159 protein-coding genes, 4 tRNA genes, 3 pseudogenes and 5 riboswitches are annotated in these 168,190 nt (G+C 61.0%); of the genes and pseudogenes, 90 read left to right on the forward strand and 76 right to left on the reverse strand.

Annotated features, from left to right (window positions below):
• The first annotated feature begins 341 nt into the window (after window positions 1-341).
• Window positions 342-1,142 carry a carbon-nitrogen hydrolase family protein gene (locus tag ACT3UQ_RS00290; RefSeq protein ID WP_444636309.1) on the forward strand — a complete coding sequence of 267 codons (801 nt, stop codon included), beginning with the start codon at window positions 342-344 and terminating at the stop codon, window positions 1,140-1,142.
• Here the strand turns inward: ACT3UQ_RS00290 and ACT3UQ_RS00295 are convergent.
• A complete protein-coding gene (locus tag ACT3UQ_RS00295) occupies window positions 1,139-2,749 on the reverse strand; it encodes a PucR family transcriptional regulator (RefSeq protein ID WP_181150532.1) in 1,611 nt (536 codons plus the stop codon). The genes ACT3UQ_RS00290 and ACT3UQ_RS00295 overlap by 4 nt on opposite strands.
• Window positions 2,750-2,846: 97 nt before the next feature.
• On the opposite strand from ACT3UQ_RS00295, the gene ACT3UQ_RS00300 reads away from it, so the two are divergent.
• The 4 genes from ACT3UQ_RS00300 to ACT3UQ_RS00315 all read left to right on the forward strand — a co-directional run bounded on the left by ACT3UQ_RS00300 (window position 2,847) and on the right by ACT3UQ_RS00315 (window position 9,135).
• Window positions 2,847-4,328: an amino acid permease gene (locus ACT3UQ_RS00300; RefSeq protein ID WP_444636310.1), complete on the forward strand. Its 1,482-nt coding sequence runs from the start codon at window positions 2,847-2,849 to the stop codon at window positions 4,326-4,328.
• A 126-nt stretch (window positions 4,329-4,454) separates the two neighbouring features.
• Window positions 4,455-6,125, forward strand: coding sequence for a flavin monoamine oxidase family protein (locus ACT3UQ_RS00305; protein WP_444636362.1), 1,671 nt, complete (start codon window positions 4,455-4,457; stop codon window positions 6,123-6,125).
• A 230-nt stretch (window positions 6,126-6,355) separates the two neighbouring features.
• Window positions 6,356-8,008: a thiamine pyrophosphate-binding protein gene (locus ACT3UQ_RS00310; RefSeq protein WP_444636311.1), complete on the forward strand. Its 1,653-nt coding sequence runs from the start codon at window positions 6,356-6,358 to the stop codon at window positions 8,006-8,008.
• Window positions 8,009-8,100: 92 nt separating this feature from the next.
• Window positions 8,101-9,135: an endonuclease/exonuclease/phosphatase family protein gene (locus ACT3UQ_RS00315; protein ID WP_105553611.1), complete on the forward strand. Its 1,035-nt coding sequence runs from the start codon at window positions 8,101-8,103 to the stop codon at window positions 9,133-9,135.
• Here ACT3UQ_RS00315 and ACT3UQ_RS00320 read toward each other — a convergent pair.
• Both ACT3UQ_RS00320 and ACT3UQ_RS00325 read right to left on the reverse strand, forming a co-directional pair.
• The gene (locus ACT3UQ_RS00320; RefSeq protein WP_444636312.1) at window positions 9,132-10,442 is read right to left on the reverse strand and encodes a D-arabinono-1,4-lactone oxidase; all 1,311 of its coding nucleotides are present in this window, start codon (window positions 10,440-10,442) and stop codon (window positions 9,132-9,134) included. The two genes, ACT3UQ_RS00315 and ACT3UQ_RS00320, sit on opposite strands and share 4 nt — an antisense overlap.
• Window positions 10,439-11,629, reverse strand: coding sequence for an alanine racemase (locus tag ACT3UQ_RS00325; RefSeq protein WP_105569805.1), 1,191 nt, complete (start codon window positions 11,627-11,629; stop codon window positions 10,439-10,441). The genes ACT3UQ_RS00320 and ACT3UQ_RS00325 overlap by 4 nt, the downstream gene beginning before the upstream one ends.
• A gap of 132 nt (window positions 11,630-11,761) precedes the next feature.
• Here ACT3UQ_RS00325 and ACT3UQ_RS00330 point away from each other — a divergent pair, with 132 nt between their 5' ends.
• Window positions 11,762-12,541 carry a hypothetical protein gene (locus ACT3UQ_RS00330; protein WP_105553608.1) on the forward strand — a complete coding sequence of 260 codons (780 nt, stop codon included), beginning with the start codon at window positions 11,762-11,764 and terminating at the stop codon, window positions 12,539-12,541.
• An 88-nt stretch (window positions 12,542-12,629) separates the two neighbouring features.
• Here the strand turns inward: ACT3UQ_RS00330 and ACT3UQ_RS00335 are convergent, their stop codons facing one another.
• The 4 genes from ACT3UQ_RS00335 to ACT3UQ_RS00350 all read right to left on the reverse strand — a co-directional run bounded on the left by ACT3UQ_RS00335 (window position 12,630) and on the right by ACT3UQ_RS00350 (window position 17,492).
• A complete protein-coding gene (locus ACT3UQ_RS00335; protein ID WP_444636313.1) occupies window positions 12,630-13,844 on the reverse strand; it encodes an MFS transporter in 1,215 nt (404 codons plus the stop codon).
• Window positions 13,845-13,890: 46 nt separating this feature from the next.
• A complete protein-coding gene (locus tag ACT3UQ_RS00340; RefSeq protein ID WP_105553606.1) occupies window positions 13,891-14,487 on the reverse strand; it encodes a TetR/AcrR family transcriptional regulator in 597 nt (198 codons plus the stop codon).
• A 132-nt stretch (window positions 14,488-14,619) separates the two neighbouring features.
• Window positions 14,620-16,104, reverse strand: coding sequence for a mannitol dehydrogenase family protein (locus ACT3UQ_RS00345; protein ID WP_444636315.1), 1,485 nt, complete (start codon window positions 16,102-16,104; stop codon window positions 14,620-14,622).
• A gap of 50 nt (window positions 16,105-16,154) precedes the next feature.
• Window positions 16,155-17,492 (reverse strand): MFS transporter, encoded by a 1,338-nt coding sequence (locus ACT3UQ_RS00350; RefSeq protein WP_105649807.1) that lies wholly within the window; start codon window positions 17,490-17,492, stop codon window positions 16,155-16,157.
• A 182-nt stretch (window positions 17,493-17,674) separates the two neighbouring features.
• Between ACT3UQ_RS00350 and ACT3UQ_RS00355 the strand changes: the two genes are divergently transcribed.
• Window positions 17,675-18,466, forward strand: coding sequence for a DeoR/GlpR family DNA-binding transcription regulator (locus ACT3UQ_RS00355; protein ID WP_105649808.1), 792 nt, complete (start codon window positions 17,675-17,677; stop codon window positions 18,464-18,466).
• Between the two features lie 2 nt (window positions 18,467-18,468).
• Entirely contained in the window at window positions 18,469-19,857 is a 1,389-nt protein-coding gene (xylB, locus tag ACT3UQ_RS00360) for a xylulokinase (protein WP_444636316.1), read from the forward strand.
• Here xylB and ACT3UQ_RS00365 read toward each other — a convergent pair.
• Window positions 19,854-21,104, reverse strand: coding sequence for a benzoate/H(+) symporter BenE family transporter (locus ACT3UQ_RS00365; protein ID WP_444636317.1), 1,251 nt, complete (start codon window positions 21,102-21,104; stop codon window positions 19,854-19,856). The two genes, xylB and ACT3UQ_RS00365, sit on opposite strands and share 4 nt — an antisense overlap.
• A gap of 242 nt (window positions 21,105-21,346) precedes the next feature.
• Between ACT3UQ_RS00365 and benA the strand changes: the two genes are divergently transcribed.
• The 7 genes from benA to ACT3UQ_RS00400 all read left to right on the forward strand — a co-directional run bounded on the left by benA (window position 21,347) and on the right by ACT3UQ_RS00400 (window position 30,698).
• The gene (gene benA, locus ACT3UQ_RS00370) at window positions 21,347-22,705 is read left to right on the forward strand and encodes a benzoate 1,2-dioxygenase large subunit (RefSeq protein WP_444636318.1); all 1,359 of its coding nucleotides are present in this window, start codon (window positions 21,347-21,349) and stop codon (window positions 22,703-22,705) included.
• A gap of 18 nt (window positions 22,706-22,723) precedes the next feature.
• Window positions 22,724-23,254 (forward strand): benzoate 1,2-dioxygenase small subunit, encoded by a 531-nt coding sequence (gene benB, locus ACT3UQ_RS00375; protein WP_105553599.1) that lies wholly within the window; start codon window positions 22,724-22,726, stop codon window positions 23,252-23,254.
• 98 nt (window positions 23,255-23,352) lie between these two features.
• On the forward strand, window positions 23,353-24,900 hold the full coding sequence (gene benC, locus ACT3UQ_RS00380; protein WP_258133580.1) for a benzoate 1,2-dioxygenase electron transfer component BenC: 1,548 nt from the start codon (window positions 23,353-23,355) through the stop codon (window positions 24,898-24,900).
• Window positions 24,900-25,739, forward strand: coding sequence for a 1,6-dihydroxycyclohexa-2,4-diene-1-carboxylate dehydrogenase (locus ACT3UQ_RS00385; RefSeq protein ID WP_105553597.1), 840 nt, complete (start codon window positions 24,900-24,902; stop codon window positions 25,737-25,739). The genes benC and ACT3UQ_RS00385 overlap by 1 nt, the downstream gene beginning before the upstream one ends.
• Before the next feature lie 190 nt (window positions 25,740-25,929).
• Window positions 25,930-27,297, forward strand: coding sequence for an MFS transporter (locus ACT3UQ_RS00390; protein ID WP_258133579.1), 1,368 nt, complete (start codon window positions 25,930-25,932; stop codon window positions 27,295-27,297).
• A 51-nt stretch (window positions 27,298-27,348) separates the two neighbouring features.
• Window positions 27,349-30,030 carry a LuxR C-terminal-related transcriptional regulator gene (locus ACT3UQ_RS00395; RefSeq protein WP_444636320.1) on the forward strand — a complete coding sequence of 894 codons (2,682 nt, stop codon included), beginning with the start codon at window positions 27,349-27,351 and terminating at the stop codon, window positions 30,028-30,030.
• Between the two features lie 44 nt (window positions 30,031-30,074).
• Window positions 30,075-30,698: a GrpB family protein gene (locus ACT3UQ_RS00400; protein WP_444636321.1), complete on the forward strand. Its 624-nt coding sequence runs from the start codon at window positions 30,075-30,077 to the stop codon at window positions 30,696-30,698.
• A 59-nt stretch (window positions 30,699-30,757) separates the two neighbouring features.
• On the opposite strand, the gene ACT3UQ_RS00405 is transcribed toward ACT3UQ_RS00400, so the two are convergent.
• The 6 genes from ACT3UQ_RS00405 to ACT3UQ_RS00430 form a co-directional block, all read right to left on the reverse strand.
• Window positions 30,758-30,886 (reverse strand): hypothetical protein, encoded by a 129-nt coding sequence (locus ACT3UQ_RS00405; RefSeq protein WP_258133578.1) that lies wholly within the window; start codon window positions 30,884-30,886, stop codon window positions 30,758-30,760.
• Window positions 30,887-31,046: 160 nt separating this feature from the next.
• Complete coding sequence (catA, locus tag ACT3UQ_RS00410) at window positions 31,047-31,904, reverse strand: catechol 1,2-dioxygenase (protein WP_105553593.1); 858 nt, start codon at window positions 31,902-31,904, stop codon at window positions 31,047-31,049.
• 194 nt (window positions 31,905-32,098) lie between these two features.
• On the reverse strand, window positions 32,099-32,377 hold the full coding sequence (locus tag ACT3UQ_RS00415) for a muconolactone Delta-isomerase family protein (RefSeq protein ID WP_096285854.1): 279 nt from the start codon (window positions 32,375-32,377) through the stop codon (window positions 32,099-32,101).
• A 30-nt stretch (window positions 32,378-32,407) separates the two neighbouring features.
• Window positions 32,408-33,508 (reverse strand): mandelate racemase/muconate lactonizing enzyme family protein, encoded by a 1,101-nt coding sequence (locus ACT3UQ_RS00420; protein ID WP_105553592.1) that lies wholly within the window; start codon window positions 33,506-33,508, stop codon window positions 32,408-32,410.
• Window positions 33,505-34,398 carry a LysR substrate-binding domain-containing protein gene (locus ACT3UQ_RS00425; RefSeq protein WP_105569800.1) on the reverse strand — a complete coding sequence of 298 codons (894 nt, stop codon included), beginning with the start codon at window positions 34,396-34,398 and terminating at the stop codon, window positions 33,505-33,507. Before ACT3UQ_RS00425 ends, ACT3UQ_RS00420 begins: the two co-directional genes overlap by 4 nt.
• A gap of 180 nt (window positions 34,399-34,578) precedes the next feature.
• The gene (locus ACT3UQ_RS00430; protein WP_444636322.1) at window positions 34,579-35,835 is read right to left on the reverse strand and encodes a DUF445 domain-containing protein; all 1,257 of its coding nucleotides are present in this window, start codon (window positions 35,833-35,835) and stop codon (window positions 34,579-34,581) included.
• Between the two features lie 75 nt (window positions 35,836-35,910).
• Here ACT3UQ_RS00430 and ACT3UQ_RS00435 point away from each other — a divergent pair, with 75 nt between their 5' ends.
• Genes ACT3UQ_RS00435 through ACT3UQ_RS00450 form a run of 4 tightly spaced genes read left to right on the forward strand, consistent with a single transcriptional unit; the run spans window position 35,911 to window position 38,492 of the window.
• A complete protein-coding gene (locus ACT3UQ_RS00435; protein WP_444636323.1) occupies window positions 35,911-36,780 on the forward strand; it encodes a glycerophosphodiester phosphodiesterase in 870 nt (289 codons plus the stop codon).
• Window positions 36,777-37,466 (forward strand): hypothetical protein, encoded by a 690-nt coding sequence (locus ACT3UQ_RS00440; protein ID WP_444636324.1) that lies wholly within the window; start codon window positions 36,777-36,779, stop codon window positions 37,464-37,466. The genes ACT3UQ_RS00435 and ACT3UQ_RS00440 overlap by 4 nt, the downstream gene beginning before the upstream one ends.
• A complete protein-coding gene (locus tag ACT3UQ_RS00445) occupies window positions 37,447-38,178 on the forward strand; it encodes an AzlC family ABC transporter permease (RefSeq protein ID WP_444636326.1) in 732 nt (243 codons plus the stop codon). Before ACT3UQ_RS00440 ends, ACT3UQ_RS00445 begins: the two co-directional genes overlap by 20 nt.
• On the forward strand, window positions 38,175-38,492 hold the full coding sequence (locus tag ACT3UQ_RS00450; protein WP_096285839.1) for an AzlD domain-containing protein: 318 nt from the start codon (window positions 38,175-38,177) through the stop codon (window positions 38,490-38,492). Before ACT3UQ_RS00445 ends, ACT3UQ_RS00450 begins: the two co-directional genes overlap by 4 nt.
• A gap of 51 nt (window positions 38,493-38,543) precedes the next feature.
• Here the strand turns inward: ACT3UQ_RS00450 and ACT3UQ_RS00455 are convergent, their stop codons facing one another.
• Entirely contained in the window at window positions 38,544-38,993 is a 450-nt protein-coding gene (locus tag ACT3UQ_RS00455; RefSeq protein WP_105553587.1) for a MepB family protein, read from the reverse strand.
• Between the two features lie 90 nt (window positions 38,994-39,083).
• On the opposite strand from ACT3UQ_RS00455, the gene ACT3UQ_RS00460 reads away from it, so the two are divergent.
• Together ACT3UQ_RS00460 and ACT3UQ_RS00465 are read left to right on the forward strand one after the other, a co-directional pair.
• Window positions 39,084-39,392 carry a thiamine-binding protein gene (locus ACT3UQ_RS00460; RefSeq protein ID WP_105553586.1) on the forward strand — a complete coding sequence of 103 codons (309 nt, stop codon included), beginning with the start codon at window positions 39,084-39,086 and terminating at the stop codon, window positions 39,390-39,392.
• A gap of 4 nt (window positions 39,393-39,396) precedes the next feature.
• Window positions 39,397-40,086 carry an O-methyltransferase gene (locus ACT3UQ_RS00465; protein WP_105649820.1) on the forward strand — a complete coding sequence of 230 codons (690 nt, stop codon included), beginning with the start codon at window positions 39,397-39,399 and terminating at the stop codon, window positions 40,084-40,086.
• On the opposite strand, the gene ACT3UQ_RS00470 is transcribed toward ACT3UQ_RS00465, so the two are convergent.
• Window positions 40,083-40,460: a hypothetical protein gene (locus tag ACT3UQ_RS00470; protein ID WP_105553584.1), complete on the reverse strand. Its 378-nt coding sequence runs from the start codon at window positions 40,458-40,460 to the stop codon at window positions 40,083-40,085. The genes ACT3UQ_RS00465 and ACT3UQ_RS00470 overlap by 4 nt on opposite strands.
• 141 nt (window positions 40,461-40,601) lie before the next feature.
• Between ACT3UQ_RS00470 and ACT3UQ_RS00475 the strand changes: the two genes are divergently transcribed.
• Both ACT3UQ_RS00475 and ACT3UQ_RS00480 read left to right on the forward strand, forming a co-directional pair.
• Window positions 40,602-41,117, forward strand: a complete 516-nt coding sequence (locus ACT3UQ_RS00475; protein WP_105553682.1) for a GNAT family N-acetyltransferase — start codon at window positions 40,602-40,604, stop codon at window positions 41,115-41,117.
• Complete coding sequence (locus tag ACT3UQ_RS00480) at window positions 41,110-41,934, forward strand: spermidine synthase (RefSeq protein WP_444636328.1); 825 nt, start codon at window positions 41,110-41,112, stop codon at window positions 41,932-41,934. The genes ACT3UQ_RS00475 and ACT3UQ_RS00480 overlap by 8 nt, the downstream gene beginning before the upstream one ends.
• On the opposite strand, the gene ACT3UQ_RS00485 is transcribed toward ACT3UQ_RS00480, so the two are convergent.
• Window positions 41,927-42,367, reverse strand: coding sequence for a DUF2087 domain-containing protein (locus tag ACT3UQ_RS00485; protein WP_444636329.1), 441 nt, complete (start codon window positions 42,365-42,367; stop codon window positions 41,927-41,929). The genes ACT3UQ_RS00480 and ACT3UQ_RS00485 overlap by 8 nt on opposite strands.
• Window positions 42,368-42,578: 211 nt before the next feature.
• Here ACT3UQ_RS00485 and ACT3UQ_RS00490 point away from each other — a divergent pair, with 211 nt between their 5' ends.
• Window positions 42,579-43,151, forward strand: a complete 573-nt coding sequence (locus tag ACT3UQ_RS00490) for a dihydrofolate reductase family protein (protein ID WP_105649822.1) — start codon at window positions 42,579-42,581, stop codon at window positions 43,149-43,151.
• A gap of 69 nt (window positions 43,152-43,220) precedes the next feature.
• Here ACT3UQ_RS00490 and ACT3UQ_RS00495 read toward each other — a convergent pair whose 3' ends face one another.
• Window positions 43,221-44,669 (reverse strand): NCS2 family permease, encoded by a 1,449-nt coding sequence (locus ACT3UQ_RS00495; protein WP_105553581.1) that lies wholly within the window; start codon window positions 44,667-44,669, stop codon window positions 43,221-43,223.
• Window positions 44,670-44,839: 170 nt separating this feature from the next.
• Here ACT3UQ_RS00495 and ACT3UQ_RS00500 point away from each other — a divergent pair, with 170 nt between their 5' ends.
• The gene (locus tag ACT3UQ_RS00500; RefSeq protein WP_105553580.1) at window positions 44,840-45,808 is read left to right on the forward strand and encodes a universal stress protein; all 969 of its coding nucleotides are present in this window, start codon (window positions 44,840-44,842) and stop codon (window positions 45,806-45,808) included.
• A 155-nt stretch (window positions 45,809-45,963) separates the two neighbouring features.
• Here ACT3UQ_RS00500 and ACT3UQ_RS00505 read toward each other — a convergent pair whose 3' ends face one another.
• Window positions 45,964-47,652, reverse strand: coding sequence for an NlpC/P60 family protein (locus tag ACT3UQ_RS00505; protein ID WP_105553579.1), 1,689 nt, complete (start codon window positions 47,650-47,652; stop codon window positions 45,964-45,966).
• Window positions 47,653-48,641: 989 nt separating this feature from the next.
• Between ACT3UQ_RS00505 and ACT3UQ_RS00510 the strand changes: the two genes are divergently transcribed.
• Window positions 48,642-49,076 (forward strand): hypothetical protein, encoded by a 435-nt coding sequence (locus ACT3UQ_RS00510; RefSeq protein WP_105553577.1) that lies wholly within the window; start codon window positions 48,642-48,644, stop codon window positions 49,074-49,076.
• Window positions 49,077-49,732: 656 nt separating this feature from the next.
• Here the strand turns inward: ACT3UQ_RS00510 and ACT3UQ_RS00515 are convergent.
• The gene (locus ACT3UQ_RS00515; protein WP_444636331.1) at window positions 49,733-50,104 is read right to left on the reverse strand and encodes a metallopeptidase family protein; all 372 of its coding nucleotides are present in this window, start codon (window positions 50,102-50,104) and stop codon (window positions 49,733-49,735) included.
• Between the two features lie 134 nt (window positions 50,105-50,238).
• On the opposite strand from ACT3UQ_RS00515, the gene ACT3UQ_RS00520 reads away from it, so the two are divergent.
• From ACT3UQ_RS00520 to ACT3UQ_RS00535, 4 genes are all read left to right on the forward strand, one after another.
• Window positions 50,239-50,311: transfer RNA gene (locus ACT3UQ_RS00520), tRNA-Glu, on the forward strand.
• Window positions 50,312-50,367: 56 nt separating this feature from the next.
• A tRNA-Asp gene (locus ACT3UQ_RS00525) sits at window positions 50,368-50,441 on the forward strand.
• Window positions 50,442-50,490: 49 nt separating this feature from the next.
• Window positions 50,491-50,563, forward strand: a tRNA-Phe gene (locus ACT3UQ_RS00530).
• A gap of 60 nt (window positions 50,564-50,623) precedes the next feature.
• Window positions 50,624-50,700, forward strand: a tRNA-Asp gene (locus tag ACT3UQ_RS00535).
• 78 nt (window positions 50,701-50,778) lie between these two features.
• Here ACT3UQ_RS00535 and ACT3UQ_RS00540 read toward each other — a convergent pair.
• The gene (locus tag ACT3UQ_RS00540; protein WP_146114036.1) at window positions 50,779-51,609 is read right to left on the reverse strand and encodes a hypothetical protein; all 831 of its coding nucleotides are present in this window, start codon (window positions 51,607-51,609) and stop codon (window positions 50,779-50,781) included.
• 26 nt (window positions 51,610-51,635) lie between these two features.
• Window positions 51,636-52,436: an exodeoxyribonuclease III gene (locus ACT3UQ_RS00545; protein ID WP_105553574.1), complete on the reverse strand. Its 801-nt coding sequence runs from the start codon at window positions 52,434-52,436 to the stop codon at window positions 51,636-51,638.
• Window positions 52,437-52,541: 105 nt separating this feature from the next.
• On the opposite strand from ACT3UQ_RS00545, the gene ACT3UQ_RS00550 reads away from it, so the two are divergent.
• The gene (locus tag ACT3UQ_RS00550; RefSeq protein ID WP_444636332.1) at window positions 52,542-53,594 is read left to right on the forward strand and encodes a 3-hydroxyisobutyryl-CoA hydrolase; all 1,053 of its coding nucleotides are present in this window, start codon (window positions 52,542-52,544) and stop codon (window positions 53,592-53,594) included.
• Window positions 53,591-54,487, forward strand: a complete 897-nt coding sequence (gene mmsB / locus ACT3UQ_RS00555; RefSeq protein WP_444636333.1) for a 3-hydroxyisobutyrate dehydrogenase — start codon at window positions 53,591-53,593, stop codon at window positions 54,485-54,487. Before ACT3UQ_RS00550 ends, mmsB begins: the two co-directional genes overlap by 4 nt.
• On the opposite strand, the gene ACT3UQ_RS00560 is transcribed toward mmsB, so the two are convergent.
• Window positions 54,482-54,985, reverse strand: coding sequence for a MarR family winged helix-turn-helix transcriptional regulator (locus ACT3UQ_RS00560; RefSeq protein WP_444636363.1), 504 nt, complete (start codon window positions 54,983-54,985; stop codon window positions 54,482-54,484). The two genes, mmsB and ACT3UQ_RS00560, sit on opposite strands and share 6 nt — an antisense overlap.
• A 71-nt stretch (window positions 54,986-55,056) precedes the next feature.
• Between ACT3UQ_RS00560 and ACT3UQ_RS00565 the strand changes: the two genes are divergently transcribed.
• Window positions 55,057-56,199, forward strand: a complete 1,143-nt coding sequence (locus tag ACT3UQ_RS00565; protein WP_444636334.1) for an acyl-CoA dehydrogenase family protein — start codon at window positions 55,057-55,059, stop codon at window positions 56,197-56,199.
• Between the two features lie 332 nt (window positions 56,200-56,531).
• Here the strand turns inward: ACT3UQ_RS00565 and nadE are convergent, their stop codons facing one another.
• On the reverse strand, window positions 56,532-57,356 hold the full coding sequence (gene nadE, locus ACT3UQ_RS00570) for an ammonia-dependent NAD(+) synthetase (RefSeq protein WP_444636335.1): 825 nt from the start codon (window positions 57,354-57,356) through the stop codon (window positions 56,532-56,534).
• Between the two features lie 93 nt (window positions 57,357-57,449).
• On the reverse strand, window positions 57,450-57,884 hold the full coding sequence (locus ACT3UQ_RS00575) for a MarR family winged helix-turn-helix transcriptional regulator (protein WP_105553569.1): 435 nt from the start codon (window positions 57,882-57,884) through the stop codon (window positions 57,450-57,452).
• Between the two features lie 280 nt (window positions 57,885-58,164).
• Between ACT3UQ_RS00575 and pyrE the strand changes: the two genes are divergently transcribed.
• A complete protein-coding gene (pyrE, locus tag ACT3UQ_RS00580) occupies window positions 58,165-58,722 on the forward strand; it encodes an orotate phosphoribosyltransferase (RefSeq protein ID WP_105553568.1) in 558 nt (185 codons plus the stop codon).
• 127 nt (window positions 58,723-58,849) lie between these two features.
• On the opposite strand, the gene ACT3UQ_RS00585 is transcribed toward pyrE, so the two are convergent.
• A complete protein-coding gene (locus ACT3UQ_RS00585; RefSeq protein ID WP_258134014.1) occupies window positions 58,850-58,981 on the reverse strand; it encodes a hypothetical protein in 132 nt (43 codons plus the stop codon).
• On the opposite strand from ACT3UQ_RS00585, the pseudogene ACT3UQ_RS00590 reads away from it, so the two are divergent.
• Window positions 58,965-59,168 (forward strand): annotated as a pseudogene (locus tag ACT3UQ_RS00590) (bifunctional D-altronate/D-mannonate dehydratase); the annotation flags it as partial. The gene ACT3UQ_RS00585 and the pseudogene ACT3UQ_RS00590 sit on opposite strands and share 17 nt — an antisense overlap.
• A gap of 56 nt (window positions 59,169-59,224) precedes the next feature.
• On the forward strand, window positions 59,225-59,722 hold the full coding sequence (locus ACT3UQ_RS00595; protein ID WP_258133575.1) for a gluconokinase: 498 nt from the start codon (window positions 59,225-59,227) through the stop codon (window positions 59,720-59,722).
• A 155-nt stretch (window positions 59,723-59,877) separates the two neighbouring features.
• On the opposite strand, the gene ACT3UQ_RS00600 is transcribed toward ACT3UQ_RS00595, so the two are convergent.
• The 3 genes from ACT3UQ_RS00600 to ACT3UQ_RS00610 are packed head-to-tail and all read right to left on the reverse strand — an operon-like array spanning window position 59,878 to window position 62,056.
• The gene (locus ACT3UQ_RS00600; RefSeq protein ID WP_105553566.1) at window positions 59,878-60,603 is read right to left on the reverse strand and encodes an ABC transporter permease; all 726 of its coding nucleotides are present in this window, start codon (window positions 60,601-60,603) and stop codon (window positions 59,878-59,880) included.
• Window positions 60,600-61,385 carry an ABC transporter ATP-binding protein gene (locus ACT3UQ_RS00605; protein WP_444636336.1) on the reverse strand — a complete coding sequence of 262 codons (786 nt, stop codon included), beginning with the start codon at window positions 61,383-61,385 and terminating at the stop codon, window positions 60,600-60,602. Before ACT3UQ_RS00605 ends, ACT3UQ_RS00600 begins: the two co-directional genes overlap by 4 nt.
• A 41-nt stretch (window positions 61,386-61,426) precedes the next feature.
• Window positions 61,427-62,056: a TetR/AcrR family transcriptional regulator gene (locus ACT3UQ_RS00610; protein ID WP_105553564.1), complete on the reverse strand. Its 630-nt coding sequence runs from the start codon at window positions 62,054-62,056 to the stop codon at window positions 61,427-61,429.
• A 16-nt stretch (window positions 62,057-62,072) separates the two neighbouring features.
• On the opposite strand from ACT3UQ_RS00610, the gene ACT3UQ_RS00615 reads away from it, so the two are divergent.
• Entirely contained in the window at window positions 62,073-62,294 is a 222-nt protein-coding gene (locus tag ACT3UQ_RS00615; RefSeq protein ID WP_444636338.1) for a hypothetical protein, read from the forward strand.
• Window positions 62,295-62,378: 84 nt separating this feature from the next.
• Here ACT3UQ_RS00615 and ACT3UQ_RS00620 read toward each other — a convergent pair whose 3' ends face one another.
• Complete coding sequence (locus ACT3UQ_RS00620; protein WP_258133574.1) at window positions 62,379-63,227, reverse strand: HAD-IIA family hydrolase; 849 nt, start codon at window positions 63,225-63,227, stop codon at window positions 62,379-62,381.
• A 136-nt stretch (window positions 63,228-63,363) separates the two neighbouring features.
• On the opposite strand from ACT3UQ_RS00620, the gene ACT3UQ_RS00625 reads away from it, so the two are divergent.
• From ACT3UQ_RS00625 to ACT3UQ_RS00650, 6 genes are all read left to right on the forward strand, one after another.
• Window positions 63,364-64,020, forward strand: a complete 657-nt coding sequence (locus tag ACT3UQ_RS00625; RefSeq protein WP_444636339.1) for a TrmH family RNA methyltransferase — start codon at window positions 63,364-63,366, stop codon at window positions 64,018-64,020.
• A 115-nt stretch (window positions 64,021-64,135) separates the two neighbouring features.
• Window positions 64,136-65,530, forward strand: coding sequence for a peptidoglycan DD-metalloendopeptidase family protein (locus tag ACT3UQ_RS00630; RefSeq protein ID WP_444636340.1), 1,395 nt, complete (start codon window positions 64,136-64,138; stop codon window positions 65,528-65,530).
• A 191-nt stretch (window positions 65,531-65,721) separates the two neighbouring features.
• Window positions 65,722-66,744, forward strand: coding sequence for a class II fructose-bisphosphate aldolase (gene fbaA / locus ACT3UQ_RS00635; protein WP_105649832.1), 1,023 nt, complete (start codon window positions 65,722-65,724; stop codon window positions 66,742-66,744).
• 2 nt (window positions 66,745-66,746) lie between these two features.
• The gene (locus tag ACT3UQ_RS00640; protein ID WP_105649833.1) at window positions 66,747-67,160 is read left to right on the forward strand and encodes a DUF3151 domain-containing protein; all 414 of its coding nucleotides are present in this window, start codon (window positions 66,747-66,749) and stop codon (window positions 67,158-67,160) included.
• A 366-nt stretch (window positions 67,161-67,526) separates the two neighbouring features.
• Window positions 67,527-68,180 carry a DUF4956 domain-containing protein gene (locus ACT3UQ_RS00645; protein WP_105553558.1) on the forward strand — a complete coding sequence of 218 codons (654 nt, stop codon included), beginning with the start codon at window positions 67,527-67,529 and terminating at the stop codon, window positions 68,178-68,180.
• Window positions 68,177-69,016, forward strand: a complete 840-nt coding sequence (locus ACT3UQ_RS00650; protein ID WP_105569799.1) for a polyphosphate polymerase domain-containing protein — start codon at window positions 68,177-68,179, stop codon at window positions 69,014-69,016. Before ACT3UQ_RS00645 ends, ACT3UQ_RS00650 begins: the two co-directional genes overlap by 4 nt.
• A 63-nt stretch (window positions 69,017-69,079) precedes the next feature.
• Here ACT3UQ_RS00650 and ACT3UQ_RS00655 read toward each other — a convergent pair whose 3' ends face one another.
• The 4 genes from ACT3UQ_RS00655 to ACT3UQ_RS00670 all read right to left on the reverse strand — a co-directional run bounded on the left by ACT3UQ_RS00655 (window position 69,080) and on the right by ACT3UQ_RS00670 (window position 72,297).
• Window positions 69,080-69,748 (reverse strand): response regulator transcription factor, encoded by a 669-nt coding sequence (locus ACT3UQ_RS00655; protein ID WP_105569798.1) that lies wholly within the window; start codon window positions 69,746-69,748, stop codon window positions 69,080-69,082.
• Window positions 69,745-71,187 (reverse strand): sensor histidine kinase, encoded by a 1,443-nt coding sequence (locus tag ACT3UQ_RS00660; RefSeq protein ID WP_258133999.1) that lies wholly within the window; start codon window positions 71,185-71,187, stop codon window positions 69,745-69,747. The genes ACT3UQ_RS00655 and ACT3UQ_RS00660 overlap by 4 nt, the downstream gene beginning before the upstream one ends.
• Window positions 71,177-71,617 (reverse strand): hypothetical protein, encoded by a 441-nt coding sequence (locus ACT3UQ_RS00665; protein ID WP_146113367.1) that lies wholly within the window; start codon window positions 71,615-71,617, stop codon window positions 71,177-71,179. Before ACT3UQ_RS00665 ends, ACT3UQ_RS00660 begins: the two co-directional genes overlap by 11 nt.
• 194 nt (window positions 71,618-71,811) lie before the next feature.
• Window positions 71,812-72,297: an Lrp/AsnC family transcriptional regulator gene (locus ACT3UQ_RS00670; protein WP_105569796.1), complete on the reverse strand. Its 486-nt coding sequence runs from the start codon at window positions 72,295-72,297 to the stop codon at window positions 71,812-71,814.
• 106 nt (window positions 72,298-72,403) lie between these two features.
• Between ACT3UQ_RS00670 and kynU the strand changes: the two genes are divergently transcribed.
• From kynU to ACT3UQ_RS00685, 3 genes are all read left to right on the forward strand, one after another.
• Complete coding sequence (gene kynU / locus ACT3UQ_RS00675) at window positions 72,404-73,684, forward strand: kynureninase (protein ID WP_105569795.1); 1,281 nt, start codon at window positions 72,404-72,406, stop codon at window positions 73,682-73,684.
• Window positions 73,685-73,806: 122 nt separating this feature from the next.
• Window positions 73,807-75,186: an amino acid permease gene (locus ACT3UQ_RS00680; RefSeq protein WP_258133998.1), complete on the forward strand. Its 1,380-nt coding sequence runs from the start codon at window positions 73,807-73,809 to the stop codon at window positions 75,184-75,186.
• Between the two features lie 65 nt (window positions 75,187-75,251).
• Window positions 75,252-75,875, forward strand: a complete 624-nt coding sequence (locus tag ACT3UQ_RS00685) for a thymidine kinase (protein WP_096285761.1) — start codon at window positions 75,252-75,254, stop codon at window positions 75,873-75,875.
• A 15-nt stretch (window positions 75,876-75,890) separates the two neighbouring features.
• Here ACT3UQ_RS00685 and ACT3UQ_RS00690 read toward each other — a convergent pair whose 3' ends face one another.
• Together ACT3UQ_RS00690 and ACT3UQ_RS00695 are read right to left on the reverse strand one after the other, a co-directional pair.
• Window positions 75,891-76,430 (reverse strand): TetR family transcriptional regulator, encoded by a 540-nt coding sequence (locus ACT3UQ_RS00690; protein ID WP_096285759.1) that lies wholly within the window; start codon window positions 76,428-76,430, stop codon window positions 75,891-75,893.
• Between the two features lie 61 nt (window positions 76,431-76,491).
• On the reverse strand, window positions 76,492-77,055 hold the full coding sequence (locus ACT3UQ_RS00695) for a small multidrug efflux protein (protein WP_105553552.1): 564 nt from the start codon (window positions 77,053-77,055) through the stop codon (window positions 76,492-76,494).
• Between the two features lie 146 nt (window positions 77,056-77,201).
• Between ACT3UQ_RS00695 and ACT3UQ_RS00700 the strand changes: the two genes are divergently transcribed.
• The 3 genes from ACT3UQ_RS00700 to ACT3UQ_RS00710 are packed head-to-tail and all read left to right on the forward strand — an operon-like array spanning window position 77,202 to window position 79,374.
• Window positions 77,202-78,419 (forward strand): sensor histidine kinase, encoded by a 1,218-nt coding sequence (locus ACT3UQ_RS00700; RefSeq protein ID WP_105569793.1) that lies wholly within the window; start codon window positions 77,202-77,204, stop codon window positions 78,417-78,419.
• A complete protein-coding gene (locus tag ACT3UQ_RS00705) occupies window positions 78,419-79,024 on the forward strand; it encodes a response regulator transcription factor (protein WP_096286021.1) in 606 nt (201 codons plus the stop codon). The genes ACT3UQ_RS00700 and ACT3UQ_RS00705 overlap by 1 nt, the downstream gene beginning before the upstream one ends.
• Window positions 79,025-79,038: 14 nt before the next feature.
• Window positions 79,039-79,374, forward strand: coding sequence for a hypothetical protein (locus ACT3UQ_RS00710; RefSeq protein ID WP_105569792.1), 336 nt, complete (start codon window positions 79,039-79,041; stop codon window positions 79,372-79,374).
• 28 nt (window positions 79,375-79,402) lie between these two features.
• Here the strand turns inward: ACT3UQ_RS00710 and ACT3UQ_RS00715 are convergent, their stop codons facing one another.
• The gene (locus tag ACT3UQ_RS00715; protein WP_105553550.1) at window positions 79,403-80,206 is read right to left on the reverse strand and encodes a MerR family transcriptional regulator; all 804 of its coding nucleotides are present in this window, start codon (window positions 80,204-80,206) and stop codon (window positions 79,403-79,405) included.
• Window positions 80,207-80,383: 177 nt separating this feature from the next.
• On the opposite strand from ACT3UQ_RS00715, the gene ACT3UQ_RS00720 reads away from it, so the two are divergent.
• The 3 genes from ACT3UQ_RS00720 (at window position 80,384) to ACT3UQ_RS00730 (ending at window position 82,880) form a co-directional block, all read left to right on the forward strand.
• Window positions 80,384-81,037 (forward strand): Pr6Pr family membrane protein, encoded by a 654-nt coding sequence (locus ACT3UQ_RS00720; protein WP_146113366.1) that lies wholly within the window; start codon window positions 80,384-80,386, stop codon window positions 81,035-81,037.
• A gap of 155 nt (window positions 81,038-81,192) precedes the next feature.
• Window positions 81,193-82,482 (forward strand): adenylosuccinate synthase, encoded by a 1,290-nt coding sequence (locus tag ACT3UQ_RS00725; protein ID WP_105569790.1) that lies wholly within the window; start codon window positions 81,193-81,195, stop codon window positions 82,480-82,482.
• Window positions 82,483-82,520: 38 nt separating this feature from the next.
• The gene (locus ACT3UQ_RS00730; RefSeq protein ID WP_146113365.1) at window positions 82,521-82,880 is read left to right on the forward strand and encodes an NUDIX domain-containing protein; all 360 of its coding nucleotides are present in this window, start codon (window positions 82,521-82,523) and stop codon (window positions 82,878-82,880) included.
• Here the strand turns inward: ACT3UQ_RS00730 and ACT3UQ_RS00735 are convergent.
• From ACT3UQ_RS00735 to ACT3UQ_RS00745, 3 genes are all read right to left on the reverse strand, one after another.
• Window positions 82,861-84,147: a HipA domain-containing protein gene (locus ACT3UQ_RS00735; protein ID WP_105569789.1), complete on the reverse strand. Its 1,287-nt coding sequence runs from the start codon at window positions 84,145-84,147 to the stop codon at window positions 82,861-82,863. The two genes, ACT3UQ_RS00730 and ACT3UQ_RS00735, sit on opposite strands and share 20 nt — an antisense overlap.
• 1 nt (window position 84,148) lies before the next feature.
• The gene (locus tag ACT3UQ_RS00740; protein WP_096285740.1) at window positions 84,149-84,430 is read right to left on the reverse strand and encodes a helix-turn-helix domain-containing protein; all 282 of its coding nucleotides are present in this window, start codon (window positions 84,428-84,430) and stop codon (window positions 84,149-84,151) included.
• A gap of 594 nt (window positions 84,431-85,024) precedes the next feature.
• Window positions 85,025-86,554, reverse strand: a complete 1,530-nt coding sequence (locus ACT3UQ_RS00745) for a sodium:solute symporter (protein WP_105569788.1) — start codon at window positions 86,552-86,554, stop codon at window positions 85,025-85,027.
• A 438-nt stretch (window positions 86,555-86,992) separates the two neighbouring features.
• On the opposite strand from ACT3UQ_RS00745, the gene ACT3UQ_RS00750 reads away from it, so the two are divergent.
• From ACT3UQ_RS00750 to ACT3UQ_RS00760, 3 genes are all read left to right on the forward strand, one after another.
• A complete protein-coding gene (locus tag ACT3UQ_RS00750) occupies window positions 86,993-88,648 on the forward strand; it encodes a thiamine pyrophosphate-dependent enzyme (RefSeq protein WP_096285736.1) in 1,656 nt (551 codons plus the stop codon).
• Between the two features lie 266 nt (window positions 88,649-88,914).
• Entirely contained in the window at window positions 88,915-89,283 is a 369-nt protein-coding gene (locus ACT3UQ_RS00755; protein ID WP_444617127.1) for a hypothetical protein, read from the forward strand.
• A 142-nt stretch (window positions 89,284-89,425) separates the two neighbouring features.
• Window positions 89,426-89,857 (forward strand): SRPBCC family protein, encoded by a 432-nt coding sequence (locus ACT3UQ_RS00760; RefSeq protein ID WP_444636342.1) that lies wholly within the window; start codon window positions 89,426-89,428, stop codon window positions 89,855-89,857.
• Between the two features lie 6 nt (window positions 89,858-89,863).
• Here ACT3UQ_RS00760 and ACT3UQ_RS00765 read toward each other — a convergent pair whose 3' ends face one another.
• The 8 genes from ACT3UQ_RS00765 to ACT3UQ_RS00800 all read right to left on the reverse strand — a co-directional run bounded on the left by ACT3UQ_RS00765 (window position 89,864) and on the right by ACT3UQ_RS00800 (window position 98,780).
• Window positions 89,864-90,607 carry a polysaccharide deacetylase family protein gene (locus tag ACT3UQ_RS00765; RefSeq protein ID WP_444636343.1) on the reverse strand — a complete coding sequence of 248 codons (744 nt, stop codon included), beginning with the start codon at window positions 90,605-90,607 and terminating at the stop codon, window positions 89,864-89,866.
• 316 nt (window positions 90,608-90,923) lie between these two features.
• Window positions 90,924-91,202 carry an HPr family phosphocarrier protein gene (locus ACT3UQ_RS00770; protein WP_096285728.1) on the reverse strand — a complete coding sequence of 93 codons (279 nt, stop codon included), beginning with the start codon at window positions 91,200-91,202 and terminating at the stop codon, window positions 90,924-90,926.
• A 54-nt stretch (window positions 91,203-91,256) separates the two neighbouring features.
• Entirely contained in the window at window positions 91,257-92,951 is a 1,695-nt protein-coding gene (ptsP, locus tag ACT3UQ_RS00775; protein ID WP_444636344.1) for a phosphoenolpyruvate--protein phosphotransferase, read from the reverse strand.
• Window positions 92,948-94,963, reverse strand: a complete 2,016-nt coding sequence (locus ACT3UQ_RS00780; protein ID WP_096285723.1) for a PTS fructose transporter subunit IIABC — start codon at window positions 94,961-94,963, stop codon at window positions 92,948-92,950. Before ACT3UQ_RS00780 ends, ptsP begins: the two co-directional genes overlap by 4 nt.
• A gap of 2 nt (window positions 94,964-94,965) precedes the next feature.
• A complete protein-coding gene (locus ACT3UQ_RS00785) occupies window positions 94,966-95,943 on the reverse strand; it encodes a 1-phosphofructokinase family hexose kinase (protein ID WP_105553537.1) in 978 nt (325 codons plus the stop codon).
• The gene (locus ACT3UQ_RS00790; RefSeq protein ID WP_096286019.1) at window positions 95,940-96,716 is read right to left on the reverse strand and encodes a DeoR/GlpR family DNA-binding transcription regulator; all 777 of its coding nucleotides are present in this window, start codon (window positions 96,714-96,716) and stop codon (window positions 95,940-95,942) included. The genes ACT3UQ_RS00785 and ACT3UQ_RS00790 overlap by 4 nt, the downstream gene beginning before the upstream one ends.
• Window positions 96,717-96,918: 202 nt before the next feature.
• The gene (locus ACT3UQ_RS00795; RefSeq protein ID WP_096285719.1) at window positions 96,919-97,413 is read right to left on the reverse strand and encodes a CoA-binding protein; all 495 of its coding nucleotides are present in this window, start codon (window positions 97,411-97,413) and stop codon (window positions 96,919-96,921) included.
• Entirely contained in the window at window positions 97,413-98,780 is a 1,368-nt protein-coding gene (locus ACT3UQ_RS00800; protein WP_444636345.1) for an O-acetylhomoserine aminocarboxypropyltransferase/cysteine synthase family protein, read from the reverse strand. The genes ACT3UQ_RS00795 and ACT3UQ_RS00800 overlap by 1 nt, the downstream gene beginning before the upstream one ends.
• An 85-nt stretch (window positions 98,781-98,865) precedes the next feature.
• Window positions 98,866-98,960: riboswitch (SAM riboswitch) on the reverse strand.
• A 38-nt stretch (window positions 98,961-98,998) separates the two neighbouring features.
• On the opposite strand from ACT3UQ_RS00800, the gene ACT3UQ_RS00805 reads away from it, so the two are divergent.
• The 5 genes from ACT3UQ_RS00805 to glpX all read left to right on the forward strand — a co-directional run bounded on the left by ACT3UQ_RS00805 (window position 98,999) and on the right by glpX (window position 103,721).
• Window positions 98,999-99,637 carry a histidine phosphatase family protein gene (locus tag ACT3UQ_RS00805; RefSeq protein ID WP_181150529.1) on the forward strand — a complete coding sequence of 213 codons (639 nt, stop codon included), beginning with the start codon at window positions 98,999-99,001 and terminating at the stop codon, window positions 99,635-99,637.
• Between the two features lie 159 nt (window positions 99,638-99,796).
• The gene (locus ACT3UQ_RS00810) at window positions 99,797-100,297 is read left to right on the forward strand and encodes an RNA polymerase sigma factor (protein WP_105553535.1); all 501 of its coding nucleotides are present in this window, start codon (window positions 99,797-99,799) and stop codon (window positions 100,295-100,297) included.
• Window positions 100,294-100,923 carry a methylated-DNA--[protein]-cysteine S-methyltransferase gene (locus ACT3UQ_RS00815; RefSeq protein WP_096285711.1) on the forward strand — a complete coding sequence of 210 codons (630 nt, stop codon included), beginning with the start codon at window positions 100,294-100,296 and terminating at the stop codon, window positions 100,921-100,923. The genes ACT3UQ_RS00810 and ACT3UQ_RS00815 overlap by 4 nt, the downstream gene beginning before the upstream one ends.
• A gap of 460 nt (window positions 100,924-101,383) precedes the next feature.
• On the forward strand, window positions 101,384-102,661 hold the full coding sequence (gene nhaA / locus ACT3UQ_RS00820; RefSeq protein WP_181150528.1) for a Na+/H+ antiporter NhaA: 1,278 nt from the start codon (window positions 101,384-101,386) through the stop codon (window positions 102,659-102,661).
• An 85-nt stretch (window positions 102,662-102,746) separates the two neighbouring features.
• Window positions 102,747-103,721: a class II fructose-bisphosphatase gene (glpX, locus tag ACT3UQ_RS00825; protein ID WP_096285709.1), complete on the forward strand. Its 975-nt coding sequence runs from the start codon at window positions 102,747-102,749 to the stop codon at window positions 103,719-103,721.
• A gap of 155 nt (window positions 103,722-103,876) precedes the next feature.
• On the opposite strand, the gene katG is transcribed toward glpX, so the two are convergent.
• The 6 genes from katG to ACT3UQ_RS00855 all read right to left on the reverse strand — a co-directional run bounded on the left by katG (window position 103,877) and on the right by ACT3UQ_RS00855 (window position 111,468).
• Window positions 103,877-106,057: a catalase/peroxidase HPI gene (gene katG, locus ACT3UQ_RS00830; RefSeq protein WP_096285707.1), complete on the reverse strand. Its 2,181-nt coding sequence runs from the start codon at window positions 106,055-106,057 to the stop codon at window positions 103,877-103,879.
• Window positions 106,058-106,152: 95 nt separating this feature from the next.
• Window positions 106,153-106,605, reverse strand: a complete 453-nt coding sequence (locus ACT3UQ_RS00835; RefSeq protein WP_096285705.1) for a Fur family transcriptional regulator — start codon at window positions 106,603-106,605, stop codon at window positions 106,153-106,155.
• 147 nt (window positions 106,606-106,752) lie between these two features.
• Window positions 106,753-108,717 carry an acetate--CoA ligase gene (gene acs / locus ACT3UQ_RS00840; protein ID WP_096285703.1) on the reverse strand — a complete coding sequence of 655 codons (1,965 nt, stop codon included), beginning with the start codon at window positions 108,715-108,717 and terminating at the stop codon, window positions 106,753-106,755.
• Window positions 108,718-108,749: 32 nt separating this feature from the next.
• On the reverse strand, window positions 108,750-109,571 hold the full coding sequence (locus ACT3UQ_RS00845) for an ABC transporter permease (protein WP_096285701.1): 822 nt from the start codon (window positions 109,569-109,571) through the stop codon (window positions 108,750-108,752).
• Between the two features lie 5 nt (window positions 109,572-109,576).
• Window positions 109,577-110,593: an aliphatic sulfonate ABC transporter substrate-binding protein gene (locus ACT3UQ_RS00850; RefSeq protein WP_096285699.1), complete on the reverse strand. Its 1,017-nt coding sequence runs from the start codon at window positions 110,591-110,593 to the stop codon at window positions 109,577-109,579.
• A gap of 62 nt (window positions 110,594-110,655) precedes the next feature.
• Window positions 110,656-111,468 (reverse strand): ABC transporter ATP-binding protein, encoded by an 813-nt coding sequence (locus ACT3UQ_RS00855; RefSeq protein ID WP_105553676.1) that lies wholly within the window; start codon window positions 111,466-111,468, stop codon window positions 110,656-110,658.
• A gap of 5 nt (window positions 111,469-111,473) precedes the next feature.
• Window positions 111,474-111,581, reverse strand: a riboswitch (SAM riboswitch).
• Window positions 111,582-111,846: 265 nt separating this feature from the next.
• Window positions 111,847-111,946, forward strand: a riboswitch (SAM riboswitch).
• Window positions 111,947-111,962: 16 nt separating this feature from the next.
• Here ACT3UQ_RS00855 and ACT3UQ_RS00860 point away from each other — a divergent pair.
• Window positions 111,963-113,297, forward strand: a complete 1,335-nt coding sequence (locus ACT3UQ_RS00860) for an acyl-CoA dehydrogenase family protein (protein ID WP_444636346.1) — start codon at window positions 111,963-111,965, stop codon at window positions 113,295-113,297.
• A 64-nt stretch (window positions 113,298-113,361) separates the two neighbouring features.
• Complete coding sequence (locus tag ACT3UQ_RS00865) at window positions 113,362-114,765, forward strand: LLM class flavin-dependent oxidoreductase (protein ID WP_096285694.1); 1,404 nt, start codon at window positions 113,362-113,364, stop codon at window positions 114,763-114,765.
• Between the two features lie 81 nt (window positions 114,766-114,846).
• Here ACT3UQ_RS00865 and ggt read toward each other — a convergent pair whose 3' ends face one another.
• Window positions 114,847-116,670: a gamma-glutamyltransferase gene (gene ggt, locus ACT3UQ_RS00870; RefSeq protein WP_105569770.1), complete on the reverse strand. Its 1,824-nt coding sequence runs from the start codon at window positions 116,668-116,670 to the stop codon at window positions 114,847-114,849.
• Between the two features lie 249 nt (window positions 116,671-116,919).
• Between ggt and ACT3UQ_RS00875 the strand changes: the two genes are divergently transcribed.
• The 14 genes from ACT3UQ_RS00875 (at window position 116,920) to ACT3UQ_RS00940 (ending at window position 131,854) form a co-directional block, all read left to right on the forward strand.
• Window positions 116,920-117,435, forward strand: coding sequence for an ASCH domain-containing protein (locus ACT3UQ_RS00875; protein WP_096285690.1), 516 nt, complete (start codon window positions 116,920-116,922; stop codon window positions 117,433-117,435).
• Window positions 117,436-117,711: 276 nt separating this feature from the next.
• Window positions 117,712-117,801, forward strand: a riboswitch (SAM riboswitch).
• Window positions 117,802-117,947: 146 nt separating this feature from the next.
• Window positions 117,948-118,982 carry a methionine ABC transporter ATP-binding protein gene (locus ACT3UQ_RS00880; protein WP_096285688.1) on the forward strand — a complete coding sequence of 345 codons (1,035 nt, stop codon included), beginning with the start codon at window positions 117,948-117,950 and terminating at the stop codon, window positions 118,980-118,982.
• Window positions 118,979-119,674, forward strand: a complete 696-nt coding sequence (locus tag ACT3UQ_RS00885) for a methionine ABC transporter permease (protein ID WP_096285686.1) — start codon at window positions 118,979-118,981, stop codon at window positions 119,672-119,674. Before ACT3UQ_RS00880 ends, ACT3UQ_RS00885 begins: the two co-directional genes overlap by 4 nt.
• Before the next feature lie 25 nt (window positions 119,675-119,699).
• Window positions 119,700-120,611, forward strand: coding sequence for a MetQ/NlpA family ABC transporter substrate-binding protein (locus ACT3UQ_RS00890; protein ID WP_096285684.1), 912 nt, complete (start codon window positions 119,700-119,702; stop codon window positions 120,609-120,611).
• Between the two features lie 316 nt (window positions 120,612-120,927).
• Window positions 120,928-121,018, forward strand: a riboswitch (SAM riboswitch).
• A gap of 122 nt (window positions 121,019-121,140) precedes the next feature.
• On the forward strand, window positions 121,141-122,781 hold the full coding sequence (locus ACT3UQ_RS00895; protein WP_444636347.1) for an ABC transporter substrate-binding protein: 1,641 nt from the start codon (window positions 121,141-121,143) through the stop codon (window positions 122,779-122,781).
• An 11-nt stretch (window positions 122,782-122,792) separates the two neighbouring features.
• A complete protein-coding gene (locus ACT3UQ_RS00900) occupies window positions 122,793-123,749 on the forward strand; it encodes an ABC transporter permease (protein ID WP_105649869.1) in 957 nt (318 codons plus the stop codon).
• Window positions 123,750-123,764: 15 nt separating this feature from the next.
• Window positions 123,765-124,655, forward strand: coding sequence for an ABC transporter permease (locus tag ACT3UQ_RS00905; RefSeq protein ID WP_444636348.1), 891 nt, complete (start codon window positions 123,765-123,767; stop codon window positions 124,653-124,655).
• A gap of 38 nt (window positions 124,656-124,693) precedes the next feature.
• Window positions 124,694-126,316 carry an ABC transporter ATP-binding protein gene (locus tag ACT3UQ_RS00910; protein ID WP_105569766.1) on the forward strand — a complete coding sequence of 541 codons (1,623 nt, stop codon included), beginning with the start codon at window positions 124,694-124,696 and terminating at the stop codon, window positions 126,314-126,316.
• A 50-nt stretch (window positions 126,317-126,366) separates the two neighbouring features.
• Window positions 126,367-127,590 carry an acyl-CoA dehydrogenase family protein gene (locus ACT3UQ_RS00915; RefSeq protein ID WP_105553527.1) on the forward strand — a complete coding sequence of 408 codons (1,224 nt, stop codon included), beginning with the start codon at window positions 126,367-126,369 and terminating at the stop codon, window positions 127,588-127,590.
• Between the two features lies 1 nt (window position 127,591).
• Window positions 127,592-129,004: an NtaA/DmoA family FMN-dependent monooxygenase gene (locus ACT3UQ_RS00920; protein WP_105553526.1), complete on the forward strand. Its 1,413-nt coding sequence runs from the start codon at window positions 127,592-127,594 to the stop codon at window positions 129,002-129,004.
• Window positions 129,005-129,082: 78 nt separating this feature from the next.
• Entirely contained in the window at window positions 129,083-129,499 is a 417-nt protein-coding gene (locus ACT3UQ_RS00925) for a CoA-binding protein (RefSeq protein ID WP_105569765.1), read from the forward strand.
• An 85-nt stretch (window positions 129,500-129,584) separates the two neighbouring features.
• Complete coding sequence (locus ACT3UQ_RS00930) at window positions 129,585-130,001, forward strand: MmcQ/YjbR family DNA-binding protein (RefSeq protein WP_105569764.1); 417 nt, start codon at window positions 129,585-129,587, stop codon at window positions 129,999-130,001.
• A 5-nt stretch (window positions 130,002-130,006) separates the two neighbouring features.
• Window positions 130,007-130,330, forward strand: coding sequence for a putative quinol monooxygenase (locus ACT3UQ_RS00935; protein ID WP_181148446.1), 324 nt, complete (start codon window positions 130,007-130,009; stop codon window positions 130,328-130,330).
• A gap of 162 nt (window positions 130,331-130,492) precedes the next feature.
• Complete coding sequence (locus tag ACT3UQ_RS00940; protein WP_444636350.1) at window positions 130,493-131,854, forward strand: FAD-dependent oxidoreductase; 1,362 nt, start codon at window positions 130,493-130,495, stop codon at window positions 131,852-131,854.
• Window positions 131,855-131,924: 70 nt separating this feature from the next.
• On the opposite strand, the gene ACT3UQ_RS00945 is transcribed toward ACT3UQ_RS00940, so the two are convergent.
• Window positions 131,925-134,153, reverse strand: a complete 2,229-nt coding sequence (locus ACT3UQ_RS00945; protein WP_105553521.1) for a bifunctional metallophosphatase/5'-nucleotidase — start codon at window positions 134,151-134,153, stop codon at window positions 131,925-131,927.
• Window positions 134,154-134,346: 193 nt separating this feature from the next.
• On the opposite strand from ACT3UQ_RS00945, the gene ACT3UQ_RS00950 reads away from it, so the two are divergent.
• Window positions 134,347-134,703 carry a zinc ribbon domain-containing protein YjdM gene (locus tag ACT3UQ_RS00950; RefSeq protein WP_105553520.1) on the forward strand — a complete coding sequence of 119 codons (357 nt, stop codon included), beginning with the start codon at window positions 134,347-134,349 and terminating at the stop codon, window positions 134,701-134,703.
• 4 nt (window positions 134,704-134,707) lie between these two features.
• Here ACT3UQ_RS00950 and ACT3UQ_RS00955 read toward each other — a convergent pair whose 3' ends face one another.
• The 4 genes from ACT3UQ_RS00955 to ACT3UQ_RS00970 all read right to left on the reverse strand — a co-directional run bounded on the left by ACT3UQ_RS00955 (window position 134,708) and on the right by ACT3UQ_RS00970 (window position 139,100).
• Complete coding sequence (locus tag ACT3UQ_RS00955; protein ID WP_096285657.1) at window positions 134,708-134,914, reverse strand: hypothetical protein; 207 nt, start codon at window positions 134,912-134,914, stop codon at window positions 134,708-134,710.
• Between the two features lie 169 nt (window positions 134,915-135,083).
• Window positions 135,084-135,791 (reverse strand): HNH endonuclease family protein, encoded by a 708-nt coding sequence (locus ACT3UQ_RS00960; protein WP_105553675.1) that lies wholly within the window; start codon window positions 135,789-135,791, stop codon window positions 135,084-135,086.
• Window positions 135,792-136,154: 363 nt separating this feature from the next.
• Window positions 136,155-137,927 carry a lipase family protein gene (locus ACT3UQ_RS00965; protein WP_105553519.1) on the reverse strand — a complete coding sequence of 591 codons (1,773 nt, stop codon included), beginning with the start codon at window positions 137,925-137,927 and terminating at the stop codon, window positions 136,155-136,157.
• Between the two features lie 72 nt (window positions 137,928-137,999).
• On the reverse strand, window positions 138,000-139,100 hold the full coding sequence (locus ACT3UQ_RS00970) for a siderophore-interacting protein (RefSeq protein WP_105553518.1): 1,101 nt from the start codon (window positions 139,098-139,100) through the stop codon (window positions 138,000-138,002).
• Window positions 139,101-139,389: 289 nt separating this feature from the next.
• Between ACT3UQ_RS00970 and ACT3UQ_RS00975 the strand changes: the two genes are divergently transcribed.
• The gene (locus ACT3UQ_RS00975; protein ID WP_105553517.1) at window positions 139,390-140,172 is read left to right on the forward strand and encodes a type 1 glutamine amidotransferase domain-containing protein; all 783 of its coding nucleotides are present in this window, start codon (window positions 139,390-139,392) and stop codon (window positions 140,170-140,172) included.
• A gap of 114 nt (window positions 140,173-140,286) precedes the next feature.
• Here ACT3UQ_RS00975 and purL read toward each other — a convergent pair whose 3' ends face one another.
• From purL to purS, 3 genes are read right to left on the reverse strand one after another with little or no spacing between them, the layout of a single operon-like run.
• A complete protein-coding gene (gene purL, locus ACT3UQ_RS00980; protein WP_105553516.1) occupies window positions 140,287-142,602 on the reverse strand; it encodes a phosphoribosylformylglycinamidine synthase subunit PurL in 2,316 nt (771 codons plus the stop codon).
• Complete coding sequence (purQ, locus tag ACT3UQ_RS00985) at window positions 142,599-143,351, reverse strand: phosphoribosylformylglycinamidine synthase subunit PurQ (RefSeq protein WP_105553515.1); 753 nt, start codon at window positions 143,349-143,351, stop codon at window positions 142,599-142,601. The genes purL and purQ overlap by 4 nt, the downstream gene beginning before the upstream one ends.
• Window positions 143,351-143,602, reverse strand: coding sequence for a phosphoribosylformylglycinamidine synthase subunit PurS (gene purS, locus ACT3UQ_RS00990; RefSeq protein ID WP_096285640.1), 252 nt, complete (start codon window positions 143,600-143,602; stop codon window positions 143,351-143,353). Before purS ends, purQ begins: the two co-directional genes overlap by 1 nt.
• A 219-nt stretch (window positions 143,603-143,821) precedes the next feature.
• Between purS and ACT3UQ_RS00995 the strand changes: the two genes are divergently transcribed.
• Entirely contained in the window at window positions 143,822-144,232 is a 411-nt protein-coding gene (locus ACT3UQ_RS00995; RefSeq protein ID WP_105553514.1) for a YchJ family protein, read from the forward strand.
• A 14-nt stretch (window positions 144,233-144,246) separates the two neighbouring features.
• Here ACT3UQ_RS00995 and ACT3UQ_RS01000 read toward each other — a convergent pair whose 3' ends face one another.
• Window positions 144,247-144,906, reverse strand: coding sequence for an ankyrin repeat domain-containing protein (locus ACT3UQ_RS01000; RefSeq protein WP_258138125.1), 660 nt, complete (start codon window positions 144,904-144,906; stop codon window positions 144,247-144,249).
• Here ACT3UQ_RS01000 and ACT3UQ_RS01005 point away from each other — a divergent pair.
• Both ACT3UQ_RS01005 and rlmC read left to right on the forward strand, forming a co-directional pair.
• On the forward strand, window positions 144,827-145,180 hold the full coding sequence (locus ACT3UQ_RS01005) for a hypothetical protein (RefSeq protein WP_181150536.1): 354 nt from the start codon (window positions 144,827-144,829) through the stop codon (window positions 145,178-145,180). The two genes, ACT3UQ_RS01000 and ACT3UQ_RS01005, sit on opposite strands and share 80 nt — an antisense overlap.
• A gap of 200 nt (window positions 145,181-145,380) precedes the next feature.
• Window positions 145,381-146,511 (forward strand): 23S rRNA (uracil(747)-C(5))-methyltransferase RlmC, encoded by a 1,131-nt coding sequence (rlmC, locus tag ACT3UQ_RS01010; RefSeq protein ID WP_105553512.1) that lies wholly within the window; start codon window positions 145,381-145,383, stop codon window positions 146,509-146,511.
• A 63-nt stretch (window positions 146,512-146,574) separates the two neighbouring features.
• Here the strand turns inward: rlmC and ACT3UQ_RS01015 are convergent, their stop codons facing one another.
• From ACT3UQ_RS01015 to ACT3UQ_RS01025, 3 genes are all read right to left on the reverse strand, one after another.
• Window positions 146,575-148,158 carry a cation:proton antiporter gene (locus ACT3UQ_RS01015; protein ID WP_105553511.1) on the reverse strand — a complete coding sequence of 528 codons (1,584 nt, stop codon included), beginning with the start codon at window positions 148,156-148,158 and terminating at the stop codon, window positions 146,575-146,577.
• Between the two features lie 61 nt (window positions 148,159-148,219).
• On the reverse strand, window positions 148,220-148,675 hold the full coding sequence (locus ACT3UQ_RS01020; protein ID WP_096285630.1) for a hypothetical protein: 456 nt from the start codon (window positions 148,673-148,675) through the stop codon (window positions 148,220-148,222).
• A 33-nt stretch (window positions 148,676-148,708) separates the two neighbouring features.
• The gene (locus ACT3UQ_RS01025; protein ID WP_096285628.1) at window positions 148,709-149,608 is read right to left on the reverse strand and encodes a 3-methyladenine DNA glycosylase; all 900 of its coding nucleotides are present in this window, start codon (window positions 149,606-149,608) and stop codon (window positions 148,709-148,711) included.
• Between the two features lie 77 nt (window positions 149,609-149,685).
• Between ACT3UQ_RS01025 and ACT3UQ_RS01030 the strand changes: the two genes are divergently transcribed.
• The 3 genes and pseudogenes from ACT3UQ_RS01030 to ACT3UQ_RS01040 form a co-directional block, all read left to right on the forward strand.
• Window positions 149,686-150,234 carry a mycothiol transferase gene (locus ACT3UQ_RS01030; protein ID WP_105553510.1) on the forward strand — a complete coding sequence of 183 codons (549 nt, stop codon included), beginning with the start codon at window positions 149,686-149,688 and terminating at the stop codon, window positions 150,232-150,234.
• 462 nt (window positions 150,235-150,696) lie between these two features.
• Window positions 150,697-150,903, forward strand: a complete 207-nt coding sequence (locus ACT3UQ_RS01035; protein ID WP_054820622.1) for a hypothetical protein — start codon at window positions 150,697-150,699, stop codon at window positions 150,901-150,903.
• Window positions 150,891-151,070, forward strand: a pseudogene (locus tag ACT3UQ_RS01040) (transposase); the annotation flags it as partial. The gene ACT3UQ_RS01035 and the pseudogene ACT3UQ_RS01040, both read left to right, overlap by 13 nt.
• A gap of 278 nt (window positions 151,071-151,348) precedes the next feature.
• Here the strand turns inward: ACT3UQ_RS01040 and ACT3UQ_RS01045 are convergent.
• Window positions 151,349-152,005, reverse strand: coding sequence for a GntR family transcriptional regulator (locus tag ACT3UQ_RS01045; protein ID WP_444636352.1), 657 nt, complete (start codon window positions 152,003-152,005; stop codon window positions 151,349-151,351).
• Window positions 152,006-152,225: 220 nt separating this feature from the next.
• On the opposite strand from ACT3UQ_RS01045, the gene ACT3UQ_RS01050 reads away from it, so the two are divergent.
• Entirely contained in the window at window positions 152,226-153,812 is a 1,587-nt protein-coding gene (locus ACT3UQ_RS01050; RefSeq protein ID WP_444636353.1) for an AbgT family transporter, read from the forward strand.
• Between the two features lie 63 nt (window positions 153,813-153,875).
• Window positions 153,876-154,970, forward strand: a complete 1,095-nt coding sequence (locus ACT3UQ_RS01055) for an NAD/NADP octopine/nopaline dehydrogenase family protein (protein ID WP_134781075.1) — start codon at window positions 153,876-153,878, stop codon at window positions 154,968-154,970.
• Between the two features lie 241 nt (window positions 154,971-155,211).
• On the opposite strand, the gene ACT3UQ_RS01060 is transcribed toward ACT3UQ_RS01055, so the two are convergent.
• Window positions 155,212-155,709, reverse strand: coding sequence for a GbsR/MarR family transcriptional regulator (locus tag ACT3UQ_RS01060; RefSeq protein ID WP_134781074.1), 498 nt, complete (start codon window positions 155,707-155,709; stop codon window positions 155,212-155,214).
• Between the two features lie 175 nt (window positions 155,710-155,884).
• Here ACT3UQ_RS01060 and ACT3UQ_RS01065 point away from each other — a divergent pair, with 175 nt between their 5' ends.
• The 3 genes from ACT3UQ_RS01065 to ACT3UQ_RS01075 are packed head-to-tail and all read left to right on the forward strand — an operon-like array spanning window position 155,885 to window position 160,087.
• Complete coding sequence (locus ACT3UQ_RS01065) at window positions 155,885-157,495, forward strand: GMC family oxidoreductase (RefSeq protein WP_134781073.1); 1,611 nt, start codon at window positions 155,885-155,887, stop codon at window positions 157,493-157,495.
• Window positions 157,482-158,894, forward strand: coding sequence for an aldehyde dehydrogenase family protein (locus ACT3UQ_RS01070; RefSeq protein ID WP_444636355.1), 1,413 nt, complete (start codon window positions 157,482-157,484; stop codon window positions 158,892-158,894). The genes ACT3UQ_RS01065 and ACT3UQ_RS01070 overlap by 14 nt, the downstream gene beginning before the upstream one ends.
• Complete coding sequence (locus ACT3UQ_RS01075; RefSeq protein ID WP_444636357.1) at window positions 158,891-160,087, forward strand: amidohydrolase family protein; 1,197 nt, start codon at window positions 158,891-158,893, stop codon at window positions 160,085-160,087. The genes ACT3UQ_RS01070 and ACT3UQ_RS01075 overlap by 4 nt, the downstream gene beginning before the upstream one ends.
• Before the next feature lie 619 nt (window positions 160,088-160,706).
• On the opposite strand, the pseudogene ACT3UQ_RS01080 reads toward ACT3UQ_RS01075, so the two are convergent.
• From ACT3UQ_RS01080 to argH, 4 genes and pseudogenes are all read right to left on the reverse strand, one after another.
• Window positions 160,707-161,483: pseudogene (locus tag ACT3UQ_RS01080) on the reverse strand (IS110-like element ISAar41 family transposase); the annotation flags it as partial.
• A gap of 434 nt (window positions 161,484-161,917) precedes the next feature.
• Entirely contained in the window at window positions 161,918-163,351 is a 1,434-nt protein-coding gene (locus tag ACT3UQ_RS01085) for a sodium:solute symporter family protein (RefSeq protein ID WP_444636358.1), read from the reverse strand.
• A gap of 166 nt (window positions 163,352-163,517) precedes the next feature.
• Entirely contained in the window at window positions 163,518-164,231 is a 714-nt protein-coding gene (locus ACT3UQ_RS01090) for a GntR family transcriptional regulator (protein ID WP_444636359.1), read from the reverse strand.
• Between the two features lie 8 nt (window positions 164,232-164,239).
• Window positions 164,240-165,730, reverse strand: coding sequence for an argininosuccinate lyase (gene argH / locus ACT3UQ_RS01095; RefSeq protein WP_444636360.1), 1,491 nt, complete (start codon window positions 165,728-165,730; stop codon window positions 164,240-164,242).
• A gap of 203 nt (window positions 165,731-165,933) precedes the next feature.
• Here argH and ACT3UQ_RS01100 point away from each other — a divergent pair, with 203 nt between their 5' ends.
• Window positions 165,934-166,416: an IclR family transcriptional regulator domain-containing protein gene (locus ACT3UQ_RS01100; RefSeq protein WP_444636361.1), complete on the forward strand. Its 483-nt coding sequence runs from the start codon at window positions 165,934-165,936 to the stop codon at window positions 166,414-166,416.
• Between the two features lie 426 nt (window positions 166,417-166,842).
• Here ACT3UQ_RS01100 and ACT3UQ_RS01105 read toward each other — a convergent pair whose 3' ends face one another.
• The 3 genes from ACT3UQ_RS01105 to ACT3UQ_RS01115 form a co-directional block, all read right to left on the reverse strand.
• The gene (locus tag ACT3UQ_RS01105; protein WP_096285622.1) at window positions 166,843-167,109 is read right to left on the reverse strand and encodes a Txe/YoeB family addiction module toxin; all 267 of its coding nucleotides are present in this window, start codon (window positions 167,107-167,109) and stop codon (window positions 166,843-166,845) included.
• Window positions 167,106-167,354: a type II toxin-antitoxin system Phd/YefM family antitoxin gene (locus tag ACT3UQ_RS01110; protein ID WP_096285619.1), complete on the reverse strand. Its 249-nt coding sequence runs from the start codon at window positions 167,352-167,354 to the stop codon at window positions 167,106-167,108. Before ACT3UQ_RS01110 ends, ACT3UQ_RS01105 begins: the two co-directional genes overlap by 4 nt.
• 483 nt (window positions 167,355-167,837) lie before the next feature.
• Complete coding sequence (locus ACT3UQ_RS01115) at window positions 167,838-168,050, reverse strand: hypothetical protein (RefSeq protein WP_096285617.1); 213 nt, start codon at window positions 168,048-168,050, stop codon at window positions 167,838-167,840.
• Window positions 168,051-168,190 lie beyond the last annotated feature (140 nt).

Consider the following 168,190-nt stretch of genomic DNA (forward strand, 5'->3'; position numbering starts at 1 on the left):
GGCAATTGCGTCCTGACCGCAATGCGGGCCGGTCGGAGCAATCCGGCGCTGGTTCGATACGCGGCACGAGTCCCGGTCATTTGCTTGCCGGGTGCCACGAAATACTGCTCTGGCTGCATGTAAATTCGGGTTGCCATTTGCGGCAAACCGCCTGAAGCGGTGGGCAATCTTGGAAAATTCCCTGGTTCGAAAGGCTCCCCAAGTGGCATCAGCCCGCTCCATGGGCATGAATGGCGGTTCAAATTATCCTGAATACCACCTTCTCGGTGCTATTCACCCCTGCGATTCCTCGGTGGCCAGCACGTAGTCTGTAATCACATACGGAGACTAGGGAGAATCGAATGCGGATCGCGGTACTGCAAGCCGAGGCAACGGTGCTGAATATTGAGTCCAACCTCGCCTTGCTTGAGGATGCCGCGGCCCGCGCCTCCTCCGGAGGAGCAAGTATCCTGCTAACCCCGGAGCTTTTCACCGTGGGCTATGCACCCAAGTTGCTCCGTGCCGGCCTTGAAGAATCGGTGCTTCCTTCGGTGGTTGAACGGCTTGCGCAGATCGCGGCGAAGCACAAGATTGCGCTGCTTTATTCGTTGCCGCAGCGCGGCGACACCGGATGGCACATCACCTCGACCTTCATTGATGATTCCGGGAAGATGCTGGCGAACTACGTGAAGGTGCACTTATTCGGCACTGAAGAACTGCAAGCTTTTGTTCCGGGATCTTTGGCAGCCACGGTGCTCGACTACCGCGGGATACGGCTTGGGCTGGCCATCTGCTTCGACATCGAGTTCCCGGAAGTGGTCCGCGAAGCAGCCGTCCGCGGCGTTCAGCTCTTGCTGGTGCCCACTGCCTTGGGGGTGGGCTATGAGCGGGTGTGCACCACCTTGGTGCCCGCAAGGGCCATGGAAAACCAGTTGTATGTGGCTTACGCAAACCACACCGGAACGCAGAATGGATTTGCCCTGGCCGGGTCCAGCGTCATTGCAGGACCGGACGGTGAGCTGCTGGCCGGTGGCGGGACCGAACCGGAGCTGCTCTTTGCTGATATCAAGCCGCGGCATATTGCCGAGGCGCAAGCCCGGGTCCCGTATTTGAACGCCTCGAGACCTGACCTGTACCGACAGTGGGCTCAGGAGCGCCCCTAACTGGTCTTGATAAACGACAACGCCAGCAGCAGCTCCATCCGAATCGTGGCCTCGGTGAGGTCCACGTGCAGCAGTTCGCCAATCGTGCCGATATGCCGACGCACCGAGTTCCGGTGCAAGCTGACGGTGCTGGCCGTCAGATCCCACGAGCCATTGGCGCCCAACCACGCCCGCAGTACCGCCAAATACAGATCTCGACGCGCAGCCGGGAGGGCCAAGACCCCGGCAAGCCGCTGCTCTGCCAACTGCATGCTCGCTTCCTGCGGAAGCAGCGACGCGAAGGTGCGCGGCAATTGTGCCGCGTCCAGGCTCCGGCGTTCTTCGAGAATTCGAGGGAGCAGGGCCTTGGCCTGGATCGCCAGATCCCCAAGTGAAGAACCAGCTCGCTCGTCCACCGCTGCTGGGTGGCTGAATGCGGCCAGATAACCTGCGTCTTCGAGCCGTTTGAACAGGTGCGGGTTCGGGGCCGCTTGCGTAAGTGCCAGGAGCTGTTCGCCGGAGGAGGACACCAGCCTTGTTTCCAGCAAGGAACGCAATGTGGTGATGTGGTGGGCGAAATTGGATTCGGGATCCGGACTCTGCTGGGCGATGGCGGCCACACGGATCTGGCGTTGCGCGCCACCGGTGCTCTGGATCAGCAGTCGCAGCTGCTGCTCATCGAGTGCGCTACGCGATCCCAGCAGCAGGCTGCTTGCAAGCTGCGTCGGGGCGAACGAACCTGAGACCTTCTGCCTAGCCACGACTTCCAGCAATCCGAGCGCGGTAGCCACCAGATTATGCTCCACGGCCGTGGGGGTCTGCGCAAAGCTTGCCTGCAGGACGCCCAGCAACGCCGCCTGGCGGCGCCCGGGGGCCACCGCGCGAATCGGGAATCCAAGATGCGTGCCCGTCGAGTCCTGAAGCAGCGCAAATTGTTGGCTGCCGTCGGACTGTGTGGCCTGCTCGTACAGCAGTTCAGTTACTTCGGAGGAGAGCGTGGGGCCGTCCGGAGCGCAGGCAGAATAGCGCAGCCGCAGGGTGCTGCCGAAGAGGCGGACCGTGCACTGGGCACGCTGCGAAAGCGTCGCCACGAGCTGCTGTTCGGGGTTTCGATCCGAGACGCAGCGGATGAGCGCACGGTTCGCTTCCGCATTATTGCGCAGCAGGGCCGCACCGTCGGCTTCCAGGAGCTTGGAAAAGGCGATGCCCACCGCGGCGAAGGGAAGGCTGGCCGGTATCTCCCACAGCGTCAGATTAAAGCGCTTGCAGGCTCGAATTACCGTTTTCGGGATCTCGGTGAAATAGGGTTCCAATCCGAAACCCAGGGCGCTGACCTTCGCTTCGGAAAGCCGGTGAATGAACTCATCCACCTTCTGCTGGTCTTCTTCGACGCCGACTAGGGGAAATCCGCTGGTGAGAATCAATTCGTTATCCAGCAGATAATCGGTTGGGTCATCCATATCGCTGGGTTCGACCCAGCGCAGGGGGAGATCCCCGGAGTCGTGGACCACTCTCACCTCGCCCGGCAGCTGGCGGAGGAAACGGCCCATGCTCATCGTATTTCCGGGGAGCGCCGTGAAGTTTCGAGTCGATCCAGGCGCTTGCCCATTAGGTGCATTTTGTCCCATGTTCAATAATATTAGTTCAAAAACGCCTCCCCTGAGATGTGACTCACAGCCATAGGGTTGAGTTCGACAGAAAATTTCTCCCCAGTGAGGTTTCAGCATGAACAGCACCCTCGAAACGACTGATCGGCCAAGCACTGCCCTCGGGCCGCAGCTGCGCCGACGCAAGTCGATCAGCAGCATGCTTCGGGAAGCGGAGACGAATTCGGGACATGGCCAGCTGCGCCGTTCGCTCGGCGTGGTCCAACTGACCATGATCAGCATCGGTGCGACCATGGGTACCGGCATACTGGTGATCCTCGGTGCCACCGTGCCGATCGCCGGCCCGGCCATCTGGATCTCCTTCGTGATTGCCGGCGTGACGGCTCTGCTCTCGGCGGTCTCCTACGCCGAGATGGCGGGCATGGTCCCGGTGGCCGGATCGAGCTATTCGTATTCCTATGCGACCATGGGCGAAGGCATCGCCTGGATCTGCGGATGGTGCCTCGTGCTCGAATACGCGGTCTCGGTAGCCGCGGTGGCAGTCGGCGCCGGTGAATACGTGAACGAGACGCTGCGGGCCTTCGGCCTGGAACTGCCCACCGCGCTGGCTGGCGGACCGGGCGAGGGCGGCGTGGCAAACCTGCCTGCACTGATCGTCGTGGTGCTGGCGACGCTGCTGCTGGTGCGCGGCGCCAAGGAATCCGCCTGGGTCAACACGGTGGTTGTCATCATCAAGGCCAGCATCCTGCTGCTCTTCTGCGCGGTGGCATTCAGTGCGTTCAACGCAGGAAATTTCGAACCGCTCCTGCCGATGGGCGCCGCCGGAGTGACCGCGGCCGCTTCGACGGTGTTCTTCTCCTACATCGGATTCGATGCGGCGTCCACGGCCGGAGAGGAAGCGGTAAATCCCAAACGCGACATGCCGCGCGCCATTCTGTGGTCCATGCTGATCGTCACCATCACCTATGTGCTGGTAGCCGTCTCCGCTATTGGCGCACGCGAATGGAACTGGTTCGAGGGAACCGAAGCGGCGCTCGTGCAGATCATCGGTGAAGTAACCGGCCAGCCTTGGCTGGTGCTGCTCTTCGCGGTCGCCGCGGTGCTGGCCATAGCCTCCGTGGTGCTCACGGTGCTCTACGGGCAAACCAGGATTCTGCTGTCGATGTCCCGTGACGGACTGATTCCCAAGACCTTCGGCGAGATCTCTTCGCGTACCGGAACGCCGGTCCGCGGAACCCTCATTACCGGCTTCCTGGTCGCGGCCACCGCCGGCTTCATTCCCCTCGGTGCGCTGGCGGATGCCACCAGTATCGGTACGCTCTTCGCCTTTGCGCTGGTGGGCGTCTCGGTGATGTATCTGCGTCGCAGGCAGCCGCTGGCGCCGCGGACCTTCCGGGTGCCCTTCTACCCGCTAACCCCGATCCTCGGCGTTGCCGCCTGCGTGTTCCTGATGAGCCAGCTCGGGCCTGACACCTGGTTCGTCTTCGGCATCTGGATGCTTGCAGGCATCGGCATCTACTTGGGCTACGGGCGCAGCCGCTCCCGGCTGGGCCAATTATCCAAGAAAGAATACATCGCCAGCCACATCGGCGAACAGTAGCAATTTTCCCTATACTCCAACTAATGGCACGAACCAAAGGAAACGCAGGACACTCCCATGAGCACTTTTGAGACCGCAGCTACCTCATCTTCCGGCACCGCGCCACAGAACGATGGCAGCATCAATATGCTCAATCCGGACTTTCCGTTCGGCTACGACCTCTTTCTGGCGCACCCCGACGGCCTGGGAAGCGTGCCGGCGGAGCTCTACGGCACCGAGGTGGCCGTCATTGGCGCCGGATTGTCGGGTTTGGTCACCGCGTATGAGCTGATGAAGATGGGGCTCAAGCCAGTGATCTTCGAAGCGGACGAAATTGGAGGCCGGCTGCGTACCGCCAGTTTCCAGGCAGCACCGCAGATCACCTGCGACCTTGGAGGGATGCGCTTCCCGGTGTCCAGCAAGGCGCTGTTCCACTACATCGACGAGCTGGGGCTGGAAACCTTCGATTTCCCGAACCCGCTGGCGGAGCCAACCGGTTCAACCGTCATAGAGCTCAAGGGCCAGAAGATCTATGTGGAAGACCCGGACGACCTGCCGGTCTTCTACCGCGAAGTGGCCGAGGCGTGGAAGCGTGCCCTGCAGGATGATGCCCAGTTCGAGCAGATGCAGCAGGCCATCAAAGCCCGCGATACCGCAAAGATCAAAAGCATCTGGAATGATCTACTCGACGAATATGACGAGGAAAGCTTCTATGGATTCATCGCGAATTCCCGGGCCTTCAAGGAAGCCGGCTTTGAGCACCGCGAGGCCTTCGGCCAAGTCGGCTTCGGCTCCGGTGGCTGGGATACCGACTTTCCGAACTCCATCCTGGAAATTCTTCGTGTGGTGTACACGGATGCCGATGACAACCACCGGGGTCTGAGCGGCGGCGCCGCGAAACTCCCGCATGCCCTGTGGAACCACGGGCCACAGGAGCTGGCCCACTGGCCTGCGGGCACCTCGCTGGCCTCGCTGCATGGTGGCGCGCCGCGCGGGGCCGTGGCCGAGATTCGGCGCTCGCAACGGAAGGGTTTCGGCGGCGCCCAAGCGATCGAGGTGACCGAGCGCTTCGGCAGCAGCCGCACCTTCGGCGCGGTGGTCTCCACGGTGCAGTCCTGGCTGCTGTCCACCGGTATCAAAACCGAGGAGGGGCTATTCCCGGCAGAACTGTGGACCGCTATCGAGCGGAGCCATTATATGCAGTCATCCAAGACCTTCGTCATGGTAGATCGTCCGTTCTGGAAGGACCGCGATCCAGTCACCGGCGAGTACCTGATGTCCATGACGCTCACCGACCGGTTGAATCGTGCCACATACCTCTTGGATAACGGCGAGGGCCAGCCGGCGGTCATTTTGCTCTCCTACACCTGGAATGACGACGCGCTGAAGTGGCTGTCGCTGCCTGCCGAACGCCGCATGGAACTCATGCTTCATTCGCTGGAGAAGATCTACCCGAAGCTGGACATCCGAAGCCACATCGTGGGTCAACCGATTACGGTTTCATGGGAGGCAGACCCGAACTTCATGGGTGCATTCAAGGCAAACCTGCCCGGGCACTACCGGTACCAGGAACGCCTGTATACGCACTTCGACCAGCGGGAGCTGCCCGCCGAACACCGCGGGATCTTCCTGGCTGGTGATGACGTGTCGTGGACTGCGGGGTGGGCCGAGGGCGCGGTGACCACAGGGCTGAACGCCGTTTGGGGTGTGCTCCAGCACCTCGGCGGCCAGGATGCCGCGCAAAATCCTGGCCCGGGCCAGTTCCTTGACGAGCTGGGGCCGATGAAGCTGAAAGACGCGGACGAACTGGTTTCCTGATTCGAGCGCCCGGGGATGAATCGTCCCCGGGCGCTCGGTGTCCCACCTCGTGGCAACGCCCGGCTCCAGCTAGCGCAATCGGTGTGGCATGGCCTATGCTGATTCCTGTCAGGAGCCGCCTCATAAGGCTCCGGCGCTCTCAAAAGGGGCGATACCCGTTGCCGAAAGCAACTGGTAACGGCAGACATATATGGAATTTTCTTTAGTTTTCTTCAGGAAAAGAGTCCATTATGTCCAGCGTTTCAGCTACCATCGCCCATGCCCTTAAGCCGATTGCTCCACAGATCTTTGGTCTGATGGGCAACGGCAACGCACACTTCCTCGATGCCGCCGTTCGCGCAGGCTTTAGCTACACCGCCGTGCGCCACGAGTCCGCAACGGTGTCCGCCGCCGATGCCTACTTCAGGATTTCAAACCGCCTCGCTATCGCCTCGACCACGTACGGCGCAGGTTATACCAACGCCGTCACCGCCTTGGCCGAGGCTGCGGCCGCGCGCACTCCATTGCTGCTAGTTACCGGCGATGCGCCGACGACCGGTTTGCGCGGTTGGGACGTTGACCAGGCCGCCATCGACTCCGGTGTGCGGGCCGTGCGCTACGAGGTGGACCGGCACACCCCGGGCGCAACGGCTCTCGCCGCGGCCGCCCACGCGCTGCGCGAACAGATCCCGGTGGTTCTGTCCATCCCCTACGACCTCGCTGCGGCCCCAAGCCTCGAAGTTGAACTGCCCGAGTTCAACAGCTTCCGCAGTGTTCCTCCGGCGCCTGAACTCAATGCAACTCAACTACGGGCCATCACCGACCTGCTTTTGGCCGCCAAACGCCCGCACATCCTCTATGGTCGTGGAGCCATCGACGCGGCAGCGGGTATTGCCGAACTTGCCGAACGGCTAGGAGCCACCACCTCGGGAACCCTGCTGGCCCGCGACCTGTTGGACTACCCGTACGATCTGGGAATCACCGGTGGCTTCGCCACCGAACGAAACGCCGAAATCATCGAACAGGCCGATACCGTGCTGGTGCTCGGGGCCGGACTTAATCAGTTCACCATGCGCTTCGGGGAGCTGGTCAACGTCGGAGCACAGGTAGTGCAGATCGATCTTGCGGCCAGCGCCACGAGTCCGCGAGTGGATTACTTCGCCACCGGAGACGTCGCCGCCGCGGTTAAAGGTCTCCTGGGCACCGTGGGCGCCCAAGATTCGGGATGGGCCGGCTCGATAAACCTGGGCTCGGTCCGCGACCGCCCGCGGGGGGAGGAGCGCGCCGCGGACGGTCTGCTCGATCCGCGTCGAGTGGCCAGCGAACTGGAAGAGATCTTGCCCCAGAACCGGGTGCTGGTTCAGGACGGCGGGCACTTCATCGGTTGGGGGCCCATGTACTGGTCAACCTCCGGGGCGCGATCGCTGACCTGCGTAGGCACCGCTTATCAGTCCATTGGCTTAGGCATTGCATCCATGGTCGGCGCGGGGGCAGCGGCCGAAGGCCGCACCGTAGTGCTAGCCGCCGGAGACGGCGGATTCCTGATGGGCCTAGCCGATCTCGAATCGATCGTGCGCACCATCAGCAGCGGAGTCATCGTGATCTACAACGACTCAGCCTACGGAGCGGAGGTCCACCAATACGGATCCATTGGCCTGCACGAAGATCCAATGCTCATCCCAACGGTCGACTTCGCGGCACTCGCCACCGCGGTGGGCGCAACGGGCATTCGCATCGACTCGCTGGCCGATTTTTCCAAGGTTCGGCAGTGGGTAGATCAAGGGGCGAAGGGAATATGTCTGGTGGATGCGCGGATCTCACCGAACGTTCGGGCACCATATATGGAAGAAATACTGGTCGCGAACGCGCGGGCCGCCGCGGCGCAGGCATCACAATCCGATTAAGATGCTGGATTATGAGTGCTGATTCGGCGTAGGGTTGCAGAGTGCGCAAAGTCTTAGTAGGAACGGCAAGCCTAGGTTTGGGAGCACTATTAATGTTCCCCGCCACGGGCGCCATTGCCGCCCCTTGGGACGCGCAAGACCCCAACCCCGCGCCGAGCCAGGGGCTGTCTGAAACATCGTTGCGTGTCGCCACGCTAGCCACCGAGATGACCCGGGATGTTCCGGGGCAGCTCTCCGCAGACCTCATGCAGGGAGACGACCGCGAAGCCGCGCAGGCAGCGGACAGCATCACCGCAGCCAATGCCGACTTCGTGGTGCTTACCGGGATGGATGCAGATGAACAAGCCGTGCAGGCGTTCCAGGACCATTACCTGAATAATCCAGAGGACTCCCGGCGGGACGTTGAATACGACTACGTTTACCTAGGCACGGGCAACAAAGGTAAACCAAGCGGCGCGGATCTCAACGGGGACCGGATTGTCGGCGGCCCCGAAGACGCTTGGGGGCAGGGCAACTTCGAAGGCCAAGGCGCCGTCGTTGTCCTTTCCAAATATCAGATAGACCAAGAATCAGTCACCGGAATTTCGGAGCTGAAATGGTCAGCCGTGCCGGGGAGCAGGCTCGATGATTCTGGATTGAGCGGCGCACTGGCGGCTTCAATTCCCGTGATGAGCAGCGGACTTTGGGATATTCCGATCGAGTACCGCGGCAAGCACGTACATGTGCTCGCCGTGCAAACGGACGACGCTTCCGGTGGCTATTCCTTTGCCGAAGCTCGCCAACTCGACCAGTTGCGGGTTATCTCCGATTACCTCGACGGCGAAAAATACCTGCAGGGTGACCAGGGGGTAAAAACCCGTGGAGTCGGAAAAAGCCCATATGTCTTAGCCGGTTCCCTAGGCCAGCAGCCATCCTCGTTGGCCGCGCGGGATGCGCTGCTGCATCAAGCCGACCATCCCGAGGCGCTCAGCGATTCGGGAAATTATCTCCTCCCAAGTAGTGCCTGGCAGGTCCTTGGCCAAGGGCATATCGGCGACCGAGCACCGCTCCAGGCGCAAACCATCGACGGCCCGCCCCAAATCAACGATCCGGCTCCCGCCCTGATCTGGACCGATATTCAGTTCTAAACTTCTTCCACCAACAGCCGCCGCAGGTGCTCGTTGAGGAACAACCCCTGCGGGTCCACCGTGGACCGCATCGCCTGGAAATCGGCGAAACGCGGGTATAGCGCGGACAGCTGCGAAGCACCCAAGGAATGCTCTTTGCCCCAGTGCGGCCGCCCTCCATGCCTGCGCAGAATTCGTTCGGCCGCAGGGAAGTATTCAGGCACGTTATCGCGGACGTAGCGATGCACCGCGAGATAGACAGTCGGCCGCCCGCTGGCGGTTCCCAGCCAGGTGTCATCGGCCGCCGCGGTGCGAACTTCTATCGGGAACACCACTGGTGCCGGAGCCTTGGCCAAATAGGCTCGGAACTCGGCGAACGCGGTGCCGAAGCTTTCCAGGGGCAGGGCATATTCCATTTCGGTGAAGCGCACACGTCGCGGCGAGGTGAAAACTCGATACCATTGACCGGTGTGCTTGCGCTCGGAGAGCGCCGCGGCAGCCAGCCGATTTAATCGCGGAATCCACTGCGGACGCAGCGCGCCGAGGGTACAGATCGCCTGGAGCGCACCGTTCGATAGCAATTCGTCATTGAGCCACGTCGATACCTTGCCCGGCGCGTTCGGTGCGCTGATGCCTGCCGGCAGGCGAGTATTGGCTTTGACAAGAGCCCTGCTAGTGCCGGAGAACCAGAAGAACTCCAGATGATCTGTTGACCTTGACCGTTCGATAAAACTCTTCGAGATCTGGTCAATGTCTTCCACGCGCTCCACCGCGCTGAGCATGAATTCCGGGACGCAGCGGAGTCTGACATGGGTGATCACCCCGAGCGCACCGAGACTTACCCGGGCAGCCTGAAAAAGATCCGCATTCTCGGTGGGAGAGGCGCGCATCTCGGTTCCGTCGGCCAGCGTGATGCGTAGCCCGCTGACCATTCCGCTAAATCCGGTGAACGCCAGCCCGGTCCCGTGAGTCGAGGTGCTGATCGCACCGGCAAGCGATTGCCGATCGATGTCTCCCATATTGGCCAGTGCCAAATTGTAGGGTCTAAGCAGCCTGGGAATCTGCCACAACCGAGTGCCCGACCGGAAGGTCACCTCGTGGGTGAGCGCATCGACCTCTTCGATTCCTTGGAAGCCATCGAGATTTAGCAGTACGCCCGAAGTCTGGACCAGCGGAGTGAATGAATGCCCAGCGCCCATGGCGCGCACCGTGTACCCCTCTTTCGCGGCCTTCGCGAAGACCCCGGGAAGCTGGGCGGGGTCGGTGATGCTCTGCCACCGTGCCGGTGTTGCGCTGACGGTCCGCGAAAAATTGGCGAAACGCTTCACAAAAATGCCTTGCCCTCACCACGATAGGTCGGCCAATCTTCGACGATCTGCCCGTTTGAGTACACGGCCAGACGATTGAGCCGTTCGGCCGGCTCACCTGCCTTGGCGTGGCGCAGCCATACGGTGTCGCCGATTTTGAGCTTGCTTGCTGTGGCGCCGCGCAGCGGGGTTTGCACCTCGCCGGCTGCTTCCAAGGGAAGGTACTTGAGTCGTTTTGGCCAGGCGATCTGTGGCAGGCGGCTCTTTCCCGACGGACCCGAAGCGATCCAGCCGCCGCCGAGGATGGTGACGATGTCGGGTTCGGGACGGCGGACCACGCTGAATCCGAGGAATAGAGCTGGGGTAGGGCGGAAAGATTTGTAGGCATCGAACAATGCCGGGGCGAAGAGTCCTGATCCGGCCGAAACTTCGCTCACCCCAGACTCCTGCACGCTGGTCTCGATAGAACCGGTGCCGCCGGCGTTGACAAATCTCAACGGGGCCACCGCGTTGACTAGCTGAACAGTTTCGTTGCGACGCTCGGCTAGCTCGGCGGCACTGCGTTTGCGCATGGTCCGCGCGAGCAGCGCCTTCAGCCCGAATCCTCCGTCCGGCACCGAGGCGATCTGAGACTCGTAGCCCATCAGCCCCTCAACCTTGAAGCCGCTGCGTCTGAGCACTAGGCGTGCCAGCTCGGCCACGTCTTCCGGATCATGCAGTGGCGAACGGGCGGCGCCCAACCGCAATGATGGAGAGGGGTAGTAGGCCGCATCAAGTTCCAGTGCAACTTTCAATTCCAGATGCCCCGGCGCAACCTTGTCGATGAGGTCCAATTGCGCCACGTCATCGATCATCACCGTGATCTGGTCGCGCGCCTGCTCGCTGCTGGCCCACCGGCTGATTGCGCCCGGGTCTGTTTGCGGGTAGGCGACTACTAGGTCTTTTAGCCCGTGGCTCGCCAGCCACAGCGCCTCGGCGAGGGTGAAGCACAGGACGCCGCTAAACCCAGGTTGCGCTAAGACTCGTTCAAGCGCCCAACGTACTCGTAGGGACTTGGATGCCACCCGAATGGGAATGTTCCCGGCTCTTTCGCGCAGAGCGATCGCATTCCGGTCGAAGGCTTCTAAATCGAGTAAACCGACCGGGCGTTCACGCATTCCGGCCTTTTCCAGTGCCTGGTTATAGCGCTTGGCCTGTGCATTCTTCATAGGCCAACTCTTGCACCGCGGGACGGGCGTTTCAAGGAAAAGTTCGATTCTGGTGGGGTATTGATAATTCGCGGCAAGAATCCGGCATTTTCCCGGGAACTATCAGGCTGGAGCTACTAGTCTGGGAATATCATGAGCAAAGATCCCATTTCGATGACATTCATAGACTCGAGCGGCAAACCTCGTTCGGCCGTCCAAGACGCCATCATGCGGGGCGTCGGTGTGCAGCGGCCGCTAGTCCTTGCATATCTCAAGCGATTGCGCGCGAAACATCCCCAGGCATCTGCGGCCGAACTGGCCAAGATCGTTGAACGCGATTATTTGGTCGTGGTCACCGGCTCTGGAGCGGCCGTCGGAGGTACCGCAGCGGTACCGGCGGTAGGTACCGCCGTAGCGCTGGGGCTCTCATTGGCCGCCACGATCGGGTTCCTGGAAGCCTCTGCGCTTTATGCGCAGTCCTTGGCCGAGCTTCATGGCATTGCCATTGACGACCCGGACCGATCGCGCCTGCTGGTTATGGGTGTGTTGATGGGCGAAGAAGGCAGCTCGATGATTTCGGCACTGACCAGTCAGGCGGCCGGCCGCGGCTCCGGACCGGTAAAGGGCTGGGCAAGATCCTTTGGCTCGAACAAGTCAACGAGCCTGATGGCCACGGCGCAGAAGAGCTTGCAGAAGAAGTTCATTCGCAAGATCGTTGGCACCCAAGGAGCCAGCATGCTTGGCCGGCTGGTGCCTTTCGGCATCGGAGCAGTCATTGGCGGGGCCGGCAACCGCTACCTGGCCAAGCGGGTTATCGAAAACGCGGCCGTGGCCTTCGAGGGAATCGACACCGTGGCGCCAAGCCAGCTTGAGCTGGATGACCCGGATATTATCGACACCGATATTGTGGAGAAACCGCGTAAGCGTAAATAGTCCGAAACTGAAAAACAACCGCAGGATGTTTCACATGAAACATCCTGCGGTTGTTTTTCTTTCTGCGGCGGAAGCTGCTGGGCGGCGGCTATTGCGAGGTAGCTGCCGGTTTGCCCTTCCGGGAAGTTCCGGCGATCAATGCCAGGGCAATGACAGAGAGCAGGACAACAGGTCCGGCGTAGCCGTAGGTGACGTTCATCAATCCGTGGATTGGGATCAGCAGTCCACCGATCAATGTTGGCAGGCCGAAGGCTAGGTAGCTCACCAGATATACCGAGGAGAGCGTGCCGCCGCGTTGCAGCGCGGGAACGTGCTCCACGATGGTCCGAAGCCCACCTTGAAAGGCGCCGCCCAAGCCGATGCCGCCGATGATGCTGGAAATGAAATAGATCGCCGTGTTTTCCGTGTAAACAGCTAGTACGAGCCCGCCCGATCCAACGATCAGCGAGATGCATCCAAGGGTCATGACCTTCAAGGCGTCGAACCGGAAGGTGACGGCGCCGAGCACCGCACTCGCGCCGGTCAGCGCAAAGATGGCTAAACCGCTCAGGGTTGGTGCTTGAATATTCATCAACGTTTTGGTGATGCTCGCGCCCAACCCCAGATACATTCCAACCAACGCCCAGCTGGCGAGCAATGCGCCGACTGCGACGAGGAATTCGCGGCGCACCTCCTTGGGGATCATCACCGAGGGGATGAGCGAACGCAATACACCGTGACGGCGTGGGTGGCGCTCCTTGAGCAAGCTCGCCGGAATCAGCGCCAGGATCAACAATGCGGCGACCGCCAGATAAGGGATCTGGAAGGGGTATGGTGCGAACTGCACGAGAATGCCACTGAGCAGGGCGCCGAGGCCGATTGCCGCAGGTGGCACGGCGCCGTTGAGCATGGCGACGGTCCGGTGGCGCGAGGCGGGGGAGTAATCGAGCAAGGCTGCGCCCAGGGTGCCGAACCCGAGGCCCGAGGCAATGCCCTGCAAGATCCGGGCGATCAGCAGTGCATTCAGCGAATCAGCGAATGCCATGACGAGCATCGAAGCCGCGGCGATCAGCAACGCGCTAAAGGCGACGGGACGGCGTCCAATATGATCGGACAGTGCCCCGCAGGTCAGCAGGGTGACCAGCAAACCGAAGATATATACGGCGAAGACGCTGCTGACTTCAAGGGAAGACAGTCCCCATTGCTCGGAGTACAGCGGGAAGATCGGTGACGGCGTGCCGGAGTGCGCTGCGATGAGGCAAAGGCCAATGAGTGCGGTGCTGAAGCCGAGCTTGTCGGCGACGTAATTGTTGGCGTGTGCCACGAGATCTCTTCTGTGTTGTAGCGAATGGGGCGTGTTCGTGATGCATCTAGGGCTGGTCAGCCAATAATCCGCGCACGGACCAGCGGACGGTTTCTTCAATGGAGGCCAGATCAACGCTTTCACTCTCGCGCATCAGCCGGAACACCGCTGCGCCGAAGGCCACGTCCATGGCAACGTCGATATCCAGGCCTTCGGCCAACTGGCCCGAAGCGAGTGCGCGCGCAAAGAGGGGTTTGAGAGTTTTGCGCCGCGGAGCTAGATAAAACTGCTCGAAATACGCGGCACCGTGCGGTTCCAGGGAGCAGGCGGCCAGCAGCTGAAAGAATACGCGCCCGCTTTGCACGCTGTGGAAGGTCAGCGATTCGACCGTGCAGTCGATGAGATTCGCCAAGGGGTCTCCATCGGTGGGGATCTTCAGCGCTTGGGCGGCAACACGTCCGAAAGCTTCGGCAACGATTGCATTCTTGGTGGGCCAGTGCTTGTACAGCGTCGCGGTGCTGACACCTGAATGCTCGGCGATGCGCTCAATCGAAATCCCGCGGAAGCCCGCGTCGCGGAGTAGTTCATTGGTGGAGTCCAAGACCTTATGATGGGTTGCCACGCTGCGTGGGCGGGTACTAACCGGCAAAATTCCATCATTCATGGCGATTCCTAAACTAAAGTGTCACTTTACTTTAGCAACGTTCATTTGGTTTCAAGGATCGCAGGTACAAAAAGTCCGAGCGGCTCCTTGCAAAAGGAGCCGCTCGGCAAGGCGGGATTCTGTCCAGGCGATCTAACGGGCGGCGCTTTGCGCCATAACCCGTTCCAGGGTGGCAATCGATCCCTGGGAATGCAGGGATTCGAGGGTCTCCAGATATGGCTTGGTGAACCGTTCATCGTTGATGATGTCGCCAAACAGGTCCCGCTGGCGCAGGAATGCCAAGGGGTCTTCGCTGTGCTTCGCCGCGGCGGCGGAGACTTCCTGAGCCAGACGGTCAACGATCTGGATCGGCTCGCCCATTTCATCGGTGCCCTCGGCATAGCGTGCCCAGCTGGCCACGATGGCGGCCGAAAGGTGCACGTCGCGATCGGCGGCGAGGTTTTCGCGGACCACCGGCATGAGCCACTTGGGGATGCGATCCGAGGAGTCCGCGCAAAGCCGCGCAATCGTGTCGGCCACGTGCTCGTTGCGGTACCGCTCGATCAGCTTGTCCTGATAGGCGGTCAGATCCACGCCGGGCAAGGCCGCCAGCGTAGGCTGCGCCTCGGTGCGCATGTAGCGCAGCAAGAATTGGGCGAAGAGCTCATTGCGTGCCGCATCATGCACCGCACGGTATCCGGCCAGATGGCCGAAATAGCACAGGCCCTGATGGGTGGCATTGAGCAGACGCAACTTCATCAGTTCAAAAGGCACCACATCTGCAACTACCTGGACTCCGACCTGCTCGAATTCCGGGCGGCCAGATACGAACTTGTCCTCCAGCGCCCACTGCACGAAGTCTTCGCACACTACCGGCCAGGCATCTTCGATGCCATAGCGCTCGGTCACGTCGCGCCGATCAGCGTCCGTGGTGACCGGGGTGATGCGGTCGACCATCGAGTTGGGAAACGGAACATTTGCCTGCACCCAGGTGCCGAATTCTGCATCCAGCGCGGTGGCGAAGGCGCCAAACATCTTATGCGCCACCTCGCCGTTGCCTTGGATGTTGTCACAACTCATGACGGTAAAAGGCGCGAGACCACGTTCGCGGCGAAGCTTCAGCCCCGCACTGATCAGGCCGAAGGTGGTTTTCGGGTTTTCCGGATCGGCCAGATCCGCGGCGATGGCGCGGTTCTGCAGGTCGAATTCCCCGGTGACCGGGTTGACGTTGTATCCGCCCTCGGTGACGGTCAGTGACACGATGCGGATCGCCGGATCTGCCAGCTTCTCGATAGCCGCACGGGTGTCATCCGGAGCGTACAGGTAATCGACAATTGAACCGATGACCCGCACCTCACGGCTGCCGTCCGGATTCTTGACTACCAGGGTATATAGTCCGTCGCTGTCGCTGAGCGTATCGCGCATGTGCGTGTCCGAGGGCATGATTCCCATGCCGCAGATACCCCAGTCGAGGGCTCGGCCCTGGTTCATGAGCCGATCGAGATACATGGCCTGATGGGCGCGGTGGAATCCGCCGACGCCGAAGTGGACGATTCCAGCGGAAACCTTGCTGCGGTCATAGGCCGGTACCTGTACCTCTGGCGGGATTTCTGCCAGCGTCTGATTAGAGAGTTTCATGAATTCGCAGTCTCCTTATGGGGGAAATGTCAGTTGCTCAAGCGGTCGCCTTAGGCGACGCGCTGCGGGGCGGGGGTGGGAACGCCGTTGAATCCGGGTTGGGTTCCGCGCAGCAAGTGCGACATCAGCGCCGCGACCAAGTACAGCGCGGCGAACAGATACACCATTCCTGCGGCGCCCAGGGTGGTGTAGAGCAAGGCGACCAGCAACGGTCCGGCGAAGACCGCGGCACCGATGCCAAGGTTGTAGGAAGCCATCGCGGCTCCTGGATGCTCCGGCGCCAGCGAGACGGCGATGGCCGAAAGCGGCACGAACCCGGCCAAGCCGATGCCGAAGACCGCGCCGATCAGCAAGGTCAGCAGATAAGCGTGTTCGATCCCGTTGTCGACCGCCCAAGCGGGCACCAGGTAGAGCCCCGCCATGGACAGCGCACAGAGCACCGCGCCGAACCAGACCACGGTCTTTGACCAGCCCAGCTTGTCGCCCAGGGCCCCGAAGAAGAGGTTGAAGGGAATATTCACCGCGTAGATCACCGTGGTCAGGATCAAGAACTGGCCTACGCTCCAGCCGAAGCGATCCACGAACAAGGCAGGGAAGAAGACCGCCATGCCATAGGTGGGCACCGAATTGATGGTGCGGGTGAGCATCACCATCAACGCCTTGCGGTCGCTCACCAACAGGCGAAGCCCGAAGCTCATGGTCTTCCACACCTGCTCCGGGTTATCCACCAGCGGAGCGCGCCCGGTTTTCTCCTTGACGCCGAGCAACGCCACCGCGGCACCGAGGACCACCAGTGCCAGCGAGATCCAAAGGGTCTGGTAATAGTTCAGCCCGAAGATTTCCAACGAGGCGGTCGCGGTCAGCGCGCCGAGCGTGGGCAGGCCGGCGCTGAAGGCCACGTAGAACCAGCCGATGGCAACCGCGAGGCGCTTGGCGTTGGCAGTTGCGGAGATCCAGACGAGGAAGCCGTAGGCGAAGAAGGGGTAGCCGAAGCCGCGCAGTCCGTAGGCGATGAAGACCAGCACCACGTTGGAGGAGTTCAGCGCGACGAGCAGGAAGAACAGCTCGAAGGCCACCCAGATTCCGGCGCCAATGAACATCACCTTGCGCGGGCCCCACAGGTCCGAGAGCGAGGCGGAAAGGAATGCGGCAATGGCCACTGCGACACCGTAGATGGTGATCAGGGTTCCGGCCAGCGGGATGGAGAAGCCGTGTTCGCCGGTCAGGTAGGGCGTGAGGATATTGGTTTCCACGCCGTCGCCGATCATGAACAGGGTCAAGCCGATGAAACCCCATAAAAGCGGGCGCGGAAGTCCCATGCGGTCTAGCAGCCCGGTGCCGCCCCTGGCTGTTGGGGGTGCACTTGGGTTCGAGGGTTCCGAGATCATGGCGCTCCTTTGCGTGGGGCATTGCTGCCGCTCGTGATTTCACTAACCTAACACCAAATAAACAAATTCAACAGCTTTTCTGTTAAATATTGTTTGGATCATGATGTTTTGAGAGTGCGAGCACAGCATCTATCATCGAAGGTGTGAGAAATGATGAACTTGCCGAAGGGAGATCCGCAGTGATGCGATCCAGTGGGCTGCCTCCGGAGAGCCGCCGCGACGAGCTGACCAGCTACGTCAATCAGGTCCACACCGCGCGCGTGGAAGCTATGGCCGACGCCTTCGGGGTCAGCGCCATGACCATCCATCGTGACCTGGACGTCCTCGCGGGCGAGGGGCGCCTCGAACGCATCCGCGGCGGCGCACGAGCGATCACCGCGCGGCTGGCCGAACGCGACGTGCGGCTGCGCCGCCATCTCAACGCGCGCACCAAGCAACGGCTCGCCCGCACCGCAGCCGAGCTCATCGAGCCCGGCGCGGTCATTGCCCTGGACGACTCCACCACCGTCGGCGAGCTGGGGCCGCATCTGGAAAGCCGCCGGCCCTCCACGGTCATTACCCACTCGCTGGCACTGATGAACACCGTGTCGGCCCAGTCGTCCATCGCCTTGGTGGGGTTGGGCGGCCAATACTATGCAGAAACCGATTCATTCCTCGGCTCGGTGGTAGTCGAGCAGGCTCAACGGCTCACCGCAGATGCGGTGTTCGTCTCGACCACCGCGGTCAAAAATCAGGCATTGCTGCACCCGGATGCCGAAGCGGCGCTGACCAAACGCGCCTTGCTGAAAACCGGTGGCCGGAAAATTTTGATCGTTGACTCAAGCAAATTTGAGGGTTCCGGGCTCTATCACGTGATGGGATTGGACGAATTCGATGACATCGTCATCGATGACCAGCTAGCTCCCGAGCTCTTGGCCCTGCTGAAGTCGCTAAACCTCAATATCCACCTCGCCGCTAGCTCACCGAAGGATTAGCCATGCCATCGACCTATGTCTTGGGAATCGACTCGTCGACTCAATCGTGCAAAGCGCTGCTCGTTGATGCGCAGACCGGTGAGGTCAAAGCCTCCGGGCGCGCGCCCCACCCTGGCGGGACCCAGGTCGATCCGGCCAAGTGGATTGAGGCCCTTGAAGCCAGCACCGAAGGGCTGCTCGAGCGGGCGTCCGCGCTCTCGATCGCCGGCCAGCAGCACGGCATGGTTGCCCTGGATGAGCATGGTGCTCCGGTGCGCGCCGCCATGCTGTGGAATGACATCTCCTCCGCCGGGCAGGCGCGGGACCTGATCGGCGAGCTTGGCGGAGAGCAGCGGTGCGCGCAACTTGTAGGCAGCGTGATGGTCGCATCGCTGACCGCCTCGAAACTGCGTTGGCTGCGCGAAAACGAGCCGGAAAATGCGAACCGCACCACCCGGGTTCTGCTGCCGCACGACTACCTGACCTGGCATCTAGGCGGCCGCAAGGAAGCGACCACCGACCACGGAGACGCCTCGGGCACCGGATACTACTCGACCGCGCAGCGTCGTTTCCTGCCCGAGGTGGCGCGCCGGGCACTGGGCAAGCCGGTGGCATTGCCGCGGCTCGCGGCGGCAAATGAAATAGTCGGCGAAACTTCTGCGGGCCTCAAAATTGCGGCCGGCACCGGAGACAATATGGCCGCCTCGCTGGGACTGGATCTGCAGCCCGGGGACGTGTGCGTCTCCATGGGAACCTCGGGGGTAGCCTCCGCGGTGGTGGATCACAGCGTTCACGATGGCACCGGGATGGTGAGCGGGTTTGTGGATGCCACAAATAGGTACCTGCCGCTGGCCTGCACCCTCAACGGCGCTCCGGTACTCGATTTTGGTGCCCGGCTGCTCGGTGTGGGCCAAAAAGAATTCTCTGACCTTGCGCTGGCCGCGGAGCCCGGCTCCGGGGGAGCGGTGCTGCTTCCGTACTTCGGCGGAGAACGCACCCCGAACCGGCCCGACTCGACGGGATTGATGCATGGCCTGCGTACCACGACCACCCGTGAACAGATCGCCCGTGCCTACGTTGAAGGATTGCTGTGCTCCATGAAGGACGCGGTCGCTGCCCTCGAAGAAGCCACCGGCATAGCAACCCGGCGAATCCTGCTGATCGGCGGTGGCGCGCAGTCCGAAGCGGTGCGCCGCATCGCGCCGCAGATCTTTGGCGTCGCGGTAGATGTTCCGCAGACTGCCGAATATGTGGCGTTGGGTGCCGCGCGGCAGGCCGCCTGGGCGCTGAGCGGAGAAAAAGAACCACCGGTCTGGAACGTCGCGGCGTCCACCCGCTATCAGGGTGAACCGCGCCCCGAGATCTATGCGCGCTATGTGGATACCCGGGATGCAACCGCGGGGTGGAACTAACCGGAGGCCACGGCCGCATTTGGGCCCTTTGCGGCGTAGGCCGGGCGTCGTTTGTGCAGCGCCAGGTAGCACAGGGTGCCTCCTGCGATACCCCAGAAGGGCGAGACGATGCCCAGCGGCGCCACCCCGGACGCGGTGATGATCAGGGTGCAGACCGCGGCCTCCGCCGCTCCGCTGGCCGGGCCGTCAAACATATCCTGCATGGATCCCTGCATGGCCGGAAGCAGGGCCACGCCCGCGACAGCGATGACCAGCTCGGCCGGGACCGCCGCAAAAAGCTGCAAAAAAGTCTGGCTGAACAGCCCGAAGAAGATGAAAAACGCACCGCAAGAAATGCCCGCGACGTAGCGTCGCGCCGGATCCCGGTGGGCTTGGGCGGAGGTGCAGATCCCTGCGGTAATTGCTGCAAGGTTGATCGCATGCGAGCCGAAGGGTGCGAAAAGGATGCTCGCAAGCGAGCCCCCGCTGAGCAGGAGCCGATCATTTGGCCGGTAATTGCTGCTGCGAAGCATGGTCAGGCCCGGACCGTTTTGTCCTGCCATGGTCACGATCAGCAGCGGAAGGGAAATGCCCATGATGGCGGAGAGCGAAAATGCCGGAACCGTGAATACCGGAGAGGTGAGCATGAACGATAGCGGTGCGTTCGAAATCTGGCCAGAACCTGCCGCAAGCGCGATGCCGGCGCAGAGCGCTACCGGGACCGCATAGCCCGGCGACCAGCGGCGGGCCAAGAAGTAGGCGGCCACTAGGCCGCCGGCGATCAGCGGTGAATCAAGGACCGCCTGAACCACCTCCATCACAAAGGGCAGCAGCACCCCGGCGAGAACCGCGGCCAAGACCGGTTTTGGCACGCGGGCCAGCAGCCATCCCAGCAACCCGCTGAGGCTCAAGAGCAGCCCAAGTAGCCCGGCAACGATATACGCGCCGATGGCTTCGGAATAGCTGTAGTCGCCGAGGACCGTCAGCAAGAGGGCGGCTCCCGGCACGGACCATGCGACGATAATTGGTTGGCGAGTGAACAGGCTGAGCAGCAAGCCGGTGATTCCGCTGCCGACCGAGACCGCCCATACCCAGGAACTGCTCTGCGCCTCGCTGAGCCCGGCGCGCTGTGCTGCTTGCAGTATCACCAGCATCGGGCCGGCGTACGACACGGCCATGGCGATGAATCCGGCGCAGATTGCGGAGAAGGAAATGTCATTTCCGAGCCTGCGCAACCCACGCGGTTGGACCGCTTTTTCTTCTGGCATGACCTGGCTCCCGTTTCGCTGACCGCAACGTCTGCCCACGTTACGCAGGTCACAGGTGAACGGCAAATACTTAAAATACCGCCATTGATATGCAAAAACTCATGGTTCCGATGCCTAGGCTAAGCCTAGGCAGATGCCTAGTGTGACGGCGCGCACAGCCTGACAGGATTGAGTTCTTGAATGGCCGCCTCGAGCGGTTGCGCCCTCCCGGGCCCCATATGAAGGATGGAGCAAAGCACATCATGACCGAGACTTTGAACGCCGTATCAGAGGTGCTCGACAACGCGCTTGTCGACAGCCCAGAGACCGGCGTATACCGTACCAACCGAAACATTTTCACCGACGAAGAAGTTTTCGAGCTGGAAATGAAGCACATCTGGGAGGGCAACTGGGTTTACCTGGCCCACGAATCCCAGATCCCCAACATTGGTGACTACTTCACCACCAACATCGGCCGTCAGCCGATCATCATTTCGCGCAATAAGCAGGATGAGCTGAACGCCATCATCAACGCGTGCAGCCACCGCGGCGCGATGCTCTGCCGCCGCAAGACCGATAACCGCACCACCTTCACTTGCCCGTTCCACGGTTGGACCTTCAACAACTCGGGCAAGCTGCTCAAGGTCAAGGATTCCCGTGGCGCCGGCTACCCGGAGCAGTTCAACAAGGACGGCTCGCACGATCTGACCAAGGTCGCCCGTTTCGAGAACTACCGCGGCTTCCTCTTCGGCTCGCTGAACGCCGACGTCCTACCCCTTCAAGAGCACCTGGGCGAAGCGGCGAAGATCATCGACATGATCGTGGACCAGTCCGAGGAAGGCCTCGAGGTGCTGCGCGGCTCCTCCACCTACACCTACGACGGCAACTGGAAGCTGCAGGCGGAAAACGGCGCCGACGGCTACCATGTCTCGGCGACCCACTGGAACTACGCCGCCACCCAGGCCCGGCGCAGCGCCGGCGAATCGACCAACGACACCAAGACCATGGATGCCGGCGGCTGGGACAAGCAGGAAGGCGGCTTCTACTCATTCGACAACGGCCACCTGCTGCTGTGGACCGAATGGCTGGACGCCGCAAACCGTCCGCTGGCCGAGAAGCGCGATGAGCTGGTCGCCAATTACGGCGAGGCCAAGGCCGACTGGATGATCGGTGTCTCGCGCAACCTCTGCCTGTACCCGAACGTGTACCTGATGGACCAGTTCTCCTCGCAGATCCGCGTGTTCCGCCCGGTGGCCGTGGACAAGACCGAGGTCACCATCTACTGCATCGCACCCAAGGGCGAGTCCGACACCGCACGCGCCAACCGCATCCGCCAGTACGAGGATTTCTTCAACGCCTCGGGCATGGCCACCCCGGATGACCTGGAAGAATTCCGCTCCTGCCAGAAGACCTACATGGCCACCGCGGCCAAGTGGAACGACATGAGCCGCGGCTCGGCGCACCAGATCACCGGCGCCGACGAGAACGCGAAGAAGATCGGTCTGGAGCCCATCGCCTCCGGTGCGCGCACCGAGGACGAGGGCCTGTACCCGATCCAGCATGGCTACTGGGTGGACACCATGCGCAAGGCGCTGGCCGCCGAACTCGAAACCAAGAACTAAGGCCGAAGGGAAAGCCACATGAGCACCATTGCATTGACCGAGGCCAAAACCAGCAACGGCACCGTCACCACCGGGGACGTCGAGCAGTTCCTCTACCAGGAAGCCCGCTTCCTGGATGACCGCGACTTCGACCGCTGGATCGACTGCTACCACCCGGAGGCGACCTTCTGGATGCCGGCATGGGCCGATGACGACAAGCTCACCGAGGACCCGCAGCGCGAGATCTCGCTGATCTACTACGCAAACCGCGGTGGCCTGGAAGACCGCGTCTTCCGCATCAAGACCGACCGCTCCTCGGCCACCAGCCTGCCGGAGCCGCGCACCGGGCACAACATCACCAACGTGGAGATCGTTGCCGTGGATGGCGACAAGGTTGAGGTCCGCTTCAACTGGTTCACGCTGTACTACCGCTACCAGAACGTCGACACCTACTTCGGCAACTCCTTCTACACCATCGACTACTCCGGCACCCAGCCGGTGATCACCGCGAAGAAGGTAGTGCTGAAGAACGACTTCATCCACCACGTGGTGGATATCTACCACATCTAATTCGGCCGCATTAGCCAAGCCGACCTGCGCTGCGCCGGGCGCCAGCCCGGCGCAGCGCAGCAAAGAACTTACTGCTGCCCCACCAGCACAATTTTGAAATGAGCACCCTTATGACTTACCAGGTCGCCTTAGCTTTTGAAGACGGGATCACCCGCTTCATTAAAGTAGGCCCCCGCGAAACCGTCGCCGATGCCTCCTACAAGGCCCGGATCAACATCCCCCTTGACTGCCGCGACGGCGCCTGCGGCACCTGCAAGTCCTTCTGCGAATCGGGCAAATTCGACGGCGGCGACTACATCGAGGAAGCGCTGACCGACGACGAAGCCGAAAAGGGATTCTGCCTGCCCTGCCAGATGGTCCCCGAATCCGACCTCGTGCTGCAGATCCCGACCACCTCGGATGTGGCCAAGACCGCCGCGACCGTCTTCGAGTCGACGCTGACCGAGATCCGCCGCATCTCCGAGACCACCTACGCCTTCAGCCTAGAGGTCGACAAGCGCGAAGAGTTGTCCTTCCTGCCCGGCCAGTACGTGAACATCGAGGTTCCCGGATCCGGCGGCCAGACCCGCTCGTACTCCTTCAGCTCGGGACCAGAGGTCCAGACCGTCTCCTTCCTGATCCGCATCACCGACGGCGGGCTAATGTCCACCTACATGCGCGATACCGCGCAGGTCGGGGACCGGCTCACCTTCACCGGCCCGATGGGCAGCTTCTTCCTGCGCGAACCCAAGCGCCAGTCCCTGCTGCTGGCCGGCGGCACCGGGCTGGCCCCGCTGCTGTCCATCCTGGAAAAGCTGGTCGGCATGGAAAACCCGCACCCGGTCCACCTGATCTACGGCGTGAACACCGATACCGATCTGGTCGAGCTGGACGTGCTCGAAGCCTATACCTCGCGTATCGCGGGCTTCAGCTTCGATACCGTGGTCGGCGACCCGAACAGCGCCGCGGAAAAGAAGGGTTATGTCACCAACCACTTCGAGCCGCAGCACCTGGCCGAGGGCGACGTGGACATCTACCTCTGCGGTCCGCCACCGATGGTTGAGGGCGTGCGCCGCCACCTGGACGGCGAAGGAATCAAGCCGCAGAACTTCTACTTCGAGAAGTTCGCCCTGGCCGTCGTGCCGGAGGCCGCACCGGCAGCGGAAGCCGCGGCGCCGGTGGCCGAGGCCGCCGAGGCGCCAGCAGCCGGCTACGAAATCGGCGAGGAGCACGCAACCTTCGGCGCCCAGTTCGATGCCCGCATGGCCCTTGAACTGGCAATTGTGGAACTGACCATGGGCAAGCTGACCGACGGCCAGCTAGGTGAATTCAAGGTCCTCGCGGAGCTTGCGGGCAAGACCCTGGACGGCGAAAAGTTCGTCAACGCCGCCGAATTCACCGTCACCAACGACGCCTTCCACGAGTTCCTGTTCACCTGCGTCGGCAACGAGCACCTGCTCCAGGCCTACACCCGCCTGGAGGTTCCGGCGCTCATGGCAAAGGTGCTGCGCCAGGAGCACTGGATCGACGGTGCGGTGGACGCCGACCACTTCGCCATCGTCGCGGCCTTCGAGCAGCAGGACATCGCGGCGGCCCGGGCGGCGATCATCTCGCACAACGAGCACGCCAAGGCCACCATGGCCGCGGCCTCGCAGGAACAAAGCTAATGAGCGCGGACAACGCCCCGGCCAACGAGACCGCAGCCGCCGGATACCCCGAGTCCTTCCACCCCGGGCGCTTCGCCGGCCAGGTCGTCATGGTCACCGGCGCTGCCCAGGGCATCGGCTGGTCCGTGGCCCGGCGCATCGCCGCCGAGGGAGGGGAACTGGTTCTGGTTGACCGCGCCGGGCTGATCCACGACGTCGCCGAGGGCTTGCGCGCCCACGGCGCGCATGCGCTGAGCGTGACCGCAGACCTCGAAACCTACGCGGGTGCGCTGGCCGCGGTGACCGCGGCAATGGATGAATTCGGCCGGATCGATGTGCTCATCAACAACGTCGGCGGGACCATCTGGGCCAAGCCGTACGAGCACTACGCGCCGGAAGAAATCAGCAAGGAAATCCAGCGTTCGCTCTTCCCGACCCTGTGGATGTGCCGTGCGGCCTTCGAGGAAATGGTCAAGGCCGGGTCCGGCACCATCGTGAACGTTTCCTCGGTGGCCACCCGCGGGGTGAACCGGGTGCCCTATGCGGCGGCCAAGGGCGGGGTCAAGGCGATCACCTCGGCCCTGGCCATGGAAGGGGCCGCCCACGGAATCCGTGTGGTGGCTACCGCCCCGGGCGGCACCGAAGCCCCTGAGCGGGTAGTCAAGCGCGGCCCGGCGCCCACCGGCGAACAGGAAAAAGCCTGGTACCAGAGCATTGTGGACCAGACGGTCGATTCCACGTTGCTCAAGCGCTACGGAACCCTGGACGAACAGTCCGCGCCGATTGTGTTCTTGGCCTCTGACGAAGCCTCCTACATCACCGGAGCCACCCTGGCGGTGGCCGGCGGAGACCTCGGCTAGCCAACGCGCCAGAAATCAATGATCGCTTGCAGGCGGCGGGATCCCCGCCGCCTGTGTGCCCTCCAAAACCCGCCGCCCGACGATCTTTCGGGCCACGGTTCCCACGCCGCGCCCTCGCGCCGCGGTATTTCCCAGTGCCTCGATACCCGCACGATGACGTGCGCCCGGGCCAATGAAAATGGAGCAACTCGTGAAAACTTCGGAAGCAAGCAGCAACAGGAAACAGCAAAGCACGGTCCGCTGGGTCGTGGCCATCGCCACCATGGCGCTGATCTTCGACGGATATGACCTGGTCGTCTACGGAACCATCGTTCCGCTGCTGCTGGGCGATCCGACGCAGCTCGGAGAGGTCACCCCGACCACCGCCGGCGCGCTGGGCAGCTGGGCTTTGGCCGGCATGATGGTCGGCGCGCTGGTTGCCGGCGCCATCGGCGACTACCTGGGCCGGCGCAAGATCATGATCACCGGAATCATCTGGTTCTCCGTGGCCATGGGCCTGACCGCCCTGACCAACGACGTCACCGCCTTCGGCGCCCTGCGCTTCGCCACCGGAATCGGGGTGGGCGCACTGGTGGCCACCGCCGGCGCGGTGGTCGCCGAGTTCGCCCCCAAGGGCAAGCGCAATTTCTACAACGCGATCGTCTACTCCGGTGTTCCCGTAGGCGGCGTACTGGCCTCCCTGCTGGCCATCATCCTGCTCGACGCCATCGGCTGGCGCGGACTGTTCCTGATCGGCGCGACGCCGTTGCTCTTCCTGCTCCCGATGGCCCTGGTCAAGCTCCCCGAATCCCCCGAATGGCTGATGGCCCGCGGCCGCACCGCGGAAGCCGAACGCGTCTCGATCCGCACCGGTGTCCCGATTCACATGCTGGTACCCGTTGCCGGAAAAGCCGAAGCCGCGCCCGCAGAGAACAAGATCGGGTTCCGTGCGCTGGCCTCCAAGAAGTACGCGTTCCCGACCCTGCTGCTCGGATTCATGAGCTTCACCGGCCTGATGCTGACCTATGGGCTGAACACCTGGTTGCCGCAGATCATGTCGCAGTTCGGCTATGGCAAGGACTTCGCGCTCACCTTCCTGCTGGTCTTCAACGCCGGCGCGATCTTCGGCGGGCTGATCGCCTCCGTTGGCGCCGACCGGTTCGGCGTGAAGCGCACCGTGTTCACCACCTTCTTCCTCGCCGCTCTCGCCATGGTGCTGCTGACCATGCACCTGCCGCTGGGCATCCTGCTGGCGCTGGTTGCCGTGGCCGGCGTCGGAACCATCGGCACCCAGGTGCTGATCTACGGATTTGTGTCTAATTTCTACAACAGCGCCGCCCGCGGCGCCGGGGTGGCCTGGTGCGCCGGGTTCGGCCGTTTGGGCGGCATCTTCGGACCGTTGTTCGGCGGGCTGCTGATGGCGGCAGGTGTGGAAAACCATGTTGCTTTCTATGTCTTCTCCGGGGTTGCTATCGTTGGTGCATTGATCACCCTCGGCGTTCCGCTGCGCAATTCCGAGATCACCGCCAAGCAGCGGCCCGCGCGGGTCGAGCTCGCAACCGCGGACGCAGAGAAGTAGAGACGCATCGAGAAACAACTCGGCAACGCTGAAAGGTCGGTGAACGCATAAATGAGCCAACAAGTTGCCCAGGATGCGCTCGCCGACCTGCTGCGTGAAGTGCAGCAGCAGCGCAGCGCCCTGGCCGTCCTGCAAGGACCGCAAGGAAGCGGCAAAAGCACCGTGATAAAGCAACTGCTGCGTCGTTCCAACATGGCCTCGGTTACCGTAGTCACCGCCTCGCGCTGGGAATCCAGGCACCCCGGCGCGGCTCTGGGACCACTGCTGGAACGCGGCAAGCCCGGGCCAAGCGAAGATCTTGGCCCCGCGTTGCTGGAATACCTGCGCGCGGACCAGGAGCAAACCCGGGTGCTGGTCATCGAAAATGCGCAATGGGCAGATACCGCAAGCTTCGAGGCGGTGCGCTACGCCTGGCGCCGGTTGCAGACCGAACGCGTACTTATCGTCCTGGTCCTGCGCGACCAAGACATCGCGATGCTTCCCGCCGAAACACGTGAGTTCTTGGGCGACACCGATCTAAAGGTCTTGCACGTTGACGTGCCGACGGCGGCCCAGGCCCGCGAAATCGTCTCTACCCGGCTGGGAATCGAGCTGCCGTCCATGGCGGCCGAGCATCTGATGCGCTACACACAAGGCAATCTGCATGCGGTTCTCGAATTGGCACAGGAAAACCCGGAACAAAGCTGGGAACAGTGGGATCGTTGGCCGCCGGCGCCGCGAGCATTGTCGCTGCATATCAAGCAGCTGCTCGACGAATTGGAGCCGCGCGCCCGCGGGCTTGTTGAGGCGGCCGCTGTGCTTGGACGCCAAGCTCGGATTGACCTCATTGTCAGGCTTGCCAAGGAAGACTCCCCGCTGGCCTACATCCAGCAGATTGTTGATGCCTCGCTGGCGCGAACCCAGGGGCATAGCGGCAAGGTGCGGCTGGGTTTTGACAGCGAGCTGACCCAGATGGCCGTCTATCATCAGATTCCGTTGAGCGCCCGCATTCGGCTGCACGCGGCAGCTGCCGAGATTGCCGAAGACCGCGGGGTCGTATTGGGCCATCGAGCCGACGCGAGCCTCTTGCCGGATATCGGGCTTTCGCGCGAATTGGAGGCCTACGCGGTGGCCCAGGGGCAGCGCGGTGAGTGGTCCTCGGCCGCAACCGCGTTCTTCCGCGCCATGCATTTGACACCTGAGCCCGCGCAACGCGAGGCATTGCTGCTCAAGGCGGTAGACGCGGTGGTTGCCGCCGGAGAGATTCCGCGGGCGCTGACCTTTTCCCACCAGCTGGCAAGTTTGGGAAGCAGCGCCGAACGCGACGTGCTTTCGGGGTACATTGCCATCCTCCAGGGCCGGGCGCAGACCGCCAACCGCTGGTTGACCAGCGCCTGGCAGAGTGCGGTGCGCCTGCAGCTCGGCGACACGATGGCGGTTATTTCGCAACGCCGCGTGCTGCATTCCCTGTGCCAGCTCGAGGGCGCAAAAATTCTTGAATGGGCCGAACAATCACTGCGCCTGGCGCAGGCAGGCAGCCCGCAGGCCATCGAAAGCGCAGCCATCCAGGGCCTTGGCCTGGCGATGATGGGCCGCAGGGAGGAAGGCGAACGGGCATTGCTCGAGTTGCTGGGCAAGCTTCCCACCGGCGCCCAGCGGCAACGCGCCGAGATGTCCCTCGGCTGGGTGTATTTGGCAAGCGGGCGGATCGAGCTGGCCCGCCACGAACTGGCGGCAGCCAGTTCCACCGACTTCAGCGAGGGCTCGCTGCGAATCTCGTTGTGGGCCAAGGCCTGGCTGGCCCGCGCCGAATTCCTCGTGGGCGACTGGGACCAGGCGCTGGAGACGGTCCGTGGGGCGCAAGCGATCCAGGAACGCTTCGGGATTCAGGTGCAGCGACCGCTGATCCAGTACACGGCGGTGCAGATTCATGCGCTGCGGGGAAACACGGAACTTGTCGAGGTCCACCTGGCCAAATCGTGGGTGCGAGTGGGCAGCTACCAGGTGATGGAGGTGCCGTATCGCATGGCGCGGGCCGAAGCCGCGCGCGCCCAGGCCAATCACGAGGAAGTGCTGCTGGCCCTGGAACCCATACTTCGCCTTGACCGCAGCCAGGGTATCGACGAGCCAGGCTTCTGGACTTGGCAAGACATGTATGCCGAAGCGCTGATTCGCAGCGAGCGGCTGGAGGAAGCCGAAGAATTCATCGCCCCCTTGCTGGATGCCGCGATGAAGGCCGGGCACAATAACGGCATCGGCGCCTTCCTCGGGGTGCGCGGCATGCTGTTGGCGGCCTTGGGGGACATCGATGCGGCGCGAGAAGTCTTCGAGCAGGCGCTGCTTCGCCTTCAGGGCGTTGGCACCGCCTATCACCGGGCACGGATCGATTTTGCCTACGGGCAGTGCTTGCGGCGCGCGGGAAAGCGGGCGGACTGCGTTGCCCCGCTAACCCGGGCGCTGTCGATCTTCACGCACCTGGACGCCACCGTCTACGTTGAACGCTGCACCCGCGAACTGCAGGCGAGCGGCATTGGCATGGCACGCCGCGAACCGATGGACTGGTCGACGCTGACCGCTCAGGAGCAGGCGGTCGCCAAGCTCGTCTGCGAGGGCGCAAGCAACCGCCGAGTGGCCGAGGAGCTGTTTGTCAGCACCAAGACGGTGCAATATCACCTGACAAAAATCTACGCGAAGCTTGCGGTATCCACGCGGACCGAACTTGCCGCGCTGACTCGCGAGGGTTTTGAGCACTAGGTTGCCCGTCGCAAGGCACGGCAGCAATCGGCGAGAATAGTTTCATGCCAAAGCTCATCGACATCGTCACCTTTCACGAACCGCCTGTTCCTGCCGGGCAATCGGCGTACCTTCCGGGGGCCGGCCCATCACCGGAGATTGAGATAGCCGATTGGAACGATGCCTGGCCGGAGCAGTTCCAGCTGCTTGCCGAACGGGTCCGGGAGGCCCTTGGCTGGCGGGCATTGGCTATCGAACATGTTGGTTCGACCTCGGTACGCGGACTCCCGGCCAAGCCAATTATCGACATTGATCTGATCGTGGCCGATCCAAATGACGAGCGTTCGTATGTTCCCGCGCTTCAGCGCGCGGGTTTCGAGCTGCGGGTGCGGGAACCTTGGTGGTTTGGGCATCGGTTCCTGCGCCACGTCGACCCGGCCTGCAATCTCCACGTTTTCGGCTTTGACAGTCCCGAGACGATCAAGCATCGGATCTTCCGCGATTGGCTCCGAGCGAACTCAAGCGATCGGGAACTCTACGCCAATGCCAAGCGAAAAGCGTCAGACTTGTCACGGGATGCCGGCGAGCACTCCATGCAGTACAACGCACGCAAGGAAGCGGTCATCAGAGAGATCTACCAACGGGCGTTTATCGCCATGGGGCTCATCGAGGCTCCGCCTGGGCAATAATCGCGGCTACCGGGCACCGGGTGCGTGCGCGCTACTGGAGCGGCAACCGCAGAGAATCCTTAGTCGTTCTCGGGCATCCAGCCGGTCCAGGCCCAGTGGTTCTGGGGTTCCCGAGTGCCGGTAGCGGGCCATGCAACGGTTCCGGACTGGAATTCTACGGCAGGGTTGAGCAGTGTTGAGGCAGTCATGATGCGCTCCCATGGGTCGTTTGCTGCAGGGGTGGATCCGAAGGCGTGCGGTCTACTGCCGAGGCGTTGACCAAGGCGGCAAGCGCAATGTTCGTTGTACGACAACGGCGGGGTGCCCAGCAGTGTTGCCGGGAGCCCCGCCGTGAGGTGGCGCTAAGACCTACTTGACTGGGTCAAGCACGAAATCGTAGGTGACCTGTTTGCCGTCGCCGGACTGCGCTGGCTGCAGGTCGAGCATCAATTCTGGCTTCACCGCGGTGGCGATGTCGTCATCGTTGTGCGCGTCGCCCGGGAAGTACAGCTGCGCGGTGAGCAGCTCGTGGCCCTCGGCCGAGACCTTCAGGTGCAGGTGGGCCGGACGCCAGGCGTGCCAACCGGCGGCGGCGATCAGCTGGCCGCAGGCGCCATCGGTAGGGATCTGGTACGGGGCTGGCTGCATGGTGTTGATCTGGAAGTTGCCTTCCGCATCGGCGATGAAGCTGCCGCGCAGGTTCCACTCCGGGATGCCTGGAGCGAACTGCGAGTAGAAGCCTTCTTCATCTGCGTGCCACAGCTCGATCTTCGCGTTCTTCAGCGCGCTGCCGTCGGTGGAGCGGACCTGGCCCTGGAAGAGCAGGCTGGTGCCCTTCTCGTCTTCGCGCATCGCGATGGTGGCAGGGGAAGCCTGCTCCGGTGCATTTGGCACGTAGTAAGGTCCCTCGATGGAACCCTTGTTGCCTTCGCGGTGGTCGGTAGCGACCTCTTCCACCGAGTGCTCCAGCCACACGTCCAGGAACAGCGGCCATTCGCCATCGTCGCCGACCTTGATCAGCCAAGCCTTGAGGGCGTTGAACTCGTCGTAGCTCACGCGCTCTTCGAGGATGATGTCGTTTGCGGCCTTGACTAGCTTGCTCGCCAAGAGGTTCACGCGCTCAACGGACGTCTCGATCGCGGCGAGCTTGCCGGAGCTGCGGAAGCTGTCGGTAGCGGCATTGCCTGACTTGGCTGCTGTTGCGTCTGCTGGAGTTTCGGCGGTCATGATGACTCCCTTGTCTTTGTGTGGTGTGGCTGCTGGGGATTCATATTGTGACCCCCATCATCCTGTGCGATTGATATTCAATGTAGTGCAGGGTCTATAGCGAGTAAAATACTTATTTCCCGCACACTGAGACTGTTTGCCTATCAATACTTGTGAGCTGGCGTACGGGCCGGCGGTAGGCTCTCAAAAAGCCTCTAGCTCAGTGAATTCGGGTGTTTAGCCAGCGGAGTGACCTTGATTTTCATGTGCGCGTACATCGGGAAGCCGCTGAGGATCTGGTGAAGCTCGTCATTTGACTCGACGTTGAACAGCGAGTGGTTCGCGTACTCTCCGACGATGCGCCACAGGCCTTGCATCTTGCCGCTTTGCTGCAGCTGTGCCGAATAGGCCTTCTCGCGGACCTGGAAGTCGGTGACTTCTTCGGCCGTGAGGTATGCCGGGAAAGTTACGTCCATACGTGCAAGGAACAACATGGGTTCTCCTAAAAATCGGGTGGGGTACTGCTAGTCCTGGCGGTAGTGCGCCAGCTTGGTTTCGTCGATGGCGGCACCGACGCCTGGAACGTTGCGCACCGAAATGCGGCCATCCTTGATAACCAGCGGATCGGCAAGCAGGTCATCGGTCATGTCCAGGAAGTTTGACAGCTCGCCGGCCTTGCGGGTGGTCGCTTGGTGGGCGGCGCCGAAGGTGACGGTGGCCAGCGAACCGACCTGCGTATCTATCTGGTTGCCCATGGTGACGTCCACGCCCAACCCGGTGCACAGGCCCAGGATCTCGGTGGCTTCGGTGAAGCCCGAGCGTGCGGTTTTGATGCAGATCGCATTGGCGCCGCCAGAGAGCAGCTCGCGCGAGACATCACCGGCGGTTGGCACCGATTCATCGGCGACAATCGGGATCGGGGAGTGCTCGACGAGGCGGCGCCGGCTCATGGCTTCCTTGGCGTCGCAAGGTTCTTCGAGCATCGTCAGCCCGAGCCCCTCGGTCTGACGCAGAACTTCCATGGCCTCGTTGGCGGTCCAGCCGCGGTTGGCGTCGAGGTAAATCTCAACGTTTTCGCCCAAGCCCTCGCGCAAAACCCGGCAAGCCTCGATATCCAGCGCCAAGGGGCGTCGCCCCACCTTGAGCTTGAAGGTGGTGATTCCGTACTCTTCGCCGAAGCGCAGCGCTTCGTCGAGCAAATCCTGGGCCGGGCGGAAACCAAGCATGTGCGAGACCCGCATCGAATCAGTGAAGCCGCCCAGGAGCTTGTGCACCGGGGTATTGGCGGCCTGGCCGATGGCGTCCCAGATGGCGATGTCCAGCGCGCCCTTGGCCACCTGATTGTGGATGGTGCGCTCCATGACCTGGCGGATCTTTTCCCGGTCGAAGATGTCCAACCCGATCACCTGGGGGCCGAAGATGTCCTGCACGATAGTTCGGATCGAGGTCTGGGTTTCACCGTAGGTATACGGGCGAGGCGGCGCGTCGGCGGTGCCGATGATCCCCTCGTCGGTGTGCACGCGAACCAGCACGTGGTCCGCCGTATGTACCTCGCCGCTGGCGAAACGCAAGGGATGGGTATAGGGGATTGCGTAGGGAATCGCTTCGATGCGCGCAATTTTCATTCGGAATTTCCTTCCACGGAGGTCAAGGCGGTGCAAAGTTTCAAGAAGTTCTGGACCAGGGGCGCCTGATTGCCGGCCTTCCACGCCACCGCAAGATCCACGGCCGGTGCGTTGCACAGCGGACGGAAGACGATCCGTTCACTGTGCGGCAGGTAATTGGAGGTCGGAACCATGCCGATTCCCAGGCCCGCCGCGATGAAAGTGAGCAAGGTCGAGGTTTCGCGGGCCACCTGCGCGGTGCGCGGGATGAACCCGGCATTGCGGCAGGTCTCAACGAAGATGGTGTTGACCGCCGAAGCGGTGGGATAGCAGATGAAGTCCTCGGTGCGCAGTTCGGCGATATCGATCTCTTCGTGCGAAGCCAGCCGGTGCCCGGCCGGCAGGGCGACGGCGAGCAGGTCCTTCTCCAAAAGGGAGTATTCGACCTCCTCGTTGTGCACAGGAGGGCGCAGGATCGCGATATCGAGCCGGCCTTCGGCGAGGGCTTCTTCCATTTCCGGGGTGAGCATTTCCCCCTGGACGTTCAACTGCAGCCCCGGCATGTGCTCGCTGGTCGCGGCAATGACCTGCGGCATGATGCGGTAGGTGGCGCTGCCGGTGGAGCCCAAGCGCAACACGCCGCTGGCCCCGGCGCCCACGGTGCGCACGTCACGAGCCAGCTGCTGGTGCTCTTCGAGCAGCGCCCGGGCGCGGGTGAGCAGGAGCTCTCCGGCAGGGGTGAGATCCACCTTGCGGGTGGTGCGGATGAAAAGCTGGGTCCCCAGTTGCTCTTCGAGCTGCTTGATCTGCTGCGAGAGCGGGGGCTGGGCCATATGCAGCCGTTCGGCAGCGCGGCCGAAATGGCGTTCTTCGGCAACTGCGACGAAGTAGCGTAAAAGTCTGGTTTCCATGGATGCTCCGATCGTCGATCCGCGCTGAAGGCTGTAGCGACGTTCATGGCAACTCTAGCCAGCCGGTTCGATAGTGAGAAATACTTATTCAACAGTTATTGAGACTGCTTGAATACTAATCTCTCGTCGACCCGATGGAAAGATGCATCGATGCGTGTGACGAACGGAAGAATTGGCAGGTCAGCTTGAAAAAGCCAAAATCAGCTCTCCGGCAGAGAAAATGACCACCCCGGCCAGCGCACCAATCACGGTTCCGTTGATTCGAATGAACTGCAGATCCCGGCCCACCTGCAGCTCGAGTTTCTCGCTGGCCTCGGCAGGATCCCAAGCCTGGACCGTGTCGCTGACCAATCCGGCCAGCGCCGCCCCATGCCGTGCAACTAGCGCGGCAACGCCATCGATGGCCCGGCCCTCCAAATTTGCGCGCAGCAGCGTATCGCTTTGCAGCCGCTCGCCAAAGGTGGCGATCGCCGAACGGAGCGCGGTGCGCAAGGGCGAGGCCGGGTCCTGCAGGGAATCGATCAGCCCGGCCTTCAGCGAAGCCCAGCCACGTATTGCCAGCTCACGCAGCTGTTGATCGCCGAGCAGCGAGTGCTTGAATCCCTCAACCTTGGCGATGGTTTCCGGATCGTGCTGCATTGCCACGGTGAATTCCGCCAACCAGCCGGTGAGCGCCAGCCGCAGCGGATGGCGCTTATTTCCGGCCACCGCGAAAAGCAATCCACGCAATTCCTGATGAACCTTTTGCGCCAGCATCTCGTCGACCAAACGCGGAACCCATGAGGGGGAGCGCCCGGAAACTACCTCGAGGAAAACCTCCGGATGGTCCGCCACCCAGGAACCTGCCCGCTCCGCGAGCAATTCGACCGCGGCCTCATGGTGCCCGTCGTCTATGAGTTTCTGGCCGAGCGTGCCTAAGGTCGTGGACCATTCGGGAGCGACCATGTAATCGGTGGCCAGCACCTGCAGCACCGTGAGCACCTGCTCATCGTCCAAGGACTTCAAGGCACCGATCGCCGCGGCGGAAACCTGTGCCGTCGTGGCTTCGGCCCCCTTGCCGCTGGAGAGGTATCCGCCCGCGCGCAGGCCCAGATCCGCCTGGCGCAATTTGGCTGAGATGACCTCCGGAGTGAGGAAATTTTGCTGGACGAAGTCGCCTAGCGAGGCACCCAGCTCGGCCTTCTTCCGTTGAATCAAGTTGGTATGCGGGATCTTCAGGCCGAGGGGATGCCGGAAAAGCGCGGTCACCGCAAACCAATCGGCGACGGCGCCCACCATGCCGCCCTCTGCGGCCGCCTTCAGGTAACTAAGCCCGGGGACAAGCTCCTGGAACAGCACGCTGATGATGAACAGGGCGCACATCAACAAGAAGAGCAGGGTAGCTACTCGTTTCATCCCTCGTAGGTCTTCGGCGCGCTGATCGAGAAGTTCTGGCATGCGCCCCACTTTACCCAGTGCGCGGCACGGCATTAATCACGTATGCGACAGCGGCAAACCAGTAGCGTAGGAGTTATGGACACGCTCTTTTACGCTCATCGCGGCAGTTCGCACAGATATGCCGAAAATACCCGTGCCGCCTATCTGCAGGCGATGGATGAGGGAGCTGACGGCATCGAATGCGACGTGCATCTGAGCCGGGATGGTGTTGTGGTCTGCCACCACGATCCGACCGTGGACCGCACCTCGGATACCACCGGAGAGGTGGCCGGATACTCGCTTGGCGAACTGCGATCCATGGACTTTTCCTCCTACCTGCCGGTAGCGGTTCCCGCGGAGTATGGGGCAGAAAATGAACAGCTGCTGAGCCTTGGCGAACTCCTTGAGCTCATCGACGAACGCGGCATCGGCATCGGGCTGGCCGTAGAGCTCAAGCATCCGAGCCCCTTTGGACACTTGCTGGAGGAGGAAACGCTGAAGGTGCTTGCCGCCTTTGGCTTCGACCCGCAAACCGGCAAAGCCGGTCGGAAGGGGCAGATCCAGGTGACGCTGATGAGCTTCGAGCCGGACTGCCTCCGGTTCCTCTCGCGCACGGTCAACCGTGCACAGCTCTGCCAGCTGATGACCGAGATCGATCCGCAATACGTCACCGAGCTGATGGCCGGCGGGCAGACCGGACGCGCGGCAGTCTATGAGGTCATGCGCCGTTCGGTGGCCGAGGGCATCGAACTCATCGACGCCGGCGGCGCCGGTATTATTGGCCCTGGGATCGCCTGGGTCCGAGCCAACGAGCCGTTGGTGCACGAGTGGCTGGAGCGTGGATTGACCGCCCGGATCTGGACGGTTGACCGCCCCGCCGACGCGCAGTACCTGATCAACATGGGCGTCACCCAAATTACCAGCAACCGCCCGGCAGAACTCCGGCAGGAACTAGAGCAATCATGAGCACCGAAACAACCGCTACGCAGCATAACCTGTATCTCCACGACTCCTACGTCTTCACCGCCCAAGCCACGGTCATCGCCACGGGCAGCGACGAGACGGGGGACTGGATTGCGCTGAGCCCCAATATCTTCCACCCGCGCGGCGGAGGGCAGCCGGAGGACCGCGGCTCGGTCAACGGCGTTGCGGTCGATGTGGGCCGCTCGGCAAGCGGAACGGTGGTTCTCTACGGCGCAGGGGACCATGCCGCAGGGGAAACGGTCACGTCGAGCATCGACGCCGAGAACCGGCGCAGCAATGCGGCCTTGCACACCGCGGGGCATATTCTTGGTTTTGCGGGGGAAGAGCGCGGTTGGGAACACCGCGGCCACTCGCACTTCCAGGGACAGTCACGCCTGGATTTTGACCCCTCCAGCGTGGACTTGCCGCTGGGCGACGAAGCCGAGCGGGCAGCGGCGGAAGCCTGGCTGCAACAGCGGGTGGATGAGCTGATTTCGCAAGGTGGCGAAATCAGCACCCTGATCGACGAGCAGGGCCACCGTACGGTTAGCATCGCCGGAGTGAACAGCGAACCGTGCGGTGGAACCCATGTGCAACACGTGGACCAGCTGGACGAGGTAAAAATTGGCCAAGCCCGGGTCAAACGCGGTGTCTACAAGATTCGCTACGATGCCCGCCACGCCGACTAGCTGGCTGACCCCGGCCACCAAGATGGGCCTGTCCATCGCGCTTGCGACAGGCCTCTACGGGATTTCCTTTGGCGCACTGGCTATTGCCGCGGGGCTGAACCTTTGGCAGACGGTGGCGTTGAGCGCCCTGATGTTCACCGGCGGGTCGCAGTTCGCCTTCATCGGGGTGATCTCCGGCGGCGGGGCCGCCTCGGCGGCTTTCTCTGCTGCGACACTGCTCGGCGTGCGCAATGCGGTGTACGGGATGCAGCTCAAGCAGGCCCTGCGCCCCGGGGCGCGCATGGTTCCGCTGATGGCTCAGGTCACCATCGACGAGTCCACCGCAACAAGCCTTGGACAGGCGAGCCAAAGCGAGCGGCACCGTGGTTTCTGGACCGCCGGGCTCGGCGTGTATGCGCTCTGGAACCTGTTTACGCTCGTTGGCGCCTTGCTCGGCGAACGGATGGGGGATCCGGCAGCGTGGGGACTCGACGGAGCCGCGGTGGCGGCGTTCCTCGGACTATTGTGGCCGCGGCTGAAATCCGCCCAGCCGATTATCGTCGCCTTCGCCGCGGCCGTGGTCACCGCGTTTGCCGTGCCGCTGACGGTTCCCGGTGTGCCAATTTTGATCACCGCCGGCTGCGCGGTGGCGTTTGCGGTGCTCACCGGGCGCCGCGCCGAACCGGCGACCGAACACGGAGACCTGCAGCAAGTAGATCAGGAGAAGCCATGAGCGAATTGAGCTGGTGGCTGCTCGGCGCCTGCGCGGCGGCCTTCGCGCTGAAGATCTGCGGCTATTTTGTGCCGCGAAAAGTACTTGATTCTCCGTTGATGAGTCATGTGGCAGCAACCCTCACCGTCGCCCTGCTGGCCTCGCTGGTCACCATGAACGCGGTGACCAGCGGGCAGGAACTTGTCATTGACGCGCGTATCGGTGCGCTGGCCGCGGCAACGATCGCGCTAGTCTTCAAAGCCCCATACCTCGTGGTGGTGCTCGTTGGCGCCTTGGCTGCGGTCGCACTGCGCGCCACCGGACTGGCTGCCTAAGCGGTCCGGTAGGCGCTCGCCGAGGGCCGCGCTGGCCCGAAGCCAGGACGCTTAGCCAAGTACGCTAAAAGCCGCAGCTTGGGCTCGCTGAGTGCGTTGCGCCTGCGGATTCAACTCGGTGCACCAGCTGGGGTAAACCCGAAATCCGCGTTTGCCGGGCTTCGCTTCCGAGCTGGTGATACCAAGACTGCGCAACAGTTCGGCGGTGAACCGGAAGACCCCGAAACGCTCGGCGTCTTGCACAAAAACCAGAAGTCCTGAAATCTGTTCGTCCGAGCTAAAAGGTTCGGTGCGTCCGTCGGCGTTTCGAGTCCAGCAAGCGAGGAACGCTCCAGGTTTGGTATCGGTGATGCGGGCCGTGCGGATCCTCCACCGCCGGCCGCCGAACGAGACCAGCCCTGATTCGTAGTCGCTGTTTTGCTCTTCTGCCCGAACCAGCAGAGGGTCCGCGTCCGGTGCTAAGCCAAGTGCTGCGTATCGAGAGAAGGCGCTGAAATCCATGAATCTCATTTTAGGCGTGTGCCGGCATCCCCGCGCGGGTAACCGCAACAACGTCGTGACAAGCTCGAGCGTCGGTGGGAGAGTAGAGACATGATCGTAGCTTTTTCAGTTGCCCCAAGTACCGACAACGCCGATGCCTCGGTTCATGACGCCGTAGCCGAAGCGGTGCGCATAGTTCGCGCCTCCGGGCTTCCGAACCGCACCAGTTCGATGTTCACCGAAATCGAAGGCGAATGGGACGAAGTCATGGCTGTCGTCAAAGACGCCACCATGGCCGTAAGCAAATACGGATCTCGAGTTTCGCTGGTGCTCAAGGCAGATATTCGCCCGGGGTATACGGGTGAATTGGACGGAAAAGTCCGGCGCCTAGAGCAGGCGATCGAATCCAGCGAGGAGTAATGAGATGATCCGCCATTCTGCAGAACGTGAGAGCGCGGAGGTCGACACCTACCTCAACGAGGCACTGGGGCTCGAAATCCCAGAACTTGAGGCCGGTAGAGAACATGCGCATGACTCAGGTTTGCCTCGAATCGAGGTCAGCACCGCTCAGGGCAAGTTCCTGCAGCTGATGGCCGAGATAGTCGGTGCTCGGCGTGTGCTTGAGGTCGGCACGCTGGGCGGGTATTCAACGAGCTGGCTAGCTCGTGGGGTGGGTGAGCGCGGGCAGGTGATCTCTTGCGAATTTGAGCCCCTGCATGCTTCCATTGCCCGTGAGAATTTGCAACGTGCCGGACTTTCGGAGCGCGTTGAGATCAAACTTGGCGCAGCCAAGGGATCGCTTGAGAATCTGATCGCCGCGGGCACTGCGCCATTTGAACTGGTTTTCATCGACGCAGATAAACGCAATAACGTGCGCTACTTGGAACTTGCCCTAGAACTCTCGCGTCCCGGGACGGTGCTGATCCTCGATAACGTCATTCGCGGTGGTGCGGTGCTTGACGACGCGGCCGAGCACGGGGCCAACGAGGCTGATGTGCGGGGCGTGCAAGAGGGGCTCAGGTGGCTGCGCGATTCACCACGGGTCTCGGCAACCGCACTGCAGACCGTTGGGACCAAGGGCTGGGACGGATTTGCTATTGCTCGGGTGATCTAGCCAGAGAGCGAGCTGGTGGAATACTGGCTCGCCACCGAAGACGCCGGAATCTTGAACGGCGGGAAACGCCGAACGAGCAAGTTTGTCGCAAAACCGCCGAGCACCGCGACGATGGCCCCGAGCCATAATGCGTAACCCGTTTCGCGTAGCAGCCCCCCGATCGTTGGAGCAAGGATCATCGGAAGAATGTAGTACCAGTGCTTGGCAGTGGTTGGTCCCCAGATGCCTTCAAACCTGGCCAGCAGGCTGAAACTGATAATCAAAAGCAGTGATCCGAAGCAGATGATCCAGAACGTCGGCGACAGGCAGACGACCAGCGTTAGGCCTGTCACGACACCGCCGGTAAAGTTCGCGAACTTTTCGTTCCGATCCACCAGTGACCACCCTTTCGCTACAGCATTTTAAGTAACTATCTAGGCAGTTTTTCAAACTCCTCGGCCACAAGCAATAGTCCTTAAGTAGGAGGGTAGTGGTGCTTAGCGACGCAGGGGGCCTCGCTGACGTAATGTATGTATGTGTCACTTTTGAACGAGTATCGAATCCGACTAGCCCAAGAACAAGATTTGCGGGCGGCCCTTGAAATGAAGTTGCTGGCCTGGCGCCAAGCCTATTCGGGCTTCCGCGACGAAGAGTTCTTCGCCTACCACGAAGCGCAGCTCGAGCAGCAGCTGGCCTGGTGGGAACGTGGGTTGGCCGGGGGAGCCCAATTCTGGATCGCCGAGTCCGGCGACGGAAAGATTATTGGCTTAGCCGGTGGCACTCCAACCATTGAAGAAGATCAGGACACCGGGGTCGATATCGAACTAGGCGTGCTCTACGTGCTGGAAGAGTACTACGGCGGTGGACTCGGCGCCCATCTAATGGACACCGTACTTGGCCAGCGTGACGCTCTGGTCTGGGTACTGGCGGGAAATGAGCGAGCAGTCGCTTTCTACAGCAAGCATGGATTCGTCCCGGACGGAACTTCCGAAGAGCTCGTTGGCTCTTGGGCCGGACTGCGTGAGGTTCGGATGGTGCGCCGACATGGCTAAGACCGATAGCAACGTCATGCTTGGAAGCTACGAGATCGATACCGGTTTGGCCGAGATCGAACCGGACCCCTATGGGGCGAATCGCTTCATCCTCAAAGTCAATGGTGTTCCCTCTTCGCATATAGACCTCGATGATCCAGGTTATTTGGACTTCGAATACATGCGCTGGATGGAACCCGTCTTCACCTTCGGATTCCCCGCCGAACAATTCGACGGACGTGCTCGCAAGCTGCGCGTGCTGCACCTTGGTGGTGGCGGTTGCTCGATGGCCCGCTGGGTGGCCGCCGCCTACGAGAATGCTCGCCAAGTCGTGGTGGAACTCGATGCGAAGCTCGCCGAGCTGGTGCGCACCCGTTTCGAGGTGCCTCGCGCCCCGCTGGTGCGATTGCGTGTGGGTGATGCCGGGCAGGTGCTTCCGACGCTCAGCGACGACAGCCGCGACATCATCATTCGCGATGTGTTCGCCGGTAGTACAACCCCGCGCGAGCTGACCACCATCGGCTACGCCAAGCAGGCCCAACGCGTGCTGGACCGAGGAGGCGTGTACCTGCTGAACTGTGGCGACTCGGCTGATCTGGCAGGCGCCCGAGCCGAGGCAGCCACCTTGCTTTCGGTCTTTGCGCACGTGGCAATGATTGCCGACCCGCCGATGTTCAAGGGCCGGCGGTACGGCAATATCGTTTTCCTCGCCAGCGATGAACCGTTGGCTCTCGGGGCAAGTTTCGAAAAGAATCTGCGCACCGCTCCATTGCCGGCGCAACTTGTTTCGGGTCCAGCGGTGGCGCGCTTCGCCGCCGGAGCCGCACCGATTATTTAGCCGGCAGGCGGTAGCGGCTTCCGTCGAGATCGCGGTGGACCAGCTCATGGTCCACCAGATAGCGGCGTAGCAGCGCCACGTCTTCGTGGATCACCCGCAACCGCTCGTTGAGCTGATCCTCGCGTAGGGATTCTCCGGTGAAGAGCACGTGGTCGCGGATATGGAGCATGACTTCAAGGCGGTCCGCCGGACGTGCGGGCAAGGCATTCAGCCGTGGGCCGGTGAAGTAGCGCATGACCCCAGCGCGCTGGGTGCTGGACGCTGCTGCCGCGGCGAGGGTTTCCTCCAGCAGCTCATCGTTCAGCTGCCAGTGGCCTTCATGCGAGGTGAGCAATCCGATCTTGGCCCAGCGCTGCAAGTCCTTGCGGCTCTGGGCCGAGTCGCTGAGCTGCTCTTGCGCACCGGCGAGGACCAGACCCAATGCGGTTCGCATAGCCTGATTCTTCAACCCTGCGGCGATCTCAATCCATTTATTACCTTGAGACATCCTCATCCTCCGTCTGCGCCTAACTGCCTTAGCCCACATGCTACCCAACGGGTGCGGAGGCGTTGTTCTTTGGACTGCAGAGGACCAAGGTGAGTGCTCTCGGCCCATCGGTGCCGGAACAGGTGCCACGCATGGTCGACTCAGCTAAGGGGCGGTCATGATGACCTATACGTTTGACGTTTTCAGTTCGCTCGACGGGTTTGCCGCCGCGACCGAACCCTGGGAAGGATACTGGGGCAAGCAAGGTCCCGAACTCCTTGCACACCGCAGCCGCCTGTACGACCGGCCGACGCTCATGGTTTTCGGTGCCACCACCTACACGATGATGTCGTCTATGCTGGCGGATTGGGCAGACCCGGACGAGTGGGTTGCCAAAATGTCGGCCCAACCCAAAATTGTCATCTCCTCTACGCTGAACGCCGAAACCGACCTGAGCTGGAAAAACAGCACGCTTGAATCCGCGGATGCCGTCGATGTGGTGCGCAGGTTGAAGAATGAATCAACCATGCCGCTCCGCTCGCATGGCAGCCTGTCGATGAACCGGGCGCTGATGGGTGCGGGACTGGTGGATTTTCTGCAGCTCACGCTCTACCCGGTGATTACCGGAATTACCGGACGCGAGCGCATCTTTGAGGGGTTTGGCGATTTTGATCTTGAACTGATATCCGCGACGCTGCTCGATGGGCGTACGCAGGAACTCATCTACGCCCCACGCCCGATCCCGCGCTGAGTGGCTTTAAATAGCGCCGGCTCGGCACCGTAGGGATACGATGCCGAGCCGGCGCTGCTTCTGCCTCGGTTACATTCCGATGAGATTCTCAATCAGTCCGATGCCGAAGAACAGCACAAAGGCGGCAGCGACAACCCACATCAACGGGTGGATCTCCTTCGCGCGGCCCTGCGCGGCTCGGATGAACACGTAGGAGATGAAGCCAGCTCCGATGCCGTTGGCGATGGAGAAGGTGAACGGCATCAGGGTGAAGGTCAGGAACGCGGGCAGGGCAATGCCCCAATCATTCCAGTCAATTTTCGAGACCTGCGAAACCATCATGAAGCCCACAACGACTAAAGCGGGCGCGACCGCTTCGAAAGGGACAAGGTGGATCAGCGGAGTCAGGAACATCGCCACGATGAGCATTAGACCGGTGACTACCGAAGCCAGCCCGGTACGTGCACCTTCGCCGATGCCGGCACCGGACTCCACGAAGATCTGGGCCGATGAGCTGGAGGTGCCGCCGCCGACGATGGCGCCGGCCGCATCAACGAGCAGGACCTTGTCGACATTCGGGATATTTCCGTCTTTATCCAAGACGCCCGCCTCGGACGCCAAGCCAACCATGGTGCCCATGGCGTCGAAGAAAATCGACAGCAGAATCACGAAGGCGAGCAATGAAGCCGCCGTGACGCCAAGCTTTTCAAACGATCCAAAGAGATTGACCTGGCCGATGAGGCTCAAATCCGGCAGCGTCCAGCTTGGCAGCGAAGGGACGACCAAAGACCAGGTGCTCGTCTCCTTCTCTCCGATGTTGAACACGGCTTCGAAGATATTTGCCAAAGCTGCTGCGGCGACGATTCCGATGAGGATAGCGCCCTTGACCTTGCGCACTACCAACGCCATGGTCAGCAGCAAACCGACCACAAAGACCACGATTGGCCAGCCCATCAGCTTGCCGTCAAAACCCAGGCCCACCGGCACGGTGGTATTCGCAGCATCGGGGATACGCTGCACGAAGCCAGCGTTGACCAAGCCGATCAGCGCGATGAACATGCCGATGCCGACCACGATTGCCGTTTTCAGGCCCGCCGGAACAGCACGGAACACGGCGGTTCTAAAGCCGGTGAGGACCAACAGGAACATGACGATACCTGCGACGACCACCAACCCCATGACATCTGGCCAGGTAAGCTCCGGATTCGTCGCCACGGTAATCGCAACAAAGGCATTTACGCCCAGCCCGGTGGCCATCGCGAATGGGTGGCGAGCCCAGATGCCCATCAAAATGGTCAGGATACCTGCAACGAATGCGGTGACAGCAGCTACGCGCTGGATTCCGAGTTCGCCGCCGGACGCGTCGGCTCCGGAAAGCACTAGCGGGTTGAGCACAACGATATAGCTCATCGCGAAGAAGGTGGCGATGCCGCCACGGACTTCGGTTGCAAAAGTTGAGCGGCGTTCCGAGATTTTGAAGTATCGGTCAACACGCGCCGGGAAGGATGTCTCAGACACTGTTCTGGTGGTGGAGGGCATGGTAAAAATTCTATGACGTTTTGGGTATAGATACATACCGATCTCATAGCTGAGTAGGCTTAGCGTGAAATCATTAGACCCAACTCACACTGTGGGCGAAGATTGGAAGTACATTGGTTGTAAGGGGGGTCACACCCCATGCCATCACAGGTCAATGAGGAGCGAGTCTGATGAGTGACGAAGCACCAGTCGAAACTGAAAAAATCGAGGGTATTGTCGTCGGCGCCGACGGTTCCCAGCAGAGCAAGTGCGCCTTGCGCTGGGCAGAACGAGAAGCGGTGCGCCGTGGCAGCGTTCTGAATATCGTGTCCGCCTACACGATTCCCGTTTTCGCCGCGTCGTCCATGGACGCCGGGTACTCCACACTGGATGACGATTTGATCCGTGGCGGAGCCGAGGACATCGTGCGCCAAGCGCGCGCGGAGCTAGAGGGCAGCCAGGCAACAATTCGCACTTACATCGAGTCAGGAGATCCCTCTGGGGTCCTGCTGGATCTGAGCGCGGATGCCGAGCTCGTCGTTGTCGGCACTCGTGGCCGAGGAGGCTTCGTAGGCAGGCTGCTGGGGTCGGTTTCCTCGGCTTTGCCGGCGCACGCCAAGTGCCCCACCGTGGTGGTGCCATTGTCCATGGCCAAGGAGCAGGAGCAGACCCTAGAGGATGCGCCGGAGCGCCAGACGATTGTTGTCGGCGTGGATGGTTCGGAGCGCGCGCGCTCGGCGGTGCTCGCGGCGGCGGAAGCGGCGTTGGCCCGGGACCTGAGGCTCCGCGTGGTGTGCGCGGTCTCGCCGGTTTCGGCGGCCCTTGCGTGGATGCCCGCCACCGTTGATCAGGAAGCGGTGCTTGAGGACGTTCGCTATCAAATGGATGTCGGGCGGCGCTGGATCAAATCACACTTCCCAAATCTCGAGGTCGAAACCGATGTGATCTCCGGGCCGCCGGTGGAGGTGCTGATTCGCGAGTCCGAACATGCGGTCCTCACGGTAACCGGTTCACGCGGACGCGGTGGTTTTGCCGGCATGCTGCTTGGCTCCACCAGCCAAGGGGTCTTGCACCACTCCAAGGGCCCGGTGATGGTAGTTCCGGACGGGGATGATCCACGGCTGGCCAACCGAAAGGATTTCGATACCGGAGCCGAGTAGGTAGGCCAATATGGCCCGGGAGGAGGTATTCCTTCCGGGCCATATTTTTCAGTAGCGCTGAAAACGCTAGCCCTAAGCGCATTGCAGGGCAGAGCCAAAAGATGCTCCGCAGCCAACTGGCTGCGGAGCATCTTTTCTCTCGAGGTCTCGCCTGCCTAGTAGCGGGCTGCCTTCGGATACATGTTGTTGACCCAGCTCAGCGGAGTCACCGTGATGCCGGCGTTCGGGTTGCGAGCGTGGACTACCTGGCCGTTACCAATGTAGATGGCCACGTGGTAGAACGACGCTCCGCCATTCGAGCTGGAGAACACGAGGTCACCTGGGCGAAGCTGGCTCAGCGAGACATACTGCGGAGCGCTGGCGAACTGCTGGCTGGAAGTACGTGGCAAGCTGATGCCGGACTTGGCGAATGCAGTCTGCGAGAAGCTAGAGCAGTCGAAAACGTTTGGCCCATTGCCGCCGAATACGTAGCGCTTGCTCGGATCGTTGGCCGTCTGCAGAGCCCACGAGATCGCCGCAGAATAATTGCTGTTGTTATTCTGCTCCTGCTTAGGCTCTTCCTTCTTCACCTCTGGCTTTGGCGAAGGCTTAGGGGTTGCCTTTGGCTTTTCTGGTGCCTTCGGCTGGACCTTTTTGGGTTCGGGCTTAGGCTTAGGCTTCGGCTTTGGTTCCTCAATAACCTTCGGCTTTTCCGGTGCCTGAGGGAGAACCTTCGGCTTCTCGGTTTCCTTGGGGGTGGTCTTCGGCTTCTCGGGAGCCTGCGGAGTTGCCTTGGGCTTTTCCGGGGCCTTTGGTGTCTGGGTTTCCTTTGGCTTTTCTGGTGCCTTCGGAGCTTCGGTCTGCTTTGGCTTTTCCGGCGCCTTCGGCTCGTCCTTTTCGACGTCGATGACCTTCGGGGTCAGCGTCTTTGGCTTGGCTTCTTCGGAATCGATAAATTCCAGTTCCTGAGGAGCTTCGATAGCCAGTGGCTGCATGGTTGCCAAGTCATCTTTCGTGACTGGCTTATCAGCCTCCGGAGCCTCGACGGCTTCCTGGAGAGCCTTCTCCTGAGCTTGTTCTTCTGCTTCAGCGATCTGCTGGCGAACTACTTCCTCTTCCTGTTCCTTCAGGAATGCGAGGTGTCCAACGAGCTCGTCACGCAATTCTTTCTGCGGAGCAATCGCTGACTCGTAGGTAGTGAGCGTGGCGCTGGCGGTGGTCGCGGCTGCATCGTAGTTCTCAGCTGCGGCCTTAGCGGCTTTCTGCGCGGTGTCTGCGTACTCTTCCCACGCGGATACCAGAGCTTCGGCCTCGGTAGCGGTGCTGACCGTTTGTGACCGGTTCTCACTCAAGGCGCTCATGGTGGCTGCCTTGTAGAAGAGATCGTTTGACTCATCGTCCTGCAGCAAGATGCCCAGGCTGGAGTTGCTTGCGCCATTGCGGTACATGTCCGAAGCGATCGCGCCCAGATCATTGCGGCTTTGTGCGAGATACTGCTGCGCGTATTCGACCTGTTCAACTGCCTTGGTGGCCTCCGCGGACCGCAGGTCGCGTTCTTCTGCGGCGGTCAGCAGGGACTCCTGAGCTTCCAGGGCCGCCGTTTCCACGCGCTGGAGTTCTACGCGACTGGAATCGAGCGATGCTTCAAGGCGCGCGATCATCTCGTTGGTTGCTGCCTTGTTCGACTTTGCCGACTCAACCTCTGCTGCCGATGGCAACGGGGAGTTCGACGGTGCTGCTGCAACGGAGACGGAGGTGGGAAACGCTGCCGACGGGGCGGCGGCTGCCGGGACGGCGCCAGCAAGGCAAGAGACTGCTAGGGCCAGGGTGCACGCGGCAACTCCGAGCGAGTGGCGGTTAGCCATATCGTTCCTCACTAGATTCAGGTGATGACAGTTGGGAAATGGTCGAATTGTGATTATCCGAGAACGGAAGGTCGCGATTTGATTAAGTTCCCAAATAGCACACTAGGCTAAAAATTAGGTAGTTGGCAACACTGGTCACACCAGTCACAGGAATTACATTGATGGTATTTGTTCGCCCAATTCAGGGATGATTTGGGGGAAGTGCATCCTATTTGGTGCGTTCTGAAATTATTTCAGAGAAATAAATGGCTCCGGGCCAAGTGTTCGAGTGACGTTTGAGTCGTGACCTTGTGGGCACCGGATGGCGGCACGAGCATTTAATGGCGACAATGCGTTACACAATGCGCCGGTAAGAGACGTTGAGCTGTTGCGTATCCTCCAGAGGGTTGGCAACTGCCGAGAGCGATCCACGAGCGCAGGAATTCGGCACACCGTAGTCCATCATCGTCGGTCCGGCCCTTCTAAGCGGCTGGGCATCGTCCGCGGAGCTGCGGCTGAAGCAGTCAGCGCTGCACCAAATGCCCTGCGCAATCAGTGCAACAAACGCGCTAATGCGGCTGCCGGACCCGCCGGCCTCCCCGGCTAAGAGCCCGAAGTCCTCTGGCCACCGCCTATTGCAGGCTCTGCCCGGCAGGCGGTCCTGTCGAGCGCCAGCCAGGGGCATCCGGGAACATGCGTTCGTTCGGTTCTAGGAAGCGAATCCCAGCGGGACCGTCTGAACCCCGCCACCAAGTCCGCAGCGATCGGCGAGCAGCACCGGCTCGCATACGATCACGGATTTCCCGCCAACCCCGGAACAGTACTCGATCCGCTTGGGGACCCCATCATGCGGGGAACTGTGAATGACATTTCAGGGACTGAAAGCTTAACAAGCTCCGTGAATAGCAGAACTGTTGGAATTCGACCGATAGGTACTCGCCGGTAGCCAATAGCGTGGTCAACAGTGCGTCGGTCAACTGGGCCGGCGACCGACCCGAAGGAGCATCACCATGAAGAACTTCACCCGAACCGGCGCCGCGCTGATCGCCGCGGCGTCTTTGAGCTTCGCTGGCGTAGCCGGCGCCTCGGCGCTGTCCCTCGGCGCGGTACTCGACGTCGACCTCACCGCGCAGGTGGCTGCGCAGGTAGCCGCCGAGGCGAAGGCTGACACCGCGGCCCAGCTCGAGGTGCTTGTCGACGCCGATGTCCTCACCGCCACCGCCGCCGCTGAGATTGCCGCCGAGGTTGAAGCCGCCGTGGAATCCACCGTCGAAGCAGAGCTGCTGGCTGACGCCTCCGTGGACGCAACCGTGGAAGCCGATCTGGAAGCTGGCGTAGCCGCGAGCGTCGCCGCCGCAGCGGATGTCGACGCAGACGTGGATGCGACCGTCGACCTGGATATCGTCGCCGATGTCATTTCAGCTTTGGGCACCATCGTTCTCTAGAGCCTGCGAACAGAAGCGGGCGGGTAGTCCTGACCCTCGGGCTTTGCCGCTGGCGGTCGTTGGGACCCGTTTGATGCACTCGAATTGAATCTCACAGCTGGCGTTGTGGCGGTGGGGGCGTTTTGGGGTTGTAGGCCCCGAACGCCCCCACTTTGCTACGCGATGGGCAGGGATCCTGTTTCGAAATGGCTTGCACCTGGGCCCGAGTGGGCATCTCGACGTCCGTCTCTACCGCTGCAGCTGGAGTCCATTGCTTGCTGGCCCGCCTCCCCTAAGCCAGAGGTCCCCGCTCTCCGTGTTTGGCGTAGCGAGCAGCTGCTAATTGCTGTGCCATCGAGGGGTCTTGCGGTCGGGAACTGTTCTTGGCGCCGAATCCAGAGTCGAAGCCCGGTGCTGGGCGGCCGGGGAATGCTGAGTCACGGGGTGTTGCCATGGCCCGGGCCTGGAAGCGGAATTTTGCCTGCTTGCTCCAAAAAGGTCCCGCTGTTCTGCAGGTGCTCCGATGATGAAATGATTGTGGGCTTCCGCATTCCTGTGGCTTAAGCAGGAAACGGGTGCGCAGCATTCGCTCCCGAGGAACGGCTAAGCCAAGGCAATCCAGAAATATGAGTATTTTTCGTGACGCACATCTCAATATTAGTTTTTGCCGATTTGGGCTATCCCCAGCCCAAATCGTGCAGTTTTTCGTCGTCGATTCCGAAGTGATGGGCCACCTCGTGCATGACCGTAATGCGAACCTCCCGCACGACGTCATCACGCGTTTCGCAGGCCCTGAGGGTCGGGTTTTTGAAGATCGTGATTCGATCAGGCAGTGCCCCTGAAGCCCAGTCGAGATCTCGCTCGGTCAGCGCAACACCCTCGTATAGCCCCAGAATCTCGGTATTTTTCGTTTCTCCGGGCAGCGGCTCGTACTCGTCCTCGATAAAGAAAACAACATTGTCCATCATGGTTACCGCGGACTCGGGGATGCCGTCGAGGGCAGCCTGAACCAGCTCATCAAACTCGTCGTCGCTCATCTCCAGATCCATGATTCAAGCCTACTGTCCGCCATCGATTTGCGCCCTTCGAAAGTCCTTCGGATGCCGGTTTTGCAAATGGCAAAAAGGCCACGTATAGTTATTGAAGTCCGCAGCGGAGACGAAAGAAACCGCAGCAGATATAGGCCCCCATCGTCTAGCGGCCTAGGACACTGCCCTTTCACGGCAGCGGCACGGGTTCGAATCCCGTTGGGGGTACAAACAGCCAATTCGTTGGTTGTCAGATGGAGAAATCCATTGGCTTGCGAAAGCAAGGCCCTGTAGCGCAGTTGGTTAGCGCGCCGCCCTGTCACGGCGGAGGTCGCGGGTTCAAGTCCCGTCAGGGTCGCTCGGTTTATTGTTTAGGCAATAAATCTGGTGTCCACTCAGTGGTGCCAGGCTCTGTAGCTCAGTTGGTAGAGCGTTCGACTGAAAATCGAAAGGTCACCGGATCGACGCCGGTCGGAGCCACGCAGCCCTCGGTATACCGAGGGCTTTGCCATGTGATTTGAAGTTAGATTCAAAACTCATGGCCCTGTAGCGCAGTTGGTTAGCGCGCCGCCCTGTCACGGCGGAGGTCGCGGGTTCAAGTCCCGTCAGGGTCGCCAAATAGAAAAGCTCCGGTTTCAACCGGAGCTTTTTGCGTTAACGAAATACTTTTTTGATTCGGCTGCTCTGGGCAGTGTTTAGTTTGCGCGGCCCAAATGCCGAGGACCCAACCAGCGGTTCGTCAGTCGGCGATATGCCGCCGCCGCCGTGGGCAGATCTCCGTCTTCGATTGCTTGGATTCCGTGCATGAGGTCGTTGGCGGATTCATCTGGCCACACGATCTCGGCAAGCATCCCATAGTCCAGCTCGATCACCGACCGGCTATCGAAGGATTCAAGCCAGCTACCGAGCGCGCCTAGCTCCTCAAACAATGGTGCCTGAGGTGCATAGGTCACAAGCGTTTGCACTGCCCAAGAGAGGCGTTCTACCGCCTGGTCGAAGGGCACGATGAGCCGCACCGTGAGCAACCGGTCATCAACATGAACCTGTTCGTACTCGTCATCTTCCCGGAAGAGCGCAAACCAGCTCAGCGGTATGCCCCAGGTGGAGGTGCGGGTATGCAGGTGTGTGAGATCTGCCGCAAGCCGATCGGGATTAACGCGCTCGGCATTCGCGCTACGGGCTGCGGGAGGCACCAGGAGGTCGAGGACCTCGGTCCGGATGGCCTCCTCGGCTTGTTCTGCGGCCAGCACGCTGCGCGCCTGCAGCTGGCCGGGACAGTAGCGGGTGTGCTCGTTGCCCTCGTAGTCAAGGATCTTTAGCGAGCGAAAATGCTCTGCTTCATGGTGCGGGAAGGGGTCCGAAATGGGGCGTAGCGTGCGTTCCCAGAGTCGTTCGTTCTCGAAGCTGTCCCAATGGCTTGCGCTACGCTGCCCGGTGCGCAAGATAATTGACTGGGCCCAATCCTCGAAAGCGTCCAACGGTTCATAGACGCGCAAATGCGCGGTAGCCGCCGTAAGCTCTGCCAATGGCCCAGTCAATTTTCTGGTCATGGTTAGTCGTCCAGCTCCACGATGACCGGAGCATGGTCGCTAGCGCCCTTGCCCTTGCGTTCCTCGCGGTCGATGCTCGCGGTAGTAACCCGTTCGGTTAGTGCGGGGGAAGTCAACGCGAAATCGATCCGCATGCCCTCGCCTTTCGGGAAGCGCAGCTGTGTGTAATCCCAGTAGGTGTAGGCGCCCTCGGTGTGTGGGCGAACTGCGTCTGTGAAACCGGCGTCTTCGAATGCGCCAAATGCGGCACGCTCGGGGGCCGAGACGTGGGTGAGCTGGTTGTCCAAGAAGAACTGGATATCCCAGACATCTTCGTCTTTCGGCGCGATGTTCCAGTCGCCGAGCAGCGCAATTTGAGCTTGTGGATCTGCGGCGAGCCATTCGACCGAATTTTTCTTCAATTCGTCGAGCCAGTTGAGCTTGTAGCCCATGTGCTCGTCATCCAGGGCCCGGCCGTTGGGCACATAGAGGCTCCAGATGCGAACCCCACCGCAGGTGGCCGCGATGGCTCGGGGTTCTTGGATCGGGTCTTTCCCGCCCTTGCCGAACTCTGGCTGATTCGGGAACGTGCGCTGGACGTCGTCCAGTCCCACACGGGAGGCGATTGCCACGCCGTTCCACTGGTTGACGCCAAAATGCGCCACCTCGTAGTCGTTGTTCTCGAAAAGTTCCCAGGGGAAATTGTCGTCTTTGCATTTTGTTTCCTGAATTGCCAGGACATCAACGTCGGTACGGCGCAGCCAGTCTTCGACGCGGTCAGCCCGGGCGCGCAGGGAGTTCACATTCCAGGTCGCTATCTTCACTAGTTCAACCTATCAAGTTTGCTGTCATGCGCCACTTCAATTTACTTGGAAGTCCGAGTATATTCGAGAATGAACTGTGACAGCGATCACCGAGGGGTGGGTATTTTGACCGACATTCTGACCGAGCGCCGGGGACATTTGGGACTCATCACTCTCAATAGGCCAAAAGCGCTCAATGCGCTCACTACGCAGATGTGCCGGGGCATGCTCTACGCGTTGCTTGAATGGCGTGATGATCCAGCGGTGCGACAGGTCGCGATCACCGGAGCGGGGGAGCGAGGCCTGTGCGCAGGGGGCGATATTGTGGCGATCTACCGGGATATCTTGGACCGAGATGGGTCCACCGAAGAGTTCTGGCGTATCGAGTATCAACTTAATGTACTCATTGACGAGTATCCGAAACCGTTCGTGGCGTTGATGGACGGCATAGTGCTTGGCGGCGGGATTGGGGTTTCCGCCCACGGCAGCCATCGCATCGTGACCGAGACCAGCCGCTGCGGTATGCCAGAAGTGGGAATCGGTTTCTTCCCGGATGTGGGAGGCACCCACCTGCTGGCCAAGGGCGCAAAATCCGCAGGGCGCCTAGCGGCACTAACCGGGATGAGATTCCACGCGGCGGACACCATTGCCTTGGGGCTGGCAGACAACTACGTGGCGCAGGCGAACTTGCCGCAACTGCTGACCGAGTTGGAGAGTCTCGAAGCCGACCAGGTGATTACGCGATTTGCGCGCACCGTCGAGCAGGGAATGCTGGGCGCCGATTGGGTTCAGGCCTTCGCCGAACCAAGTGTCCCGGCAATTCTCGCCGCGCTCGACTCTAGCGGCGATGCTCAGGCCAGCCTGGTTTCTAAGGCGCTTCGAGCCGCCTGCCCTAGTTCGGTGCGGCTCGTCGATGAATTGTTGGACAGTGCCGGGATGGACCTGCGCGAGGATCTGCGTCGCGAGTTCAGGGTCGCGGTTAACCGACTGGATGACCCGGACTTCGCCGAAGGAATCCGAGCCGCGGTGATCGACAAGGATCGCAATCCGCGGTGGCACGAACGAGTGGGTAATTTGACGCGCGAACAGCGAACGGCACGACATTTCGCCCCATTGCCTGGAGCGGAATTGAATTTTGCACTGTTGGAGCAGGGGCTACGAGAAAAGAGTGGAAGATGAGCGAAAAACCAATCATAGGATTCTTGGGACTGGGCCATATGGGGCTTCCCATGGCCATCAACTTGCACCGTGCCGGGTATCGCCTCAAGGCTTTTGATGTGGTGCCTGCGGCCCTCGAAGCCGCCGCCGCGGCCGGAATTGAAACTGTGGTTACCGGGACCGAAGCCGCGAGCGACGTGGATGTCGTGCTGACCATGTTCCCTACCGGGCAGCATGTATTGGATGCCTACCGGGACTACCTGCTTGGGGCTGCCGAGGCGGACACGTTGTTCCTGGAGTGCTCGACTATCGATGTGGCACAGGCGCGCGAAGCCGCCCAGCTCGCGGTGGCGGCCGGCCATCGAAGCGCCGACGCTCCAGTTTCCGGTGGGGTAGTTGGCGCGGAAGCGGGAACCCTGACATTTATGCTCGGCGCCGATGAGGCCGACCTGGCGCAGATCAACCCGGTGCTCGAAATCATGGGCAAGCGGGTCGTGCATTGCGGTGGGCATGGGGCCGGGCAAGCGGCCAAGGTTTGCAACAATATGCTTTTGGGCATCTCCATGCTCGGAGCGGCGGAAGCCTTTGTCCTAGGCGAGCGCTTGGGACTGGAGCACCAAGCCTTATTCGATGTGATTTCCTCGGCTTCGGGGCAGTGCTGGGCGGTGACAACAAATTGTCCGGTCCCGGGCCCCGTCCCTAGCTCGCCGGCCAACCGGGAGTATCAGCCTGGATTTGCTGCCGCGTTGATGGCCAAGGATCTCGGCTTGGCCTCCAGCGCATTGGAGCAGACGCAGACCGATGCGCAGCTAGGCAGTCTCGCGGCCGCGCTGTATCGGAAGTTCAGCGATGAGGGAAATGCAGGCACCGACTTTTCCGGGGTCATCAATGCGATTCGAGACGGTTCGTTATAGGAAGTCGCCCGAGGCGCGGCGGAAACGAGAGAGGATCTCGAATAGATCTGTCGCGTCTGCGGCTTCCAAATCGCTTTGGGCGAAGAGCTGTGCGTTCAAATCAGTTCGGGCGGCGTCGAGCACCTCCAGGCCTTGGGCCGTGAGCTCCAGGAGCCTGGTTCGCCCATCGGTAGGGTGTGCAACTCGTTGCACCAGCCCGGTGGCCTCTAGCCGGTCCACCGAATTCGTCAAGCTCGTAGCATGAACCTGGAGCAGCTCGCTTGCGTGGCTCATCGGGAGCGAACCGCGTTTGGAGAACCCAAGCAAGGCGAGCACTTCGAAACGCGCAAAGGTGAGCCCGTGCGGCTTGAGAAACGCATCGGCTCGCTGCAAGAAAATCGACGCCGTGCGCATCACCGCGGTGATTGCGGCCATGGCATTGGCTTCGGATGCCCAACCATGGGCAACCCACTGTTCGCGGGCCTGAGCAATCGGATCGCGTGGCAATGGAGAATTCAACATTTACCCCCTAAGGAAGTCTTAGTCCAACAATATACTTGGACTTCCAAGGGTTTGGAAGGAGAAATCGGATGGACCTATTGGGTGTGGCACACCAACTGCACGAGGCCGATCGGACGCGACTAGAGCAGGTGCGTGAGTTTTTGCAGGCGCGCATTCGCCGGCAATCGATCGAGTTCTGGAATCGCGAGGAATTTCCCGCAGGACTTGTGCGAGAGTTGGCCGATGCCGGTTTAGCGGGAGTGCAGCTAGATGGCTCCTCGCATCTATTGCGCGGGTTGCTCCACGCGGAAATCTCAAGAGCCGACGTATCACTTTCATCCATTGTCGGCATCCACAATGAGCTCATCGTGGGCATGATCGATGCGCTCGGGTCGGCTGAGCAGCGTGAATCCTGGCTCCCAAAACTCACCATGTTCCAAGCCTTTGGCGCCTTTGCCTTGACCGAACCCGACCATGGTTCGGACATTGCCGGAGGCATCCACACCACCGCGACCCGCGAAGGCGACGAATATGTGATCAACGGGGCCAAGCGTTGGATCGGCATGGGAACTATCGCCGATTTTGCGTTGGTCTGGGCAAAATGTCCCGAGAGCGGAGCGGTGGGGGCCTTTCTGGTGGAAAGCGACCGTCCGGGCTACAGCGCAACCAAGATCGAAAATAAGATCGGCCTGCGCATCATGCAGAACGCGGATATTTCAATGGAGAATGTCCGCATTCCGGTGGAGAATAAACTCCCTGGCGCGGTCAACTTCGCCTCGGCGAATGCGTTGTTGATGCAGTCTCGCGCCTGGGTCGGGTGGCAGGCGGTCGGCGCCATGCTGGCAACCTTGGATATCTGTACCGCTTACGCCAAGGACCGGCAGCAATTCGGCCAACCCATTGCCTCGTTCCAGTTGGTGCAGCAATCCTTGGCGGAGATTGCCGGCAATGCGACGGCGTGCCTGTCGATGATGATGGACATCGCGCGCAAGCAAGAACGCGGCGAGCTGGAAATGGTCGACGCGGCGCTGGCCAAGTCCACTGCGACGCGGCTCGCGCGCCAAACGGTCTCGTTGGGCCGTGCGCTGCTTGGCGGAAATGGTGTGGTGACCGACCATGAGATGGCCAAGTTCTTTTGCGATGTTGAAATCCTGCACACCTATGAGGGCACCTATGAAATTAATTCATTGATCGTCGGACGAGCGCTGACCGGAGTGAGCGCATTCGTCTAGCGAGAGTTCCCTTGTGTAGGTGGCCGAGTCCTAGTGAACTCTTGCTCCGACAGTACGTTCCAATCCGGAAAGTACTGGCTAGGGCAGATTCATCAGCATGCGCCACCTATACGAGGAGCATCGCGGTCTAAGGCGTCCGTAGCTCCGCGTGGGGCACGGCAACTGCGTTTGAGCTGCGTTGTGCTCGGGGCTGCAGTTGCCCTGCCACTGCTGTTTGGCGGTTTCTGGAAGCTGGCACGAGTAAGCGAACATCCACGAAAACAAATTAGTGACGACTTCAAAACCCTGCGCGAAGCTCTCGAAGTAACCGACTCGATGCCCGAGGAGCAGAGCTAGCTGCGCCACCAGGTATCGAGGTAGGTCGCGGGAACCGTACGCTTGTGGCGCGAACCGAGGAAGCGGGACTCGATGGTCTTGGCTGCGGCAGCATCGACTTCCTGGCCTTCGAGGTAGTCATCAATCTGCGAGTAGCTCAGCCCCAGCTCGTCTTCATCTGTCCGCTGTGGCTGGCCGTCTAATAGGTCCGCGGTTGGTTCCTTGGCCCAAAGGAGCTCTGGAGCACCCAATTCTCGCAGCAAGGCTTGGTTCTGACGTTTATTCAACCCGGCGAGAGGCAAAAGGTCGGCGCCACCATCCCCGAACTTGGTGAAGAATCCGGTGACCGATTCGGCTGCATGGTCGGTTCCGAGGACCAGCATGCGGCGATCACCTGCCATGGCGTATTGCACGATCATGCGCATCCGGGCCTTCGCGTTACCCCGGTTGAAGTCGCTGATGCGTGGGTGGCCCGCGTTGTCCAGCGCTTCATCCAGAGCCTTGACGGGCTTTTCGATATTTACTTCAAATTCCTCGTCGGCGCCGATGAACGCCATGGCCTTCGCCGCGTCGTCGGCGTCGCTCTGCACCCCATGGGGCAGTCGGACCGCGACAAAGTTCGCCTCGCCACCGGCGTCGCGGACCTCTTGGACCGCCAGTTGCGCAAGCCTTCCGGCCAAGGTGGAATCGATGCCACCGGAAATTCCCAGTACGAAACCCTTGGCTCCGGTCGCTCCGAGGTAGTCCTTCAGGAACCCCACGCGTCGTTGGATCTCCTGTGCCGGAATGATTTGTGGCTTGACGCCAAGTTCTTCGATGATCTCTGCTTGCAGTTCGCGCATGCATCCAATACTAGGCATGAGAATGGGCGCAGTGGCTAAATACCGGTGTTCGGGGCGGAAAGTTAATCTGTTTTCAACATTCCACCCGGCAGGCTACTCGGTTTCAGCCTCGGCCCAGCCAAAGTTCTTGGCCATCTGTTCCAGGGAACTCACCGTGGTGGAGTATGCCTCCGGGGTGAGCCCCTCGCCGCACTGGGTACGGATTCGTTCAACCAGTTCGCTGAGCTTCACCAATGACACATGTCCGCGTTCGGTGATCATGTACTCACCGCCCTGGCGCGAGATCCACCCGGATTCCACGAGCTCTGCCAGATGTTCGGTGACGGACTGAGGTTCATCGGGCGAGGCAAAAAATGGTGAGAGGCCCGTGGTGAGCTCGGCTTCCGACGCAGGATTCTGCTCGAGCAGGTTCAGTACCTGCCATTGCCGGCGCGTAACACCGTGTTCTTCCAAGGTCGCTGCAAACTGCTCGTCGATCAGCGAATCTACCAATTTCAACCAGAAACCCAAGGGGCGAGTCGCATTCATGATCCCACCCTAGCCGGGAGTTACGGCTGGGGCTAGGGGCTAATTTAAACAAGTACGGCCAGCTCAATCGCGGTTCCACCGATCCGTCGCCGGGCGGATGTGCGGCGCGCTTGGCAATCTGGCAGGGCCAGGACGCATGGCATCATCAGGTAATGATGTGCGGCTGCTAGAGACCGCTCTCGGAGCGCCGCGCCCTGGTGGTGAACTGCACCGAGGAATAGCCGTCATACAGGGCATTCCTTGCAACGGCCACTCCGTTGTGGCGACTAGAATTGTGTCTATGAGCGAAACCAGCGCCCGTGAGCGGCTTAAAGAACTGATCCAAGAACTTGCCATCGTGCGCGGCAAGGTCACTCTTTCCTCCGGCAAGGAAGCCGATTACTATATCGATCTGCGCCGGGTCTCCTTGCAGCAAGAAGCATCCGGACTTATCGGCGAGGTCATGCTCGACCTGCTGGACGAGGCCAAGCTTGAATTCACCAATGTTGGCGGTTTGACCATGGGCGCGGACCCGGTGGGTACCGCAATCATGCACACCGCGCGAACCCGGGGCCGTAGCCTTGACGCATTCGTGGTGCGCAAGGCACAGAAGTCCTATGGGATGGGACGCCAGGTTGAAGGCCCGAGCGTCGAAGGCAGGAACGTGATCGTTCTGGAAGATACCTCAACTACCGGTGGTTCCGCTTTGACCGCAGTCGAAGGCGTGCGCAAGGCCGGCGGCAACGTCATTGCCGTCGCCGTGATCGTTGACCGCGACACCGGCGCCAAGGAGCGTATCGAGGCCGAGGCCGGCGTTCCGTACCTTTTCGCCTACGGCAAGACCGAGCTGGGCCTGTAACAACATACTCAAGGAACTTGCTGGTTGACGGGAGACGTTAACCGACGCTGGCCTGGATGGGAGGGACTTTTGGTCCGCCCCATCCAGGCCAGTTTTTATAGAGCTGCGGTTCCTGAGCCTTGGCTTGCTAGTAAGTCAGGCCGTAGCCGAAGGGGTAGAGCTCCCCGTCGGTAGTTTCCGCATAACCCGGCAGATCGCTGTACTGCTCGCGGATGGCCTCTGCGGTGCCGGCCAGCGCGAACGGCATGCAGGAATACATGCAGCACTCGGACGCCACCAACACGGTCTTCGAGCAGTCCATGACCTTCAAGGACGGCTACCTGCACCCAGGCAACAAGCCGGGCCTGGGTGTCGAATTCAATGATGAAGCAGCGTTGTCCTACCCGTACCAGCAGGCCTACCTGCCCTACAACCGTCTTATCGACGGCACCGTCCACGACTGGTGAGCCAGCAAATTATTGCGCACGCCGGGCAAACGGAAACTTCCCAAGGAGCTGTCGCATTGAACCGAGTCATTGTCATGGGTGTTTCCGGTTGCGGCAAGTCCACGGTCGGCGAACTGCTCGGCACGAAGCTGAACGCCGGGTTCCTCGATGGGGATTCACTGCACCCGCAGGCGAATATCGACAAGATGGCTGCCGGGCAGCCACTGGACGATATGGACCGTGAGCCATGGCTTCGCGAGGTCGGCAATCGTTTGGGAGCGCTCAGCAACGAATCGATGGTCATCGCTTGCTCTGCGCTGAAGCGGAAATACCGTGACCTGATTCGGGCGCAGGCACCGGGAACTGTGTTCATCCACCTGCACGGCTCGGAAGAGTTGTTGACCGAGCGCATGGGCTCACGGCCCGGCCACTTCATGCCGGTGGGACTGTTGCAGTCGCAGTTGGAAACGCTCGAACCGCTGGAAGCTGACGAATCCGGTCTCGTACTGGATATCGCGCAACCGCCTGTCGCCTTGGTCCAAGATGCGGCCGCATGGCTGGAATCCCGAGACTAGAACTCAGATAAGTGGCAGTGGGGACTGATTCTGCTCAGTCCCCACTGCCTTTTTGCCTCCCGATGTTTTGGCGCTTCGAGTTTTGCCCTGCAGAGAGCGTTGAGAAACCCCGGGCAGGCTAGTGCCTCTACCTCACTGGGTCTCGAGGCTGGCGGTTATGGTGTCCTGCGGCGCAGTGTCAGCGAACCTACAATGAGTGCCGCGATAATCCACGCGGCGATCACCAAAAGGCTCGCGGTCGTGGCCGAGTCCTCGGTGCCATTCGCGATTGCATTCAACGCATCGATCGCATGAGACAGCGGCAGCCAATCGCCGAAGACCTCCAGAGGGCGTGGAAGCTGCGCTCGTGGAAGGATGATCCCGGCTAGCAGAAATTGCGGGAAGATGAACAGCGGCATGAACTGCACCACCTGGAATTCGGTACGGGCAAAGGCGCTGGCCATCAATCCCAGGCTGGTGCCCAGCAAAGCGTCGAGCGCAGCAACCGAAAATAGCAGCCAAAGGCTTCCCTGGATTTCCAAGCCGCACACCCAGACGGCAAATGACACTGCGATCACCGTTTGGAGGATTGCGATCAGGGTGAATGCCAGCGCATAGCCAAGAATGAATTCCCCCTTGGCCAGCGGCAAACTCAGCAACCGTTCCAGGGTTCCGCTGCGGCGCTCACGAAGCGTGGCAATGCTGGTCACCAGAAACATGACGATGAACGGAAACAGCGCGATCATGGCTGGGCCGATCAGGGCAAAAACTCGTGTATCGGTGAAGATCCAGGACATCAGCCCAATGAGCAAGCTAGGAACCACCAGCATGAGGGCAATGGTTCGTGGATCGTGCCGTATCTGCTGCAAGACGCGTCCGGATGTGGCGAGCGTGCGGATCATGGTTGATTCTCCTTGCCCGCGGCGCGGTGTTTTGGACTCGGCCGTGCAACGTTCGGCGTTGCGCCGCCTACGCCGCCAACTAGGGCCAGGAAGGCTTCTTCTGGATTCTCGGTTCGAGTGCGTGCAAGCAGATCAGCCGGGGTGAGCTGGGCTAGCAGTTGACCCTCGCGGAGCAGGAGCAACTCGTCGCAGCGCATCGCTTCATCCATGACATGGCTGGAGACCAGCAGGCTCATTCCGGTGGCGGCAAGTTCTGTAAACAGCCGCCAGAGATCGGAGCGAAGCACCGGGTCAAGTCCGACCGTTGGTTCATCGAGGATGACGATATCGGGTGTTCCGAGCAGCGCAATGGCCAATGACACTCGGTTGCGTTGCCCTCCGGAAAGATCTATGGCTAATTTTCTCGACTGGAGATCGAGGTCGGTCAAGGCGATGACACGGTCAACTTCCGTGGCGGACAGGCCAAGAATTCTTGCGAAGTAGGCGATATTCTGGCGCACGGTGAGATCGTCGTAGACGCTGGCTGCCTGCGTCATGTAGCCAACTCGGTGGCGCAGGGCCTTGTCGCCGGCGGAGGAGCCGAGTACCGTCACGGTGCCATGGGTGATAATTTGGCTCCCGACGATGCTCCGCAGCAGCGTGCTCTTCCCGCTGCCGCTAGGCCCCAATAGGCCAATGACGCGTCCGGGGGACAGCGCAAAACTCAGCTCTTCAAGTACGAGCATCTTGCTTCGCTTCACGCTCAAACCGTTCACGATTACGGATGCCGATTTATTCATCATGCAATGAATTAAAGACCCCTTTAAAGCCGGAGTCAACGGATTTAGGACGGCATTTTTCCTGTCAGATGCCACTGGACGGCTGGCCCGATGCAGGCGACTACTTCCTCGTCCTCCATCGATGCCAGCGGCTCGAGCTGAATAATGTACCGCCCGATAATCATTCCGATAATCTGTGTCGCTGCCAGCGCGGCCCGACGGTCAGCGTCGGCGGGCGGCAAGGATCTGCCAAGTCGCGCGAGCAGTTCTTTTTGGAGGAAGGGCTGCATGAGCTTGGTTGCCGACTGGCTGGAAAGCATGCCTCGGATCAAGGTGGTGGCCGCAGGACGAATGACGGGGTTTGCCCACGCCGTCACGACGGTGCGCACCAGGGCTTCGCCCAGTTCGCCAAGCGGGCTGGTCATTGCCTGGGCAACCAGCTCCCCAGGATTAACCGGCATATTGAGGGCTTCGAGGAAGAGCCCGGTCTTGTCTTTGAAGTAGTGGTGAACCAGAGCCGAATCGACACCCGCGCGGCGCGCCACGGAACGAATGCTTGCCGCCTCGAAACCTACGGTGCTGAATTCTTCGGTAGCGGCTTTCAAGATTTTCCGGCGGGTCGAACCCGTGGTGCTGCCCCTAGGCCGCCCGCGGCCGCGTGGTGCGGCGTTCGGGTATTCGGATTCCTGATTCACGGATCAAGCATACGTCTTGGGTACCTCAGCGGCGTTTGGCCCACAGGCCGAGAACTACGAGCAAGTAGGCGAGCATGGCAAATCCGAGCAGGCGGTGCTCTCCTCACACGACGGTATTGGATACCGAGCAGTGCAACTCGGCGCCTTGGCCCAGACAGGAACGCATCGCATAATTCAAGGCGATGAAAAGGGTCAGGCCCAAATATATGCCTACGGCAAGCAATACGAACTTCAGTAGCCTCCGCTGGGAGGAGCGGCTCATCATGCAAACAAGTATCCGCCCCTTTCCATGGTTGGCAAGGGGCGGATCTCAAGGCTCAGGCTACGGCTTTTTAGTCTTGCCGGCAGCTGGTTCGCTGGCGCCTTCGGCGACGAGCTCACCGTGCAGGGTCGCCACCGAGGGGTATTGCAGATCCGGGCGGAACGGGAAGGTATCAACATCGCCGGCGGCGGTGATGCCGGTGTGGACCAGCGCGGTCAACAGTCCGGCTTCCATGCCGGCAATGATGTCGGTGTCCATCCGGTCGCCGATCATTGCGGTGGTTTCCGAGTGCGCGTCGATCCGGTTCAGAGCCGAACGGAACATCATTGGATTGGGCTTGCCCACCACATATGGTTCGCGGTTGGTGGCCCGAGTGATCAGCGCCGCCACCGCGCCGGTGGCCGGTAGCAGGCCCTCGGACGAGGGGCCGGTGGCGTCCGGGTTGGTCGCGATGAAGCGTGCGCCACCCTCGATCAAACGAATCGCCTTGGTAATGGCCTCAAATGAGTAAGTGCGGGTCTCACCGAGCACCACATAATCCGGGTTCTGATCGGTCATGATGAACCCGGCATCGTGCAAGGCGGTGGTCAAACCAGCTTCACCGATTACGAATGCACGTCCGCCGGGACGCTGACGTGCCAGGAACTCGGCGGTGGCCAGGGCAGAGGTCCAGATGTTTTGCTCCGGAACGTCCAAGCCCGAGGCGAGCAATCGGGCACGCAGGTCGCGTGGGGTGTAGATCGAGTTATTGGTCAACACGAGGAATCGCAAATCATTCTCGCGCCAGTACTGAATCAGCTCGGCGGCACCCTTGATTGCCTGATTCTCATGGACAAGCACGCCGTCCATGTCGGTCAGCCAGGTTTTGATGTCGTGGATGGTGCGCGAAGCTCGAGTTATGGTCGTCACGAGGTGTTATTCCTCCTTGGGCAGTGATGGTGGGACGTTTCGTCATTGATCAACTTCCCTGGTACTAAAAGCCTACACAGCAATTGCCGTAAGTGCCGTGAACGTGGACACCTCGCCGAACAACTACCCTTAAAGGGTGAACGAAGAATCGCAGGAACCCACGGCAGACCCAGCAGCACAACACATCATCGGCGTTGGCCCTTGGCAGGGTGAACTGCCGACCGATGCGCACTATGACCCTGAACTGCTGGCCCAAGGCGACCGGCGCAACGTCGCCGACAAGTACCGCTACTGGTTGATGGACGCGATCATTGCAGATCTCGACGGACGCCGCCACGATTTCCATATCGCCATCGAGAACTGGCAGCACGACATGAATATCGGCACCGTGGTGCGCTCGGCAAACGCCTTCCTCGCCAAGGAGGTCCATATCATCGGCCGCCGACGCTGGAATCGCCGAGGTGCGATGGTGACCGATCGTTACCAACATGTCCGCCACCATGCCACCGTGGATGAATTCGTGATCTGGGCTGAAGGTGAAGGGCTGACCATTTTGGGGATTGATATTTTCCCCGATTCGGTCCCTCTGGAGACATACGAACTTCCACGAAACTGTGTGCTGGTGTTCGGCCAAGAAGGCCCGGGCCTCAGCCCAGAGGTGCATGCGGCAGCGAAAGACACCCTTTCAATTGAGCAGTTTGGTTCAACTCGATCGATAAACGCGGCTTCGGCGGCCGGTATCGCCATGCATGCCTGGGTCCGCAGGCACGTCTTTGGGCAACGCGTGAGTTAACAAAGGAATAAACATCTGTCTTTTAGGCAGAAGTTTATTCGAGCATCTGGATTAGTTGTGAAATACACCATAGGCTAGGCCTTGGTTATACATTCGTGATCTGGGAGCGGCAGTAGTGAAACGGCGACATCAGGTAAACCACGACTTATTACTTATCGGCTTGCCCCGGAAAAGGAAACGTCTGATCGTATGGGCCACCTCAGTGGTGGCCGCCATTGGTCTCACCGGCGCGCTCGCAATTCCTATTGTTGCGCAAACAGCCGATGATCGTCAGGGCAATATGCCCATCGCCATCGATGCGCAGGCCGCGCCCGCAAACTTCAGCAACCCGGTCTACGTCAATCAGGACGCTCCCTTGAACGCCTTCGGCGGATCGGGGCGGGCCCTTGCCATTGATGGCCGGCCCTTGGGGATGGTTGAAGGCGCCGCCGAGACTTCCGAGGACTCCGAGAACGAAACCGAAACCGCACTTCTCGCAGGAGCCGTAGGCACCATCGGGCAGCTTCCCGGTGACTTGCAATTGATGCACCCGGTCCCTACCCGACGCATCTCCAGCCCCTATGGGTGGCGCAGCAATCCCACCGGTGCGGGAAACCAGATCCACATCGGACAGGACTACCCAATCTCTTGTGGATCTCCGGTGTACGCCAGCGAGGCTGGTCGCGTCATCGTCTCCGGATGGCACGGCCACTCGGGAATGCGCGTCACCATTGACCACGGTAGCAACGTGCAGACCGGCTATAGCCACAACTCAAAGCTAGTGGCCAAGATTGGCCAGGAGGTCAAGCAGGGCGAGCTGATCGCGCTCGCGGGAACCACCGGCAATTCAACGGGTTGCCACGTGCACTTCGAAGTGATCGTCAACGGTCGCTGGCACGATCCACGCAACTACCTGCCAGGGATCCCCGGCCAGCCCAAGGCAATGATCGATTCGAGCCGACTGACGGTGAACTCGAACAGTGCGCCAAAGGGCAACGGCTCCAACGGTCCGCAATCACAGGGGCCGGACCGCAACGAGAGCTCGGATCCTGATGTAGTGGTTCCACGCGACGACACTCCAGTGGTGCCTAAGCCGAAGCCAAAGCCAAAGCCAAGCCCGAGCGATTCGAACTCGCCATCACCGACGGACTCCAAGTCACCATCGCCTACGGATTCGAAATCTCCGTCGCCTACTGACTCGAAGTCGCCCTCACCGACGGACTCGAAGTCTCCATCACCGACGGATCCCGAGTCGCCTTCACCAACGGAAGAGACGACACCGCCTGAGGGGTCGGGGGAAACCACTCCATCCGGGGATCCAACGCAGGATACATCTACCACAACGAAGCCTAAGGCTACGGAAACAGCACCGAAGACCAGTGACTCTTCTACTCCGGATAAGCAGGAATCGACTTCTGCAGTCCCGGAAACCAAGGGTTCCTCGGCACCGCCGGCAACGTCAAGCACGGTAACCCCTGAGACTACCGGGTCATCCGGCGCTTCGCAGTCCTCGGGGTCGGCCAGCAAGTAGCAGTTCACCGAAAACCGCGAGTGGAAGTCAGCCAAAGGCTGGGTTTCACTCGCGGTTTTCAGCTTTAACACGCTTCATCACGTGTCACGTTCGGAGATCTACGCCACGTCACACCCCGCTGCCGATAGGATGGGGTGAGAAACGCCGTCAAAGGCGACGCGTCCACCCTCGCTAAACACAAGGAGTGAAGCATGCCTATCGCAACCCCCGATAAGTACAATGCAATGATCGATGCCGCCAAGGCTGGCGGGTACGCCTTCCCGGCGGTCAACGTCACCAGCTCGCAGACGCTGAACGCCGCAATCCGCGGCTTCGCCGAAGCGGAATCGGATGGCATCATCCAGGTATCCACCGGTGGCGCAGCCTACTGGTCCGGTGCCTCAATCAAAGACATGGTGACCGGCTCGCTCGGTTTTGCCGCCTTCGCCCGCCAGGTAGCCAAGAGCTACGGCGTGAACATCGCGTTGCACACCGACCACTGCCCGGCCGACAAGCTGGACTCCTTCGTGCTGCCGCTACTTGCAGCCTCCGAGGCAGAGGTCGCCGCAGGCCGCGACCCATTCTTCAACTCGCACATGTGGGACGGCTCGGCCGAAACCCTGGAAGAGAACCTGCGCATCGCAGCCGAGCTGCTGCCACGCACCGCTGCCGCCAAGCAGATCCTCGAAGTTGAAATCGGTACCGTAGGCGGCGAAGAAGACGGTGTGGAGAACGCCATCAACGACAAGCTGTACACCACCGTTGAAGACGCGCTGGCTACCATCGAAGCCTTGGGCTCCGGCGAAAAGGGCCGCTACATCACCGCGCTGACCTTCGGCAACGTGCACGGCGTCTACAAGCCAGGTGGCGTGAAGCTGCGTCCGGAGATCCTGAAGGATATCCAGGCTCAGGTTGGTGCAAAACTGGGCAAGGCCAACCCGTTCGATCTGGTCTTCCACGGCGGTTCGGGCTCCTCCGACAAGGAAATCGCTGACGCGGTGTCCTACGGTGTCATCAAGATGAACATCGATACCGACACCCAGTACGCCTTTACGCGCCCGGTGGCCGGCCACATGTTCGCCAACTATGATGGCGTGCTGAAGATTGACGGCGAAGTAGGCAACAAGAAGACCTATGACCCACGCGTCTGGGGTGCCAAGGCCGAAGAGTCCATGGCGGCTCGCATCGTTGAGGGCGCACGTCAGCTCGGCTCGGCCGGAAAGTCGCTGAAGTAACAATGGCCGGCGAGAATCTACTGGGTATCCCAGAGACACTGCTGCCCGAGGAAACCGACGTGCTTGCGCGTCTGGATGCCGGGGATGAGCCGTTAGACCTTGCAGCGAAGTTCCCTTCGTCTTCACTGGTGTGGGCGCTGTTGGCCAATGAGGCGCACGCAGAGGGCCGCACCGTGGAATCTTACGCGTTTGCCCGGGTGGGCTACCACCGTGGCTTGGACTCGTTGCGCAAATCAGGCTGGCGTGGACAGGGACCCGTTCCTTGGCGCCATGAACCAAACCGCGGTTTCCTGCGTTCGCTTTACGCGCTGGGTCGAGCGGCCGCAGCCATCGGCGAAGCCGAGGAAGTTGAGCGAATTGAAAAATTCCTCAATGATTCGGATTCCAGCGCCAAGGGCTCCATCGAAGCCGAGTAGTAACGAACTAATAAGACGGACGAAAACCATTCGGGTTTTCGTCCGTCTTTTTTGATTCCAAATTGCAATTCGCAACATGTCCTTTGAACGGAAGAGATGAGTATTGAGCTTGAAAGCCATCTGCGGTCCGAGCCAAGCTGCATATTCCGGATGTTCCTGAGCGGAGATTTGGTGGCGAACCCGACCCAAGATTCTCTGTTTGACTTGTGCTTTACAGAAGTATTTGGAGAGGAAAAACAGAAAAGTATCCCCACTGGATGAAAATGAGACCGTTCTCATCAAGTTCTACTTTAAGACTCATCTTGTTAACCTAGAGTTCAAGTTAGTGAACGAATCATCACCTTATTTCAGTGAAGGGAATCCACCATGCTGTCATTTTGGCTGGCGCTAGCTTCGAACATTGTCGGTATTACGGTCCTCGTCTACTTCGTGTATTTCCGCCGTCATTTCCGGCGAGATTTGGTTTTGGCCTATATTGCCTTGAGCATGGGTATTTTCGCCGTGACTATGCTGCTTTCCGGTAGCGGCGCAGGCATGGGCCTGGGTCTTGGCCTCTTCGGCATTCTGTCGATCATTCGACTGCGTTCGGATACCTTGACCCAAGAAGAGGTCGCTTACTACTTCATTTCTCTAGCGATTGGCCTGGTCAACGGCCTTCATCCGGATCCGGCCTGGTTGGCACCGGCAGCCACCGGCGCCCTGGTGCTGGTCATGTTCCTCGCCGACCACCCGCGCTTTGCGCCACGTACCGATCGCCAGACGGTGACCTTAGAGAAGGCCTACCCGCAGAAGCCTGAATTGGTGGCAGCGCTTGAAGAACTGCTCGATGCGAAGGTGCTGCGCACCGTTGTAGTTGAGCTCGACATGGTTCGCGATCTGACCATCGTAGATGTACGTTTCCGCACGAATCAGGCCAGCAAGCCGAGCACCAAAACCGACGACTTCTCGGGAACCTATGAACTGGCCAATACGCTGCCGGCCTCGGGGAACAGCGTCAAGCAGGAGTCGTGGTCCAAATGACCACCGAGGCGCGGACCTTCTCGTGCGCACGTGAAGCCATCGAAGCGGCGGTCGATGGCCGCTCGCCGATAGGGTTAGCGGAAGTCATTTCGGAAGCTGCGCTGCAGACACGCGTGGATCGCAAATTTCTGCTCACTCCAGATGAATTTACCGCTCTCTCCGAGCGTCTGGGGGAGCAATTCAAAATCATGGAGATCGACGGGCTTCGCACCTTCCGCTATGAATCCGTGTACTTCGACACCGAGGACTTTGAGCAGTACCGAGCTCACCGCCAGGGCCGACGCCGGCGCTATAAGGTCCGCTCGCGGACCTACGCGGACACCGGACTGTCGATGTTCGAGATCAAAACCAAGGGACTTCGCGGATCCACCGTGAAACACCGCGTGGAACAAGATCCGCGGTTGGCTGGCGAGCTGACCGCTGAGAACGCCGAGTTCCTCGAACAAGTGCTGGCCACCGAGTATGGAGAGGAGGTGCCGGACTTGGCGCCAGTGCTCGATAGCTCCTATGTTCGTGCGACCTTCGTGAACCCCATCGACGGTGAACGAGTAACCTGCGATGTGGAATTGGCCTACGCCAATGGCGAGCAGCAGATCGCCGGACCAGATCTGATCGTCGTGGAAACCAAATCTGCCGACGGACGTGGAGCTTCAGACCGAGCGCTTGCCGAATTGGGCATCCGCGAGGTCAGCATGTCGAAGTACTGCATAGGCATCGCTTTATTGCATCCGGAACTGCCTGCTAACCGCTGGAGCCGTTTGTTGGAACAGCGCTTTGGCGCACGGCGTCGTACGGTGTCCTATCCCGCAAGACGCCGGCCAGCGGTACGCAGCTAAACATCAAAGTGTGCCGACCTGGGGGATGATCGCTTATACGAGAACCCCCAAGGGTTTTGCGCGCTAGCGCGTGGCGGCCAGCCGGTATCCAACTCCGCGCACGGTTTCAAAGCGTTCCCCGCCGAGTTTGTTGCGCAGGTAGCGCACGTAGACGTCCACCACATTCGAGCCCGGATCAAAGTCGTAGCCCCAAACACGAGATAGCAGCTGCTCGCGGCTGAGCACCTGGCCTGGATTACGCAAGAACGCCTCAGCTAAGGCGAATTCTCGGGCGGACAACTCGATTTCCTTATCCGCGATGCTGACCCGGCGGCGCAATAAATCCATTTCCAGGTCGGTGTGGTTCAGTACCGAGGATTCGCTGGCGCTGTCTTCGGTACGCAGGCGCAAGCGCACCCGAGCTAACAGCTCGTCAAAATGGAATGGTTTTGCCATGTAGTCATCGGCGCCGTTCTGCAAGCCGGTGACGGTGTCTTCCACGCTGCCTCGCGCGGTCAGAATGATCACTGGTGTTTCGATCTGCGCTGCACGCATCCGCCGCAGCACCGAGAAGCCATCTTCATCAGGCAGCCCGAGGTCCAAGATGATCAGTTCATAGTCGCCGTCGAGGGCCAGATCGAAGCCATCGCGCCCGGTCCCTGCAACAGCTGAAGTCAGCCCCGCGGCGCGTAGGCCTTTGGCGATAAATGAACTGATGCGAGGTTCGTCTTCAACGATCAGGATTCGACTCATGCTTCGGTACCTCGTGTAGTTAGTGGGATATCGATATAGAACGTGGAGCCCTTATTCGGTTCGGAATCCACCCAGACACGGCCGCCGTGGGCGGTGGCTATTGCAGAGACAATATTGAGGCCCAGCCCAGATCCATCTGCGCGTACCGAATTCTTGCCTCGACCGAAGCGCTCGAAAATGCGGTCGATGTCATCGGGCTGGATGCCGACGCCGGTATCCGAGACCCACCAGCGCAATAAGGTATCCCCGTGGCCGTCTCGAAGCACTTCGTTGCCCAACCCGATTCGAGTTCCGTCCGTGGAAAACTTCACGGCATTGGCGCAGAGCTGCAGCATAGCTTGGGTTATGCGCGTTTGGTCCAGGTTAACCGTGGATTCGGAACGATAATCCACTCTCCAGTGGCGATCGCCCAGACCCCTGGCTTTGTCCAGAATGTCATCCAATAGCGTGCCAACCTCGGTTGGCTGAGGCTGGATGAAGTCTGCTCGATTTGATTTAGCCAACATGACAAGATCATTGATGAGCAGGCTCATGCGCCCCATTTCATCCAGCGCTATTTCTTTGCTCTGCTGCACATCTTCCGGGTCGTGCGTGTCCATGAGCTCGAGGTGACCGCTGACGATTGTAACCGGGGTGCGCAGTTCATGCCCGACATCGTCGAGCAGCTGCCGCTGTGACTTCAGCGCACCTTCCAAGCGGTCAAGCATTTCGTTAATCGTCACAGTCAGCTCGGCGAATTCGTCATTCCCGGTGACTTCGATTCGCCGCGAGAGGTCGCTTTCCGAGATTTGATGCGCGGTAGTCTGCAGCCTGCGTATCGGCTCCAGGGTCCGATTCACCACCAGCCACGAGGCACCGGCCGCAAGCGCCATCACCAAGACCCCAACCGCAGAGAAAATAGCAAAATTTCGGTCATCGGCGCGTGCTTCTCCGAGGTAGTCATAGGCGAGCACAAATGCGCTGAAACTTGGATCTTCTGGAAGCTGCACCGGGACGATAACCGCCCGATATGTGGTCATCTCCGTCTTGACGGTCCCCAAATGGATGTGGCTGTCGGTTTTGCTCCGTTCGGCCCAAGCCAGAAATTCTGGGTCGTCCTCCAGCCGTAGCTGGACGACATCCGGTGCGGTCCATTGAACCTCGCCTCCGGCCAGGCCGAGCATTCCCTGATGCCGTGAGGGCAACGTGCGCTGCATGGCCGTGTACAGCAGGTCCTCGGCCTTTTCGAAGTGCTGCAAGGTGCGCGGATCCACGCCAGTTTCGGCGAGTACGCCGAACTCCTGCACGGTACGCGACAACGAGTCATCGAGCCGCTCATTGAGCTCGTGGCGTTGTACCGCGTAACTCGCGGCGCCGGCTACGAGCAATGCCAAGCCAACGACCAATAGCATGCCGGTGAGCACTCGTGCGCGAATAGACCATGAGCGCCTAGTCGTCATCGTCGTCTAGCTCGTCATCGTCATCGTCGTCATAATCGTCATCATAGTCGTCGTCATCGTCGTAGGTGTTCGCCGAGGGTGGCAGCGGGACCACCGGCTTCTTGGTCGGTTTTGGCTTCACCGTGGGCTGCTTTGTCGGCTTTGCCTTGGGCGTTTCCGTGACGGTGCTTTTACTTGGAGCAGCGCTCTTCGTAGGTTCCTCGCTTATAGATGGCGATGGAGAAGGCGAGGGAGTCTCGGAGGAGGTAAAAGTCGGGGAGTTGGGCACCTCGCTGGTGGGTGAGGTGCGATCTTCGTTAATGATGAAGCCGTTGCCCAGATCCTTGTCCATTGGGTCTGCGATGACCTGCCGAATACCTAGAAATCCCAAGAGCACTACGACGATCACGATGATCGAGAGCGCGAGGCGGCGCAACGTTTCCAATCCCATGCCACCCATTGTCTCTGAGCCAGATTAGACCAAGATGAGAAGTGGCCTAAGTCGCCACGAAAAATTGATCGCGAGGAAGGGCTCTGGTGTCACCGATGTTGCAGACAGCATGCTCTGACGCGTGGGCGCCGCGCGTTGAACAATTATCGGGTTCGACTTAAATTCTAGATTCTGATGTTCCATGCAGCTCGGGGTCAGTGCAGGTGTTCGAAAATGATGTTCGTTTGAGTGGATGAAAACGCGTTATTGGAGCCCAAGTGGCTGGCGACGAACGTGCGCAACTCATCGATTGAACGGGTGGCCACGCGGACCAGCAGATCCGGAGTGCCACCAAGGACAAATACGTCACGGACCTGTGGCAGGTCAGCTAGGTTCTTTGCTGCATGGAGCATCCGGTCGCGGGCTTGTGCGGCTACGACCACGGAGATCATGGCATGGACCGTGACCCCGAGGAGTTTTTCATTGATTCTTGCGTGGTATCCCTCAATGATGCCGCGGGTCCGCAACGCCTTGACTCTGCCAAGGCACGTGGAGGGGGCAAGGCCCACGCGTTGGGCCAATATATTGTTGGCCAACCGCGCATCCTTGTGCAGCTCGACGAGAATCGCAAGATCGGTTTCATCCACCTGAACGGAATTCGACTGGGCAGATCCAGAGCTGGCCCATGCTGAACCTGACACGGAATATTCTCCTAGTTCTTTGCGAAAGTTCGAAAGTTAAACAAATCTTCCACTGTTGATTCTACGATGAATGCAAAGGTGAGTTCTCAGAGAAAGCGAACAAAGTATGAGCACAGTGGTCAGTCGAGAAAAGTTGGAGCTATTGGACCGCCAGGATGCGCTAGCCTCCTTCAAGGATCGGTTCCTGCTGCCCGACGGGGTGCTGTACCTGGACGGAAATTCGCTGGGCCCGCTTCCGGCCGGGGCAGCCGAGCGTGCTGCAGAGGTGGTGAATGTCGAGTGGGGACAAGGGTTGATCCGTTCGTGGAACAGCGCCGGATGGTTTGAGATGCCCACTCGGTTGGGTGACAAACTCGGATCCTTGCTTGGTGCCAACCCAGGCGAGACTGTGGTTACCGATACCACCAGCCTGAACCTCTTCAAGGCCTTGGCTTCGGCGCTTCGCATCCAGCAGGTCGATGGCCCGGGCCGCCGTGTGATCATCACCGAACGCGACAATTTCCCCACCGACATCTACATTGCCGAAGGTCTCGCCGAGTTGCTGAACTCGGTCGGTGCAGAAACCGGCATTCGCTACGAAGTGAAATTGATCGACAACGAAACCGAGCTGCGTGCCGCATTGGGCGAGGACACCGCGGTCCTCTCGCTGTCGCACGTTAACTATCGCACCGGCTCCATGTGGGACATGGCGGCGATAACCGAAGCGGTCCACGAAGCGGGGGGACTGGCAATTTGGGATCTGGCGCATGCTGCCGGTGCCGTTCCCGTAGATCTAAACGCCGCAAAGGCCGACTACGCGGTTGGGTGCACCTACAAATACCTCAACGGCGGCCCGGGATCTCCGGCTTTCATCTGGGTCAACGCCCGGCATCAGGACCGCTTCTGGCAACCGCTCACGGGATGGTGGTCCCACCAGGCGCCCTTCGAAATGGCGGAGCAGTACACCCCGGCAAATGATGTACGCCGATTCATGTGCGGCACCCAGCCGGTAACGTCCATGGCGATGATCGAGGTGGGCCTGGATATCGCAGTGGAAGCCGAGATGGAATTGGTCCGGGCGAAGTCCTTGGAACTCACCGACCTATTCATCGAACTTGTCGAGACCCGGTGTGCCGGACACGGGCTCGAGCTGATTACCCCTCGTGAGCATGGGCAGCGCGGAAGCCATGTGAGTTTCCATCATCCGAACGGCTACGAGATCATTGCGGCGTTGATCGAACGCGGCGTGATTGGTGACTACCGGGAGCCTGCGGTGCTGCGCTTTGGAATCACGCCGCTGTATCTGAGCCGTACGGATATCTGGGATGCGGTGGAGATCTTGCGTGAAGTTCTGCACACAGGCCACTGGCAACGCGAAGAGTTTGCCGTGCGAAACGCCGTGACATAGCAGGAATACTAGGCGCGGGCGCCGAATGGCTCCCAAAACCGCTCAGCCGAGGCGATAGTACGCTTGAACGCAGCGAGGCAGCTGGTGCCTCGCTGCGTTTTCTTTGAGGGGTGCTGCGCAACGTGGGAATTGAACCTGCGAACAATGTACCGGGTGGCATGGGGCTGAAAAAGTCGCTTACCACGGCCCAGATGACCATGATCGCCCTCGGCGGGGCGATTGGCACCGGCCTATTCATGGGCAGCAAGCTTGGCATCCTGCTGGCCGGTCCTTCGGTGATCATCAGCTACATTGTTGGTGGCATTATCGCCCTGCTGGTGATGGGCGCGCTGTCGGAAATGACTGTGCATCAACCTGTGGCCGGTTCGTTCGGTGTGTACGCGGAGAAGTACCTTGGGCACTTCGCCGGGTACCTGACCAAGTACCTTTATTGGTCCGCGTTGGTCTTCGCGGTGGGAACCGAAGTCAGCGTGGTGGGGGAGTACATGCAGTACTGGTTCCCCGATATTCCCGGATTGTTCTGGGTGGTCGTCTTCTCTCTGGCACTTCTCGCGGTGAATATGAACAGCGTGAAGTTTTTTGGAACCACCGAATATTGGTTCTCCGCGATCAAGGTTTTCGCGATCGTCGCCTTCATTATTATCGCCGCATGGCTGGTATTCCATGACCCAAATGACCAGTTTGGTATCGCCAACTACAGCGCCGAATCAGGGTTCTTCGCCAACGGCATCTGGGGCACTTGGAATGCGGTGATCGTCGCAATTTTCTCTTATATGGGCATCGAAGCGATCTCCATTGCAGCCGCGGAATCGCGCAATCCGCAGATCGCGGTGCGCAAGGCCTTCAAGACGACGTTCCTGCGCCTGTTGCTGTTCTATGTGTTCACCATGGGCCTGATCCTCGCGATCGCACCAATCAGCGAACTGGTCAACGGCGGTTCGCCCTTCGTGACCGTGATGAGCCTGATGGGTGTTCCCTTCGCCGACTCGGTGCTGAACTTCGTGTTGATCGTCGCCGCACTTTCAGCCATGAACGCGCAACTTTATGCGGCGACTCGCATGCTCAACTCCTTGGCGGATTCCGGCCATGCTCCACCTCTCGCGCGAAAGCTCAACGTGAAGGGTTCGCCCATCCACGCGGTCTGGATGTCTGCTGGCGGGATTGCGGTGGCTGCGCTGGTCTACGGGCTTGTCCCGGATGGAGGCCTGGGCATCATGATCTCGCTAGCGACTTTTGGTGCCATCGCCACCTGGTTCATGATCCTCTTAACTCACCTAGCCTTCCGTCGACACATCGGCAAAGAACAAATCCGTCTGGACTTCAGGCTGCCGGGGTATCCGACCGCCTCGTTGCTCGGCGCGATTCTCCTCGCGGGCTTGCTGGCCACCTCGTATTTCACCGAACAGTTCAGCTACACGCTGGTCTTCGGCATTCCGTTTGTGGTCGTGATGTCGCTGCTCTATAAGTTGGTTTTTGCCCGCCGTGCCAAAGTCCGGGCCTAGAACAAAAGCCAACTAAACTCGTAGGAGGTCTGCGCGGTGCAGGCCAGAACTTTGAAGGGGCAACTGTGGCCAAGCTGTATTTCCGATACGGGGCAATGAACTCGGGCAAATCAACGAGCTTATTGCAGGCCGCCTTCAACTATGAGGAACGCGGTCAGCGTATCTTGCTGGCGAAGCCGGGCGTCGACACCAAGGGGGAGGCCTCGATCGTTTCCCGTTTGGGTATTGAACGCGAGGTCGACTTCGTCATCAGCCCCCGAGGCGATGTGCGTCAGCAGTTCGCTGCGATCGCTTCCGGCGAGGACCCTGAAGCCTTGCTCACCCATGTTGATTCGCCTCCGGTCGCTTGCCTGCTTGTCGACGAGGCGCAGTTCTTGACGCGTGAGCAGATCGATGACCTGCTGCGCATTGCCGTGTTGGACAATGTCCCGGTCCTTGCCTATGGGATCCGCACGGACTTTAGAACTCACGCTTTCCCAGGCTCTGCGCGATTAATGGAGCTGGCGCACTCGTTGGAAGAGCTGAAGACCATCTGCCGTTGCGGACGCAAGGCAATGTTTAACACTCGTAGAGTGGGGAACCAGGTTGTTTTTGACGGCGACCAAGTGGCTATCGACGGGGAAGATGTCTGGTACGAGTCACTGTGTGCCTCGTGCTACCTAGAGGTTTCCGGCGGGCGACTGAGCTAGGTCTTTCTAGTGGGGTTAGCCGCGTGGGAAAAGACCAGAAACTGCGCGCTGAAGTCCCCAATCAAAACCGTCACTTTGTGGCGCATCAACGTCCAATTGCACAAGGTTTTGACGGTAAGCCACCGAACCCAAAATGTGGTTGAGCAGTAGCTGCTGACCAAAGCGGGCATCCTCTGTGGACAAACCAGCAGAGTGAAGCAAGTCGCGTAGCTGCAGAACCGGATTGAGCTGCTCAACTTGCAATGCGCTGGCTACTTCGATCACCTCTGGGCTGTCCTGGATGGGAAGCAGAGCCAAGTACAGCTTGCGGCATAGCTGCAAAACAGCGTCGGCGGGTGTTGCAAAATTTTCTGGGATGACACGTAGCTGCTCGGTGTTCAATAATTTTGCGGCAACGGCAGCTAGTAGCTCTTGTTTGTTCTTCACATGCCAGTACAGCGCGCCAACCTGAACTTCGAGTTCTTTGGCTAAACGCCGCATGGAAAGGTCAGCTAACCCGAACTGTTGCAGGATATCGACCGCGGTATCCACGACGGTCAGCTGAGTTAGTGCCATGCCTTCTAGTCTAGACGTAGTGACATCGGCTACCCGTGTGCACTGACCTGGCCGGGTTTTCCTAGGCTGCGACGTTGACTACGCTGGCAATGAAAATGGACAGCACGGTGGTCCAGCCGACGATTGCGACTGCCTGCCAGATGAGGATGCGTGCCTTGTTGATGCCGACGGCAGCGAGCATGGTGGCGGTGAAGTGCGTTGGCAGCAGCAGTGGGCCGAGCAAGCTCACCCCTGGCACGCCGTAGCGTTCGAATGCGCGCTGGAATTTCATGCGGCGGTTGGCTTTGCGTTCGCTGTCCTCGGCTACCGGCGCAATGCTTTCGTGGAGCTGTGCGTCTTCGGTGCGGTTGGCACCATTTACTGCGACAGGTTCTTTGGCTCGTTTGCGGTTGACCAGTGCGGTGCGGGCACCGGAACCCAGTAGCACTAGCAACGCCACACAGATGAAGTTGCCGATGATGGCGGCGATGGCGGCGGCCACCGGGTTAATTCCGCCAAGTATGCCGATGGTTGCCGCACCTTCGCCTTCGATGAAGGGCACTGCGCCGGCGAGGGCGACGATCAGTGGCTGTACGATTTCTGGAACTTGGGAGATGAGGTTCTGGAAGGATTCGATGAGGTTCATTATTGTTCCTGTCGTGGGTCACTGGATGTGTGTGTAATACAATTTCATCGCGTTTTCGGTGCCACGGTAAGTGTCTAAATGTCACTTGTGACAGGGAGCTTTGCATGTATGGGCGATGACAAATGTCATCCCCGTATACTGAAGAAATGAGTGCTCTTTTACCTGCCGATCCGACTGAGAACTTTGGCCCCGGATCGATTGGTTCGCGCAGGCTGAGTACGGGAATCACCGCCACTTGGTGGTACACGGTGGCCGCCTTGTTGATGTTTCAGCTCACGATCCTGCTCTTATGGGTCGGCGCGCTGGCCAACCTGGACAAGGGCACTGCTTCCATGGCCATCATGTCGATTGGGGGACTGGTGTGGTGCGCCGCGACGATTCCCTTGCTGATGCAATACCGGCGCCGAGATGAAACTGCCGGAGCCGCAGCGCAATGGCGCAGCATCCTGCTTCCACTACTCATCAGCGCGGTATTTGCGCTGGTGGCGGGTCTGAGCAGCGGGCTTTGGGTGGTGGGCGCGTTGCCCATCGTGCAATCGCTGATGTTGCTCAACTGGCCTCGCGGCGTGCGCATGCGCTTGGTCATCACCACGCTGGTATTACTTGGAGGGCTGTGGTTTATCGACCTGCCAGCGGTGTCCTCCGCCAAGGGGGACAGCTGGTGGACACTGGGAATCGCGACCATTGTGTTGCCAGCGATGACCGTCAGCTCACTGTGGTGGTGGGACGTGCTTGCCACACTTGACCGCGCCCGGGCGGCGGAATCACGGTTGGGGGCCACCCAAGAGCGGCTGCGGGTTGCGACCGACGTACATGACCTGCAGGGCCATCACCTGCAGGTGATCGCGTTGCAGCTCGAACTCTCCGAACGGCTGCTGGCGCGTGACCCGCAGGCGGCGCTGCAACAGCTGCGGCTGGCCAGGTCAAGCGTCGCCGAAGCCCAGCAGGGCACCCGAGACCTGGCCATGCGCTTCCGTGGTGTTCCGCTGCGCGACGAGATCGATAATGCGGTTGACCTGCTCAGGGCTGCCGGAACTTCGGTTAATGCCGTGGTGTCTGCCGAGGCAAACTCGGCACCGGCCGCCACTCTCGGGCCGATCATTCGTGAAACGACAACCAACGTGCTCCGTCACGGCGGCGGGAAGCGCACACAGCTGTCGTTGAGGCGCGAGGAAGACCAATGGCGCTACGAGATCACTAATGATGTTGCAGCAGCTGCCAAGGATGGTGCGGATGGATCGGGGCTGCAGGGGATCAGCCGCCGGGTGGCCGAAGCCGCTGGCTCGGTTCAGGTGCAACGTGGAAAACATGAGTTCACGGTCGTAGTGCTGGTGCCGGCGATGAGTCCTAAGGACGAGCAATGATGATCCGAGTATTAATCGCAGATGATGAGGCAATGATTCGTTCGGCGGTGGCGGCCCTGTTGTCTTTAGAGGACGACATCGAAGTGGTTGCCGAATGCGCCGACGGTGCGCAGGCTGTTGTTATGGCAGAGAAACTAAAGCCAGATATCTGCCTGCTCGATTTGGAAATGCCAGAACTTGACGGCGTCCAGGTAGCCGACCGGCTGAGCGGTACGTTGGCCGCGACCCGCTGTGTTGTGGTGACCAGGCATGCCGGCCCCGGGGTGTTGCGCAGGGCCCTGGCATCCGGCGTCGCCGGATTCCTCCCGAAGTCGCGAAGCGCCAACGAGGTGGCCGAGGTCATCCGCCGCGTCGCGGCAGGCGCACGCTACGTCGACCCCGAGGTTGCCGCCGATGCGCTGAGCGAGGAGCGCAGCCCGTTGACCGAGCGGGAACTGGACGTGTTGCGCGCGGGCCGGCGTGGAGAATCCACGAGCCAGATCGCCAGGGCACTCGGCCTTGCCCCCGGAACCGTGCGCAATTACATCTCTGCGATTCTGGCTAAGTTGAATGTTGCTACCCGCCAGCAAGCGGTGTTGCTGGCCGAAGAGCGTGGCTGGATCTGAGACATATACTCGAAGTGACGCTGTTCGCGCTGTCCGGGGCGGTTGCCTTATTTGGACAGTCGCTGTTCGCAGATGTTTCGGCACTGTTCTTGCAGCTAGTCATAACGTTGGCCTATCGGCTGAGTGTGGGAGTCTTTATCCAGACGCAGGCCCGGGACGTAGCGCGAATATACCGCAGAAATACCATGATTCTTGTGGTTGCCAGCGTGCTGAGCGTTTTTGAACCACTGAAATTTGCGGTGGCTTTGCTTCTGATGCTCGGTGCGCTGTTGATCGCGCAGCGTGCCTGGCGTTACGGCCATCCGGAAAAGGAAGATAATGATGTCCCGCTGCCCCTGCAATGGATCTGAGCTCGCAGCAGAAGCCCCCGGTGAAACATTAGCGGTTTGCATCGGTGACCGGCTGTTGAAGCTCGGTCACCCAATCGGTCTGGTCTTCGGACTCTGCGCGCACATAAAGTTCGCGGCACGGGCCGGCTGGAACGAGCCCACGGGCAAGCACTTCGCCATGCACCGCTTGCCAGCTCTCATGGATTCGATCCATGGGGCCGAGGTGAATCCCGCAAATCGCCTCGGGTACTTCCTCAAGCTCAATGATCTCAAATTCATCGCTTGGCGGGGCATCGCTGAGGTACCCGGCTATCACGTCCACGCCGTTTTCGGTCCCGGTGTACTGCGCAATCGGGGTGGTCAGCGAAGCCCCTCGAAGTGCGCCTGCGACCTGGTCAAATAACGGGCCGAGGGATCCGGCAATTTCGGGTTGTTCGCTAACGGAAAACCGGCCGGCCGCTAGACGCACCGCAGGCAGGGGTTTGTGGATTATCTCGATGTGAGACATGAGTTTCTCCTTGGTGATGAGGTCAAGACGCCGGGCGACATCTCGCAGCCGCGAGGTCGCCAACCGGTGTTCCGCTTCGACTTCGGCTTGCCGCACGCGCAGCAGGGCCGCAATGCGGTCGACATCTACTCCCTGATCCAAAATCAGCGAGATATCTTCCAAGCCAAAACCAAGCTGCCGCAGCGCAACGATCCGGTGCAGGCGTTCTAGCTGCGCCGGATCATACGAGCGATAGCCACTGAACTCGTCCACGTCGGCGGGCACAAGCAGCCCGGCGGTGTCCCAATGCCGAAGCATCCGGTGAGTCACCTGACCGATCTGCGCAAACGCTCCAATGGATAACATGCTTTAAGTTCTCCGCCCTGACACCGTGTGAGAGTCAAGCCCTCGGTTGGTTCTGGGGCTATTGTTGCACCGTAACGGGTGCCATTGGCGATTCCTGGGTCCGGTAATTTTCCGGAATGTACAGGTCGCTTAGCTAGAGCCATTGGATACTGCAGCGCTAGGCGATAATCTTCGAAGGTGAAGACGCCTCAAAAAACCGTGCGCTATCTCAACCTCGCTCGAATCCTCTGGGCGCTGGTCACCCTGGGCGCTATTTTGGCCACTTATGCGGACACCGCGTCGCGAGGCCCGGTGCAAGCGATGAATTTCTTTGGCTACTTCACGATCCAGTCGAACCTGATTGTGGTAGGCGTCGGGCTCGTCGCCGGGGCGATGGGCCTAGCCAAGGGCGCCGCGGTACCACGCTGGGTTGTGGGCCTTCGGGCCTTGGCCAGTATGTGCATGGTGGCCGTCGGGCTGATCTATATCACCTTGCTGGCGCCCTTGGGAGCTGCCGGCGGGGTGCCGCTGCCGTGGGCGAATTGGGTGATGCATATTCTCGGCCCAATCCTGGTTCTGGCCGATTGGCTCTTGGCTAAGGAGCGGAAGGCCTTGCCCTACACGGCGGTACCGGTGCTCCTGCTTTACCCGCTGCTCTGGACCGGGGTGGTGCTGGTTCGCGGGGCCGTCGATGGGTGGGTCCCCTATCCCTTCCTCGACCCGGATCAGGGATACGGAGTCATCGGCTTGTACGTTGTTTCCATTGCCGTGGCCTTCGCGGGAATAGCCTTTCTCGTCGTCGCATATGGCCGGCGGGGACGACACCGTGACGCTGAGCTCGAGATTCCCTAATCGTTTCGGTAAACTTTGGTCGTAAGAGCCCCTAACTCTTACATTGAGCCCATTGGGCCAAGTGAGAAGTACAGGGGCATATTTTTTGCCCGGCACCGTGCCGGGACGGCGTGAAGAGCGCCGTAACCGCTGCTTTATGCAAGGGGGAGGATCCCATGCCAGCAATCGTGATCGTCGGAGCCCAGTGGGGCGATGAAGGCAAAGGCAAGGCTACCGATTTGCTCGGTGGACACGTCGACTATGTAGTCAAGCCAAACGGCGGCAACAACGCCGGGCACACCGTGGTCGTCGGCGGTGAGAAGTACGAGCTCAAGCTCCTTCCAGCCGGCATCCTGTCGCCAAATGCCACTCCGATCATCGGCAACGGTTGCGTGGTGAACCTCGAAGCGCTCTTCGAAGAAATCGATGGACTCGAAGCCCGCGGCGCCGATACCTCGAAGCTGCGCGTTTCGGCCAACGCCCATCTGGTGGCTCCATACCACCAGACCATGGACAAGGTCACCGAGCGCTTCCTGGGCAAGCGTGCCATTGGCACCACCGGCCGCGGCATCGGCCCCGCCTACATGGACAAGGTCGGACGCCTCGGCATCCGCGTGCAGGACGTCTTCGACGAGTCGATCCTGCGCCAGAAGGTCGAAGGCGCGCTGCGCCAGAAGAACGAACTGCTGGTGAAGATCTACAACCGGCGCACCGTGATCGTCGAGGACATCGTGTCGTACTTCCTGTCCTATGCCGATCGCCTGCGCCCGTTGATGATCGATTCCACCTTCGAGCTGAACAACGCGCTGGACGAGGGCAAGGTGGTGCTCATGGAGGGCGGCCAGGCCACCTTCCTGGACGTTGACCACGGCACCTACCCGTTTGTCACCTCCTCGAACCCCACCGCAGGCGGCGCCTCGGTCGGTTCGGGCATCGGCCCGACCCGCATCAGCCGTTCGATCGGCATCATCAAGGCCTACACCACCCGCGTGGGCGCAGGCCCTTTCCCCACCGAGCTGTTCGACGAGATGGGGATCTACCTGCAGACCACCGGCGGCGAATTCGGCGTGAACACCGGTCGCCCGCGCCGTTGCGGCTGGTACGACGCCGTGCTTGCCCGTCACGCCTCGCGCGTAAACGGTTTCACCGATTACTTCGTGACCAAGTTGGATGTGCTCACTAACATTGAGCAGATTCCGGTCTGCGTGGCCTATGACGTTGACGGAGTGCGCCACGACGAGATGCCGATGACGCAGACCGAGTTCCACCACGCGAAGCCGATCTTCGAATACTTCCCGGGCTGGACCGAGGACATCTCCGAGGCGCGGAGCATGGAAGATTTGCCAGAGAATGCGCGCAACTACATCCTGGCCCTGGAGAAGATCAGCGGCACGCGGATCTCCGCCATCGGCGTGGGTCCGGACCGCGATCAGACCATCGTGCGCCACGATCTGCTTAAGGATTAATTCCTAGACATTTGGGAGCCGTCGCAGTTCATTGATTGATGAACTGCGACGGCTCTTTTTTCGTGCGCTCGAACCTAAGACGTGTTGGTAGTGGGATTCAGGCGCCCCAAGATGAAGTTCTAGGATTGGATGGCGGGCATGGTGGTTTCTCCGAACATGCACACCCGGTCCGTGGGTGGATCAAGAAGAAACTCGAATTCCAGAACAGATTACTGTCAGCGGGCATTACCGGGCACGAGGCCGGGCAGGTTCTGGCAGTCCGCAAACGAGGTACGGCAACTTTCATGGTCCCGGGTGGCAAGCCTGAACCAGGCGAGTCTCCTCTCGATGCGGGCGTGCGCGAAGTGAGTGGGGAACTGGGGGCCAGCTCCCTTCTCGCTAGGCACTTGGCGGAGTGAGCCGGCCGATGCGTTTTCTTGTGTCATCGGCAACGTCGAGGATCATGGGGGTGAACCAGCCTTCTGCGCGCGATTGCTCGATGAGCGCCGGGAGCGCATCAAGCATCTCTCCCAGGGCGGTACGGATCTGCCTGGCGGCAATTTTCGAAGGGACACCCCAGGAGGCCGCTTCATCCATCAGATGCCTTCCATTGACCTCGTCGATGTGCGCACCGGCGCCTACGTGCAGGGACAGCTCGCGGTCGGCGTGCGCCCATGCGGCGGTGGGGACCACATCGTAGGCCGGCGCCAGTCGCACGGTTCCGCGGTCGATGGTCAACCCGATGTTCCGGGCGTGCATGTCGCAGTTCCCCAAGGCCAGATTCACGGTCAGGTATTTGAGCAGCAGTTCTCGCTCTTGCGGAGGATTTGAAGCGTTGTCGGTGAGCACCTGGGCGATTAGCTTCAGCGTCGGGGAGTTCTCTGCGGGTTTCTGGTACTTCTGCTTCATGCCGAGCGCTTGGCAGAAGTCCTCCTGGTGGATGCGCCGCACCGGTTTGGATTGGGCGTCGCGGTCGTAGCGTTCAACCAGGATTGCTTTGCGGCCTTGGACGGTGATGACTTCGGCGGCGGCGGCGATTTGGCGTTTGGAGCGGCTCAGGCGCACGGAGGCTTCGACCAGTCTCAGGCCGAACAGTTCCAGCTCGGCGATGGACGGCCATTGTTCGGTGCCGTCTTCATTCAGCCGCGCGGGTTTGAGGATGTGGGTGGTGGGACTGCCGTCCAGGGGCATGCCGATGCGGGGTCCGTCGCGGACTACGAGCAGCTTGCCTTGGATCCCACCCAGGCTCACCCGGATGGAGCTGTCGATGCCGATGCCCAGGGGTGCTGTGGGCAGGCTGGCGATGGCTTTGGCCACTTCCTCGTCGGTGGTCCAGCGGATTTCGTGCGGTTCGTTGTTGGGTTCTTCGCCCAGGGGGAGCACCTGGACGGCGCCGGCGCAGTCCTTGCCGTAGGCGCCGAGCATCATGAAGGTATCATCATGCGGGATTCTCGCCTTGTCGGCGAGCATTTTGCGGACGTCGTCTTCTGGCAGCAGGCCGTCCAGGAAGTGGACGCATTCGACCCAGGGGTAGGGTTCTTCCCGGATGGGCAGCTTGGTGGACAGCAGTGCGCTGCTGTTTTGGGCTTCGGGGGTGTACTGCAGGGATATGGTGCCGAAGCCGTGATCGGTGATGGTGGCCGTGTGCACTCCGTCGAGCCATAGTGCCAGTTGCGGGTCTGCCACGTCAGCTCCTCTTGACTCGGTGGTGGATGCTGCGGGCGTTGCGGGCCATGCTGTTGCGGATGGCGTTGGTTTCGCCGGAGTGGCGCGGGGCGATGAGCAGATCCAGGCCGAGGAGGGACATGATTTCGAGCAGGATGTTGGCGTTGCCGAGCTTGCCGTTTTCGATCGCGCTGATGGTGTTGCGGGAGATGCCGAGCTGGTCGGCGACGTCCTCTTGGCTCAGTCCGAGGTCGATGCGCTGTTTGCGCAAGGTGCTTCCTATGGCTTTGGGGTCGTTTCGCATGCGCCCGCCTTTCTCTTAAAGCCCATTTTATCGTGAATTAACCCCAATGACATCATAATGTACTGATTTTTGCGTTTTAGTAGGTCGGTGACTTTAATGAGCAGAATCTTGTGCATTAGTGCATGGTGAGCATTAACGCACAGAAGTTTGGTCTTTAATCGCTGTGCGCCGCTAAAGACCAAAAAACTGCGCATTACCGCTAAGGTGCCACGACGCCAGCACCACCAGCAAGCTGATCATCATGCTCACCGTGGCAATCATCATGCTCGGCCTAGGGCAGCTGCCGCACCTACTATTTCAGGTGATGAAAATATGAGCATTAACGACAGATCGGAAATAAAGGGTTTCAATTTGGCGGGATCGATAAAGATGCCGAGATTCCAACGCTGCAAAACTGCCGTTTCCAAGTTCCCGTACGGCAAAGACGCGTCCTGCTGAATTGTGAACTCATAATTTCATGGCCCTCCTGGATTCCTGCGCAGCCTATTCCGTGGCGCTGGATGTCGAATAACAAAACAAGCCCCGTGCTCAGCGACGTTCACGGCTGAGCGCGGGACTCGAATACGAGGGTTCGCCCCGATGCTGCCTACTGGTCTAGAGTGCTGACTCCTGTGCCGTAGTGCTGGCCGGAGCGTCCTGGATCTTGCCTGCTACTCGTTGATTCCAATGCTCGATGACCTGCGCCGAGGTGGGTCGGGTGAGCAGGGAGACGATCACGAAGGTCAGCGCTGAGGCAATTAGTCCGTAGTAGATCGGCTCATTTGCGTATACGCCGGCGAATTTTTCCTCGGCCTGGATCTCCAAGACGATCATAGTGCCCAGGGTGACGACTGTACCGGCCGCCATGGAGACCGCGGCGCCGATGCCGTTTCCGCGCTTCCAAATCAGCCCGCCAATGATGGCGACCAGCAGACCGCCGACCAGAATGTCATAGGCGATGGTGAGTGCAGCGACCACATCATCAACCAGAATCGCCAGCGAGACCGTGACTATGCCGAGGAGCAGGACCCAGATGCGGTTTGCGCGCACGTCATGCTCCGGATTTTCGTCGGAGTTGGCCTGGACGGTCTTGCCGAACCAGCTGGCAACAAAGGGTGTGACGTCGGCGCGTGCCACGGTGGCCGCGGCGATCAATGCGCCGGAAGCGGTTGACATCATCGCAGCCACCGCGGCGGCCATGACCAAGCCGCCGACAGCAACCGGAAGCAACTGGGTTGCAACCTCGGCATAGACCACATCCTGGTTGGAATCTGCCCCAGCGATGTCCGGTAGGGCTACCCGGGCAGCCATGCCGATAATCGCTCCGGCAGCGCCATAAATGATGCAGTAGATCCCGGCGGTGGTGCCGCCCCAACGGGCTACCTTGGGAGTTTTCGCGGTGAATACGCGTTGCCAGATGTCTTGGCCGATGAGCAGCCCAAGGGTGTAGACGACAAAGTAGGTGATGATTGACTGCAACCCGATGCCGGTGAAGCTGAAGAACTCGGCATCTACTCGTTCGCGGATGCCAGCCATTCCGCCGGCTGCGTTCAAGGCGAAGGGCAGCATCAGCAAGAAGATGCCGATCGTTTTGATGATGAACTGCACCTGGTCTGCCAGGGTGATTGACCACATGCCGCCGATAGTCGAGTAGACCACTACGATCGCGCCGCCGATGGCGATGGCGTGCCACTTCTCCCAATCGAAGAGCACCACGAAGATCGTCGCGTACGCGCTGGTGGATGTCGCGCAGAGCATCAGGGTGTAGGCGAGCATGACCATGCCCGAGGTATTGGTGGCCGACTTGCTGCCGTAGCGCAGGGTCAGCATTTGCGACACCGTGAAGACCTTGAGCCTTTGCAATGTCGGCGCGAAGCAGAGCGAGAGCAGGATGACTCCGGCCCCGATGGCGACCACCAGCCACATTCCCGAGATGCCCCATTTGTAGCCCAATCCGACGCCGCCCACGGTGGAGGCACCGCCGAGCACGACGGCCGCCATGGTGCCGGTGTAGAGGAAGGGGCCTAGCCGACGTCCGGCTACGAGGTAGTCGCTGCTGTTCTTGGTGCGCGATTTTCCCCACCATCCGAAGAGCAGCATTGCCGCCAAATAAGCTGCAACGATTATTCCGTTGATGTATTCCATGAAGGTGGCCTGTGTTCTGTGAGGGCGGGCAATCGAGATTACCGTAAGTAAACTTTTGTTGTTCTACAGGCTATTGGTGATAGCGGTGTGTCGTCAAACACATGAAGCTTGCCCGGTGATTGCCTCGACGGTTGCGGGGCATCCGAGGCGCGGCCCGGCAGGCTGCGGGTGAAGTGCGGTGCGACCTGCCCGATTTACCCTTGGTTGCTGTGATGGAACACACTGACCTACCCGCCGTAATTTTATGGACAATTTGACGAGCGATATGAATGATCGCTGGGCAGTCTGTCATATTTGCGTAGCAATCCATGGATCTTGTGCGATGCTGCGTGGACTCGAGTACTGTTTCAGGACGACGCAACGTTGCATCCGGTGCCTCTGTGGCACCTTTTTTCGTATGCGCGTCCCCCAAGTTTTCGATAGAAAGACGCCTAAAAGATGAGTGAAAATGGTCAGCCGTCGACAATGAAGTCGGCCGGACACGTCATTGTCGACACCCTTGCGGCCCATGGCGTGGAGCGCGCCTACGTCGTACCGGGCGAAAGCTACCTCGACGTCCTTGACGGCCTGCACCACTCGGCCATCGACACCATCGTCTGCCGCCATGAAGGCGGAGCCACTTATATGGCCGAAGCCGATGGCAAAATGCACCAGCGCCCTGGAATCGCGATGGTCACCCGTGGCCCGGGTGCCGCGAACGCCCACGTCGGTTTGCACACCGCGTGGCAGGACTCCACTCCGCTGGTGCTCTTCGTGGGGCTGATTCCCTTCGAGCACCGGGGCAAGGAGGCCTTCCAGGAATTCGATCCAAAGGCCTGGTTCGGTACCGGCGCCAAACGCGTGATGATCCTGGACCACCCCGATCGCGCCTCGGAAATCGTCGCCGAAGCCATGTTCGCCGCCATGTCCGGACGCCCCGGCCCGGTGGTGGTCGGACTGCCCGAAGATATCATCACCCGGCAGGTGCCTGCGGAGGTGCACCCTGCGATCCCTGTCGCTACCGGCGGCATGACGGTCACCGACTGGAAGGCGTTGAACGAGGCGCTGCAGGAAGCCGATAAGCCGCTGTTCATTTTCGGCGGCAACGACTGGTCCCATGAGGGGGCGGCAAACTTCACCAGCTGGCTCGAAGAGCACGACCTGCCGGCCGCCGCCGAATGGCGTTGCGAAGGAACCGTACCGTTCAACTCCCCGTCATATGTGGGGCCCATCGGGTACGGCCGTCCCAAGCCCACCTATGACCTGCTTGAAGAAACGGACCTGCTCATCTTCGTAGGCACCGTGCCCGGAGACGTGATTACCGATGGCTTCAACATCCGCCAGAACTGGGATAAGAAGAATTTCCTGGTCACCATCGACCCCTCGCTGCGTGGCCGTTCGGGGCCCGTCTCGCACCAGATCGTGGCCAAGCCCGACGTTTTCGTCCGCGACCTGATGCTCATGGATCTGAAGGTCAAGGATTCCTGGCGCGCATGGACTGGCCGCATGCGCGGCGAGCAGGAGAAGTTCGCCCAACTGCCTTCGGCGGTTCCGGCGGAAGGCCAAGCCCGGATGGCAACTCTCATGGCCAACCTGGTCGATTCCCTCCCGGAAGATGCCATGGTGACCTTCGGGGCCGGCGAGCACACCAACTGGGCGCATCGCTACTTCCCCACCAACGGCTACGCCTCGATGCTCTCGGCGCGTAACGGTTCGATGGGTTATTCCATCCCTTCGGCGGTGGCCGCTTCGCTGTCCTACCCGGGACGCCAGGTGGTCAGCATCGCCGGGGACGGCGAATTCATGATGAACGGCCAGGAGCTGGCCACCGCCACCCAGTATGGCGCCACCCCGCTGGTTATCGTCATGGACAACCAGCAGTACGGCACCATCCGCACCCACCAGGAACGCCAGTACCCGGGCCGCGTCTCCGGCACGCAGCTGCAGAACCCGGACTTCGCGCTGATGGCCCAGGCCTTCGGCGGGTACGGGGCGCGCGTCGAAAAGGACGCGGACGTTCCCGCGGCAGTCGAAGCGGCGCTCGCCGCAATCGACGGAGAGAAAACCTTTGCGTTGATCCATTTGATCGTGGAGCAGGGCGTCAAGGCCTACTAGGCGGCTCCAAGGCGCAGCGCCCAGCGAGTGCCCCGACGGCGCTCGCTGGGCGCTTTAACCTCTGTCAGGCACCCGGAAACCGGCCTCCCGAGCGATGCGAAAGCTGCCGCGGAGGACCGGGCCTTCTGCCGATGGCGTGGCGTGCGCACGCGGGCAATGATAAATCCCACTCCTATCGCCTTGGCATGCCCCGTGGGACGGTTTAAGCTGAATTCCTACGGAATACGAGAGCAATCCAATCCCAACCCACCAAGGCGGAGAATCAGATGGCACAAATGAGCGAAGAGCTCATTGAGCAGTGGGCCGATGCCACTGCCGAAATCTACAACGAATCCCTATCCGGCATCTCGCTGACCCGATTGCCGGGCGCCGTGGGGCAATACATTGAGCTGTTTGCGCAGAGTGAAGACCTGACCTTCAATCGGGGAGCCACTCCACTGGATTACTTTGAGCGCCACCCGTTCCTTGCGGTGACAGCGATCCTGAACAACGACGAAGCGCTTGAGGCGCTGGACGAGGATCAGCAAGAAGCCTTGGACGAGATGGTGGGCTTCACCGAAGCCTGGTACAACTTCGACCAGGAGCAGGAACCCGAATTGGGGACCTCCGAAGCCGATGACGAGGACGACTGGTAAACCCAGATCCCCCAGCACGAAGCCGATCCGCCCATGGTGCGCCGTGGACGGGTCGGTTTTTTGCTCGCCGAAACCGGCAGGCCGGAGCGGAAAAATGGATCCTGCTATTTCCATATCGCATGATTGGTGGGACGATGCCGTTATGAGCCAGTTCAGCGTCTTTGAAAGCACCGTGGTGATTCACCTGCCGGTGCACCGCGTCTGGGAACTGCTGACCGACTGGGCAGCCACCCCGTTATGGATGCCGGGCATCGCCACCATGCACTGCGATGACGTGCAGCTACGCGTAGGCACGCAGTTGATCTATCGGGTAGGCAAGCACGAACGCCACTACCGGATCCACGACCTGATCGAGAACCGCCTGCTGGTGGCGCACACTTCCGAAAATCCAGATGGCCTCTCCTACCGTTTCGACCTGAAAGACGATGCCGGATACACCGAAGTGGTGCTCCAGGTGGCGGTGATCAATCCGGACCTCACCGTTGAGCAATGCGAAGAGCTTGCCGCCTCGGTGCGCGAGGCCGAGGGAGATATGCTCGATCAGCTCAGGCTCTACGCCGAGCAGGCTCCATAGCGGAACCTATTGGCTGTGCGGCATGCTGCGCTTGTCATAGGCCTTGGAATCCTTGAACTCGGTTCCGGAGAAAAGCTGCTCGACGGTCACCAGGGTGTAGCCCGCCTGCCGAAGTTCTTCCACCAGCTGCGGCACGGCCTGGACCGAACTTTCATGGATGTCGTGCATCAAGATGATGGAGCCGGGGCTGACCTCCTCCATGGCTATTTCCACGGTCTTTTTCGGGTCATGATGCTGCCAATCCATCGTGTCCACATCCCACAGCACCAGCGGGTAGGGCACCAGCCGGTCATAAACCGCGCCGTGGGAACCGTAGGGCGGGCGGAGGATAGCGGGGCGCACCCCGGCGGCCTCTTCGATCGCTTCCTCGGTCCATTGCACCTCCTGCTCGATGCCTTCGGCGGTCAACGTGGTCAGATCCTTGTGGTCAAAGGTGTGGCTGCCGATCTGGTGTCCCTCTTGGACCATGCGCTCCAGGGCTTCCGGGTGCTTCTTGACGTTTTTGCCCAGCACGAAGAAGGTGGCCGGGGTGTGCTGCGCGCCCAATTCGTCCAAAAGCCTGTCGGTGAACTTTCCGGGCCCATCGTCAAAGGTCAGCGCGGCGCACTTGGTGGCCGCGCAGTCCACGGCTTCGGGGCTTGGCTCGGCGGGTGTCGGCTGCGCCGCGGGCTGTGCGGCGCAGCCGGCAAGCAAGGCGATGGCGATAGCCAGCGCGGAAAAGCGGTAGGAGTGACGGGAGAACGAACTCATCCTTCAACCATCCACCTCCCATGGCGCTGGCGCCAAGCTGCCACGCCCCACGGCGCGAATTTCACGGCTAACTCTGCGCAGCCGGCTGCGCGGCAGCGCGCATGATGAGCAGCGCATAATCCCGCTGGGTGAATGGCTTGACTAGACGCAGCACCGAGGCCTGCAATCTGCTCACGGGTGCTCCTGCATAAACGTGTGTAAATCCCATCATCCAGCCACTGATTGAATTTTGTCAATCAGTAAATTCGGGTGCACGCAAAAGCCCCGTGCCGCACCCTTGACGGGTGCGGCACGGGGCTAAGCAGAGAAGCCTTGGCTACTCGGAGTCGTGGTCAATTTCCAGGAGCGTGACCAGCTGCTCCAGGGAGGCCTCGGCTCCTTCGCCTTCGGCGCGCAGCACTACCTTGGTGCCGTATTCGGCTCCCAGCCCCATCAGCGAGAGGATGCTCGAGGCATCCAGCGCGTCCTCGGCAGGTTCTCCTTCCAGCGCGATGGTGACCTCAACCGGAAGCTCACCGGCGGCTTCGGCGAAGATTGCAGCCGGACGGGCATGCAGGCCGACCCGGCTTCCAATGATTGCTGTACGTTCTGCCATGATGGCTCCTTCTGATCGGTGGTATTCGTAAGCTTAAAGTACTTAGGTCTTCGGTTACAGTCCGAAACGGTCCAGTTCGGGCAGCTGCGCGCGCACCAGAGCGCGAGCCTCATCCGCCGAGGCCGCCTGCAAGGCGAGGCGTGCCAAATCCTGCGCGGCCGCCAGGTCCACGGTGCGCAGCACCGCCGCTACCGGAGCGAGCGCACGCTTATTCATCGACAGCGTGCTGACTCCCAGACCCACGAGCACCACCGCGAGCGCGGGATCCGCCGCGGCTTCACCGCACACGCCTACCGGTTTGGCCCCGGCGCCTTGCGCCCCGGCACAGGTGGCCGCGACCATGTGCAGCACCGCAGGCTGCCAGGGGTCGTTGAGTTCCGCCAGCGAACCCAGCTGCCGGTCGGCGGCCATGGTGTACTGCGTCAGGTCATTGGTTCCGATGGAGACAAAATCGCAGCGTTCCAGGATCCGCTCGGCCAGCAGTGCGGCCGAGGGCACCTCGATCATCACCCCGGCGGTGGGCAGCTCCGCCTCGGCGACCAGCGCCGCGAAATCCTGTGCCTCGGCGGGCGTGGAAATCATCGGGGCCATGGTCCAGACCTCGGCCTGGTGGGCGGCGGCCGCCTCGGAGATCGCGGTGAGCTGGCGGGCCAGCACGCCGGGACTGGTGGTATCGGTGCGGTAGCCGCGCACCCCGAGGGCCGGGTTCGGCTCGCTGGCATCGGTGAGGAATGGCAATGGCTTGTCGGCGCCGGCATCCAGCGTGCGCACCACGACCTTCTGCTGCGCGAACGCCGCGAAGACCGCACCGTAGGCCGCGACCTGCTCCTCGTGGGAAGGTTCCTTTTCGCGTCCCAGGAAGCAGAACTCGGTACGCAGCAGGCCCACGCCTTCGGCTCCGGCCGCGGCGGCCGCCTGCGCGTCCTCGCCGCTTCCGACGTTGGCCAGCAGCGGGACGCGGTGCCCGTCGGCCAGCACACCGCTGCCGTCGAAGTCCGGCAGCTGCTCGCGGTTGGCGTAGGTGCGCGCGATGGCGACCTCGACCTCGGTGGGGTTGCGCACCACCAGCCCGTCGATGCCGTCCACGTACACCCGGTCCGCATCACGCAGCGCGGTGGTCTCGCTCGCCGCGACGATGGCAGGCAAGCCCAGGGAGCGGGCGATGATCGCGGTGTGGGACTGCGGGCCGCCGTCGCTGGTGACCAGGGCCAAGACCTTGGCCGGATCCAGGGTGGCCGTATCCGCCGGCGCCAGGTCCACCGCAACGAGCACAAAGGGCTCGTCTGAATCGGGGATTCCCGGGGCGGGGACCCCGCGCAGCTGGGCCACTATGCGCGCCCGCACATCCAGCACGTCGCCGGCGCGTTCGGCCATGTAGCCGCCGAGCGCCGCAAGCTGGGTGGCCACCGCGTCGGCGGCTTCCCAAAGCGCCGACTCGGCGCAGGTGCCCGAGGCGACAAGCTTCGTCGCGGACTTCAGCAGGCTGCGGTCGCTGGCCATCAGCGCGGTGGCCTTGAGCACCGCTTGCGCGTCTCCGGTGGCATGCGCCGCGCGTTCCTTCAGCTGTGCCGCGACCGCCGCGGTGGCCTCGGCCAGGCGGGCGGTTTCGCTCTCCACGCTGGCCCCCGGGGCAAACGGGGCGCCGTCGGCCGGGGCGCTGATCGGATCGGGCATGCGCCGCACGGTGCCGATGACCCGGCCCGCGCTGACCCCGACGCCGGAGAACTTTTCTACGCTGTGGGTGCTCATGCGCCGACCTTCGCATTCTCTACGCCCGGCGTCGCGGACTTGCGGACGAATTTCTTCAAGATAATCACCAGCGCCGCGGAAACCAGCGTGCCGATGAGCGTTGCCAGCAAGAACATCGGCCAAGTGTTGTTCATCGCGAAGAAGACGAAGGCTCCGCCGTGCGGTGCCTGGCTGACCACATCAAAGGTCATGATCAGCGAACCGGTGACCCCGGCGCCGACCATCGAGGCCGGGATGACGCGCAGCGGATCCGCCGCGGCGAAGGGGATCGCCCCTTCTGAGATGAACGCGGCACCGAGCAGCCAGGCAGCCTTGCCGTTTTCGCGTTCGGCCCCGGTGAAGAGCCTCGGGGAGACCGCGGTGGCCAGCGCCATGGCCAGTGGTGGAACCATGCCCGCGGCCATAACCGCCGCCATGATCATCAGCGGTGCCGGATTATCGGTAATCGAGCCGGCTCCCAGTCCTGCCACGGCGAAGGAGTAAGCGACCTTGTTGACCGGTCCGCCCAGATCCACCGCCATCATCAGGCCGAGAATCAGTCCAAGAATTGCCGCGGCGGTGCCCGACATGCCCGAAAGCCATGAGTTCAAGGCTTCGGTGAGTTTTGCGATCGGACCGCCGAGGAAGAGGATCATCAGCCCCGAGGCGATGATCGAGCCCAGCAGCGGCACGATCACCACCGGCATCAGGCCGCGCAGCCAGCGCGGAACGTTCCACGAGCTGATCCAGCGTGCCGCCAGCCCGGCAATCAGACCGCCGACGATACCGCCGAGGAATCCGGCTCCCATGAACCCGGCCACCGCACCGGCGGTGAAACCAGGGGCGATGCCCGGACGGTCAGCGTAGGCATAGGCGATGTAGCCGGCCAGCGCCGGCACCAGGAAGCCCATGGACAACCCGCCGATCTTGAAGGCGACCGCGCCGAGGAAGGCCAGGAGCCCCTCGTCCGGCAGATTGAACAGCGTCGTCTCCGCCAGATACTGATCGGCCACGTCGGTGATGTCGTAACCGCCGAGCAGGAAGCCCAAGGCGATCAGCAAACCGCCGCCGGCGACAAACGGGATCATGTAGGAGACGCCGGTGAGCAGTGCACGCTTCAGGTCGGCGCCGAAGCCTTGCTTGCCGCCGCCCTGTTCGGATTCCGCGGCGGCCGTGCCGGCGGGAACCTTGCGCGCGTTGGGATCGGTGGCCGCGGCGATGGCATCCTGCAAGAGCTTTTCCGGCTCGTCGATGCCGCGTTTGACGGGAACCTGGATCACCGGTTTGCCGGCGAAACGCGAGCGGTCACGCACATCCACGTCTACCGCGAAGATCACCGCGTCGGCGGCTTCGATAACCGCCGGGTCCAAGGCGGTTGAGCCGGAGGAGCCCTGGGTTTCCACGGCGAAGTCGATGCCGAGCTCCTCGGCGCTTTGCGCCAGCGAGTCGGCCGCCATGTAGGTGTGCGCGATGCCCGTGGGGCAGGCGGTGACCGCAACGATCTTGGAGACCTTCGCGGTAGCAGCCGGCGCTTCGGGCTGCGCGGCAGGTGCGGTGCCCGCCGCGGCAGGCACCGTGGGGCTATCGGAGATCACCGCGGAGACCAGTGCGACGATTTCCTCGTCGCTCTTGGCTTCACGCAGGGCGCCGGTGAAGGTCTTCTTGACCAGTGCGCGGGCCAGCTTGGAGAGCAGCTTCAAATGATCCTTGTCGGCGCCTTCCGGGGCGGCGATGAAGAAGATCAGATCCGCCGGGCCGTCCTTGGCTCCGAAGTCCACCGGGGTGGCCAGGCGCGCCATGGCCAGGGTCGGGATGGTCACGGCCGCCGAACGGCAGTGCGGGATCGCGATGCCCCCGGGGACGCCGGTTGCCGTTTTGGCTTCTCGGGCCAGCGCATGCTCGGCCAAAGCCGAGGCGTCGGTGGCGCGGGAGGCCTGGGCCACCAAATGCGCCAGATGGTTGATGACCTCGGAGGTCGAGGTGCCCAAGTGCGCGTCGAGGGTGACGAGCTGGGTGGTGATCAGGTCGCTCATAGCTATGATCCTTGCCTTGGGGTTAGTGCGAGAACGGTGACGGCGTCCACGGTGAGATCGGATGGTGCGGGAATGGTTGAGCCGGGAAGTGAAGCCGCCGCGGCGCCGTAGGCGATGGCGGAGCCAAGACACTGATCCGGTGCTGCCCCGGAGATGGCCGCTAGCAGGTAGCCTGCCAGCGAAGAGTCTCCGGCGCCCACGGTGCTGCGGGCGGTGATCGGCTGGTGCCAGCCATGCCAGGCGCCCTGGCCCGTTGCCAGCACGGCGCCGTGCGCTCCGAGGGTGGCAAGCACCGCGCCGGCCCCGCGTTCGAGCAGGTCGCGGCAGGTGCTCGCGGTCAGCTCGGCGTCGGCCTCGAGCTGCTCCTCGGTGAGCTGCGAGCCCACCAGTTCGGCCAGTTCCTCGGCATTTGGCTTGATCAGATCCGGGACGTGGCTTGGGCCGTGGGCAAAGAGCTGGCGCAGCGGTTCACCGGAGGTGTCCACGGCGATGTTCGGGCAATTCACCCCGAGCGCATCGCGCAGTGCCGCGGTGAGCTGGGCGTAGAAATCTGCGGGTGCTCCCGGTGGCAGCGAGCCGGCCATCACCACCCATTGGGCTGCGCCAGCGGATTCCAGCACCAGCGCGCTCAGTGCGTTCAGCGCCTCGGCCGTGAGCACCGGACCCGATTCGTTGATCTTCGTGGTGGTGCCGTCCGGGTCGGTGATGGCGATGTTGGTGCGCAAGGGCCCATCGATGGGCAGCGCCTTGAACTCAAGCCCGTCGCCGCGCAGCGCCGCGATCAAGGGGTCATTGGCCGCTCCGGGGAGCAATGCCAGGCTCTGGGCACCGGCGATCGAGATCGCCCGGGAAACATTGACTCCCTTGCCGGCGGCTTGGGTGTGGCTTCTGGCCGCGCGCTGGACCGCTCCGTGGGCCAGCGGATCCAGCAGCTCGATGGTCTTGTCCAGGGCCGGGTTGCAGGTCAGGGTGATAATCATGCGACCACTACCTCTACCTCGGCTAGTTCCAGGGCGCGGGACAGCTCGGCTTCCGGGGCGTGATCGGTGACGATCGTGTCCACCTGGTCCAGCCGCGCGAAGCGGACCAGGGTTTCCTGCTCGAATTTCGAGGAATCCACCAGGAGGACCACCCGGCGGGCGCTGGCGACCAGCGCCGTTTTGACGGCGGCTTCCAACGGGTCCGGGGTGCTCAGCCCGAAGCCGGCATGCAGGCCGTTGGTTCCGATAAAAGCAATGTCTGCGCGGTAGTTCGCGTATTCCTGTGCGGTGCGCGCCCCGCTGCTGGCGCCGGTGATTCCGCGAACTCGTCCGCCAATCATTTCCAAGGCAATCTGCGGGCTTTGCATCAGCGCGGTGGCGATCGGCAGCGCGTGGGTGATCACCACGAGCCCCGACCCTGCGTTGGTTTTCACCATGCGTTCGGCGAGAATCTCGGTGGTGGTTCCCGCATCGAGAATGACCGAGGCATCGGAGACCGGGAGCAGGCTCAGCGCGCGCTGGGCAATCCGGGCCTTGGCCTCGGCGTGGATGGCAGTGCGGGCTACATAGCTTTCCTCGCGGGTGCTCGCCTCGCTGGCCGCGACCGCACCGCCGTGCACCCGGCGCAAGAGGTTCTCTGATTCCATCTGGGCCAGATCGCGGCGGACCGTTTCGGCGGTGATCTCGAAGCGCTGGGCCAGCTGAGCGACGGTTACTTTCCCGGCATTCGCCAACTGATCAGTGATTAGCCGGTGTCTTTCCTCGGCAAACATCTGCGCCTCCATGAAGTCATGATCTACAACACACGAATCTGTGTTTCCATGACTTTATGCCCGTTTGCGTGGGGTAGTCAAGATGAAATCCAAAAATATTGTGGATTAATCTTTGCTTGCGTGGGGTTATCCGTTCAAAAGACAAAAATCGGTGGGTCCTCTCCGCAGAGGGAACCCACCGATCGAGGTATTGAGCCGAGCGCTACGCCAGGATCTGGCGTTTGGAAGAAATGACTCCGGTGTTGAAGCCGGCCAGGCGCAAGCCGCCGTGGAAGCGTGCGTGCTCAATCTTGACGCAGCGATCCATGACCACGTTCAGGCCCGCCGCCTCGCCGCGTGCGGCGACTTCCTCATGCCAGGATCCAAGCTGCAGCCACAGCGTTTTCGCGCCCACCGCCACGGCCTCATCCAGTACGCCGGGAAGGTCATCGTGCTTTCGGAAGACCTCAACCAGATCCGGGGTCTCCGGCAGATCCGCCAGCGACTTGTAGACCGGCTGGCCCAGAATCTCGTCGAGCACCGGGTTGATGAAGTACACCTTGTACTTCGAGGAGGACAGCAGGTAGGTGGCGACGAAATAGCTCGCACGCGAGGGCTTATTCGAGGCGCCAACAATGGCGATGACCTTTGTATCGCGCAGGATCTGCAGGCGTTCGGCCGCGCCGGGCGCCTGCCAGGTGCGTTCTTCGATGCTCATTAGTTCGCTCCCTTCGAAGCGGCTGGCACGGCGCAGGCGGCGCCGTCATAGGTGGGAGTGTCGAGCTGTTCGTCAGGGGTGGCTGCCTGCGAGGCGCTCAGCGCCTGATCAAGGTCCCAGATGATGTCTTCGACGTCCTCCAGGCCAACCGACAAGCGGATCAGGTCCTCCGGAACGCCGGCGGCAATCATCTGCGCGGCGCTCAGCTGCTGGTGCGTGGTGGAGCCCGGGTGCAGCACCAAGGTGCGCGCATCGCCGATATTCGCCAGGTGGCTGGCCAGCTGCAACGCCTCGATGAACTTGGTGCCGGCCGCACGCCCACCCTTCACGCCGAAGCTGAAGACCGAGCCGACGCCCAGGGGAAGCAATTCGGTGGCCCGCTCATGCTGTGGGTGGGATTCCAGGCCCGCGTAGTTCACATAGCCGACGCGGTCATCGGCTTCGAGCCACGCGGCGATCTGCTTCGCGTTGGCCAAGTGGTTGTCCATGCGCTGCGGCAGCGTCTCCAAACCCTGCAGCAGCTGGAAGGCCGACTGGGCCGGCAGGGAGGGACCGAAGTCGCGCAGCTGCTCGCTGCGCAGCTTGGTCAGGAAGCCGTACTCGCCGAAGTTATCCCACCAGGACACGTTGCCGTAGCTCGGCACCGGTTCGGTCATAGTGGGGAACTTGCCGTTGCCCCAGTTGAAGGTGCCGGCCTCGATGACCACACCACCCAAGGTGGTGCCGTGGCCGCCGATGAACTTGGTCGCCGAGTGGATCACGATGTCCGCACCGTGCTCGATAGGGCGCAGCAGGTACGGCGGGGTCAGCGTGGAGTCGACCACCAGCGGCAGGTTGTGCCGGTGCGCCACCTCGGCCAGGCCCTTCAGGTCTGCAATGTCGCCGGAGGGGTTCGCCACGATCTCGGTGTAGACGGCCTTGGTGTTTTCCTGGATGGCAGCCTCAAAGTCGGCCGCCTCGTTGGAATCGACGAAGGTGGTGTTGATGCCGAAGCGGCGCAGGGAGACGTCCAGCTGGGTGATGGTGCCGCCGTAGAGCTTGGAAGAGGCCACGATGTGGTCTCCGGCCTGTGCCAGCGCCGCGAAGGTGACGAACTCGGCTGCCATGCCGGAGCCGGTGGCTACCGCGCCGATGCCCCCTTCGAGGGAGGCCATGCGCTCCTCGAAAGCCGCCACGGTCGGATTGCCGATGCGCGAATAGATGTTGCCGTATTTCTGCAGGGCGAACAGGTTCGCCGCATCATCGGTGTCTTTGAAGACGAATGAGGTGCTCTGGTAGATCGGCACGGCGCGTGCGCCATGCTCGGCATCGGGGGTGCCGCCTGCGTGTAGCGCGCGGGTGCGGAATCCAAACTTGTGGTCGGCCATGGTGGCTTACGACTCCTTGTCGACTGGGTCTTCGGCAGGAATCCCGGGTCAATGTCGCATAACCCCTGGAGTCCAGTGGAAAGCAGCTCCATCGGTTCTGGCGGTAGCACCTGATCCACCGGCTGTGGCAGGTTGCTGCGGCGTCATCAAACCAGATCTCTCGGCCGCTCGGGATGGTTAAGTAATAGTCTGTCAATATGTCCTGGGATGACCCAACAATGAGTCCTAAGGTTGCGAAGGTTGAAGCGCAGACTGATTCGGGTGCGGCGCCGCGGTTACCATATGCTCGAATTATGGACACCGCGCTAGCACTGGTACGACACGGGCAGACCGACTGGAATCTTGCGGGTCGGCTCCAGGGCCGCACGGACATCGAGCTGAACGAGACCGGCCGCGAACAGGCGCGCGCGGCCGGGCGAGCGCTCATGGGGGAGGGGTGGGATCTGGTGCTCGCCTCCCCGCTGTCCCGCGCCCAGGAGACCGCCGCGCTCATCGCCGCGGAACTCGGCGTCGACACCGGTGCCCCGGTTGCTCACGCGGTTGAACGCGGCTTCGGTCCGCTCGAAGGGCGGGTCATGATCGAAGTGACCGAGCGGGAAGCGGCTGCGCTGGCGGGGCAAGCCGAGAGCCGTGAACTGGTGCTGCAGCGGATGCTGCTCGCCTTGACCGAACTGATTCAGGCAAACCCCGGCCGCCGCATGCTGGTGGTCAGCCATGGGGCCGCCATGCGCATCACCCGCGACGCGCTCGCCGGGACCCGCGCCGAGCGGGGAGTGGAAAATGGAGAAGTCATTCCGGTCAGCCTTGCCCGGCTCGCCGAACTCGTTCAGGAACACGATCTTGCGGACGCCCGCTAGGCTCGTTTGCCACCCAGTGATTATCCGGCACCGGGCCGGTACTGCTTAAGCACCGCTAGGCAGCCGCGGAGAATCTTTCTCGAAGAAAAATCCCCACGAAATCTCACAAAACATCGCGGCGGTACGTTTACATGGTGAAAGCACCGAACCAGGAGCAGCATGAAACAGCCATTCGAACGCATCGTCCAGGCCCACGGGCTGAGCGTCCTTCGGGTTTGCCGCGCCCTGCTCGATGAGCACCGCGCGCAGGATGCCTGGTCCGAAACGTTTCTCTCCGCGCTGAAGGCGTACCCGGAGCTGGATGAGGAGGCGAATGTCCAGGCGTGGCTGGTGCGCATCGCCCATCGCAAGGCCGTCGATGAGCTCCGCCGGCACAAACCAGAACTCAGCCAAGCAGAGGTCCAGCCAGCCACTCGGGCATCGTCCGAGACCAGCGCGGAGGACCACGTGGCAAACATGGAGCTGTGGCAGGCAGTGAAGCTGCTGCCACAAAAGCAGCGGCTGGTCGTGGCCTACCGTTATCTGGGTGGGCTCGGCTATGCCCAAATCGCCGAGATTCTCTCCGGCAGCGCGGATGCTGCCCGGCGTGCTTCAGCCGACGGAATCAAGAACCTGCGAACCCACCTGTCGCAGGATCAACTACCAGGAGGCGACCGATGAACACGCAAACTCCAGACTCCAACCCGACCTCATCCGAGGCGCAGCTGCTGCGCGAGCTCCATACGCGCCTGGAGCGTAGCGCGGGGGAGCAGCAGTTGATCGATATCGCCTATCGGGTAGTGGATTCGCCCATCGGGCGGCTGCTTATGGCCTGCACGGAGGTGGGGCTGGTTCGGGTCGCCTTCGAAAGCGAGGGGCATGAATCGATCCTCGATATCCTGTCCGGCAAAGTGGGTGCGCGGATCTTGCGCGCGCCAGCAAAACTGGACAATGTCGCCTGGCAGCTCGAAGAGTACTTTGCCGGGGACCGGCAGGAATTCGAAGTGCCCTTGGACCTGCGCCTCTCGACCGAATTCCGCAGGCAAGTCCAGCTGGAACTGAGCCAGATAGGCTACGGCGAAACCTGGAGCTATGCCCGGATGGCCGAAAGGCTCGGCAAGCCCAAGGCGGTGCGCGCGGTTGGATCGGCCTGCGCCACCAATCCGCTGCCTATCGTCCTGCCCTGCCACCGGGTCCTGCGCACCGATGGTTCGCTCGGCGGCTATCTGGGTGGGCTGGAGACCAAGACCTACCTGCTCCGGATGGAAAATCCGGATCGTTCAGAACAAGCCCCGGTCCTTTTCTAGCCCGAGCCACGGAGCTAAGCCGCACAGACCTGGGGATGGTGCTCGGGGAGCGCTTGATAGCTCGGTAACGCAATGAACTATTCATCCGCGAACTCCGCGGCAAAGTGCCTCCACCTCGGGGCCCGCCCCACATGTTTTCTACCGCCGTTCTGCCCGCGTACTGGTGGCGTATTCCAATCGCTGCCTGCCCGGTTCATGTTAGTGTTGAAGCATGCCCTTTTTGGTTTCGTCCCACGTGCAGCGGTTGATCGCTGCGGTGTTCCCGAACTCAAAATTACTGACGAAACGGGCTAGCGGCACTAACGGGTGGATGAGTTCCTGGGGAACCAATGCCCATGGCGAGATCGCCGGCTGTCCACCACCGCGCTCCTGATCTGCGCGGCTCTCTGCTCTCTTTCTTGATCGGTGGATTCCGCGCGCCATCGCGCCCGCATACCTCTTCTGAGAAAGACACCTTACTTTGTCGCACCATTCTTCCGACGTAATTCGTCAAGCACCCCATTCCATCTGGCGTGGAATCCACCAGACATTAAAGCAGGACTCGGTCGGCGGCTTGTTGCTGCTGTGCGCAACGGTCGCTGCGCTGATCCTCGCCAATTCCCCCGCCGCGTCCTGGTATGAGGATCTACGGAACTTCACTTTCGGCCCCGAAGCGCTGCACCTGAATCTTTCGGTAGGCACGTGGGCAGCCGACGGGCTGCTGGCAATCTTCTTCTTCGTGGTCGGCCTGGAATTGAAGGAAGAGTTCGTTGTCGGCAAGCTTCGCAACCCACGCACCGCGTTGGTCCCCATCGCTGCCGCAATCGGCGGCGTAGCCCTGCCTGCGCTGTTCTACGCGTGGGTGATCACCAGCGCCGGGAGCGACGCGATCAACGGCTGGGCGATTCCTGCTGCCACCGATATCGCCTTCGCGATCGCGGTCATCGCAGTCGTCGGAAAGTTCCTCCCGCCGGCGCTGCGCACGTTCTTGCTGACCCTTGCGGTGGTTGACGACCTCTTGGCGATTTCGATCATCGCGATCTTCTACACCGATGATCTAGCGTGGCTGCCGCTGGCTCTGGCCCTGATTCCACTGTTGGTGTTTGCGTTCGCCGTGCAGCGCGGCGTGCGTGCGTGGTGGATCCTGATGCCACTAGGCATTGCGGTGTGGGCGCTAGTGCATGCCTCGGGTATCCACGCGACCGTGGCCGGGGTGCTGCTAGGTTTCATGGTTCCGGTGGTCGCAACCTCGCGGGCGCGGGTGAAGATCGGCACGACCAATGACGGCCAACCGGTATATGACGGGCTAGCGGCGCATTTTGCGGACCGCTGGAGCGTGCCCTCATCGGTAGTCGCCATCCCCGTGTTCGCCTTCTTCGCCGCGGGCGTGGCCGTGGGCGGGCTTTCGGGGCTGGCCGAGTCACTGCTCAGCCCGGTGGCCGTAGGCATCATTGCCGGCCTGGTGCTGGGTAAATCCATTGGCATCACCGCCTCAACCTTCCTGGTCACGAGGATTCCGGGGATCACGCTGGACCGGTCGATCAAGTGGGTGGATGTACTCGGGATGGCCTTCGTCGCCGGAATCGGCTTCACGGTCTCGCTGCTGGTTGGTGAACTCGCCTTTGGCGCAGATGGTGCCGAGGCACAGTATGTCAAGGTCGGGGTGCTGTGCGGCTCGCTGCTTGCCGCCGTGATCGGCGCCTTGATCCTCGCAGTGCGTAACCGGAAGTACCGCGCAGACTCATCTTCTTCGGCATAGCTTCGAAAGCTATTGCCCGGGAGCCTGCCTGTGGTTCAAAAATTAGGTCCTGCAAGGGCCAGCGTAGTAGAAAGCAGTTGACCTGATGCCTGATATTTCTTCTCTGCATGCCGACCGAAACCTGGCCTTGGAGCTGGTGCGGGCCACCGAAGCGGCGGCTATCGCCTCTGGCCCGTGGGTGGGTGCGGGGGATAAGCTGCGCGCAGATGGGGCGGCCGTGGACGCGATGCGTTCGCTGCTTGCCTCGGTGCGATTCGACGGGACCGTGGTGATCGGCGAGGGTGAAAAAGATCAGGCACCTATGCTGTTCAACGGTGAACGCGTGGGCACCGGCGAGGGGGCGAAATGCGATGTGGCAGTCGACCCGATCGATGGCACCCGGCTGACCGCCATGGGCCTTGAAAATGCGCTGTCCGTGCTGGCCGTCGCCGAGGCCGGGTCAATGCTCGATGCCTCTTCGGTGTTCTATATGGAGAAATTAGTGACCGGCCCCGAAGCCGCGGAATACGTGGATTTGCGGTTGCCGGTGAAGGAAAACCTGCGGTTGATCGCGAAGGCAAAGTCGGTCGATATTCGCCAGTTGACGGTGAGCGTACTCGATCGTGAACGGCACCAGAATCTGGTTCAGGAAATTCACGCGGCCGGCGCTCGGACCAAGGCACTGGTCGACGGTGATGTGGCGGCGGCGATCGCGGCGGTACGTGAAGGAACCGGCATCGACGCGTTGATGGGCGTTGGCGGCTCCCCGGAAGGCGTGATCACCGCGTGCGCCGTCAAGGCCCTCGGCGGAGTGATCCAGGGGCGGATGCATCCAACCAGCGGCGAAGAGCGCGAACGCGGTCTGGCTGCGGGCCTGGATATGGACAAGGTGTATTCCACCGGTGACTTGGTCCGCAGCGACAACTGCTATTTCGCGGCCACAGGCATCACCGACGGTGACTTGCTGCAGGGCCTGCGGACCGGGCCGCGGACCATCCGCACGCAATCGATCGTGATGCGCTCGAAATCCCGAACGGTCCGCGTGATCGATGCGGAGCATTCAACCAGCAAATGGGCGTAGCGGCTAAACCCCGATAGCGAGGGCGGCCCGGCCATGCGCAATGGCGTGGCTGCGGCGCAGCAAACCAACGAATTGGATGCGTACCCTCGTGGCTCATTTAAGAACAATGGCCGCCACCCCGCAAGGGGTGGCGGCCATCGTCATGAGGCTAGAAACTACTTATTGCGCAGTTCGAAGCGGTCGGCATCCATGAGCTTGGCCCATGCTGCGGCGAAGTCCTTGGCGAACTTCTCCTTGGCATCGTCCGCGGCGTAGACCTCGGCCAGTGCACGCAGCTCGGAGTTCGAACCGAAGACCAGATCAACGCGGCTGCCAACCCAGCGGCCGTCGGTGGTCGAGTAGGTCTTCTCCTCGGCGTCCGGGGTCCACTCGAGGCCCAGCTCCAACAAGTTCGCGAAGAAATCGTTGGTCAGCGCGCCCGGGGTTTCGGTGAAGACGCCGGTGTTCGAGCCGTCCCAGTTGTTGCCCAGTACGCGCAGGCCGCCGAGGAGCACGGTCGCCTCCGGGGCGGTCAAGCCCAGCAGGTTGGCGCGGTCCAGCAGCAGGTATTCAGAAGGCAGCTGCAGGAAGCCCGAATCGTAGTTGCGGAAGCCGTCGGCTACCGGCTCCAGCCAGGCGAACTGCTCCACGTCGGTCTGCTCCTGGGTTGCGTCAACGCGCCCCGGAGTGAACGGAACGTTTAGCTGCTGGCCGGCGGCCAGCGCTGCCTGCTCGACACCCACGTTGCCGGCCAGAACCACAACGTCGGCGAAGGAAGCCTTCACGGCCGAGGTCGCGTTGAATTCGGCAACGATGCTTTCCAGCGCCGCGATGACCGGCTTGAGCTGCTCAGGCTGGTTCACCGTCCAGGAAACCTGTGGTTCCAGGCGGATGCGGCCGCCGTTGGCGCCGCCACGCTTGTCCGAGGAGCGGAAGCTTGCTGCGGCCTTCCACGCGGTGGAAACCAGCTGCTGAACCGACAGCCCGGATTCGGCGATCAGGGACTTCAATGCGGCGATCTCGGTGTCACCCAGGGTGACCTCCGGAGCTGCCGGCAATGGATCCTGCCAGGTGAGGTCCTCAGCCGGAACTTCTGGGCCGAAGTAGCGGGACTTCGGGCCCATGTCGCGGTGGGTCAGCTTGAACCAGGCACGGCCGAAGGCATCGGCGAACTTCTCCTGGTTGTTCTTGAAGTCCTCCGAGATTGGACCGTAGATCGGGTCGAAGCGCAGCGCCAGGTCACTGGTCAGCATGCGTGGTTCGCGGCGTGCGGCTGCGTTGTGGGCCATTGGCACCATGTCGTCGCCTGCCCCGTCCTTCGGGCGCCACTGCTGCGCGCCGGCCTCGGAGTAGAACAGCTCCCACTCGTAGGCGAAGAGGATGTGGAAGAACTCGTTGTCCCAGCGGGTTGGGTGGTAGGTCCAAGTGACTTCCAAGCCCGAGCCGATGGTGTCATCGCCGTGCCCGGTGCCGAAGTCCGACTTCCAGCCCAGTCCCTGCATTTCCAGCGGAGCCGATTCCGGATCGCCGCCCTTGTGGGATTCGGCGCTGGCGCCGTGGGTCTTGCCGAAGGTGTGGCCGCCGGCGATCAACGCGACGGTTTCCTCGTCGTCCATGCCCATGCGGCGGAAGGTTTCGCGGATATCGATGGCCGAAGCCAATGGATCTGCCACGCCATCCGGACCCTCTGGGTTCACGTAGATCAGGCCCATCTGGACTGCTGCCAGTGGCGCCTCCAGATTGCGTGCGCCGGTGTAGCGTTCGCTCTCCAGCCAGACCTTCTCCGGACCCCAGTAAATGTCGTCGTCGGCTTCCCAAACGTCCTTGCGGCCGCCGGCGAAACCGAAGGTTTCGAAGCCCATGTCTTCAAGGGCCACATTGCCGGTCAGCACGATCAGGTCGGCCCAGGACAGCGACTGGCCATACTTCTTCTTGACCGGCCATAGCAGGCGACGTGCCTTGTCCAGGTTCACGTTATCCGGCCAGGAGTTCAATGGTGCGAAACGCTGCTGGCCGGCGCCTGCGCCACCGCGGCCGTCATGCGAGCGGTAGGTGCCCGCCGCGTGCCACGCCATGCGGATGAAGAACGGACCGTAGTGGCCGAAGTCAGCTGGCCACCAGTCGTAGGACTTGGTCATCAGTTCGGCAATATCGGCCTTGACGGCAGCAAGATCCAGCGCCTCGAAGGCCGCGATGTAGTCGAAGTCGGGATCCAGCGGGTTGGTGGCTTCCTGGTTCTTCGAAAGAATCTTCAGGTTGAGCTTATTTGGCCACCATTCGGTATTCGCATGACCCTGGGTAGGGTGAACGCGTCCGGCTCCTACTACTGGGCACTGACCTGCAGTCGTTTCTGACATGTAGTCTTCCTTCCGATAAGGGATTGGCTTGGTACTCCGTCTCCGTGCGCCGTTGGCCCGCGGAGACGAAAATTAGTTCCTTGCGGTACTTCTTTTCAGACAGTTCCCGTAGCCGGCTGCGCTGTCTTGGCTTGTTGGCAGTCCGGGCAGAGCCCCCAGTAGATGACCTCTGCCTCGTCGATGCTGAAACCGTGGTGATCCGAGGCATGCAAGCACGGTGCGGCTCCGACGGCGCAGTCCACGTCCGCCAGCGTTCCGCAATTGCGGCACACCACATGATGGTGGTTGTCGCCTACGCGGGTTTCGTACCGGGCGATATGACCGTGGGGCTGGATTTGGCGGAGCAGTCCAAGGCTGGTGAGAAGCTTCAGCGAATCGTAGACCGCCTGGTGGGATACCAGCGGGTGCTCTTGGCGCACTGCCTCGATAATGGTTTCGGTATCCGCATGGGGATGAGCTGTCACCGCGGCGAGCACCGCGACGCGCGGGCGGGTGACCCGCATCGATGCTTCGCGCAGCACCTTCTCGATTCCCTCGGATGTTGTCATGGTACTAGCTTGCCCTATTTATTTTGAATGAGTCAAGATAATTACTCGTATCTTTTCGCTCCGCTGAAAATTCGTGGTCAGAATCGGTTAAATGAATCTGGCCGACCTTCGCAAGAGCGGATGAAGGTCGGCCAGATCCAGTGGCGGCTAGGGACGAGCGCGGCAGATCTCGTTGAGCCGGGCAATGCATGGTTCATTTTGCAAGCTGGTGGTGTCCCCTAGTCTGGTGCCTTCGAAAAGCTGGGTCAGCAGGCGGCGCATGATTTTGCCCGAGCGGGTCTTGGGCACATCGGGGACCAGGACAATATCGCGTGGTTTGGCGATCGGTCCGATCTGCGTGGTGACGGTTGCGCGCAGCTCGGCGATGAACTGCTGCTGGCGGACGAGCGTCTGCGCATCGGGTTGCGCCGCGACCAGCGAGGCATCCAGCGGCACCACGAACGCGGTGGCCGCGTGCCCGGTTTTCTGATCGGGGGTCGGGCAGACTCCCGCCTCGACCACACCTGGGTGGGTGACCAGTGCGGATTCGATCTCGATGGTGGACAGCCGGTGTCCGGAAATGTTGATCACGTCATCGGTGCGTCCCAGAATGTAGATGTCCCCATCCTCATCGAAGCGCGCGCCGTCCCCGGCCAGGAACCAGCCCTGCGCGGCGTACTGCTCCCAGTAGCTGGTGTAGTAGCGTTCCGGGTTTCCCCAGACCGTGCGGGCCATGGACGGGCCGGTCTGGGTGATCACGATATTTCCCTGCTCGTTGGGCCCCACGCGGCCGCCGGAGGCGTCCACGATGTCCACCGAAACGCCGGGCAGCGCCCGCGAAGCGCAGCCGGGCTTGAAATGCTCGTCGGTAGGCAGCGGGGAGAGGACGGTTGCGCCGGACTCGGACTGCCACCAGGTATCGACCATCGGGATGCCGCCGGGGGTGTCGCGCCCCAGCTGAGCGCGCAGCCAGCGCCACGCCTCGGGGTTGACCGACTCGCCCACGGTGCCGCCCACCCGAACCGAGGACAGGTCATAGCCGGCCGGAACCCCCTCGGGGAACCAGCCCATCAGCGAACGGACCAGGGTCGGCGCGGTGTAGTAGCTGGTGACCTTGTAGCGTTCGATGATTTCGAAGTGGCGGCCCGGGTGCGGTGCGTTGGGCACGCCCTCGTAGATCACCTGGGTGACGCCGTTGGCCAGCGGGCCGTAGATCTCGTAGGTGTGCGCGGTGACCCAAGCCAGGTCCGCGGTGCACCAGTGCACGTCGCTCGCGCGTTGGGATTCGTCGGGGTTGCCGAACAGGAGATTGTGGCTGTACGCGGCCTGGGTCAGGTACCCGCCGGTGGTGTGCACCAGCCCCTTGGGCTGCCCGGTGGTTCCGGAGGTGTACATGATGAACAGCGGGGTCTCTGAATCGAAAGCCTGCGCTGCGTGCTCGGTGGACTGAGTTTCCACCGCCTCGTGCCACCACACATCGCGTCCGGCGGTCCACGGGATCTCATCCCCGGTCCGGCGGATCACCAGAACCTTTTCGATGCTGTTTTCCCCGGATACCGCAAGATCTGCGTTGGCCTTGACCGGAACCGAGGTGCCGCGGCGGAACTGGCCGTCGGTGGTGACCAGCAGCTTGGCCTTGGTGTCCTCCACCCGGAACTTCAACGCCTCCGCGGAAAAGCCGCCGAAGACCAGCGAATGGATCGCCCCGATGCGTGCGCAGGCCAGGGTGATGACGATGGTTTCGACAAGCACCGGCAGATAGATGACCACGCGGTCCCCCTTGGCCACGCCGAGCTCCTGCAGGGCGTTCGCCGCCTGGCTGACGCGCTCCTGGAGGTTCCGGTAGGTCACCGCGATGCGGTCACCGGGCTCGCCCTCGAAGTAGAGGGCGACCTTCTCGCCGTTGCCGGCGGCCACATGGCGGTCGGCGCAGTTCACCGCGGCGTTGAGCTTGCCCCCGAGGTACCAGGAGATCTGCGGGCCGCGCTTGGCTTGTGCGTCTGCCGGGATGATCTGGCTGGTGGTGTGCCATGGGGTGTCCCAGTCAAGCAGGTTCGCCGCCTCGTCCCAGAACTCCTGGCGTGCCTCGGCGTTGGAGGGCTGATTTGTACTGGCCAATTCGATGGTGGTCATTGCGGTCCTTGAACGTGATTCGAGTTGTTGGCTTAGGTCCAGCGGTTGATCGCCCAGCGTTCTGCTACCGAGAGCAGGGCATCGGTGATCTTTCCGAAGACGGCGAGCAGGATAATTGTCAGGATCAACCGGTCGATGCGACCGTTGTTCTGCGAGTCGGTGAGCAGATAGCCCAGCCCCATGGAGGCGCCGAGCAGTTCGGCGGCGACCAGGAACAGCCAGGCCTGGGCCAAGGCGAGGCGAAGCCCGGAGAAGACCGAGGGAACCACCGCGGGAAGCTGCACGGTGCGCAGCAGCTTCAGGCCGTTCAGTCCGAACGCGCGCGCGGCTTCGATGAGCTGGCGGTCCACGTGGCGCAGGGCCAAGGCAACGGTGGTGAACACCGGGAAGAATGCGCCGATGATGACCAGCGTGACCTTGGAGTCCTCGCCCATCTTCATCCACAGGATGAGCAGCGGAACCCAGGCCAGCGAAGGCACGGCGCGCAGCGCCCCGATGCTCAGGCCGAGCAGTGCGTCGGCGAGCCGGGACAGTCCGACCAGCGCGCCGAACAGCAGGCCGAGCAGCGAGCCGAAGAAGAATCCGAGCAGTACACGCTGGGTCGAAATGCCCACATGTTTGCCCAGCTCGCCGCCTTCGAGCAGTTCGCCGGCCGCGGCCACCACGGCCGCCGGAGTCGGCAAGGACCACGGCGCGACGATGCCGGTGGTCGTCACCACCTGCCAGGTGAGCAAGACGATGAGCGGCAGGATCAGCGCGAGCAACCAGTGCGGTAGCTTCAGAAGCCTGGCGCCAAGGCTTTCGCGTGCCTGCACCGGCGTGCTGGCTTGCTGGGTTTGGTTCGCTGAAGACATGTTGCTTATTCCCCGGCGATCTTCGTCGCGTCGGCCTGGGCAGCGAACTGCTCATCCACCAGGGATTCCAGCGCTTGATCGACTGCGTCCTGGGTGGAGACGTCCTTGTTGGCCACGAAGGTAGGTCCGATATTGCGCAGCACCGAAATGAAATCCTCACCCGGCACGGTGTCCACGTCGAGGTTCGAGCGTTCCTCGATCACCTGGGTGGCGACCGGGGCCTCCAGACCTGCAACCTCGGCCAGAATGCTCGCCGTTTCACCAGGATTGGCGGCGGCCCATCCGCGAGCCTTCTCGTAGGAGTCCACCACCAGCTGGGCGAGTTCGGGGCTCTCCTCGATGAAATCTTCGCGGGCATTCAACGCGCCATAGGTGTTGAAGTCCAAGTTACGGTAGAGCAGCTTCGCGCCGTCCTGTTCGGCATCGGCCATGATCGGATCCAGGCCGCTCCAGGCATCGACCGAACCGTTGACCAGCGCGGTGCGCCCATCGGCGTGCTGCACGTTCTGCAAGGTGATGTCCGAATCGCTCAGACCGGCTTCGGCCAAGGATTGCAGCAAGAAGAAGTAGGGGTCGGTGCCCTTGGTGGCCGCGACCTGTTTGCCCTCAAGGTCCTTGACCGACTTGATATCCGAGTCCTCGTTCACCACTAGGGCGGACCATTCGGGCTGCGAATACAGCGAGATGGTCTTGATAGGTGAGCCGTTGGAGCGGGCCAGCAGTGCTGCCGAACCGGCGGTGGATCCCACATCCACGGCATCGGCGCGCAGCGCCTCGTTGGCCTTGTTCGAGCCGGCCGACTGGATCCATTCGACGCTGACCCCTTGTTCCTTAGCGGCGGCGTCCAGCCACCCCTTTTCTTTCAGGACCAGGCTCAGCGGATTGTAGGTGGCGAAGTCGATGGACAGCGTCTGGCCGTCGGCTGCGGCGTTCTCGCCCGCGCATCCGGTCAGCACCAGGGCCGAAATGCCAAGCGTTGCTACGGATAGTGCGGCGCGACGGGAAAAACGATTCGAGAGCATGGAAAATCCTTGATTTGTGCGAATGGAAGGCCCGCGGGACCAAATGAGTGCGGTAGAAAGTGCTAGTGGTTCGTCGGATCAACGCCGAGCAGGCTCAGCAGCGCTGTGCGGTGGGCGACGAATTCGCTGCTCGTATGGCTGCGCGGGTGCGCCGCGGACAGGACTCGATCCTCGATCACGGTCGCCGAGGCCTGGCCCTCGGGTCGGCCCAGCACGACGATGCGGTCGGCGAGAGTCAGCGCCTCATCGACGTCGTGGGTCACCAGCAGCACGGTAGTCGGGAAAGACTTATGGATGGCCAGCAGCAGATCCTGCATTTTCATTCGGGTCAGCGCATCGAGCGCACCAAAGGGTTCGTCGAGAAGCAGGACGCCCGGGCGCCGGGCCAACGCGCGAGCAAGCGAAACCCGCTGAGCCATGCCCCCGGAAATTTCACGTGGGCGCAGATCTGCTGCGTGGCTCAAGCCGGTCAGCTCCAGCAGCTCGGCGATCAGCTGGCGCCCGGATTGCTTGTCGGTTCCCGGCGCAAGGCCGATGGACACGTTGTCTCGGACCGAGCGCCAAGGCAATAGCCGTGGTTCCTGGAATGCAACGGCGCACCGCTCATCTATCCCCGTCACGGCGCGGCTTCCGATGACCACCGACCCGGTGGAGGGGCGGTCCAGGCCGGAGGCCGCCCGCAAGAGAGTGGATTTGCCGCAACCGCTTGCGCCGAGAATTGCAACAATCTGGCCCGCTCCGAGGCGCAGATTCACGTCGCGAAGCACCGTGTTGCTTTCCTTCTTGGCGGTGAAAGTACGCGATAGCTCGAGGAACTCCACGTCGAGCGCCGTTGCGCTTTGGACGGTCTCGGGCAAGGCAAAGGCTGTAGTCATTTTCATCTCCATCGTTCCTGGCGGTAGCACCGGACACCGTTTGGTTTATTAACCGTGTGTGGTGGTTGCTGCGGCGTCACAGAGCCAGATCTCTTAGCCGCTCGGGATGGTTACACGACTATTACAGGCCTTCGAACGATTTCAATGCAAATCTTTCGTAACATGAAAAATATTCGATAGATGCGTCACATCATCGTGATGTTTCGATTTTTATTTCATCAATCGCGTATTTGGCCGAAAAATCGCTAAACGCTAGGTATTGCGTTCGACCTCGCTAGGCAAGTGCTGTCCTTGATGCATTTCAATCTCCATCCGCACACGACGAAATGTGACTAACCGGGTTGATGGCGATGTAAACCTCAGGCTACAAATGATTACGAACCATCCAGAGCGACCGAGAGATCTGGCTCGTCGACGTCGCAGCAACCACCCACCAAATATTGGCGCGGGACGGTGCTACAGCCAGGACCGATGGAAAGAATTGAGGACTTCCGATGTCATTTGGCGATCCCGCTGGCGACTTTAATGCGCTCAGCGACCCGTCTATTGCGGGTAGCGCGGTGGGGCTTGACGACCTTCCACAAGAACTTCCTACCCGGCAGTTGCTGAAGATCACCCCGGGCCCCGGCGCTGACGAGCAGTATGAACGGCTTGCCGGCATTTTCCGTCCGGTATTCGCGCAGATCGCCTCGGGTGCAAGAGAACGCGACCGGCAGCGGATCCTGCCATTCGAACAGGTCGGCTTGCTGAACCGCGAGCGCTTCGGTGCGCTGCGCCTGCCGGTCGCCGACGGCGGCCACGGGGCGCGCTTGAGCGATGTCTTCCGGCTGCTCATCGAATTAGCCGAGGCGGACTCGCATGTGGCCCAGCTATGGCGCGCGCACATTGCCTTCGTGGAAAATGCGGTGCGGCTGGAAGATGCGCAGCTCCGCAGCAAATGGGTTTCCCGGATCAGCTCGGGGCAGATCGTGGGCAACGCCTACACCGAGGAAGGCGGCAACGCCCTCGGGTTGCTCAACACCAAGGTCACCGAGGAGGGTTCGCGCTGGCTGGTCAATGGGCGGAAGTTCTACTGCACCGGCACCATCTTCGCCGACTGGACCACCGTAGCGGTGGCGCACCCGCAACTCCCAGGGCGCCAGATCGCGGTAGTTTCCACCCAGCACAGCGGCGTGAAAATCCTCGATGACTGGGACGGGTTCGGCCAACAGCTCACCGGTACCGGCAGCACCGAATTCCATGAGGTCCCGGTGGACACCTTCATGCCGGAGGACCCCACGGATCCGGAAGCCGCGATCTTCCAACTCGTGCTCATGGCGGTACAGGCCGGAATCGGACGCGCGGCACTGAACGACCTGCGCTCCTCCGTGCAGGCGCGTACCCGCAGTTTCAGCACCGGCACCGGAGTTCCGGTGCACCGCGAACCGCAGGTCTTGCAGCTCGTCGGGGAGGTCTCCGCCGAAATCTTCGCCGCGGAGTCCGTGGTCATGGGCGCGGTGCTGGAGGTCGAGTCGGCGATGGCAGACGCGAACCTGAATGCCGAGGAGCGCTTTGCCGTGTGCGAACTGGCGGCCAACCGTGCCCAGACGATCGTGCAGCCGCTGGTCATCGGAGCGACCAGCAAGCTCTTCGACGCGCTGGGTGCATCTTCCACCCGCAATAGCTGCAATATGGACCGCCACTGGCGCAACGCCCGCACCATTGCGACGCACAACCCGGCGATCTACAAGGCGCGCATCGTGGGGGACTACGAGATCAACGGCGTGCAGCCCCAGCGGCTGTCCGTCACGGGCACGGTAACCGGAGCAAACCGGTTCTCCGGCAGCTAGGCAACACTCTTCGAACACAGATTTTTAGACTAACCAGATTTCTTCTATGGATAGGGGCACACCAATGAGCGAGAACAAGCGCGAAATCCTTTTTAACGCCTTCGATATGAACTGCGTGGTGCACCAGTCGCCGGGCCTCTGGCGCCACCCGGATGACAAGGCGTCGACCTACAACACCCTGGGCTACTGGACCCACCTGGCCAAGGTGCTGGAAAAGGGCAAGTTCGACGGCCTGTTCCTCGCCGATGTGCTGGGCACCTACGACGTCTACAAGGGCACCAACGAAACTCCGCTGCGCAGCGGTGCGCAGGCGCCGGTCAATGACCCGATGATGCTCGTCTCCGCGATGGCCGCGGTCACCGAGAACCTCGGCTTCGGCGTCACCGCGGGTACCGCCTATGAGCACCCTTATGCCTTCGCGCGCCGCCTGGCCACCCTGGACCACCTGACCAACGGCCGCGTGGGCTGGAATGTGGTCACCGGCTACCTGCCATCGGCCGCCCGAAACATGGGCCAAGAAGACCAGATGGAGCACGACGAACGCTACAACCACGCCGATGAGTACCTCGAAGTGGTCTACAAGCTGCTCGAAGGCTCGTGGGAAGAGGACGCGGTGCAGAACAACAAGGAATCCGGCGTCTACACCGACCATTCCAAGGTGCACCCGATCAATCACGAGGGCAAGTACTTCAAGGTTCCGGGCATCGCCATCACCGAGCCAAGCACGCAGCGCACCCCGGTGATCTACCAAGCCGGCGCCTCCAAGCGCGGCACCGAATTCGCCGCGTCGAACGCCGAAGCGATCTTCGTGAATTGCCCAACCCGTGACCTGCTCAAAGAAGCGGTCGCCAAAATCCGCGACGCTGCCGAAGCCGCAGGCCGTGGCCGCCACGACATCAAGATCTTCGCCATGCAGACCATCATCACCGCCGAAACTTCGGAACTTGCCCAGGCAAAGTTCGAGGACTACAGCTCCTACGTGGATATCGACGGCGCGCTGGCATTGCTTTCCGGTTGGACCGGCATCGACATGTCCGCTTACGGACCAGATGACGTGATTGGCGACGACGTGAAGTCCAACGCCATCCAGTCCTCGGTGGAAACCTTCAAGAAGGCCAGCGGTGATACCGGCAAGCCATGGACCATCCGCCAGCTGGCCGAATGGATCGGCGTGGGCGGATTCGGTCCGGTCTCCGTCGGTTCCGGCGCCGAGGTTGCCGAGAAGCTCATCGACTGGGTTGAATACACCGACGTAGATGGCTTCAACCTGGCCTATGCTGTCACTCCAGGCACCTTCGAGGACGTCGTCGAGTACGTGGTTCCGGAGCTGCAGGCACGCGGGGTCTACAAGACCGAATACACCGAGGGCTCGCTGCGCCACAAGCTCTTCGGTGAAGGTGACCGGGTGAAGGACACCCACCGTGCCGCCCAGTACAAGATCTCCAACCGATTGGCCACCAAGGCCTAAATCCTTGAAGATCAAGCGCTAGCAAAGCCAGCGAGTCCCCGCGAAATGTTGAATTCCGCGGGGACTCGCTGGCTTTAACGGCTATTTGGCCGGGTTCACCACCATGGCCGAACCGCCTCCGCGGCGGTTTGGTTCAGCCGCCGCGATCAAGGTCCCGTCTGCGGCGATTTCCACCGCCTCCACCGCACCGATCTCAGCCTGCGGGGTGAAGGAATCACCGGCGGCGGTGAGCTTGTGCCCGAAAGCCTCAAGCGCCGGCCCATAGGCCTCGATGAATTCGGGCTCCGCCGTCACCGCCGCGGTATTGCGCTGCGAGGCGCGCGGGGCCGCGATGGCTTCGCTCAGATCCATGCCCAGGTCAATGCGGTTCACCAGGGTCTGCAGCACCGTGGTGATGATGGTGGAGCCGCCGGGGGAGCCGATGGCGAGCATCGGTTCGCCATCGCGCAGCACGATCGTGGGCGCCATCGAGGAGCGCGGACGCTTGCCCGGCTCGATCCGGTTCGGGTCGGCGGGATCGTACACCGTGGAGAAATCGGTCAGCTCGTTGTTCAGCAGGAAGCCGCGCTCGGGCACCACGATGCCCGAACCTCCGGTCTGCTCGATGGTCAGGGTGTAGGAGACGACATTGCCCCAGCGGTCCACCACCGAAAGGTGGGTGGTGGAGATATTCTCGGTATCCTGCTCAACCACCGGCTCGCTGGTTGCCGCCGGGCACACTCCGTCATAGCCCTCGATATCGCCCGGAGCCACCGGTTTCTCCGCGGCCTGTTCGGGGTTTACCGCGCACGCCCGGTCGACGCCGAAGAGCTTGTCGGTCAGGATTTCGGTGGGAACATCCACAAAGGCCGGGTCGCCGACAAACTTGCCACGGTCGGCGTAGGCCAGGGCTGTCGCCTCGAAGTAGTGATGAAGCGCGGTGGGCCGCTCCATGCCGGCGAGGTCGAACTCGCCGAGAACATTCAGCGATTCACCGATGGTGGTTCCTCCGCTGGAGGATGGAGCCATGCCGTAAACATCGAGGCCGCGGTAGCTGACCTGGGTTGGCTGCTGCTCCACGACCTCGTAGTCCGCGAGATCGGCGGTGCTCACATAGCCAGCCGGAACCGGGAGTTCGGTGTCCGCGGACGTGGGCGGAGCCTGCACCGTCTGGGATATTTCTTCGGCCATTTCGCCCTGGTAGAACGCCGAGGGGCCCTGCTTCGCCAGCAACCGGTAGGTCTGGGCAAGATCCGGGTTCTTGAAGATGCTGCCAACGTGCGGCGCATCGCCATCGGGCAGGAATAGCTCGCTGGTGGAGCCGAAGGTCGCGAAGCGTTCCTTGTTATCCAGGGTCTGTTCGCGGAATGTTTCATCGACAACGAAGCCGCGTGAAGCTACCTGGGTGGCTGGGTGCAGAACTTTCTTCAGGCTTTGGGAACCCCAATTGTCCAGCGCGCGCTGCCAGGTGGCCAGGGTGCCGGGCACGCCGACCGCCACGCCGCTGGTCACCAGTTCGGGAGTGAAGTTGTAGGGCTCGCCGGTTTCCGGATCGATGAAGGCATCTTGGGGCATTGCTGCCGGTGCGGTCTCCCGGCCGTCGATGGTGCTGATTTTTCCGGTTTTCGCGTCGTAGTACATGAAGTAGCCGCCGCCGCCGATGCCCGCGCTATAAGGCTCGGTCACGCCCAGCGCGGCCGCCGTTGCGACCGCCGCATCAACCGCGTTGCCGCCTTTGCGCAGGATCTCGATTCCGGCGGCGGTCGCTTCCGGGTCTACGGAGGAGACTGCGCCGCCGCTGCCTTTGGCCGTAGGCGTTTTGTCGGTCGCCCTGGGATCGGCGCTGGCCGGAAGGGCGGTGAAAGTTCCCAGTCCCAGCGCCAGTGCCGCGGCGCTGGCGATAGCTCTCGTACTTGCTCGTGACATACTTTGATCTCCTGAAAAGGTGGGGATGAAGCAAGCGCCAATTTACGGGAGAAGCACCTGAGACTTAGGCTGTGACACGCGTCACCGCGCATGCTTGTCGCTCATTACGCTCAGGTGAAGACTTCACTAGCGTCGGATTCACCGCCGTCGCCTCAAGGGCTTCGGAGGGCATGCCGCCACCGCGGCAGCCAGCGATCCGGCCACCGAATACAGCAGCTTCGGTGGCCGGACTGCGTTTAGGCTAGGAGAATGAGCAATGAACCTACCTCCGAGCTGCCCCCGGTAGATCTCGCCGCCGCCGCGCAAATGTGGGCTGACTACCGAAACAGCTGTGCCACCGATCCGGGCGACTACGTGGTGGAATACTTCGGAGACAGCGCTGAGCTCGCCGAGGCACTGCTGCATCAGGTAACCCACGGGCAGAAACGTGCCACCTCAAGCCTTGAAAACGAGTACCTTGCCGAGAACGAACCGCTTCCGCGGGTCGGTTCGCACTGGATCGCCTGCGACGGCTCCGGGACACCGAAAATTATCCTGCGTACCAGCGAGGTGACGCTGAAATCATTCGACCAGGTGGATGCAGATTTTGCCTTTGCCGAGGGCGAGGATGACCGTAGTCTGGCCAGCTGGCGCCGGGAACACGAAAAGTTCTGGAAACGGACGCAGCAGGCAGATTTCGCCAAGCAGTGGGAACCGGCAATGACCGGCGTGCCCGGTGAGCGGATCGTGTGCGAACGCTTCGAAGTGGTCTGGCCGCGCAGCTAGCTTCCAGGCACCTAATTCATCTCCACCTTTCGGTTCTGGAAGCTTGCTTTGCGTTCAGGCCCAGGGGCGTCCTCGCACCCGCCGAGTTCTCCTGAGTCAAGATGCGAATTCAGCGTCGTCACGTGGCGACATATGACGGGTGAGTCGCGCATTTATGGCCGGTTTTCCGCCGATCTGCGCACCGAGGTCGACTTCATGACGCGTATATAACGTCATGGTTGTTCACGAAGCGGGCACGGGCACAGACTGAAACTGTTCGATTCACCTATCGAATGGTAACCATCCAGAGCGACCGAGAGACCTGGCTCAACGACGTCGCAGCAACCACCCTCACGGGGCCGGTGCTACAGCCAGGACCGATGGAGCAGTCTGAAACACCGGCTTTGTTCCCGAGATTCAGAGCCTGGCGAAAGCCAGCGGCATCCTGAATCCGTGGATCGTCGCTGTTTGAGACTCTGCGCGGTGCCAGCACCAAGGAGAACAAATGCAAACGACGTTATCTGGACGATCACATGATTGAGATTCGCCAGCTGCATAAGCACTACGAAACGGCCCAGGGCCGTGTGGAGGTCCTCAAGGGGATCGACCTGGACGTTCAATCGGGGACAATCACCGCGGTGGTTGGGCCCTCAGGCGCCGGGAAGTCCACCTTGTCCCATTGCATCTCGCTGTTGGAAAAGCCCAGCAGCGGTCAGATCCTGGTAGAAGGCAAGGACTTGTCGGTGCTCTCTGGCAAAGAACTATGCGCCGAACGTCGTGCCATCGGCACGATCTTCCAGAACTCGGCCCTTTTGCGCCGCATGACGGTAGCCGAAAACGTTGCGTTGCCGCTGCGAAACCTGGGAGTAGTCCACCACGAGATGGAAAACCGGGTCGCTGAACTCCTGAATCGCGTAGGTCTGGCGGATTGGGCAAATTCGTACCCCGGAGAACTTTCCGGTGGCCAACGCCAACGCGTGGGCATTGCCCGAGCGCTGGCGCTGCGTCCGCGTCTGCTGCTCTCCGATGAAGCAACCTCGGGGCTCGACCCGGAATCCACCACGCAGGTGCTGGAACTGCTTGATTCCCTGCGCACCGACTTGGGCTTGGCGATTATCTTGATCACCCACGAGATGGATGTGGTGCGCCATATCGCCGACCGCGTCGCGCAACTCGATGGCGGTCGAATCGCCGAGTACGGCGAACTTCGAGGCCTGGTAGCGGATCCGGGATCGGTGACCGGTTCAAAGCTTCTGCCATTGCGCCCCGATCTGGTGCCCGCCGGCTACGACTTCACGCTGACCGTGGCCTACCAGGCGGCAAATGTGGACCCAGCCTGGATATCCCGGCTGGGAACCGAACATGGCGCGCGGGTCGCGCTGCTCGGTGGCTCCGTGGAAGCACACCACGAGGGAACGCTGGGCCGCGTTGAAATCGGTCTCGCGGGCATTGCCGCAGAACGAGCTATTGCCGTCTTGGCTGGATGGGGATTGCGCGCCACGCCACGATCCCAGCAGCTCCTCGCGAGTGTGGCCGACCGCGCGGAACGCATCGAGGTGGCGGTATGAGAATCCCAACCGAAAGCGCAGCGGTCGGTACCGACACCCCATGGAACGAACTGCCCGCCCTGATGCTTCCTGCCTATGGACAGACCTGGGCAATGGTCGGCATCGTGATGGTCTTGGTGATCATTTTTGGCGGCATCATGGGTTTGGCGCTGTTCAACACCGACCGGCAGGGTCTCTTTCCGCACGACAAGAGCCATGCGGCACTGAGCTGGTTCGTCAACATGGGACGCTCATTGCCGTTCCTGGTCTTGATGGCGGCGATTATTCCATTCACCAAATGGGTGACCGGAACCACCATCGGCATTTGGGCAGCAGTGGTGCCGATGACCATTGCGGGCATTCCCTTCTTCGCGCGGCTCGTGCAGAACGCGCTCAATGATCTGCCTAAGGAGAACCTGGCCGTCGGGCTGGTGACCGGTGGATCGCCGCTGCAAATCATCGGGGCAACCCAGATCCGTGAGGCGCTGCCCGCCCTGGCCTCCGCCGTCACGCTGAACACCATCTCGATGGTCGAGTATTCGGCCATCGCGGGAACCATCGGGGCCGGCGGCATCGGCTATCTGGCGGTCACCTACGGCTATCAGCGGTTCGACATGAATGTCATGCTTGCCACGATCCTTGCGCTCATTCTGACCGTGCAAGCAGTCCAATTCCTCGGCGATCGCATCGCCCGCGCGCTGGCCCGCCCCTAAGCGCCCTAGAACAAACGAGAAGAACATGACGACTTCACCCAAAGGCCATGACCATGGCTTCACTCTGCGTAAAAACACCGCGAAACTGCCTTGGACCATCGCGGCATGCGCGACCATTGTGGCGCTCGTCCTTGGCGCGTTGCTGGTTCAGCAAAAGTCCGCTCCAGCGCTCGCGTCCACCGAGCCCGGCAAAACGAATTTCAAGGTCCATTTTGAACCGGCAATGGCCGGGGAAGAGAAGATCCTGAAATTCGTGGCCGAGACCATCGCGCCGGATTATGGAATCGAGATAGAACCCATTGGGCTTCAGGATCCAATCCAGGCGAACCGCGCCGTGGCCGAAGGGCAGTTCGACGCGACCATCTTTGAACATGAGTGGTACATGCGGCAATCGGCAGAAGCCGCCGGCGTGGAATTGACGCCAACCGTTGAACTGTACCAATGGGGCTTCGGTCTGTATTCCACCCGCTACGAATCGGTCGAGGTTCTCCCCGAGGGGTCGACGCTGCTCCTGCCTAACGACGTCGCCAACCAGGGGCAAGCGCTTTGGCTCCTGGAGCGCGAGGGACTGCTCGGCCTGAACCCCGACATCGAACCGCGTACCGCGAAGATGGCCGACGTGGTTGACAACCCGCGCGGCTTCGAGCTGAAGGAAGCAGACCTCCTCGCCATGCCGCGCATGCTAGACGATGTGGATGCAGCCATCGGATACGTGTCGCAGTTCGATGCCGGAAAGGTCGGCCGCGACAAGGGAATCCTGTTCCCGGAACCGCCTAGAACCTTCGCCTCCAAGCTGATCTTCGGCACCGAGTTCTCCAAAACTGCCGATGCAGCCAAGCTAATCGAGGTGTTCTCCGATCCAAGACTGCAGGAATACCTGAAGAACACCGAGGATCCGTTGGTCCAAGGAGTGCTGACTCCGGTATCCGCCGAGTAGGGCCGCTCACTGGAACTATGCGAACGGCCAGCCTGAACCAGAGAGGTTCGGGCTGGCCGTTCGCTTTTATCCCGAATGTTTCGTTGGCGAGCGAGCAAATCCACCCTTGATCACGCGGGGCCGGGGATACTGCTGTCAAGGAAATCTTTTCAGCAGCGTCACGAACTGACTTATGACGATTAGTGACCGGCTTCAGGGCCTGTTTTTGCCCCAAAGTGTGTATTGGGATGACTTCGTGACGCGTATATAACGTCATGGTTGGTCACACCGCACCTGCGCGCGCAGACTTAAATTGTTCGGCAAAGACACCGAATGATAACCATCCAGAGCGACCGAGAGACCTGGCTCGTTGACGTTGCAGCAACCATCCCGGCAGGGAGCGGTGCTAAGGCCAGGACCGATGGAGATTGCTAGATTTCGCAACGGTCCGCACAGGGGAGAAGTCTGCCTTCTTCCCGCCCCGCAATACCGCGGCAGGATCGGGATTTCGGCGTAATCCTCGGGAAATTACCGAGAGGAACACCAGAAAATGCGCAACACACCACTGAGCCTGAAGGCCGCAGCACTACTCGCAGTTCTAGGTCTTTCGCTGACCGCCTGTGGCGGCAACAGCGCATCCACCGCGGAGAGCTCCGAGCCGGCAGCTTCCGCGGAAGCAGGCGCCCCGGTAGAGGGAGGAACCTTCACCTTTGCCGAGGTAACCCCGATCAACAACTGGCAGACCCAGGCCGCTCGCTTCTACGAGAAGGCGAATGTGCTGAACTCGGTGCTGGACCGGTTGACCTATTTTGATACCGAATCCGGCAAGCTCGTAGGCTGGATCGCCTCCGAGTTCACCGCCAATAAGGCACAGACCGAATTCACCTTCACCATTCGTGATGGCGTCACATTCTCGGACGGCACGGCCCTGGATGCCGAAGCGGTCAAGAAAAATCTGGACGCGCTGGGCTTAGGCGTGAAATCCGCGCAGATTCAACCGAACGTCGACTTTTCAGCCTACAAGAGCTCCGAGGTCGTCGGCGAGAACCAGGTCAAGGTGACCCTGAAACGCCCGGATGCGAACTTCCTGCGCTCCACCTCCTCGGTGACCGCCGGGCTGGTATCCCCGGGCACACTGGAACTGGACAATGCAGGGCAAACCGCAATATCGCAGATCGTCGGTTCCGGACCGTTCGTCTTCGAGTCCGAAAAGCCAGATGAAGAAGTCACCTTCACCAGCCGCGATGACTACGCCTGGGCCCCGGAAACCGCAGCAAACCAGGGTGACGCATACCTTGAACAACTGGTCGTCAAGTACCTGCCAGAAGTTGCCCACCGGGCCGGCGCGGCGCAGTCCGGCCAGGTCGATTTGGTCCGCGGACTGCAGCCCGTTGACGAAGAGGTGCTCAGCGCCGGAGGCGGGCAGATCTTCGCCGCCCAAGGCGTGGACCTGACTACCAACCATGCCGCGATTCGAATCGGTTCGGGCAAGCTGGCCGAGACCAAGGTGCGCCAGGCGTTGCAGGTGGGAATCGACCGCCAGGCGCTGAAGGACACGGTCCTCTCGGACAGCTATGTGCTCGCAGGATCGATCCTCAACCACCAGGCACCGGGCTTCGTGGATCTGTCTGCCGAGCTCGGCTATGACCCGGAGAAGTCCAAGGCCTTGCTTGAAGAAGCGGGCTGGAGCGTTGGTGCGGACGGGATCCGTGAGAAGGACGGCAAGAAGCTTGAAATCACGGTGGCCAGCTCGAATAACTCCGTGGTCATCAAGCCAGCCTTCGAGCTGATCGAACAGCAATGGCGGGAGATCGGAGTGCAGCTGGTCAACCGTGCTGCGGACAATTCATTTTTGACCAACGCCATGGTCGATGACCAGATCGAATTCTTCGGAACCCGCCAGTTCGCCTACGGCGGCCTGGGGCCGGTCTACGCGCCGGCGACAAATAACCAGACGCTGAACGCCGACAAGGAACTGAACGAATTGTTCACCCGCGAGCAGGCGGCGACCACCGAAGAAGAGCATCTGGAGCTCATCGGCGAGGAGCAGCGCGCGCTGGTACTGGACAAGGCATTGACCCTCGTGTTGTGGGACGAAGTGCAGGTGTACGGCGCCAACAAGGACGCGCACATCGACTTCACCTCCGGCACCGCACCAATCTTCCAGGGCGCCTGGAAGAGCAACGGCTAAAGGAACTCAACATGGGTGGATACATCGCACAACGCATCGGTCAGGCACTGCTGGTGATCCTGCTGGCCTACACCGCGGTCTTCCTCGCGGTGCAGGCCCTGCCGAACGACCCGGTCACGATCTTCCTCTCCGCAGACTCGTCTGCGGATCCGGCAACGATCGCGCAGATGAAGGCCTACTACGGCTATGACCAGCCGCTGATCGTGCAGTACTTCACCCAGCTCGGTGCGCTGCTGACCGGAGACCTGGGCTATTCCCTGTCCTCCGGCTCGGCGGTGTCCACCCGAATAGGCGAGGTCATCGGCTCCACGCTGCTGCTCGCCGGTAGCGCCTTCGCCCTGGCGCTGGTGCTGGCGGTCGCGTTGACCGCCGCCGCCAGCCTGTCGCGCCGCACCCGGGTCCGCAACGCCCTGCTGAATCTGCCACCGCTGATGATTTCCATCCCGGTGTTCTGGCTCGGACTGGTGCTGCTTCAGGTGCTCGCGGTGCAGCTCGGGGTGATGTCGCTGTTCCCGGACGGCTCGTTCCTCTCGCTGGCGGTGCCGATCCTCGTTCTGGCCATCCACCTCAGCGCACCCATCGCCCAGGTGCTGATCAAGAGCGTGCACGAGGTGAACACTCAGCCCTTCGTCGATGTCTTGCGGGCCAAGGGCGCCAGCGAGGAATGGATCTTCTACCGGCACACGCTGAAAAACGCCGCCCCGGCGGCGCTATCCATCGCGGGCATCACCATCGGCACCCTGCTCGCCGGTTCCGTTATCACCGAGACGGTTTTTGCCCGTGCCGGACTGGGCCAGCTGGTGCTGCAGGCGGTCACGGTGCAGGACATCCCGCTGGTGCAGGGACTGGTGCTGCTCACCGCCGCCGCCTTTACCGCGGTGAATCTGCTCGTCGACCTGATCCATCCGAAGCTTGATCCACGCATCATCACCTCCCACGCCGGTTCGCCTCGCGCGCTGGCAGCCTAGGGAAAGGAAACGATCATGAGTCTTTTGACCGAACGGGGCACCCCGGCCGTGGAGCTGGCCACTGGCAGCGCGCTCCGACCGGAGCATGGCGCCACGCCCAAGGCCACGCTGCTTGGCTGGTTGCGGAACTGGTGGGTGCTCCTCCCGCTGGCGCTTCTGCTCGCCTGGGCGGTATTGCCGGGGCTGTTCACCGGGCAGGACCCGCTCACCGGGGTGCCGCAGCAGAAGCTCGCGGAACCATCGCTGGCCCATCCCTTCGGAACCGACCACCTGGGGCGCGACGTCTATGCCCGGGTGGTCCACGGAACCAGCCAGACGCTGATGACCGCCGGACTGGCCTGCCTGATCGGCAGCGTGGTGGGCAGCCTGCTGGGCCTGCTCGCCGCCACCGCCGGCCGTTTCGCCGATTCGGTCGCGATGCGCTTCGTCGACGTGGTGCTGGCGGTTCCCGCCTTCCTGATCGCGCTGATCCTGGTCACCGCGACCGAACCCGGTCCATTCTCGCTGGGACTCGGTGTGGGCATCGCCTCGATCGCGGCCTTCGCGCGGCTTGTCCGCACCGAGGTGCTGCGCGTACGTTCACGCGATTTCGTGCAAGCGGCGCTGATGAGCGGTGGCGGCTACCTCACCGTGCTGCGCCGCCATATCATCCCGCACGTGATCGGCCCGGTGCTCGCCCTGCTGGCGGTCGACCTGGGTGCGGCGATCCTGGCGATCTCCGGGCTCGGCTTCCTAGGATTCGGCTCGCCGCCGCCAACACCCGAATGGGGGCTGCTGATCTCCGAAGGCCGCCAATACCTCACCGTCGCCTGGTGGTTGACCACGCTTCCGGGGCTGGTGATCGTCGCGGCAGTGATGCTCACCGCCGTGCTCGGCCGCGCAATCAACAAGGCATTCCGCTTCTAACCGGCATCGGGGACCAAAATTTGTGAAGGGATCAGATTATGACTACCAAGAACACCGGCACCAACCCGGTCGTGCGCATCGAGGATCTTTCGGTGCGGTACGCCCAAGGCACCCTCGCCGCGCAGGGGATCAACCTCGAAATCCCGGCCGGGCAGATCGTGGCAATCGTTGGCGAATCGGGTTCGGGGAAATCGACGCTGACCAAGGCACTGATCGGGCTGCTTCCCCAGGACGCCAGCACCACCGGCAGCATCCGCTTTGGCGGCACCGAGGTCACCGCGCTGAGCTTGCGTCAATGGCGCGATATCCGGGGCGCCGGTATCGGGCTGGTCCCGCAGGACCCGGGCGCCTCGCTCGACCCGGTGAAGACCATCGGCTCGCAGCTCATCGAGGTGTTCCGCCTACACCCGTCCCGTTCGGTGCCCAAGAACCGGTGGCGTGAAAAAGCCATCGAACTGCTCGGCAGCGTCGGGATCGACCGGGCGGAGCAACGCCTGAGCCAGTACCCGCACGAGCTATCCGGCGGGCTGAAGCAACGCGTGCTGATCGCCATCGCCTTCGCGCTGAATCCGCAGCTGCTGATCGCCGACGAGCCAACCAGCGCACTGGATGTCACCGTGCAGCGCACGGTGCTTGAAGTCTTCGTGTCCCTGGCCCGGCAGAAGGGGACCACCGTCCTGTTCGTCACCCACGACCTCGCCGTAGCTACCGACATCGCCGACCGGGTGCTGGTGATGAATGGTGGCGAGGTTCTCGAAGACCGTTCGGTCCGCGAGCTGATTGCCAGCAGCACCAATGACTACACCAAGGCCCTGCTCGACCAGGCGTACGCCACCAACCAGCGCCGAGACACGGCCGAAATCAGCGACGTGGCGATTCGCGTGACGGACCTCGGCAAGGAGTTTGGACAGGGTTCCAAGGCGCATCAGGCGGTCCAGCAGGTCAGCTTCGAGGTGGCTCGCGGCACGACCTTCTCGCTGGTCGGAGAGTCGGGATCGGGAAAGTCGACGACGGCTAAAATCATCATGGGGCTGCTTGGCGCAAGCCAGGGCAGCGTCGAGGTGAACGGCCAGGACGTCAGCTCAATCGGCGGCAAGCAGCGCTACGCGCTGTGGCGCGAGGCGCAGCTGGTTTACCAGAACCCCGACTCGGCTCTGGACCCCCGGCAAACGGTCCGTTCGATCATCCAGGAGCCGATGCGCAACTACAGGCTTGGCGATTCAGCCTGGCGCGAAGCACGTACGAACGAGCTGATGGCGCAGGTGAACCTCGCCCCGGAACTGGCCGCCAAGCGCTCGCCGGAACTTTCCGGGGGCCAGCGCCAACGCGTGGCCATCGCCCGCGCCCTGGCCAGCGGCGCGAAGATCCTGGTCCTCGACGAAGCATTGAGCGCGCTCGATGTGCTCACCCAGGAACAGATCCTCAACTTGCTCGATCGGCTGCAGACCGAACAGCAATTGACCTACCTGTTCATCTCCCATGACCTGCACGTGGTCGAACGGATCAGCCACCGGGTGGGCGTGATGCGCCGCGGCGAACTGGTGGAAACCGGAACCGTTGAGCAGGTGTTCTCCAACCCCCGCCATGAATACACGCGCACCCTGCTTGCGGCGAACCCCGGCGCGGTGCTGCGCGAATTCGAGCACCTGCGCAGCGCCTGAGCGGCAGATTCATCCCAGACAGATTTCCAGTGACAAGGAATGAGAAGCACATGAGCATTGACCTCAGCCAAACCCTGAGTCCCGAAGCCACCTACCAGGCCCTGGCTGAGCGTTTCGCTCCGGTCTTCGCCCGCGTGGGCGAGGGCGCTACGCAGCGCGAGCAGCAGCGGATCCTGCCCTTCGAGCAGGTGCAATGGCTCAAGGACGCCGGCTTCACCACGTTGCGTGTGCCGCGCAGCCACGGCGGGGAACCGGTCAGCCACGAGCATCTTTTCCGGCTGCTGATCGAATTGGCCTCCGCGGATTCGAACGTCGCCCACCTGCTGCGCAGCCACTTCTCCTTTGTCGAAACGATCGCGCTGCAGCCCCAAGAATTCCAGGACCGCTGGTTCCCCCGCGTGCTCGCCGGCCAGATCTTCGGCAATGCGGCCACCGAACGTGGTGGCAACGCGCTGGGAACCACCAACACCCGGCTCAGCCGGGGCGCTGTCGGCTGGGTGCTCAACGGCGAAAAGTACTACACCACCGGCTCGATCTTCGCCGATTGGGTAGTCGTGATGGCCTCCACCGAAGGCGTCGAAGGCCGCCAGTACGCAATCGTTGACCGCCACGGCGAAGGGGTGGAGATCCTTGACGACTGGGACGGCTTCGGCCAGCCGCTGACCGGTACCGGAACCGGTATTTTTACCGAGGTTCCCGTTGAAGAGGCAAATATCCTGCAACGCAAGGTCGCCTCCACGCTGGAGCCCGCGTTCTTCCAGCTTTGCCTGCTTGCGGTACTCGTCGGCATCGGCAAGGCCGCGCGTGACGAGGCCGCCCGCATCGTGGAAACCCGCACCCGGACCTTCAATACCGGCTCCGGAGAATTGTTCCGCAACGATCCGCAGATTCAGGAACTGGTGGGCCGGCTTGCGGCGAACGTATACGCCGCGGAAGCTATTGTGGTCACCGCGGCCCGCGAACTGGATGCCGCCCACGACCCGGCGCTGAACCTGGATGACGAAGCCGCTTTCCTACGCGCGGAGATCGCGGTGCAGCAGGCACACGTCATCACGCCCAAGCTGGTGCTCGATGCGACGAGCGAACTGTTCGACGTCACCGGCGCCTCGGCGGTGTCCACCAGCAAGTCGCTGGACCGCTACTGGCGCAACGCACGCACCGTCGCCACGCACAACCCGGTGGCCTTCAAGGCCCGCTCGGTAGGCGACTACTTCATCAATGGCACGATTCCGACCGGCCTGAACTCAATCGGCGAAGCCAAGGGAGCAAAGTAAAATGGGTACCTTCGAAACACGACCACGCTTCATCCTCTCGGCCTTCCTGATGAATACTTCTAGCCATATCCTCGGCGGAATGTGGCGTCATCCGGAAGCGCAACAGGACCGGTTCCATGAGCTGGGGCTCTGGGTGGATCTGGCCAAGAAACTCGAAGATGCGAAATTCGACAACCTGTTCTTCGCCGACGTGGCCGGACTGTACGCAGATCACGAGGGCGGTTGGGCCTCCCTGGCACGCAAGGGAATGCAAATCCCGAGCCACGACCCGCTGGTGCTGCTTTCGGCGCTGGCCGCCAGCACCAAGGAGATCGGGCTGGCGATGACCAGTTCGGTCGTCCAGTCCCATCCGTTCCAATTCGCACGACAGATCTCCACGCTGGACCATCTCTCGCAAGGACGCGTGGCATGGAATATCGTGACCAGCGTGCTGGAGAACTCGCACCGCAATTTCGGCGCGAAGAACCTCATGGCCCACGACGACCGTTATGGGTGGGCCGAGGAATACGTCGATGCCGCTTACAAGCTCTGGGAAGGCTCGTGGGAAGACGATGCGCTGAAGGCCGACAAGGAATCTGGGATTTACGCCGACCCGGCGCGCATTAACAAGATCAATCACCGCGGCGAGATCTATTCGATCGACGGCCCGCATCAGGCGATTCCCAGCGCCCAGCGCACACCATTCCTCTTCCAGGCGGGATCCTCTCCTCGCGGAAGCCAATTCGCGGCCACCCATGCAGAGGCGACGTTCCTCTTCGCGCCGCACCCGGCGTATGTGGCCAAGAAGGTCGCCGCGTTGACGCAGAACCTCAACGCCGCGGGCCGCAGCCGCGAGGATCTGAAGGTCTTCGCAGGCCTTTCCTTCGTGGTCGGCTCCACCGAGGCGGAGGCCAAAGCGCTGGAAGCCGAATACGACCAGTACCTTGATCCGCACGCGATCATCGCTCACATCGGTGGAGGCATCGGCGTGGATTTGGGCGGATTGGATTTGGACACCCCGCTGGGCGAGGTGAAAACCGAGGGCGCCCAAGGCGTCCTGGAAGCCGCGCTGGCTTCCACCCCGGGCCGCAACCCGACGCTGCGCGACCTCGCGCACTACCGGGCCAAGGCCCAGCAGATCGTGGGAACCCCGGAACAGATCACCGACAAGCTGCTCGAATGGCAGGATGCGGGGATCGACGGGCTGAATGTCATCAACCACATTTTGCCTGGCTCCTATGACAACTTCATCGAGGGGCTGCTTCCCGAGCTGCGGCGGCGCGGTTTGGCGCAGAGCGAATATGCTCCGGGCAGCCTGCGTGCGAAGGTCTTTGGACGCGGAGACAAGCTTCCGGAGAACCACCCCGCGGCGCGGTACCGTGGCGCCTTCGGAGAGTTCTCCGCGACGAACACCGAAGCGGCGCTTCAGCATTAGCACGCAGACCGTTTAGGCCGCCGGGGCAAGCTGTGCACCGGCGGCCTTTTCGTATCCACACCCTGTAGGGTGACGAGCATGAACGAAAACCAGGTTAATGATCCCGAGCTCATCAGACGGTTATTGACGACTCCGGCACGCTGGGCGGTGGTGGGTTTGAGCGCTAACCCGCATCGCGTGGCGCCGTCGATCGCCCGGTACCTGCGCGACGAGTTGGGCATGGAGATCGTGCCGGTGTCCTTGCGCGCAGAAAATGCGCTCGGCGAACGAGGCTATGCCAAGCTCGCCGATATCCCTGGAAAGATCGATGTGGTGAACTGCTTCGTGAACTCGCACAAGGTGGGCGATGTTGTCGACCAGGCGATCAGCGTTGGAGCGTCGGCCATCTGGATGCAATTGGGCGTCAGAGACGACGCGGCTGCTCAACGGGCCAAGGACGCCGGCCTGGAAGTTGTCATGGATACCTGCCCGAAAATTGAGTATCCGCTGCTCTGAAAAGCAGCTCTCTCCCACGGCACGCCGGGAAAACTTGGTACCGTGGCAGGCAGCAACCCAGAGCCATAAATGAAGGGGCAGATCGATGGCCGAAGCTTCGATGGAAGAACTCCACGAACGGTGGCGTGCTCTCTGCCTGGAGTTGCCCGGGGCATTCGAGGACCACCCTTTTGGTGAAGACAGCACCGTGTTCAAAGTTTCCGGCCGCGACCGCGCTAAAGCCAAGATGTTCGGGCTGCTCATGGTGCACCGGGGCGAGCTGCTGCTGAACCTCAAATGCGAACCCGCGATCGCAGACCAGCTGCGCAGCGAATATGACGAGATTATCCCCGGATATCATATGAGCAAAAAACACTGGAATTCGGTGCGTCCGGGGCTGGAACCGCAGCACCTGCGGGAACTCGTTGAGGACTCCTATGATCTAGTGGTCGAGGGCATGCCGAGGCGTGACCGAGAATTCATCCGCATGCAAACAAAAATTGCGAACGAATCGCTAGACTGATTTACATGTACTTCATCGTCGTTAAATATCAGGTAAAGCCGGAATTTTCCGAAAGCTTCATGTCCCACGTTGCGCAATTCACTCAGGCTACCCGCGCCGAGGAAGGCAACCTGTGGTTCGACTGGTCGCGAAGTGTCGAGGACGCGAACGGGTATGTTCTCGTCGAAGCCTTCCGCGATGACGAAGCCGCAGCGGCTCACGTCAACTCGGAGCACTTCGCAGCAGGGCTTGAGTCGATGCGTCCACTGCTCGTGCAGACCCCGAAGATCATCTCGCGCAAGATCGAAGGCGAAGACTGGGACGAAATGGGCGAGCTCCAGATCGGCTAGCCTTGCAGACAGCGAAGCGGCGCGGCCCGTAGTTGGAAGAAGAAGTTCCAACTACGGGCCGCGCCTTTCTTATTCCCCGAGTCCATAGGTTGCTTTGAAGCTACACGCGGAGAAGACTCGGCGTGGAAGCAGAAAACCAATTGTGAGGACGTGGTTGCGGCTATGGAACTTGATGTCATTGTCATTGGCTGGGGAAAGGGCGGCAAAACTCTCGCAGGAACGCTAGCCCGCGCAGGACAACGGGTGGCTATCGTTGAGCAGTCGACATCGATGTATGGCGGCACCTGCATCAACATTGGATGCGTTCCAACGAAGACCTTGATCCATGACGCGGAACAGCATCGGGGCAATAGGGCAGATGCCCACTACTTCTACAAGTCGGTCGAACGCCGCGACGAACTCACCGCGAAGATGCGCCAAAAGAACTTCTCGATGCTGAACGACCTGGACTCCGTTCTGGTGCTCACGGGCAGGGCCAGCTTCACCGGCCCGCACAGCATCAAGGTGGAAGGCGGCGAGGAGGTACTAGAGCTCAGCGCCCCGAGAATCATCATCAACACCGGGGCGCTGCCATCCGTTCCGCCAATTAGCGGCGCAGAAATTGGCGGGCGAATCCACGATTCAACGACTCTGCAACATGCTGAACTCCCGGCCAAGCTTCTTGTGGTGGGCGGCGGTTACGTGGGGCTGGAATTCGCTTCCATGTTCGCGCAATTCGGTGCGGAGGTGACCGTGCTGGATCGCGGAGCGCGGCCTTTGAAACGCGAAGACGAAGACGTTGCCGCCGAGGTGGCCTCGGCTCTATCTGATGCCGGAGTGAGCATCCTCGATTCCGCCAGTGTCACCTCGATGCGTCAGGATGCCGAAGGCGTCACGGTGACCTATCAACGAGATGGAATGGAGCGGAGCATCGAAGCCGACGCGGCGCTCCTGGCACTTGGACGAACACCTGCCACCCAGGATCTGAACTTGGAAAAGACCAACGTTCGTTTGGGCGAAAGGGGCGAGATCAAGGTTGATAAGTATTTGGCCACCAGCTCGGAGGGGATCTACGCATTGGGCGATGTCATCGGCGGGCCGCAGTTCACCTACACATCTTTAGATGACCAGCGGATCCTCAAAGACCAGTTCTTGGGGGAGGGCGCACGGAACCTCGAAGACCGGGTGGCGGTGCCAACCACCATGTTCACCACCCCGCCCCTGGCCCGGGTAGGTCTCAGCGAAGACCAGGGGCGTGCCCAAGGACTGGACATTAAGGTGGCGGTGAAAAAAGTCGCCGATATCGCGGCGATGCCACGGCCGAAAATTGTGCGGGATCCGCGAGGCATCATCAAATTTGTGGTGGATCGAAACAGCGACCAGATACTTGGTGCGGCGCTGATGCACGTAGACGCACAGGAGGTCATCAACCTGGTGGCGCTAGCCATGCGCTCCGGGATCACCGCCAGCACGCTGCGCGACTCGATCTTCACCCACCCGTCTTCGACCGAGGCGTTGAACGAGGTATTAGCAGGGTTTGACTAGTGCATAGTTCCTGAAAAGCCAACGGCACCCCGGATGGATTCCGGGGTGCCGTTGGCTTGCGCGTTCTTGCTTAGTGGGTGTTCTTCTTGCGGCTGCGAATCACCAGCAAGATGATCCCGGCGACCAGCACCACCCCTGCGGCGATGCCGATCCAGCTAGCGGCGAACCCGGTGTCCGCCAAGGAATCCTTGTCGCGAGGCTGCTCGCTAGGGGACTGCTTGCTGTCCTCGGAAGGCGTTGCGCTTGGCGACTGCGAAGGGCTTTGCGATGGCTCCTCGCTTGGGCTCTGCGAAGGTTCCTCGGTCGGTTCGGCGCTCGGAGTCGGCTCCGTGGCCGTCTCTATCACCGTGAAGTCCACCGAGATGTCCTCGCGCTGCACCTGGGAGAGGACCAGCGAGTTGGCCCCAAGCGCGGCATCGGCTGGAACGGCAAGCTCGAAGGAGGTCTTGCCTTCCGCATCCGCGGCAGGGATTTCAGCTACTGCCAATTCGCCGTCGAAAGCGGAGGCAGTTACTTCTGCTCCTTCTTCGAGGCCCATCACGGAGACCTGAGCGCTTTCGCCGGGAACGATCTCGGACGGCGAAATCTCCACGCTGGCCCAGTCGGTACCCGACAAGGTGGCGCGGCCCAAAGGTGCCGGGGAAACCACGTCGTGGGATTTGAAGTAGTTCACGGTGGCGTCCAGATCAATCTGGCCGCTGTCCGTGTGGCCGGTGGCTTCGGCAAAGGCGGCGAAGTTATCGCCGCCGGTTGCGAGGAACGCGTTGGCCGCGACCTTGAAGGATGCGCTCTCATCAAGTGGCTCACCGTTGAAGGCAATGTCCTTGATATGCTCTCCGGCAATTGCGCCTTCAACGTAGGTGTATTCCAATCCTTCGGAGATACCCAGATGCAGTTTGGTCCGTTCCGAGCCTTCCGGCTGCCACTGCTGCTCCAAAGCCTCACGGATCTGTTCGCCGGTCATCTCGAAGGTGATCAACGTATTGGCAAAGGGCTGGACGTCGGCGGCGGCCTTGTAGGTCACCGTGCCGTCTTGGCCGTAGAGCAGATCGGCGCGCAGGCCGCCTGGGTTCATGAACGCGATCTCCGCCGGCTCTCCGGCGAAGTTCTCGTTCGAGGTGGCCCACAGATGAATATCTGCCACAGTGTTTCCCAGTGTCGACTCGACACCGCGGTCGGATCCTGGCTCTTCGCCGCCGCGCAGGATGTCCTCGGAAATCTGGCCGACCTTCACGCTGCCGACTTCTTCCGACTTGTCTACGGCGTCATCGACAATCCCCTGGACCTCGACGTTTGCCTCGTAGTTTGGCGACCAATCGCCATTGGCGTCTTCGGTTGCCAGCGCGACGAGTTCCGTTGCACTCTCAACGACGTCACCGGTGGTGGCGTCGAGCTCTAGGGAAACCTTGCCCAAGGTGGTGCCGTACTGGTGCGACTGGATGACCGATCGGCCCGCGATATCGCAGTTATAGGCCTGATGCGTGTGGCCGGAGAAGATCGCGTCGATCTCGGGGCTGGCATCGCGGATGAGCGTGCCGTAATCGCTGTCCTCTTCGGCGATGACCTCGCAGGTATCGTTCTCCGAGCCGTTATGAGTCAGCAGGACCAGGACGTCGGCTTCGCCGTTGGCCTCGTCGCCATCCGAAAGCTGGGCCGCGACTCGGTTGGCCGCTTCCAGTTCGCTTCCGAAGTCAAGGGAGGAGATGCCATTCGGGCTGACCAGCGAAGGGACATCGGCGGTGACGGTGCCGATGATTCCGACGCGCAGCCCGTCCACCTCGCGGATCGCGTATTCACGCAAGGCGGGATCCTTGGTTCCCTTGTCATAGACGTTGGCGCCAAGCGCGTAGTCGGCGCCATCCATACCGGATTTTTGCCCGTAGCGTTTGATGACGCGGCCGCTGAGGTCCTCGTATCCGCCGTCGAATTCATGATTCCCTACAGCTGCGGCGTCCAAGCCGCCGGCGACAAGCGAATCGATGGTCGGTTCGTCTTCTTGAGAAGCAGAGGCGAAGGTTGATGCGCCGATGTTATCGCCGGCCGAGAGGAACAGGGTGTTCGGGTTCGCTGCGCGTTGGGCATCGACGGCGCCGGCCACTACCGCGGCGCCTGCCGAATCCCGGTCGGCTGCGATACGGCCGTGGAAATCGTTGATCCCGACGAGGTCGAGGGTGACATTTTCGCCAGCAGCGGGTGCTTCGGTGGTGGTCGCCTGAGCGGCAATTGCGCCCGAGCTGAGCAGGGACAATGCGGCTAGCGAAGCTAGCCCAGTGTTCCTTATCTGCTTGAATGCAGACATAGGTCCTCCTAGTAGTGTGCGAGTGACATGCATCATGTCTATCGCATGCAGGTGAACCTGTCGATGACTTCTCGTGAAATTTGTCCATCTATATGGAAATTACGCCGATTCCGGTATGGGCGCTACCGGCCGGCTCGCCGCTTGGCTCTCCAGGGTGAGGTAGTCGGTCGCCAGCGTTGATAGGATTTTGCCCATGAGTGAAACCTTGCCGCCGTGCCCCGAATGCTCTAGCGAATACACCTATGCCATGGACTCGCTACTTGTCTGCCCCGAATGCGCGCACGAATGGAATGCGCACACTTCTGGGGAGGAAGGCGGCAATTCCGTGGGCGCCGAAATAAAGGATGCCGTGGGCAATATCTTGCAGGATGGCGACTCGGTGACCATTGTGAAGACCATGAAGGTCAAGGGCGCGCAAGCTGCGCTGAAGTCCGGAACCAAGGTGCGTAATATCAGGCTGACTCCGGGCAGCGGTGACCATGACATCTTCGCCAAGGTCGATGGCTTCGGACCGATGGAACTGAAGTCTTCCATCGTGAAGAAAGCCTAGTCCGCTAGACCTTTCGGCGGCGCGGATCGCCGGCGGTTACTTCGGATCTATCCAGCGTGCTGGTCACCAGAATCATTGCCGAGACAATGAACATCAGTGATGAGGTCACCCAGCAGGCGGTCGCGATCTCGCGTTGCTGGACGTCCAGGGCGAGCATGAAGACGCAGACGCTGGCGGCTAGAAGTATCGAGCCGAGCAGTCGTGCCTTCATGGTGCACCAGTTTCTGTAGATTCGTGTTCATCGCGTCGGGAGTTATTCCCAAAACGCTGGACTAATACAATTCTGCCACAGGTTCACCGATTTGAATATAAAACTTTTGGTGCAATTATGGCCTATTGCCCTCATCCTTTTGTATGAGGGAGAGGCGATTGTCTGAGTTTTACAGGCATGACCTGAGGGTTTTGGCAATTGCAGTGTGTTCTGCCGGGGTCATCCACGCGCCGTATTTTGCCTTCACCTGAGTCTGGCGTGAAACGTAAGCACAGCGGAAGCTCTTGTTTGGTGGAAGCCAGGTAGCCGCATCCTTGTCACCTTTGGAGGCATTTGCCGACCCATCCGAGGCAAGAAGGTTCAACGGGTCATTGGCGAATTCGAGCCGAGTCTGTGCATCCCATTTCTGTGCGCCCTTTTGCCACGCATCAGACAACGCGACTACGTGGTCGATCTGAACTTCGGAGCTGGTTCCTTGCCCGCGCCGGAACTCGATGGTTTCTCCCGTATACGGATCATGGAAGATGCCGCTGAGCACCACGCAGTCGACCCGTGCCCGCTTGAAGACCACGTCTTCCAGATCGCGGGCCAAGATATCGTTGCGCGCATCGCAGCCGTTGCGGTCTGGGTCCTTCCAGCCTTTGCCGAATTGATCACGTGCATAACCGGTTTTTGGCGCTCGCCCCTTGCTCTCGATCTGTTCAAGCAGGGTGAGGGAATTCGCGAACTCATCTTTATCGCCCAGCGTGGTTGTCGGTTGGGCGGTGGCCTCGGGGACCAGCTCTGAAAGCTCCAATGATCCAAGCGAAGCGCAAGCACTCAAGCCAAGGGTGGCGGCTACCAGCGTGATGGAAATAATTCGTCGCGATAAGCGCATGCCCGGGGAATTCTCCTGCTTCGATAGGACCTTGGTGGATTCGTCTTCCGCCTGTAGAACTCTATTCGTTGCCACCGACAAGAGGAGTTGTTCACCTGCGTGTTCAAATGTGAGATGATTCGAGCCGCGATCTTGGGGGAGCAGCAATAGAGAACTCCTGATCTGACGCGCCTTGTCTAGAATCGGCCAGGCCACGGTCAGTGGAATGCTTCACGGCATTGGGAGCAGGACAGACCGAGGATGACGACCGTCACGCCGCTGCCCCAATCGGCAATTTGGCTCTGCCGTCGAGCTCCACAGCAGACTTCAGAGTTGGAGAAACGGATCGTTCTTGATTAAGCAGCGAGAGGCCCGAATTGCCCGTCACGGTCCGGAACTTCGCCCGGTGGCTAGTTGGCGGGTGCAGTTTCCACGTTCTTGTTCCCCCGCCAGCAATTCCTTGGTCCATTGCACGAGATCATGATTCAACGGTGAATTTTCTCCGACGAGCCCCAGATGATCTAGGCCGTCATATTCGCGGTAGAGCAGATCGCTTCCAGCTGCGCACGCGTCGACGCGCCACGCGCGTTGCATGGAGGGGAGCACCAGCGAATCGGCAGTTCCCTGTGAGACAAAAGTTGGTACAGAAGTCACTTGTGGCGCCGAGTTCTCTCGCAGTAGATCGCCGATGGGTCCAGCCAAGGCTTCTTCGCCGATGACCGCGTCGAATAGTTGAGAGCTGGTGGCCAGCGCGGTGAGTACGTCTTTGCCGGAGAAGCACAACTGTGAAATGTGCTCGACGGCGGAGCGGACCGATGAGTTCTGTTGCGCGGAGATCTCCAATTGGGGGTAGATCTTCTCCCAGGCGGAGGCAATATAGCTGGTGACGATCTTTCCCGAAGCCTCGTCCTTGATTCCTGTCGCAAGTCGAGTCAGATCCGTTGCCGGAGCCATCCCGGCAGTACCGAGCACTTCCAGTTCAGGAGCATATCTCTTGGCACGAGCCGCACCGAAAAGGGCCGCATGACCGCCTTGCGAATGCCCCCAAAGCACTGTTTGCTGGCTTAGATTCACCTCGGGAAACTCGCCCGCCGCACGGGTCGCGTCCAAGACCGCGTAGGCCTCGGAATCGCCGACCAAATAGGGGTGTGGGCCTTTGGTCCCTAGGCCGACGTAGTCGGTTGCGACTACCGCCCAACCAGACTTCAGGATCTCATTGCGTGCAACGCCGGGTCCATCTTCGTAGGGGGCCTCTGACTGCGACAGCCCGCAGCGGGGAATCAGGCCCTTGGTGCCGTTGGCCCAAGAAATGACCGGATGCCTGGCATCAGGGTTTCGGAGCGGAACGGTGACCACTGCCGAAGCTATGGCGGGACGGTTATCGGCAAGCGTGGTTGTATAAAGGATGCGCCAGGCCTGCGTATCGCTCGGCCTCTCTCCTTCGAGCACTGCCGAACGGATCAGCCGGCCGGGTTCGTCGGGAACCGAGCTTGGTGGCAGGTAGAACTGGTCCGCAACCGCCTGTCCGTTGCTGGAATAGAGCCATGCGGTGGCAGCGCCGGCGGCAAGCAGGAGCACGAGGCAACCGGCGATGGCAAGGGTGAGTCCCTTCTGCCCCAGCCGGGAGAGCCACCGGGGGATCTTGGGAAGCCGGTGTGCAAAAGTTTCGTAAATATTGTGCAGTCCCAAGAGGACCAGCCAGGCGCCAAAGGCTACGCCGAGTACCCACAGCGACAGCCTAGGCCAGAAGATAACCAGCACCGAACCAAATAAGCCAACCATTACGGTCAGCACCCCACGCACCGAGGGCTTGCGCTCGCCTTGAACTACCGGGAGCGCTCTGAGCAGTCCGCCGGCGAAGAGCGCAAGCGAGACGAGCAAAGCGAGCATCGGCAGGGATGCGGAGCGCCAGATGAGCAGGGCGATACCAGCGAGGATCAGCACAACTGGGCCAGAGAGATGTGCCGCTCGCCGGCTGCTTGCCTGCCACGCGGCTGGCAGACGCAATAGGCCGGTGAGAATCAACCCCGAGCAGAGCAACAGGACGATGAGAGATACCGAAGCTGCGGAGTTGGTTGCCAGCGCGAGCCCGATAATGACCAATAGCAACCCGCCGAAGGCACCGAGCAGTCGCCGGGTGCGGGGGAGCTGAGCCATTAGTTGATCCTCGGTTCACTTCGAAAAGATACCGCTCCCTACGATATCGCTCGCTGACCTGAGGCGCTAACGCTAGCGCCTCAGCGTCCAGTAGGAAGAAACGTGGACGTACTTCTTATTCAGACCCCATTGAGCGGTGATATTCGAGATGGCTTTCGCGGTGGATCGCTCGGCGTGTGCCATCACGCTTGTCCCGGGGCCGGGCTGTCCCAGCGCTAGAAGCGCCGGGGGAAGCAGATCGCTGGTTCCGGGGCGAAGACCGTCCCGGTGCAACCAGCGTAGCTCGATCCCGGCCGGATGCTCGATTTCAAATTCGCTCGCGGCCCCGGCCACTTCCAACAGCGCAATTCCTTGGGCATCCGCACGCAGCATACTCAACGCCACGGAAACGGCCGGAATTCCCGCCTCATCGGCTGCGAACAGATAGTTCCCGGCCTTCGAGCTCGGCGTGAATTTGCCACGTGGGTCCGAGATTACCAGTGGGTCGCCCGGCAGTACCTTGGCGGCCCACGAGCCACCGTAACCACGGTCTCCATGCACTACGAAGTCAATGGCCAGCTCTTCTGCCGACCGGTCGACCCAGCGGATGGTGTAGGAACGTGAGCGTGGAACCTGCTCGCGGGGCAGTCGATGGCGCAACGCCTTCAAATCGTAGGGGGCGGTGAGCCCCAGCTCGCGATCGGCAAAGTACACCTTGACGTACTGATCCGCCTTGCCGTTCGGACGGAACCCGGCGAGTCGATCGGCTCCGGCGATCACCCGGATCATTTCCGGACTCAAATGCTCCACGCGTTTAACCGCCAGCACGTGTTGGCCCATCCCGTGGTTCAGAGGAGCTGGCTCGGTGAGTTCGAGGCGGCCCTTCTTGTGCTCGGAGATCTCGCCGGGATTTTTGATCTGCCTGCCCTGGACGCTCTTGCCCAACACGCGTCGTGCGGCGGCCAATGCCGCCGCAGCTCCGGCGCGTTCGGCGGCCTGGAGCAGTTCGTCGGTCTGTTGCTCGGAAAGCTCGAACCCTTCATGCTGCGCGTTCTTCAGTTCCTTCTTGGCAATCTTGTAGCCGAGTTTTCCGCCCGCCCTTTCGGCACGATTGACCGCCTGCAGGATGAAGTGCTCCGATGCGGACACGACCAGTTGCGGAGCGTGCTTGCTGTATCTGTGATGCTTTGACACGACCTGTGCTCCCGACTCTTGCGCCCGCTGGAAATGTTCTTGATCCGAGTGTGCGCTGTCTAGAGGGAGCAAACAAGCCCCACAGGGAAGGCAAGGCAAGGTTCCGCAACAACTCCCGGTGGCCTTGTCTTTCGAATGCGCCAATTTCGCTCCGGGAGGACGGAGTTCAAGGGCAAAAATTCTTCACCCGCCAAAGGCAATTCCTGAGATTTAACCGAGAGCTATCTGGAATAGGTAGCCAGATGAAGAGCTCCTGCCTAGGCTGGGGATCGGGTGAAAGGAGCACGTCATGAAGAAAATCCTCATGGTACTAACCAGTGTTTCCGAGATCGGCGACACGGGAGAAAAAACCGGATACAACGTGGCCGAGGCCGCGCATCCATGGAAAGTATTCAAGGACTCCGGGCATTTCGTAGACTTTGCCTCGATCAAGGGCGGACAGCCACCCCAGGACACGGTGGACACCGAGGACCCAATCCAAGTGGCATTCACGCAGAATGAGGCTACGCGGGCGGGCCTTTACAACACCGCGCGGGTCCAGGTCGTGGACCCCGGACAATATGATGGCGTCTACCTGGTCGGTGGCCATGGAACCATGTGGGACTTCCCAGAGAATGAGGGGCTGCAGAAACTTGTAGCCAGCGTCTACGATGCAGGGGGACTGGTCGGTGCGGTTTGCCACGGTTCTGCTGGATTGCTCGACGTCGAATTGAAAAATGGGTTGCGCCTCATCGAAGGGCGAACCGTCGCGGCATTCACCAACGAAGAAGAGGTCGCCGTCGGCAAGGACAAGGTTGTCCCGTTCCTTCTCGTCGACAGGCTGGTGGAACAAGGCGCCATTCACGAGGCGGCTGAAAACTTCGAAGAAAAGGTGGTCGTCGACGAGCGTCTGGTCACCGGCCAGAATCCGGCGTCCGCAGCTGGTGTGGCCAAGGAGATGGAGAAGCTTTTCGCTCAAGTGATTCAGCAGGAGAAAGCCGCCGAGCAGCATGACGCCGAAGACCTTCGCGCCCAGCATGATGCCAAGAAGTCGGCATCGCGCAGGGAACACGATGAGCACAAGCACCACTAAAACCGCTGGATCCCGAGCCGGGGAACACCTCGAATCGGCATGAATACGGCGAACGGCCCGTCTCCTCACCGAGGAAACGGGCCGTTGGCCGTATTGGGCTATTAGCGCGGAGGCTTAGCCGAAGTACTTCTCCATGGTGCCTTCGTGCGCGGCACGCAGGTCCTCGACGGACACGGTGAATTCACCCTGTACCTCCAAGGCCCTCGATTCCGCATCGACGATGCCCAGGCGAGCCACGGTCACACCGCGGGCGCTGGTCATGTCGTTGAAGCGAACCTCTTCGCTGCGCGGAACCGCAACCAGTGCGCGGGACTGCGACTCGGAGAACAGCGCGGTGAACGAATCGACACCGTCACGCTTCTTGATGTCGTCCAGGGCCACACGGGCACCGACACCGTAGCGCAGGACCATTTCCGACAGCGCGGCCGCAAGGCCGCCCTCGGAGAGGTCATGCGCCGCGTCGACCATGCCGTCGCGGCTGGCGTTGATCAGGATCGCGCCGAGTTCCTTCTCAACCTCCAGGTCCAGCTTCGGCGGCAAGCCGCCGAGGTGTCCGCGCAGGTTGGCGAATTCGGAACCGTCCAGCTCGTCGAAGGTCTCGCCGATCAGGTAGATCGCCTGGCCGTCGGCCTCTTCGCGCCAGCCCGATGGGGTGCGGCGTGCCACGTCATCCAGCTTGCCCAGGGTCGCAACGACCGGGGTCGGGTGGATCGCGGTGGTGCCGGTCTGGTTGTACAGCGAGACGTTGCCGCCGGTCACCGGGACGCCGAGCACCTTGCAGGCGTCGGACAGTCCGCGGATGCCTTCGGCCAGCTGCCACATGACATCCGGATCCTCGGGGGAGCCGTAGTTCAGGCAGTCCGAGACCGCCGCAGGGATCGCGCCGGAGGTGGCGACGTTGCGGTAGGACTCGGCCAGCGCCAGCTGGGCACCCAGGTAAGGGTCCAGGTAGGTGTAGCGGCCGTTGGCATCGGTAGCGATGGCTACGCCAAGCCCGGTTTCCTCATCGATACGGACCACGCCTGCATCATCCGGGGAAGCAAGGGCGGTGTTGCCACCGACGTAGCGGTCGTACTGGCGGGTGATCCAGGACTTGTCGCACATATTCGGGCTGGCGATCAGCTCGAGCACCGCAGCCTTCAGCTCTTCACCGGTGGCCGGAAGGTTCGCCCCGGCCTCCGAGGACCTGAAGGTATCTGCCTGCAGGGCGTCCTGCCAGCTTGGGCGAGCATACGGACGGTCATAGACCGGGCCGTCGTGGGCGACGGTCTTCGGATCCACGTCCACGATGACTTCGCCATCCCAGGTGATGATCAGGCGGTTGGTGTCGGTGACCTCGCCGAGCCAGGAGTACTCCACGGAGTACTTGGCCATGACGGCTTCGAAAGCCGCGACGTTCTCCGGGGTGACCACGGCCATCATGCGTTCCTGGGACTCCGACATCAGGATTTCGCCCGGGGTCAGGGTCGGGTCGCGCAGCAGCACATCGGTCAGCTCGACACGCATGCCGCCCTCGCCGTTGGAGGCGAGCTCGGAAGTGGCGCAGGAGATGCCGGCGGCACCCAGGTCCTGGATGCCCTCGACCAGGGAGGCCTTGAACAGGTCCAGGCAGCACTCGATGAGCACCTTCTCGGCGAAGGGGTCACCGACCTGCACGGCCGGGCGCTTGGAAGGCTTGGTGTCGTCGAAGGACTCGGAAGCCAGCACCGAGGCGCCGCCGATTCCGTCGCCGCCGGTGCGCGCGCCGAAGAGCACCACCTTGTTGCCCACGCCCGAGGCGTTGGCCAGGCGCAGGTCTTCGTGGCGCAGCGCGCCGACTGCCAGCGCGTTGACCAGCGGGTTGCCCTGGTAGATCGGGTCGAAGACGGTTTCGCCGCCGATGTTCGGCAGGCCCAGCGAGTTGCCGTAGCTGCCGATGCCGGAGACCACGCCGTGCACCACGCGCTGGCTGTCGGGGTGGTCGATCGCGCCGAAGCGCAATGGGTCCATCACGGCGATCGGGCGGGCGCCCATGGAGATGATGTCGCGCACGATGCCGCCGATGCCGGTGGCCGCACCCTGGTGCGGTTCGACGAAGGAGGGGGAGTTGTGCGATTCGATCTTGAAGGTCACGGCCCAGCCGTCGCCCAGGTCGGTGACGCCGGCGTTTTCGCCGATGCCGACCATCAGGTCCTTCTTCATCTCCTCGGTGACCTTGTCGCCGAATTGGCGTAGGTGGTTCTTGGTGGACTTGTACGAGCAGTGCTCGGACCACATCACCGAGTACATGGCCAATTCGGCCGCGGTCGGGCGGCGGCCCAGGATCTTGATGATCTCCGCGAACTCGTTGTCCTTCAGGCCCAGCTCGGCCCACGGCAGTTCCACATTCGGGGTGCCGGCCGCGTTATCGACGGTGTCGATATTGAATTCCTTGGTCACTTCCTGGCTCACTTCTTGCCTCCAACGAGGTGGGTCAAAACACTGGTGAAGAACGTCAGACCATCGGTGCCGCGGTGATCCGGACCGAAACCGGCCTCGATGGCGTGCTCCGGGTGAGGCATGAGGCCCACCACGTTGCCCGCCGCATTGGAGATGCCGGCGATCGAACGGCGCGAGCCGTTCGGGTTCCAGCCCACGTAGCTGAACGCCACGCGGTTCTCGGCCTCGAGCATGTCCAGGGTCTTCTCGTCGGCCACGTACTGGCCGTCCTGGTTCTTCAGCACGATGGTGATCTCCTGGCCGGCTTCGTAGCCGTTGGTCCAGGCGGTCTGGTTGTTCTCCACGCGCAGCAGCTGATCGCGGCAGAGGAACTTCAGGTGGTCGTTCTTGATCATCGAACCGGGCAGCAGGTGCGACTCGGTGAGGATCTGGAAACCGTTGCAAATGCCCAGCACGGGCAGCTTGGCTTCGGAGTTCGCGGCATCGACGATCTTGGACATCATCGGTGCGAAACGGGAGATCGCGCCGGCGCGCAGGTAGTCGCCGTAGGAGAAGCCGCCGGGGATCACCACGGCGTCAACGTCCTGCAGCTCGGTGTCGGCGTGCCACAGGGACACCGCTTCGGCACCGGCTGCGCGCACCGCACGAGCGGCGTCGCGGTCATCGAGGGTGCCCGGGAAGGTCACCACGCCGATGCGCGCTCCAGAAAGTTCGGAAGTTGGCGTCGAGTAGTCGCCAATCAAGGGAAGTTCTGTGCTCATTAGTCTTCGACTACCTCGACGTTGACAACGTCCTCGATGACCGGGTTCGACAGCAGGGTCTCCGCCGCTTCGCGCGCCTGGGCGAGGATTTCTTCGGTCACCTCGCCGTTGACGGTGAGTTCAAAGCGCTTGCCCTGGCGGACAGCTTCGAAGGAGGTGAAGCCTAGGCGGGGAAGTGCTCCCGCGATGGCCTTGCCCTGAGGGTCAAGGATTTCTGGCTTGAGCATGACATCTACAACGATGCGGGGCATCCGGCATATCTCCTGTTGGCGAGGTTAAGTTAAATGCCACACGGAGTTGCCGTCTCACACCAGGGGGATTTGGCGCTCCGCGAGCTTGCTTTACAAGTCTACCGGGTATGTGACGCGCAAAACGCAGGGGTGTGTGCAACTACCGCTTTAGCGGCGATTAAGACGTGTGATATTCGGCTCGTGGGCTGGGTCACCGGAGCGTGCAAGTAAGCTGGATACGTGCAAAACTCCAAGGAAACCCGCTGTCCCTGCCGTGAATTGGACGCAGTGCAGCGCAGCTACGCGCAATGCTGCCAGCCCTTTCATGACGGACGGACCGACCGGTCAGCGCTGCCCGACACCGCAGAAGAGCTGATGCGCTCGCGTTATAGCGCTTTTGCCTTGGGACTGCGCCGGTATTTGCTTGAGACCTGGCATGAGACCACCCGGCCCAAGGAACTGGAGCTGGATGCCCAAATGCGCTGGCTGGGCATGGTCATCCTTGCAACCCGTGCAGGAGGCGCCACCGCGACGCGTGGAGTCGTGGAATTCGAGGCGCACTACAGCCTCGGGCAGGATCGGGACAGCCAGCGCGAAGTCAGCTCGTTCGTGCGGGAAGACGGAGCCTGGTTCTACGTCGACGCCCTGTAGCGGAACTCGCCGCGCTATTTGCTGGAGTTGCGCAGGGCCGAAAGCATCTGCGGCTGGTTGCGCTTCTCGGCAAGTTCGAAGGCGTTGGATCCGGAAGGGTCGGTCAGGTGCGGATTAGCCCCGGCGGCCAAGAGTAGGCGGGCTATGGACAGCGAATTATTCGAGCCCTGGCCCAAGGAGATGGTCACATGCAGTGCGCTCCAGCCAAGATCATTGACCTTGTCCAGCGGGATATCGTGCTGCAGCAGGACACGAACCGATTCCACCTGTCCGGCTTCGCTGGCCACGAACAAGGCGGTGCTGCCCAGCCGATCGACGCTGTTTACGTCGGCGCCGTGGGCCAGTGCGGAACGCAGCACGTCTTCGAGGCCAAAGGCGCTGGCTCGCAGAAATGGTGATTCCTGGGACTTGTTTTTTGCGTTAGGACTCGCCCCATCGGCCAGCAGCAGCTTGGCGACCTGATGATTGCGGTCCAGCACCGCGCGCATCAGCGGAGTGTTCCCCCGTGCGTCTTTGGCTTCCAGCTCGGCGCCGTCTTTCAAGGCTTTACGCACCGAGTCGACATCGCCTTCGGCAACCGCCGCAAATAGAGCGGTGGTTGAGGTCGAATGGATCGGTCCGCTTTGGGTCAACGGCTTGATGCTGGCAGATCCAGAGGAAGCTGCACTCGACAAGGGGGCAACGCTTCCTTGGGAAGCGGCGGGGTTCGACGTCGACTTGGCGCGCGCGCTCGTGGCGGATTTGGTTGCCAGGCCGGTGCTGGAACTGGTGGCGGCAGATGGCTTGCTCTGCGCGCTGGAGGGAGCAGCAGCAGGACTTTGCACCGGCAAATTTGTCGGGCTATTGGAAGAGGTGGCCGACGGGACGGGGGCCGCTTGGGGGACTGAAGAAGCGCAACTGCTGCAAGCTCCAAGTACGGCGGCCAAGGGGAGCGCTAGCAATGCGTAGCCACGTCGTTGCGTGGAATGCCCGTGTCGAAGTGCCATCTTTCCTTTCAATGATCCGCGGTTTTCCGGTAGCGGTGATGTTCCTGCCGAATGTCGATCTGCTAGTGAGCATATCGGGGAAAGCTGAAAATTTGCGGTCAATAACCGTCGAAATCTCTTTGCGCCCCAGGCTCAGGCTTCTTCGCTAAAATTGGAGGCACCATGGAATGCCTTTACTTCTCCGCCGGACGTTGCCGTTCATGCACCCAAATGACGGTGCCGTACGTTGACCAGCTCCAGGCCAAAGCCGACCACTGCGCCACCGCGCTCGCGCAGTTCCCCGACCTGCAATTCTTGCCGCCGCAGGCCAGCTCCGAATCGGGCTTCCGCAACAAGGCGAAAATGGTGATCTCCGGAACTACCGAGAATCCGACCATCGGAATCCTCGACGCCGACGGCCACGGCGTAGACCTGCGCAACTGCGGGGTTTGCGCTCCCGAACTGCGCGCGCTGTTCCCGGTGATCGAGCGCTTCATCAAGGAACTGAAACTCATCCCCTATGACGTGCCCAAGGGCAAGGGACAGCTCAAGCACGTCATCCTCACTCTTTCGGACACCGGAGCGGTCATGGTGCGCTGGGTGCTGCGCACCAAGAAGCACTTCGTGGCCCTTCGCGATTCCCTGCCTCAATTCCTCGAGCTGCTCCCGCGCCACAGCGTGGTTTCGGTGAACTTCCTGCCCGAGCACAAGGCCGTCTTGGAGGGTGAAGAAGAAATCATCCTCACCCGCCGCACCACCTTGGAATTCGGCCTGAATGGCGTGCCGATGCACCTGCGCCCGCAGGGGTTCTTCCAGACGAACACCGAGATTGCCGCCGCGCTGTACCGCCAGGCGCGCCAGTGGATTACCGATGCGAATCCTGCCAGCCTCTGGGACCTGTACAGCGGGGTGGGCGGCTTCGCGCTGCACTGCGCCGAAGGCGGGCGTCGGGTGCAGGGAATCGAAACCAGCACCGAGGCGGTGGCCGCGGCGCAGGTCGCGGTGGAGGAGCTGGGCCTGGAGAACACAACGTTCACCGCCACGGACGCCACCGAATTCGCATTGGCTGCCGAGCAGGCGCCGGAAGCGGTCATCGTCAATCCGCCGCGTCGGGGCATCTCGTCCGAGTTGGCGCAGTGGCTCAACGATTCGACCGTGCAGCATGTGGTGTACTCCAGCTGCAATTCGGTTTCGCTGGCCCGGGACCTCGCGAGGCTGGACAAATTCACCGCGAAGCAGGCCCGGGTGATGGACATGTTCCCGCAGACCAATCACTACGAGGTGATCGTTCGTCTCGAACGCGCCGCAGGCTAAACGCCCATAGATGCGCAAAGGGTGGCCGGAACCATTAGCAGGTTCCGGCCACCCTATTGCGTGCTAGCGGTCCAAGGTGGCCGTGCGCATATCGAGGCGCTGCATGATCTGGTCAACCATATGCGGGTCAACCCCGGGCTCGCGCCGGGCACGGAGCAACTCGTCGCGGGCCGCCGCCAGTGCCGTGGACTGAATCGCATCGGCCTTGGTGATCACCGCGCGCAACTGGGTGTATTTTTCATCGGTGATCGCGTCATGCGTATCCGGATCGGTCAGCAAGATGTTGTGCAGGTCGTGCATGCGTCGGGTGACCACATGGCGGTAGTTCTCCGGCAGCTGCTGCAGCTCAATATTCTGCTTCAGGGTCTGCACCGCAACTTCTTCGGCCCGGCGAGCGAGCGCCCGGCGGGCCTTCTTGGTGGCCTGGTCATTGCCGCGCAGCTTGAGCGCCCGCATCAGCATCGGCAGCGTCAGCCCCGGGACCACGAGGGTGGCGAGCAGTACGGAGCAGGCGGCAACCACCACGAAGTTCCTTCCCTCGATGGGGGCACCTTCCGCGGTGAACTTCGGCAGAGCCAAGGCGAGCGCAAGGGTAGCCAGTCCGCGCATGCCGCACCAGGTGAGCACCAGCGAATCCTTGGCCGCGGAGACCTTCTCCATCCCGCGCCGGGCATTTGGCAGATAGTAGGTGCCGAACATCCAGAGCGTCCGAACCAGGATCACTACGACACAGATGGCAAGGATTCCGGGAATGAACCCGAGCAGGTTGCTGCCCTCTTCCTGGATGACCGAGTTCATCTCCAGGCCCATGAGGCCAAAGGCCAGACCGGTGGCCAGCATTTCGAGCACCTCCCAGAAGGCGTGCCGGGTCAAGCGTTCTTGCGAGTCCTGCGGACGGTCGCGGCGGCCCAGCTCCAGGGCCAGCACCACGACCGCGACCACGCCGGAGGCATGGACTTCCTCGGCCAGCATGTAGACGGCGTAGGGTGCCACCAAGGTTGCCGCGCAGCGCGCCGCCAGGTTAGGCACGAAGCGGTTCAGCCAACCAACAATCCAGGCCATGGCGATGCCCACGATGATGGCCACCGCCGCACCGATCAAGAATTTCGGAATGAGATCCAAGCCGACCTCGGTGCCATTCAGCGTGGCGGTGACCGCAAGCTGGAAGAGCACGATGGCCATCGCGTCATTGAACAGTCCCTCGGTCTCCAGCAGGGAGGTGAGCCTCCGCGGCATTTTCACCTTCGTCGCAATCGCGTCCACCGCTACCGGGTCCGGCGGGGCGACGATGGCGCCGAGGGCGATCGCCAAGGGAACCGACAGGAAGGGCGCGAAGGCCAGCGAGGTTGCCGCCACCGCGCCGGCGGTTACCACGATCAGCACCACCGCGAGGCGGATCAGCGCCTTCCAGCGCAGCCGGAACACCGACCAGGAGCTGCGCTGCGCGGTGGCAAAGAGCAACGGCGGCAAGAAGATGGGCAGGATCAGTGCCGGATCGATATGCAGTTCAGGCATGAACGGGAGAAAGCCGGCCAAGGTGGCGAGGATGAGCATCAGGATTGGATAGGGGAGCTTGATGCGCTCACCCAGCCCGACAATCAAAATAGTGGCGAACAGCAGCGCGATGATCAGCAGGAAGAACTCCATAGTCTTCCTATTCTAGTCGCTGGAGCTATCCGTGGCGGCATCTAGAGGAGGATATAACGGGTTATTTCATGCCCTCGCCCAGCAGCGGGGCCAATGCATCCCATTCGCTAATCGCGCAGCCATTGTGGCGGTCGAAGCTCGTATCGACTTGTTTCCCACCTAATTTTCCGCTGATCCTTGCCGTCGCGGGCCCGCCATAGATCTCGGTGCAGCTTTGCTGCGGCGAGCGTTGCGGGGTGAGCACTTCGGGATTCTTGGCCAATAACGCACAGGCGGCATTCGACTCGGGCAGCGTACTGGAATCAGCGGCCTGGGCGCCGCGGCAGGATAGATGGTATTCGCTGTCGACGGATTTCCCCTCGAAGCTGATGCTGATCTTGAGGTCTGCGTCAGCGCCAACGGGTGAGGTGCCCGCGGTGGGAGCCGAACTGGCGCAACCAGCGAGCAGCAGCCCGGCCAGTAGCGGAGCTACGAAAACCAGGCCCGTGTGCGCCTTCCGATTCTTCAGTCGTCCCATGAACCAATTGTGCTTCCCTTTTAGTTCAACACGCTAGCGTTCCGAGGCAATTGGCAGGCTGAGCACCACCTGCAATAGTTCCATCCGCAGCTTCTCCGCCCGCAGGGCGAACTCCTTTTGCAGACGCACATAGTGCGCCTTGCCCTCCGGAGTCTCGATTTGGATCGGCTCTTGGCCCCAATCCCCAAGGTCATAGGGCGAAGCTTGCATGTCCATGGTGCGGATATCCCACGCCAGTTCAAAGCAGTCCATGACCAGATCGCTGGGAACTGCCGGGCTCAACTTGTAGGCCCATTTATACAGGTCCATATTTCCATGCAGGCAGCCCGGCTGTTCGAGGTCGCGTTGCGTCTCACGGGTTGGCTGCAGCTCGTTGAGCGGCACCGCCTCCGGAGTGTAGAAACGGAAGGCATCAAAATGCGTGCAACGGATCTTATGGTTTTCCACGACCTCGTCCGTGCCCGTCGCGCCGAGGCGAAGCGGCAGGTATTCGTGGCGTATCCCGTTGACCTCGGACTTGTAGGCCATCGCCCATTCATGCAATCCGAAGCAGGAGAAATTCGCCGGCTTCTGTACCGTATTGCGCAGCAGGATGCGGGCAAATTCGATCACCCTGGCCCGTGACTGGGAGAATTTCTCAAGATCGAGTTCTACCCCCGGTCCTGCCGGGGCTTCCACGCTGCGGTAGAACTTCCAATCTTCTCGTTCGTGGGCCTGCTCGCCGAGCAGCGCCACGCCAACGCCCGGGTGCCAACGGTAGAGCTGGCCTGGCTTCTGCGTGTAGTAGGTGAAAAGGAAATCCTCGATGGGATGTTTGGCCCCGGTCATTCTGCGCTGCACAAATGGTTCGCCAAAGGCCCGAGCACGGACCTCATGCGCGGCGGCACGCTGCATCCAGTGCGGGGCTTCCAAAGCTGTGGCGGTTAGGGGCATACTTCTAATTATTCAATTCATGGGCCGGCGAAACCAGTTTGGTACGCCAACTCACACATCCTGCATAGGAGTACACCATGGAAAACTTCCCTCCCTGGGAGCCGCCAATGGACGGCACCGAGGAAGCGCACCTGCTCGGCATGCTCGACCGGTTGCGCACCACCTTCAGGTATAAGGCCGACGGACTGGACATCGAGCAACTAGCGGCGAGGCTGCCGAGCAGCGATCTGAGCATCGGTGGACTGCTGCAGCATCTGGCGGTAGTCGAAGATGAAAACTTTGCCTACTTGATCGCCCGCGGACAACCGGAGATCGTGCTTGAATTCTCTGCCGAGGGGCGCGACCAGTTCGCGGTGAACGCCGAAGAGAACCCGGAAGCGCTTTATGCGCGCTACGACAAAGCCGTGCTTAGGAGCAGGGAGGTTCAGGCACAGGTAGTTGCCGCGGGTGAACTAGATGCGCCCTCTGCCTTGGAATACGAGGGAAAACACGCGAGCGTACGACGATTAATCTGCGATGTGATCGAGGAATACGGCCGGCATACCGGTCACGCGGATCTGCTGCGCGAGGCGATCGACGGACGGGTGGGCGAAGACCCTCCCTTTGAATACCGTCCACCTTGGTAGGCGTGATTTAAGGTTTCGGCTAAGCAAGCTTGAATCGCGAGATAGCTTGAATGAAAAAGTGGACAGTGCCGAATCGGGATTGCTTTTTTGGATCGTCCAGCTGCTTTCTAAGCGCATCTAGCAAGTCGTTGGGCATCAGCTTAAATATGTCTCGCAACGGAGGTCATGTACGTGATTCCTCGGGACCGTTTACAAGACATAGTTGCAAGAATTGAAAGTGCTGAATAGTCGCGGTTCAGCGAACAGGCCTGCGTGCTCTGGCGGGACGTCTCACAACCCTTAGGTTATGAGGCACCTTGTAAATGTATCTCTCAACTGCTTCCAAATGCTTCTGCCATACATTTTGATGCACAGATCTCTAATAGATGCCTAAATGGCTCTCCGCAACCGAGGATGTAGCACCACGGACGCGACGACTACCCGCTCTATACGGCCCGCCGGACACTATTGACCGGGGATGGATTGCTCACTGAGAAGCAGATTGAACGGCTTGATGCCTTGCTTGCTGATCAGCAGCACGAGCCAGTGCCATTTACCTGGAACGTCTATCAGCGCATCGTTGACGCCTACCGGCAAAAGGAGAGGAACATCGGTAAATGGGTCATGGAGATAACCAAGGCGAAAATTTCTGCACAGTTGCCCGAACTGGCATCACTGGCCGAAATCTGAAACGCAGGTTTAGGGACTTCCTGGCCTACTTCGACCGGGAAAACGCCTCGAACGGGCCTACCGAAACGATCAACTGACGGCCGGAGCACCTACGCGACAACGCACTGGGATTCAGGAACCTGGCGAATTGTATTGCCCGCTCGCTCTTGGAATCCGGCGGGTTCAGGGTAAAGCATAAATTAGCCCAACGGCTTCATCTCGATGTATGGGGCGAGCGACTTCTGTTCTTCCGGGAACCAGCGGGTTGCTCGTTGGCTGAGTATACTGCAAACATCAGGGCCGCCGGTGCGGAGGTCCGATTCCACGTTTCTCGATGCTTTGCCGATTCCGGCTGGTTGGCAAGCGCTGTACTTGGTGATCTTGTATGATGGTGATGGCTTCTTCGGTGCTGTCCTCTGCTCCAGTAGTCACCGGCTTTCCATGTTAGAGACTAGCCTTAAGATGCTTATTTTCCTTTTTCTTGGTGACCATCCATAAGTCCTACCAGCATGTGTTTGCGTGAGCGCTCAATGCCGGAGGAGACAGTGTCTCTGATCTCATCTTCAGAGCCATTTTTTATGACTTCAACTAACTTTCCATGATTCGTGGCCTTGTACGGTTGTCCTTGCATACCTTGGTAGTTCAGGAAACGCTCAATTTCTTCATGAAGTGTCTTGACCGTTTGGGCGAGCACTGGGATCCGCGAGAGTTCGGCAATCTGCACGTGGAGGATCCGATTCATTTCGTTCCGGGTCTGGCGGTCAAAATCCGGGTTCGTACTTGCTGCGCTTAGCGCTTCAAGGCTTTCTAATTCTTCTGCTGTTGCTCTATGGGAAGCGAGAACTGCGGCTTCGGGTTCAAGTAATGCCCTCATGCGATAGGTGTCTTGAAGCTCACCAAAATCGATGGCTTTCACAAGTGTTCCCCTTCGTGGGATGACAACGACTAGGCCTTCGCGCCGCAGAACATTAATTGCTTCACGAATTGGTGTTCTGCTCATGCCGTACTCTTCGGCCAGCGCGGTATCGAGGATCAGTGAGCCCGGTCGAAATCTGCAGCGCAAAATATCGCGCTTGAGAGCCTCATACGCGCGGTCCGCCATAGAGCCCGCTTTATTCACCACTTCTAACCTCGCTCTTTTTTATCCCTGCGTAAATGTGAGGCTTGACACTCTGCCAAGAACAAGTATAGCATTCTCGAGATATATCACGAGAGTAACACCGTAATGCACACTGGGTAGGTTTTACTGGACCAGCGCCTTCCCTGTTTAGTACTTCATGCAATTTGAGCATGTCCTTCACTTCGTAATCTCGACGATTGATCAAGAAAAGGTTTTCAGGAAGATGACACAAACTCCTGTTGGGACTACTGACGTTCCCACAAACCGCTTATATCGTGCTCTAAGCGCCATCGAAAGGGCCGGTAACAGGCTTCCACACCCTCTGTGGCTCTTTGTAATTCTCTGCCTTGTGTTGGGAGTTGTCAGTGCAGCTTTGGCTGCCTTCGGCGTCACAGTTACGCTGCCCACGACCGGTGAAGACGTTGCCGTTCGGAATCTTTTTTCCTTTGAGGGGATCAAGTTTGCGCTCGAATCGGCGTTGACGAACTACGCTACTTTTCCGCCTTTGGCTACCATCGTCGTAGTCCTACTGGGTGTGAGTGTTGCGGAGCGTAGCGGTCTTCTCACCGCAATATTGCGCATCACCATAGGACGACTGCCCTCGTTTATGCTAACGTTCTCCATCGCTTTCAGCTCGATGATCGCCCACATCATGAGTGACTCGGCATACCTGGTCATGATCCCGCTGGGAGCCTTAGCTTTTCGCGCAGCAGGCCGCAGCCCTGTATTAGGCCTCATGGTTGCCTACGCTGCAACAGCCGTGGGATTTAACGCCAGCCCGCTAGTAACACCCCAAGACGCCATCCGTTCTTCCCTTTCCACCGCTGCCGCGCACATCGTGGACGAGAACTACACCATCACTCCTGTCGCCACATACTTCTTCACTGCTGCCTCGTCGGTGGTCCTCGCGGCGACCATCGCCCTGATCGTGGACAAGTTCCTTGCGCGCCGGCCAGAATTTGGCGCCTCAACTATGGAAACCGATTTCCTGAAGGCCGATAAGCTCTTCAATGTTGTCAACGACAAGGGCGCTGCAAATGCTAGTCAAATTACGCTTAACAGCATTGAAAAGCGTGCCCTAGGTGTTTCAATGGGTGTCTTCGTCATTTGCGCCGTATTGGCGGTACTGGCCCTTCTGCCCGGATCGCCTTTCTTGGGTGAAGGTGGCAGCATCGTGACATCGGTCATCGTGAAGAACATCGCCATTGTTATCTGCGTGGTTTTCGCTCTCTTGGGGATTGTCTACGGAAAGATCACGGGCTCGATCCCTACACTGAGTGATGTGCCTCCGGCCATGGCAGAAGGTATTCGCACACTCGCTCCGGTCCTTGTACTGTTCTTCGTTGTGGCGCAGTTCCTGGCCTACTTCACCTGGACCAACATTGGCTCCGTGATTAGCGTCAATGGCGCACAGGCACTCAAATCGCTTGACGCACCACACCTCGTCATCTTGCTAGTAATCGTGCTGGCCATCAGCGTCTTGAACATTCTCATCTCGAGCGGCTCGGCAATGTGGTCAATCCTCGCCCCGGTTGTCATCCCCATGATGATGTACGTGGGCCTTCGGCCGGAAGCTTCCATGGTTGCCTTCATGATCGGTGACTCGGTAACCAACTGCATTACCCCGCTGAATGGTTACTTTGTCCTCGCGCTTGGATACGTCCAGCAGTTCCGGAAAGGAGCTGGCATCGGGACCATGCTCTCGTTCACCGTTCCCTTAGCTGTCGGTGTCCTTGTCGTCTGGTCGGCATTCTTCACTCTCTGGTACGCCTTGGGCATCCCGTTGGGGCCTGGTGTGCCAGTTCGGTAATCAACCACATCAAAACGTGCGCTGGAACCTCGGTGCGCACTTAAGAAAGAAGGAATACATCCTATGGGAAGTATCGCAATTGTCGGAGCTGGCAATGTGGGACAGGCCATTGCCGGCCACATGATCTTACTGGGCCATGATGTCCGACTGTTTTCACGCTGGGATAAAGATTTCGAAGATATCCGCGCGAACAATGGCATTGGTCTCACGGGAGATGTTGAAGGACACGCGGGCCATCCAATGATGACGATTGATCTCAGGAAAGCAGTTTCAGGTGCCGACACCGTCATCGTTGCCGCCCCAGCCTTTGCCCACGCGTATCTCTCGGAACAACTGGCCTCGATTCTGGAACCTGAGCAGTTGGTGGTCTTCCAGCCAAGTGTTTTGGGCAGCGCCGTCGAACTGTCAAAGCACTTCGGATTGGCTCAGCGGCAAGCCTGCCTCATCGCTGAAACCGCAACTAGCCTTTACACCTGCAGGTTACGCGGCCCGGCCCAGGTTTATATCGGCGCCATCAAGAACGCGGTGCAACTAGCAACCATTCCCCAATCAAGATCTCAAGAAGCCCTGGATCGACTGAGCCAGTACTTCGGGGATCGCTATGTTGCTGGCAGTGACACACTGTCTGTGGGCCTGGCCAATTGCAATGCGATCTACCATGTCCCACCCGCGGTGTTGAATATCAAGACTGTCGAAGATGGTGATGGGCTGCCGCAACATACACTTGTGACTCCAGGCGTTGCTGAAGTCATTAACGCGCTCGACCAGGAACGGCTCCTTCTCGCTCGGGCATTGGGTGTCGAAACCATTACCTTCTGGGAATTCCTGGAAAGCGCGTATGGTGTCACCGAGGGATCGTATGTAGAACGCATCGTTCAAGGTTACGGCCGGCAGGCATTCCCGGAACCAGATTCCTTGACCCACCGCTACTTCACCGAAGATATACCCTTTGGATTGGTCATCTGGAACTCGTTGGCTCAACAAATCGGATTGTCGTTGCCGCTGACGGATTCCTTCATTAAGCTCAGTGGCATCATCTGCGGAACTGACTTTGAAGACAGTGGACGCACGGCGGATATTTTGGGACTAGAAGGTCTTGATGCGCAGGCAATTAGGACAGCCTTTTTGCAGGGCACAGTTCCATTGGTCACTTCGTAGAACACAGCCAGATGAATTGAAGGTTCAAGAGCTAGTGAAATTTACGATCCAAGAGCCCATACCGTGCGTTTGATGCACGTTCTGTTGCCTTCGAATTCTAGAGAGTGTGTCTTCCAATTTTGCTGGAAGACACACTCTCTTTTTGTTGGAGCTAACTTCTTGAACATGCAGACACGGATAGCCTTTGATGTTTCTGGCCGTGCAGCTCAATGAGATTTACTATGCAGATTGAAGGAAGATGCTACGTTCTCATTGTCTTCGTCGTGGAGGATATCTCAGTAGGTTGCTCGGCACGGAACTGGGTTTCATATTCATCGCTCAGCCTCGCAAGCCCATCCGTCATGAGATGGTAGTACTTCTCCATGTCACGTATTCGGGAGAGAAACAGCTCCGATCCATCGGATGTGGTTGCGGTTCGTTCGGCCAAATCTTGTAACTTAGCAACTTGGTCGCGAGTGTGCTTAGCGCAGTTAACCCACGCGTCATCGGACCATTCATACTGGGCGCGTCGGACACCCGGTGTTTTAAGGCGACGGATAACCCCTGTGGTGAGCAAGAGCCGAGTGCTTTCTGAGATTGCGCCTCCACTGGCGTGGAGCTGATCCTGTAGTTCCGTGAGGGTCAGCGGTTTCGGACTGGCCATGAGAGCCGCCGAGATACGGCCGGCCATAGGGGGCCACATCAGAAAATTTGCCAGAGCAGCACCCAGCTCCTCAGTGAACTTCTGGTTCGCTGCCAATGATGACCTCCTTGACTAAGGCATAAGCGGATATTCAAATTTTACAGGAAACTGAGTTTTCGTTTTTTCTTGAAATTTCATTCTTCGGTGAGGTACCCTTTCTAAGGAAGGCAGTGACCCGCGTCACAGTCTGGCTTGGATAAAGCACTTCTGCCCTTGGGAAGGGGAAAACACCATGAGCACCTGGAAATACGTTGTCGTAGGTGGGGGATCGGCCGGCGCGACGTTCGCGGCACGTCGCGCAGCAGCCGGAGACAAAGTATTACTGCTTGAAAGTGGTCCGGATTATCGAGCCGAAGAGCTGCATGAGGCTTGGCGCAGCCCCAATCCGCTCAAAGCCCTGGTCGACCCGATCGCTTGTGAGGGAATGATGTATCCAAAACTGCTGGCTAAGCGGACACCAAAGCAGGAACCGGCGCCATATTGGCGCGGTCGGGGGGTTGGTGGTAGTTCAGCCATTAACGGTCAGATTGCGATTCGTCCCCCAGCGGAAGATTTCGATAATTGGGCCGCTGACGGTTGCGACGGGTGGAGCTGGTCAGAAGTATTGCCTTATTTTAGGAAGCTGGAGCACGACGCGCAGTTTGGTGAGGAGTCACATCACGGTAACGCGGGTCCGATCCCGATCTATCGCGCAGGTGAGGAGACATGGGGACCAGCGGATCGTGCATTGGCAGATGCTGCCCAAGAAATGGGGTTGCAGTGGGTAGAAGATATTAATTCGCCCTCTGGTTCCGGCGTTAGCGTATACCCGATCAATTCGCGTAATTTGCGTAGAGTCTCGGTCAACGACGCATACATTGAGCCGCAGCGGGGGAATCCTAATCTCACCGTGCGCGGTGGGTCGACTGTGGATAGGGTTCTTTTCCGCGCTAACAGGGCAATTGGAGTGCGGATTATCACCGATGAAGGGGCAGTGGAGGAATACGGTGAGGAAATCATCCTCGCTGCAGGTGCTGTGCATACTCCACCGATACTGATCCGTTCGGGAATCGGACCTGCCGCTGTTTTGGAGCGCCTGTCGGTCCCGGTGCGCAGGGAACTTCCGGTGGGCGAAGGGTTGCAGGATCATCCAATGATTGCTGTGGGCATTTTACTGGGGAGGAACACCCCACCAGTGACCGTCGAAGACAGGCATACGAACATAGCCGCCCGGTTTAACAGTGACGATCCGGATGGCTGCCGTAATGATCTAATGCTCGTGTCTATGAACCAGAACGTGCTGGCGATGGAAAGTGCCGACACCTCGCATGGGGCCGCAGCGATTGGTATTTGGCTCAACCAGGTGCATTCACGGGGCCGAGTTGAAGTGACTTCAGTCGATCCTTTGGAGCAGCCATTCGTGGATGAACGCATGCTCACGGACGTACGTGACATACGCAGGTTACGTCAGGGGGCTCAATTCCTTGCACGGCTCTGTACGACTGCTCCAGTGCGCGCGATTTCCGCAGTGCCTGTAGAACAAAGCGCTGAGGAGTTCTATACAGCTATTGCTTCGAATGACGAGAGACGAATTGATGAATTCCTGCGGTCACGCGTCGCTGATACACAGCATGCCACCAGCACTTGCCGCATGGGCAGGGAAGAAGATCCCCGCAGCGTCGTCAATCCCGAATGCAAGGTCATCGGATTCGAGGGACTTCGCGTGATTGACGCTTCGATCTTCCCCTCGGTTCCAAGGGCCAACACCCATCTGGCCACGGTCGCCATCGCCGAAGCAATGGCCGATCGTGTTATCCCTAAAGAAGAAAGCACATCGAAAGGTCTGGAAAATGCTGAAGCTTAGTAACTTCATTGGCGGGCAATGGCAGGGATCCGTCTCGGGCAGGACGCTGCAAGCTGCTGCTTCAGATGATGGATCGATTTTCGCAACATTTCCCGCTAGCAGCTTCGATGAGGTAAACCGCGCTGTGAGTTCGTCGCGTGGCGCCCAAAATCAATGGGTATCCCTGCCGCTAGATGAACGACTGGCAATGCTGCGCAAGTTCGCTGATCGGATCGAGTCGCGCGCTGAGGAGATCGCACGGGAAGAACAGCGTGAAATGGGCAAGCCGATCGCAGTCGCACATCAATTCCTTCAAGCCGGCCTGAGTGCTTTCCGGGCAGCCTTAGAGGATGGGGGGAATTATCCGTTCCACACCAGTATCAAGGGCGCCAACGGAACTACAGAGATCAACCGTAGCGCCTTAGGAGTCGTAGCCCAGATTGTCCCGTGGAATTTCACAGTGGCACAGATCTTAGTCAACCTCGGCCCGTTGCTTGCCTCCGGCAATACTGTGATCATCAAGCCTTCTGAGAAAGCCACCCCTTCAGCATGCATCCTGTTCGAGGAAAATCTGCTGCCATCTGGAGTTCTGAATCTTGTGCTGGGCGACGGGCAGGCGGGAAAGGCCCTAGCTGCTCACACAGACATAGATCTGGTAGTTTTCACCGGTTCGATTGCCACCGGTCGCAAGATTGCGCAAGCTGCCGGAAGCAATCTGAATCGGTCCATTTTGGAGCTGGGCGGCAAAGACGCGGCGATTGTTGATGTCGGAGTCGATGTGGAATCGGTAGCCATGGACGTGGCAGCAGGCTCATTTCTCAACAGCGGACAGATCTGCACTTCCATGGAACGCATTTACGTTCATCAGGACATTGTCGAAAGTTTCCTTCCAGCTCTTGTTGAAGCCAGCAAGATCTTCGCTGAGGGTGGCCGAATGGCAATTGGCCCAATGGTCGACAATGATCAGGCGAGGATAGTGGCCGAACATGTGTCCGACGCTGTTGCGCTTGGAGCCGAAGTGATTGCCGGAGGTATCCCTACAGAGGTGAATGGTAATCATTTCCCGCCCACGGTTCTTACCGGGATCACCGGAAACATGCTAATTGCGCAGCAGGAGACTTTTGGGCCGGTTGCTCCAATAACAGTCGTTGACTCATTTACCACCGCACTAGAACTGGCCCGTGAGAGTGAATATGGGCTGGCTGCCACGGTTTACAGTAATAATGCGGAAAATTTGGCTGCGGCCCGTGACATCGAAGCGGCAGTGATCTGGATTAACGGTTGGCAGGCAAGCGATGGCATCCGTCAGGCCGAACCGGCTCGATCTAGTGGCATGGGCGCGATGGGCGGCACCCTTTCCTATGACGCGGCCACACGGCCCACAACAGTATTCGTACCCCATGAAGGCGGACGGCCATGAGTACTGTAATCCGCCCCGAGAAGGTGTTCGACGGAGAAACTTTCCTTCCTAGCGGGACCGAAGTACTCATTGACGGTGGACAGATCAGGGAAGTAGGACCAGGACTCGTCGCAGACGACATCGTGGAACTACCAAACTGTACACTGACACCGGGATTAATTGATTGTCATGTGCACCTCACTATCGATGGTATTAATCCCCTCGCGCAACTGACCGAACCGTTTTCACTGCAGTTCTATACAGCTGCCGACACATTACGACGCACCCTAGATTTGGGTATCACTACAGTACGCGACGCGGCCGGAGCCGACGCCGGAATCAAACGAGCCATTGAACTCGGATTGGTCGAGGGGCCCGATATGCGTATTGCAGTCAATATATTGAGTCAAACTGGTGGCCATTCGGATGGTGTGACCCCTTCAGGCGCCGTACATCACCTGCTGCCTGAGCACCCAGGCCGACCAGCCCCTGTCGTGGACGGTGTTGAGGAGATGCGCAAGCGCGTGCGCGAACTGCAGCGTGCAGGTGCCGATGTCGTCAAGATCTGCACTAGCGGTGGCGTCTCATCAGTGACCGACAATCCACATCATGCACAATTCAGCATGGACGAACTAGAAGCTTGCGTCCGAGAGGCGAAGTCCGGACAGACACCAGTCATGGCCCACGCGCAAGGTAAACAAGGAATTATCAATGCAATCCGCGCTGGGGTCAGGTCAATTGAGCATGGCGTCTATGCTGATGACGAGTGCTTCCAGCTGATGATAGAGCATAACGTGTGGCTCGTGCCGACGCTTCTGGCCCCTGTAGCACTGAACCGGATGATCGACGCCGGCGCTTCGGTAGCAGATGAAGTTGCACGCAAATCACGCGAAGCTGGCATCGCTCATGCTGCCATGATCAAGCAAGCGGTCAAAGCCGGAGTCAAAATCGCGATGGGAACTGATGCGGGACTTTTCAAGCACGGAATAAATCTAGAGGAGCTCCAGCTCATGCAAAGGGCCGGGATGAGCCCCGAAGCTGTGCTGCATGCCTCCACCCAGTCCGCTGCCCAGTTACTCGGGTTCGACGATCGCGGTGCTATTCGGCCAGGACTCCGAGCGGATTTGGCCGTCTTCCGCGGGGATCTGACATCCTTTGAAGGATTGTCTTCACGGGTTGCAGGAGTATACAAAAGCGGACGAAAGGTCCGCTGAACAGCGGCTCCGGGCTAAAACCGCGCGCGTACTGCGGCCCGGAGCCGCGGGGAAACTGCGCGCCCGGGAGAAGAAGCAGCTGTATCTGCGTTACTTTGAGCAGCACAGTCAGCAGCGTACCGGGGAAGGGATGAGGGTGTCCCCGGTTTGCGAGTGAAAAAGGGGTCGGTCGCGTCTCATTTTGGTCAGCCAATCGAAGGACGCACACCCATGATGATGAAGTTTAAGAAGCTACTAGTTTTAGCGGTAGCAGTCGTGGCGTTGTTGGTTGGTGTTACCGTCAATTCTCCAACACAAAGTGATACTGATGCCGGTGGACTGTGGCCTTATAAAGCCTCCGTTACGAATCCAGCTGGTGGGCTCTGGCCATACTAAGAGGGATTTGATCCCCGGTAAGCGATGAACCTTGTCCAGTAACATCAGCAGCCGGGAGGCAAATCTCCGCGTCGATGTGGCTACCGACTAAAGTCCGTAGGATACGGCTCCCTGAAAGTTGAACCGCAAAAGTCAACAACTTTCAGGGAGCATTTTCATACGTGCACCAAGCACACTATCCGAGTATCAACTCTCAGGGAAAGCTCTTTGTGCTGGGGTTAGCCTGACCCTTCTATGGGTTCTGTCAAGGGACCAGCACGCGTAGCCGACGAAAAACTTTCCGAACGATGTACCGTTTCAGCACCCGTTTGATTTCCCGGTAGCTCAGCCCCTCAGCCTTGCGTTTCTCCACGTAGTCCTTGGTCTGAGGATCGAACTGCATCCGTACCTTGGCAATGACGTCCACCGCTTGATTCAGCATCCTGTCACCATGCCGATTAAGCCGGTGCCGTACCGTGTTCCCGGAGGATGCCTGCAACGGAGCGACCCCAGCCATAGACGCGAATGCCGCTTCAGAATGTACTCTGCCTGTGTGCGAGTAAGCGATCAGGATCCACGCAACAGTCACCGGCCCGTACCCGAACTCGGCGGCCAGCCCGGGGGCCATCTGCTCATCCAATTCAGCCATTTGTGTCTTGTTTGCGGCCAGTAGCTTGTCGGCGTCAAGCACCGCCGTGGCCAAGCGACTGGCCTCAGCCCTCGCGTAGCGTTGCGCTACCGAATCGGTGGGGTGCTCACGCCAGGCGCTGATCTGTTTGACCTGCATGTCAGTGAGTGCTTTACGCGCATCAACACCGAGGTCGATTTCTCGTGCCAGAGCCGTCAGGGCATTGCGGTTCCGGGTGCGTTCAGCGTCGATGCGTTCGCGGCTGGCAACCAGTACGTTCAACGCTGAGCGCGTGCCTTCGGCGCGGGGCGTAAGCAGACGCTCGGTGTCCTGATAAAGAATGCCCATGGCCGCTGCGGTGGCGTCGATCTCGTCGGTCTTGCCCACCCTGGCACGGGCCTGTCTACGTGGTGGTGGCTGCTGTGCAGGGGTGGGAACTTGCCGTGGCCCATGGTCGCCCCCTGGGCGGGTTCCAGCTCCCGGCCGGGGCGATGGCATGCCGGCGTCATGTTCGTGGCGATGTTGTTGGTGTTGGCGGTAATGTTCTCCCTGGTCGGAACCACTTTCCCTGGTGGCGGTCCGGCCTCCGTGGTCCCGCCAATTCCCCCATGCGGCAGGACCCGGCAGGGCGTCTTCCACGCTCAAGAGGCGCCCCGCTATTGTGACCGGCGGGGGCGCCTCTCCCATTACATTCCCTTCCGGGTCCGGTTCCCTGTCAAGACACGTGGGGAAGGGCCCGGGTACGGGGAGCACGTGGGGCAGTCGGGTGTTGATGGTCGATGGGCCGGTGCGGAGAACCCCTTCTACTCACTTCGTGGAGGCAGGTTGGGGCGGCTGGTTGGGTTTGGCTATTTGGCTGAGATTGTCTCCGGGGTCCTTGTCGAGGGGCGATTGGTTTTGTTGCCGTTGGTGAGGAATCCGATGAGCAACATGGCAGCCAGGGAGGCGAGGAGTCCGTAGGCGACGTAAGGAATGTCGGTGTCCAGGGCTTGGGCGATGGCGGCGGCGACGACTCCGGCGACGACTCCGGCGATGCCTGTTGCCGGGTGTGCCAGGCGGGTCTTGCGCAGGGCGAAGCCGAGGAAAATGGGGAAGAACAGACCCACGGCAGAGTACCCGTAGGAGGCTACGACCCAGCCCAGGGCGTTGGGGAAGGCGAGGGAGAGGACCAATGCGGCGGCGAGGACGAGGACCGAGAGGATCCGGGACAGCGAGAGGATCCGTGCCGGGGTGGCTTCGTGTTTGGCGTAGGACTTGTAGATGTCCTGGGTGATGTTCACGACCACGGACTGCACTGCGCTGGTGACGGTGGAGAGCAGGGTCGCGCAGATGAAGGTCGAATACAACACGCTGAGCAGTAGCGGCATGTCCGCGATGATGGACCCGGCGGCGTCTTCGGGGTTCTTCAGGTCCGGGTTCGTGGCGAAGGCGGACATCCCCAGGATCGCCGCGTAGACCTTGGTACCGAGCAGCAGGATGGCGGTGCCGATGAGGGAGATGACGACGGTGCGCAGGGAGTTCGCGGCGTAGATGCGCTGGAAGTACATCTGGTTGGTCATGGTTCCGGGCATGATGGACATCGCCCAGAGTCCGATGGTCAGCAGCCCCGGGGCGATGAATCCGTGCCAGCCGATCTTCTCCGGCGTCGCCGCAGCGGCCATTTCGGTCCATCCTCCCGCGGAGCTGACGGCGTAGATCCCCACGGCGACGGCCATCACGAGCATGAGGCCTCCGAAGATCGCGTCGGTCCAGGCCACCGAGGTAAGTCCGCCGGGCAGGACGAAGAGCAGGCCGATGAATGCGAAGACCACTGCAAGGACGACGGTGTTGACGCCGGTGAGGTGGTGGAAGAGGTTGGCAAAGGCCACGAGCTGGGTGCAGAGCCAGCCGAAGGGAACGACCATGGTCATGATGGTGACCGCGGTCATCAGGGCGCGCTGGTTGCCGTAGATATTCTTGATGGTGTCTGGCAAGCTGACGAATTCGTGTTGGCGTAGCCATTTGGCCAAGAAGAGCAGGGCCAGGACGCCGCCGGCGGTGAAGAGGCCGTAAGTGACCACACCCCACCCGAATTCGTAACCAAGGCCGACCTGGGCCACGAGCATGCCGCCGCCGGATGCGGTGGCGAATTGGGTGAGCACGACGACCGGCAGGGGAAGGGCGCGGCCACCGACCGACCATCCCTCGGCGCTTTTGACCCGCCGGCTGATCCAGATGGAGAAGACGACGGTGAGTCCAAGGACCAGGCAGTTGGCCAGGATGATCAAGACAGAGCTGTTCATGGGGTCTCCGAAGGTACGACTGGGGAACGGCCATGGGGCATGGCCGGTCAAGGATGTGGGGGAGGGGCCGCCGGCCTTGGGGGCGGCGGTATATTTGTGGCGCCCTCGATCGACGCGGACCCGTTGCGGGTGCCGTTGAGTGGTGCTTGAGGGACCGGGTCGGGGCCTAGTGGTTGAAGATGGCCCGGCAGCGGTCGCCGCGGAAGGTGGTCTTGCCGACCACGACGGTATTGCCTTCGCTGTCCGAGCCGATGCGGGTGAGCATCATGCCCAGGGCTGGGTCATCCGTGTAGTCGAGCGTGCGGGCATCGGATGCTTCAATGACGACGGGTTCGAGGGTGGCCTGGTATTGGACGATGGAGATGCCGGCGTCCTGCCGGAGGATGTCCAGCAAAGGCAGTGACAGATCCGTTTCGCGGATTCCGGGGAGCAGGGTTTCGGCCAGGTAGGACGATTCCAAGGCGACCGGATCGGAGCCGATATAGCGCAGCCTGCGGATGCAGGTCACCGCTGCCCCTGCCGGGATTCCCAGCATGGCGGCCTCGGCGCCCGCTTCGGTGATGCGATCCACCGAGAGGGGCTCGTGCCGTGAATCGGCCAGGGCGGTGAACCTGAGGTCCAGGACGTTCATGTCGTGTTTCCTGGTTGAAACGAAGGTCCCTTTGCCCTGTTTGCGGCGCAGATACTGTTGGTTGACCAGTGAGAGCAGTGCCTGCCTGACCGTGGAGCGGCTGATCCCGTAGCGGTTGCTCAGGACCAGTTCACCCTCGAGTTGTTCCCCGGGGGGCCACTCGCCGGATTCGATCTTGCGGATGAAGATCTTCTGCAGCTGGTGGTGGAGCGGCTCTGCGCTGGTTTCATCCAGCATCGCATCGGTCAAACTAGGGCCTACCTTTCGTCCAAGGCCATCATACGGTAGGCGAGTTCATGGCGTGCCTCCTTCCAGTGTTCGGTGCGTGCCGTGAGGTTCTTTTCGTCTTCGGCCAGCTGAGCGGTCAGCCGGTCGAGTTGGCGGTGGACCTCGGCGGGGGCTGGGCCTCCGTGGGTTGTCCGGTGGGCGACGTTCCGGGTGGGGTCCAGGGCGCTGTCCAGGTCGGTGGGGGAGACCACCAGTGCCTGGGGCAGGAAGCGCAGGGAGATGTTGGCGATCATGTCCGCGTCGATGTCCTGGGCGGTGAGCCGATGGTCCAGGCAGTGGGCGACCAGTGCGCCGACCAGATGGTGTGCGGTGCGGAAGGAGATGCCGTGGCTGCGGACCATGACGTTTGCCAGTTCGGTGACGCAGCTGAAGTTCGTTGCCGCCCGGGCCCCCATGGCCGTGGTGTTGAAGGTGATGTTCTCCAGGGTGTGTTCGAAGAGTTCCAGGGCGGTCGAGGCCTCCGTGACGCCGTCCCAGACGAATCGGAGTGCCTCCACGCTTGATTCCCGGGAGTGGGAATACGCGCTGCTCTTCAGGGCGCCTTGTGCCGAGACCCAACAGGCCTGCAGATGCGCGGATTTGGCCTTGATGTGCTCGAGGGTGACGGGGTTCTTCTTCTGCGGCATGATGCTGCTGGTGACCGCGACCGAGGCATCGACTTCCACATATCCGAACTCGTCGGTGGCCCAGATGTATAGGTCCTGGGCGAAGCGTCCGAGGTTCGAGGTCATGATCGCCAGCGTGCCGAGGGCCTCGAGCATGTAGTCCCTGGAGGCGACGCCGTCGAGGGAGTTTCCCATGCTGGACGGGAAGCCGAGAAGACGCGCGGTCAGTGCGCGGTCGATGGCGAAGGTGGTCGAGGCCATGGCGCCGGAACCCAGCGGACCCTCATCCGCCCCGTCCAGGGCCGCCGCCAACCTGCGGTGATCGCGCTCCAAGGCGTGCAACGCTGCGGCCAGGTAGTGCGCCACCGTGATCGGTTCCGCGCCCTGCAGGTGCGTGTAGCCGCTCATGACGTGGTCCAGGTGCCCTGCCGCAATCGTGTGGAGGCTCCGGCGCAGGGAAACGAGCCGTTCGCCGGCAGCGGCCAGTTCCCGGCGCATGCGCATGCGGGCCACGGTGGCGAGCATGTCGTTGCGGCTACGGGCCGTGTGAAGTTGGCCTCCCGTCTCCTGTCCGGCCAGGCGGATTAGTTCGGCCTCGATGTTGAAGAACAGGTCCTCCAGACTCGGGTCGATCGGCAACCGACCCGGGCCTGCGTCCCGGATGGTCTCCAGAGCCCGGGCCAGCCTGCCTGCGGTCTCTGCGGTGATGATCCCCGTGTCGGCGAGCATCACCAGATGGGCCGCGTTGACCTCCAGGAAGAAATCGAAGTGGGCTTCCAGGTCTTTTTCCAATCCTGGTTCGATGATCAGGCGCCGGACTACTTCGTCCGGGGTCTTTTCGAGCCGTCCCGTCATATGGACTCCTTAGATAACTTGTACGTACATCCGTACATCATGATTTAGATTACACAGAAGGGTAATGAGAGGTCAAGGGGCGTCCGCCGGGTGCCGGGCCGACCACAGGCCGGACCTGCTTGTAACAAGGTCAGAATGACGCAGGCGAAACGGCTGGCAGGGGTTCGCGGAGGGCAGGACGGACGGATGTCTAAGAAGAGCAAATGGATGCTTCCGCCGTGTGGGGAGGGCAAGCCGAATTCTCCTGGGCCGTACCGAAACTTATTGCGCTGCGGGTCGATGTCGGAACCAGGTTTCCTGCCATGATCACCTCACAAGGAAAAGTCCTGCTTGCCGCCCTCCCGCCCGAGGAAGCATTGAAGGTAATTGCCGAACCATCGCGCTCGGGGCTGCCCGAGAAAGAGCGGCTGCCCGACGGGCAGATCCTTCAGATCCTCGCCCAAGTCAGGGAACAGGGCTGGGCACTGGCAGACGAGGAATTGGCACCGGGGGTCCGTTCGATTTCCGTCGGTGTGGCCGATGGTCAAGGTGTCGTGCGAGCGTCGATGAATGTAATCGTGCATGCCCACGAAACCAGCGTCGAAAAGCTGGTCGGCGAGTACCTGCCCCTGCTCAGAACTGCTGCCCAAGAGACTAGTGCGGACTGGGCAATGTACCAGTCCCGGCCGGTAAAGGTCATTCAATGATGAAATGAAACCGGCCCGCGGCAGGACCCAGTATCTCAGGTGCCCATAACCGTTTTACCGTTGAATGGCCAGAAGCCGTGCGGCTGGGTCACTCGCTGGAAGCCGCGTCTCTTGCCTGTCCGCCGCAAAGCGGGGTGGAACGACCAAGGCCTACGTGTGGGCTCCCCTCAGGAATGGGGTCCTTGCGGTGGCTGCGGGTGCAACCGGGAAATTCTGCAGTTCGGCTTAAAGCCCGCGTGCCTCTGCTAGGCAATCTTGGATTTCCGGCACGGCTTCGACGGTGAGACCCAGCGGGCGGTGCATCCTGGCAATGCCGGCAAGTCGACAAACAATATTGATGATGGTTTACATAATCAGAATTATCGGCCTAGCGATAGCCAGGGTAAAAGTAGTTGCGCAAACTCCCGTCAACCGCTGATTCGAAGGTCAGTAATGGTACCTAGCTTGCAGAATTGTCAAGGCGCGGTCATCGGCGATATAGATCAGCCGATTCGCTTCGTCGATGCGGCGCGACCAAGCGCCCGCTAGGGCATGCTTCAGCGGTTCGGGTTTGCCGATGCCTTCAAACGGATCATCGCGCAGCACATCTTCGATGAGCGTATTGATGCGCTTAAGGGTCTTGCGGTCTTGAGTTTGCCAATAGAGGTAATCTTCCCAGCCCTCGGCAGTCCAGATAAGTTGTCTGTCGCTCACGGATCAACAAGTCCGCGTTCTAGCGCCTGGCCATCACGTGCCGCTTCAAGAGCAGAGAGCAGGCGCACCGCATTCTTAGGTGAGCGCAGAAGATAGCTCGTTTCAACGAGAGAATCGTATTCATCTTTCGACATGAGCACCGCAGATCCACGCTTGGACATGATCTCCACTTCGGTGTGATCAAGATTCACTCGTTCAATGAGACCAAACAGGTCACGACGCGCTTCGCTGGTTGTGATTGCCATACCGCCTCCTAGTGGTACTAGATATGGTACCACTGAATGGATGGTTCCACTCGGTTGCCGATTGCCGGACTCGTTCAAACCTTCTAGCTTCTATCCGCCGTGCTTATTGTGCCTGGATATCCATAGCCAGAGGACTTTTCGGACCTGCTTCAAGCTTGTATTCAAAAGCTTGGCCGCAGTTCCCGGCGAGTTCTAACGGTCGTTGCAACTCCTGATTTATCAGGGTGTTGCAACTGTGAGAGTTACTTGTAGCTGATCTACGTCTCACAGGCAGGAAAGGAATCGGCCCAATGAATTGTGGGCTTATTGCTTACGCGAGAGACGTGGTTACGGGAAGTTGATTTCTAGTTATTCCCCGAATTTGGTAGCGAGCGTTTGGTATTTGTCTCTGAACTGTTGTTCAGTTCCTTCATGTTGGGCGGTGAGCATCATGCGATTGTTTCCTGTCACGAAGTGGCAGGTCATGATGTTGTCGTAGGTGTCCTATGGTTCGCATACTTTTCCGAGGCGTTCTGCGAAATATTCTTTATCCGCTGACAAATCTACGTCGGTATTTTTGAGCAACGCGATACGGATGACACCGCCGGTAATCGTCATTGAGAGATCGCGGTTATTGCATTCGCCTTCGGCGGAGGGAAGCTGATGCTTTGCTTCTAAGTAGTGAAAGAATCCGAAATATTCTGTCTCTGTAGACATTTCTTCCTGCGCAGGGGTTCCCGTACAGAAGCAACTGGCTTCTGCCTCTTATTGGGTGACGAACTCGTAGCCGTCGATGGTCTTTGGAGCTTTCGAGTTGAGTTGTGTTCCTGTTTCAACGAGGGGGCTTATGCAACCGG

Origin of the sequence: Glutamicibacter sp. AOP12-B1-11 (assembly GCF_052379245.1) — a bacterium.
GTDB lineage: Bacteria > Actinomycetota > Actinomycetes > Actinomycetales > Micrococcaceae > Glutamicibacter.

Bases quoted from the DNA above. Each gene is read 5' to 3' on its own strand.
- ACT3UQ_RS00865 (WP_096285694.1), top strand. From the start codon at position 113,362: ATGAGCGAGAACAAGCGCGAAATCCTTTTTAACGCCTTCGATATGAAC.
- ACT3UQ_RS00315 (WP_105553611.1), top strand. From the start codon at position 8,101: ATGTTCCCCGCCACGGGCGCCATTGCCGCCCCTTGGGACGCGCAAGAC.
- ACT3UQ_RS00745 (WP_105569788.1), bottom strand. From the start codon at position 86,554: ATGGAATACATCAACGGAATAATCGTTGCAGCTTATTTGGCGGCAATG.
- ACT3UQ_RS00750 (WP_096285736.1), top strand. From the start codon at position 86,993: ATGAGTGAAAATGGTCAGCCGTCGACAATGAAGTCGGCCGGACACGTC.
- ACT3UQ_RS00965 (WP_105553519.1), bottom strand. From the start codon at position 137,927: ATGGCTCAGCTCCCCCGCACCCGGCGACTGCTCGGTGCCTTCGGCGGG.
- ACT3UQ_RS01025 (WP_096285628.1), bottom strand. From the start codon at position 149,608: ATGCCCCTAACCGCCACAGCTTTGGAAGCCCCGCACTGGATGCAGCGT.
- purQ (WP_105553515.1), bottom strand. From the start codon at position 143,351: ATGAGCACAGAACTTCCCTTGATTGGCGACTACTCGACGCCAACTTCC.
- ACT3UQ_RS01110 (WP_096285619.1), bottom strand. From the start codon at position 167,354: ATGGCAATCACAACCAGCGAAGCGCGTCGTGACCTGTTTGGTCTCATT.
- ACT3UQ_RS00785 (WP_105553537.1), bottom strand. From the start codon at position 95,943: ATGATTATCACCCTGACCTGCAACCCGGCCCTGGACAAGACCATCGAG.
- ACT3UQ_RS01115 (WP_096285617.1), bottom strand. From the start codon at position 168,050: ATGTCTACAGAGACAGAATATTTCGGATTCTTTCACTACTTAGAAGCA.
- glpX (WP_096285709.1), top strand. From the start codon at position 102,747: ATGCCTGATATTTCTTCTCTGCATGCCGACCGAAACCTGGCCTTGGAG.
- kynU (WP_105569795.1), top strand. From the start codon at position 72,404: ATGAGCACAGTGGTCAGTCGAGAAAAGTTGGAGCTATTGGACCGCCAG.
- ACT3UQ_RS00940 (WP_444636350.1), top strand. From the start codon at position 130,493: ATGGAACTTGATGTCATTGTCATTGGCTGGGGAAAGGGCGGCAAAACT.
- ACT3UQ_RS00500 (WP_105553580.1), top strand. From the start codon at position 44,840: ATGAGTGACGAAGCACCAGTCGAAACTGAAAAAATCGAGGGTATTGTC.
- ACT3UQ_RS00760 (WP_444636342.1), top strand. From the start codon at position 89,426: ATGAGCCAGTTCAGCGTCTTTGAAAGCACCGTGGTGATTCACCTGCCG.
- ACT3UQ_RS00350 (WP_105649807.1), bottom strand. From the start codon at position 17,492: ATGATCTCGGAACCCTCGAACCCAAGTGCACCCCCAACAGCCAGGGGC.
- ACT3UQ_RS00895 (WP_444636347.1), top strand. From the start codon at position 121,141: ATGCGCAACACACCACTGAGCCTGAAGGCCGCAGCACTACTCGCAGTT.
- ggt (WP_105569770.1), bottom strand. From the start codon at position 116,670: ATGTCACGAGCAAGTACGAGAGCTATCGCCAGCGCCGCGGCACTGGCG.
- nadE (WP_444636335.1), bottom strand. From the start codon at position 57,356: ATGCGCGAACTGCAAGCAGAGATCATCGAAGAACTTGGCGTCAAGCCA.
- xylB (WP_444636316.1), top strand. From the start codon at position 18,469: ATGCCATCGACCTATGTCTTGGGAATCGACTCGTCGACTCAATCGTGC.
- ACT3UQ_RS00290 (WP_444636309.1), top strand. From the start codon at position 342: ATGCGGATCGCGGTACTGCAAGCCGAGGCAACGGTGCTGAATATTGAG.
- ACT3UQ_RS00715 (WP_105553550.1), bottom strand. From the start codon at position 80,206: ATGTTATCCATTGGAGCGTTTGCGCAGATCGGTCAGGTGACTCACCGG.
- ACT3UQ_RS00325 (WP_105569805.1), bottom strand. From the start codon at position 11,629: ATGAAGAATGCACAGGCCAAGCGCTATAACCAGGCACTGGAAAAGGCC.
- ACT3UQ_RS00770 (WP_096285728.1), bottom strand. From the start codon at position 91,202: ATGGCAGAACGTACAGCAATCATTGGAAGCCGGGTCGGCCTGCATGCC.
- ACT3UQ_RS00880 (WP_096285688.1), top strand. From the start codon at position 117,948: ATGATTGAGATTCGCCAGCTGCATAAGCACTACGAAACGGCCCAGGGC.
- ACT3UQ_RS01085 (WP_444636358.1), bottom strand. From the start codon at position 163,351: ATGAACAGCTCTGTCTTGATCATCCTGGCCAACTGCCTGGTCCTTGGA.
- ACT3UQ_RS00695 (WP_105553552.1), bottom strand. From the start codon at position 77,055: ATGAACCTCATCGAATCCTTCCAGAACCTCATCTCCCAAGTTCCAGAA.
- ACT3UQ_RS00515 (WP_444636331.1), bottom strand. From the start codon at position 50,104: ATGGATCTGGAGATGAGCGACGACGAGTTTGATGAGCTGGTTCAGGCT.
- ACT3UQ_RS00425 (WP_105569800.1), bottom strand. From the start codon at position 34,398: ATGGAAACCAGACTTTTACGCTACTTCGTCGCAGTTGCCGAAGAACGC.
- ACT3UQ_RS00765 (WP_444636343.1), bottom strand. From the start codon at position 90,607: ATGAGTTCGTTCTCCCGTCACTCCTACCGCTTTTCCGCGCTGGCTATC.
- ACT3UQ_RS00420 (WP_105553592.1), bottom strand. From the start codon at position 33,508: ATGAAAATTGCGCGCATCGAAGCGATTCCCTACGCAATCCCCTATACC.
- ACT3UQ_RS00605 (WP_444636336.1), bottom strand. From the start codon at position 61,385: ATGATGAATAAATCGGCATCCGTAATCGTGAACGGTTTGAGCGTGAAG.
- benC (WP_258133580.1), top strand. From the start codon at position 23,353: ATGAGCACCCTTATGACTTACCAGGTCGCCTTAGCTTTTGAAGACGGG.
- ACT3UQ_RS00740 (WP_096285740.1), bottom strand. From the start codon at position 84,430: ATGCGAAACGACCCCAAAGCCATAGGAAGCACCTTGCGCAAACAGCGC.
- benB (WP_105553599.1), top strand. From the start codon at position 22,724: ATGAGCACCATTGCATTGACCGAGGCCAAAACCAGCAACGGCACCGTC.
- ptsP (WP_444636344.1), bottom strand. From the start codon at position 92,951: ATGAGCACCCACAGCGTAGAAAAGTTCTCCGGCGTCGGGGTCAGCGCG.
- ACT3UQ_RS00650 (WP_105569799.1), top strand. From the start codon at position 68,177: ATGACCACCGAGGCGCGGACCTTCTCGTGCGCACGTGAAGCCATCGAA.
- ACT3UQ_RS01015 (WP_105553511.1), bottom strand. From the start codon at position 148,158: ATGGAGTTCTTCCTGCTGATCATCGCGCTGCTGTTCGCCACTATTTTG.
- ACT3UQ_RS00700 (WP_105569793.1), top strand. From the start codon at position 77,202: ATGAGTGCTCTTTTACCTGCCGATCCGACTGAGAACTTTGGCCCCGGA.
- ACT3UQ_RS00780 (WP_096285723.1), bottom strand. From the start codon at position 94,963: ATGAGCGACCTGATCACCACCCAGCTCGTCACCCTCGACGCGCACTTG.
- ACT3UQ_RS00910 (WP_105569766.1), top strand. From the start codon at position 124,694: ATGACTACCAAGAACACCGGCACCAACCCGGTCGTGCGCATCGAGGAT.
- ACT3UQ_RS00935 (WP_181148446.1), top strand. From the start codon at position 130,007: ATGTACTTCATCGTCGTTAAATATCAGGTAAAGCCGGAATTTTCCGAA.
- ACT3UQ_RS00805 (WP_181150529.1), top strand. From the start codon at position 98,999: ATGAGTCCTAAGGTTGCGAAGGTTGAAGCGCAGACTGATTCGGGTGCG.
- ACT3UQ_RS00495 (WP_105553581.1), bottom strand. From the start codon at position 44,669: ATGCCCTCCACCACCAGAACAGTGTCTGAGACATCCTTCCCGGCGCGT.
- ACT3UQ_RS00415 (WP_096285854.1), bottom strand. From the start codon at position 32,377: ATGTTGTTCCTTGCACGTATGGACGTAACTTTCCCGGCATACCTCACG.
- ACT3UQ_RS00310 (WP_444636311.1), top strand. From the start codon at position 6,356: ATGTCCAGCGTTTCAGCTACCATCGCCCATGCCCTTAAGCCGATTGCT.
- ACT3UQ_RS00860 (WP_444636346.1), top strand. From the start codon at position 111,963: ATGTCATTTGGCGATCCCGCTGGCGACTTTAATGCGCTCAGCGACCCG.
- ACT3UQ_RS00600 (WP_105553566.1), bottom strand. From the start codon at position 60,603: ATGATCCGCACGCTCGCCACATCCGGACGCGTCTTGCAGCAGATACGG.
- ACT3UQ_RS00755 (WP_444617127.1), top strand. From the start codon at position 88,915: ATGGCACAAATGAGCGAAGAGCTCATTGAGCAGTGGGCCGATGCCACT.
- ACT3UQ_RS01055 (WP_134781075.1), top strand. From the start codon at position 153,876: ATGGGAAGTATCGCAATTGTCGGAGCTGGCAATGTGGGACAGGCCATT.
- fbaA (WP_105649832.1), top strand. From the start codon at position 65,722: ATGCCTATCGCAACCCCCGATAAGTACAATGCAATGATCGATGCCGCC.
- ACT3UQ_RS00925 (WP_105569765.1), top strand. From the start codon at position 129,083: ATGAACGAAAACCAGGTTAATGATCCCGAGCTCATCAGACGGTTATTG.
- ACT3UQ_RS01030 (WP_105553510.1), top strand. From the start codon at position 149,686: ATGGAAAACTTCCCTCCCTGGGAGCCGCCAATGGACGGCACCGAGGAA.
- ACT3UQ_RS00505 (WP_105553579.1), bottom strand. From the start codon at position 47,652: ATGGCTAACCGCCACTCGCTCGGAGTTGCCGCGTGCACCCTGGCCCTA.
- ACT3UQ_RS00725 (WP_105569790.1), top strand. From the start codon at position 81,193: ATGCCAGCAATCGTGATCGTCGGAGCCCAGTGGGGCGATGAAGGCAAA.
- ACT3UQ_RS01070 (WP_444636355.1), top strand. From the start codon at position 157,482: ATGCTGAAGCTTAGTAACTTCATTGGCGGGCAATGGCAGGGATCCGTC.
- ACT3UQ_RS00690 (WP_096285759.1), bottom strand. From the start codon at position 76,430: ATGGCACTAACTCAGCTGACCGTCGTGGATACCGCGGTCGATATCCTG.
- ACT3UQ_RS00480 (WP_444636328.1), top strand. From the start codon at position 41,110: ATGGCTAAGACCGATAGCAACGTCATGCTTGGAAGCTACGAGATCGAT.
- ACT3UQ_RS00385 (WP_105553597.1), top strand. From the start codon at position 24,900: ATGAGCGCGGACAACGCCCCGGCCAACGAGACCGCAGCCGCCGGATAC.
- ACT3UQ_RS00465 (WP_105649820.1), top strand. From the start codon at position 39,397: ATGATCCGCCATTCTGCAGAACGTGAGAGCGCGGAGGTCGACACCTAC.
- ACT3UQ_RS00885 (WP_096285686.1), top strand. From the start codon at position 118,979: ATGAGAATCCCAACCGAAAGCGCAGCGGTCGGTACCGACACCCCATGG.
- katG (WP_096285707.1), bottom strand. From the start codon at position 106,057: ATGTCAGAAACGACTGCAGGTCAGTGCCCAGTAGTAGGAGCCGGACGC.
- ACT3UQ_RS00440 (WP_444636324.1), top strand. From the start codon at position 36,777: ATGAGCACCGAAACAACCGCTACGCAGCATAACCTGTATCTCCACGAC.
- ACT3UQ_RS00835 (WP_096285705.1), bottom strand. From the start codon at position 106,605: ATGACAACATCCGAGGGAATCGAGAAGGTGCTGCGCGAAGCATCGATG.
- ACT3UQ_RS00790 (WP_096286019.1), bottom strand. From the start codon at position 96,716: ATGTTTGCCGAGGAAAGACACCGGCTAATCACTGATCAGTTGGCGAAT.
- ACT3UQ_RS00430 (WP_444636322.1), bottom strand. From the start codon at position 35,835: ATGCCAGAACTTCTCGATCAGCGCGCCGAAGACCTACGAGGGATGAAA.
- ACT3UQ_RS00875 (WP_096285690.1), top strand. From the start codon at position 116,920: ATGAGCAATGAACCTACCTCCGAGCTGCCCCCGGTAGATCTCGCCGCC.
- ACT3UQ_RS00815 (WP_096285711.1), top strand. From the start codon at position 100,294: ATGAACACGCAAACTCCAGACTCCAACCCGACCTCATCCGAGGCGCAG.
- ACT3UQ_RS00810 (WP_105553535.1), top strand. From the start codon at position 99,797: ATGAAACAGCCATTCGAACGCATCGTCCAGGCCCACGGGCTGAGCGTC.
- ACT3UQ_RS00565 (WP_444636334.1), top strand. From the start codon at position 55,057: ATGGACCTATTGGGTGTGGCACACCAACTGCACGAGGCCGATCGGACG.
- ACT3UQ_RS00445 (WP_444636326.1), top strand. From the start codon at position 37,447: ATGCCCGCCACGCCGACTAGCTGGCTGACCCCGGCCACCAAGATGGGC.
- ACT3UQ_RS00660 (WP_258133999.1), bottom strand. From the start codon at position 71,187: ATGACGACTAGGCGCTCATGGTCTATTCGCGCACGAGTGCTCACCGGC.
- pyrE (WP_105553568.1), top strand. From the start codon at position 58,165: ATGAGCGAAACCAGCGCCCGTGAGCGGCTTAAAGAACTGATCCAAGAA.
- ACT3UQ_RS00655 (WP_105569798.1), bottom strand. From the start codon at position 69,748: ATGAGTCGAATCCTGATCGTTGAAGACGAACCTCGCATCAGTTCATTT.
- ACT3UQ_RS00795 (WP_096285719.1), bottom strand. From the start codon at position 97,413: ATGAGCATCGAAGAACGCACCTGGCAGGCGCCCGGCGCGGCCGAACGC.
- ACT3UQ_RS00400 (WP_444636321.1), top strand. From the start codon at position 30,075: ATGCCAAAGCTCATCGACATCGTCACCTTTCACGAACCGCCTGTTCCT.
- ACT3UQ_RS00395 (WP_444636320.1), top strand. From the start codon at position 27,349: ATGAGCCAACAAGTTGCCCAGGATGCGCTCGCCGACCTGCTGCGTGAA.
- ACT3UQ_RS00645 (WP_105553558.1), top strand. From the start codon at position 67,527: ATGCTGTCATTTTGGCTGGCGCTAGCTTCGAACATTGTCGGTATTACG.
- ACT3UQ_RS00460 (WP_105553586.1), top strand. From the start codon at position 39,084: ATGATCGTAGCTTTTTCAGTTGCCCCAAGTACCGACAACGCCGATGCC.
- ACT3UQ_RS00705 (WP_096286021.1), top strand. From the start codon at position 78,419: ATGATCCGAGTATTAATCGCAGATGATGAGGCAATGATTCGTTCGGCG.
- ACT3UQ_RS00665 (WP_146113367.1), bottom strand. From the start codon at position 71,617: ATGGGATTGGAAACGTTGCGCCGCCTCGCGCTCTCGATCATCGTGATC.
- mmsB (WP_444636333.1), top strand. From the start codon at position 53,591: ATGAGCGAAAAACCAATCATAGGATTCTTGGGACTGGGCCATATGGGG.
- ACT3UQ_RS00855 (WP_105553676.1), bottom strand. From the start codon at position 111,468: ATGACTACAGCCTTTGCCTTGCCCGAGACCGTCCAAAGCGCAACGGCG.
- ACT3UQ_RS00345 (WP_444636315.1), bottom strand. From the start codon at position 16,104: ATGAAACTCTCTAATCAGACGCTGGCAGAAATCCCGCCAGAGGTACAG.
- ACT3UQ_RS00295 (WP_181150532.1), bottom strand. From the start codon at position 2,749: ATGGGACAAAATGCACCTAATGGGCAAGCGCCTGGATCGACTCGAAAC.
- purS (WP_096285640.1), bottom strand. From the start codon at position 143,602: ATGCCCCGCATCGTTGTAGATGTCATGCTCAAGCCAGAAATCCTTGAC.
- ACT3UQ_RS00575 (WP_105553569.1), bottom strand. From the start codon at position 57,884: ATGAATGCGACTCGCCCCTTGGGTTTCTGGTTGAAATTGGTAGATTCG.
- ACT3UQ_RS00845 (WP_096285701.1), bottom strand. From the start codon at position 109,571: ATGTCTTCAGCGAACCAAACCCAGCAAGCCAGCACGCCGGTGCAGGCA.
- ACT3UQ_RS00300 (WP_444636310.1), top strand. From the start codon at position 2,847: ATGAACAGCACCCTCGAAACGACTGATCGGCCAAGCACTGCCCTCGGG.
- argH (WP_444636360.1), bottom strand. From the start codon at position 165,730: ATGACGGGACGGCTCGAAAAGACCCCGGACGAAGTAGTCCGGCGCCTG.
- ACT3UQ_RS00950 (WP_105553520.1), top strand. From the start codon at position 134,347: ATGAGTGAAACCTTGCCGCCGTGCCCCGAATGCTCTAGCGAATACACC.
- ACT3UQ_RS00450 (WP_096285839.1), top strand. From the start codon at position 38,175: ATGAGCGAATTGAGCTGGTGGCTGCTCGGCGCCTGCGCGGCGGCCTTC.
- ACT3UQ_RS00455 (WP_105553587.1), bottom strand. From the start codon at position 38,993: ATGGATTTCAGCGCCTTCTCTCGATACGCAGCACTTGGCTTAGCACCG.
- ACT3UQ_RS00340 (WP_105553606.1), bottom strand. From the start codon at position 14,487: ATGAATGATGGAATTTTGCCGGTTAGTACCCGCCCACGCAGCGTGGCA.
- ACT3UQ_RS00890 (WP_096285684.1), top strand. From the start codon at position 119,700: ATGACGACTTCACCCAAAGGCCATGACCATGGCTTCACTCTGCGTAAA.
- ACT3UQ_RS00945 (WP_105553521.1), bottom strand. From the start codon at position 134,153: ATGTCTGCATTCAAGCAGATAAGGAACACTGGGCTAGCTTCGCTAGCC.
- benA (WP_444636318.1), top strand. From the start codon at position 21,347: ATGACCGAGACTTTGAACGCCGTATCAGAGGTGCTCGACAACGCGCTT.
- ACT3UQ_RS01050 (WP_444636353.1), top strand. From the start codon at position 152,226: ATGACACAAACTCCTGTTGGGACTACTGACGTTCCCACAAACCGCTTA.
- ACT3UQ_RS00960 (WP_105553675.1), bottom strand. From the start codon at position 135,791: ATGCGCTTATCGCGACGAATTATTTCCATCACGCTGGTAGCCGCCACC.
- ACT3UQ_RS00485 (WP_444636329.1), bottom strand. From the start codon at position 42,367: ATGCGAACCGCATTGGGTCTGGTCCTCGCCGGTGCGCAAGAGCAGCTC.
- ACT3UQ_RS00405 (WP_258133578.1), bottom strand. From the start codon at position 30,886: ATGACTGCCTCAACACTGCTCAACCCTGCCGTAGAATTCCAGTCCGGA.
- ACT3UQ_RS00585 (WP_258134014.1), bottom strand. From the start codon at position 58,981: ATGTATTCCTGCATGCCGTTCGCGCTGGCCGGCACCGCAGAGGCCATC.
- rlmC (WP_105553512.1), top strand. From the start codon at position 145,381: ATGGAATGCCTTTACTTCTCCGCCGGACGTTGCCGTTCATGCACCCAA.
- ACT3UQ_RS01020 (WP_096285630.1), bottom strand. From the start codon at position 148,675: ATGGGACGACTGAAGAATCGGAAGGCGCACACGGGCCTGGTTTTCGTA.
- ACT3UQ_RS00510 (WP_105553577.1), top strand. From the start codon at position 48,642: ATGAAGAACTTCACCCGAACCGGCGCCGCGCTGATCGCCGCGGCGTCT.
- ACT3UQ_RS01100 (WP_444636361.1), top strand. From the start codon at position 165,934: ATGGATGCTTCCGCCGTGTGGGGAGGGCAAGCCGAATTCTCCTGGGCC.
- ACT3UQ_RS00640 (WP_105649833.1), top strand. From the start codon at position 66,747: ATGGCCGGCGAGAATCTACTGGGTATCCCAGAGACACTGCTGCCCGAG.
- ACT3UQ_RS00330 (WP_105553608.1), top strand. From the start codon at position 11,762: ATGAGCAAAGATCCCATTTCGATGACATTCATAGACTCGAGCGGCAAA.
- ACT3UQ_RS00975 (WP_105553517.1), top strand. From the start codon at position 139,390: ATGAAGAAAATCCTCATGGTACTAACCAGTGTTTCCGAGATCGGCGAC.
- ACT3UQ_RS00355 (WP_105649808.1), top strand. From the start codon at position 17,675: ATGCGATCCAGTGGGCTGCCTCCGGAGAGCCGCCGCGACGAGCTGACC.
- ACT3UQ_RS00900 (WP_105649869.1), top strand. From the start codon at position 122,793: ATGGGTGGATACATCGCACAACGCATCGGTCAGGCACTGCTGGTGATC.
- ACT3UQ_RS00730 (WP_146113365.1), top strand. From the start codon at position 82,521: ATGAACTGCGACGGCTCTTTTTTCGTGCGCTCGAACCTAAGACGTGTT.
- ACT3UQ_RS00930 (WP_105569764.1), top strand. From the start codon at position 129,585: ATGGCCGAAGCTTCGATGGAAGAACTCCACGAACGGTGGCGTGCTCTC.
- ACT3UQ_RS01075 (WP_444636357.1), top strand. From the start codon at position 158,891: ATGAGTACTGTAATCCGCCCCGAGAAGGTGTTCGACGGAGAAACTTTC.
- ACT3UQ_RS00905 (WP_444636348.1), top strand. From the start codon at position 123,765: ATGAGTCTTTTGACCGAACGGGGCACCCCGGCCGTGGAGCTGGCCACT.
- ACT3UQ_RS00490 (WP_105649822.1), top strand. From the start codon at position 42,579: ATGATGACCTATACGTTTGACGTTTTCAGTTCGCTCGACGGGTTTGCC.
- ACT3UQ_RS00365 (WP_444636317.1), bottom strand. From the start codon at position 21,104: ATGCCAGAAGAAAAAGCGGTCCAACCGCGTGGGTTGCGCAGGCTCGGA.
- ACT3UQ_RS00920 (WP_105553526.1), top strand. From the start codon at position 127,592: ATGGGTACCTTCGAAACACGACCACGCTTCATCCTCTCGGCCTTCCTG.
- ACT3UQ_RS00800 (WP_444636345.1), bottom strand. From the start codon at position 98,780: ATGGCCGACCACAAGTTTGGATTCCGCACCCGCGCGCTACACGCAGGC.
- acs (WP_096285703.1), bottom strand. From the start codon at position 108,717: ATGACCACCATCGAATTGGCCAGTACAAATCAGCCCTCCAACGCCGAG.
- catA (WP_105553593.1), bottom strand. From the start codon at position 31,904: ATGACCGCCGAAACTCCAGCAGACGCAACAGCAGCCAAGTCAGGCAAT.
- ACT3UQ_RS00915 (WP_105553527.1), top strand. From the start codon at position 126,367: ATGAGCATTGACCTCAGCCAAACCCTGAGTCCCGAAGCCACCTACCAG.
- ACT3UQ_RS00305 (WP_444636362.1), top strand. From the start codon at position 4,455: ATGCTCAATCCGGACTTTCCGTTCGGCTACGACCTCTTTCTGGCGCAC.
- ACT3UQ_RS00955 (WP_096285657.1), bottom strand. From the start codon at position 134,914: ATGAAGGCACGACTGCTCGGCTCGATACTTCTAGCCGCCAGCGTCTGC.
- ACT3UQ_RS00850 (WP_096285699.1), bottom strand. From the start codon at position 110,593: ATGCTCTCGAATCGTTTTTCCCGTCGCGCCGCACTATCCGTAGCAACG.
- ACT3UQ_RS01065 (WP_134781073.1), top strand. From the start codon at position 155,885: ATGAGCACCTGGAAATACGTTGTCGTAGGTGGGGGATCGGCCGGCGCG.
- ACT3UQ_RS00435 (WP_444636323.1), top strand. From the start codon at position 35,911: ATGGACACGCTCTTTTACGCTCATCGCGGCAGTTCGCACAGATATGCC.